Source organism: Paenibacillus sp. MMS20-IR301 (assembly GCF_032302195.1).
Lineage (GTDB): Bacteria > Bacillota > Bacilli > Paenibacillales > Paenibacillaceae > Paenibacillus_AQ.
The window spans coordinates 115,343-346,028 of the sequence record NZ_CP135275.1; the positions used below are offsets into that span (position 1 = coordinate 115,343).

At 51.1% G+C, this 230,686-nt stretch carries 211 protein-coding genes, 3 tRNA genes, 1 other RNA gene and 1 pseudogene (2 of these 216 cut by a window edge); 157 read left to right on the forward strand and 59 right to left on the reverse strand.

Annotation, left to right across the window (positions count from 1 at the left end; translation table 11 throughout):
• Positions 1 to 2,281, forward strand: the 3' portion of a protein-coding gene (locus tag LOS79_RS00420; protein ID WP_315415467.1) for an AAA family ATPase. 1,319 nt of this gene lie to the left of the window's left edge; 2,281 of the gene's 3,600 nt are visible here — the last part of the coding sequence; its start codon lies beyond the left edge, outside the window; its stop codon occupies positions 2,279 to 2,281.
• Between the two features lie 798 nt (positions 2,282 to 3,079).
• Here the strand turns inward: LOS79_RS00420 and LOS79_RS00425 are convergent.
• Positions 3,080 to 4,000: an ArsR/SmtB family transcription factor gene (locus LOS79_RS00425; protein WP_315415468.1), complete on the reverse strand. Its 921-nt coding sequence runs from the start codon at positions 3,998 to 4,000 to the stop codon at positions 3,080 to 3,082.
• A gap of 171 nt (positions 4,001 to 4,171) precedes the next feature.
• On the opposite strand from LOS79_RS00425, the gene LOS79_RS00430 reads away from it, so the two are divergent.
• The 23 genes from LOS79_RS00430 (at position 4,172) to rnpB (ending at position 26,688) form a co-directional block, all read left to right on the forward strand.
• Complete coding sequence (locus tag LOS79_RS00430; RefSeq protein ID WP_315415469.1) at positions 4,172 to 5,956, forward strand: glycoside hydrolase family 2 protein; 1,785 nt, start codon at positions 4,172 to 4,174, stop codon at positions 5,954 to 5,956.
• Positions 5,957 to 6,024: 68 nt separating this feature from the next.
• The gene (locus LOS79_RS00435; protein WP_315415470.1) at positions 6,025 to 6,384 is read left to right on the forward strand and encodes a histidine triad nucleotide-binding protein; all 360 of its coding nucleotides are present in this window, start codon (positions 6,025 to 6,027) and stop codon (positions 6,382 to 6,384) included.
• 140 nt (positions 6,385 to 6,524) lie between these two features.
• Complete coding sequence (gene rpsU / locus LOS79_RS00440; protein ID WP_005547957.1) at positions 6,525 to 6,698, forward strand: 30S ribosomal protein S21; 174 nt, start codon at positions 6,525 to 6,527, stop codon at positions 6,696 to 6,698.
• 15 nt (positions 6,699 to 6,713) lie between these two features.
• Positions 6,714 to 7,157 carry a GatB/YqeY domain-containing protein gene (locus LOS79_RS00445; protein WP_173128367.1) on the forward strand — a complete coding sequence of 148 codons (444 nt, stop codon included), beginning with the start codon at positions 6,714 to 6,716 and terminating at the stop codon, positions 7,155 to 7,157.
• Positions 7,158 to 7,468: 311 nt separating this feature from the next.
• Positions 7,469 to 7,762, forward strand: coding sequence for a sporulation protein YqfC (yqfC, locus tag LOS79_RS00450; RefSeq protein ID WP_315415472.1), 294 nt, complete (start codon positions 7,469 to 7,471; stop codon positions 7,760 to 7,762).
• On the forward strand, positions 7,759 to 8,940 hold the full coding sequence (yqfD, locus tag LOS79_RS00455) for a sporulation protein YqfD (protein WP_315415474.1): 1,182 nt from the start codon (positions 7,759 to 7,761) through the stop codon (positions 8,938 to 8,940). Before yqfC ends, yqfD begins: the two co-directional genes overlap by 4 nt.
• A gap of 15 nt (positions 8,941 to 8,955) precedes the next feature.
• Positions 8,956 to 9,927: a PhoH family protein gene (locus LOS79_RS00460; protein WP_315415476.1), complete on the forward strand. Its 972-nt coding sequence runs from the start codon at positions 8,956 to 8,958 to the stop codon at positions 9,925 to 9,927.
• A gap of 17 nt (positions 9,928 to 9,944) precedes the next feature.
• Positions 9,945 to 12,224 carry an HD family phosphohydrolase gene (locus LOS79_RS00465; RefSeq protein ID WP_315415478.1) on the forward strand — a complete coding sequence of 760 codons (2,280 nt, stop codon included), beginning with the start codon at positions 9,945 to 9,947 and terminating at the stop codon, positions 12,222 to 12,224.
• Positions 12,196 to 12,699, forward strand: coding sequence for an rRNA maturation RNase YbeY (gene ybeY, locus LOS79_RS00470; RefSeq protein WP_315415480.1), 504 nt, complete (start codon positions 12,196 to 12,198; stop codon positions 12,697 to 12,699). The genes LOS79_RS00465 and ybeY overlap by 29 nt, the downstream gene beginning before the upstream one ends.
• On the forward strand, positions 12,699 to 13,094 hold the full coding sequence (locus tag LOS79_RS00475; protein WP_315415482.1) for a diacylglycerol kinase family protein: 396 nt from the start codon (positions 12,699 to 12,701) through the stop codon (positions 13,092 to 13,094). Before ybeY ends, LOS79_RS00475 begins: the two co-directional genes overlap by 1 nt.
• Before the next feature lie 281 nt (positions 13,095 to 13,375).
• Entirely contained in the window at positions 13,376 to 13,795 is a 420-nt protein-coding gene (locus tag LOS79_RS00480) for a cytidine deaminase (RefSeq protein ID WP_315415484.1), read from the forward strand.
• 607 nt (positions 13,796 to 14,402) lie between these two features.
• Positions 14,403 to 15,293: a GTPase Era gene (era, locus tag LOS79_RS00485; RefSeq protein ID WP_315415486.1), complete on the forward strand. Its 891-nt coding sequence runs from the start codon at positions 14,403 to 14,405 to the stop codon at positions 15,291 to 15,293.
• Between the two features lie 109 nt (positions 15,294 to 15,402).
• Positions 15,403 to 15,546: a YqzL family protein gene (locus LOS79_RS00490; RefSeq protein ID WP_315415487.1), complete on the forward strand. Its 144-nt coding sequence runs from the start codon at positions 15,403 to 15,405 to the stop codon at positions 15,544 to 15,546.
• 36 nt (positions 15,547 to 15,582) lie between these two features.
• The gene (gene recO / locus LOS79_RS00495) at positions 15,583 to 16,338 is read left to right on the forward strand and encodes a DNA repair protein RecO (RefSeq protein ID WP_315415489.1); all 756 of its coding nucleotides are present in this window, start codon (positions 15,583 to 15,585) and stop codon (positions 16,336 to 16,338) included.
• Between the two features lie 445 nt (positions 16,339 to 16,783).
• A complete protein-coding gene (glyQ, locus tag LOS79_RS00500) occupies positions 16,784 to 17,671 on the forward strand; it encodes a glycine--tRNA ligase subunit alpha (RefSeq protein ID WP_315415490.1) in 888 nt (295 codons plus the stop codon).
• Entirely contained in the window at positions 17,664 to 19,745 is a 2,082-nt protein-coding gene (gene glyS, locus LOS79_RS00505) for a glycine--tRNA ligase subunit beta (protein WP_315415491.1), read from the forward strand. The genes glyQ and glyS overlap by 8 nt, the downstream gene beginning before the upstream one ends.
• Positions 19,746 to 19,917: 172 nt before the next feature.
• Entirely contained in the window at positions 19,918 to 20,385 is a 468-nt protein-coding gene (locus LOS79_RS00510; RefSeq protein ID WP_315415492.1) for a YaiI/YqxD family protein, read from the forward strand.
• Between the two features lie 45 nt (positions 20,386 to 20,430).
• Complete coding sequence (gene dnaG / locus LOS79_RS00515) at positions 20,431 to 22,251, forward strand: DNA primase (RefSeq protein ID WP_315422592.1); 1,821 nt, start codon at positions 20,431 to 20,433, stop codon at positions 22,249 to 22,251.
• 40 nt (positions 22,252 to 22,291) lie between these two features.
• Complete coding sequence (gene rpoD, locus LOS79_RS00520; protein WP_315415494.1) at positions 22,292 to 23,425, forward strand: RNA polymerase sigma factor RpoD; 1,134 nt, start codon at positions 22,292 to 22,294, stop codon at positions 23,423 to 23,425.
• A gap of 49 nt (positions 23,426 to 23,474) precedes the next feature.
• Positions 23,475 to 24,341 (forward strand): hypothetical protein, encoded by an 867-nt coding sequence (locus LOS79_RS00525; protein ID WP_315415495.1) that lies wholly within the window; start codon positions 23,475 to 23,477, stop codon positions 24,339 to 24,341.
• A complete protein-coding gene (locus tag LOS79_RS00530; RefSeq protein WP_315415496.1) occupies positions 24,338 to 25,117 on the forward strand; it encodes a tRNA (adenine(22)-N(1))-methyltransferase in 780 nt (259 codons plus the stop codon). Before LOS79_RS00525 ends, LOS79_RS00530 begins: the two co-directional genes overlap by 4 nt.
• Positions 25,093 to 26,208, forward strand: a complete 1,116-nt coding sequence (locus tag LOS79_RS00535; RefSeq protein WP_315415498.1) for a Nif3-like dinuclear metal center hexameric protein — start codon at positions 25,093 to 25,095, stop codon at positions 26,206 to 26,208. Before LOS79_RS00530 ends, LOS79_RS00535 begins: the two co-directional genes overlap by 25 nt.
• Before the next feature lie 63 nt (positions 26,209 to 26,271).
• An RNA gene (gene rnpB / locus LOS79_RS00540) (RNase P RNA component class A) lies at positions 26,272 to 26,688 on the forward strand.
• Between the two features lie 214 nt (positions 26,689 to 26,902).
• Here rnpB and LOS79_RS00545 read toward each other — a convergent pair.
• Positions 26,903 to 28,117: an aminotransferase-like domain-containing protein gene (locus tag LOS79_RS00545; RefSeq protein WP_315415500.1), complete on the reverse strand. Its 1,215-nt coding sequence runs from the start codon at positions 28,115 to 28,117 to the stop codon at positions 26,903 to 26,905.
• A 96-nt stretch (positions 28,118 to 28,213) separates the two neighbouring features.
• Between LOS79_RS00545 and LOS79_RS00550 the strand changes: the two genes are divergently transcribed.
• A complete protein-coding gene (locus LOS79_RS00550) occupies positions 28,214 to 29,656 on the forward strand; it encodes a MocR-like pyridoxine biosynthesis transcription factor PdxR (RefSeq protein ID WP_315415502.1) in 1,443 nt (480 codons plus the stop codon).
• Positions 29,657 to 29,712: 56 nt separating this feature from the next.
• Here LOS79_RS00550 and LOS79_RS00555 read toward each other — a convergent pair whose 3' ends face one another.
• Positions 29,713 to 31,581, reverse strand: a complete 1,869-nt coding sequence (locus LOS79_RS00555; protein WP_315415504.1) for a S8 family peptidase — start codon at positions 31,579 to 31,581, stop codon at positions 29,713 to 29,715.
• Between the two features lie 281 nt (positions 31,582 to 31,862).
• Between LOS79_RS00555 and LOS79_RS00560 the strand changes: the two genes are divergently transcribed.
• From LOS79_RS00560 to thiI, 6 genes are all read left to right on the forward strand, one after another.
• Entirely contained in the window at positions 31,863 to 32,360 is a 498-nt protein-coding gene (locus LOS79_RS00560; protein WP_315415505.1) for a YpuI family protein, read from the forward strand.
• A gap of 162 nt (positions 32,361 to 32,522) precedes the next feature.
• A complete protein-coding gene (locus LOS79_RS00565) occupies positions 32,523 to 32,744 on the forward strand; it encodes a DUF1540 domain-containing protein (RefSeq protein ID WP_315415506.1) in 222 nt (73 codons plus the stop codon).
• Between the two features lie 12 nt (positions 32,745 to 32,756).
• Complete coding sequence (locus tag LOS79_RS00570) at positions 32,757 to 33,158, forward strand: hypothetical protein (protein WP_315415507.1); 402 nt, start codon at positions 32,757 to 32,759, stop codon at positions 33,156 to 33,158.
• Between the two features lie 188 nt (positions 33,159 to 33,346).
• Positions 33,347 to 34,066 (forward strand): transglycosylase SLT domain-containing protein, encoded by a 720-nt coding sequence (locus tag LOS79_RS00575; protein ID WP_315415508.1) that lies wholly within the window; start codon positions 33,347 to 33,349, stop codon positions 34,064 to 34,066.
• Positions 34,067 to 34,182: 116 nt separating this feature from the next.
• Positions 34,183 to 35,334 (forward strand): cysteine desulfurase family protein, encoded by a 1,152-nt coding sequence (locus tag LOS79_RS00580; RefSeq protein WP_315415509.1) that lies wholly within the window; start codon positions 34,183 to 34,185, stop codon positions 35,332 to 35,334.
• Between the two features lie 72 nt (positions 35,335 to 35,406).
• On the forward strand, positions 35,407 to 36,633 hold the full coding sequence (thiI, locus tag LOS79_RS00585) for a tRNA uracil 4-sulfurtransferase ThiI (RefSeq protein ID WP_397386767.1): 1,227 nt from the start codon (positions 35,407 to 35,409) through the stop codon (positions 36,631 to 36,633).
• Positions 36,634 to 36,669: 36 nt separating this feature from the next.
• Here thiI and LOS79_RS00590 read toward each other — a convergent pair whose 3' ends face one another.
• Positions 36,670 to 37,374 carry a TerC family protein gene (locus LOS79_RS00590; protein ID WP_397386720.1) on the reverse strand — a complete coding sequence of 235 codons (705 nt, stop codon included), beginning with the start codon at positions 37,372 to 37,374 and terminating at the stop codon, positions 36,670 to 36,672.
• 135 nt (positions 37,375 to 37,509) lie between these two features.
• Between LOS79_RS00590 and LOS79_RS00595 the strand changes: the two genes are divergently transcribed.
• The 6 genes from LOS79_RS00595 (at position 37,510) to LOS79_RS00620 (ending at position 43,148) form a co-directional block, all read left to right on the forward strand.
• A complete protein-coding gene (locus LOS79_RS00595) occupies positions 37,510 to 38,169 on the forward strand; it encodes a TerC family protein (RefSeq protein ID WP_315415515.1) in 660 nt (219 codons plus the stop codon).
• Between the two features lie 200 nt (positions 38,170 to 38,369).
• A complete protein-coding gene (locus LOS79_RS00600; RefSeq protein ID WP_315415517.1) occupies positions 38,370 to 38,882 on the forward strand; it encodes a hypothetical protein in 513 nt (170 codons plus the stop codon).
• Between the two features lie 193 nt (positions 38,883 to 39,075).
• Positions 39,076 to 40,920, forward strand: coding sequence for a translational GTPase TypA (typA, locus tag LOS79_RS00605; RefSeq protein ID WP_315415518.1), 1,845 nt, complete (start codon positions 39,076 to 39,078; stop codon positions 40,918 to 40,920).
• Between the two features lie 178 nt (positions 40,921 to 41,098).
• Entirely contained in the window at positions 41,099 to 41,401 is a 303-nt protein-coding gene (locus LOS79_RS00610) for a YlaH-like family protein (protein WP_315415519.1), read from the forward strand.
• 82 nt (positions 41,402 to 41,483) lie between these two features.
• On the forward strand, positions 41,484 to 42,599 hold the full coding sequence (locus LOS79_RS00615) for an LCP family protein (protein WP_315415521.1): 1,116 nt from the start codon (positions 41,484 to 41,486) through the stop codon (positions 42,597 to 42,599).
• A gap of 96 nt (positions 42,600 to 42,695) precedes the next feature.
• Positions 42,696 to 43,148, forward strand: a complete 453-nt coding sequence (locus tag LOS79_RS00620; RefSeq protein ID WP_315415522.1) for a pyridoxamine 5'-phosphate oxidase family protein — start codon at positions 42,696 to 42,698, stop codon at positions 43,146 to 43,148.
• 137 nt (positions 43,149 to 43,285) lie between these two features.
• Here LOS79_RS00620 and LOS79_RS00625 read toward each other — a convergent pair whose 3' ends face one another.
• Positions 43,286 to 43,861, reverse strand: a complete 576-nt coding sequence (locus tag LOS79_RS00625) for a YhcN/YlaJ family sporulation lipoprotein (RefSeq protein ID WP_315415524.1) — start codon at positions 43,859 to 43,861, stop codon at positions 43,286 to 43,288.
• A gap of 104 nt (positions 43,862 to 43,965) precedes the next feature.
• On the opposite strand from LOS79_RS00625, the gene LOS79_RS00630 reads away from it, so the two are divergent.
• Entirely contained in the window at positions 43,966 to 45,297 is a 1,332-nt protein-coding gene (locus LOS79_RS00630) for a PhoH family protein (protein ID WP_315415525.1), read from the forward strand.
• A 483-nt stretch (positions 45,298 to 45,780) separates the two neighbouring features.
• A complete protein-coding gene (locus tag LOS79_RS00635; protein ID WP_315415526.1) occupies positions 45,781 to 47,013 on the forward strand; it encodes an extracellular solute-binding protein in 1,233 nt (410 codons plus the stop codon).
• On the opposite strand, the gene LOS79_RS00640 is transcribed toward LOS79_RS00635, so the two are convergent.
• Together LOS79_RS00640 and LOS79_RS00645 are read right to left on the reverse strand one after the other, a co-directional pair.
• A complete protein-coding gene (locus tag LOS79_RS00640) occupies positions 47,005 to 48,057 on the reverse strand; it encodes a coiled-coil domain-containing protein (protein WP_315415527.1) in 1,053 nt (350 codons plus the stop codon). The genes LOS79_RS00635 and LOS79_RS00640 overlap by 9 nt on opposite strands.
• 271 nt (positions 48,058 to 48,328) lie before the next feature.
• On the reverse strand, positions 48,329 to 48,565 hold the full coding sequence (locus LOS79_RS00645) for a DUF2626 domain-containing protein (protein ID WP_039304209.1): 237 nt from the start codon (positions 48,563 to 48,565) through the stop codon (positions 48,329 to 48,331).
• A 345-nt stretch (positions 48,566 to 48,910) separates the two neighbouring features.
• On the opposite strand from LOS79_RS00645, the gene LOS79_RS00650 reads away from it, so the two are divergent.
• From LOS79_RS00650 to LOS79_RS00835, 38 genes are all read left to right on the forward strand, one after another.
• Positions 48,911 to 49,561: an RsfA family transcriptional regulator gene (locus LOS79_RS00650; protein WP_315415532.1), complete on the forward strand. Its 651-nt coding sequence runs from the start codon at positions 48,911 to 48,913 to the stop codon at positions 49,559 to 49,561.
• A gap of 223 nt (positions 49,562 to 49,784) precedes the next feature.
• Positions 49,785 to 50,765: a ketopantoate reductase family protein gene (locus LOS79_RS00655; RefSeq protein WP_315415533.1), complete on the forward strand. Its 981-nt coding sequence runs from the start codon at positions 49,785 to 49,787 to the stop codon at positions 50,763 to 50,765.
• A gap of 6 nt (positions 50,766 to 50,771) precedes the next feature.
• Positions 50,772 to 51,158: a DUF3397 domain-containing protein gene (locus LOS79_RS00660; protein ID WP_315415534.1), complete on the forward strand. Its 387-nt coding sequence runs from the start codon at positions 50,772 to 50,774 to the stop codon at positions 51,156 to 51,158.
• A gap of 150 nt (positions 51,159 to 51,308) precedes the next feature.
• Positions 51,309 to 53,024 (forward strand): peptide ABC transporter substrate-binding protein, encoded by a 1,716-nt coding sequence (locus LOS79_RS00665; RefSeq protein ID WP_315415536.1) that lies wholly within the window; start codon positions 51,309 to 51,311, stop codon positions 53,022 to 53,024.
• 226 nt (positions 53,025 to 53,250) lie between these two features.
• Positions 53,251 to 54,183, forward strand: coding sequence for an ABC transporter permease (locus tag LOS79_RS00670; RefSeq protein WP_042219963.1), 933 nt, complete (start codon positions 53,251 to 53,253; stop codon positions 54,181 to 54,183).
• A gap of 3 nt (positions 54,184 to 54,186) precedes the next feature.
• Positions 54,187 to 55,134: an ABC transporter permease gene (locus LOS79_RS00675; RefSeq protein WP_315415538.1), complete on the forward strand. Its 948-nt coding sequence runs from the start codon at positions 54,187 to 54,189 to the stop codon at positions 55,132 to 55,134.
• 13 nt (positions 55,135 to 55,147) lie between these two features.
• Complete coding sequence (locus LOS79_RS00680; protein WP_315421896.1) at positions 55,148 to 56,143, forward strand: ABC transporter ATP-binding protein; 996 nt, start codon at positions 55,148 to 55,150, stop codon at positions 56,141 to 56,143.
• A complete protein-coding gene (locus tag LOS79_RS00685) occupies positions 56,140 to 57,060 on the forward strand; it encodes an ABC transporter ATP-binding protein (RefSeq protein WP_315415540.1) in 921 nt (306 codons plus the stop codon). Before LOS79_RS00680 ends, LOS79_RS00685 begins: the two co-directional genes overlap by 4 nt.
• A 250-nt stretch (positions 57,061 to 57,310) precedes the next feature.
• Positions 57,311 to 58,942: a bacillithiol biosynthesis cysteine-adding enzyme BshC gene (gene bshC / locus LOS79_RS00690; protein WP_315415542.1), complete on the forward strand. Its 1,632-nt coding sequence runs from the start codon at positions 57,311 to 57,313 to the stop codon at positions 58,940 to 58,942.
• 49 nt (positions 58,943 to 58,991) lie between these two features.
• Positions 58,992 to 60,260, forward strand: a complete 1,269-nt coding sequence (locus tag LOS79_RS00695) for an adenosylhomocysteinase (RefSeq protein ID WP_315415544.1) — start codon at positions 58,992 to 58,994, stop codon at positions 60,258 to 60,260.
• A gap of 205 nt (positions 60,261 to 60,465) precedes the next feature.
• A complete protein-coding gene (mraZ, locus tag LOS79_RS00700; protein ID WP_039304237.1) occupies positions 60,466 to 60,903 on the forward strand; it encodes a division/cell wall cluster transcriptional repressor MraZ in 438 nt (145 codons plus the stop codon).
• A gap of 38 nt (positions 60,904 to 60,941) precedes the next feature.
• A complete protein-coding gene (rsmH, locus tag LOS79_RS00705) occupies positions 60,942 to 61,895 on the forward strand; it encodes a 16S rRNA (cytosine(1402)-N(4))-methyltransferase RsmH (protein ID WP_315415545.1) in 954 nt (317 codons plus the stop codon).
• 23 nt (positions 61,896 to 61,918) lie between these two features.
• Positions 61,919 to 62,317, forward strand: coding sequence for a cell division protein FtsL (locus LOS79_RS00710; protein ID WP_315415546.1), 399 nt, complete (start codon positions 61,919 to 61,921; stop codon positions 62,315 to 62,317).
• Positions 62,318 to 62,457: 140 nt separating this feature from the next.
• Entirely contained in the window at positions 62,458 to 64,596 is a 2,139-nt protein-coding gene (locus LOS79_RS00715; RefSeq protein WP_315415548.1) for a penicillin-binding protein, read from the forward strand.
• Positions 64,597 to 64,735: 139 nt separating this feature from the next.
• Positions 64,736 to 66,661 carry a stage V sporulation protein D gene (locus tag LOS79_RS00720; RefSeq protein ID WP_315415550.1) on the forward strand — a complete coding sequence of 642 codons (1,926 nt, stop codon included), beginning with the start codon at positions 64,736 to 64,738 and terminating at the stop codon, positions 66,659 to 66,661.
• 19 nt (positions 66,662 to 66,680) lie between these two features.
• Entirely contained in the window at positions 66,681 to 68,168 is a 1,488-nt protein-coding gene (locus tag LOS79_RS00725) for a UDP-N-acetylmuramoyl-L-alanyl-D-glutamate--2,6-diaminopimelate ligase (protein ID WP_315415552.1), read from the forward strand.
• Positions 68,165 to 69,577 (forward strand): UDP-N-acetylmuramoyl-tripeptide--D-alanyl-D-alanine ligase, encoded by a 1,413-nt coding sequence (gene murF, locus LOS79_RS00730; protein ID WP_315415554.1) that lies wholly within the window; start codon positions 68,165 to 68,167, stop codon positions 69,575 to 69,577. Before LOS79_RS00725 ends, murF begins: the two co-directional genes overlap by 4 nt.
• Before the next feature lie 17 nt (positions 69,578 to 69,594).
• Entirely contained in the window at positions 69,595 to 70,560 is a 966-nt protein-coding gene (gene mraY / locus LOS79_RS00735; RefSeq protein ID WP_315415555.1) for a phospho-N-acetylmuramoyl-pentapeptide-transferase, read from the forward strand.
• 3 nt (positions 70,561 to 70,563) lie between these two features.
• The gene (gene murD, locus LOS79_RS00740) at positions 70,564 to 71,985 is read left to right on the forward strand and encodes a UDP-N-acetylmuramoyl-L-alanine--D-glutamate ligase (protein ID WP_315415556.1); all 1,422 of its coding nucleotides are present in this window, start codon (positions 70,564 to 70,566) and stop codon (positions 71,983 to 71,985) included.
• A gap of 49 nt (positions 71,986 to 72,034) precedes the next feature.
• Complete coding sequence (gene spoVE / locus LOS79_RS00745) at positions 72,035 to 73,132, forward strand: stage V sporulation protein E (protein ID WP_315415557.1); 1,098 nt, start codon at positions 72,035 to 72,037, stop codon at positions 73,130 to 73,132.
• A gap of 5 nt (positions 73,133 to 73,137) precedes the next feature.
• Positions 73,138 to 74,253, forward strand: coding sequence for an undecaprenyldiphospho-muramoylpentapeptide beta-N-acetylglucosaminyltransferase (gene murG / locus LOS79_RS00750; RefSeq protein ID WP_315415558.1), 1,116 nt, complete (start codon positions 73,138 to 73,140; stop codon positions 74,251 to 74,253).
• 186 nt (positions 74,254 to 74,439) lie between these two features.
• Complete coding sequence (murA, locus tag LOS79_RS00755; RefSeq protein WP_315415559.1) at positions 74,440 to 75,723, forward strand: UDP-N-acetylglucosamine 1-carboxyvinyltransferase; 1,284 nt, start codon at positions 74,440 to 74,442, stop codon at positions 75,721 to 75,723.
• A gap of 66 nt (positions 75,724 to 75,789) precedes the next feature.
• Complete coding sequence (locus LOS79_RS00760; protein WP_315415561.1) at positions 75,790 to 76,554, forward strand: cell division protein FtsQ/DivIB; 765 nt, start codon at positions 75,790 to 75,792, stop codon at positions 76,552 to 76,554.
• 354 nt (positions 76,555 to 76,908) lie between these two features.
• Positions 76,909 to 78,171, forward strand: a complete 1,263-nt coding sequence (gene ftsA / locus LOS79_RS00765) for a cell division protein FtsA (protein ID WP_315415562.1) — start codon at positions 76,909 to 76,911, stop codon at positions 78,169 to 78,171.
• A 64-nt stretch (positions 78,172 to 78,235) separates the two neighbouring features.
• Positions 78,236 to 79,345, forward strand: a complete 1,110-nt coding sequence (gene ftsZ / locus LOS79_RS00770) for a cell division protein FtsZ (protein ID WP_315415564.1) — start codon at positions 78,236 to 78,238, stop codon at positions 79,343 to 79,345.
• Between the two features lie 120 nt (positions 79,346 to 79,465).
• Complete coding sequence (locus LOS79_RS00775; RefSeq protein WP_315415565.1) at positions 79,466 to 80,338, forward strand: Rpn family recombination-promoting nuclease/putative transposase; 873 nt, start codon at positions 79,466 to 79,468, stop codon at positions 80,336 to 80,338.
• Between the two features lie 207 nt (positions 80,339 to 80,545).
• Positions 80,546 to 81,511: a sigma-E processing peptidase SpoIIGA gene (gene spoIIGA, locus LOS79_RS00780; RefSeq protein ID WP_315415566.1), complete on the forward strand. Its 966-nt coding sequence runs from the start codon at positions 80,546 to 80,548 to the stop codon at positions 81,509 to 81,511.
• 98 nt (positions 81,512 to 81,609) lie between these two features.
• Positions 81,610 to 82,329 carry an RNA polymerase sporulation sigma factor SigE gene (gene sigE / locus LOS79_RS00785; RefSeq protein ID WP_397386722.1) on the forward strand — a complete coding sequence of 240 codons (720 nt, stop codon included), beginning with the start codon at positions 81,610 to 81,612 and terminating at the stop codon, positions 82,327 to 82,329.
• A gap of 78 nt (positions 82,330 to 82,407) precedes the next feature.
• Complete coding sequence (gene sigG / locus LOS79_RS00790) at positions 82,408 to 83,190, forward strand: RNA polymerase sporulation sigma factor SigG (RefSeq protein ID WP_039304289.1); 783 nt, start codon at positions 82,408 to 82,410, stop codon at positions 83,188 to 83,190.
• A 165-nt stretch (positions 83,191 to 83,355) separates the two neighbouring features.
• Positions 83,356 to 83,706: a YlmC/YmxH family sporulation protein gene (locus LOS79_RS00795; RefSeq protein ID WP_315415568.1), complete on the forward strand. Its 351-nt coding sequence runs from the start codon at positions 83,356 to 83,358 to the stop codon at positions 83,704 to 83,706.
• A gap of 122 nt (positions 83,707 to 83,828) precedes the next feature.
• Positions 83,829 to 84,683, forward strand: a complete 855-nt coding sequence (gene pgeF, locus LOS79_RS00800) for a peptidoglycan editing factor PgeF (RefSeq protein WP_315415569.1) — start codon at positions 83,829 to 83,831, stop codon at positions 84,681 to 84,683.
• A 3-nt stretch (positions 84,684 to 84,686) separates the two neighbouring features.
• Positions 84,687 to 85,370: a YggS family pyridoxal phosphate-dependent enzyme gene (locus LOS79_RS00805; RefSeq protein ID WP_315415570.1), complete on the forward strand. Its 684-nt coding sequence runs from the start codon at positions 84,687 to 84,689 to the stop codon at positions 85,368 to 85,370.
• An 11-nt stretch (positions 85,371 to 85,381) separates the two neighbouring features.
• On the forward strand, positions 85,382 to 85,825 hold the full coding sequence (locus LOS79_RS00810; protein ID WP_315415571.1) for a cell division protein SepF: 444 nt from the start codon (positions 85,382 to 85,384) through the stop codon (positions 85,823 to 85,825).
• 7 nt (positions 85,826 to 85,832) lie between these two features.
• Entirely contained in the window at positions 85,833 to 86,102 is a 270-nt protein-coding gene (locus LOS79_RS00815) for a YggT family protein (protein ID WP_315415573.1), read from the forward strand.
• A gap of 3 nt (positions 86,103 to 86,105) precedes the next feature.
• Entirely contained in the window at positions 86,106 to 86,888 is a 783-nt protein-coding gene (locus LOS79_RS00820; protein ID WP_315415575.1) for a YlmH family RNA-binding protein, read from the forward strand.
• Between the two features lie 278 nt (positions 86,889 to 87,166).
• Complete coding sequence (locus LOS79_RS00825; protein WP_315415577.1) at positions 87,167 to 87,655, forward strand: DivIVA domain-containing protein; 489 nt, start codon at positions 87,167 to 87,169, stop codon at positions 87,653 to 87,655.
• 1,889 nt (positions 87,656 to 89,544) lie between these two features.
• A complete protein-coding gene (gene ileS, locus LOS79_RS00830; RefSeq protein ID WP_315415579.1) occupies positions 89,545 to 92,637 on the forward strand; it encodes an isoleucine--tRNA ligase in 3,093 nt (1,030 codons plus the stop codon).
• A 170-nt stretch (positions 92,638 to 92,807) separates the two neighbouring features.
• Positions 92,808 to 93,158: a DUF5665 domain-containing protein gene (locus LOS79_RS00835; RefSeq protein WP_315415580.1), complete on the forward strand. Its 351-nt coding sequence runs from the start codon at positions 92,808 to 92,810 to the stop codon at positions 93,156 to 93,158.
• Between the two features lie 71 nt (positions 93,159 to 93,229).
• Here LOS79_RS00835 and LOS79_RS00840 read toward each other — a convergent pair whose 3' ends face one another.
• Positions 93,230 to 93,958 carry a TraR/DksA C4-type zinc finger protein gene (locus LOS79_RS00840; RefSeq protein WP_315415581.1) on the reverse strand — a complete coding sequence of 243 codons (729 nt, stop codon included), beginning with the start codon at positions 93,956 to 93,958 and terminating at the stop codon, positions 93,230 to 93,232.
• 244 nt (positions 93,959 to 94,202) lie between these two features.
• On the opposite strand from LOS79_RS00840, the gene lspA reads away from it, so the two are divergent.
• The 3 genes from lspA to LOS79_RS00855 all read left to right on the forward strand — a co-directional run bounded on the left by lspA (position 94,203) and on the right by LOS79_RS00855 (position 97,027).
• Positions 94,203 to 94,706: a signal peptidase II gene (gene lspA / locus LOS79_RS00845; protein WP_315421902.1), complete on the forward strand. Its 504-nt coding sequence runs from the start codon at positions 94,203 to 94,205 to the stop codon at positions 94,704 to 94,706.
• Positions 94,699 to 95,673, forward strand: coding sequence for an RluA family pseudouridine synthase (locus LOS79_RS00850; RefSeq protein ID WP_315415582.1), 975 nt, complete (start codon positions 94,699 to 94,701; stop codon positions 95,671 to 95,673). Before lspA ends, LOS79_RS00850 begins: the two co-directional genes overlap by 8 nt.
• Before the next feature lie 100 nt (positions 95,674 to 95,773).
• Positions 95,774 to 97,027 carry an LL-diaminopimelate aminotransferase gene (locus LOS79_RS00855; protein ID WP_315415583.1) on the forward strand — a complete coding sequence of 418 codons (1,254 nt, stop codon included), beginning with the start codon at positions 95,774 to 95,776 and terminating at the stop codon, positions 97,025 to 97,027.
• A gap of 76 nt (positions 97,028 to 97,103) precedes the next feature.
• On the opposite strand, the gene LOS79_RS00860 is transcribed toward LOS79_RS00855, so the two are convergent.
• Both LOS79_RS00860 and LOS79_RS00865 read right to left on the reverse strand, forming a co-directional pair.
• On the reverse strand, positions 97,104 to 98,039 hold the full coding sequence (locus tag LOS79_RS00860) for a phosphotransferase family protein (RefSeq protein ID WP_315415585.1): 936 nt from the start codon (positions 98,037 to 98,039) through the stop codon (positions 97,104 to 97,106).
• Positions 98,040 to 98,125: 86 nt separating this feature from the next.
• Positions 98,126 to 98,689 (reverse strand): GNAT family N-acetyltransferase, encoded by a 564-nt coding sequence (locus LOS79_RS00865; RefSeq protein ID WP_315415586.1) that lies wholly within the window; start codon positions 98,687 to 98,689, stop codon positions 98,126 to 98,128.
• Between the two features lie 198 nt (positions 98,690 to 98,887).
• Between LOS79_RS00865 and LOS79_RS00870 the strand changes: the two genes are divergently transcribed.
• The 12 genes from LOS79_RS00870 to LOS79_RS00925 all read left to right on the forward strand — a co-directional run bounded on the left by LOS79_RS00870 (position 98,888) and on the right by LOS79_RS00925 (position 111,832).
• Entirely contained in the window at positions 98,888 to 99,457 is a 570-nt protein-coding gene (locus LOS79_RS00870; RefSeq protein WP_315415587.1) for a dihydrofolate reductase family protein, read from the forward strand.
• 980 nt (positions 99,458 to 100,437) lie between these two features.
• On the forward strand, positions 100,438 to 101,019 hold the full coding sequence (gene pyrR / locus LOS79_RS00875) for a bifunctional pyr operon transcriptional regulator/uracil phosphoribosyltransferase PyrR (protein WP_315415589.1): 582 nt from the start codon (positions 100,438 to 100,440) through the stop codon (positions 101,017 to 101,019).
• A gap of 2 nt (positions 101,020 to 101,021) precedes the next feature.
• Positions 101,022 to 101,930 (forward strand): aspartate carbamoyltransferase catalytic subunit, encoded by a 909-nt coding sequence (locus tag LOS79_RS00880; protein ID WP_315415590.1) that lies wholly within the window; start codon positions 101,022 to 101,024, stop codon positions 101,928 to 101,930.
• A 124-nt stretch (positions 101,931 to 102,054) separates the two neighbouring features.
• Positions 102,055 to 103,329, forward strand: coding sequence for a dihydroorotase (locus tag LOS79_RS00885; protein WP_397386723.1), 1,275 nt, complete (start codon positions 102,055 to 102,057; stop codon positions 103,327 to 103,329).
• 74 nt (positions 103,330 to 103,403) lie between these two features.
• A complete protein-coding gene (carA, locus tag LOS79_RS00890; protein WP_315415591.1) occupies positions 103,404 to 104,582 on the forward strand; it encodes a glutamine-hydrolyzing carbamoyl-phosphate synthase small subunit in 1,179 nt (392 codons plus the stop codon).
• Between the two features lies 1 nt (position 104,583).
• Positions 104,584 to 107,805 carry a carbamoyl-phosphate synthase large subunit gene (gene carB / locus LOS79_RS00895; protein WP_315415592.1) on the forward strand — a complete coding sequence of 1,074 codons (3,222 nt, stop codon included), beginning with the start codon at positions 104,584 to 104,586 and terminating at the stop codon, positions 107,803 to 107,805.
• Between the two features lie 121 nt (positions 107,806 to 107,926).
• The gene (pyrF, locus tag LOS79_RS00900) at positions 107,927 to 108,700 is read left to right on the forward strand and encodes an orotidine-5'-phosphate decarboxylase (protein ID WP_315415593.1); all 774 of its coding nucleotides are present in this window, start codon (positions 107,927 to 107,929) and stop codon (positions 108,698 to 108,700) included.
• On the forward strand, positions 108,697 to 109,338 hold the full coding sequence (gene pyrE / locus LOS79_RS00905; RefSeq protein ID WP_315415594.1) for an orotate phosphoribosyltransferase: 642 nt from the start codon (positions 108,697 to 108,699) through the stop codon (positions 109,336 to 109,338). Before pyrF ends, pyrE begins: the two co-directional genes overlap by 4 nt.
• A 246-nt stretch (positions 109,339 to 109,584) precedes the next feature.
• Positions 109,585 to 111,147, forward strand: coding sequence for an extracellular solute-binding protein (locus tag LOS79_RS00910; RefSeq protein ID WP_315415596.1), 1,563 nt, complete (start codon positions 109,585 to 109,587; stop codon positions 111,145 to 111,147).
• A gap of 239 nt (positions 111,148 to 111,386) precedes the next feature.
• On the forward strand, positions 111,387 to 111,551 hold the full coding sequence (locus LOS79_RS00915; RefSeq protein WP_019909365.1) for a hypothetical protein: 165 nt from the start codon (positions 111,387 to 111,389) through the stop codon (positions 111,549 to 111,551).
• Positions 111,552 to 111,634: 83 nt separating this feature from the next.
• Positions 111,635 to 111,711 (forward strand) — tRNA-Met (locus tag LOS79_RS00920).
• Positions 111,712 to 111,758: 47 nt separating this feature from the next.
• Positions 111,759 to 111,832 (forward strand) — tRNA-Ile (locus tag LOS79_RS00925).
• Between the two features lie 110 nt (positions 111,833 to 111,942).
• Here LOS79_RS00925 and LOS79_RS00930 read toward each other — a convergent pair.
• Positions 111,943 to 112,161 (reverse strand): annotated as a pseudogene (locus tag LOS79_RS00930) (site-specific integrase); the annotation flags it as partial.
• Between the two features lie 45 nt (positions 112,162 to 112,206).
• Entirely contained in the window at positions 112,207 to 112,434 is a 228-nt protein-coding gene (locus tag LOS79_RS00935) for a site-specific integrase (protein WP_315415600.1), read from the reverse strand.
• Positions 112,435 to 113,685: 1,251 nt separating this feature from the next.
• Here LOS79_RS00935 and LOS79_RS00940 point away from each other — a divergent pair.
• From LOS79_RS00940 to LOS79_RS00950, 3 genes are read left to right on the forward strand one after another with little or no spacing between them, the layout of a single operon-like run.
• Positions 113,686 to 114,579, forward strand: a complete 894-nt coding sequence (locus LOS79_RS00940) for a replication protein (protein ID WP_315415601.1) — start codon at positions 113,686 to 113,688, stop codon at positions 114,577 to 114,579.
• On the forward strand, positions 114,576 to 114,881 hold the full coding sequence (locus LOS79_RS00945; protein ID WP_315415603.1) for a hypothetical protein: 306 nt from the start codon (positions 114,576 to 114,578) through the stop codon (positions 114,879 to 114,881). Before LOS79_RS00940 ends, LOS79_RS00945 begins: the two co-directional genes overlap by 4 nt.
• A gap of 38 nt (positions 114,882 to 114,919) precedes the next feature.
• Positions 114,920 to 115,234 (forward strand): ArpU family phage packaging/lysis transcriptional regulator, encoded by a 315-nt coding sequence (locus LOS79_RS00950; RefSeq protein WP_315415604.1) that lies wholly within the window; start codon positions 114,920 to 114,922, stop codon positions 115,232 to 115,234.
• A 1,168-nt stretch (positions 115,235 to 116,402) separates the two neighbouring features.
• Here the strand turns inward: LOS79_RS00950 and LOS79_RS00955 are convergent.
• From LOS79_RS00955 to LOS79_RS00965, 3 genes are read right to left on the reverse strand one after another with little or no spacing between them, the layout of a single operon-like run.
• Complete coding sequence (locus tag LOS79_RS00955; RefSeq protein WP_315415605.1) at positions 116,403 to 116,936, reverse strand: hypothetical protein; 534 nt, start codon at positions 116,934 to 116,936, stop codon at positions 116,403 to 116,405.
• On the reverse strand, positions 116,887 to 117,351 hold the full coding sequence (locus tag LOS79_RS00960; RefSeq protein ID WP_315415606.1) for a restriction endonuclease subunit S domain-containing protein: 465 nt from the start codon (positions 117,349 to 117,351) through the stop codon (positions 116,887 to 116,889). Before LOS79_RS00960 ends, LOS79_RS00955 begins: the two co-directional genes overlap by 50 nt.
• A complete protein-coding gene (locus LOS79_RS00965; protein WP_315415607.1) occupies positions 117,344 to 117,796 on the reverse strand; it encodes a hypothetical protein in 453 nt (150 codons plus the stop codon). The genes LOS79_RS00960 and LOS79_RS00965 overlap by 8 nt, the downstream gene beginning before the upstream one ends.
• Before the next feature lie 1,031 nt (positions 117,797 to 118,827).
• Between LOS79_RS00965 and LOS79_RS00970 the strand changes: the two genes are divergently transcribed.
• From LOS79_RS00970 to LOS79_RS00980, 3 genes are all read left to right on the forward strand, one after another.
• Positions 118,828 to 119,073, forward strand: a complete 246-nt coding sequence (locus LOS79_RS00970) for a hypothetical protein (protein WP_315415609.1) — start codon at positions 118,828 to 118,830, stop codon at positions 119,071 to 119,073.
• Between the two features lie 13 nt (positions 119,074 to 119,086).
• A complete protein-coding gene (locus LOS79_RS00975) occupies positions 119,087 to 119,347 on the forward strand; it encodes a hypothetical protein (protein WP_315415610.1) in 261 nt (86 codons plus the stop codon).
• Positions 119,348 to 119,563: 216 nt separating this feature from the next.
• Entirely contained in the window at positions 119,564 to 119,689 is a 126-nt protein-coding gene (locus LOS79_RS00980; RefSeq protein WP_315415612.1) for a hypothetical protein, read from the forward strand.
• On the opposite strand, the gene LOS79_RS00985 is transcribed toward LOS79_RS00980, so the two are convergent.
• Together LOS79_RS00985 and LOS79_RS00990 are read right to left on the reverse strand one after the other, a co-directional pair.
• Positions 119,679 to 119,990 carry a YHYH domain-containing protein gene (locus LOS79_RS00985; RefSeq protein ID WP_315415613.1) on the reverse strand — a complete coding sequence of 104 codons (312 nt, stop codon included), beginning with the start codon at positions 119,988 to 119,990 and terminating at the stop codon, positions 119,679 to 119,681. The genes LOS79_RS00980 and LOS79_RS00985 overlap by 11 nt on opposite strands.
• Positions 119,991 to 120,094: 104 nt before the next feature.
• Complete coding sequence (locus LOS79_RS00990) at positions 120,095 to 120,805, reverse strand: SDR family NAD(P)-dependent oxidoreductase (RefSeq protein WP_315415614.1); 711 nt, start codon at positions 120,803 to 120,805, stop codon at positions 120,095 to 120,097.
• Between the two features lie 99 nt (positions 120,806 to 120,904).
• Between LOS79_RS00990 and LOS79_RS00995 the strand changes: the two genes are divergently transcribed.
• From LOS79_RS00995 to LOS79_RS01015, 5 genes are all read left to right on the forward strand, one after another.
• Positions 120,905 to 121,264: a MerR family transcriptional regulator gene (locus LOS79_RS00995; protein WP_315415615.1), complete on the forward strand. Its 360-nt coding sequence runs from the start codon at positions 120,905 to 120,907 to the stop codon at positions 121,262 to 121,264.
• Positions 121,265 to 121,279: 15 nt separating this feature from the next.
• Positions 121,280 to 121,549, forward strand: a complete 270-nt coding sequence (locus LOS79_RS01000; protein ID WP_315415616.1) for a hypothetical protein — start codon at positions 121,280 to 121,282, stop codon at positions 121,547 to 121,549.
• 152 nt (positions 121,550 to 121,701) lie between these two features.
• Positions 121,702 to 122,556 carry an ABC transporter ATP-binding protein gene (locus tag LOS79_RS01005; RefSeq protein ID WP_315415618.1) on the forward strand — a complete coding sequence of 285 codons (855 nt, stop codon included), beginning with the start codon at positions 121,702 to 121,704 and terminating at the stop codon, positions 122,554 to 122,556.
• Complete coding sequence (locus LOS79_RS01010) at positions 122,549 to 123,202, forward strand: ABC-2 transporter permease (protein WP_315415619.1); 654 nt, start codon at positions 122,549 to 122,551, stop codon at positions 123,200 to 123,202. Before LOS79_RS01005 ends, LOS79_RS01010 begins: the two co-directional genes overlap by 8 nt.
• Positions 123,202 to 123,567 carry a GntR family transcriptional regulator gene (locus LOS79_RS01015; RefSeq protein WP_315415621.1) on the forward strand — a complete coding sequence of 122 codons (366 nt, stop codon included), beginning with the start codon at positions 123,202 to 123,204 and terminating at the stop codon, positions 123,565 to 123,567. The genes LOS79_RS01010 and LOS79_RS01015 overlap by 1 nt, the downstream gene beginning before the upstream one ends.
• Positions 123,568 to 123,745: 178 nt before the next feature.
• Here the strand turns inward: LOS79_RS01015 and LOS79_RS01020 are convergent, their stop codons facing one another.
• From LOS79_RS01020 to LOS79_RS01030, 3 genes are all read right to left on the reverse strand, one after another.
• Positions 123,746 to 123,910: a hypothetical protein gene (locus tag LOS79_RS01020; protein WP_315415623.1), complete on the reverse strand. Its 165-nt coding sequence runs from the start codon at positions 123,908 to 123,910 to the stop codon at positions 123,746 to 123,748.
• Between the two features lie 84 nt (positions 123,911 to 123,994).
• Complete coding sequence (locus tag LOS79_RS01025) at positions 123,995 to 124,519, reverse strand: ImmA/IrrE family metallo-endopeptidase (RefSeq protein ID WP_315421910.1); 525 nt, start codon at positions 124,517 to 124,519, stop codon at positions 123,995 to 123,997.
• A gap of 161 nt (positions 124,520 to 124,680) precedes the next feature.
• A complete protein-coding gene (locus tag LOS79_RS01030) occupies positions 124,681 to 124,857 on the reverse strand; it encodes a YjfB family protein (RefSeq protein WP_315415625.1) in 177 nt (58 codons plus the stop codon).
• A gap of 460 nt (positions 124,858 to 125,317) precedes the next feature.
• Here LOS79_RS01030 and LOS79_RS01035 point away from each other — a divergent pair, with 460 nt between their 5' ends.
• Positions 125,318 to 125,530 (forward strand): hypothetical protein, encoded by a 213-nt coding sequence (locus LOS79_RS01035; RefSeq protein ID WP_315415627.1) that lies wholly within the window; start codon positions 125,318 to 125,320, stop codon positions 125,528 to 125,530.
• A gap of 21 nt (positions 125,531 to 125,551) precedes the next feature.
• Here LOS79_RS01035 and LOS79_RS01040 read toward each other — a convergent pair whose 3' ends face one another.
• A complete protein-coding gene (locus tag LOS79_RS01040; RefSeq protein ID WP_315415629.1) occupies positions 125,552 to 125,992 on the reverse strand; it encodes a NucA/NucB deoxyribonuclease domain-containing protein in 441 nt (146 codons plus the stop codon).
• A 280-nt stretch (positions 125,993 to 126,272) separates the two neighbouring features.
• On the opposite strand from LOS79_RS01040, the gene LOS79_RS01045 reads away from it, so the two are divergent.
• Complete coding sequence (locus tag LOS79_RS01045; RefSeq protein WP_315415630.1) at positions 126,273 to 127,736, forward strand: glycosyl hydrolase; 1,464 nt, start codon at positions 126,273 to 126,275, stop codon at positions 127,734 to 127,736.
• Positions 127,737 to 127,742: 6 nt separating this feature from the next.
• On the opposite strand, the gene LOS79_RS01050 is transcribed toward LOS79_RS01045, so the two are convergent.
• A complete protein-coding gene (locus tag LOS79_RS01050; protein ID WP_315415632.1) occupies positions 127,743 to 128,237 on the reverse strand; it encodes a PH domain-containing protein in 495 nt (164 codons plus the stop codon).
• A 259-nt stretch (positions 128,238 to 128,496) separates the two neighbouring features.
• On the opposite strand from LOS79_RS01050, the gene LOS79_RS01055 reads away from it, so the two are divergent.
• Together LOS79_RS01055 and LOS79_RS01060 are read left to right on the forward strand one after the other, a co-directional pair.
• Entirely contained in the window at positions 128,497 to 129,105 is a 609-nt protein-coding gene (locus LOS79_RS01055) for a hypothetical protein (RefSeq protein ID WP_315415634.1), read from the forward strand.
• A gap of 227 nt (positions 129,106 to 129,332) precedes the next feature.
• Positions 129,333 to 129,668 carry a YolD-like family protein gene (locus LOS79_RS01060; RefSeq protein ID WP_315415636.1) on the forward strand — a complete coding sequence of 112 codons (336 nt, stop codon included), beginning with the start codon at positions 129,333 to 129,335 and terminating at the stop codon, positions 129,666 to 129,668.
• A 57-nt stretch (positions 129,669 to 129,725) separates the two neighbouring features.
• Here LOS79_RS01060 and LOS79_RS01065 read toward each other — a convergent pair whose 3' ends face one another.
• Complete coding sequence (locus LOS79_RS01065) at positions 129,726 to 129,887, reverse strand: hypothetical protein (protein WP_315415638.1); 162 nt, start codon at positions 129,885 to 129,887, stop codon at positions 129,726 to 129,728.
• Positions 129,888 to 130,118: 231 nt separating this feature from the next.
• Here LOS79_RS01065 and LOS79_RS01070 point away from each other — a divergent pair, with 231 nt between their 5' ends.
• Entirely contained in the window at positions 130,119 to 130,805 is a 687-nt protein-coding gene (locus tag LOS79_RS01070) for a M15 family metallopeptidase (protein ID WP_315415639.1), read from the forward strand.
• 76 nt (positions 130,806 to 130,881) lie between these two features.
• The gene (locus tag LOS79_RS01075; RefSeq protein WP_315415640.1) at positions 130,882 to 131,316 is read left to right on the forward strand and encodes a WGxxGxxG family protein; all 435 of its coding nucleotides are present in this window, start codon (positions 130,882 to 130,884) and stop codon (positions 131,314 to 131,316) included.
• Positions 131,317 to 132,119: 803 nt separating this feature from the next.
• Here LOS79_RS01075 and LOS79_RS01080 read toward each other — a convergent pair.
• The 6 genes from LOS79_RS01080 to LOS79_RS01105 all read right to left on the reverse strand — a co-directional run bounded on the left by LOS79_RS01080 (position 132,120) and on the right by LOS79_RS01105 (position 140,063).
• Entirely contained in the window at positions 132,120 to 133,157 is a 1,038-nt protein-coding gene (locus tag LOS79_RS01080; protein ID WP_315415642.1) for a reverse transcriptase family protein, read from the reverse strand.
• A gap of 268 nt (positions 133,158 to 133,425) precedes the next feature.
• Positions 133,426 to 135,510, reverse strand: a complete 2,085-nt coding sequence (locus LOS79_RS01085) for a retron Eco8 family effector endonuclease (RefSeq protein ID WP_315415644.1) — start codon at positions 135,508 to 135,510, stop codon at positions 133,426 to 133,428.
• A 173-nt stretch (positions 135,511 to 135,683) separates the two neighbouring features.
• Complete coding sequence (locus LOS79_RS01090) at positions 135,684 to 136,259, reverse strand: DUF6037 family protein (RefSeq protein WP_315415645.1); 576 nt, start codon at positions 136,257 to 136,259, stop codon at positions 135,684 to 135,686.
• 231 nt (positions 136,260 to 136,490) lie between these two features.
• Positions 136,491 to 138,368, reverse strand: a complete 1,878-nt coding sequence (locus tag LOS79_RS01095) for a DUF3732 domain-containing protein (protein WP_315415648.1) — start codon at positions 138,366 to 138,368, stop codon at positions 136,491 to 136,493.
• Positions 138,365 to 138,823, reverse strand: a complete 459-nt coding sequence (locus LOS79_RS01100; RefSeq protein WP_315415650.1) for a three component ABC system middle component — start codon at positions 138,821 to 138,823, stop codon at positions 138,365 to 138,367. The genes LOS79_RS01095 and LOS79_RS01100 overlap by 4 nt, the downstream gene beginning before the upstream one ends.
• Positions 138,807 to 140,063: an ABC-three component system protein gene (locus LOS79_RS01105; protein ID WP_315415652.1), complete on the reverse strand. Its 1,257-nt coding sequence runs from the start codon at positions 140,061 to 140,063 to the stop codon at positions 138,807 to 138,809. The genes LOS79_RS01100 and LOS79_RS01105 overlap by 17 nt, the downstream gene beginning before the upstream one ends.
• A gap of 443 nt (positions 140,064 to 140,506) precedes the next feature.
• Between LOS79_RS01105 and LOS79_RS01110 the strand changes: the two genes are divergently transcribed.
• The 3 genes from LOS79_RS01110 (at position 140,507) to LOS79_RS01120 (ending at position 141,512) form a co-directional block, all read left to right on the forward strand.
• Positions 140,507 to 140,929 carry a JAB domain-containing protein gene (locus LOS79_RS01110; RefSeq protein WP_315415654.1) on the forward strand — a complete coding sequence of 141 codons (423 nt, stop codon included), beginning with the start codon at positions 140,507 to 140,509 and terminating at the stop codon, positions 140,927 to 140,929.
• 10 nt (positions 140,930 to 140,939) lie between these two features.
• The gene (locus LOS79_RS01115) at positions 140,940 to 141,107 is read left to right on the forward strand and encodes a JAB domain-containing protein (protein WP_315421913.1); all 168 of its coding nucleotides are present in this window, start codon (positions 140,940 to 140,942) and stop codon (positions 141,105 to 141,107) included.
• A gap of 177 nt (positions 141,108 to 141,284) precedes the next feature.
• A complete protein-coding gene (locus LOS79_RS01120) occupies positions 141,285 to 141,512 on the forward strand; it encodes a helix-turn-helix domain-containing protein (RefSeq protein ID WP_315415656.1) in 228 nt (75 codons plus the stop codon).
• A 187-nt stretch (positions 141,513 to 141,699) separates the two neighbouring features.
• Here the strand turns inward: LOS79_RS01120 and LOS79_RS01125 are convergent.
• The 3 genes from LOS79_RS01125 to LOS79_RS01135 form a co-directional block, all read right to left on the reverse strand.
• Positions 141,700 to 141,785 (reverse strand) — tRNA-Leu (locus LOS79_RS01125).
• Positions 141,786 to 141,864: 79 nt separating this feature from the next.
• A complete protein-coding gene (locus LOS79_RS01130; RefSeq protein WP_315415658.1) occupies positions 141,865 to 142,470 on the reverse strand; it encodes a hypothetical protein in 606 nt (201 codons plus the stop codon).
• Between the two features lie 27 nt (positions 142,471 to 142,497).
• On the reverse strand, positions 142,498 to 143,073 hold the full coding sequence (locus tag LOS79_RS01135) for a TetR/AcrR family transcriptional regulator (RefSeq protein WP_315415659.1): 576 nt from the start codon (positions 143,071 to 143,073) through the stop codon (positions 142,498 to 142,500).
• 233 nt (positions 143,074 to 143,306) lie between these two features.
• Here LOS79_RS01135 and LOS79_RS01140 point away from each other — a divergent pair, with 233 nt between their 5' ends.
• From LOS79_RS01140 to LOS79_RS01170, 7 genes are all read left to right on the forward strand, one after another.
• Complete coding sequence (locus LOS79_RS01140) at positions 143,307 to 143,963, forward strand: hypothetical protein (RefSeq protein ID WP_315415661.1); 657 nt, start codon at positions 143,307 to 143,309, stop codon at positions 143,961 to 143,963.
• A gap of 118 nt (positions 143,964 to 144,081) precedes the next feature.
• Positions 144,082 to 145,248: a hypothetical protein gene (locus LOS79_RS01145; protein WP_315415662.1), complete on the forward strand. Its 1,167-nt coding sequence runs from the start codon at positions 144,082 to 144,084 to the stop codon at positions 145,246 to 145,248.
• A gap of 138 nt (positions 145,249 to 145,386) precedes the next feature.
• Positions 145,387 to 146,940, forward strand: a complete 1,554-nt coding sequence (locus tag LOS79_RS01150) for a spore germination protein (protein WP_315415664.1) — start codon at positions 145,387 to 145,389, stop codon at positions 146,938 to 146,940.
• Entirely contained in the window at positions 146,937 to 148,097 is a 1,161-nt protein-coding gene (locus LOS79_RS01155; protein WP_315415665.1) for a Ger(x)C family spore germination protein, read from the forward strand. Before LOS79_RS01150 ends, LOS79_RS01155 begins: the two co-directional genes overlap by 4 nt.
• Before the next feature lie 31 nt (positions 148,098 to 148,128).
• Positions 148,129 to 148,299, forward strand: a complete 171-nt coding sequence (locus LOS79_RS01160) for a hypothetical protein (RefSeq protein WP_315415667.1) — start codon at positions 148,129 to 148,131, stop codon at positions 148,297 to 148,299.
• Positions 148,300 to 148,317: 18 nt separating this feature from the next.
• Positions 148,318 to 149,439, forward strand: coding sequence for a GerAB/ArcD/ProY family transporter (locus LOS79_RS01165; RefSeq protein WP_315415669.1), 1,122 nt, complete (start codon positions 148,318 to 148,320; stop codon positions 149,437 to 149,439).
• Positions 149,440 to 149,563: 124 nt separating this feature from the next.
• Positions 149,564 to 151,780: a helix-turn-helix domain-containing protein gene (locus LOS79_RS01170; RefSeq protein WP_315415670.1), complete on the forward strand. Its 2,217-nt coding sequence runs from the start codon at positions 149,564 to 149,566 to the stop codon at positions 151,778 to 151,780.
• Between the two features lie 4 nt (positions 151,781 to 151,784).
• On the opposite strand, the gene LOS79_RS01175 is transcribed toward LOS79_RS01170, so the two are convergent.
• Positions 151,785 to 152,552, reverse strand: a complete 768-nt coding sequence (locus tag LOS79_RS01175) for an ABC transporter ATP-binding protein (RefSeq protein ID WP_315415671.1) — start codon at positions 152,550 to 152,552, stop codon at positions 151,785 to 151,787.
• Entirely contained in the window at positions 152,552 to 153,592 is a 1,041-nt protein-coding gene (locus LOS79_RS01180) for a FecCD family ABC transporter permease (RefSeq protein WP_315421915.1), read from the reverse strand. The genes LOS79_RS01175 and LOS79_RS01180 overlap by 1 nt, the downstream gene beginning before the upstream one ends.
• A gap of 219 nt (positions 153,593 to 153,811) precedes the next feature.
• Between LOS79_RS01180 and LOS79_RS01185 the strand changes: the two genes are divergently transcribed.
• The 6 genes from LOS79_RS01185 to LOS79_RS01210 all read left to right on the forward strand — a co-directional run bounded on the left by LOS79_RS01185 (position 153,812) and on the right by LOS79_RS01210 (position 160,790).
• Positions 153,812 to 154,885, forward strand: a complete 1,074-nt coding sequence (locus tag LOS79_RS01185) for an ABC transporter substrate-binding protein (RefSeq protein ID WP_315415672.1) — start codon at positions 153,812 to 153,814, stop codon at positions 154,883 to 154,885.
• Positions 154,886 to 155,438: 553 nt separating this feature from the next.
• Positions 155,439 to 155,627 carry a hypothetical protein gene (locus LOS79_RS01190; protein WP_315415673.1) on the forward strand — a complete coding sequence of 63 codons (189 nt, stop codon included), beginning with the start codon at positions 155,439 to 155,441 and terminating at the stop codon, positions 155,625 to 155,627.
• A 105-nt stretch (positions 155,628 to 155,732) separates the two neighbouring features.
• On the forward strand, positions 155,733 to 156,698 hold the full coding sequence (locus LOS79_RS01195) for an ABC transporter permease (RefSeq protein WP_315415675.1): 966 nt from the start codon (positions 155,733 to 155,735) through the stop codon (positions 156,696 to 156,698).
• 20 nt (positions 156,699 to 156,718) lie between these two features.
• Positions 156,719 to 157,591 (forward strand): carbohydrate ABC transporter permease, encoded by an 873-nt coding sequence (locus LOS79_RS01200; protein WP_315415676.1) that lies wholly within the window; start codon positions 156,719 to 156,721, stop codon positions 157,589 to 157,591.
• A gap of 82 nt (positions 157,592 to 157,673) precedes the next feature.
• Positions 157,674 to 159,251 carry an extracellular solute-binding protein gene (locus tag LOS79_RS01205; protein WP_315415677.1) on the forward strand — a complete coding sequence of 526 codons (1,578 nt, stop codon included), beginning with the start codon at positions 157,674 to 157,676 and terminating at the stop codon, positions 159,249 to 159,251.
• Between the two features lie 93 nt (positions 159,252 to 159,344).
• The gene (locus LOS79_RS01210; RefSeq protein ID WP_315415678.1) at positions 159,345 to 160,790 is read left to right on the forward strand and encodes a glycosyl hydrolase family 28 protein; all 1,446 of its coding nucleotides are present in this window, start codon (positions 159,345 to 159,347) and stop codon (positions 160,788 to 160,790) included.
• A 93-nt stretch (positions 160,791 to 160,883) separates the two neighbouring features.
• Here LOS79_RS01210 and LOS79_RS01215 read toward each other — a convergent pair whose 3' ends face one another.
• Complete coding sequence (locus LOS79_RS01215) at positions 160,884 to 162,446, reverse strand: diguanylate cyclase (protein WP_315415681.1); 1,563 nt, start codon at positions 162,444 to 162,446, stop codon at positions 160,884 to 160,886.
• A 160-nt stretch (positions 162,447 to 162,606) separates the two neighbouring features.
• On the opposite strand from LOS79_RS01215, the gene LOS79_RS01220 reads away from it, so the two are divergent.
• Both LOS79_RS01220 and LOS79_RS01225 read left to right on the forward strand, forming a co-directional pair.
• Positions 162,607 to 163,200: an RNA polymerase sigma factor gene (locus LOS79_RS01220; protein WP_315415682.1), complete on the forward strand. Its 594-nt coding sequence runs from the start codon at positions 162,607 to 162,609 to the stop codon at positions 163,198 to 163,200.
• Positions 163,166 to 164,320 (forward strand): DUF4179 domain-containing protein, encoded by a 1,155-nt coding sequence (locus LOS79_RS01225; protein ID WP_315415684.1) that lies wholly within the window; start codon positions 163,166 to 163,168, stop codon positions 164,318 to 164,320. Before LOS79_RS01220 ends, LOS79_RS01225 begins: the two co-directional genes overlap by 35 nt.
• Positions 164,321 to 164,448: 128 nt before the next feature.
• Here LOS79_RS01225 and LOS79_RS01230 read toward each other — a convergent pair whose 3' ends face one another.
• The 4 genes from LOS79_RS01230 to LOS79_RS01245 form a co-directional block, all read right to left on the reverse strand.
• Positions 164,449 to 165,939: an MDR family MFS transporter gene (locus LOS79_RS01230; protein ID WP_315415685.1), complete on the reverse strand. Its 1,491-nt coding sequence runs from the start codon at positions 165,937 to 165,939 to the stop codon at positions 164,449 to 164,451.
• A complete protein-coding gene (locus LOS79_RS01235) occupies positions 165,932 to 166,606 on the reverse strand; it encodes a hypothetical protein (protein WP_315415686.1) in 675 nt (224 codons plus the stop codon). Before LOS79_RS01235 ends, LOS79_RS01230 begins: the two co-directional genes overlap by 8 nt.
• 106 nt (positions 166,607 to 166,712) lie before the next feature.
• Positions 166,713 to 167,246: a hypothetical protein gene (locus LOS79_RS01240; RefSeq protein ID WP_315415687.1), complete on the reverse strand. Its 534-nt coding sequence runs from the start codon at positions 167,244 to 167,246 to the stop codon at positions 166,713 to 166,715.
• Between the two features lie 117 nt (positions 167,247 to 167,363).
• Entirely contained in the window at positions 167,364 to 168,833 is a 1,470-nt protein-coding gene (locus LOS79_RS01245) for a methyl-accepting chemotaxis protein (protein WP_315415688.1), read from the reverse strand.
• Between the two features lie 212 nt (positions 168,834 to 169,045).
• Here LOS79_RS01245 and LOS79_RS01250 point away from each other — a divergent pair, with 212 nt between their 5' ends.
• The 6 genes from LOS79_RS01250 to LOS79_RS01275 all read left to right on the forward strand — a co-directional run bounded on the left by LOS79_RS01250 (position 169,046) and on the right by LOS79_RS01275 (position 177,549).
• On the forward strand, positions 169,046 to 169,717 hold the full coding sequence (locus tag LOS79_RS01250) for a response regulator transcription factor (protein ID WP_315415689.1): 672 nt from the start codon (positions 169,046 to 169,048) through the stop codon (positions 169,715 to 169,717).
• On the forward strand, positions 169,714 to 170,784 hold the full coding sequence (locus LOS79_RS01255) for a HAMP domain-containing sensor histidine kinase (RefSeq protein ID WP_315415691.1): 1,071 nt from the start codon (positions 169,714 to 169,716) through the stop codon (positions 170,782 to 170,784). Before LOS79_RS01250 ends, LOS79_RS01255 begins: the two co-directional genes overlap by 4 nt.
• Positions 170,784 to 171,335, forward strand: coding sequence for a hypothetical protein (locus LOS79_RS01260; protein ID WP_315415692.1), 552 nt, complete (start codon positions 170,784 to 170,786; stop codon positions 171,333 to 171,335). The genes LOS79_RS01255 and LOS79_RS01260 overlap by 1 nt, the downstream gene beginning before the upstream one ends.
• Positions 171,336 to 171,442: 107 nt before the next feature.
• Complete coding sequence (locus LOS79_RS01265) at positions 171,443 to 172,462, forward strand: LacI family DNA-binding transcriptional regulator (RefSeq protein WP_315415694.1); 1,020 nt, start codon at positions 171,443 to 171,445, stop codon at positions 172,460 to 172,462.
• 1,064 nt (positions 172,463 to 173,526) lie between these two features.
• Positions 173,527 to 176,373, forward strand: coding sequence for a fibronectin type III domain-containing protein (locus LOS79_RS01270; RefSeq protein ID WP_315415695.1), 2,847 nt, complete (start codon positions 173,527 to 173,529; stop codon positions 176,371 to 176,373).
• Positions 176,374 to 176,664: 291 nt separating this feature from the next.
• Complete coding sequence (locus tag LOS79_RS01275) at positions 176,665 to 177,549, forward strand: M23 family metallopeptidase (protein WP_315415696.1); 885 nt, start codon at positions 176,665 to 176,667, stop codon at positions 177,547 to 177,549.
• A 105-nt stretch (positions 177,550 to 177,654) separates the two neighbouring features.
• On the opposite strand, the gene LOS79_RS01280 is transcribed toward LOS79_RS01275, so the two are convergent.
• Together LOS79_RS01280 and LOS79_RS01285 are read right to left on the reverse strand one after the other, a co-directional pair.
• The gene (locus tag LOS79_RS01280; RefSeq protein WP_315415698.1) at positions 177,655 to 178,959 is read right to left on the reverse strand and encodes a Gfo/Idh/MocA family protein; all 1,305 of its coding nucleotides are present in this window, start codon (positions 178,957 to 178,959) and stop codon (positions 177,655 to 177,657) included.
• A 26-nt stretch (positions 178,960 to 178,985) separates the two neighbouring features.
• Entirely contained in the window at positions 178,986 to 180,524 is a 1,539-nt protein-coding gene (locus tag LOS79_RS01285) for a glycoside hydrolase family 31 protein (RefSeq protein WP_315415700.1), read from the reverse strand.
• Positions 180,525 to 180,764: 240 nt separating this feature from the next.
• Here LOS79_RS01285 and LOS79_RS01290 point away from each other — a divergent pair, with 240 nt between their 5' ends.
• The 9 genes from LOS79_RS01290 (at position 180,765) to LOS79_RS01330 (ending at position 192,496) form a co-directional block, all read left to right on the forward strand.
• Positions 180,765 to 182,105 carry an ABC transporter substrate-binding protein gene (locus LOS79_RS01290; RefSeq protein WP_315415701.1) on the forward strand — a complete coding sequence of 447 codons (1,341 nt, stop codon included), beginning with the start codon at positions 180,765 to 180,767 and terminating at the stop codon, positions 182,103 to 182,105.
• 70 nt (positions 182,106 to 182,175) lie between these two features.
• Positions 182,176 to 183,054 (forward strand): carbohydrate ABC transporter permease, encoded by an 879-nt coding sequence (locus LOS79_RS01295; RefSeq protein ID WP_315415703.1) that lies wholly within the window; start codon positions 182,176 to 182,178, stop codon positions 183,052 to 183,054.
• Positions 183,055 to 183,071: 17 nt separating this feature from the next.
• Positions 183,072 to 183,902: a carbohydrate ABC transporter permease gene (locus LOS79_RS01300; RefSeq protein ID WP_315415705.1), complete on the forward strand. Its 831-nt coding sequence runs from the start codon at positions 183,072 to 183,074 to the stop codon at positions 183,900 to 183,902.
• Positions 183,903 to 184,283: 381 nt separating this feature from the next.
• Entirely contained in the window at positions 184,284 to 185,822 is a 1,539-nt protein-coding gene (locus LOS79_RS01305; protein WP_315415707.1) for an ABC transporter substrate-binding protein, read from the forward strand.
• A 7-nt stretch (positions 185,823 to 185,829) separates the two neighbouring features.
• Entirely contained in the window at positions 185,830 to 187,554 is a 1,725-nt protein-coding gene (locus tag LOS79_RS01310) for a sensor histidine kinase (protein WP_315415708.1), read from the forward strand.
• Positions 187,555 to 187,566: 12 nt separating this feature from the next.
• Positions 187,567 to 189,180, forward strand: coding sequence for a response regulator (locus LOS79_RS01315; protein ID WP_315415709.1), 1,614 nt, complete (start codon positions 187,567 to 187,569; stop codon positions 189,178 to 189,180).
• 96 nt (positions 189,181 to 189,276) lie between these two features.
• Positions 189,277 to 189,936: a response regulator transcription factor gene (locus tag LOS79_RS01320; RefSeq protein ID WP_315415710.1), complete on the forward strand. Its 660-nt coding sequence runs from the start codon at positions 189,277 to 189,279 to the stop codon at positions 189,934 to 189,936.
• 2 nt (positions 189,937 to 189,938) lie between these two features.
• Entirely contained in the window at positions 189,939 to 191,315 is a 1,377-nt protein-coding gene (locus tag LOS79_RS01325; protein WP_315415712.1) for a sensor histidine kinase, read from the forward strand.
• Positions 191,316 to 191,398: 83 nt separating this feature from the next.
• Positions 191,399 to 192,496, forward strand: a complete 1,098-nt coding sequence (locus LOS79_RS01330; protein ID WP_315415713.1) for a hypothetical protein — start codon at positions 191,399 to 191,401, stop codon at positions 192,494 to 192,496.
• 452 nt (positions 192,497 to 192,948) lie between these two features.
• On the opposite strand, the gene LOS79_RS01335 is transcribed toward LOS79_RS01330, so the two are convergent.
• Entirely contained in the window at positions 192,949 to 194,001 is a 1,053-nt protein-coding gene (locus LOS79_RS01335) for an SIS domain-containing protein (RefSeq protein WP_315415714.1), read from the reverse strand.
• A 261-nt stretch (positions 194,002 to 194,262) separates the two neighbouring features.
• Between LOS79_RS01335 and nagA the strand changes: the two genes are divergently transcribed.
• The 9 genes from nagA to LOS79_RS01380 all read left to right on the forward strand — a co-directional run bounded on the left by nagA (position 194,263) and on the right by LOS79_RS01380 (position 204,876).
• Complete coding sequence (gene nagA / locus LOS79_RS01340; RefSeq protein WP_315415715.1) at positions 194,263 to 195,474, forward strand: N-acetylglucosamine-6-phosphate deacetylase; 1,212 nt, start codon at positions 194,263 to 194,265, stop codon at positions 195,472 to 195,474.
• Positions 195,471 to 196,430, forward strand: a complete 960-nt coding sequence (locus LOS79_RS01345) for an ROK family protein (RefSeq protein WP_315415716.1) — start codon at positions 195,471 to 195,473, stop codon at positions 196,428 to 196,430. Before nagA ends, LOS79_RS01345 begins: the two co-directional genes overlap by 4 nt.
• Before the next feature lie 79 nt (positions 196,431 to 196,509).
• Positions 196,510 to 197,376, forward strand: coding sequence for a class II fructose-bisphosphate aldolase (locus tag LOS79_RS01350; RefSeq protein ID WP_315415718.1), 867 nt, complete (start codon positions 196,510 to 196,512; stop codon positions 197,374 to 197,376).
• Between the two features lie 192 nt (positions 197,377 to 197,568).
• Positions 197,569 to 198,351, forward strand: a complete 783-nt coding sequence (locus tag LOS79_RS01355; protein WP_315415720.1) for a DeoR/GlpR family DNA-binding transcription regulator — start codon at positions 197,569 to 197,571, stop codon at positions 198,349 to 198,351.
• A 374-nt stretch (positions 198,352 to 198,725) separates the two neighbouring features.
• Positions 198,726 to 199,529, forward strand: coding sequence for an ABC transporter ATP-binding protein (locus LOS79_RS01360; protein WP_315415722.1), 804 nt, complete (start codon positions 198,726 to 198,728; stop codon positions 199,527 to 199,529).
• Positions 199,530 to 199,687: 158 nt separating this feature from the next.
• Positions 199,688 to 200,827, forward strand: coding sequence for an IS200/IS605 family element RNA-guided endonuclease TnpB (gene tnpB, locus LOS79_RS01365; protein WP_315415724.1), 1,140 nt, complete (start codon positions 199,688 to 199,690; stop codon positions 200,825 to 200,827).
• Between the two features lie 258 nt (positions 200,828 to 201,085).
• Complete coding sequence (locus LOS79_RS01370) at positions 201,086 to 202,090, forward strand: DHH family phosphoesterase (RefSeq protein WP_315415725.1); 1,005 nt, start codon at positions 201,086 to 201,088, stop codon at positions 202,088 to 202,090.
• 446 nt (positions 202,091 to 202,536) lie between these two features.
• Positions 202,537 to 204,330 (forward strand): hypothetical protein, encoded by a 1,794-nt coding sequence (locus tag LOS79_RS01375; protein WP_315415727.1) that lies wholly within the window; start codon positions 202,537 to 202,539, stop codon positions 204,328 to 204,330.
• A 30-nt stretch (positions 204,331 to 204,360) separates the two neighbouring features.
• Positions 204,361 to 204,876: a SecY-interacting protein Syd gene (locus LOS79_RS01380; protein ID WP_315415728.1), complete on the forward strand. Its 516-nt coding sequence runs from the start codon at positions 204,361 to 204,363 to the stop codon at positions 204,874 to 204,876.
• A 314-nt stretch (positions 204,877 to 205,190) separates the two neighbouring features.
• Here LOS79_RS01380 and LOS79_RS01385 read toward each other — a convergent pair whose 3' ends face one another.
• The 4 genes from LOS79_RS01385 to LOS79_RS01400 form a co-directional block, all read right to left on the reverse strand.
• Complete coding sequence (locus LOS79_RS01385) at positions 205,191 to 205,349, reverse strand: helix-turn-helix domain-containing protein (protein ID WP_397386768.1); 159 nt, start codon at positions 205,347 to 205,349, stop codon at positions 205,191 to 205,193.
• Positions 205,350 to 205,539: 190 nt separating this feature from the next.
• Positions 205,540 to 206,058, reverse strand: a complete 519-nt coding sequence (locus tag LOS79_RS01390) for a CarD family transcriptional regulator (RefSeq protein ID WP_315415730.1) — start codon at positions 206,056 to 206,058, stop codon at positions 205,540 to 205,542.
• A 3-nt stretch (positions 206,059 to 206,061) separates the two neighbouring features.
• A complete protein-coding gene (locus LOS79_RS01395; protein WP_315421917.1) occupies positions 206,062 to 207,246 on the reverse strand; it encodes a YhgE/Pip domain-containing protein in 1,185 nt (394 codons plus the stop codon).
• A 19-nt stretch (positions 207,247 to 207,265) separates the two neighbouring features.
• Positions 207,266 to 207,895, reverse strand: coding sequence for a TetR/AcrR family transcriptional regulator (locus LOS79_RS01400; protein WP_315415732.1), 630 nt, complete (start codon positions 207,893 to 207,895; stop codon positions 207,266 to 207,268).
• 354 nt (positions 207,896 to 208,249) lie between these two features.
• On the opposite strand from LOS79_RS01400, the gene LOS79_RS01405 reads away from it, so the two are divergent.
• Together LOS79_RS01405 and LOS79_RS01410 are read left to right on the forward strand one after the other, a co-directional pair.
• Complete coding sequence (locus LOS79_RS01405; protein WP_315415734.1) at positions 208,250 to 208,498, forward strand: hypothetical protein; 249 nt, start codon at positions 208,250 to 208,252, stop codon at positions 208,496 to 208,498.
• A gap of 79 nt (positions 208,499 to 208,577) precedes the next feature.
• A complete protein-coding gene (locus tag LOS79_RS01410; protein WP_315415735.1) occupies positions 208,578 to 210,725 on the forward strand; it encodes an S-layer homology domain-containing protein in 2,148 nt (715 codons plus the stop codon).
• Between the two features lie 14 nt (positions 210,726 to 210,739).
• On the opposite strand, the gene LOS79_RS01415 is transcribed toward LOS79_RS01410, so the two are convergent.
• From LOS79_RS01415 to LOS79_RS01470, 12 genes are all read right to left on the reverse strand, one after another.
• On the reverse strand, positions 210,740 to 212,092 hold the full coding sequence (locus LOS79_RS01415) for an MFS transporter (protein ID WP_315415737.1): 1,353 nt from the start codon (positions 212,090 to 212,092) through the stop codon (positions 210,740 to 210,742).
• Between the two features lie 14 nt (positions 212,093 to 212,106).
• On the reverse strand, positions 212,107 to 213,447 hold the full coding sequence (locus LOS79_RS01420; protein ID WP_315415739.1) for a pyridoxal phosphate-dependent decarboxylase family protein: 1,341 nt from the start codon (positions 213,445 to 213,447) through the stop codon (positions 212,107 to 212,109).
• Positions 213,448 to 213,495: 48 nt separating this feature from the next.
• Positions 213,496 to 215,124 carry an amidohydrolase gene (locus tag LOS79_RS01425; RefSeq protein ID WP_315415742.1) on the reverse strand — a complete coding sequence of 543 codons (1,629 nt, stop codon included), beginning with the start codon at positions 215,122 to 215,124 and terminating at the stop codon, positions 213,496 to 213,498.
• A 74-nt stretch (positions 215,125 to 215,198) separates the two neighbouring features.
• Positions 215,199 to 215,996, reverse strand: coding sequence for an ABC transporter permease (locus LOS79_RS01430; protein ID WP_315415744.1), 798 nt, complete (start codon positions 215,994 to 215,996; stop codon positions 215,199 to 215,201).
• A 2-nt stretch (positions 215,997 to 215,998) separates the two neighbouring features.
• Positions 215,999 to 216,844 (reverse strand): ABC transporter permease, encoded by an 846-nt coding sequence (locus LOS79_RS01435; protein WP_315415746.1) that lies wholly within the window; start codon positions 216,842 to 216,844, stop codon positions 215,999 to 216,001.
• A gap of 10 nt (positions 216,845 to 216,854) precedes the next feature.
• Entirely contained in the window at positions 216,855 to 217,946 is a 1,092-nt protein-coding gene (locus tag LOS79_RS01440) for an aliphatic sulfonate ABC transporter substrate-binding protein (protein ID WP_315415748.1), read from the reverse strand.
• A gap of 45 nt (positions 217,947 to 217,991) precedes the next feature.
• Complete coding sequence (locus LOS79_RS01445; RefSeq protein WP_315415750.1) at positions 217,992 to 218,759, reverse strand: ABC transporter ATP-binding protein; 768 nt, start codon at positions 218,757 to 218,759, stop codon at positions 217,992 to 217,994.
• 13 nt (positions 218,760 to 218,772) lie between these two features.
• Positions 218,773 to 219,930 (reverse strand): FMNH2-dependent alkanesulfonate monooxygenase, encoded by a 1,158-nt coding sequence (gene ssuD, locus LOS79_RS01450; RefSeq protein WP_315415752.1) that lies wholly within the window; start codon positions 219,928 to 219,930, stop codon positions 218,773 to 218,775.
• 84 nt (positions 219,931 to 220,014) lie between these two features.
• The gene (locus LOS79_RS01455; RefSeq protein ID WP_315415753.1) at positions 220,015 to 220,839 is read right to left on the reverse strand and encodes an ABC transporter ATP-binding protein; all 825 of its coding nucleotides are present in this window, start codon (positions 220,837 to 220,839) and stop codon (positions 220,015 to 220,017) included.
• A 19-nt stretch (positions 220,840 to 220,858) separates the two neighbouring features.
• Entirely contained in the window at positions 220,859 to 221,890 is a 1,032-nt protein-coding gene (locus tag LOS79_RS01460; RefSeq protein WP_315415755.1) for a taurine ABC transporter substrate-binding protein, read from the reverse strand.
• 17 nt (positions 221,891 to 221,907) lie between these two features.
• A complete protein-coding gene (locus LOS79_RS01465; protein ID WP_315415757.1) occupies positions 221,908 to 222,714 on the reverse strand; it encodes an ABC transporter permease in 807 nt (268 codons plus the stop codon).
• Between the two features lie 54 nt (positions 222,715 to 222,768).
• On the reverse strand, positions 222,769 to 224,154 hold the full coding sequence (locus LOS79_RS01470; protein ID WP_315415759.1) for an aminotransferase family protein: 1,386 nt from the start codon (positions 224,152 to 224,154) through the stop codon (positions 222,769 to 222,771).
• A gap of 216 nt (positions 224,155 to 224,370) precedes the next feature.
• On the opposite strand from LOS79_RS01470, the gene LOS79_RS01475 reads away from it, so the two are divergent.
• The 4 genes from LOS79_RS01475 (at position 224,371) to LOS79_RS01490 (ending at position 229,759) form a co-directional block, all read left to right on the forward strand.
• Positions 224,371 to 225,108, forward strand: a complete 738-nt coding sequence (locus LOS79_RS01475) for a GntR family transcriptional regulator (RefSeq protein ID WP_315415761.1) — start codon at positions 224,371 to 224,373, stop codon at positions 225,106 to 225,108.
• 123 nt (positions 225,109 to 225,231) lie between these two features.
• On the forward strand, positions 225,232 to 227,709 hold the full coding sequence (locus LOS79_RS01480; protein WP_315415764.1) for a (2S)-3-sulfopropanediol dehydratase: 2,478 nt from the start codon (positions 225,232 to 225,234) through the stop codon (positions 227,707 to 227,709).
• On the forward strand, positions 227,709 to 228,674 hold the full coding sequence (locus LOS79_RS01485) for a glycyl-radical enzyme activating protein (RefSeq protein WP_315415766.1): 966 nt from the start codon (positions 227,709 to 227,711) through the stop codon (positions 228,672 to 228,674). The genes LOS79_RS01480 and LOS79_RS01485 overlap by 1 nt, the downstream gene beginning before the upstream one ends.
• A gap of 362 nt (positions 228,675 to 229,036) precedes the next feature.
• Positions 229,037 to 229,759 (forward strand): SDR family oxidoreductase, encoded by a 723-nt coding sequence (locus tag LOS79_RS01490; RefSeq protein WP_315415768.1) that lies wholly within the window; start codon positions 229,037 to 229,039, stop codon positions 229,757 to 229,759.
• Positions 229,760 to 229,776: 17 nt separating this feature from the next.
• Here LOS79_RS01490 and LOS79_RS01495 read toward each other — a convergent pair whose 3' ends face one another.
• Positions 229,777 to 230,686: the 3' portion of a LacI family DNA-binding transcriptional regulator gene (locus tag LOS79_RS01495; protein ID WP_315415770.1), read on the reverse strand. The gene runs 131 nt beyond the window's last position; 910 of the gene's 1,041 nt are visible here — the last part of the coding sequence; its start codon lies off the right edge, out of view; its stop codon occupies positions 229,777 to 229,779.

Genomic DNA, 230,686 nt, shown 5'->3' on the forward strand with positions numbered 1-230,686 from the left:
CGTCCAGCGGGACGCGGCAGCACGGGAACACCGGGAGCGCGCGGCGGTGCTTACCGCGGCGCAGGCGCGCCTCGCCGCCGCCGCTGCCCGGCGGCAGGCGCTGGATGCAAGGCGCGGGGAGCTGCTGGCCGCCGCCGCCCTGCATCTGGAAGAGCTGCAGGCGGCCGAAGGTGCAGCGGAGTCCGCTGCAGACCGCCTGGAGCAGCACACCAGCGCGCTGGAAGCCGCGCTGAAGGACCAGGAGGTCCACAGGCTCTCGCTGGCGCTTGCCCGTGACCTCCGGGACGGCACTCCCTGCCCGGTATGCGGCAGCGAGCATCACCCCTCCCCTGCGCTTACGCAGGAGCAGGGGGAACAAGAGGAGCTGGACAGCCGGCTCCGCCTGGTCCGCGCCCAGGCCCGGCAGGCGCTGGAGACGCGCCATCTGCTGCGCAGCCTGCTGGAGCAGGACGGGGCTTGGCTTGCGCAGCTGGCGGGAGCAGAGGCAGACGAAGCGTTAAGCCAGTCTGCTGCCGCTGTTGAAGCCCCCGGAGCTGCTGGCACCGCAGCCGCCAACGGAGTCCCCGGGGCCGCTGACACCGCTGCTCCTGAGTTTACTGCTGTTACTGCCACACCAGCCGCTGCTGTTACTAATACAGCCGCAGCTGCTGTTAATGCTTCTGCCGCTGCTAACATCAATACGGCACCGGACACAGCTGTTACTGATACAGCTGCCGGCAGCGCAGCCTTGACAGAATCAGCAGAGCTGCCGGGTGAAGCTGCTTTATCAGTTCTGAACGGACAGCTGGCCGGGCTTAAGGCCGGCTCCGCTGACCTGCGCCGTGCAGCGGCGGACTGGCAGCGCTCCCTGCAGGAGCTGGAGCAGCTGTACCACAAGGAAGCTGCAGGCGCAGAAGCTGAGCAGACCTGGGTTCAGGGCCTGGCTGCCAAGGCGGAAGGGCTTGCCTCAGCGGCAGCAGCGCTGCGTGAAGAATGGGACAGCCTCTTTCCGCAGCTCGCCCCTGAACAGGCAGAGGCAGCCTATACCGGAATGCTGGCGAAGGATGAGCAGGCGGAGGAAATCCGCGGCCGGCTGGAGATCAGCGTGAAATTCCTGGACGAGAAAGCTCTGGCCGTGCAGCTACTTCAGGAGCAGCTGGCTGCGCTTGACAAGGAGCTGGCCCAGTGGAGCGCCCAGTTGGAGGGCAAAGAGGAGCTTGCGCGTGACAAGGAGCTGCGGCTCCGGGAATGGACAAGCGGAAGCCCGGCAGCGGAGCTGCTCGCTGGCTGTGAACGCAGGCTGCTGGAGCTGCAGACTGCACTGGAGCGCAGCAGGCAGGGGCACCGCCAGGCTGCGGACAAGGCCAGGCAGGAGGCGCAGGAAGCGGCGGTTGCCCGCCAGGCAGCAGAATCTGCACACGAGCATTACACTGCAGCTGCCTCCCATTGGGAGGAGAGCCTGCAGTCATCGCCGTTTGCTTCAGCGGCTGAGGTTGAAGCGGCATCGCTTACGGCAGCAGAGCGGATACAGGCTGCTGAGCGGGTGCGGTTACACCGCGAGGAGGAAGCGGAATGTACAGTGCAGCTGCGGAATATAGAGGAGAAGCTCGCCGGTGCGGTGCTGAGCAGCGAGGAGTGGCAGGAGAGCCAGGAATCCCTGCGTAAGTGCAAGGAAGAAGATGAGAGCTCCCTGCAAGCCCGGGCACGGGCGGAGCGTGATCTGGAGGATCTGCAGCAGCGCCATATCCGCTGGATGGAGCTGGATGGCCAGCGGGCAGGGCATGCTGCGCTTCAGAATCAGCTGTCCAAGCTGCAGTCCGTACTGCGCGGAAATGCTTTTGTAGAATATGTAGCTGAAGAACAGCTGATGCAGGTGTGTCAGGCTGCATCGCAGCGGCTCCGTTTCCTGAGCAAGCAGCGTTATGCGCTGGAGGTGGATTCCGGCGGTGGTTTTGTCATCCGGGATGACGGCAACGGTGGTGTGAAACGCCCGGTTTCCACGCTGTCCGGCGGGGAGACCTTCCTGACTTCGCTGTCGCTGGCGCTGGCTTTATCAGCCCAGATTCAGCTGCGCGGGCAGTATCCGCTGCAATTTTTCTTCTTGGATGAGGGCTTTGGCACACTGGACCCGGATCTGCTGGATACAGTAATCACCTCCCTGGAACGGCTGCATAGCGACCAGCTGTCTGTAGGCATCATCAGCCATGTCCCTGAGCTCCGGGCACGGCTTCCGCGTAAGCTGATTGTTGTCCCTGCAGAGCAGGGCGGCGGGGGTTCGCGTATCGTTTTGGAAAAAATGTAAAGCTTGGGGTTGACTGTGACAACGATCACAGATACACCTTCAACCCCCTGTTATAATACAGCTAAGCCGACATCATTTGAAACACCTCGGCGGACGTATGACAGGGAATTTGTTCCTTCTCATACGTCCGCCGCCGAAGCAGCTTATATAAGCTGTCAAGGGTGTTTCTTTTTTTTGTCTTTTTATCTGTAGAAGTGAAATAACCCCGCCGGAGTCCGGCGGGGTCTGTTTTATTGTTAATTCCGCTATGGAGCTGAAAAATCCGGAGTCCGCAGTGGCGGCGCCCGGAATTTAGTTGGATTTCCTCCACTTATTCATGAATAGATTAACCCGTCTCAAACAGCAGATGGAAAAACAGCACTTAATTTTGGCCTGATCAGCCAAAACTGGGGAAATGTATAAAATTAAGTGACGTTTATCCACCTAATTCCTGCAAAAGCCCCAAATCCGCGAAATTAAGATACGTTTGTCCAACTAAATAAAAAGTACTTAAGATTTGACGCGCAGCTTGACCGGGAAGCGGCGACCAGTCGGATTTCCGCCCGTCCGCCCCCAGAGCGCCGCCGTCCGCCCCCGTCCGCCCCCGTCCGCCCCCGGAGCGCAGCTGGCTACGACAGCCGGCGGCCGCGCAAGCTTCCGGAGCAGCTATCCTGAGGGAAGCTTTCAGGCGGACACAATCGCTCCTACAGTTCCAAACTTCTCTTCTGCCGCTTTTCCCTTATTGTATTTTCATGTTCAATCTATACAGTGCCTCTTAATGTAACTCCGCCTTCGGTGCGAAGTGTGCTGCTGGCTTTTTCAGTAGCTGATATTGACTTCGATGTCCTGCTCGTAATTCCCGAACTTCCTGCCGAACAGGCTGACGCCCCCGGGTCTGCGGGCAGTGGCATCCGATTCGATTCTGAACTGTATCTCTTCCATTGGAGCGACTGGGATATCCCGTGCGGCCACACCGGACAGGCGGATGCCGTCCATGAAGGTTCCTTCCTCAGCTATCAGCAGTGTCTTGAGCAATCCATGCTGGGTACTGCCCGGCTCCCACCACGCAGGGGTGAGCTTGCCCCTTACCGCCCCGAAATCTCCGGGTGAAGTCCAGGTTCCGACATTTACACCGTTTAGGCTAAATACAATATCCGATGGCCAGTCCTCCGCATAACCGGGAGCTTCAGAGCAGATTTCCAGCGAAATTCTTATACTCTTGATGCTTTGGCGCCCCATCAGATAATTGGGAATCCGGTAATCAATATGGCCGCTTCCGAACCATAGATGCTGGGCCTGGACATGCTCGGGCTCGGCAAAATAACGGGGATCATCACGCATGCCGATCAGCTTGGTCTCCGAGGCCAGTCCGCAGGTGGGGCGGACATTGAAGGCGACGTACTGGCCTACAGGAATGGATACTGCATAATGGTTCAGCGTATCCTCCTCTTGAGGTGCAGGTGTTCCTTCCGGGCGGAACCGCAGCATAATGCTGTCCTGCGCAAGAAAGCACTGCTTCTGCATGCCGCGTTTGCCGGAGATCATCCGCGAGGCGATGATTCCGCTCTCCTCCAGCTGCTGGACATGTTTGGCGATGATGGCGGAGGAGACGCCCAGCCTTTCCGCCATTTCTTTTATATTAAGCGCGTCAGTCTGCAATAATTGAATCATTTTTATACGGGTGCCAGAAGCCAGTGCTTCGAATAAGGGCAGATTCTGTTCGGTGATATCGAGGTTCATTCCTGTAATTCCTTTCCGTCTCTCTATAGTATTTTTATAATACAGCCTATAGGTTGATTAAACAAGTTAACGGTTGACGTATTGCGGAGATTATCATACAATCAGCTTGATTATACTTGACTATATCATTAATAATTAACTATTTAGTTAACTAAAAGGAGCGGTTTGTGCATGGAACAGTTGAATTCAGAGCAGCGCTTGACGGAAATGCCCCGTACAGAATACCCGAGACCCCAGTTCACCCGGAAGGACTGGCAGTGCCTCAATGGAGAGTGGGAGTTCGCATTTGACGATGGCAATGCAGGAGTCAAGGAGAAGTGGCAGGAACCTGGCCAGCCTTACCCGTTTAAGATCAACGTGCCGTTCACATTCCAGAGCAAGCTGAGCGGCATTGAAGACAGCGGGTTTCATGATGTTGTCTGGTACCGCAGGGCGCTGAATATCCCCGCTGAATGGCAGGGCCGGCGGATTATTCTGCATTTTGGCGCTGTGGATTATGATTCGAGAGTATGGGTTAACGGAAAACTGGCAGCGGTCCATGAAGGCGGACATACGCCGTTTCAGGCGGATATTACTGAATGCTTAAGCGAGGACGGTGTGAATACGCTGGTTGTGCGGGCGCAGGATTACAGCAGGGATGTTACCCTTCCGCGCGGCAAGCAGTATTGGCTGGAGGAATCGGCCAGCATATTCTATACCCGCACCACCGGCATTTGGCAGAGCGTCTGGGTGGAGCCTGTGCATGACATCCATCTGGGCAAGGTACAGCTGACTCCGGATATTGACCGGAACGAAATCCGGATTACTCCTGTAGTCAAAGGGCTTGCATACGGCGATAAGGTTTCTTTGGAAATCGCGATTTACTTTAAGGGTGAGCTGATCGCGGAGAACACGCAGTCAGTATCGGTGAGCAGCGGCAGCCGGGTCATTGAGGTGAATGATTTTGCCGAGCATGGACATGGACGGTTATGGAGTCCCGAGCAGCCCGATCTGTATGATATTCATTTCAGACTGCTTAGCGGCGGGAAGCTTCTGGACGAAGCAGAGAGCTATTTCGGAATGCGCAAGATAGCGGTCGAGAACGGGGTGCTATGCCTTAATAATCATCCGTATTATCAGCGGCTTGCACTCGATCAGGGGTATTTCCCGGAGGGGCTTCTTACCGCACCGAGCGACGGGGATTTGCAGAACGACGTACAGTGGGCGAAGGATCTTGGCTTCAACGGGGTCCGCAAGCACCAGAAGACGGAAGATCCGCGTTTCTTGTACTGGTGCGACAAGCTGGGGCTGCTGGTGTGGAGTGAAGCGGCAAATGCTTATGACTACTCTCGTGAGTATGTCCGCCGTTTCACTAAGGAATGGCAGGAGATTATGGAGCGCGATTACAATCATCCGTGCGTTGTGGCCTGGGTGCCGCTGAACGAGAGCTGGGGTGTACCGAATGTGAAGAACCACGCCGGCCAGCAGCATCATGGCCTGACGATGTATCACTTGACCAAATCACTGGATGACACCCGTCCGGTTGTGTTCAATGACGGCTGGGAGCATATCACCACGGATCTGATCACCATTCACGATTATGAGAGCCGCAAGGATGTGCTTGAGAAACGGTATGCTGACAGAGATACAGCCTTAGCGTCGGCTCCTTCCGGGAGAGCTATATTTGTCGGCGGCGGCGAGGATAAGGGCCAGCCCATCCTGGTCTCCGAATTCGGCGGCATTGCCTACAAGAAAAGTGACTGGGAAGGCTGGGGATATTCAGGAGCAGACAATGAAGAAGATTTCCTGAAGCGCCTGAAGGCGGTGCTGGACCCGATGTTCAGCTCGCCGGTCATCCAGGGCTTCTGCTATACCCAGCTGACGGATGTAGAGCAGGAGATCAACGGGCTGCTGACATATGACCGTAAGCCCAAAGCGCCTGTGGAAGAAATACGCCGTATCATTACAGCCGGTTGAAATTTCCTCCGAATGCTGTATAGTGGACGCATAGTGCAAATTTTTTATTTCCGGGAGGCACTGTCCACATGACTACTGTGTTCAGCAAAATAATTGAAGGTAGTATTCCATGCAACAAAGTGTTTGAAAATGAGCGGATTCTGGCATTTCACGATATTGAGCCTGCAGCTCCTGTGCATGTGCTGATTATTCCGAAGAAGGTCATCGCTTCCATGAATGATGTCCAGACCGAGGACCTGCCGCTGATTGGCGAGATTCATGCCGTCGCCCAGCAGCTTGCGGCAGAGCTGGGGATCGCTGAGACCGGATACCGGCTGATTAACAACTGCGGACCGGATAGCGGCCAGGCGGTTGCCCATCTGCATTATCATCTGCTGGGCGGAGCCAGACTCGGCGCCCTGACCGGGAATTCTGCTTCCCACGCCTGATAAGGATTTTTTTACCAGCAGGCCGCCTAAAAAAAGAATAACACGAAGGTTGACACCTTATTTAGCTTTGACCTATAATGTAGTTTGATGAACCGTGTTGTTATGCTCTTGGACGGTCTGGTCGGAGGGAGGGAAAACTGGTGTCTGAAACGAAAGTTCGCAAAAACGAGACAATTGATGCTGCACTTCGTCGCTTTAAACGCTCCATTGCTAAAGATGGTGTCTTGGCTGAGGTGAAGAAACGCAAGCATTATGAGAAGCCAAGCGTAAAGCGCAAGAAGAAGTCTGAGGCTGCTCGTAAGAGAAAGTTTTAGGAGGATTACCCACGCATGAATCTTAGCGAACGATTGAACGAAGATATGAAGCAAGCGATGAAGAGTAAGGACAAGTTCACACTCTCCACCATTCGAATGGTTCGTTCTACAATAAAGTATCTTGAAATAGATTTGAAGAGAACATTAGACGACAACGAAGTGCTTGATATCCTTAGTCGTGAAATCAAACAGCGCAAAGATGCCCTCCAAGAATTTGAAGCAGCGGGTCGTGAAGAACTTGCCGCGAGTACGAAGGCAGAAATCGAGATTATCATTAAATATCTTCCCGAACAGCTTTCCGAAGAAGAAATTAAAGTAATTGTACAGCAGACCATCCAGGAAACCGGTGCTTCTTCGAAAAGTGAAATGGGTAAGGTAATGAGCGCGCTGATGCCTAAGGTCAAAGGCCGCGCCGATGGTAAACTCGTGAACCAGGCGGTTCAGCAATTTCTGCAATAAACTAACGCTAGCACCCCTTTAATTAGGGGTGTTTTTCGTTATTCCCCTTAGGAATTCCCTCCGGTTAACCTAACACCCTAATGTATGTCTACTAAGCACATCTTACATGTGCTGTAAAATAACAAAATAATGTAGAATAATGTGATTTCTTATCATTAACCCAATGTTATAGATAAGGGCAGAATATTTCGTCTGTCCTTATTTGTGTTTCTTAGTTGTAAGAGCCTGCTTGCAATGATGTGAGTTTTGCTCATAAAAAAGTGCTGCCCCGCATAAGGTGTACAGAAGGCAGGAAGGGGGAGCGTCTACTTATGACCCGTATCGGCCGCAGGCTGCGGGGATGGACAAACGGGGTACTGGATCTTCCGCAGGATGTGCTGCAGGAGATGCCCCGGATCACCCTGATCGGCAATAAGGAGCTGTATATTGAGAACCACCGCGGCGTGCTGCATTTCTCTTCAGAGCAGCTCAGGCTGGCGCTCGCCAAAGGCTATCTGGAGATTTCCGGCGAAGGGCTGGTTATCCGCAATATTTTGGGCCAGGAGCTGGCTGTGGTCGGTATAATCGGTGAAATCAGGTATAAGGAAAGTGGGGATAATCCATGAAAGAGCCGCCTCTGTCATCACTGCGGGGGTTCGTTACACTGCATGTGACGGGACCGCAGGTGGAAAGGTTTATCAACGCTGTAACCGGAGCGGGCATCGTCATCTGGGATGTGAGGCCTGCCGGGAACGGCGCTTCCCTGAAGCTGCTGCTGGATGACTTTTTCAGGCTCCGCCCGCTCCTCAGGGAGACAGGCTGCCGGATGCATGTGACGGAGCGGAGCGGGATACCGTTCCGGGCGGCGCGCCTGTGGAAGCGGAAGTTTTTTGCCGCAGGACTGCTGATCTTCGGTATCGGGCTGCTGCTGCTCTCTTCAATGGTCTGGGAGGTCAAGGTTGAAGGGAATACCCGCATTGCCAGTGAAGATATACTGGAAGCTGCCCGCCAAGAGGGCGTATACCCGTTTCAGTGGATCTGGCGTATGGAGGAGTCGGACAAGCTCTCCAGGGAGCTGACCACGCTGGTGCCGGGGTTGACCTGGGCCGGCTTTCACCGGACGGGGACGAGCATCACGATTCAGGTCGTCGAGGCCGACCGTCCTGAGGATAAGCCGCTGCACAGCAAACGCCATCTGATCAGCCGTACCGATGCAGTGGTCACCGAAATCTATGCAGAGCAGGGCCGGCCGGTCGTCAGCCGTAATACACGTGTGAAAAAAGGGGATATTCTGATCTCCGGGACGCTGGGCGATGAAGAAAACATGGAGTTTGTAGTAGCCAAAGGCGAGGTTAAAGGCCTGGTATGGCATGAATATAATCTGGAGGTTCCGCTTAAGCGGACCGGCAGCTCCTACACGGGAGAACGCAAGGACCGCTTATATCTCGTTCTGGGCAACTGGGCGATTCAGCTGTGGGGCTACGGCGATTCCGGCTTTGCCAAGTCGCGTACGCTTGCTGAGCCTGACATGCTTTCCTGGCGGTCATTTCAGCTGCCGCTGGGCCTGATGAATGAGAAGGAGCTGGAAATTAAGTATACCGCCGAGACACTGAGTGCAGAGGCTGCGCGCGATGAAGGCCTGGCACGGGCCAAGAGTGATATTATGGCGCGGTACGGCACGGACAGCGTAATCAAAAGTCAAAAAATTTTGCATGAGAAGAAAGAGAATGGTAAAGTTTATATGAAAGTGCTGTTTGAAGTGGAAGAGAGAATCGCGGAAGAACTTCCGATAGTAAACAATTGAGGAGAATGAGGCTACTTGTCAGAACAGACTGCAAACATTCGTATATCTTTGCACACTGCGGGAGAAGCACAATCCCTGTTTGGACCGCAGGATGGATTCCTGAAAATTATCGAGAGAGAAATTCCGGCGGTGATCGACTCGCGCGAGGCTGAAATCACCATTCGCGGCGCTGAGCGGGAAGTGGACATGCTGGCCCAGCTGTTTAACGTGCTGCTGTCGCTGGTACGCGGCGGTTACATATTGAGTGAACGGGATGTGCAGTATGCCGTGGAGCTGGCGAAGGATTTCCGGGCTGACCAGCTGCTTGACCTGTTCAAGGGTGAGATTACAACAACTTTCCGCGGTAAACCTATCCGGGTCAAAACGATCGGCCAGAAGCATTATGTGACAACGATTAAGAAACGTGATATCGTCTTTGGCATCGGGCCGGCGGGAACGGGTAAGACCTATCTTGCCGTGGTCCTTGCAGTAACGGCGCTGAAGGAAGGCTCGGTCAAGCGTATCGTGCTGACGCGTCCGGCTGTAGAGGCAGGAGAGAACCTGGGCTTCCTTCCGGGAGATTTGCAGGAGAAGGTAGATCCGTATCTCCGGCCGCTCTACGACGCCTTATACGACGTTATGGGGCCTGATCAGGTCGCGAAGGCGCTTGAACGCGGGCTGATCGAGATAGCACCGCTTGCCTATATGCGCGGGCGTACTCTGGAGGATGCTTTTATTATCCTCGATGAAGCCCAGAATACTACACCAGAACAAATGAAAATGTTCCTCACCCGGCTGGGCTTCGGCTCCAAGATGGTCATCACGGGCGATGTGACCCAGATTGACCTGCCGCGCGGCAAGAAGTCAGGGCTGATCGAAGCCAAAACGATTTTATCCGGCATTGAGGAGCTTGGCTTTGTCTATTTCGCAGAGCAGGACGTAGTCCGTCATTCCCTGGTGCAGAAAATTATCGTTGCCTATGACCGCTCTGCCGAAAACCTCCAATAAAAAAGGGGATTGTCTTCATGGCCTCAAAGCAACCAGCAAAATTAAGCGGATTTGTATATAGTACAGGCGGATGGAAGTATAGCGCGGTTTCGCGCTATGCTCTTTTCCTGTTATTGGGGCTTGTTTTCTACTTTAGTTTGTCCTCTGATCTCCTGCCCAAAAAGTATGATATAAAAGAGGGCACACGCAGTGCCAAGGAAATTACAGCGCCCAAGCAAATCCCGGACACCAACGCGAAGCTGAAAGCCCAGGAAATCGCTGCTGAAAATGTAACAAACCGGTATACGATCATACCGATGAGAACCGAGAACCTTGTTACCATGCTGCTGGACAGAATAGACCGCCTGAATCAGGATGATACGATTTCGCAAAGCGAAAAGACGGAGATCTACCGTGAAGTGATTCCGGAGCGGACCAATGATTTTATTCTGAATTTTGTTGCAGTGAGCAGTAAGGCAGGAACGTATTCAGAGCATCTGCTGGATGAAATGCAATCGGTAATCAAGGACCAGGCCTATGTAATTCCGGAAGAAATCTATATTAAAATTCCGCGGCTGACCTCCCAGGACATCATTGAGATGAAGCCGGTTGCCCGGGAAATTGTCATCAAGCTGATGAATGATCAGATTGTGGATGCCCAGACCGCACGCGCCAAGGTGGCGGAGCAGGTCAGTATCAGCTCGCTGAACCAGCGTACAGCCCGTGAGGTGGTACAGGAACTGGTGCGGCTGGTTATTACCGCTAATAAGTTCTATGACGAGGAAGCAACCAAGGAAGCCAAAGTGCTCGCCCGGCAAAATACCCCGGATGTGTTCATTGAGCAGGGGGATGTGCTCGTCGCCAAAAATCAGGAGATAACCCCGGAGCTTTACAAGCTTTTGGATGAGAACGGCCTTTTGAGCAAAGAGGTCAATTACTGGCCGCAATTCGGGCTGCTGCTGCTGTCCGCGCTGCTGTCCTTTGGTCTGATGACCTTCATCCGTTATAACGGCGGAGCCTCCGGATTCAAGTATAATAACTCCCAGCTGCTCATGCTGGTGCTGGTATTTGTAATCACTATTATCACGATGAAGCTGGCTGCGTTCCTGCAGACGGATGTCCGTACTTATATCGGTTATCTGGCTCCGGTAGCTATAGGCGCTATGCTGATTTCCATGCTGCTGGATATGACTTTGGCGTACTTCTGTTCGATCCTGTTCAGTATTCTGGCCAGCATTATTCTGAATGTGCAGCAGAATACCGTCTTTGATTTCACCTTCGGGTACTTTGCACTTGTTGTCAGCTATGTCGCCATCTTCGCTACCCACCGGGCAGGCCAGCGCGGTACACTGCTCAAGGGCGGAATTATGGTTTCGCTATTCGGCTGCCTGACTGTAGCCATCCTGACCATGCTGGGCGGAGGGGTATGGAATGAGACCAATACGCTGTATGCACTGGGCTTCTCTTTTGCCGGCGGCCTGCTGACTGCAGTGCTTGTAATTGGCCTTATGCCGTTCTTCGAGGCTACCTTCGGCATTCTGTCTGCGCTGAAGCTCGTTGAATTGTCGAACCCGAACCATCCGCTGCTGCGCAAGCTGCTTACAGAGACGCCGGGAACCTATCACCATAGTGTCATGGTCGGCAACCTGTCCGAGGCTGCTGCTGAAGCGATTGGAGCGGACGGCCTGCTGTGCCGGGTCGGCTCATACTATCATGATATCGGCAAGACGAAACGGCCGTTCTACTTCATAGAGAACCAGAACAATATGGAGAATCCGCATGACTCAATCGAACCGAAGCTGAGCAAATCCATCATAGTGGCGCATGCCCGGGACGGGGTGGAGATGCAGAAGGAATACAAGCTGCCAAAGCCGATCCGTGATATTGCCGAGCAGCATCATGGCACGACCTTCCTGCATTATTTTTATCATAAAGCACTGAAGATCGCTGAGGAAAAAGGCGTGGAGCCTGATTTCACCGAAGAGGATTTCCGTTATCCCGGACCGAAGGCGCAGTCGAAGGAATCCGCCGTTGTCGGCATCGCCGACAGTGTGGAAGCGGCTGTGCGCTCACTCCGCAAGCCTACCGTTGTGCAGGTAGAGACGATGATCGAGAAGATTATCAAGAGCCGGCTGGATGACCATCAGTTCGATGAATGCGACCTGACGATCAAGGAGCTGGACATTATAGCGCGGACACTGAAAGAAACAGTAATGGGCATATTCCATTCGCGGATCGAATACCCCGAGGATGTGCGCAAGCCCAAAAAAGAGGAAGGAGCCGGTAAAAATGAGCCTGAGCGTCGTGTGGAACAATGAACAGGAAGAGCATGAAATTAATAATGAGCTGATCGTACTGCTGGAGAGTATTCTGCAGAAGGCAGGCGAAGTGGAAGGATTGGATGAAGGCGAAGTGGATCTTACCTTTGTCGATAATGAACGTATACATGAGCTGAATCTGGAGTACCGGGGCATCGACCGTCCGACAGATGTACTGTCTTTCGCGATGAACGAGACCGGGGAAGATGAGCTTGAGATCATATATGCAGTTTCAGAAGATGAGGATGAAGATCAAGACGAAGTCCCCAATGTGCTGGGAGATATCATTATCTCTGTAACCCGCGCCCAGGAGCAGGCACTGGAATACGGCCATTCCCTGGAGCGGGAGCTGGGCTTCCTGTTCGTACACGGCTTCCTGCATCTGCTGGGTTACGATCATCAGGATGCGGAGTCTGAAGCGGAGATGATGGCGAAGCAGGAGCATGTACTGGCTCAGGTCGGGTTGACACGCTAATGGTCAAGAATACGGCGGTGGGCCACAAAAAATTCTGGCATTCTTTTCGCTTTGCAGCTCACGGCATTGCCGCGGCCTTCAAATCGGAGCTGAATATGAAGGTGCACAGCTGCCTGGCTGTTCTGGTGCTGGCCGCCGCCGCTGTGCTCAGGCTTCCCGTATCAAGCTGGATGCTGCTGCTCCTGGCAATCACGCTTGTGCTGACGGCCGAACTGCTGAATACGGCGATTGAAGCGACGATTGACCTGGTCTCGCCGGAGATCCATCCCTTGGCTAAGAAGGCCAAAGATACCGCCGCAGGAGCTGTGCTGCTCACGGCGGTGTTTGCCGTTATTGCGGGAATCTATGTTTTTTATCATCCGGTGATGGACTGGATCAGCAGTCTTATGTCATAATCAGCTTACAACTTTAGCATATGGGAGAGGCGGAATCGCTTTGGTGCGCTCCGTCCTCTTGTCATCCGCCAAGATTTATGCTTACGAAGAGAGTTTTGTACGAAGAATACTCAAGGTGGCGGATGCTCACAAAACTAAGATTATGCTTACGAAGAGAGTTTTGTACGAAGAATATTCAAGGTGGCGGATGCTCACAAAACTAAGATTATGCTTACGAAGTAAGTTTTGTACGAAGAATATTCAAGGTGGCGGATGCTCACAAAACTTTTAGGAGGACAAATATGGATTCTGCTCTATTATTGCAGGAAGCAATTAAGGCAAGAACCAATGCATACATTCCGTATTCCCGTTTCGGAGTCGGCGCGGCGCTGCTGGATCAGGACGGGAATGTTCATCATGGCTGCAATATTGAGAATGCTGCTTACGGTCCGACTAATTGTGGTGAACGGACCGCGATGTTCCGTGCGATTGCTGACGGGCACAAGCCTGGCACCTTCAAAGCCATCGCTGTAGTTGCAGATACCGATGGCCCTGTATCCCCTTGCGGCGTCTGCCGCCAGGTGATGGTTGAGCTCTGCGGACCCGACATGCCGGTAATCCTCGGCAACCTGAAGGGTGACATACTGGAGACCACAGTCCGCGAACTGCTTCCCGGCGCCTTTGGTCCTGCGGACCTGGAGCAGGGTCAGGCGGCGGAGTAAGGGTCAGTTAGTTGGAGTGTTTGGTTCGTGCTGAGTGTAACTATCATAGTTAAGCTGCATTTTGTACAACTAAAGTTCCGCTCAGTCTGCGATACTCAGGTATAACTGCAGAATGTACACTTATATTTGCTGAATAGGCCGAAAACAGCCTCTATATCTCGAAATAGCTGTACGAAATACACTTAAATCCATGAAAGTTCTGATTCTAACGAGAATAAGTGTACAAAATACAGTCAAGTGTGTTTTGGAGGAAGTATGTTTTGGAGGAATTAGGTTTGGTTCAAGTCTGGTTAGGTGTGATTTAGGTATGGTTCAGACGTGAATTAGGTGCGGCTCAGGTGCGGTTCAGGTATGGTCCAGATGTTCAAGTAACCAGTTTTCCCGCGCCGTCGTCAAGCGTGTTCCCGCAGGGAACGAAAAGCGCTTATGCTCCAATCCGCCCGCCTAGGCACCGAACACTTCGCCCACGCCAGTTCCGGGTGTCCAGAGGGCCGGGGCCCTTGGGGTCCCCCTTGGCGAAGGGGGATTTAGGGGGATCGAAAAGTTTTTAAAAGCTCTTCAGCATTTTAAAACAAAGACCAAGCTGTAAGATAAATAGGAGGATTATATGAAATTCAAATCAGGGTTTGTCGCCATTGTCGGCAGACCGAACGTAGGCAAGTCGACACTGATGAATCAGGTGATCGGCCAGAAGATCGCTATTATGTCGGACAAGCCGCAGACCACCCGCAACAAAATTCATGGCGTATATACCGCCAATAATTCGCAGATCGTGTTCCTGGACACGCCGGGTATCCATAAGCGGCAATCCAAGCTGGGCGATTATATGAACCAGACAGCGATGAGTACGCTGCATGAGGTCGAGGCTGTACTGTTCCTGGTGGATGCTTCCGAGGGGCTGGGCGGCGGTGACCGCTTTATTATCGAGCAGCTGGGCTCCGTCAAGACACCGGTAATCCTTGTAATGAACAAGATTGACAAGATCGATCCGGAAGAGCTGCTGCCGATGATTGTAGAATATAACAAGCTGTACGAGTTTGCCGAGATTGTTCCAATTTCCGCCAAAGCAGGCAGCAATGTGAATACGCTGCTGGAGCAGGTGCAGAAGTATCTGCCGGAAGGCCCGCAGTATTATCCGGACGATCAGATTACGGATCACCCGGAGCAGTTCGTCTGCGCGGAGCTGATCCGTGAGAAGATTCTGCATCTGACCCGCGAAGAAGTGCCGCATTCCATTGCGGTTGCCATTGAGGATATGCGGGTTGAACAGAATGGCGTTGTGCATATTTCTGCGATTATTTTTGTCGAGCGTGATTCACAGAAGGGGATCATTATCGGGAAGCAGGGGGCGCTGCTGAAGGAAGTCGGACGGCGCGCACGGACGGATATCGAGAACCTGCTGGGCTCGAAGATTTTCCTGGAACTATGGGTAAAAGTGAAAAAAGACTGGCGCAACCAGGACCGCGTACTCCGCGATCTGGGCTTCCACAAAGAATAATAATTTCCTCTCTGCGCCGCCCTGGCAGGAATTGCAAGGATAGATCCGTCAGCTTCGCACATCCTATTTCTGAAGAGACATCGTGTTTCCGAAGAAAGGATGAATACGAATGCGGAACTTTTCGTGGAAGTATTTTGCAATGACTGGAGATGTCGATGCGTATTTGCTGTACAGGGAAGCTGGCAATTCGCCGGAAGGCAGTGAGCTTGTGCCTGCGGAGGAAGAGATGGTTCTTAATGAAGAAGCCGAATAAGGACTGGTTGCTGGCCGAGTGGCTGGGGGAAGAAGCATGCTACACAGGGTGGAAGGGATCGTCATCCGCAGCATGGACTACGGTGAGGGGAACGCCATTATTACGCTTTGCACCGAGAACGCCGGCAAGGTAGGTGTACTGGTACGCGGGGCGAAAAAGGTTAAAAGCCGCCATGCTGCTCTGATCCAGTTGTTCACAACCGGAGAATTCGTGTTTTTCCGCAATAACGGCGGGCTGGGCACATTAAATGCCGGAGAGATTACGAAATCTCATCACAAGCTGCGTGAGGACCTGGTTAAGGCAGCCTATGCTTCCTATGCGTGCGAGCTGCTTGACCGGGTGCTGCATGATGAAGAAACGGGCAGCTTCTGGTTCCGCCAGCTGTCTGCCTGCCTCAATGCGCTTGAAGAGGATAAGGAACCGGGCATTATTATTAACGTTTTCGAGATGAAGGTTCTGCAGGCGGCAGGTTACGGTCCGCAGCTGGATGCCTGCATCGTATGCGGTAAGGAGAAGCCGGATGAGGAGCTGAGAATCAGCCCGCGTCTGGGCGGCGTGCTGTGCCGCAGCTGCCGGCATAATGATCCTCCGGCCCTGGAGATTTCGCCGCGCGCCCTGAAGCTGCTGCGTGTGTTCGCCGCACTTGATTTAACCCGGCTCGGCAATGTCGGTGTGAAGCCGGAGACCCGCGCCGAACTTAAAGCTATCATGCGGTCATTTATGGATATGCAGCTGGGCCTGAGACTGAAGTCGCAGAGCTTTCTTGATCAGCTCGATAAATACAATATTTGACGAAATCCGAATTATCCGTTACTATAAATTCAGTTTCTTTATAGCAATGCCGTGATTGCTCCGGAATACGGAGACAGTGCAGTGATCGGGAAAGTAATGAATTAATTGCCTTACTTCAGCGAACCGGGGACAGTGGAAGCCTGGCAGGCCAATATTCATGAACAGGGCACCCGGGAGTACGGAAGCGGCAGCATGAAAAGTGGATTTCGCGAAGCGTAATCAAGTAGGGTGGAACCGCGGGAGAAGAATTCAAAGCTCTCGTCCCTATGTCTGTTAATCAGGCATGGGGGCGGGAGCTTTTTTGCCTTGAGGCGGGGAAGCGGAAGACGAATCTTTCATAACCTGCAGCAGGGATACAGAAGCTGGTGCCGCCTCCAATGCGGGCAGCAAGAGTCAGTTACATGCAGGCAGCAGTACACACTTGTAAAGCGAAGGAGTCGGTAGTATGAACTTTCAGCAGATGATTCTGACACTGCAGCAGTTCTGGGCAGCCCAGAACTGTATTCTCGTCCAGCCGTATGATACGGAAAAAGGGGCGGGTACGATGAACCCTATGACCTTTTTGCGTTCCCTCGGTCCGGAGCCCTGGAAAGTGGCTTATGTGGAGCCTTCACGCCGCCCGTCCGACGGACGTTACGGGGAGAATCCGAACCGCCTGTACCAGCATCACCAGTTCCAGGTCATTATCAAGCCGTCCCCGGACAATATCCAGGAGCTGTATCTGGACAGCCTGAAGGCACTCGGAGTTGATCCGCTGCTGCATGATATCCGGTTCGTTGAAGATAACTGGGAGAATCCTTCCCTGGGCTGCGCAGGCCTCGGCTGGGAAGTGTGGCTGGACGGTATGGAAATTACACAGTTCACCTACTTCCAGCAGGTAGGCGGCATCGAAGCAAGTCCGGTCGCAGTAGAAATTACTTACGGTATGGAACGCCTGGCTTCCTATATTCAGGAGAAGGAAAATGTCTTCGATCTGGAGTGGGTGGACGGAATGACTTACGGCGATGTATTCCATCAGCCGGAGGTGGAGCATTCCACGTATACCTTTGAAGTATCCAATGTGGCCATGCTGTTCAACCTGTTCAACACTTATGAAGAGGAAGCACGCAGAGCGATGGAGAACCATCTGGTCTTCCCGGCCTATGACTACGTGCTGAAATGCTCGCATACGTTCAACCTGCTGGATGCGCGCGGAGCGATCAGCGTAACCGAACGCACAGGCTTTATTACAAGAGTACGTAATCTTGCCCGCACTGTTGCGGCAACATATCTGGAGGAACGCGAGAAGCTGGGCTTCCCGCTGCTGAAGAAAGAAGGTGCTGACCGTGTCTAAAGATATTTTGTTCGAGATCGGTCTCGAGGAAATCCCGGCCCGCTTTATCCGTGCGGCTATGGAGCAGCTGAAGGACAGAACCGTGAAATGGCTTGAGGCTTCACGGATCAGCAACAGCGGTGTCACCGCTTATGCCTCGCCGCGCCGGCTTGCCGTACTCGTTAAGGATGCTGCTGAGCGGCAGGAGGATGTAAGTGAGGAAGTCAAGGGGCCTTCGCGCAAGATTGCACAGGATGAGAGCGGCGGATGGAGCAAGGCTGCACTTGGTTTTGCCCGCAGCCAGGGAGTAGATCCGGAGCAGTTTACCTTCAAAGAGCTGGCCGGTGTGGAGTATATCTATGCCACCAAGAACAGCACCGGGATTGAAACAGCCTCCCTGCTGTCTGAAGGTCTTACCGGCATTGTAAGTGCGATGACCTTCCCGAAAAATATGCGCTGGGGCGCTTATGACTTCAAGTTTGTCCGTCCGATCCGCTGGCTGGTTGCCCTCTTCGGCGAGGAGATCATCGATCTGGAAATTACCGGAGTCAAAGCCGGAAATGTAAGCCGCGGCCACCGTTTTCTTGGGCAGGAAGCCGTTATTGCTGAACCGGCTGTGTACGTGGAAGCCCTGCGCAGCCAGCATGTGCTGGCAGATGTAGAGGAACGCCAGCAGCTTATCTTGAACGGAATCAACAAGCTGGCTGAAGAGAAGAACTGGACGATTGCCATCAAGGAGGATCTGCTGGAGGAAGTATTGTTCCTCGTAGAAACACCTGCCGTATTGTTCGGTACATTCGATCCGGCTTTCCTGAACATCCCGCAGGATGTGCTGATTACCTCGATGCGTGAGCATCAGCGTTATTTCCCGGTGTTTGGGGAGGACAACAAGCTGCTGCCGTTCTTCGTAACGGTGCGTAACGGTAATGAAGTATCGCTGGACGTGATTGCCAAAGGTAATGAGAAGGTGCTGCGCGCCCGCTTGCAGGACGCCAAATTCTTCTATGAAGAGGATCAGAAGCTGCAGATTAACGATGCGCTGGCGAAGCTCGAGAACATTGTATATCACGAGGATCTGGGCAGTGTCGGTGACAAGGTCCGCCGGATCCGGGCAATCGCTGACCGGCTCGCTGTGAAGCTCGAGCTGCCGGCGGCAGCTCAAGCTGAAGTCAGCCGCACCGCAGATATCTGCAAATTTGACCTCGTAACGCAAATGGTCGGTGAATTCCCCGAGCTGCAGGGCACCATGGGTGAAGATTATGCCCGCAAAGCCGGTGAATCAGACCATGTATCCCAAGCAATCTTCGAGCACTACCAGCCGCGCTTTGCCGGGGACAGCGTTCCTTCGACAGAGGCGGGTCTCGTAGTCAGTCTCGCTGATAAAATCGATACCATTGTCGGCTGCTTCTCCATCGGCATTATCCCGACCGGCTCACAGGATCCTTATGCACTGCGCCGTCAGGCAGCAGGCATTGTGCAGATCGTGCTGGAGCATCAGCTCAGCATCAGCCTGCAGGAAATTTTTGCTGCGGCACTGGACGTTCATGAAAGTTTACGTGCAGAGAAACATTTCACGCCCGAACTGCGTATAAACCTGTACGAGTTCTTCGGCCTGCGCGTAAAACGCCTGTTATCCGACAATAATGTCCGGTATGATGTTGTGGATGCGGCGACTGCTGCCGGCTTTGATGATATCGTTGATGTGGTGGGCAGAAGCCTTGCACTGATGAACGCCGTAACAGATATAGCGGATTTCAAAATCACAGTAGATTCGCTGACCCGTGTCAGCAATCTGGCCGCCAAAGCACCTGAAGGTGCTGTAATTGAGCCTTCCCTGCTTAAGGAAGAGGCGGAACAGAAGCTGTATGAGACCTGGCAGGGGATTCACGAGCCTTACCGTGCTGCACTCGGTGTGCGGCATGCTGCTGAAGCTCTGCAGATTCTTGCCGGAATCGAAAGCACCGTTACCGGATTCTTCGACTCCGTAATGGTTATGGCTGAGGACGAGGCGATCCGCACGAACCGCCTGGCGCTCCTGGCAGGAATTCATGCAGATTCCAAGCTGTTTGCCGATTTCGGCAAGCTGGTGTGGTAACCAGGCTGTATTTTGCTTAATGTTTGTGATTTATGGTATAGATTGAGGGTTTAGGGTATAAATATACGGAACGGTGCCAATGCGTAAGTTGACATCCGTTCCGTATTTATGCTTTTCAAAGAAGGATTTCTGTCAGGCGGAGCGTATATATATTACACGGGATCTGGTGAAGATGATGGAAAGTTCCCCAAGAAAGATTGTGGTGGACGGGGATGCCTGTCCGGTCAAGCAAGAGATAATTGCCGTTGCCCGCAGCTTTGGCACTCCGGTACTGATGGTGTCTTCCTACGATCATGTGTTGAGGGCCGAAGAAGGGGTAGCCGTTGTTCAGGTTGACCGCGGGGCAGACAGTGCCGATCTGTATATCGCCAATCATATTTCGGCAGGAGATATTGTTGTTACGCAGGATTACGGGCTGGCGGCACTGGCACTTGGCAAACGCTGCAGGGTGCTCTCGAACCGGGGGCAGGAGTACGAGGATTCAACAATGGATTTCATGCTTGAGGGCAGACATGCCCGGGCGGTTGAGCGGCGGCGCGGACATTATTCCAAAGGTCCGAAAGCGATCACCGCAGAAGAAAAAAATCTTTTTCAACATAAACTGACAAAACTTTTAACTTTTTTGCAGGAGAATGTGTAACAATAGCGAATTATATTTATTTGTTAAGAGATGAAGGTGGAAAAATTGGCTAGCGGACACGGTAATATTCCGGAAGAGGTTATCGAAAGCGTGCTGGCGCGGCATGATATTGTCGATACAGTCGGTAAGGTTGTCCATTTGTCCAAGCAGGGGAAATATTTATGGGGCCTCTGCCCGTTCCATTCGGAGAAATCCCCTTCCTTCACCGTCACCCCCGACCGGGGAGTGTTTCATTGCTTTGGCTGCGGTATGGGCGGAAATGCCATCAAATTCAGGATGGAAATCGAAGGGTTATCCTTCCCCGAAGCAGTCAGAATAATGGCGGAAGAAAGTGATATCCCCGTTCCCGAGGGAAGAGGCGGGGCACTGGCTCCACCGGATCCGGAGCGGGACCGTCTGATCCAGGCGTATGATTTAACGGCAAAATTCTATCATTTTCTGCTGAAGAACACGGAATACGGCACTGCCGCCATGGAATATTTAAGAACCCGGGGTTTCAGCGGTAAAATGATCGACCAGTTTCAGATTGGCTATGCACCGGACCGCTGGGATACGCTGCAGCAGTTTCTTGAGAAGCGCAGCTTCGATCTCGCCGAGATGGAGCGGGGCGGACTGCTGTCTGCCAGAGGGGAAGGCAAGGGTTATGTCGACCGTTTCCGCGGCCGGGTGATTTTCCCAATTGCGAACCGTATGGGGAAGACGATTGCTTTTGCCGGAAGAATTCTGGGAGAAGGGCAGCCGAAATATTTAAATTCCCCGGAAAGCCGGTTGTTCAATAAAAGCCGGATCCTGTATAACCTGCACCAGTCCAAAGCATCCATCCGCAAAACGCGGCAAATCGTCCTGTTCGAGGGATACGGTGATGTCATTTCGGCATGGGAGGCAGGTGTGCATAACGGGGTAGCTACTATGGGAACTTCGCTTACGGAGAGCCATGTGGCATTGATGAAAAGTCTGGGGGATGAGATTGTTCTCTCCTATGACGGGGACAAAGCGGGACAAGCCGCAGCACTCAAGGCTATTCCGATGCTGGAAGAGAGCGGCCTGAGAGTCAAGGTTGCACTGCTGCCAAGCGGTGTGGACCCGGATGAATTTATCTCCCGGCATGGCGGGGACAGGTTCAGGGAACAGGTGATTGACTCTGCAGTATCATCCATAAAATTTAAGCTTATATATCTGAAAAAAACCCATATACTCCTAGAGGAAGACGGCAAAATTGCCTATGTCAAGGAGGCTCTGGAGATTATTGCCGGGCTCCATTCTTCGACAGAGCGGGAAGTATACCTGCGGGAAATCGCCTCCGAGCTGGAGCTGTCCTATGAGAGCTTGAAGCAGGATTGCAATTTACTTCGGGCGTCCATGCAAAAAAACCTTCCTGAAGGGGATAATAACGACAAAAGGTGGAATAATGGTAGGCATAAAAAAGGGCAAGTGCAGACACCGGCGCTGCTGCCTGCTTATCATGTTGCGGAACGGCGCCTTTTATCATTTATGATTCAGGATCCGGAGGCGGCGGCCTATGTTGGGGAGCGCCTCGGGGAAGAGTTCAATATTGATGATCATGCGGCAATTGCCGCTTATCTATATGCCTATTATGCGCAAGGCAAACCACCCGGGATTAGCCGGTTTCTATCATCGCTTCAAGATGACCGTCTGGAGAAGACTGCCACCGCGATTTCCATGATGGATACCCCTCCGGACTGGAGCTCACAGGTTCTGGACGATTGTATCCGTGAAGTGCGGAAGTATCCTCTGCAGCGCAAAATAGAACCCAAGCGTGAAGAGATGATTCAGGCGGAAAAATCAGGTGATTTTTTGCGTGCAGCACAAATAGCAAGTGAAATTTTAGCCCTAGAGAGACAATGAGCAGTTGACAGGATGTACCTAGGGAGGAGGGAGTCGAATTATGGCGAACGATCAGCATACTGAATTGGAAGCAGAATTTACTTTGGATCAGGTGAAGGATCAGCTTATTGATCATGGCAAGAAAAGATCATCACTCAACTACAAAGATATTATGGAGAAATTGTCGCCGTTTGATCAGGACCCCGAGCAGATGGAGGAATTCTACGAGCAGCTTAGCGATCTGGGGATCGAGGTTGTAAACGAGAATGATGAAGAGGTCAACAGTCTCCGTCCGAGCGATGACAATGAAGACAAGGACAGCGATGATTTCAGCTTCGACGATGATCTTTCGCTGCCGCCGGGAATCAAAATTAACGACCCTGTCCGGATGTATCTGAAGGAAATCGGACGTGTTCCGCTGCTGTCGGCAGACGATGAAGTGGAACTGGCGATGAGAATCAAGAATGGTGATGAGGAAGCAAAGCGGAGACTGGCGGAAGCGAACCTCCGGCTCGTTGTCAGTATCGCCAAACGTTATGTCGGCCGCGGCATGCTGTTCCTGGATTTGATTCAGGAGGGCAATATGGGTCTGATCAAGGCTGTTGAGAAGTTTGACCACAATAAAGGCTTCAAATTCAGTACGTACGCTACATGGTGGATTCGTCAGGCGATTACCCGGGCGATTGCCGACCAGGCGCGGACCATCCGTATTCCTGTGCACATGGTGGAGACGATCAACAAACTGATCCGGGTCTCCCGCCAATTGCTGCAGGAGCTGGGCCGGGAGCCCTCGCCGGAGGAGATTGCGGCAGAGATGGAGCTGACGGTAGAAAAGGTTAGAGAAATTATGAAAATTGCCCAGGAGCCGGTATCGCTGGAAACACCGATCGGTGAGGAAGATGATTCGCATCTGGGAGATTTCATTGAGGATCAGGAGGCGCTTGCGCCTGCGGATGCGGCAGCTTATGAGCTGCTGAAGGAACAGCTGGAGGATGTGCTGGACACGCTCACTGAGCGTGAAGAGAATGTACTGCGTCTGCGTTTCGGGCTGGATGACGGACGGACGAGAACCCTTGAGGAAGTGGGCAAGGTGTTCGGCGTTACCCGTGAGCGTATCCGCCAGATCGAAGCGAAGGCACTGCGCAAGCTTCGTCATCCAAGCCGCAGCAAGCGGCTGAAGGATTTCCTTGAATAGACTGTAAGGCCGGACCTTCTGCTGCACGGTGGCAGGAGGTCCTTTTAGCTTGAATATGGTACCAGCAAGGTCTGAAGAGAGGGATGAACGGTTGAACTTAGAGAAACGTGACACTATATTAAGAGAAATACAGTACTGGAGACGAAGCAAGCTGCTGCCGGAGCAATATTGTGATTTCCTGACCAATCTCTATGATGATCAGGCGGATATCAAAGACAGCAACCCGGTTTCCTTGCGGAATCTTCAGCAAGGAAGCATCAAAATATGGCTGTTTGGTTTTGGAATAATTTCCTTGATTTTCTTGATTAGTCTTTATTTTAGCGTTTTTCCCTGGCCTTTGCAACTTGGTACGGCGCTCTGTGTATTAATTGTCTGTTATGGGTATTCAGCCATTTATGCGGACCGCAACAAAATGATCAGTCTGATGCTGGCAGGAATCGGCAGCGTGCTTACAATCGGTTTCGGGCTGTGGTTAATTGTCCTGCATGATCTGGACCCGGACTTTTGGCGGCCTTTACTGATTGCCGGCTGCGCACTGCTATGGTGTGTGCTTGGGTTCTTCATGCGGATCGGACTGCTCCATTTCTGCGGGTTCGCATTTTGGGCCTTGCTGTATGCCGGATTCTTCGGCCAGGCCAGACCGGATGCATCTATTCTGGAGCTGGAGCTGCTCTGGCTGCCGCTCTGTGTACTGATGATCTGGCTGAGCTGGCTGCTGTATCACCGGGTTAGCGGAGTGTCGGGCGTGTACCTGGGCGTCGGGGTTTCGCTCTGGCTGATGCCGGAGATCGATGCGTTGTGGCTCAGGGCAGGGTTCCCGGAGTGGACGTCAATTGTACTAATACTGAAGGTGGCTGCAGGCCTTGCCCTGCTGTTCATCTTCAGAAAAAAATGGATAACGTGGGTGGCCTCATGAACAACGTAAAATTATCAGACCGGCTTCAGCTGCTGCTGGAGCAGGTGCCGGAAGGCAGCAGGCTTGCCGATATCGGCTCTGACCATGCTTTGCTGCCGGTAGCAGCAGTAGAAAGCGGCAGAGTACCGTCTGCTATTGCCGGTGAAGTGAATTCCGGGCCCTTTGAAGCAGCCCGCAGAGGTGTAGCTGAAGCAGGTCTTGGCAACAAAATTACTGTACGCCGGGGCGACGGGCTGGAAGTGCTGGAGCCGGGCGAAGCCGACTGCATCACGATTGCCGGCATGGGCGGATCACTGATCGCTGCGATTCTGGACCGCGGGCAGAAGCTGGGGAAATTGTCGGGCGTTAAGACACTGGCACTGCAGCCGAATGTCGGTGAGGATATTCTGCGTCGCTGGCTGCTGGGAAACGGCTGGGTGCTGATTTCGGAGCATATTTTGGAGGAAGACGGCAAAACCTATGAAATCCTCACCGCAATCCCGGAAAGCAGCGGGGCGGCCGGCGGGAATGAACAGCTGTACCGTGAACAGGTGCTTGGCGGCGGTCAAGTAGTCTGTGACCAGGCGCTGCTGCTGCAGATGGGACCCTTTCTGCTTCAGGCACCGAATAAGGTGTTCGTAGCGAAGTGGCAGGGAGAAATCGCCAAGCTCGAAGGGATATTAACCTCATTGTCCCGCTCGGAGCTGGAGGCGGCAGAAGAGAAGCGCAGCAAGCTCACCTTACAGATCAACCGGATTCGGGAGGTGCTGGAATGTTTGCCAAAGGACAGACTGTAATTGGATATATGGAGCAGCTGGCTCCAAAGCATCTGGCTGAGGAATGGGATAATGTCGGACTTCAGCTGGGCAGCCTGCAAAAGGAAATTACCGGTGTGCTCGTGGCGCTGGATGTAAATGATGATGTAGTTGAAGAAGCGATTGCCCATAGCTGCAATCTGATCATTGCCCATCATGCAATTATTTTCAAGCCGATAAAAGGCATTCTTACCGATACGCCTGCAGGTCGCTTGTACGAGAAGCTGATCAAAAATGATATTGCGGTGTACATCAGCCATACCAATCTTGATGTGGCCGAAGGCGGAATGAATGACTGGATGGCGGAGGCGCTCGGGATTGAGAACGGCGGACCGATTAAGGATATCCATACCGAGCAGCTGTCCAAGCTGGTTGTATTCGTGCCGAAGGATCATCACCAGAAGGTGCTGGATGCCATTCTGAACGCCGGTGCCGGATGGATCGGCAATTACAGCCATTGCAGCTTTAACATTGAAGGTTATGGGACCTTCTTGCCGCATGAAGGGACTGACCCTTATATCGGCAAGCAAGGTAAGCTGGAGCGTGCAGAGGAAGTCCGCATCGAGACCATTGTGCCGCAGGGAGTTAGGGGCAAGGTGGTGCAGGCAATGCTGAAGGCTCATCCGTATGAGGAAGTGGCTTATGACCTGTACTCCATGGATCTTAAGGGACGCAGCTTCGGACTGGGAAGGGTCGGTAAGCTTAAAGAGCCGACAACGCTCGGAGAGTTCGTAAAGGTGGTCAAAAGCGGGCTGGATGTGGACAGTGTCCGTGTAGTTGGCGATCTGGACCGGCCCATCCGCAAGGCAGCCGTCATGGGCGGCTCCGGAGCGAAGTACTACAGCAGCGCCATCTTCAAGGGAGCCGATGTGCTGGTTACAGGCGATATAGATTACCATACGGCACAGGATGCCCATTTGGCCGGGATTGCGCTGATTGATCCGGGGCACAATGCGGAGAAGATCATGAAGGAGAAGGTAGCCGGGTATCTGGCCGGCAAGCTGAAGGATCAGAAAAGCAGCACGGCGGTGTACGCCTCCAGGCTGAAAACAGAGCCTTTTAGTTTTCTGTAGATAGCAATTATTTGCTCTTGTGCCGGCTGGTGCAAATCTGTATAATATACAATGTTGTTTCGGAAAGTTTGACAGACAATCGCCGGCATGCGTGTGAACGTATGCGGGAGGAAAGTCCGGGCTCCACAAGGCAGGGTGCTGGATAACGTCCAGTCGGCGCGAGCCGAAGGATAGTGCCACAGAAATGGACCGCCGATGGCCGCCCCCGGGCGGCACAGGCAAGGATGGAACCGAGGTGTAAGAGACCCCGAGGAACGCTGGTGACTTCGTTCCTGGTAAACCCCATCTGGAGCAAGACCTAATGAGACACAGCTCTTCCTTCACGGGAAGCAGCAGCCTTCGCCTGAGGCGTGTCTAGGTTGGTCGCTGGAGCTGTGCAGTAATGTACGGCCTAGATAGATGATTGTCGCTTATGGTGGGAGGGTAGTTCCCGTATGAACCACGACGAGCACAGAACCCGGCTTACGGCAAACTTTCCTAACTGACAACTTATAAGCACTAGTAATGTCCATACGAATATAGACATTTGAGGCGGCCTCCTGCGGGGGGCTGCTTTTTTGCGCGCGGGTTCACTTGAATTAGCGTAATCACTTCTCCTGCAAAGGGCTTAATTAAGCTAATATCTAAAAATGCGCCTGCCTGCAACGTGATTGTACGTTGTGCAGGCAGGCGCATATAAATTACACGGCCGAAATCACAGAGCGGGCAAGCGCTCTGCATACATAGTCAGTGCAGCCTCAAGACGCTGCACCGCAAGCGGCAGCAGCTCCGGCCGGGTGTGGGTGAAGTTGAGGCGCATCGCATTCTTCTGCGGCCGGGCTGAATAGAACACTTCACCCGGCACAAAGGCGACGCCTTGCCGAACGGCAAGGGGGAGCAGCTCGGCGGTGTTGATGTGGCCGGCCAGGCTCAGCCACAGGAACATGCCGCCGCGCGGCTCGAGGAAATGCGTACCCTCCCAGTTCCGGGAGGTCAGCTCAGCCGAGAGCAGCTTCATCCGGGACTGATACTCACGGGAGATCAGGCGGATATGGCTCTCCAGGTCAAACCTCTGCAGGAGCTCATGCAGGGCGCGCTGGTCGATGGCGCTGGAGTGCAGGTCGGCAGCCTGCTTGGCTTTGGCGACCATTCCGATCAGTTCGCGCGGACCGGCAATCCAGCCGGTGCGCAGGGCAGGGGCGACAATCTTGGAGAAGGTGCCGGTGTACGCTACGCTAGGCTCGCCGCCCAGGCTTCTGTCGATAGCAGCGAGGGTGGGCGGATATGCGCCCGGAGATTCATCGAAGGCAATCTCCCCGTACGGATTATCCTCCAGAATCAGTACGCCGTGTTTCCGGCACAACTCCACCACCTGTTCCCGGCGCTCCCGGCTCCAGGTGGCACCGGACGGATTGTTGAAGGTAGGGACAGCATACAGCAGCTTCGGCCGGCGCAAGCGGAGCTGCTCCTCAAGCTGCTCCGGCAGCATGCCCTGTTCATCGCTGGCGACCACATGGATGTCAGCACGGTAAGTGCCCAGCACCTGCAGGGCGGCCAGGTAGGTTGGCGCTTCAACCAGCACGGCATCGCCGGGATCAAGCAGAACCTTGCAGAGCAGGTCAATCGCCTGCTGCGAGCCGGTGGTGAGCAGCATTTCGGCTGCAGATACAGGAAGGCCCTGAACGGTCAGCCTGGCTGCAATCTGCTCACGCAGCGGAAGATACCCTTCAGTTAATCCATACTGCAGTGCAGACCCGTCGGCTGCCAATGCGCGGTTATATGCTTCACGGACCGCTTCGACCGGAAACAACTCTTCGGCCGGCAGTCCGCCGGCAAGTGAAATGATATCGCTGCCTTGGGTGATTTTGAGTATGTCCCTGACGGCTGAGGACCCCAGGTGGTTTGTCATCTCGGCATATTTGATCTTCATGATACGAGCTCCCCGCTGTGCTTAATTTTGTTGTATCATAACGGTATAGCTGTATAACAGTAAAGCGGTGAATATAACAGTTGAGGAGGAAGCGGAATGCGTATTGACTTACTCCGCAGCGGCAGCAAATCCTTGCCCCGCCAGATCAGTGAAACGCTGGCCCAGCGGATTACCTCGGGCCTGCTGCAGCCGGGCAGCCGGCTTCCTTCTGTCCGGGGGCTGGCCTCCTCGCTGAAGGTGAGCCAGGTAACGGTCAGCAAGGCTTACGCCGAGCTGGAAGCCCGCGGACATATTATCTGCAGCCAGGGCAAAGGCTGCTATGTTGCAGAGCGGCAGCGGACTGCTCCGGATACGGCAGCAGGCTGGCAGGATAGCTATGATGATTACCTGCCGCGGGCGCAGCTGTGGCGTAATTTCGATTACCGGGAAGTGGAGTATCCCTTCCATCTGGCTGCAATTCACAGCAGCCTGCTTCCGCTCGGGCCGATTGGCGCCACGATGGCCGCCCTGGTGAAGGAGCAGCCGGAGCTGATGGCCTCCTACGGCAATTTCCAGGGCGATGCGGAGCTGCGTGAGGTGATGCGCAGGCATCTGCAGAGCCGGGGGATAGCCATCGGACCGGATGATCTGATGATCACAAGCGGCTCCCAGCAGGGGATTGATCTGGTGGCCCGGACCTTCGTCGGTCCCGGGGATACCGTGTATCTGGAGGCGCCCAGCTATACCGGGGCTATTGATGTTTTTGCCGGACGGGGGGCAGAGATGATCTTCGTGCCGGTGGACGGGGAGGGGATGATGGTGGATAAGCTCACGGCAATGTGTGACCTCCGGCCGCCAAAGCTCATCTACACTAACCCTACCTTCCAGAATCCGAGCGGCGTCACGATGAGCATGACAAGAAGACAGCGGCTGCTGGAGCTTGCCCGCAGCTACCGCTGTCTCATTGTGGAGGATGATCCGTTCAGTGATCTGTATTTCCATCAGCCGCCGCCGGTGTCCATCAAGTCGATGGACACCGGCGGGCATGTGGTTTATATGAAAAGCTTCAGCAAAGTCCTGGCCCCCGGCAGCCGGATTGCCTGTGTAGCCGCTGAAGGCAACATTCTGTCCCGCCTGATTGCCGCCAAATCGGCCAGTGATCTCGGCGGCCCGCTGCTGACCCAGCGGGCGGTACTGCCGTTCATTGACCGGCAGTACGAGGCTTATGCGGCGAAGCTGCGCACCGCCCTGCGCCAGCGCAAAGAAGCGGCAGCCCGGCTGCTGAAGCAGTATGCTCCGGCCGGAGTAACCTGGCGGCTCCCGGAAGGCGGGCTGAACCTGTGGCTGCAGCTGCCGGAAGCGCCCGCTATTGAGCGGCTGCATGCCCTGGCCGAGCGGGAAGGCATCTCCTTCCTGCCCGGTGATGTCTGTTATGCCGGAGATCTGCCCTCAAGGCATATCCGGTTATGCTACTCGCAGCTCACAGAAGAGGGGATGCAGCGCGGGCTGAAGCAGTTTCTGCTCCTGCTGGGCCAGCACCTGCATTCCTTGCGCAGCTAGCGACCGCAAAGTACCTGAGTCAACCTCGAAGCCAAGGCTCCACTTTGTGGGGGTGTTTATTCCATTGACTTCAGCTGTTTGTCCACATGCTGCGGGAACAGCTGCAGCGGAACCTGCTGGCCGCCTGCGGCCTGCAGTGTCTTATAAATATCCACCTGGCCCCAGCCGTAATATTTGTCATGCCCGGCATCACCGAGATCGACAGCATTTGCGGTCAGCAGCTCCATGACCTCCTTATTGGTAAGTGCCGGATTCAGCGAGCGCACCAGCCCGGCAAGGGCGGCAACATGGGGACTGGCCATAGAGGTGCCTGATAACGCCGCATACTGATTGTCAGGATAGGTGCTGGCGATGCTCTCCCCGGGGGCGGCGACATCAATATAATCCCCGTAATTGGAGAAGGAAGCTCTGTCCCCTGTGGAATTGGTTGCGGCAACGGCAATCACTTCTTCATAGGCAGCCGGATAACCGGGCCGTTCGGTGTTGTCATTGCCGGAAGCGGAGACAATGACAATATCGCGGTCATAGGCATACTTAATCGCATCATGGAGGAACTGGGAATCGGCATAGTTGCCAAGGCTGAGATTAATGACCTTAGCCCCGTGATCGGCAGCCCAGATGATCCCTTCAGCCACCGAATAGGTGGTGCCGGCACCGGAGTTGTCGAGTGCTTTTACCGGAAGAATCTTGTTATACCAGCTGATCCCGGCCACACCTTCCCCGTTATTGGTCAGTGCCCCGATAATGCCTGCGACATGGGTGCCGTGGCCCACATCATCATCAGGCGTGCTGCCGCTTGTAATCGCGTTATACCCGGTGAGCAGCCGCCCGGCCAGATCGGGGTGATTGCCCTGCACTCCGGTATCGACTACCGCCACAATGACCTCCTTGCTCCCTTTGGACAGGTTCCAGCCCTGCCCCGTCTCGATAGCCGGCAGATTCCACTGATAGCTGGAGAACAGCAGGTCGTTCGGCGTAATTACGCCTGCCCCGGTATTTTCGCTGTACGTATCATTGGTTAAGTACATATAGTGAGGCTCGGTATACAGCGGATGCCATTTATAGCCGAAGTAGGTTTTGAGCTGGGAATAGTTCATCTTGTCCGAACGGAAAATATAGGCATAGCCCAGCTTGCGCGGTTCTTTACAGCGGATATCGGCCGTGATGGTCTGCAGCTGTGCTGCTGTCGGATGACCGTTCTGGAAGCGGACGACGATCTCATTCTCGTAGTAATGGCTGGCATTCTCGTTGTCATGTCCTGTCTTCACAGTGATATCCTGCAGGGTATCTGTATGAACCGATTCTACACGGTACTTGCCTTCCTTCGGATAGGGAATGAGCCGCAGATTCTTGAGCTGATGCTCTGCAACCTTATCCAGGATTTTCTGATTAATCAGGGCGATTACGCCGAGCTCCGCTTCCTTATCCCGCTGGGCCACGAAGTAATACTTCCTGCTGCCGATGATGAAAGAAGGAGACTCATAGGCCTGATGGCCTTTAATCGCTGTCTTGGCGGTATTCAGGTACTTCAGCAGCTGTTTATTCTCCTGGTCGGTGCCCTCGGGGAGCGAGGATTTGTAGGTGGTGGTCTTCTGGGTACGGAAATCCAGCAGCATCAGCATCGTGATATGGCCGTGATCCTGCTGCAGTTTTTTGGCATAATCAGAGAGCTCCTCCGGGGAAGCGCCATGGGTATCCGCGAGCATGGTCTGAAGATGTCTGCTGGCATCCGTGCGGTTCAGCCGGTCGGTGGCCGTTACGTCCTGTACCAGGGCGGTTTTTTTAATGGTTTTTTCCTGAGAGGGATTCGGCACAGAAGCCTGCCGCAGGGTACTGGTGCCGTCCGGCCGCAAGGCAAATGTAAGCAGCAGTACCGTTAGCGCAGCCGTAACCAGGCCTGCAACGGTTAAATTTTTACGTGACATAGGTTTCCGCTCCTTCATGGCATTGTAATTACCTGTTAGGTTTAGAAGAGGAAGGCAGTTTTATGCATCTTAGAAAAGGATACCGCCGTCAGAGGATTTATGTTAATATCAGAAAGTAAGCGCCTTCTAAGGCCTGTACCGGATGATTCCTGACCCTGCGCGGCAGGTGGAGGCCCGGCACAATTTGTGATACTATCAAGTTAGGACTTTGATTCATTGACCTGAAATGAGTTGTCATTAACGACTATCTGAGCAAGGACTAATAAGGGGGAGCAACCGCCATGTCAGCAGCTAATGTGCAGAAATTGTGTGAATCCACGAGAGACAAACTTAAATCCGTAATCGGAAAAATGGAACTGTTCCTGAACGAGCATGCGCTGCCGCAGCTGGTTACCGAAGGGGATGAAGAAACGCTGCATTTCTATCAAGGTTTCTTGTCAGATCTCCGCCATCTGCTGGTATTCTCGGAAATGTCCTCTGAGAAGCTGGGGGTTGCTCTGCGCCGCGCCAACTTCGATGAAGCTTTCGCACAAAAAGCGTTATATAATGTATATCATTTCGGTGTAAACAATTTCTTTTATCCTAAAAATGAAAGCTACTCCGAAGACGGGCGTTACGCTTATACCGGCCAGGATGCGATCCGCTTCCGCAAGAAGCCTGTCCGCCCGGCGCGCGACATTATTATGGAGATCACCAAGGTATATGAAGAGCTGCGTGATGATCTGAGCTATTATGAAAATGATTATTTGACGGAGAAACGGATGCAGAATCAGGTATAGCCTTGATTTTGCACGCTGCACAGGGACCGGGACTGCCACGGATGATGGCGGCCCGGTCTTTTTGTGTCCCGCTTTAATGAATTTTGTGCGCGAGTGAACTGGAAACCGTCTAATCGCATAGCGGAAACGTGCAGGGGTCATAATAAAGCCGAGGTGATTATTATGACAAACGCCAAACCGCTTGTGAAATGCAGTGTGAGCAACTGTCATTATTGGGGAGAACAGAATTTGTGCCGTGCCGAGGAAATCGTCATCGAAATCGACAAGCATGCAGGCAGCCGCTTCAAGGAAGAATATGCCGAAGAGCTGACGGCTCATAATCATCAGGATCAAGCCGGCACCTCGTCCGCAACCTGTTGTCTGACGTTCAAGCCGAACGCCTAGAGGAGGTACGAAATGGACAATCATAATGATGAATCCGGCTCTGACCGGCAGGAACGCAGGAAAATTATATTGCGCCCGCGCAGGGTGGATTATCCCCGCAGGGACAGAACACATGACGAAGAATATGCCGCCGAGCTGAGCCCGCTGCCGGCACAGCTGCAGAGAACAAGCGGCAGGGAAACAGAAAATTCCGGCAGCAGTGTGACGGATAGTGATAACCGGTCGATCGGTTATATCGGCCTGGGCTTTGCTGTGGTCTCTTTATTCATCTGGTCCATTATTATGGGGCCCATCGCTACTGTATTAGGGTATTATGCTTACGCCAGAGGACAAAAAACTGCCGGCGCCTGGGCCATGGGGCTGGGTATCGTCTCCACGTTAAGCTATTTTGTCTTGATTCCTTTTGCCCGTTAGAGCAAGCTGATTCCGGATATCCCAATTCAAAACAGGCTTACAGACCTAACTATACGGGTCTGAAGTCTGTTTTTTCGATTATCCATATAGCAATCACAGCAAAATAATTATAAAATAAAGCCGTGTTTTAAATTTAAATATAATTACTATGGATATATAGATCTCAACACGGAAGAGGGAATGAGCGCATGTCAATCGATGCCGCTGCAGCAGGCGGATACGGGCAGCTGAAATGGGTGGATCTCAGAAGTTCAAGCCTTAAGGGCGCAGCGGGCAAAGTCTCATCGGATGTAACAGGTTCATCTGCGGCAGAGTTCGCCGCATTGCTTCAGCAGGCAGCCCTGCAATCAGCAACCGGCGGGAGCGGGAGCGGCGGGATTCCGCTGACTTCACTCACGGATACCTCTTCACTAAGCAATCTGCTGTGGCAGCAGCTTGGTGCAGTCTCTGATTCCTACGACAGCATTTCCGGGGAAATAACACAGACAATACCCACTGACTATGAAGAGCTCATTCAGACGGCCAGTGCGAAATATGGTGTGCCGGTTGATCTGATCAAGGCGGTTATTGATACGGAATCCTCTTTCAATCCGAATGTTGTTTCTTCAGCCGGGGCCAAGGGGCTGATGCAATTAATGGATGGTACAGCCAGCGGTCTGGGGGTATCCAATCCCTTCGATCCTGCCCAGAGCATTGACGGCGGAGTGCGTTATCTCTCTTATCAGCTGAAGCGCTATGACGGAGAAGAGAAAATGGCACTGGCCGCTTACAATGCCGGCCCGGGGCGGGTGAACAAGCTTGGCGTCAGCAATGATGCGGAATTAATGGCGAATCTTACGCAGCTGCCCAAGGAAACCCAGGCCTATATTGCCAAAATAGAACGCGCCCGCGCGCAATACGCGTTATAATATAAGGATCAAACGGAATTTTGCCCAGCCGGATCAAGCGGCGGCAGACCGTTTGATCCTTTTTGCCGCATACTAAGAAAGTAAATTTAACGGGAAGCAAAGGAGAACGCAGATATATGCTTTATTGGGATTATGCCGCTGCTGCACCGCCATACGAAGAGGTGGTGCAGACGATGGAGCAGGTCATGAGGCAGCATTATGCCAACCCCTCATCCCTGCACCGTGCCGGGGCTGAGGCAGATAAGTTGATCAGGCGGTCACGGGAAGTATGTGCCGCTGCGCTAGGCGTACAGCCGCAGGAAATCATCTTCACCTCGGGAGCAACCGAGAGCAACAATCTGGCGGTGAAAGGGGCAGCCCTGCAATATCAGGGCAGAGGACGCCATATTGTCACGACAACGCTGGAGCATCCTTCTGTCTATGAGAGCTGCGTCCAGCTGCAGAAGCTGGGCTGGGAGGTTACATTCGTTGCACCGGACAGCACAGGCGTTGTCGAACCATCGCAGATTGCGGCAGCAGTCCACAGGGACACCGTGCTGGTCAGTGTGATGCATGTGAACAATGAGGTCGGTACGGTGCAGCCGCTGCGCGAGATCGGGGAGCAGGTGAAGGCCGTAAACCGCCGCACCCTGTTCCATGTGGACGGCGTACAGGGCTACGGCAAGCTTGCCACTTCACTGAAGGAATGGCAGGCGGACTTGTACAGCCTGTCGGCCCACAAGATCCGCGGTCCGCGCGGAACAGGTCTGCTGTATGTCCGGGAAGGAGTCACCCTGTTCCCGCTGCTTACCGGCGGTTCACAGGAGCTTGGCAGCCGTGCCGGGACAGAGAATGTGCCGAATATAGTAGCTGCCGCCAAAGCGGTGCGCATGAGCGGAGAACGCCGGCAGGAATTCTCCAGCCGGATTACTCCGCTTAAGCAGCGGCTGGAGGCATTTATTGCAGCTATCCCGGAGCTTATGCTGAACAGCAGGGGGGACGGGGCGCCGCATATTGTGCATTTCTCCTATCCCGGGATGAAGGGCGAGGTACTAGCCCGCAGGCTGGAGGAGCTGGGGATGGCAGTCGCCACCCGCTCGGCCTGTTCCTCACGGCTGGCAGAGCCCAGCCGGATACTGCTGTCCATGGGCCGGGATAAGGCTGCAGCGCTGGGCGGCATCCGCATCAGCCTGGGCGACAGCCACACTGAAGAGGATATTGATAAGCTTACGGCTGCATTGCTTGCTGCCGTCCGGTCTTTGAAGATTGCCGAAGGAGGCGTGAACTAACTGATGACAAATATAGATACCACAGCCGGAGCCAAAGGGGCAGGGAACGGAAGCAGTCTGGAATATGCGGACATGCTGCTGCTGCGCTTCGGGGAGTTTATCCTGAAGGGGAAGAACCGCAGCCGGTTTGAGCGGACGGTGTTCCGCCATGTGAAGGCGATGGTTAAACCATATCCGCGTGTAGTACTGAGCAAGGAATTCGGGCGGATTTATGTTGAACTGAACGGAGAGCCGGGCAGGGAGCTGGCAGAAGCACTGAAGAATGTTTTCGGAATTGCTTCAATCAGCCCGGTGAAGGCGGCACGGTCGGATTTCGATGATATACTGGCCGTCAGCCGGAACTTCCTGAATATTATTGCCCCGTCAGCAGGAACAACCTTCAAAGTTACTGCCCGGCGGGTCTGGAAGGAATTCCCGTTCGGCTCCATCGAGATGAACAGGCTGATTGCCACGCCGCTTCTGCAGGGCTACTCCGGTCTGGTCGTCGATGTGAAGTCTCCGCAGCTGGAGCTGAAGATTGAGATCCGTGAGGAGCATACTTATATTTTCTGTGAAAATATTGCCGCTGTCGGCGGATTTCCGCTCGGCACGAACGGCAAAGCCATGCTGCTGCTCTCCGGCGGTATTGACAGTCCGGTGGCCGGCTGGTCCGCTATGCGCAGGGGACTTGAGGTCGAGTGTGTACATTTCTACAGCTATCCGTATACAAGTGAGCTTGCCCGGCAAAAGGTTGTAGACTTGACCAGGGTGCTCTCCCGCTATTCCGGGGTGATTAAGCTTCATCTGGTGCCATTCACAGAGGTGCAGACCTCATTTGCAGGCATCGGCCAGGATAATCTGATTATTACGCTGATGCGCCGGGCGATGCTGCGGATTGCCACCACTCTTGCTGAGCGTGAAGGGGCACTTGCCCTGGTTACCGGCGACAGCCTGGGACAGGTAGCCAGCCAGACACTGCCGAGTATGAATGTTATCGGCCGGGCTACGGATCTGCCCTTGCTGCGGCCGCTGGTGATGATGGATAAAAGTGAGATTATCACCATTTCCCAGAACATCGGCACGTACGACCTGTCCATTCTTCCGTATGAGGACTGCTGTACGCTGTTCGTGCCCAAATCTCCGACAACCAATCCGAATATGCGGATTATTGAGAAGATTGAAGCTACACTGCCCCGCTATCAGGAACAGCTCGATGCTGCAGTAGCCGGGACGGAGACAGTGTCCATTACCCCTTATGGCGACGAGACACCAAGTGATGTAGTTCAGATACAATCCGGAATACGGGAAGACTGGTTCTGATGTCCTGACAGACTAAACGGGGCGTTATGCCAGAGGTTAACCGGGTGTGCCGCTGCCCCTCACACCGCTGTGCAGACGTCGGCGTTTCCGGTGGCCGGCAGCGAGAATACCGGCAATGACCAAGGCAATGAACAGGGCGTGGAGCAGCGGATGCTCTGCGAAGTATGGGGCAATCCGCTGCTCGCCGGCAATCATGCCGGAAGCAGTGAAGCCGAGCACGGCAGAGCCGAGATAGATGATGGAGGGGTACCGGTTAATTAGCTTAATGAATAATGTACTGCCCCAGACAACGATCGGGACGCTGATCAGCAGGCCCAGCACCACCAGGGTTATATTGTGCTTGGCAGCACCGGCGATGGCGATTACGTTATCCAGGCCCATCGCCGCATCAGCTATAATGATCGTCCGGACAGCAGCCCAAAGTGTGCCTCCGGCCTGCACCTCCGTTTGGGTAGTGTCTCCGGCCAGCAGCTTGAAGGCAATGATGATCAGCAGCAGTCCGCCAAACAGCAGCAGCCAAGGCACCTTGAGCAGCCATACGACAAGAATAGTCGCAATAATCCGCAGAACGACAGCGCCGCCGGTGCCAAGCAGGATAGCTTTCCTCTGTGAGCCTCCTTGCAGATTACGCGCAGCCAGACCGATTACGATGGCATTATCTCCGGCCAGAATCAAATCGAGGAAAACAATATGCAGCAGCGATAAAATGAAATCCGTAACGGATGTGTTCAATTCGGTCACTCCTATTTTTTACAGACATTTTCCGGCTATAGTTTTGTATACGCGGGAATGGTGCCGCTCATTCATGATTTAGAGGCATAGCTTGTCACCCTTGGGCATACATGTAGTTACATGGAGTTCAGGGAGGTTGAGACAATGGATTCGTTAGTGCTGCTTGGGGAAATACTGATGATCAATCTGGTGCTGAGCGGAGACAATGCAATGGTCATTGCGATGGCCAGCAAAAATCTGCCGGAGAAGCACCGCAAGCAGGCTGTCTGGTGGGGTGCTGCCGGGGCTGTCGGACTGCGCTGTATACTGACCTTTGCCGCCGTGCTGCTGCTCAAAATTCCTTATATTGAAGCCGGGGGAGCCATACTTCTGCTCTGGATCTCCTTCAAGCTGCTGCTGGAGGAAGAAGAGGAGCTTAAGATTGAGGGGAGCTCCAGCGTGTGGAGGTCGGTAAGGACCATTCTGCTGGCAGACTTCATCATGAGCCTGGACAATGTGCTGGCGATTGCCGGCCTTGCCAAGGGGGACCTCGCTTTAATCGTGATCGGGATTGCCATCAGTATACCGATTGTTGTCTGGGGCAGCGGGATTATTGTCGGCTGGCTGCACCGTTTTCCGGTACTGGTATTTATCGGAGCCTACATTCTGGCCTATACGGCCGGCAATATGCTGCTGCAGGATGCCAAATTCGGTGCGGTCCTCTCCTTCCTGCTGCCTACAATCCACTCGATGCTGCCGGTTATTCTGGGAATCATTGTAGTATTAACTGGCATGTTCAAGCGGCGTATAGTATCTGCAGGATAAGAAGCGGCAATAATAGAGGCTGTACCAAAAGCTGGAAGGCTTTGGTGCAGCCTCTTTGTGCATTTACCCGGAGAACACGAAGAATGATGGTGTTTTAATTATTTTTCAGATAAAATATAAAAGAATCCTGCCGCCGAATCCGTCTGCTGAAGTGACGAGGGCCAGAGAAAAGACACGAATTTTGAAGGGATGGGTGAAAGATGTCTTCCAAAAACGACATGAAACTGGGTGTGTTCATCGCTGCCGCCGGTATCGTAATTTTATTCGGAAAGCTGGGGGTATTCGGATTTCTTGGACGTACCTTGTGGCCGCTCGTTATTCTGCTTCCGGGCCTGTTCCTGCATGTGCTCTTCTTCACGCGCCGCGCTTCTGCCACTGTGCTGCTTCCGGCGGGCATTTTAACGGTATACGGCCTGCTTTTAGGAATATGCAATATGTGGGGCTGGGGACTGATGAGCCATTTATGGCCGCTCCTCCTGCTGGGGATCGCTGTCGGCCTGTATGAATATTCCTTATATTCTTCCGGAAGAAACGGGGGGCTGACCACAACGGCGGTTATCCTTGGACTGCTCAGCCTGGTGCTCTTCATCTTCACCTTACTCGGAACTGGTGCATTATATCTGCTTGGGGCTGTTCTGATTGCTGCGGGCCTATGGCTGATGCTCGGACGGGGCAGAGCGGGGAAACGCAAGAAATGGAATGGCGGCTGGTAAATTAGAAAAATTAAACGGAGTTGGCAACGTTTTTTTCATGAAAAGACTTGCTTTTCATACTGCTTTCAAGATACTATTATAGATATGTTGGAGCGTCGGGTTTCTGCCTGGCGCTTCTTTTGTGAGACTGCCGTGACATGCTATGAATTTAAACATTTTTAATTTGATAAATGAGAGGATTTGGATACAAATCATGCATTCAAGAAAAGATATCCGCAATATTGCAATCATTGCCCACGTTGACCATGGTAAAACAACACTCGTCGATCAGCTTCTCCAGCAATCAGGGATTTTCAGCGCGCACGAGCACTTGCAGGAACGGGCCATGGACAGCAACGACCTGGAGCGGGAACGCGGAATTACCATCCTGGCTAAAAATACAGCAATTACCTATAAAGATTACCTGATCAACATCGTTGATACCCCTGGACACGCCGACTTCGGCGGTGAAGTAGAACGTATCATGAAGATGGTTGACGGCGTACTGCTGGTTGTAGATGCTTATGAAGGCTGCATGCCGCAGACGAAGTTCGTTCTGCGCAAGGCGCTTGAACAGAATCTTACCCCAATCGTTGTCGTGAACAAAATTGACCGTCCGGCTGCGCGTCCGAAGGAAGTTATTGATGAAGTTCTCGACCTCTTCATTGAGCTTGAAGCCAATGACGATCAGCTTGAATTCCCGGTTGTTTACGCTTCTGCCCTTAACGGCACGTCGAGTATGGAAGCTGAGAAACAGGATGACAACATGCTTGCCCTTTACGAAACTATCGTTGAACATATCCCGGCGCCAACCGAGAAGGTTGAAGAGCCGTTGCAGTTCCTCGTAACCCTGATGGATTACAATGAATACCTTGGCCGTATAGCTATTGGCCGTGTGAACCGCGGTATCATTAAGCAGGGTCAATCGGTTACAGTCATTATGCGTGACGGTAAGAGTAAGACCGCGCGTATCGAGAAGCTGTTCGGCTTCCAGGGGCTGAAGCGTGTTGAGACTGAAGAAGCTGGCGCAGGCGACATCGTAGCTATTGCCGGTATCAAGGATATCAACATCGGTGAGACCATTGCCGATCCGCAGCATCCTGAAGCGCTGCCTGTCCTGAAGATCGACGAGCCTACTATGCAAATGACGTTCCTCGTGAACAACAGTCCGTTCGCCGGTAAAGAAGGCAAATGGGTAACCTCCCGTAAGCTGCGCGAGCGTCTGTTCAAAGAGCTGGAAACGGATGTCAGCTTGCGTGTAGATGAAACAGATTCCCCGGATGCCTTTGTCGTATCCGGACGCGGTGAGCTTCACCTCGGGATCCTGATCGAGAATATGCGCCGTGAAGGTTATGAAATGCAGGTTTCCAAGCCTGAGGTTATCGTTAAAGAAATTGACGGTGCCAAAATGGAGCCGCTCGAGCGTCTGATGATCGATGTTCCGGAAGAAAGCATGGGCGCTGTTATGGAAAGTCTGGGAACACGTAAAGCCGAGATGGTTAACATGATCAACCACGGTACCGGCCAGGTCCGCCTGGAGTTCCTGATTCCGGCACGCGGACTGATCGGTTATAATACGCACTTCCTGACGCTGACCCGTGGCTATGGTGTAATGAACCATGCCTTTGATAGCTATGCTCCGCTGATCGGCGGACAGGTTGGCGGACGTCACCAGGGCGTACTCGTATCAAGCGAGACCGGCAACTCCACATTCTACGGTATGATGGGCGTAGAAGACCGCGGTATCCTCTTCCTGGAGCCGGGTACAGAAATCTACGAAGGTATGATCGTTGGTGAGCATACCCGTGATAACGACATTATCGTTAACATCTGTAAGGAGAAGGCATTGACTAACGTGCGTTCTGCCACTAAAGATGAAACCGTGAAGATGAAGACTCCGCGCATGTTCTCTCTTGAAGGTGCTCTTGAGTACCTGAATGATGATGAATATTGTGAAATTACACCTAAATCCGTTCGTCTGCGTAAAAAGATCCTGAATAAGGGTGAGCGCGAACGTGCAGAGAAACAGCGTAAGGCGGCGCAAGCCAGCCAAGCGTAAGCTGTTGCCTGATAAGCTGCCGGATACCCCTCCGGCGGCTTTTTTTATTTTTTTGCGGAGTGTGCTTGGAATGATTTCGTGCGGGAGATCTTTCAAATTGCAGGGATATAAAGCAGTATAAAAATGCTGCAGATGATATAATGTAAGCGATACTTAGATCCGGGAGGAGTGACGAGCTGTGCAGAGCTGGTTCGCTGAGCATCCAATTGTCGCTTACATTGTCATTTTTATTCTACTGACTTATGTGTATAACCGTGTATTTCGCGTCAATCAGAAGCTGCCGGTCGGCAAGGAAATCGTGCTCTATATTATGATGGCCATTGGCTCAGGCATGCTGCTGATCTTCCAGCATGACAAGCTGCCGATTATCCAGTGTCTGCTGGTGGCGGTTGGCCTGATGCTGCTTGTCCGTGTCCGCTACCTGGCAGAGGCCCGGCAGAAGCGGAAAGCCGCAGCAGCAGATGCCGTGAAGCGGCAATAGGCGCAACTTTTGCACCTTCAGACCGTCTATCTTAATACAACGTAACTTAATTCCAGCAGAATGAAGAGGACCTGATTCCATTATGAGTAATAACAAGGGCAGTCTGCCACCCAGATCGAACGGCCAGCCGAGAACCAACAGACAGCAGCCCAGAACCGCTGCGGCAACGCAAGCTGCCAGACCCAAAGCTAAATCAAATAAGAAAAAGCCTAAGAAACGCGGACCCTTCGCCAGAATGATGAGACTGCTTCTAATTCTCCTCCTGGTTGCTGTAATTGCGGCACTGGGTTATGCAGGATACCTGTACTGGAAGTTTGATCAGGGCGGGTTTGGAGTAGACCAGCCTGTTCAGGCAGGGCAAGCAGCTTCTGAGAAGCCGCTGACCATGCTGCTGCTGGGCACAGATAACCGTCCGAAGCACCCGTCGAACCTGACGGATGTCATTATGGTTGCTGCGCTCAATCCGAAGACCAAATCAGCTACTGTGGTCTCACTGCCCCGCGATACTTACGTAGAGCTGAGCGGATACAAGAAGACGAAGATCAATGCATTTTATTCCCGGTTCAAGGGTAAGGAGAAGACTTCCGGTATTCTGGCCGAGGATGAAATGAAGACGATGATGGGCAAATATCTTGGCATTGAAGTCAATTATGCGACTGTGCTTGATTTCCAGGGCTTCCGGGATATCGTGGATGAGTTCGGCGGAGTAGACGTTAATATCAGCCAGAATATGTGTTATACGGATAGCGTGGACGGAACGAACATTAATCTGAAGCAGGGACCGGCACAGCTGGACGGAGATAAAGCGCTTGATTATGTGCGTTACCGTAAATCCAATTGCAGCCCGCAAACCAAGCCTTCGGATGATTTTGACCGTAATAAACGCCAGAGTGAGGTGCTTAATTCGCTGATCTCGCAAATGCAGTCCCTTGGCGGCGTGCTCAAAATCGGCCGAGTACTGGATGCTGTTGACGATAATCTGGAGAGCGATATTGAAAATGCGCAAATTAAGAGTATGATTGCCACCTATTGGGACATCTCCAAAGCAGATGTCGAATTTGTGCCGGTTGGCGGAACCTGGCGCAGTCCCTATGTATATATTAACGATAAAGAGCTGGAAGCCGCCAAGAAGAGTCTGCAGGACCGGATTGCCGGTGTTTCTGCATCCGAAGCTTCTGCTGCGTCAGACAGCCCGTAAGAGGCAGGAAACAATCTACAAATTGAATGCAAGTTTCATGCTGTGCTATAATATAATTAATTAAATGCATTCACGCTGCATAGGGGGCCTCTAATCATGTCCGAAGCCGTTGCTCAGCTGAACGAAACTTTGCTTGCTATGCTGCAGTCGGAAACCTTTGTTCTGCTAAATACTGTGGATGCGGAATCCGGCGGGCCTACGTCTACTGCAATTTCCTGGATCTATGCAGTAAGCCCTTCTACTCTGCGACTGGCGGTAGACCACCGTTCGAGACTCGTAAACAACATGAAAGTGAATCCGATGATCACCGTTACGGTATTTGGTGAGGGAACGGTTCATGCCATCAACGGGCGTGCTTCAGTGAAGCAGGACCCGCTGTCTGATGTCCCTTTTAAGATGTGCTGTTTTGATGTTGAGATTGAAGCGGTCCGCAATGCGCTGTTTTATGGCGCCCATCTGGAATCCGCTCCGAAATATGCTAAGGTATACGATGCGCGTGCGGCTGAGAAGCTGGACGGACAAGTGTTTGCCGCCATGCAAAAAGCCTAGTGTGACATCACTAGGCTTTTTTTGCAAGAATTTATATGTTTTGGGGTCCCCGCAAAGTACCTGAGTCACCTCGAAGCCAAAGCCCCACTTTATGGGGGGATTTTGTCTCTATTTAGACTTTTGGCGGATACTGGAATTTATTGTCCGTTGCCTTGCGGTTTGGTATCCTCCGGCAGCTGAGGGATAATCCGGCCGATGATATCGGCCATTTCGGAGGCAAAGCCGGAAACGGGATTTCCCTTGGAAATATGCTTGCCCATCTCGGCCAGTCTGCTGGATAAATCCATGTCGGCTGTAACCAGGGCTCTTACGCCTTTCGGGTCCTTACGGATCGCTTCGGCTACGGAGTATTTCACGCTTCCGACCCGCGAACGGGTAAGGGACCCGTCGACATCGATGCCGACCACCGCAATGTTGTTCATTACGACACAGTGGGCTCCGTTTACTCCCGGAACTCTTTTGGCTAATTGTTCAAAATGATCCTTAAGTGCAACTTCGCTTTCACCGTTTACGTCAGAAGGTTGTCCGCCGTCCGGCGTGGGTTTGAGGGCATTCTTCCCGTCTTCGGACAAAGTGCGCACCTCATGGTTCCCCTGGCTGCTCAAAGCCTTGGAAGACTGTTTATCCTGAGGAGAGGGTGATGTCTCTTTATTAGCGATACCGCAGCTTGTCAGCAGCAGCAGTACCAGCAACAGACACATTGATTTTCTCATATGTGCTTACTCCTTTCAGCCATGAATCATTGTTTAACTTATCTTGCCCCTGCTGAATAGAGTTATGTATGATCAATCAAACCAGGCGCTGTGGAGGGGATTACATGAAAAAGATATTCGTACTAGACACTAACGTGCTACTGCACGACCCCAATTCGATTTTTGCTTTCAAGGCGAATGAAGTTGTCATTCCCGCTGTAGTCCTGGAAGAAATCGACTCCAAGAAGCGTAATGCCGATGAAATCGGCCGCAACGCCCGCACCGTGTCACGTTTGTTAGACGGACTCCGGGAACTGGGCCACCTGCACAGCGGTGTGGTACTGGAGCATGGAGGAACGCTGAAGGTAGAGCTTAACCACCGCAGCTTCGTAAAGGTACAAGAAATGTTTGGTGAAATTACGAATGACAACCGCATTTTGGCTGTTGCACTCAACTATCTCCACGAGGAGAATGAAAAGGCTGAACCCAGCCCCGTGGTACTCGTAAGTAAAGACGTGCTTGTCCGCATCAAAGCGGATGTACTCGGCATAACCCCGGAGGATTATTTGTCCGACCGCACCGGAGATTTAAACGAGCTGTATTCCGGCTGCCAGTCGCTGATGGTTCATCCTTCACTGATTGATGAGTATTACAGTCACCGCCACTTGTCCGTTAAGCAGCTGGCTTTGTCCTATCCGCTGTACCCGCACGAATTCATCATCCTGAAGGATGAGATCGGCAGCGGTAAATCCGCCCTGCTGAAGGTGAACGGGGATGCCACCCGCCTGGAGCCGCTATATCTCGGCAATGATGCGGTGTGGGGGATCAGCGCCCGCAATGCCCAGCAGCGGATGGCATTGGAACTGCTGCTGAATGATGATATTCCGCTCGTAACCATTACAGGGAAGGCCGGTACAGGGAAGACACTGCTGGCGCTTGCCGCCGGGCTGTTCAAGGTTGAAGATGAGCATAAGTACAAAAAGCTGCTGATTGCCCGTCCGGTTGTTCCGATGGGGAAGGATATCGGATATCTGCCGGGTGAGAAGGATGAGAAGCTCCGTCCGTGGATGCAGCCGATTTATGATAATCTCGAGTTCCTGTTTGATACCAAAAAAGCAGGGGACATTGATAAAATACTGATGGGCCTCGGAAGCATCCAGGTGGAGGCGCTCACCTACATCCGCGGACGCTCCATTCCGTCGCAGTTCATTATTATTGATGAAGCACAGAATCTGTCCCGCCATGAGGTGAAGACGATTGTCTCCCGGGCCGGTGAGGGCAGTAAGGTTATCCTGATGGGTGACCCGGAGCAGATCGACCATCCTTATCTGGATGCGGCGAGCAACGGGCTTAGCTATATTGTTGAGAAATTTAAGGCACAGGGCATCAGCGGCCATATCACACTTGAAAAAGGTGAACGTTCGCATCTGGCTCAGCTGGCTGCGGATTTGCTGTAGCAGCTCCAAGGGTTGGATACACATTTTTTTATCACTGCAGCCCGAAAAATCAACTTACAGAACCCGCTCTTCAATCGGCAGTCCGCCGGTTAATAAGCACAATCACGGCCGGGAGATGACCACTCCCGGCTTTTGTCTGCCCCGCTCCGGAACGGCAGGGAGGTCAGGCTGTAAGAGCTGAGCCGATATGGCGGGAGCACCGGAGGGGAATTTTGGAACTGGAGGAGCGGGAGCGTCCGCCTTTGTCTCCGGATTTCAACCGCGCACAGCGGTCCAATTGAAGAAATCTGGAGACAACAGCGGCCGGAAGTCCAAATATTCACCGCAGGTGCGAATACCGCCCAACCGGCGGCCCGTTCTTCAAACGATTCACCTCACAACGTTCACACCTATATAATAGAAAGAGAACGGTTTCACAAACGCAGACAACGGCCTATATGTCTGCTAAAATGAGGAAGATAAGGCTAGAGGAGGAGAGAGCACGTGCTGAGACGCAAAAACTATTGGCTGCTGTTTGCCGTTCTGCTGCTGTCGCTGACAAGCTTGTCGCCCAGCATGGAGCTGGATACGGATGACCGGGGCTATCCCCCCAGACAGCCTCTGGACCAATCGGAGCGTCCCCCATCCGGTGAGCAGGGGGATAACCAAAGCCTGAGCATCCGCGTATCGCTCAGCACCGGTGAATTCAATGTGCTGAAACGGATCAGCAGCAATTATACGTTGTCCAGCGGAGTGAATGTGCTGCTTACAAATGTGGATACCGAAACAGGCGCGGCCCAGCTGCAGGAGGAGCTGACTGTCGGGGAAAGCCCGGATATTGTGATGCTGGACGGCCACAGCATTTATGATCTGGCCTCGCGCGGGTATCTGCTGCCTGTAGATATCTATCAGAGTGTTCCTGGAAGTACGCCGCTGACGATGCTGCTCCCGCAGATGCAATGGAACGGATATGATTGGGGAGTTCCGCTGGATATTGATCCCTATGTGCTGGTATATTCACCGCAGCGGCTTGCCGAGCTGGGGCTTGCAGCAGCGCCTTCCAGTCTGGAAGAGTGGAGAGAGCTGCTCGGGCGGCTGCAGGCTGAGGAAGCAGGGGGCAGCTATCTGCTGGCAATGGATACAAGGAATCCGTACGGATATGCTGCTGTACTGCAAAGTATGGGCGGCGGATTGCTGGACACTACACAGGAAGAGGCGCTTTGGACAGAGGCTGCGCGGGGATTCTTTTATCTGACCAGCCGCTTCAACGGGGAGATATGGGACATGCTGCAGGACGGCAAGCTGGCAGTAGCTGCGGTGCCGCTCTCCGAATGGAAGGTGCACGGGAATTCGACGCTGGCTGTGCAGGCGCCGCAGGAACGGGAGGGAGCGAGGATTGATGAAACGGTCAACAGCCGTTTTCTTGCACTGCCGGCCCAATCCGGGAGTCCGGAAGCAGCAGTTAAATGGCTCGCTTATGTGACTTCCAGCTCGGCGCAGCTGGAATGGCTGGAGAATACGGACCGCCTCCCGGCACTGGATGAGCTGTACCGCTCGGGCCTGCCGCAAATTACCCGGCTTCCGTTTGATTACGGAGTATTCCTGAGAGACGAAGATACCCCCGGGAGTGAACCCGGAGGTATCTGGAGCCGGTCAGCGGCAGCGGCAATGCTGCTGCTGACCGGCAAAGTGGATGCCGCCGGCTATGAAGCAGCCCTTGCCGGGACATCAGAATGAGAGGGACAGCTTCACATGGAGCACACCGTCCATGCTGGATACTTCAGTAGCACGCAGGAAGGAGACGATTTTCGCCGGATAAAAGCCGAGATCGAATTCTTCCTCCAGCTCCTGCCGGGTTGTATCCGGCAGCTGTAATCCGTTAAATACAATACTGTCCACATGAAAGATCAGGCCGTTAACCGGCTCGTCTTGAATCGTATAATGGCCAGTGAGACTCAGCGACAGGCCTCCGCTTTTGCCGCTGGCCGTAATCTCGTTATCCTTGAACGCAAAGCCGAAATCCTTGAACAGCTTATTCTGTGAAACCAGAAATTCATTCAAATCCTCTTGGCTCAGGGCAAGATTGTAAGTCATCCCCTTGCGCACCAGCACTCCGTCACGATTCTGCACAAACTGCGGCAGATGCTTCATCGCGGACGATAACGCTTTGAAATAAGTGCGCACCTCGTGAATCCCGATGTTCTCCCAATATTTACTGAACTCCTCCAGCAGCAGCCCCATACGTTCCGGATCGGTACTGGCCCGAATGCCCCCTTCAATCTGCTCATTTAGGGCAAGCACACGTTTCTGCTGCTCTTCCAGCGCTGTTTTGAGCTCTGCAAGCTCGGCAGAGCTGCGTTCGGCAGCTGTAAGTGTAGCCTTCAGTTCTTTATATTGTGCCTCATACGCCGATAGCGTTTCCTTGTCGCGCCCCATTATAATCTCGTAGTAATCAAACAGGGCAAGCATCCGGCTGATGCTTTTGGCGGACAGGAAGGCAGTAAGCAGGCCGTCACGTTCTCCCATATAGTAAGCCCGGACAACTGCGCCGGCACGCTCCTGCTTATCGGCAATGGCTGTTTGCTGTGCCGCTGCCTGCTCCTTCAGCCCGGCAGCTTTACGCGCTAACGTCTGCTGCTCTGCCGTAATCCGGACAATCTCGCGTTCAATTTCTGCAGAAGAGAGGGTCTGCTCCAGCAGTCTGCGGGTCTCTTCATTATCCGGGATCGAAGGCGCTGCGGTGCTGGCCCCGGTATCAGGACCGGCGGCAGACAAATACACAGGCGGAGGCAGCAGGAGAAGGGTGCAGGTGAGTATGAGCATAATTGTAAATGAACGGCGAAAGGAATTGCGGAATAACACCACATCACCACCTTGAATAAAGTATAAGTCAGGTATGTACTATTAATATGATTCGGCCTGTTAAAATATCATACCCTGTTTTGGCCCCGTGGAACTACAGCCGGACAAACAAAATATCCCCGCAAGCAGATGCTTTACGGGGAGCCCCAATATATAAGTCGGAATTCAAAGTTTCATCCATGACTATGCGTTACAGCGGCAAGCCCATCTGGAAGACCGTCCAATAACTGAAGCCGGTAAAAGTCAGGATCATATAACCCCAGAAGAGCAGAATGTAAGTTTTCTCGGTGAATTTCATGTAGCCAAGGATCACAAAAAATGCGGTCTGCAAAAAGAAAAGCAGGGCCATTTCCGTAAGGTCACCGGCAAAAGCCATAAGTCCGATGACAAGTGTGAAAAATCCCAATACGCGAAACATGCGGTCCAAGAGAAAATCCCCCTTCCAGTATGAATCCGGCTGTAGCTGCTTACTCTCCATTATAACGGCTCACAAAAACACTGTAAACGAATTCATTGAAAAAAATAGAGTTTTTTATAAAAATTATGATTTTTATTATTGACACAAGCTATTCTCTCGGAAATGGAGAATTTATAGCATAACAAGTATGATGTGCGGGCAAATTGGCAATACAATTTAGTATCAAATAGATTCTATGAACTCTGATAGAGGCATAGAAATGGAGTAAGCAGCTTTTATCCCTATTCACCACCCGGCGGAGCTGCCGGTTCTGAAGATGGTTATTTCATGATGTTGTTAGGAGGGTTAGGCTTTATGACAGCCGTTAGACAGGATGCTTGGAGTGCGGAAGATGATCTGATATTGGCAGAAGTAACGCTGCGTCATATCCGTGAAGGCAGTACACAGCTTGCTGCTTTCGAAGAGGTAGGTGAGAAGATCGGCAGAACTTCGGCTGCCTGCGGTTTCCGCTGGAACAGCTGCGTGCGCAAGAGTTACGAGGATGCGATCGGAATTGCCAAAGGCCAGCGGCAGAAGCGGAGTTATTTGAAAAAACAGCCTGCATCCCGGGGGGCGCAGGTAGCCGGGCTGATTCTTGGAGACATTGAAGAGGAATACGGGCGTGCTGAAGGGTTGAGCGAGAACAGCTTATCCGTTGATGCTGTAATCCGGTTTCTCCGGCAATGGAAAGGATCCATTCAGGAGGCTGGCCGCCAGCTGAAGATGCTGGAGCGGGATTTGCGTGAGAAGGAAGATGAATTAACTGAGCTTAGGGCGGAGAATGAACGGTTATCCAAGGAAGTTAATCTCGCCCAGAGTGATTACCGTGTTGTCAATGATGATTACAAGGCGCTGATCCAGATCATGGACCGGGCCCGCAGACTTGCTTTTCTCAATGAAGAGGAAGAGGAAATGAAGACCCGGTTCAAGATGGATGCGAATGGCAATCTGGAACGGATCGAATAGCAGTTGAATCCCGCAAATCCTGCAATCCGGTGCCCGACAGCACTGTGGCTGCAGGATTTTTTGAAAAATAAGAATTTATATGTTTTGGGGACCCGCAAAGTACCTGCGTCAACCTCGAAGCCAAAGCCCCACTTTGTGGGGCTATTTGTTTTGTTTTTGCCTTTGCCGGGACAGGCAGGATATAATTAGGAAAATTATCGGAGGCCGGGAGGTTAGTGCTCGCATGAAGTTCGATATTATTGGTGCCGGATCATTAGGCTTGCTTCTTGCCGGAATGCTAGCAGGTACAGGAGCGGAAGTCAGAGTGTGGTGCCGGAGCCGGCAGCAATGCGTGGAACTGGCCCGCAGCGGCATAACGGTCAGCTATGAAGATGGCAGCGCGGCTGTATCTGTGCCGGGCAGCAGCTTCAAAGCTGAGACTGTGGAGCATTATGCGCAGGCGCAACTGGCCGATCCAGGTGACTGGACACTGCTGACGGTCAAGCAAAAGGTGGTGCACGGGGAATTCAAAGCGCTTCTGTCTCCATTGAAGCACTGCAGGCTGAACATGGTTTGTTTTCAGAACGGCTGGGGACATCTGGACTTGCTCCAGGAGCTGCTTCCAGCGTCTGCAGTATGGGCGGCTGTAACCACAGAAGCAGCCAAAAGAAAAACATTAACAGAGGTTATTCATGCTGGCAGAGGAGAGCTATGTATAGGAAGAAGCAGCCAGTTTACAGCAGATGGGGGGCTGGATGGGCAGAATTCCTTTAATGAAAACGCATTTAGTTTCGTTCAGGCGCTTGCCGCAGCAGGATTTAACGCCTCTCTGTCGAAAGAAGTGGATACCATCATTTACCGGAAGCTCTTAATCAATGCTGTTATTAATCCTCTAACCGCAATCTGGCGGGTCCCAAACGGCGAATTATTGGCATCATCAGAGCGTGTGCAGATTATGAAGGCGCTGTATACAGAGGCAGTACAAGTATACGATGCCAGCGATATCTCTTATGATCCGCATACCTGGGAGGCTATTCTGGAGGTTTGCCGGGCTACAGCGGGCAATATTTCTTCGATGCTGGCCGATGTGCTGGCCTCAAGGGAAACAGAAATCAGCTGGATTAACGGAAGCATTGTAAATATGGGGCTGCGGCGGGGGCTTGAGGTTCCGCTGCACCGCTGGATTTGCGGTCTGGTAGACGGCATGACTGTGAGGGAGAGGTGAGGCTGTTTGGAATTTCTGCGGAATTCGTTCGGCGTCTTTAGCGTTATTCCGATTGTTCCTTTTTTAATTGTATATTTTGCGGGTATCGGTCTCAAAATAGAGAAAAGGAAAATATTTTTACTTGCAATGGATGTAACTACATTATTTTTACTGATGTCGGTGTCCGGTCTGTTTAATATCGTATTTGATTCGACTTTCGGGTTCTATCTTATACTACTTATTGTATTAATATCCGCCGGACTGATTGGCGGTGCGCAAAACCGGCTCAAAGGAAAGGTTGACGGAAAACGGTTATTCCGGGCAGTTTGGCGTCTTGCGTTCTTCTTTTTGGGTGTAAGTTACGTATTATTTATGGTTATAGGCCTCATACAATACATATCACAAGCGATGTAATGTTCCACTGCTCCGGTGAAGCGGCAGCGTCACAAAACTTTAAAGATTTAAAAAAAAGTCGTTTTCAGAAAATATAGCTCTAGATTTTTTTGACCACTGGTTGTATAATCATAAACCATATACCACATTCTATTTAGGGGGAACTGCTAGATGAAGAAGAGTAAAAGTCTTTTGCTCATGTTCGCATTAGTTTTGGTTATCGGCACAGTGCTTGCTGGCTGCGGCGGAAACAACAATGCAAACAGCGGCACTAACGCTGCAGCAACAAATGCAGGCGGCAACACGAACACAGGAAACGCAACTGGTGAAGAGAAGCTTGCTGCTGATCAGACCCTTAGAGTCAACCTGACTGCAGAACCACCTACCTTTGACCCTGCTCAAGCTCAGGACAGCCAAGCAAACACCGTTCTGAAAACTATGTATGAAGGCTTGACACGCATGAATGACGAAACTGGCCAAGCTGAGCCAGGAATTGCTGAAAGCTGGGATATTTCCGCTGACGGCCTGGTATATACCTTCCACCTGCGTGATGCACAATGGAGCAACGGCGACCCTGTAGAAGCTGCTGACTTCCTCCGCGCCTGGAAAATCGTGCTGGATCCTAACACTGATCCAACTGCACCTTACGCATACCAATTGTACTACCTGAAGAATGCTGAAGAATATTATGGAAAGAAAGTTACAGATTTCAACGAAGTTGGCGTAAAAGTTGTTGACGCGAAAACTCTGGAAGTTACGCTGAAAGCACCAACTCCTTACTTCCTTGGACTTCTGTCCTTCTATACTTATTACCCTGTACACAAATCCGTTGAGGGTAATGCTAAATGGGCAACTAACAAAGACACTATGATTACTAACGGTGCGTTCACACTGACTGAATGGACTACCGGCCAATCCCTGCAAGTAAGCAAGAATGATAAGTACTGGGATGCTGCTAACATCAAACTTAGCAAAATCGACTTCTCCCTGGTTAACAGCGGCGCAACTGAACTGCTGAGCTACAAGAACGGCGAACTTGACCGCGCTGGTGCACCACACGGTGAAATCCCGCAGGAACAGATTCCAATCGTTCAAAAAGAGCTTCCTAACGAGTTCCAAAGAAAAGGTATTGCAAGTACTTACTACTATGAGTTCAACATCACTGAAAAACCTTTCGACAACGTAAAAATCCGTAAAGCTTTGGCGATGACTGTTAACCGTCAAGCGCTGATCGACAACGTAACACTGGGCGGACAGCTTCCGGCATTCGGTTTCGTACCTCCGGGTATCGCCGGCGCTGACGGCGAATTCCGTAATGCTGTTAAAGACAGCTACTTCACAGAAGATACAGAAGCAGCTAAGAAATTGCTTGCTGAAGGTCTGGCTGAAGAAGGTCTGACTGAACTGCCACCGGTTGAATTGTCTTACAACACAAGTGAAGGCCACAAGAAAATTGCTTTGGCTGTAGCTGATATGTGGAAACAAGCTCTGGGCATCACTGTTAACACTGTGAACCAAGAGTGGGCTGTATTCATCGACAACCGTCAAAACCTGAACTACCAGATCGCACGTGCTGGCTGGACTGCGGATTACAATGATCCAATGACCTTCCTGGATATGTGGGTAACAGGCGGCGGTAACAATGATACTGGTTACGCTAACCCTGAATATGACAAGCTGATCGCTGACGCTAAAGCAAGCTCTGACCTGGCTGCCCGCCAAGAAATGTTTGCTAAGGCTGAGAAGATGATCATCGAAGATGATATGATCCTGATTCCGTTCTACTACTACACAAACAACTCCCTGACTAAAGAGTACCTCAAAGGTGTAACTCTTGACTTCAGCGGTGCAATTGACTTCACTCGTGGCTACCTGCTCGAGCACTAAGAATTGTAGAACCTTCAGTTTACTTAACTGAATAGTGGGGTCTGAAGGTAGCAGTATACTTCGGGATATATATGTGGAATTCCATATATATCCCTTTTTTTTGCATTTCAGGCTATTTGTTAAAGATTTCACGAACTTACAAAATAAGAAATTAGACAAATGGCCATTTTTTTCATAAAATCTAATTATGTGTCTCAAAAAAATGTCAAAGGAGGTGTTGATGGGGATGGTTCGTTATGTTGCCAATAAGTTTTTCTATATGCTGGTTTCGCTGTTTGTGCTAATTTCAGCGACTTTTTTTCTGATGAAAGCCATTCCGGGGGACCCGTTTACTTCTGAAAAGAAAGTTCCGCCGGAAATAAAAGCGCGTTTATACGAGCAATATGGACTGGACAAGCCGCTCTATCATCAGTATTTCAAGTATTTGGGTGAAATCGTCCAAGGTGATCTGGGTGTATCTATGAAGCGTCTGAACCAGGATGTAACACATCTGATCGGACAAACGTTTTCAGCATCGCTGAAGCTTGGCGTTATTGCAATTATTGTGTCGGTTATTGTCGGTGTCTTTCTCGGCATGATGGCTGCACTTTATCACCGGAAGTTCATCGACAGTGCGGCAATGGTGCTGGCGGTGCTTGGGATTGCAGTACCGAGCTTCGTGGTTGCCTCTCTACTGCAGTATGTGTTCGCCTATAAGTTCCACATGTTCCCCGTTTCCGGGTTTAAAGGCCCGCTGTATTATGTCCTGCCGGTAACCGCACTTTCGGCCCAGCCGATAGCCTTTATAGCGAGGTTAACGCGCTCAAGTATGCTGGAAGTCCTGCATGCGGATTACATTAAGACTGCGAAAGCCAAAGGTCTGAGCTGGGCTGCAATTCTCAGCCGCCACGTCCTCCGTAACGGTATTTTGCCGGTTGTAACCTACATGGGACCTATGACTGCCAATATCGTAACTGGTTCTGTAGTTATTGAGCAGATCTTCGGTGTCGGCGGAATCGGCAAGCAATTCGTTGAAGCCATCGGTGTGCGTGACTATACCGTTATTATGGGGATTACGATCTTCTACGGTGTACTTCTGATGCTTGCCCGCTTCATTACGGATATTGCTTATGTGTTTGTAGATCCTCGTATCAAACTAACGGGCGGAAAGGAGGGCTAAAGATTGGCTTCTGACAAAAACTTGGTACCGCAGCATGCGGACCTGAAACCGGATGATTTCCGTAAGGTTGGAATTGATGAGAAACAGGCTGAAGTCATTCAGCGTGAAAGCCTGTCGGCTTGGCGTGATTCCTGGGAGCGTCTGCGCCAGAATAAAATGGCAATGACTGCACTGGGTATTCTCGGGCTGATTGTACTTGCAGCGCTGATCGCTCCACTGTTCTCAAAGTACAATTACTATTCTAATGATTTGCTCAGCACCAATAAGCCTCCTTCATCCGAGCACTGGTTCGGTACCGATGATCTCGGACGCGATATTTTTGTCCGTACCTGGTACGGGGCACGCATCTCGCTGATTGTTGGTCTTGCTGCGGCGGCGATTGACCTTTTGATCGGGGTTATCTATGGCGGTATCATGGGCTACTTCGGCGGACGTGTAGACAATATCATGAATAAAATTTCAGAAATTCTGTACTCCATTCCTTACCTGCTGGTTGTTATCCTGCTCCTGGTTGTACTTGAACCGAGCCTCGGGACAATTATCCTGGCACTGACGATAACGGGCTGGATCACCATGTCCTGGATTGTCCGCGGGGAGATCATGCAGCTGAAGAACCGTGAGTTCGTTCTGGCTTCCCGTTCCATGGGTGCAGGCTCCAAGAGACTGCTGTTCAAGCATCTTTTGCCGAATGCTGTCGGCCCAATTATCGTAACGATTACGCTGTCTGTACCAAATGCCATCTTTGCTGAAGCATTCCTGAGCTTCCTCGGACTTGGTGTACAGGCTCCTGTAGCTTCACTCGGATCGATGATCAATGACTCACTGACCGGCTGGCTGTATTATCCGTGGCGCTTCCTGTTCCCGGCTATTCTGATCAGCTTGACCATGCTTTCCTTTAATATTTTTGGTGACGGTCTTCGTGATGCACTGGATCCTAAGCTGAAGAAATAGGAGGTGAACAATGATGGAACCCATTCTGCAAATCAGTGATTTGCATGTTTCCTTTTTTGTAAAAGGCGGAGAAGTTCAGGCTGTACGCGGCATGAACTTTGAAGTAGGCGCAGGGGAGACTGTTGCCATTGTCGGTGAATCCGGCAGCGGTAAAAGTGTCACTGCCCAGTCGATTATGCGGCTGCTGCCTGCCCCGCTCTCCAAAGTGAAGCAAGGCGAGATTGTTTTTCAAGGAAAGAATCTGCTGGACCTTAGCATGAAACAAATGGAAAGTATTCGCGGCAAAGATATTGGCATGATATTTCAAGACCCGATGACTTCTTTGAACCCAACTATCAAAGTGGGCAAACAGATAACCGAAGTTTTGATCAAACATCAGAATATGTCAGCGGCCGAAGCGAAGAAGCAAGCTACCCAAATGCTGGAGTTAGTCGGCATCAAAAATGCGGAGGCTCGCTTTAACCAATATCCCCACGAATTCTCCGGCGGAATGCGCCAGCGCGTAATGATTGCTATTGCCTTGGCCTGCCGCCCGGCTCTGCTTATCGCAGACGAGCCGACAACGGCGCTTGACGTAACCATTCAGGCGCAAATTATGGAAGTTATGAAAGAGATGCAGCACAAGCTGGGGACCTCCATCATCCTGATTACACATGATCTCGGAGTGGTTGCCGGCATGTGTGACCGGGTCATCGTAATGTATGCCGGTGAAGTCGTCGAAACGGGTACAAGCTGGGAGATTTTCAAGAATCCCCAGCATCCCTACACCAAAGGTCTTTTGCGGTCGATGCCGCGTCTTGACCAAAAGAAGGGTGAGCCGCTGATTCCGATCATCGGAACTCCCCCGGATCTAATTAAGCCGCCGGTCGGTTGCCCTTTCACAGCACGCTGCAGCGAAGCGATGCATGTCTGTGAAAGGATCGATCCCGGCGCCACAGAATTCAGCGAAACGCATATGGCGCGCTGCTGGAGTCTGCATTCGATGGCCAAGGAGGTGCAGTTCGTTTGAGTAAGAATCTGATTGAAGTAGAGGGTCTTAAGAAATATTTCAATGTGGGTAAGGGAAGAGTTCTTAAGGCGGTTGATAATATTAATTTCACGATTCGTGAAGGCGAAACCCTGGGTATGGTAGGGGAGTCCGGTTGCGGTAAAACTACTGCCGGCCGTACGGTTCTGCGTTTGTATGAGCCGACTGCCGGAAGCGTGAAATACAATGGTACGGATATCTACAAATTGCCTCCGGGCAAAATGAAGGCTATGCGCCGTGATATGCAAATGATCTTCCAGGATCCGTATGCCTCGCTGAACCCGCGGTTTACGGTATCTGATATCATTGGTGAAGCGCTGGACATTCACGGCCTGGCCGGAAGCCGGCTTGAACGCAAGAAACGGATTGAAGAGCTGCTGGATATGGTCGGGCTGAACCACGATCATGCTACACGTTATCCGCATGAGTTCTCAGGCGGCCAGCGCCAGCGTATCGGGATTGCCCGCTCCCTTGCGGTTAATCCGAAGTTCATCGTCTGCGATGAGCCGATCTCTGCCCTCGACGTATCTATTCAGGCACAGGTTGTCAACCTGCTTAAAGAGCTTCAGGACCGTCTCGGGCTCACTTATCTTTTCATCGCCCATGACTTGTCCATGGTTAAGCACATCAGTGACCGTGTAGCGGTTATGTACCTGGGCAAAATGGTTGAGCTTGCGGAGAGCGAAGAATTGTATGCTAATCCGATTCATCCATATACGAAATCGCTGCTCTCGGCAATTCCGGAGCCGGATCCGGAAGTTGAAGCGAACAAGAAGCGCATTCATCTGCATGACGAACTGGGCAGCCCGATTTATGCTGCCAATGAGAAAACAAACGACAGCGATTATGAGCTTGTGGAAGTGTCGAAGGGTCATTTCGTCGCGAAGCAATTTGCCTAATCCGGTTTGTTCCTGAAGCAGAAGTGAACCTGATATTTGCAGTAACCTTACCGTAGGCGGGAGCGTTCAGCTCTCGCCTATTTCTAAAATTATAAGAATTTATCCGTTTCTACTTGATGAAAGACCGGATCAGTACATGAGCGTGCTTCATTTTTTTGACGCCGCCCTTCACTTTGGATACAATCATAAAGGGTTTACCGGATTTATGATTACATAAAGCAGTTAATTGTTAGACAGGAGGCAAGTGGATATGAATGTTGTGCCAGAACCACTTCCGGGCGGATCAGCGCTCGCAAGTGACTTTATACATCAATATGAAGCTGTGGGACATCTGTATGGCGGAGATTTCCGGGAACGGGAGAGCCGCACTATGCGGGCAGCCTGGCTGGACAGTACAGCAAGCGGGCGGGCAGACCGGTCAGCGGTTGTATCGTGTTTACGCAGCTATAACAGCCAGCATAATCCCCACGAGGCTGTCGTCCGTTCGCTGGACCTGCTTGAGCAGCCTGAGACACTCGTAGTGACCGGCGGCCAGCAGAGCGGACTGTTTACAGGCCCTCTCTTTGTAGTATATAAGGCGATTACTACCATTAAAGCTGCACGGGAAGCTGCTGAGCAGCTGGGACGGCAAGTTGTTCCCCTCTTCTGGATTGCCGGTGAGGATCATGACTGGGATGAGGTTAATCACACATATGTGCTTAACCGGGCGGGCGAAATTTCCCGGATCAAGCTGGATAAGAGCGAAGGACCGCGAAGCTCTGTCAGTACAGTCAAGGTGGATGCAGAAAGCTGGCTTGAGGTGATACAACAGCTGGACGGATTGCTGCAGGACAGTGATTTCAAACCGCAGATTATGGAATTTGTAAATGCAGCTGCACAGAATGCTGATAATGTGACTGCAGCGTTCGCCAAGCTAATGGGCGCACTGTTCGGGTCTTCCGGCTTAATTCTGCTCGATTCGGCAGATCCTGCACTGCGCAGGCTGGAGGCGCCAATGTTCGCTGCAATGATTGAACGGAATGATGAGCTGGAGGCTGCATATCTGGAAGGTGCAGAACGTATTACTTCCAGCGGTTATGCGCTACAGGCGGATGTCACACCGGGGAATGCGAATCTCTTCTATATTCATGAAGGCGCACGCCTGCTGCTTCATAAAGCGGATGGCCGGTTCGCAGACCGCAAGGCAGCCGTATCCTTTTCCAGGGAAGAGCTGCTGGAGTTGCTGGATAGCCATCCTGAACGGTTCAGCAATAATGTGCTGACGCGCCCTTTGATGCAGGATTATGTGCTGCCAGTTCTGGCAACGGTGCTTGGGCAGGGTGAAATGGCCTACTGGGCAATTCCGCATTTGGCCTTCAGGGTGATGGGCGGGCAGATGCCGCTGATCATTCCGCGCATGTCATTTACCATTATAGAAGGAACGCTGCACAAGCATATGGACAAATACGGCCTGGCCTTCACAGATGTGCGCCTTGGCCTGGAGGCTAAACGCAAAGAATGGCTGACCGCACAGGATGAAATGAAGCTGGAGGAAAAATTCGAAGAGGCTAAAGCTGCATTCTCCGCGATGTACGGGCCGCTGATTGAGCAGCTTGGCGGGATTCAGGCCGGACTGCTGAAGCTGGGCAACAGCAACAAGGATAAGATTATAGACCAGATCTCATTTCTGCAGGGCAAAGCCCTGGATGCGATGGAGAAGCAGAATGAGGCGGCGCTGCGCCAGTGGGAACGGATTGAGCTCTCGCTGATGCCGCTTGGTAAACTGCAGGAGCGGGTCTACAATATAATGTATTACCTGAACCGTTACGGCCCCCGGTGGCTGGAAGAGCTGATGGACATACCGGCCGACTACAGCGGAACACACCGCATTATTTATATGTAGGAAAAATATAGAAGCTGTCGCATATCCCATTTATTTAAGGAGGATTATCATGAATTCATCCAAAGACAAAAGTATTGTCGCCGATCTGTCACTGGCTCCTGAAGGGCATCTCAAAATCGACTGGGTTCGCCAGCATATGCCGGTACTGAACCGTATCCGTGAGCAATTCGAGGCGGAGCAGCCGTTCAAAGGCCTTAAGGTATCGATTACTCTGCACCTGGAAGCCAAGACAGCTTATCTGGCCAAGGTAGTACAGGCAGGCGGGGCAGAGGTTACCATTACGGGCTCGAACCCGCTGTCTACACAGGATGATGTGTGTGCTGCGCTTGTAGAGGACGGGATTACAGTCTTCGCCAAGTACAATCCGACTCCGGAGGAATTCAAGGAGCTGAATATTAAGGCGCTGGAGAGCAAGCCGGACCTCATCATTGATGACGGCGGGGACTTCGCGACACTGCTGCATTCTGAGCGCCCTGACCTGATGGAGAATATCCGCGGCGGTGCGGAAGAAACGACTACCGGCATCATCCGGCTGAAGGCACTGCAGAAGCAGGGGATATTGAAATTCCCGATGGTTGCGGTAAATGACGCCTATTGCAAATATCTGTTCGACAACCGCTATGGTACCGGGCAGTCAGCATGGGACGGTATTGTACGTACAACCAACCTTATCGTGGCCGGCAAAACGGTAGTGGTGGTCGGTTACGGCTGGTGCGGTAAAGGTGTGGCGATGCGGGCCAAAGGCCTGGGCGCTAACGTAATCGTTACTGAAGTGGACGCCATTAAGGCGGTTGAAGCACATATGGACGGCTTCCATGTCATGAAGATGACGGAAGCGGCGAAGCTGGGTGATTTCTTCGTTACCGTCACCGGTAACCGTTATGTGATCCGCGGGGAGCATTACGATGTGATGAAGGATGGCGCAATTCTCTGCAATGCCGGACACTTCGATGTGGAAGTGAACAAGCCGGAGCTTGCCGAGCGCTCAGTCTCACAGCGGACCGTACGCAAGAATATCGAGGAGTATCAGCTGAAGGACGGGCGCAAGCTGTACCTGCTGGCTGAAGGACGGCTGGTAAACCTGGGGGCTGCGGACGGCCACCCGGCAGAGATTATGGATACTACCTTTGCCCTTCAGGCATTATCCCTCAAATATGTGAATGACAATTATAAAGACATCGGAGTCAAGGTAGAAAACGTACCTTATGCCCTTGATGAGCAGGTCGCACGTTATAAGCTGGAGAGTCTCGGTATCTCTATCGACAGCCTGACCCAGGCGCAGGTGGACTATCTCGACAGCTGGAATCTGAACGATTAATGGTATGGATCTGAAATAACCCGGAGCCAATCAATTGGCCCGGGTTTTTATTTTTGGGCGGATCCGGCGGAACCCCCTTGACAAACAAGAAAAAATTACCTTGCTTATGAAAAAGGTTTTTGATTTTTAGTGGCGAATCTATTATGCTTAAGTGGTGTAAAGTGGGGCAAAGTGGGGAATTAGTACTTAAGGGTGGGGAAAGCTCATGTTTATGGGGGAATACCAGCATAGCATTGACGACAAGGGCCGGATTATTATCCCGGCTAAGTTCCGTGAATTGCTCGGAACCTCCTTCGTGGCGACCCGCGGCCTCGACTCCTGCTTATTTGTTTATCCCATGGAAGAATGGGGAATCATGGAGCAAAAGCTAAAAAGCCTTTCACTGATGAAATCGGATGCCCGTGCCTTCAGCCGGTTCTTTTTCTCGGGAGCGACCGAATGTGTATGGGACAAGCAAGGCAGGGTTAATCTGCCGGGGAATTTGCGGCAATATGCCAAGCTGGATAAGGACTGTGTTATTCTAGGCGTTTCGAACCGGGTGGAGATCTGGAACAAGGAGCTTTGGGAGCAGTACTTCGAGCAGTCAGAGGAATCGTTCAACGAAATTGCCGAGAAATTGGTGGATTTCAATTTTGATCTATAAACATACAAATTCGAATTACTGCCTTGGAGGGATGCAGCTTGTTTCACCACATCACGGTGCTTAAGGAAGAAGCGACAGAAGGGCTGCACATCAAGAAGGATGGCATATATGTTGACTGCACGCTCGGAGGAGCCGGACACAGTTCGCTTATTGCGTCCAAGCTTAGCGGCGAGGGCCGGCTGATCTGTCTGGATCAGGATGACTGGGCGCTTAATAATGCCAAAGAAAGACTTGCGGAGTATGGCGACAAGGTGGTTACGGTTAAGACTAACTTCCGCGAGCTGGAGCAGGTGCTGAAGAGCTTGCCGTTTGTTCCACAGAAGGACGGGATTCCCCAGGTGGATGGGATTCTGTTCGATCTGGGCGTATCCTCCCCGCAGTTTGATGAAGGGGAACGGGGCTTCAGCTACAATCACGATGCTCCGCTGGACATGCGGATGGACCAGTCGGCAGAGCTGACGGCATACGAGATCGTTAATAGCTGGCCGGAGCAGAGAATAGCCCAGGTGCTTTTCCAGTACGGGGAAGAGAAGTTCTCCCGGCGGATTGCCCGCAAGATTGTTGAGCGGAGAGAAGAGCGTCCGGTGGAGAATACCGGCGAGCTGGCTGAGCTGATCAAGGAGGGGATTCCTGCAGCTGCACGCAGAACAGGGGGGCATCCCGCCAAACGCAGCTTTCAGGGACTGCGGATAGCAGTGAATGACGAGCTTGGCGCATTTGAAGAAGGGCTGCATGCAGCTGTACGCTGTCTGGCACCTGAAGGAAGGGTATCGGTCATTACCTTCCATTCCCTGGAGGACCGGATCTGTAAGCAGATTTTCAGCGGCTATTTAAGCAGATGCACCTGCCCGCCTGACTTTCCGTACTGCGTGTGCGGTTCCGAAGGCACTTTGAAGCTGATCAACCGCAAGCCTATCGTGCCTGGAGAAGAGGAATTGGAGCTGAATTCACGCGCCCGTTCCGCTAAGCTGCGCATTGCTGAGAAATTGTAAATGACGATAAAGGAGAGTCAGAGATGGCCTATACCCGCGGAAATTTGGCAGTTCAACCTAAGAGAAAAGAAGAGGTAAACCCGCTTTACCGTGAGAAGACGAAAGTTGTCACCAGGCGGAAAGTTCTTCCGCTGAAGGAGAAGCTTCTGTATATGCTGACGCTGGCCACCTTTATTCTGGTCGCTGCCTCTTTAGTCTGGCGTTACGTCCATATTTACGATTTGAACATGCAGGCACAAAAGCTTGACCGTACCATTGCCGAGAGCAAGAAGCAGATTTCCGTCTTTCAGATGGAGAAGCAGAAGCTTGAGCAGACAGTGGTCGATAAGGCGAAGGATATGGGCTTTAAAACTCCGTCTGCCGATTCAACCATATATGTACCTCTGAACAGCAGCCAGGCCACTGACGAAGCCGGCAATTAATCAGCGATGAACGGCAATCGCAATACTAGAGTTTGTGAGGTTTGCTTATGGTCAAAAGAATAAAACTTCGCACGCTGTTTATAGGAGGGTGTATTACCCTCTTTTTTCTTGTTTTAGTCGGCAGGGTATTCTGGATTCAGGTGCTGCAAAATGAAAAATGGCAGAAAGCGGCAGCCGAGCAATGGGCACATACTTCCACCATCAAAGCGGTCCGGGGGGTAATTGAAGACCGCAACGGTAATGTCCTGGCGAGCGACGTTCCTGCTTATACCGTTGTAGTTAATCCCGAAGTCATCGCCGAGAAAGGAATCGGGGCAGAGGTTATTCAAGGGCTGAATGAGCTGCTGGACAAGCCGGTGGATGAGCTGACGAAGCTGGTTGAAGCCAAAGATGAGAAGGGCAAGTATTACAAGAACCGTGAAATCCGCAATGAAGGCTGGAAAATTAACCAGGACCTGGCGGATAAGGTAACAGCTTTTATCGAGAAGCTTAAGAAAGAGCATGATACGCTGGAAACCGGAGTCGGGCTGGTCAGGGAACAGAAACGTTATTATCCGAAGGACTCACTCGCTGCACATATCCTGGGCTATACCGACAGGGATGGCAATGCGATTATGGGTCTGGAAAAGTATTTTAACAAGCAGCTCGCGGGCACGGACGGCAAACTGTATTATCAGAGTGACGGTAAGGGAATTAAGCTGCCCGATTCACAGGATACATTCCAGCCGGTAGTGAACGGAAGCAACTTCAAACTGACCATCGACAGCACGATTCAGCATTATATTGAAGAAGCGATGAAGAAGGCTTATGCGGAATACAAGCCCAAGTCAATTAGCGTTATTGCCGCCGATCCGAACACGATGGAGATTCTCGGCCTGGCTAATATGCCGACCTTCAATCCGAATGAATTCTGGAATGCAGAGCCGGGAGACTTCTTTAATCATGCTATCATGACTAGATTCGAGCCGGGCTCGACCTTCAAGATTGTCCCGCTGGCTGGTGCAGTTCAGGAGAATCTGTTTGATCCCGATGCCACCTTCCAGTCAGGTTCAATCCGGATTAAAGGATACAGCAAGCCGCTTTACGACATGAACAGGGCCGGGTACGGGACCATTACCTTCCTTGAAGGGGTCAAGCGCTCCAGTAACGTTGCTTTTATTAAGATTGGTTATGAAATGCTGGGCCAGGAGAAGCTGCTGCAGTATATCAATAATTTCGGGTTCAGTGAAAAGACAGGCATCGATCTTCCGGGAGAGGTATCGGGTCTTGTTAACCCGGATCCAAGCAGGGCGGTAGAAAATGCTACACTTGCTTATGGTCACGGTAAGCTGCTCGTTACACCGATTCAGCAGCTCACAGCGATTGCAGCGATTGCAAACGGCGGCAAGCTGATGGTGCCGCATGTCGTCAAGGAAGTCACTGATCCTAATACAGGTAAAACCACGGTTACCCAGCCTGAGGTTGTCCGGCAGGTGATTTCTGAGGAAAGTGCACGTGAGACCGGAAGTTATCTGGAGCAGGTTGTTGCGGATCTGCAGCACGGAACCGGCCGGCATGCATACATTGAAGGCTACCGGGTAGCCGGCAAGACCGGAACGGCAATCAAGCCTGACGGTAAAGGGGGCTATGACCGGGATAAGGTGCGTTCCTCCTTCCTCGGATATGCGCCGGCCAATAATCCGAAGATTGCGCTCTACGTTATCATTGACGAGCCTGCGGATGCTGCCGGGGGCGGTGCTGCTGCAGGTCCTGTATTTAAGGAGATTGTTTCACAGTCTCTGCAATATATGGGCGTACCCAAAGCTGTTGAATCCGATACCGCCGGCAGCAGTAAAACTCCGGCCAAGGCGGCAGCTGTCTCAGAACAGCGCAGTACGCCTGAGCTGACGGGCAAAACAGTGAAGGAAGCCAGACAGCAGCTGCTGAACCAGGGCTTTGATTTCGAGGCTGTCGGCAATGGAGCGGCGGTAATCAGCCAATATCCGGTTAAAGGCACGAAGCTTACCGCCGGACAGCGGATTTATCTGCTTACGCAGCAGGATGAAGCCATGAGCATTCCTGATTTGAAAGGCCAATCCCTGCGCGATGCGCTGGAAATTCTCAATCTGCTGAAAGTCGGCATTTCGGTTGAGGGTGAAGGTTATGTCACGGAGCAGACGCAGACGGAGAATAACGGGAAAATTCATGTGTCGCTCAAGCTCAGCCCGGTGAATGAGTACGGGGAGAATATTCCGGTTACCGCCGCTGATGAAGCAGCGGCGGGCGGGGAAGCGCCGTAACCCCTGTCACCCGGCGGCAATACTGCTTAAGGTGAGTCTGCCCTGAGATCTGGCACAGGCTTGTTCTATCCCCTGTTTGTCCCGAATAGTCATGAAGATAAGAGATCATGTCTATTCAAGCGAAAGCGGGGAGAACGGAATGAAGGTTTCGAAAGCCGTAACTCGGCGGAGAATGCTGTGGACGCTGCTGGGACTGGCCGTATTGTTCGGTTCGCTGGCCGTGCGTCTTGCCTATGTACAGTTATCACAAGGAGAGAAGCTGAGCGCCAAGGCTGAGGAATCCTGGCGGCGGAATATCCCCTTCACTGCTAAACGAGGCGAAATATTGGACAGAGAGGGCACCAAGCTGGCCTATAACATCAGTTCGCCGACTATCTATGCGATTCCTGTGCAAGTGAAAGAGAAGGATAAGACAGCTTCGCAGCTGGCTCCGCTGCTCGGTATGACCGAGGAGACGCTGGTCACTATGCTGAGCCAAAAGAAAGCCTCGGTGAAACTGCAGCCCGGCGGCCGCAAAATTACGATGGAGCTTGCCGCGAGCATCCGTGATTTGCAACTGCCGGGCATCGTTGTGGCTGAGGATAACAAACGTTTCTATCCCTTCGGCGATTTAGCCGCGCATATTCTCGGCTTCACAGGCATCGACAATCAGGGCATAACCGGCGTAGAGAATATCTATGACAAGCTGCTTCAGGGCAGCGCGGGCAATATCTCCTATTTGTCCGATGCCGGAGGCCGGCTGATGCCCGGTTCCTCTGAGAAGTACACCGATCCGCAGGACGGGCTGAGCCTGCAGCTTACCATTGATAAGCAGATCCAGTCGATCATGGAACGTGAGCTTGATCAGGCAATGGTCAAATATCAGGCTCAGGGCGCATGGTCTATCGCAATGGACCCGCGAAACGGCGAGATATTGGCCATGGCCAGCCGGCCGGGTTATGAGCCGGGGGCCTATAAGGAATACGATGCTGCAGTATATAACCGTAATTTACCGATCTGGATGACCTATGAGCCGGGCTCGACCTTCAAGATCATTACTTTGGCTGCTGCGCTGGAGGAAGGCAAGGTCGATTTGCAGCATGAGCATTTTTTCGATCCCGGTTATGTAGAGGTCGGCGGTGCGAAGCTGCGCTGCTGGAAGAAAGGCGGGCATGGCAGCCAGACCTTCCTCGAGGTTGTGGAGAACTCCTGCAACCCCGGATTTGTGGCCCTTGGCCAGCGTTTGGGCAAGGACACCTTATTTAAATACATCCGTGATTTCGGCTTCGGCACGAAGACCGGAATAGACCTCAATGGAGAGGCGAACGGGATTCTGTTCAAGCCTTCCCAGGTAGGTCCGGTAGAGCTGGCGACTACTGCCTTCGGCCAGGGGGTATCTGTGACGCCCATCCAGCAGATCGCGGCGGTATCAGCGGCGATTAACGGCGGCAAGCTGTATACACCGCATGTTGCCAAAGCCTGGATCAATCCGGATACAGGAAATGTGGTCTCAGAGGTGGAGTCAGAGCCGGTGCGCCAGGTTATTTCCGAAGAGACCTCTAAGAAAGTGCGGGCTGCCCTTGAGAGCGTGGTTGCCAAAGGCACAGGCCGGCCGGCATTTATTGACGGCTACCGTGTGGGCGGCAAGACAGGGACGGCACAGAAGGTTATCAACGGCCGGTATTCTCCTACGGAGCATATCGTATCATTTATCGGGTTTGCACCAGCCGATGATCCGCAGATCGTGGTCTATACGGCAGTGGATAATCCTAAGGGGATCCAGTTCGGAGGTGTGGTTGCAGCACCGATTGTCCAGAATATTCTGGAGGATGCTCTTCTGTATCTGAAGGTGCCGCAGCGCAAGGATCAGCTGCCCAAAACTTATAAGTACGGTGAGACTCCGATCGTCACCGTTCCTGATCTGACCGGAGCGACAGTTCAGGATATTTATGAGGATTTGAATATGAATTTCGTGCTGGCCCGCTCAGGTTCAGGCAATACTGTAATCAACCAGGCACCTAAGGCGGGAGCCAGGGTGGAGCAGGGCTCGACTATCCGGATTTATATGGGGTCTTCCAGCGAATAATATGGAGTGAGGGATTGCTATGAAAATTAATGAACTGTCTTCTTGTCTTGCCGCAGCGCGGCTATACGGGGAGGGTGACACTGAGATTACTGATCTGCAAGTGGATTCCCGCAAGGTTACACCGGGCAGTTTGTTCATCTGCCTGCCCGGCCACACCGTAGACGGACACGATTACGTGCCGCAGGCTGCTGCCAATGGTGCAGCTGCCATTGTCTGTGAACGGAAGCTGGAGACATCTCTTCCGCAGATTGTGGTGGATGACAGCCGGTTTGCTATGTCCGTTCTGTCGAATGTCTTCTTCGGGTCGCCCAGCAGCCGGATGAAGCTGATCGGGATTACAGGCACAAACGGCAAAACAACGACTACTTATCTGATTGAGCGCATTATGGAAGACCACGGTGTAAAGACCGGGCTGATCGGAACGATCCAGATGCGGTATGACGGGCAGACTTATCCTATGTCCGGCACGACGCAGGAATCACTTGAGCTGCAGCGCACGCTCAGCGATATGGCGCTGAAGGGGGTACAGTGCTGCGTGATGGAGGTATCTTCCCATGCCCTGCAGCAGGGCAGGGTGAAGGGTACGGACTACCGCACTGCAATCTTTACGAACCTGACCCAGGACCACTTGGATTATCATCATACGATGGAGGAATACCGGGCGGCTAAAGGGCTGTTCTTCTCCCGGCTGGGCAACGTAATCTCCCCGTGGAAGGAAGAACGCAAATATGCTGTGCTCAACGCAGATGATGCGGCGAGCGCCTATTTTTCCGGCCAGACGGCAGCGGAAGTGATTACATACGGCATCGACAGCAGCGCCAATGTCCGGGCATCGCAAATTTCCATTACAGCTAAAGGAACTTTTTTCCATGTGGATACGTTTAAAGGTGAAACTGATATTTCACTGCAGATGGTCGGCAAGTTCAACGTCTATAATGCACTGGCGGCTATTACCGCTGCGCTGCTGGAGGATGTGCCGCTTGCTGAGATCAAAGCCAGCCTGGAGTCGGTAGCCGGCGTAGACGGGCGTGTTGAGTCTGTAGATGCGGGACAGGACTTCGCTGTAATTGTAGACTATGCCCATACGCCTGACGGCCTGGAAAATGTATTGAAGGCAGTCTGTGAATTCGCTGCCGGCAAAGTTATAACCGTCTTCGGCTGCGGCGGGGACCGTGATACAACCAAACGTCCGCTGATGGGGAAAATTGCGGCTAAATACAGTGATAAGGTTATGGTGACCTCGGATAATCCGCGGACAGAGGACCCGCTGCTCATTCTGCGTGATATTGAGGCAGGCCTTCTTGAAGACGGAGTACAGAGTGAGCGTTATGAGATGATTCCGGACCGGCGGGAAGCGATCAGAAAAGCTATTGAAATGGCAAGCCCCGGCGATGTAGTATTGATTGCGGGGAAAGGTCATGAGACCTATCAGCTAATCGGCGGAGTGGTTCATGATTTCGATGACCGCATCGTTGCCAAAGAAGTGATAAGGGGCCGAAGCTATTGATTACAAGAACACTGTACAATGTCGCGCTAATGTGCGGAGGAGAACTGTCCTCTGCTGAAGATAAGGAGCTTGAAATTGCGGGAGTCGTGACGGATTCCCGCAAAATTACGCCTGGCTGCCTGTTTGTTCCGCTGGCTGGAGATAAATTCGACGGTCATGATTATGCGGCCTCTTCTCTGGCTGCAGGAGCTGCTGCCGCCCTCTGGCAGCGGGATAGAGGCCCTGCTCCGGATGGCGGCGGGATTGTGCTGGTGGAAGACACTCTGGCCGCACTGCAGAAGCTGTCCTCGGCCTATTTGGGCGAGCTGGCTCCCCGCGTTGTTGCGATTACAGGCAGCAACGGCAAGACGACAACCAAGGATATGGTTACGGCCCTGCTTGAAACGCAGCATAAGGTGCATAAAACACAGGGCAATTTCAATAATCACATCGGTCTGCCGCTGACAATCCTCTCAATGGACAGTAGTGTTGAAATCGCAGTCCTGGAGATGGGCATGAGCTCACGCGGGGAGATTGCCCTGCTGTCCGCAATTGCCGCCCCGGATGTGGCGGTCATCACCAATGTCGGCGAGTCGCATCTGCTGCAGCTCGGCTCCCGCAAAGAGATTGCCCGGGCCAAGCTGGAGATCACGGAAGGCCTTAAGCCCGGCGGCCTGCTTATCTATAACGGAGACGAACCGCTGCTGGCTGAGGTGCTGTCCGAACCGGCGTTCAGCAAGCCTGAAGGCATGCTGAGCTTCCGGTTCGGACAGTCAGAGGACAATGATGATTATCCGACAGGCATGATGGCACACAGCGGGGGAATGACCTTTACTTCACACCTTCATGCGCAGCGTGCCTTCACCTTGCCGCTGCAAGGCCGCCATAATGTTATTAATGCACTTGCGGCAATTGCAGTTGCCCGGCATTACGGGGTAACCGAAGAGAACATAGAAGCCGGTTTAAGCAGCCTTAGGCTGACAGGCATGCGGATTGAGGTTGTGGTGGCGGACAGCGGACTTACACTGCTGAACGACGCTTATAATGCCAGTCCCACTTCCATGAGAGCGGCAATCGATGTACTGCAGTCAATGAAGGGCAGCGGAAGCCGGATCGCCGTGCTGGGGGACATGCTGGAACTAGGGCCGGATGAGGCGGATTTTCACCGGCAGACCGGAAGCTACCTAGATCCGGCACTGACGGATTACGTATACACTTACGGACCTTTGTCAGCGCATATTGCTGCTGCTGCGGAGGAGAAGTTCGGAACAGGCCGTGTATTTGCTTTTACGGATAAAGAAGCCCTGATTACTGCCTTGAATGCAAAGTGCAGTGCCAAGGATATCGTGCTGTTCAAAGCATCCAGAGGCATGCGGCTGGAAGAAGTTCTGCACCGCTTGAAGGAATATTCTGAAGCTAATTTAACTTGAATGGAGGGGGTGTACCCATGGATTATCAATTACTTCTGCTAACTATTGCTGTATCCTTTATCCTTGCGGTCATTGCCGCTCCGCTGATTATCCCGCTGCTGCGGCGGATGAAATTCGGACAGCAGGTCCGTGATGACGGGCCGCAGACCCATCTGAAAAAAGCAGGGACGCCTACGATGGGCGGAATCATCATCATGGTGGCGTTCACGCTGTCTTTTCTGAAGTTCTCGGTCATCAATTCAGATTTCTATGTCCTGCTGGTCGGAACGCTGGGGTACGGGCTGATCGGCTTCCTGGATGATTATATCAAGATTGTCTTCAAACGCTCCCTCGGGCTGACGGCCCGTCAAAAGCTGCTTGGCCAGCTGCTGGTCGGTATCGCTTTAAGTACCTTGCTGATCTCGGCGGGACATAGCACCAGTATCAGCATTCCGGGGACGTCTGTGAATTTTGACTGGGGCGTCTGGTTCTATTATCCGTTTATTGTACTCATGATGATGGCGGTCACCAACGCGGTTAACTTTACCGACGGGGTTGACGGGCTGCTCTCCGGCGTGAGTGCGATTGCCCTTGCGGCGTTTGCTGTAGTTGCCATGCAGGCTACTTCGATTGCTGCCGGCGTCTGTGCTGCAGCGATGATCGGGGCAGTACTTGGGTTTCTGGTATTTAACGCCCATCCGGCCAAGGTGTTCATGGGTGACTTCGGCTCCTTCGGCATCGGCGGCGCTATCGGTGCCATTGCCATTGTGACCAAGACTGAGCTGCTCTTTGTAGTGATCGGCGGCGTATTCGTTATTGAGATGCTATCCGTTATCATTCAGGTTGCTTCCTTCAAGACCCGCGGCAAACGGATATTCCGCATGAGCCCGATTCATCATCATTTCGAGCTGGGCGGCTGGTCGGAGTGGCGTGTCGTCGTTTCTTTCTGGGCGGTTAGCCTGGTGCTGGCAGCTGTAGGACTATATATCATCAAGGGGTTGTAAAGTATGAAGCATCCGGATTTGTACCGTGGTGAGGAAGTGGTCGTCCTGGGGCTCGCCAAAAGCGGCGTCCAGGTGGCCAAGGTGCTGCATGAGCACGGCGCGATTGTGACGGTCAATGATAAAAAGGAAAGAGAGCAAAGTCCCGAAGCTTCCGAACTGGAAACTTTGGGAATTTCTGTTATATGCGGCGGACATCCGGAGGGCTTGATTCATGAGGGGATTAAGCTGCTTGTCAAAAACCCCGGAATCCCTTATTCCGTTGCTCCGGTACAGCAGGCGCTTGCACTGGGGATCGAGGTTGTAACTGAGGTGGAGGTAGCTTATCATCTTTGCGCTGCCCCGATGATCGGAATTACGGGGTCAAACGGCAAGACAACCACAACGACCTGGGTAGGCCGTATGCTGGAGGCTGCAGGGATGCGGCCGATCGTGGCCGGAAACATCGGTACACCGCTCTGCCAGGCTGCACAGGAGGCTGATGAAGACAACTGGATGGTGGTTGAGCTCAGCAGCTTCCAGCTCAAGGGGACGGAAGCCTTCCGGCCGAAGGTTGCTGCTCTGCTGAACGTAGCCGAGACACATCTGGACTACCACGGCGGCATGGAGGATTACGTAGCCTCCAAGGCTAAGCTGTTTGCGAACCAGGGGCCGGGAGATACCGCTGTGGTCAACTGGGATGATCACGTCTGCCGTGAGCTGGTTCCTTATATTAAAGCCGGTATTCTGCCCTTCTCCATGACCGAGGAGCTGGTTCAGGGCATCTTTGTGCGTCCGTCTTTCGTGCCGGATACTGAAGATGAGCTGAAGCGTGTAATTGTTTACCGGGATTACTCGGAGAGTGAGACAGAAATAGCCGCCGTGGACTCCATCGGCCTCCCCGGCCGCTTCAATGTGGAGAATGCGCTGGCTGCCTGCGGCATAGCGATTGCTGCAGGTGCAGATCCGGCAGCGCTTGGCGGGGTGCTGGCGTCCTTCCGCGGTGTGGAGCACCGGTTGGAGTATGTGGAGGATAAGCGGGGAGCGGCCTACTATAACAACTCCAAAGCAACTAATTCCAAAGCCACAATAATGGCGCTCTCATCCTTCAGGCAGCCGGTTATTCTGATTGCCGGGGGCCTTGACCGCGGCTCCGATTATATGGAGCTGCTGCCTGTCCTCGGCGGCAAGGTAAAAGCGCTGGTGGCTCTTGGGCAGACCCGGGACAAGCTGGCAGGAGTTGCGCAGCTGGCAGGAGTAAAGGAGATCATCTCCGTCGATAATGGGGAGAGCGCCGCCGCCGTGCTGCAAGAGGCTGTGCGGGAGGCTTCCGCTCTGGCGGAAGAAGGGGATGTGGTTCTCCTGTCTCCCGCCTGTGCAAGCTGGGATATGTTTACATCCTATGAGGAGCGCGGGCGTATTTTTAAAGAGGCGGTGCATAACCTTTAAGTAGGGGGGTGGATAAGCCCCTACTACGGATGCAAGAGGTGTGCTCCTGATGAACAAACCCCGTCATGCGCCCGATATCTGGCTGCTGCTGTCAATACTGGCTTTGCTGGCTATCGGTATGGTAATGGTATACAGTGCCGGGTCCGTTTTGGGCTTCCGCAATTATGGCGATTCGTTTTACTTTGTCAAAAGACAGCTCCTGTTCGCAGGGCTGGGCCTGATCGCGATGTTCATAACGGCGAACACCGATTATCCCGTGCTGAAGAAATTTGCCCGGCCGGCGCTGATCCTCTGCTTCGTGCTGCTGGTGCTGGTGCTGGTGCCCGGCATCGGAGTCGTGCGCGGCGGTGCGCGCAGCTGGATCGGAATCAGCTCATTCGGCATTCAGCCTTCGGAGTTCATGAAGATGGGGATGATTCTCTTCCTGGCCAAATGGCTTGGGCAGGAGGATTATGATATCTCCGGCTTCATGCGCGGGCTGCTGCCGCCGCTTGCGCTGATCGGCACGGCCTTTGCCCTGATTATGCTGCAGCCGGACCTCGGGACCGGCACTGTCATGTTCGGTGCTGCCCTGATGATGGTCTTCACCGCCGGGGCGCGGATGAAGCATCTGCTCTCCCTGGGCGCGCTGGGAGCCGCCGGGTTCGCCGGCCTGATTGCTGCAGCGCCTTACCGGCTGCAGCGCATCACGGCCTTCCTGGACCCCTGGTCGGACCCGCTGGGGGCCGGATACCAGATTATCCAGTCGCTTTACGCCATCGGCCCCGGCGGACTGGGAGGCTTAGGCCTTGGCATGAGCCGGCAGAAGTACAGCTACGTGCCGGAGCCGCAGACAGACTTTATTTTTTCTATACTTGCCGAGGAGCTGGGCTTTATCGGAGGACTGGCGGTGCTGCTGCTGTTCCTGATTCTGATCTGGCGCGGGATGAAAGTGGCCATGAGCCTGCCTGACCGTTTCGGCAGCTATCTGGCCGTAGGCATCGTCTGTATGGTGGCCGTTCAGGTGATCATTAACATCGGTGTTGTTATCGGCCTTATGCCGGTTACGGGCATCACGCTGCCTCTGATCAGCTATGGGGGCTCGTCTCTGACCCTTATGCTCACTGCCCTTGGCATTCTGCTTAATCTATCCCGTTATGCGAGGTGAAAGACATGCGTATCGTACTTAGCGGCGGCGGCACAGGCGGGCACATTTATCCTGCTGTAGCCGTGGCCAGAGAACTGGAAGCCGAAGAAGAAAAACACGCCTTCCTGTATATCGGAGGCAAAAGGGGCCTGGAGAGCAAGCTGGTTCCCCAAGAAAATCTGCCATTCCGGGCAATCGATATTACCGGCTTCCGCCGGAAGCTGTCGATGGATAATGTGAAGACGGTTATGCGTTTCCTGAAGGGGGTCAAAGCCTCCAAAAATATGCTGAGGGAGTTCAAGCCCGATGTTGTCATCGGCACAGGCGGATATGTCTGCGGGCCTGTAGTCTATGCTGCATCCCGGCTGGGCATCCCGACACTGATTCATGAACAGAATGCCATCCCGGGGCTGACTAACCGTTTCCTCAGCCGGTATGCGGATACAGTCGCTGTCAGCTTTGAAGGAACAGAGTCTGCTTTCCCCGGGGCAAAGAACGTGATCTATACCGGTAATCCCCGGGCAACGACGGTAATGACGGCCAACCCGCAGCGCGGCTTCGCCTCACTGGGCATTCCTGAGGGCAGCACGGTTGTGCTCGTTGTCGGGGGCAGCGGAGGCGCTAGGGCGATTAACCGGGCGATGGTTGAAATGGCCCCGGTTGTGGGTAAAAGTAATGGTGTTCATTATGTGTATGTTACCGGAGAGGCTTATTTCGAGGAGACCCGCAAAGCACTGCGTGAGAAGCTCGGCGGTGAACCGAACTGGCTGCATATTCTTCCGTATATTCATAACATGCCTGAGGTCCTGGCTTGTACTTCACTAATCGTGAACCGGGCAGGCGCCTCCTTTCTTGCAGAGATTACCGCGCTTGGCATTCCCTCTGTACTTATCCCGTCTCCCAATGTGACGAATAATCATCAGGAAGCAAACGCAAGGCAGCTTGAACGTGAGGGCGCGGCCGTTGTGCTGCTGGAGAAGGATCTGACCGGCCAGGAGCTGTTCGCGGCGGTTAAGAGAATTACCGGGGACGAGGCTGTGCACCGCAGTATGTCGGATGCCTCAAGACGCCTTGGCAAAAGGGAATCCGCCTCACTTGTTGTCGCTGAGCTCCGCAGGCTGGCTGCAGGCCGCAAGCGCTAGAATCCGGTCCGGCAATTGTCACACACCCGGGGTTACGAACATAGGATGATCCTATAATCGTGACAATCACCCAGAGCACTTCCGGTTAAAAAGTTTGGAGCGGGATCGGCTTCCGTCCTGCTTCTTATGACCTATGTGCAGGAAGTGCTTCTATGGTGGGTGAGCGGTAATCTCGGAGGTGATACATTGGACAAATTGGTGATTGAGGGCGGAAATCCCCTGTCAGGCACCATACGTATCCATGGAGCGAAAAATGCGGCCCTGCCGATTCTGGCGGCAAGCCTGCTGGCCGAAGGAGTTCACTCACTGCATAACGTGCCGAAGCTGCTGGACATCGAAACGATGCTGGATATTCTGGAACGCCTGGGCTGCAGGACTGTGCATGAAGAGGACAAAGTAACAATAGATACCTCATTTGTCGCGACCTCGCATGTTCCGGAGGATCTGATGCGGCAGATGAGATCCTCGATTTTTCTGATGGGGCCGCTGCTGTCCAAATTCGGTGAGGTGACCATCTATCAGCCGGGAGGCTGTGCCATCGGGGAACGCAAGATCGATCTTCATCTGCAGGGCCTTAAGCTGCTGGGGGCCGAGATTGAGGAGACGGGCGGAATGATCTGCTGCCGTGCTGCTGCGCTTAAGGGCTGTGATATCCATCTGGATTATCCCAGCGTCGGCGCTACAGAGAACATTATGATGGCCGCCGCTATGGCAGAAGGTACGACAACGGTCACGGGAGCCGCCAGAGAGCCGGAAATCCAGGATTTGCAGAATTTCCTGAATGCGATGGGTGCACAGATCATCGGCGCAGGAACTGATACGGTTACTATTCAAGGTGTTTCTAAGCTATACCCGTGCACCTATGAGGTCATTCCTGACCGGATTGTTGCCGGGACGGTAATGATTGCTGCCGCAGCCACCCGTGGCAACGTTACACTGACCCATACCAATGCAGGGCATCTTGCTTCACTGATTCATGTTCTGAGGCGTGCCGGTGTTCAAATTACGGTCTGCAATGATATAATTAATGTCAGCTGTATGGGGCGTCCCCGTGCAGTAGAGCGGATTGTTACTTCGCCGTATCCTTCGTTTCCAACGGATCTTCAGTCCCAGGTCATGGTCCTTTTGTCCCTGGCTGACGGCTTCAGTATCATCAAGGAAACTGTATTTGAAGGACGCTTCAAGCATGTGGAGGAGATGGCCCGGATGGGTGCGGATATTTCCATAGATTTGAACCGCGCGTTTATCCGTGGAGTACAAAGATTATACGGGGCTACGGTTGAAGCCACTGACCTGCGGGCCGGAGCTGCCCTGGTCATTGCCGGACTTGCCGCCCAAGGAACGACTGTTGTAGAGCAGGCGCATCATATTGACCGCGGCTATGACGGCATAGAGAAACTGTTTCAGAAATTGGGTGCACGGATCAGCCGCAAAGTGCCTGTACCGGACCCGCTGGATTTGGCCAATTAAAGCTCCCTGTCTCCTTCGGTTAAAGTGCATGGGAAGGAGACAGGGTCTTATTACGGAGATATGAGAATGCCTAAAACGCGAATACCTCTTCTTAAAGAGGACAAGCCTAGCAAGAAAAGAAACCGGAAGCTTACAGTTATCCTGCTGCTGCTGTTTATTGCGCTGCTGGCTGTGATTTTTTTCCGTTCGTCTGTCAGCAAGATTACGGAAGTCCGGTTCCAGGGAAATAAGTATGCGTCGCGTGAGGAACTGCTGGCAGCCAGCGGCCTTAAGATCGGCGGTCAATACTTTGCAGTTGCCGGAAGTTCTGTGGAGAGTGCGCTGGAGGAGCTGAAGACAGTCCAGGAAGCGTCTGTAACCAAGAAATTCCCCGGTGTGATTGAAATCGGCATTAAGGAGTTCCCGGCAGTGGCCTATGAGCTTGATCAGTCGGGAACGCTGGAGGCGATTCTGTCAAGCGGTGCTGCTGTATCGGTAATAGACACCGGAATTGCGGTCGAGAAGCCTATCCTGACTAACTGGCAGGCAGATGACCCGTATAAAGCTAAGCTGTGCCAGGCGCTGGCGGGTATTTCCAATGAGCTGACCAGTGATATATCCGAAATCGTTCCATCGCCTACCCTATCCTTTCCGGACCGGATCAAGCTGTATACCCGTTCACGTTTTGAGGTTATTACAGCCATTTCACTGCTGAAGGACAAGGTATCTTACTTGAATCAGGTTATTGAAACGGAGCAGCCGGGACTGATCAAGATGCTTGAGGCTGATTCCTATGTCCCTTTTCATACAGAAACCGAGAATCCGGGAGAGAATACCGATACACAAGAGTAAATAGTCCCTACTAATAGGGTTAAAAAAATGCTACAATCGGTTTTACGGGCATTAAGCAGTATCCCTCTTTTTTCTGCGGATTTTTTGAAATGAAACGATGAATATGCGGGTATTTCTTTAATGCACATCCATTTTGCGTCATAGGCGCCTGCCCTCCGGATTATTGAAGCGGCGGCTTGCAGGCGAAACGGGTTGTCACATTATTCCATTCAAAAAAATTGTAGAAAAAAGAGGGAAAGGATTAGGGATGTTGAATATGTACAGAGAAGTTTCCCGGGACCGGGAACAAAGCGTATTTACCTTTTATTCTGGCTTCACAACTTATTATGATGATAACAGGAGGTGCCATAGGGCTTGAGCAACAATGACATCATTGTTAGTTTAGACATCGGTACATCCAAAGTTCGGGCAATTATTGGGGAAGTTTCCAATGGGACCTTTAATATTATTGGCGTTGGGTCTGCTGATTCGGAAGGCATACGCAAAGGTGCGATTGTAGACATCGATCAGACTGTGCAATCGATCAGGAGTGCCGTAGAGCATGCGGAACAAATGGTAGGTATTCAAATATCCGAGGTGTACGTCGGTATATCCGGTAATCATATCGGGCTGCAGTCCAGCCACGGCGTCGTGGCTGTGCAGAATGAGGACCGTGAGATTGGCGAAGATGACATTGACCGAGTGATCAAGGCTGCTGAAGTAATCGCACTGCCTCCTGAGCGCGAAGTCATTGATGTTGTTGCCAAGCAGTATATCGTCGACGGGCTTCAGGGTATTCAGGACCCGCGGGGGATGATCGGGGTTCGCCTTGAAGTTGAAGCAACCATTATTACCGGTGCCAAAACGCCAATACATAATCTGCTGCGCTGTGTGGAGAAATCAGGTCTTAAGGTTAAAGATCTTGTGCTCATGTCGCTCGGTGCCGGCGGATTAGCGCTATCCAAAGATGAAAAATCTATGGGGGCTGTACTGGTTGATATTGGTGCCGGCCAAGCGACAATAGCCGTGTATGAAGAAGGTTCCCTTTGTGCGACCTCTACGATTCCGATCGGAGGAGAATTTGTTACCAATGACATCGCTTACGGATTGCGTACGCTTACGGATCAGGCAGAGAAGGTTAAGCTGAAATACGGCTGTGCCTGGATTGACGATGCTGCCTCGGATGTGGTTTTCAAGGTTCTGCGTATCGGCAGCAATGTCGAGAAGGAGTTCAACCAGGAGGACCTGGCGGCAATTATTGAGCCCAGAGTACAGGAAATCTTCCAATTGATCCGTCAGGAAGTGAAGCGGCTTGGTTACAATGAGCTTCCGGGGGGTTATATACTAACGGGTGGCACAGTTTCAATGCCGGGGGTGCTTAAGGTAGCCCAGACTGAACTGGCAGCCTCCGTACGTATTGCTGTACCCGATTATATTGGAGTACGTGATCCCGGGTTTACCGGCGGTGTGGGGATACTCCATAACGTTGTCCGCAGTTTCCGCGGACGCGGCGGCAGCGGAAGCGCTAATAAAAAGACGGTTAACCGCGGCAAGCAGAGTGCCGCGCCGAGTCAGGATTCTTCAAAGAAGCCTGGAATCATGGAACGTCTAAAGAATATGTTTAGCGAATTCATATAAGTGTAAGTCCAGATATACTTGGACTGGCCATCCAAGCACTATTCGAGGGGGAGATGGAATCAATATGTTGGAATTTGATTTTGAAATGGAGAGCTTGGCGCAAATAAAGGTCATCGGCGTTGGCGGCGGCGGCAGTAATGCTGTTAACCGGATGATCGAAAATGGCGTTCAGGGTGTTGAGTTCATCACGGTTAATACAGATGCCCAAGCGCTGCATATGGCCAAATCGGAGCATAAACTGCAAATCGGGGACAAGCTTACCCGGGGACTTGGCGCGGGTGCCAATCCTGAAGTAGGCAAGAAAGCGGCCGAAGAGTCCCGCGATCTGATTTCTAATACGCTTAAGGGCGCCGACATGGTCTTTGTTACCGCTGGTATGGGCGGTGGTACCGGTACTGGCGCAGCGCCTGTAATTGCCGAGATTGCGAGAGAATGCGGAGCACTCACCGTTGGTGTAGTTACCCGTCCGTTTACCTTTGAAGGTAGAAAACGTTCCAACCAGGCTGAACTGGGGATCGAAGCTCTGAAGGAAAAGGTTGATACGCTGATCGTTATTCCCAATGACCGCCTGCTGGAGATTGTGGATAAGAAAACCCCGATGCTGGAGGCTTTCCGTGAAGCGGATAATGTACTACGCCAGGCGGTACAGGGTATTTCTGACCTGATTGCAGTTCCGGGACTGATTAACCTTGACTTTGCCGATGTAAAAACAATTATGACAGAGCGGGGCTCTGCGCTGATGGGGATTGGTATTGCCACTGGTGAGAACCGTGCTTCGGAAGCGGCCCGTAAAGCGATTATGAGCCCGCTGCTTGAAACTTCGATCGAAGGTGCCCGCGGTGTAATCATGAATATCACCGGCGGCTCCAACCTCTCCTTGTATGAGGTCAATGAAGCAGCGGAGATTGTTACCTCTGCATCGGATCCTGAAGTCAATATGATTTTCGGGGCCATTATTGAAGAGAGTATGAAGGATGAAATTAAGGTTACAGTTATTGCGACGGGCTTTGAGCATAAGCCGTCCCCGGCAGTGCCTACCCGCCGTCCTGCCGCCAGCAGTGAGCCGGCAGCGGACAAGAGCGGCACTCTTCGGCCATTCGGCAACCAGACAAGCTCTGACCAGCTGGATATTCCGACCTTTCTGCGCAACCGCACACGCGGCAATAATGACTAAGCTTGATTAACAGTATACTTTTACGGAAGCACCGTATCCCCCAGCTTGCAAAGCTGGGATGGATATGGTGTTTTTTTTTTTTTTTTAGCTGATATAATACGGATAACGGGAGTGGATAAGATGGAGTTGCTTGATCCCCGGGTAGATTTTGTATTTAAACGGATCTTTGCCAGTGAGAATAATAAGGATGTGCTGCTGGCATTTCTGAACGTGATTCTGCTGGATGCTGGTGCTGAGCCGCTGGATGAAGTGGTGCTGCTTAACCCCTATACAGACAAAGATGATCCGCTTGATAAACAGTCTATATTTGATATCTGGGCAAAGACGGCCAGCGGCAAGCTGATTAATATTGAAATGCAGCTCTTTAACCAGTATGACATGGAAAAGCGGACCCTGTATTACTGGAGTAAACGTTATTCAAGCCAGCTGCAAATCGGCGGCCGTTATGTGGAGCTTAAGAAGTGTATAACGATTAATATCCTGAACTATAATGTATTGCCGAATGCACATACCCATAGTGTTTTTCACCTGCGGGAGGACAGCAGTGGTGTACCGCTTATCGATGATATAGAGATTCATTTTCTTGAACTGCCGAAGCTGAAGAAGGCTGCTGTACCTGGTGAAGAAGGGTTGATTAACTGGCTGCTTTTTTTGAAGGGAATCGATACAGAAAGCTGGGAGGTGTTGAGAATGAACGAGCCTGAATTACAGAAAGCAATGGAAACGCTGGAATATCTGAGCCAGAATCCCGAAGCCCGGCGCAAATATGAAGACCGGCAGAAGTTCCTGCATGATGAGGCCTCGCAAAGAGACGGCGCGCAGAGAGAAGGCTTTGCCAAGGGACTGGAGCAAGGTTTAAAAGAAGGATTAAAAGAAGGATCAAAGGAAGCTAAACTGGATATCGCCAAAAACTTACTTCAAATGGGAATTGAGCTGCAGACGATCCTAGCCTCAACCGGGCTTACGGAAGAGGAAATCAAGTCGATAAATTGAATGAGTGCTATCAAACCAGCCTGCAGAGGCTGGTTTTTCTTTTGGGCTGGATTTAATAGATTTCCACGCCTATAACTCGACAAAAAAACCACCTGAACGCCCCCCATGTTTAGACAGACTTTGAATGCAGGAGTTTCTATACTAATCTTATCGTCTAAAAAGAGAGCCAGCACCCGGCCTCCGGACAGATATCCGCCCTACAGGCAGGTGAAACCACTGGTTGTCTATATTGATTTGATCTTTGCCGCCAATCTGCTGATCGACGGAATTCTATTGTGGCTGACCAGCTGGCTGGTCAAACAGAAGGTGTCCTGGTGGCGGCTGCTTCTCTCAGCGGTAGTTGGCGCAATTTATGTAGTGATGATGTTTGTGCCGGAGCTGTCCTTTCTGTACACCTTTCTTATCAAGTTCGGGTTGTCGGTATTAATGCTGTGGATAGCATTCGGCTTTAAGAGTCTGCAAAGCTACCTGCGGGCATTGGGAGCATTCTATATTATTAATTTTGCGGCGGCGGGAGGGATACTTGGGGTTCATTATTTGCTGCAAAGCTCAGGCGACATCTGGAACGGCATTATATTCACCTCTTCAGGGGGCCAAGCTTACCGGCTGAAGATTGGATTCTGGTTCGTGCTTGCACTGCTCCCGCTGATCCTGCTTCTCTTCAAGCTGATTCAATCCTCGCGGAATCGCAGGGAGCAGCTTGAAACTTATATCGGGGAAGTGACTGTTGAAATTGACGGAGTGGCTGTCAGCTGCCCCGGGCTGCTCGATACCGGGAACCGGCTCAGTGATCCGCTTACGGGAATACCGGTGATGGTGATGGAATCGTCACTGTGGGAAGGGCATCTGCCGCCTTCCTGGAAGGGCAGGCTGACACAGACGGGAGCTGATACGCTCGTTCTGGAAGCGGACGGGCAGTCCTTTGCCTGGCAGGACAGGTTGCGGCTGGTGCCTTACAGAGGCGTTAACCGCGGGGCCTCTTTCATGCTCGCGCTGAAGCCGGATCATGTAATGATAAAGCTTGGAGGGGACACCTTCCACTGTAAACGTGTGCTTATCGGGCTGGATGGAGGGACTCTGTCGGGGGACGGAGCGTATAGGGCGGTCATTCATCCTGACCTGACCCGCAAAGATAGTGTCATAGAGGCGCCGGCAGAGAAGGTTATGGGCTAAGCTTTGAAAGGGTTACCTGAATGAGGTATAACTACCGCACTGGAAGGCTGCGTGCCTTTAGGAGACAGGAGCCGTTTCCACATGGAGGAGGAACAATAATGATCAAATTCAAACTCGTGCTGCAATTGCAATATTACCGTATGCTGTTTCTGCTGGGACTGAAAAGCCAGGAAATTTATTATATCGGGGGAAGTGAGGCGCTGCCGCCGCCGCTAACACGGGAAGAGGAGGAATTTCTGCTCCAGCGGCTCTCCAGCGGTGATGCGGCTGTCCGGGCGATGCTGATTGAACGCAATCTGCGCCTTGTAGTCTACATCGCCCGGAAGTTTGAGAATACGGGCATCAACATAGAAGATCTGGTCTCGATCGGGGCGATCGGCCTGATCAAGGCCGTTAATACCTTTGATCCGGAGAAAAAAATCAAACTCGCCACCTACGCCTCGCGCTGCATCGAGAATGAAATTCTGATGTACCTGCGCCGCAACAGCAAAACACGGAGTGAAGTTTCTTTTGACGAACCGCTGAATATCGACTGGGACGGCAACGAACTGCTGCTCTCGGATGTGCTGGGTACAGAGAATGATACGATCTACCGTAACATTGAAGAACAGGTGGACCGAAAGCTGCTGCAGAAGGCGCTGGAGAAGCTCAGTGAGCGGGAAAGATTAATCATGGAGCTGCGGTTCGGGCTGCGCGGCGGTGAAGAAAAAACACAAAAGGATGTCGCTGATCTGCTGGGCATTTCCCAGTCGTATATCTCACGCCTCGAAAAAAGAATTATTAAACGGCTGCGCAAGGAGTTCAACAAGATGGTGTAAGGGAGAGCAAGTGAGGAATAAAATGCCGGGCCGGGGAGATAATGTACAGTAATGTTTCTCCTTGGGAGGTAAATCATCATGACCCGAAATAAAGTCGAGATTTGCGGTGTGGATACCGCCAAGCTGCCCGTTCTTACGAACGTGGAAATGCGGGCACTGTTCACTTCGCTGCAGCAGCAGGGCGAGCGATCCGCCAGAGAGAAATTGGTTAATGGTAACCTCAGGCTTGTGCTTAGCGTAATTCAAAGGTTCAATAATCGTGGAGAGTTCGTGGATGATCTGTTTCAGGTGGGCTGCATCGGACTCATGAAAGCCATCGATAATTTTGATTTATCGCAGAATGTCAAGTTCTCTACCTATGCGGTGCCGATGATCATCGGAGAGATCCGCCGCTACTTGCGTGATAATAACCCGATCCGGGTATCACGGTCCCTGCGGGACATCGCCTATAAGGCTTTGCAGGTCCGGGACAGCCTGACCAACCAGAACTCACGGGAGCCCACGATCCTAGAAATATCTGAGGCGCTTGGTGTACCTAAAGAGGATGTAGTGTTTGCACTGGATGCGATCCAGGACCCGGTGTCCCTGTTCGAGCCGATCTATCATGACGGCGGTGATCCGATTTATGTGATGGACCAGATCAGTGATGATAAGAACAAGGATGTATCCTGGATTGAAGAAATTGCCCTCCGCGAAGCGATGCAGCGGCTGGGACAGCGGGAGAAGCGAATTCTGTCCATGCGTTTTTTTGAGGGAAAAACCCAAATGGAAGTAGCGGATGAGATCGGCATCTCTCAGGCTCAGGTATCACGGCTTGAGAAGTCGGCGATCCAGCAGATGCAAAAGCATGTGAAGTCTTAGGCAGCAGGCTATAGATGAACTGGGGATATTCCGGAAGGCGGTAAATGCGGCTGCCCGGGATATCCTTTTGTATATACGGGGTGTATCTGCAATGAATTCAGACATGTTGCCAAGCCTGGCATACATATACTGGTCCTATAGGTCTCAATGTACAGGGGTGGCAGGATGAATGAGGATTCTATAGGTGCAGGTACAGGCAAAAAAATGAAAATCTCTGATTTTCAGACCAAGGATGTTATCAATATTGTCGACGGCAGGCGGCTGGGTCAGATCAGTGACCTGGAGCTGGATTTGCGCCGTGGTGTCATTGATGCAATTATTGTTCCCGGGTATACCAGATTTATGGGGCTGTTCGGGGGCGGGGCGGATCTGATTATTCCCTGGCGGAATATTGTCAAGATTGGCGCAGATGTGGTGCTGGTGAAGATTGAAGAAGGCCGGATGCCGCAAAGCCAGGAAGAGCGGGAAACGATGTATCTGGAGCGGGGGGACCGCAGTGAGCGGCGCACTTATTGACGGGGTGCGTCTTTTTTCTGCAAAAATGGGTAAAGGCTTAGAAGAAGACTGGGGTATGTAAGGCTGTGCTTTAGCGCCAAAATACGGAATGGGTATGGTACACTTAGGTCAGAGGTGAAAATATGGAACCGTTTATACAGAATGGCGGAACGCCGGTGCTGCTTCACTTGGAGCCATGGCGCGGGCAGTACAGTGCGATTACCGCAGGATTTACCGGCAGGGCAGGCGGCAGCGGCAAACAGCCGTATGACAGCTTCAATTGCGCTTTTCATGTGGGGGATGACCCGGAGGATGTGCTCAGCAACAGGCGGCTGCTGGCAGAAAGCCTAGGATTTACTCTGGATTCCTGGACCTGCGGGGAGCAAACCCATAGTAAACATATTGCAGTTGTTACCAGGCGGGACCGCGGCAAAGGGAGCTTGGACCGGGCTTCAGCTTTTCAGGCTACCGACGGGCTGCTGACGGATGTACCGGGTGTGCTGCTGACTTCTTTTTATGCCGATTGTGTACCTTTATATTTCTATGATCCGCTGCATGAAGCTGTAGGACTGGCCCATGCAGGCTGGAAAGGGACAGTGGCAGAGATTGCTGCTGCGATGGTCAGCCGGATGGAACAGGAGTATGGAAGCCGTCCGCAGGATATCCTGGCTGCAATAGGGCCTTCTATTGGTGAATGCTGCTACGAGGTGGATGATTATGTAATGGATCATGTCCGCAGGCTGGAGGACGGGCTTAAATCCCTGAAAGCGGAAGGCGCGCCTGAACTGTATACCCGTATAGAGACGGACAGCAGCAAATATATGCTGAACTTGAAAGAAATGAATCAACGCATTATGATTAAAGCAGGAATATTGCCGACTCATATCGAATGTACAACTTGGTGTACAAGCTGTAACAGTGATCTGTTCTTTTCTTACCGTAAGGAAAACGGGATTACAGGTAGAATGACGAGCTGGATCGGAATAAAGGAGAGTTGAAAGTTGGTTTCACTACAGGAAAGAATAGCCATTGTGGAGGAACGTGTCGCACGGGCCTGTACGGTCAGCGGCCGGGAGGTAAGTGACGTTAAGGTGATTGCAGTGACCAAATATGTGCCGCTGGAAACGGTGTCAGCTGTACTGGAGGCAGGCCTGACAGAGATTGCGGAGAGCCGCTGGCAGGATGCGGAGCCTAAGTGGAATGCACTCGGGGACAAAGGAATCTGGCATTTTATCGGGCATTTGCAGACCAATAAAGTAAAAGACGTTATCGGTAAATTTCAATATATACATTCACTGGACCGATTGTCACTGGCACGGGAGCTGCAGAAGAAAGCAGAGGCTGCCGGGCTGGACATTAATGTTTTCCTGCAGGTCAATATCTCAGGAGAGGATACCAAGTTTGGCTTACCGCCTGAGGCTGTGGAAGGTTTCTTGAGAGAAATAGCCCCGCTTAACCGGGTGAAAGTGGTTGGACTTATGACTATGGCTCCTCATGAAGAGGACCCGGAGCTTACCCGTCCGGTCTTCCGCGGGCTGCGTAAGCTGCGTGATGATCTCAATCTGCTGGCTTTGACTCCTGAACCAATCAGGGAGCTGTCGATGGGCATGTCGAATGATTTTGAAGTGGCGATACAGGAAGGGGCCACCCGGGTACGCCTGGGAACGGTTTTAGTAGGTCATTAGGAGGGAGATTGATGGGCGTGATGAACCGGTTTATGAATTTCTTGGGCTTGCAGGAGGAAGAGGAGATTGTGGAACGGGAGCAAATTCCCCGTGATGAGGATGAATACGAACCCGCCCCTGTAGAAACGCGCAAAAATCAGAGGGCCAACGTCGTCAGTATCCATTCGCAAAAAAATGTGAAGGTTGTGCTCTATGAGCCGCGTTCGTATGACGAAGCACAGGAGATTGCTGACCATTTGCGTTCACATCGTACAGTAGTTGTCAACCTGCAGCGTGTGCGTAACGATCAGGCGATGCGGATTATTGATTTTTTAAGCGGAACCGTTTATGCCCTGGGTGGAGGAATTTCTAAGATCGGGGGCAATATATTTATGTGCACTCCGGATACAGTGGAGATTCAAGGCTCCATTACGGAGATTCTAAGTGACGACCAAGAATTTAACAGAATGAGGTGAACAGGTTTTGAACGAAATACTATCCATTGTCAGCATTCTTTTCCGGATTTACTATTACATGATCTTCATATACATTCTCATGTCCTGGGTACCTAACCTGCGGGAGAACTTTATCGGCGAGCTCCTGGGCAAGCTGGTAGAACCGTATTTAACACCATTCCGGAAGATTATTCCCCCGCTTTTCGGAACCATTGATTTCTCGCCTATCGTTGCGATTGTAGTGCTCCAGCTTGCGGTAAACGGGCTGTATTCCATTGTAGGTATGCTCTTCGGCTAACCCATGAAGAATGAAATATATGGGCACTTTCATCCTGATGAACGGCAGTTTGTGGACAAAGCCTGGGAATGGGTCAGCAATGCAGGGGAGTATCATGAGACGAAGCTGACCGAATTTCTTGATCCCCGCCAGGGGTATATCCTGCAGAGTCTGGTGAACCGTCATCCGGACGTAACGGTACGCTGGGAAGGCGGTTCCGGTGAAGCTGAACGGAAGCGGGCTATGATTGCTCCGGATTACCGGGATCTGTCCCATGAGGATATGGAGCTGAAGGTGCTGTCCATCACTTCGGGAGAACAGAAGTTTCTTTCTCTGGAGCATGGTGATTATATGGGGGCAATTCTTGGACTGGGCATCAAAAGAGGCAAAGTCGGCGATATTCATGTGCTGGAGGATGGCTGCCATGTAGTGGTAGCCGCCGATATTGCAGATTATCTGTCGATGAATTTGACCGGTGTGCACCGGATTAATGTGAGTACGGAAATCCTTCCGCTTTCAGGCTTGCGGAGCAGCCGGGCCAGGCTGGAGACGATGGAATTCACTGTGGCTTCCTTAAGACTTGACGGGATTGCGGCAGATGTAACACGGCTGAGCCGGAGTAAAATACTTGTCCCGATCAAAGCAGGGCGCGTACGGGTGAACTGGAAGGTAGAAGAAAATCCGGCCTCTGAACTTAAGGACGGCGACATGGTATCTATACAGGGCTTCGGGCGATTCAAGGTTCTGGAAATCGGCAATTTGACGAAGAAGGGACGTTACCGCATTATTGTGGGCAAATTTGTCTGAGACCCTTGCAGGAATACAGCTGTGCTTGTCGAAATTGATATTCTCGGGGGAACAAACATTTTGCAGGCCGGGTGCCGATATTTGTAACAGAGGCTTACCGGAAGCGGCGGAGCGAAATGCGCTTGCTGATTTTCTGCCGGATACTGAAATGGATAAGGCCACCCCTCATAATCTGGGATATCTTAAACAATAATAAGAAGGTCTTTCATCTTTGTCTTCCGGGACAGGGTTATTGTTCAGGGACACAAAAGGTCCGAAATTTCTAGGAGGTGCACAGCATGCCATTAACACCGCTCGATATACATAACAAGGAGTTCTCCCGGAGAATCCGCGGTTATGATGAGGATGAGGTCAACGAATTTCTCGATCAGGTCATCAAGGACTACGAAAGCGTCATCCGTGAGAACAAAGAGCTGCATAACCAGCTTCTTTCACTTCAGGACCGTCTTGACCATTTCCTCAATATTGAAGAAAGTCTATCCAAGACCATTATTGTTGCTCAGGAAGCTGCAGACGATGTAAAGAATAACTCCAAAAAGGAATCCCAGCTGATCCTTAAGGAAGCCGAGAAAAATGCGGACCGGATCATTAACGAGGCCTTGTCCAAATCCCGTAAGGTATCCATTGAGACAGAGGAGCTGCGCAAGCAGGCTTCGATCTACCGCACGCGTTTCCGGACGCTGCTGGAGGCTCAGCTTGAGCTGTTGTCCCAGGATGACTGGAATGCTCTTGAGAGCCGGGAGGTTACAGAGAATACCTTGTTGTGACGTTTCCCGGGTAAGAGAACATGCTGTAAATTAAGCTGCAATTTGTAAGCTAAGCGGTGATGCGGGGGAATGGGTCCGGCTGGTTAGGCAGGTGCGGATTCCGGCAGCCCGGGGATGTGCGGATAAACTTTCTGCTATCGTTGCTGCTGATCATGAGTCTTTAAGTGTAAAAAGAGCACTTATTTAGCGCTGAAATTAGCTTTGTGGAATAATAAGTGTATAATGAGCATCTAATTGTTTGATGCTTGGCATAAATACAGGAATCCTTACAGATTAAGTGTAGAATATCCAATTAAACTTCCCATCCATCAGGATATGACTGATTTAGTTGTACTAAATCCACTTAAGTTTATTATTTGGTTACGTTTTGTCTTCGCTTAGCGGAACTTTATCACATTAGTGCTGACAGGCGCAATTCTTGACAATACAGCCAAAACAGTCTATAACTAGAGAATATCTGTATCCTATTGAATTTAAATTCGATGACGGGACAAGTACGATAAGGTAACGTTCTCCAGAGAGTCGGTGATTGCTGCGAGCCGATTGTTCACGCCTTACCGGAAGATCCTCCCCTAGAAGCTAAGCTGAAGCGTGAATACGTGCGTAGGCTACGCCGTCTGCCGGACGTTATCCCGGACCCGTGTGGCAAGCTGCATGCGGAACTGAGATTGTACTGAATACACTCCCCCTAAGGATGTGCGTGAGGTGCAGAATTAGGGTGGTATCGCGAGCGCTGTCTCGCCCCTTGGGGGGCGGGATGGCGCTCGTTTGTGTTTTTTCGAGCCCCCTAAATCCCCCTTCCAAGGGGGACCCCAAGGGCTGCCGCCCTCTGGACACCCGCAACAAGTGCATTGTGCGATGAGTGGTGTCCGCGGACGGGGAAGGATTACTGCGGCGGAGGGAGCGGCCCTTCTTAGGCTCCCCTTGCGGGGACGCCTGCGGGGCCTTGACTGCGGCTAAGTGCAAGAGCGAAAAGCAAGAGCAAGAGCAAGAGCAAGAGCAAGAGCAAGAGCAAGAGCAAGAGCAAGAGCAAGAGCAAGAGCGGAAGGGCCTACCGTCCTCGCGCTGCCCTGCGGGATCGCGGGCCGGAGCGGCCCAAGAGCGGGAGGTCCTGCCGTCCTAGCGCTGCCCTACGGGATTGCGGGCCGGAGCGGCCCAAGAGCGGGAGGTCCTGCCGTCCTAGCGCTGCCCTACGGGATCGCGGGCCGGAGCGGCCCAAGAGCGGAAGGGCCTACCGTCCCCGCGCTGCCCTGCGGGATCGCGGGCCGGAGCGGCCCAAGAGCGGAAGGGCCTACCGTCCCCGCGCTGCCCTGCGGGATCGCGGGCCGGAGCGGCCCAAGAGCGGAAGGGCCTGCCGTCCTAGCGCTGCCCTGCGGGATCGCGGGCCGGAGCGGCCCAAGAGCGGAAGGGCCTACCGTCCCCGCGCTGCCCTACGGGATCGCGGGCCGGAGCGGCCCAAGAGCGGAAGGGCCTGCCGTCCTAGCGCTGCCCTGCGGGAACGCGGGCCGGAGCGGCCCAAGAGCGGAAGGGCCTACCGTCCCCGCGCTGCCCTGCGGGATCGCGGGCCGGAGCGGCCCAAGAGCGGGAGGGCCTACCGTCCCCGTGCTGCCCTGCGGGATCGCGGGCCGGAGCGGCCCAAGAGCGGAAGGGCCTACCGTCCCCGCGCTGCCCTGCGGGATCGCGGGCCGGATCGCTTGAGGTGGAGCGTGCCGCTTGCGGCGTAAGCGGGCACTACGCCAAAACCTGCGCACCAAACGCCTCTCTCCCGGAGATCGGCAAAGTTTCCGGGTGTCCAGAGGGTGGAACCCTTGGGGCCCTCCCTTGGCGAAGGGAGGGTTTGGGAGGGATCGAACAGGTTTAAAGACTAAACCACGGAAGGATTGACCATCATGCAAAAAGTAGATGTCAAAGAAAAAGCCCGGGCCAGAGATGTCCGGATTCTCAAGAAATGGAGCGACGAGGATACGTTCCGCAAATCCATGGAGAACCGTGCGGGACGCCCGAACTATGTGTTCTATGAAGGACCTCCGACGGCGAACGGCGTACCGCATATCGGCCACGTGCTGGGCCGGGTAATCAAGGACTTCGTCGGGCGTTACCAGACGATGAAGGGCTTCCGCGTGATCCGCAAAGCGGGCTGGGATACCCACGGCCTGCCGGTCGAACTCGGCGTGCAGAAGAAGCTCGGGATCTCCGGCAAGCAGGATATCGAAGAATACGGCGTGGAGAAATTCATCAAGGAATGTAAGGAAAGTGTCTTCGGCTACGAGAAGCAGTGGCGCGAATTCACGGAGGCGATCGGTTACTGGACCGATCTGGATAATCCGTATGTTACCCTGGATAACACCTATATCGAGAGTGTATGGAATATCCTCGCGACTGTACATGACAAAGGCCTGATGTACCGCGGTCACCGCGTCAGCCCTTACTGCCCTAGCTGTCAGACGACGCTGAGCTCCCATGAAGTGGCGCAAGGGTATAAGACAGTTAAGGATCTGAGTGCTACCGCCAAGTTCAAGCTGGAAGGCAGCGGGGACTATGTACTGGCCTGGACGACCACGCCTTGGACACTTCCGGCGCATATGGCGCTCGCGATGAACCCGGAGATGGAATATGTCCGTGCCCAGCAGGAAGACGGCGTGTATGTACTGGCGAAGAATCTTGTGGATGAAGTGCTTAAGGGTGAGTATACGATCCTGTCCACACATACTGGTGCTGACTTCATCGGCCAGAGCTACACGCCGCCGTTTGGCTATATCAAGGCTGAGAAGCACAATGTAATTGTGGGTGCATCCTTTGTTACAGATTCCAGCGGTACAGGGATCGTACACATGGCCCCGGCACATGGTGAGGATGACTACAAGAGCTGCCGTGAGAATGGCATCAGCTTCGTGAATGTAGTAGACACTTCCGGTAAATATACCGCTGTGGTGAGCGATTTTGCCGGACGGTTCGTGAAGGATGTCGATCTCGATATCATCAAGGTGCTGTCCGAGAAAGGACTGCTCTACAGCAAAGAGAAATATGAGCACAGCTATCCGTTCTGCTGGCGCTGCGACACCCCGCTGCTCTATTATGCAACAGACAGCTGGTTCATCCAGACCACAGCGATCAAGGATCAGCTGATTGCCAACAATAACACGGTGGACTGGTATCCGGACCATGTGCGTGAAGGCCGTTTCGGCAAGTTCCTGGAGGAGCTGGTAGACTGGAACATCAGCCGTAACCGCTACTGGGGCACGCCGCTGAACGTCTGGGTCTGCCAGGATACCGGGAAGGAATTCGCGCCGCACAGCATTGCTGAGCTGCGTTCAATGGCAATCGGCGAGGTGCCGGAGGATATTGAGCTGCACAAGCCTTACGTGGACAACATCAAGCTGCGCAGCCCGTTCAGCGAAGGCGGCGTGATGGTGCGTACACCGGAAGTGATTGACGTCTGGTTCGACAGCGGATCGATGCCGTTTGCCCAGAGCCATTATCCGTTTGAGAACAATGAAACCTTCGAGGATCAGTATCCGGCGGATATGATCTGCGAGGGGATCGACCAGACACGCGGCTGGTTCTACAGTCTGCTTGCCGTATCGACGCTCTTCAAAGGCAAAGCGCCTTATAAGGCGGTTATCGCCCACGGACATATCTTCGATGAGAACGGCCAGAAGATGTCCAAATCCAAAGGCAACGTAATTGATCCATGGGAAATCATGAACGAATACGGAACCGACGCGTTCCGCTGGGCGATTCTGTCGGACAGTGCACCGTGGAACAACAAGCGCTTCTCACGCGGTCTGGTCGGTGAGACCAAGTCCAAGGTGGTAGACACCCTTGTTAATACGCACGCGTTCCTGACGCTGTATGCCGGTATCGACGGCTATGATCCTGCGGAGCATCCGTTCAAGGTCTCGGCACATAAGCTGGACCGCTGGATTCTGTCCCGCCTCAACAGCCTGATCCTGCTCGTGGATAAGGGGCTTGCGGTTAATGACTTCGTCAACACCTCCAAAGCGGTGGAGAACTTCGTGGATGAGCTGAGCAACTGGTACATCCGCCGTTCACGCGACCGTTTCTGGGGCAGCGGGCTGGGTGAAGAGAAGCTGGATGCTTACCGCACGCTGACGCAGGTGCTCTTGACCACGGCGAAGCTGATGGCTCCGTTTACACCGATGCTGTCCGAGGATATCTTTACGAACCTGGGCGGCGGAGAAAGTGTCCATCTGGCAGATTACCCTACAGCGGATGAAAGCCTGATCGACCTTGAGCTGGAGCGCGATATGGAGAGTGCGAGAGGCATTGTCGAGCTGGCGCGCAACGTACGCAACGAGACAGGCATCAAGAACCGTCAGCCTTTGTCTGAGCTGATCGTTTCCCTGGACCGGGATTTCGATATCACGGACTATGAAGAGATCATCAAGGATGAGATCAATGTCAAAAATATCGTGCTGGAGCACAGCGACAGCGGCTTCGTTGATTTCACCCTGAAGCTGAACCTGAAGGTGGCAGGCAAGAAATACGGCAAAAACGTCGGCTTCCTGCAGGGCTTCCTGAAAAATATGGACAGCGCAGCTACCCGCAAAACCGTGCAGGACGGCCTGATCGCCATCGTCTCACCGGAAGGTGAAGAGCTGCAGATTACGGCAGAAGAGCTGCTGGTGGAGAAGCAGGCCAAATCCGGCTTCGCCGCTGCCTCCGGCTATGGACTGACCGTGGCACTGAACACCGAGATTACTCCGGAGCTGGTGCAGGAGGGCTGGGTACGTGAAGTGATCCGCGCGGTGCAGGATTACCGTAAACGCCTCGATCTGCCGATCGAGAAACGGATCGCCCTGACACTGCAGGTGGATGAAGAGCTGAAGGCTGCGGTTACCGCATTCGAGCATGTGCTGCGTGAGAATGTACTGGTGACGACGGTTGATTTTGATGGAGAACTCAGCTTTGAAACGGTAGATGCCGGCGGTAAAACGATCGGTATTCACATCGGTGCTTAAGTAACGTTTAAGGCCCTGTATCACTTGTCCCAATCTGGCATATACTAGCCGCAATGGATAATTTCTATGGGTTAGAATGCAAATGACGAGCCCCGTGTTTAAGGAGAAATCTCTCTTTAACCGGGCTCGTTTGCTTTGCGGGGCATAGCGAATAAGGAGGGGCTGCCGGCATGGGCGGAGGAAAGCAGGAGAATACAGAAACGGGAGATCCGGCAGAGCTGCCGCAGGAAGAGAAGCTGAACGCGCTGTACCGGATAACCGCCGGACTGGCGCAGCAGATGGAGAAGGCGCGGATTGCCGAATATACGGAGCTGCTGCATTCGCCGCTGCGGCTGATCTGGCTGAATATATTATCCGGAGTAGCCAGGGGGCTGGGAATTGCACTTGGCTTTACTTTTTTTGCGGCAACGATTATTTATGTGCTTCAAGTGCTTGGGGCGCTGAATCTGCCGATTATCGGGGACTATATCGCAGACATTGTGCGGATTGTACAGCATCAGCTGGAGCTGAAGACGTTCTGATAATTCCCCGCCGAGTGGAGTCTTAGCATCGATAAATTCTTATCTTCCAACAAAAAAAGAGCAGCACGCGGCTACTCCTTTTCTTTTCTCAGCGGATCCAGCAGATTCTCGCCTTCCCCGTCGTCCATGTAATGGCGGTAGCTGTTGCCTTTGATAATCATCATATGGTTTCCGGTTATATCGGTTGCTACGAAGTTCTCCCAAGGCTCCACGAAGCCCTCGGTTTCGTCCGCCTCAATTTCCATGTCGTTATATGAGCTGATGTCACGGCCTTCAGCCATGGCGGGTGAATCCGAATTCCCCCAGCTCTCCACAATCTGCCAGGCATCCTCGCCATCGAAGCCATTCTGGTCTTCCCGCTCATCCAGACTGGTCCGGCCAAAAGGCGGTGACAGCAGCTCTTCCTCCACGGGCCGGGTAAAGGGAGCGCTCTGGCGGGGGGCATGCTCCTTTGTATAGCGGGTTGACGGCAGTGCAGACAGGCGTTCATAAGGAATAGGCTCACCGCTCGCGATGCAGATGCCGTATGTACCGTCATCCATCGCCTGCAGCGCGGCTGCGATATCATCCAGCTCATGCTCATCCCGCTCCAGCAGGGAAATATCCATGGATCTGTTGTAGAGCTCGGTGGCGGCATCGCCGGGATGGTTGTCGATTTCGGACAGCTCTCCGGTCGTATCCCGCATGGCATCCTGCAGGCCGTAGTTCGCGTTATTTTGCAGCCGGTGCCTGATTTCCTCCTGTTGCTGAAGCAATGTAGTACGCAGCCCGGAGAGCTGCTGGTGTGTCAGATGGCTCATAGCTGTGAGCTCCTTTCGGTGGCTTATAGCGTGTCGTTCCGGATACCGGCGGAGGCCGGCTGGTTCTACCATAGCTTGACCGCATGGGCTCCTTTTTAGCGATGGAAAATAGTGCCCGGACTTTGCAGGGTTTGCAGTGCCCGGCAATAGACGGTATCTTGAGGCCTGTGCTACAATATACAAGTCTTTATACAGTATTCGTACCGCGGGATGCGGGAAAAATAAGAACGGAGTGACAACTTCTGTGGTGTACTTTCTGATTGCGCTAGTTGTGTTTCTGATTGACCAGGGTACCAAATATATCATTGCTACCCGGCTGGAGCTCGCAGAGCAGATTCCGGTTATTAAAGACTTCTTCATCATCACCTCGCACCGCAACCGTGGAGCCGCTTTCGGGATTCTTGAAGGACAGCAGTGGTTCTTCATTCTGATTACAACCGTTGTTGTCATCGGTATCGTCTGGTATCTGAACAAAGCCCGGAAAACCCGCAAGCTGCTGCCTACCGCACTGGCCTTGGTCCTCGGGGGAGCAGTGGGCAATTTCCTCGACCGGATTCTGAACGGTGAAGTGGTTGATTTTCTGATGTTCAATTTCGGCAGCTACACCTTCCCGATCTTCAATGTGGCTGATTCCTGTATCGTGATCGGGGTAGGTCTGATTATCCTGGATACGCTGCTGGATGTGAAGGGCGAGCAGGAAGTCACCGAGGTGAAGGAATCACAGGAAGTTAAAGAAGGGAATGAATGAATTGAATAAAGACGTCAATGAGCTGGCGGCTGCAGGCGCCCTCGAAGAAGAAAGAGACGTCACGGAATGGACCGTTGCCGCGGAGAACTCCAAAGAGCGGATCGATAAATACATTACGGAGTCTTGGGAAGATGAGATCTCGCGTTCCCAGGTCCAGCTGTGGATCAGCGGCGGGCATGTTACCGTAAACGGTGCTCCGGTCAAGGCTAATTACAAGCTGTCTGAAGGCGATAAGGTAGCAGTTACGGTACCGGAAGCTGAAGTTACAGATTTGATCGCGGAGGATATTCCGCTTGAAGTGGTATATGAGGACAGCGATGTCATTGTGGTGAACAAGCCGCGCGGCATGGTAGTGCATCCGGCAGCAGGTCATCCTTCCGGTACGCTGGTCAATGCGCTGATGTATCACTGTAAGGATCTGTCCGGCATTAACGGAGAGATCCGTCCGGGCATCGTGCACCGTATTGATAAGGATACATCAGGCCTGATCATGGCCGCCAAGAATGATGCCAGCCATGCTTCACTTGCTGCCCAGCTCAAGGAGCACAGTGTAACCCGCCGCTACATCGCAGTGGTGCACGGGAACCTGTCCCACGATAAAGGTACAATAGATGCGCCAATCGGCCGTGATCCGCATGACCGCAAGCTGTATGTCGTGACGGAGAAGAACAGCAAACGTTCAGTGACGCATTTTACCGTGCTGGAGCGCCTCGGTGATTATACACTGCTTGAGCTGCAGCTTGAAACCGGGCGGACGCATCAGATCCGTGTGCACATGAAGTTTATCGGGCATCCGCTTGTAGGCGATCCTGTCTATGGGCGCAGCAAGGGGACGAGCATGAATGGACAGGCACTGCATGCTGCGGTTCTGGGATTTGTGCATCCTGTCACCGGTGAATATCTGGAGTTCAGTGCGCCTCTTCCGGCGGATATGGAAGAAGTGCTGTTTACGCTGCGCAGCAGATAAGTACAAATCAATAGATTATAAGTCCATGGCTTCTGATAGCCCTTTGCGGCATATTTAGATTATGGATTCACAACAAAAGCCAGGAGATGAGAATAAGCTTATGAGTATTGAACAATATCAGGAAACATACATTCAGACTAATTTTGCGTACCGCATCGGCGGCGCCGGATATGGCAAGGATACCTCCATCTATAAATTTGAGAAAATCAAACGCGCCAAAGCATCGGCGAAGCAGGATTTTCCTGACATTGAACTAATCGATATGGGTGTCGGTGAACCGGATGAAATGGCGGACGAAGGTATCGTAGCGAGACTTGCTCTTGAAGCGGCCAAAGAAGAGAACCGCGGGTATTCTGATAACGGTATTCCTGAATTTAAAGCTGCAGCCGCAGTATATCTTAAGGAAGTATTTCAGGTAGAAGGCATTGACCCTGTAACTGAAATCGTTCATTCCATCGGTTCGAAACCGGCGCTGGCGATGCTGCCGTCCGTATTCATTAACCCGGGGGACATTACCATCATGACGATTCCGGGTTATCCGGTGCTGGGCACCCATACCAAATACCTGGGCGGACAAGTCTATTCTGTAGAACTGAAGAAAGAGAACAACTTCCTGCCCGACCTGAACTCCATTCCGGAGGATGTTGCGCACAAGGCGAAGCTGCTCTATCTGAACTATCCGAATAACCCTACAGGCGCAAGTGCGACTGCTGAGTTTTTCAGCGAGGTTGTAGCCTGGGCCAAAAAATATGATGTAGTCGTTATCCATGACGCTCCTTATGCAGCACTGACTTATGACGGTGTGAAGCCGCTGAGCTTCCTGTCTGTGCCTGGTGCCAAGGATGTCGGCGTGGAGCTGCACTCCCTGTCCAAGTCTTACAACATGACCGGCTGGAGAATCGGCTTCGTGGCCGGTAACCCGCTGATCGTTAAGGCGTTCAGTGATGTGAAGGACAACAATGACTCCGGTCAATTCATCGCGATTCAAAAAGCTGCCGCTTACGGCCTCTCCCGTCCGGAGATTACCGAAGCGATTGCCGCCAAATATTCCCGCCGCCACAACATGCTGGTGGATGCCCTGAACAGCCTGGGCTTCAAGGCCGAGAAACCGAAGGGATCGTTCTTCCTGTATGTAGCTGCGCCAAAAGGCGTCAAGGGCGGACGCCGCTTCGAATCCGGCGAGGATTTCTCGCAGTTCCTGATCCGCGAGAAGCTGATCTCCACCGTGCCTTGGGATGATGCCGGCGCGTTCGTGCGTTTCTCCGTTACTTTCGTTGCCAAGGGTGAGGAAGATGAGAAGCGTGTTATTTCCGAAATTCAAAGACGTCTGAGCGACGTTGAATTTGAGTTTTAATAGGGTTTAAAAGCAAGCCGCTGCAGAGGTGATCTGCGGCGGTTTTTTTTATAATTCATACTACTCCTGCAGTTGGCTATCCCATCACTATACCAACTGCCTGCTTCGCAGACGCGGCATAGGCGTCAATCAGGTCAGGACGCTGGTCGAGTGCCCACCTGAGGTTGTCGAACGCTTTTAACAGCAGCAGAGGGTGTATATCAGTGAGCTCCCCGGCACTCAGGCCGTAACCGTCCAGATAAGCATTAAAATCCTCTATAGCCGGCTCACCGCTCGCAAGCTGTGACTGCATCAGTGCGATAATCTCGCCATACGGCACCGGTCTGACCTCAGCGTTGCCCCAATCAAGCAGGATGACTTGGCCTGCCGGATCAATGATTGTATTCTTCAATGACAGATCGCCGTGGATTAAGCCGAAGCGGAATGATTTCTGCCGGACCTGCTCGAACATTTTCCGCACACGCTGCGATTTAGCCTGATCGGTAACTCCAAGCTCAATCAACCGGTCATCTGCTGTTAGACTATTGATATTGTACTGTACATAGCCTTGCCAGCTGCCGTCCGATCCTGGATGAGCGGGGGAGTGAAACTCACCATGCAGCGGGTCAATCAGATGCTCGCCATAGCCTTTTACCGGGATGGAATGAATGAGTCTGCTGTACCCGCCAAGCTGCCTCCAGATAGCAGATTTGGAAACCGTACTGTCCTGACCGTTATCCCCTTCAACAAATTCCTGAATCATATAGGCGGTTTCCTCAGCTATTCCTATGGACAGCACCTCCGGTCCGGGAATGCCCGCCGCGGCTGCCTGCGATATGCACCAGTTCTCTTTTACATAGCCGGGAAAGTGATCTGCATCGTTCATGCGGACCACAACCTTATGATTTGTTGTTTCCACTACATACACTTGGTTAACGAAGCCTTTCCCGGTGATCTGGTATGAAGCTTGTACTTGTTCCTTAAGAAAAGCTCCGGCAATCCGTTCAGCCAGCTTACCTGCGGCAGTTTGCATAGTTTAATACTCCCTTCGTGACATACACCCTCATATAAAATATGGCCAACCGGATTTCTCCGCCTGACCAGTGCTTGTATGAATGACTATCCTTTGCGGTAGGCTTTGCTGTGAAAAGCATTGATATAGCGGAACAGGGCTTCGCCGTCATCAGCTACATTCCCCGGGCCGTCCAGCGGCAGCAGCAGCGCCTGATACGGCTCCGGCACCCAGATATATTGATGGACATAAGAGGTCAGAACAAATCCGCTGCGCTCCCAGAAATGAATACGTTCCTTATGGGTATCCGATGTTCCGGACTCGGCTTCGATGATAATGCCACGGACTTCGTGCTCTTGTACCGCCCAGGCCCTGATCTGTTCCAGGAACCAGGTTCCTGTACCGGCTCCGCGCTGCGCCTTGGCTACGGCCAGGTAATCAATGATCAGAATCTTGTCTTCTGCCTGTCCCACAACCCCGGTAACGGCCATGGCAATCACTTGTCCCTGCGGATTGAGTCCGGCATGCATATAAGCGATTCTCCGGTTCAGCATACTGTGCAGAATGCCTTCCGGTTTGGCCCCGCTGGGAAAAGCTTCGCGGTACACCGGCTCCATCTGCCTCCATAACGCATCATCCCATTGATCTATAGTAATAAATTCTATGTCCATGATCTCATTCGCCTCCAGTAGTATCATAGCAGAGCCCGGGGCGGAACGAAAATGAGCTGAGTTAGTATGAAAAAAATTGAATTACCACTTGTCCTATACGTAGCGTAATGATTTATAGTAGACGTAAGAGCAGGCGGAAACAAGGGCATACTGCAAGCAAAGTGAGCTGATAAATTCGGTTTTTAAGGAGATGTAACCATGAGAAAACTCGTATTGTTCATGCATGTGTCGCTGGACGGTTATGCCGCGGATTTGAACGGAGGACTGGACTGGATTCCCTACAATGAAGAATTAGAGAAATATGCCGAGGAGGTTGTAGCCGAAGTCGGCTCTCCCGTATACGGACGCACGACTTACCGGATGATGGAGAGCTACTGGCCAACCTTGCTGAACGATCCGGATGCGTCGGATCACGAGATGGAGCATGCCAAATGGCTGCAGGATGTGAAGAAAATCGTCATTTCCGGCTCGATGGATAAAGTGGAATGGAACAATACGCTGCTGATCAAGGACAATATCACAGAGGAAATCAAGACACTCAAGGAGCAGCCGGGTAAAAATCTTGTTATCTTCGGCAGTCCGGGGGTGGCGAAGACGCTGCTTGAGCTTGGACTGATCGATGAATTCATGCTTACGATTTGCCCGGTCATCCTTGGCGGCGGTAAATCGGCATTCCATGGCGCTGCTGAGAAGCTCAAACTCAAGCTGCTGTCCAGCCGGACGCTTCAGTCGGGTATTATTGCAGCCCGCTATGAGTTGGAGAAATAGCCGGGCAAGGTGTTCCGCTAACAGGTAACGTTAGGTTAAGGAAACAGCGATAGCAGAGGGCTTTATTGTCTCGCCCTCTGCCTGTTGCATTTCATACAATAGATTGACGCCAAAACGAGCCAGAAAAGCAACTCTACTGCATTTTGTACAGTAGAATCTTATGAAATTGGTGTTTTGGAGCCGATATCTGAAATTCAACTGCACGAAATGCAGTAGACTGGTTTTTTGCGCCGAATATTTCGATTTCTATTGCACAGAATGCAATTAGCACAAAAAAATCTAGAAAACTCTCTTTTAGCCTGCACACCTAATGCTCACATTCCATGGCTCCTTAACTCGCAAATCACAATTCTAGCCAACAGTTGGCAATTAGTGTTCTGCATTTCGCAGCTATTAATTTACGGCCAACAGCCTAATATTTGCGTTATGTACTTTGTGATTCGCATTTGCACTATCAGCGCAGCGCTATAGTGCAGCCTTTCGGCCCCAACCTCCCGGGGTGGAGGCAAATTCCTTCACCACGTTTAGGTGGGAAGTGGCGGAGGGGATTTTGGAACTGGAAGGAGCGAATGCGTCCGCCTTTGTCTCCGGATTTAATCCGCATAGCGGTTAATCAAATAAATCTGGAGACAACAGCGGCCGGAAGTCCAAAATCACCGCAGTCCGCGCCCATCACCTAAACTCCCGGATCCTTAAATCAAATCCACAGAATCCCATTTGACACCACCCCAATCTTCTGTCATAATTCCCTATAGTTAAATATGCGCCTTTAATTCAGTCCCGTGAGGCTGGCAAGGTAACGTGAATCGAGGTTCGCGACTTAAAGCAGGAATCCGTATGCGTACGGAGTGCCTTTTTATGCGCGCGGACACGCCATCTTTTTGAATCTTCGGATTTCACTCCTTGCCTGCTTTGGGCAAGGAGTTTTTTGTGTATCCGGGGAACTTGAACAGGCGATCAAGCAGGAGGATGGCACGAGAATGGTTACTGAAAAAAATGTCATTATGGACGAAACGGCGATTCGCAGAGCACTTTCACGCATTGCACATGAGATTTTGGAGAAAAACAAGGGTATTGAGAATTGTCTGCTGGTCGGCATCCGCACCCGGGGGATTTACCTGGCCCGGCGGATTGCGGAGCGGATCAAGGAGATTGAGGGTGTGGATATCCCTTACGGTGAGCTGGATATCACGCATTACCGGGATGACCGCGAAGGCGGCGGGGATAACCGGGCAGAGATGGATCAGGCAGTGGTGAACAGCACGCTGCTGCTTTCACCCGGAAGCAGCGGCATCCGCGACAAGAAAGTGATTTTGTTCGACGATGTGCTGTACACCGGCCGGACGATCCGGGCAGCCATGGATGCGCTGATGGACTGCGGACGGCCGCGGATGATCCAGCTGGCTGTACTGGCTGACCGCGGGCACCGCGAGCTCCCGATCCGGCCCGACTACATCGGCAAGAACGTACCTACCTCCAGGCATGAGCAGATTGAAGTGTCACTGACCGAATTCGACGGCAAGGACGAAGTGTACATTATTTCAAACCGGGAGGAACGATAACAATGATGACGGCAACGAAAGTGAAGGAACGCAGTCTGCTGGGAATTAAGGAGCTGGACGCAGCGGAGATCAGCCAGCTTTTAAACAGGACGGCTTACTGGGATAACCAGAGCGAGAAGCTTACGCCGGTGCTGAGATCGCATTTTGTTGCCAATATGTTTTTTGAGAATAGTACGCGGACCCGCTTCTCCTTCGAGATGGCCGAGAAACGCCTGGGCGTACAGGTACTGAACTTCACGGCTGCAGCTTCCAGTGTAGAAAAAGGCGAGTCGATCTACGACACAGTGCGTACGCTGGAGTCGATGGGGATCGATGCCGGAGTTGTACGTTTGAAGCCGGCAGGCGTGCTGCAGCAGCTTGCAGAGAAGGTAAGCATTCCGCTGATCAATGCCGGAGACGGCAACAATGAGCATCCGACACAGGCGCTGCTGGATCTGTACACGATGAGCAAACATTTTGGCGAGCTGAAGGGCTTGAAAGTCTCAATTATCGGGGATATTATGCATAGCCGGGTGGCACGCTCCAATCTGTGGGCCTTGACCAAGCTGGGCGCCAGCGTCCAGTTCTGCGCACCGGCGAATATGCAGGCGCCAGAGCTTGCGGCTTATGCTCCATACGTTTCAATGGAAGAAGCGCTGAAAGCGGATGTCGTCATGATGCTGAGAGTGCAGCTGGAACGGCATGCATCCGGGATCATTTTATCAGCGGCAGAGTACCGTGAACACTTCGGGCTGACTGAAGAGCGTGCGGCCAAGCTGGACAAGGGCACAATCATTATGCACCCGGCGCCGGTCAACCGCAATGTGGAGATCGACGATGCCGTGGTGGAGAGCAGCCAGTCGCGGATTTTCCCGCAGATGGCTAACGGGGTGCCGGTGCGGATGGCAGTCATGGAGCGCGCACTTCAGTAGAACAAGCGGCAGCAAAAAAACCTCACATAACCTGATTAATAAATATACACAAAGATGAATTTTTATTATATAATAACTACAGAGCTTACGGCTGCGGCCAGAGGCACAAAGGAGAATCAGAACGGTGATCATTAAAAATGCCAGTGTACTGGGCCAGGAAGGCGTGCTGGAACGCAAGCATATTACCTTGCAGGACGGAGTAATCTCGAAGATTCAGGATGCGGCGGAAGCGGTGGAGGAAGCCGGAGAGGTTATCGATGCGGAAGGCAAGCTGCTGATTCCGGGACTGATTGATATGCATGTGCATCTGCGTGAACCGGGTTTTGAGCATAAGGAAACGATTGAGACCGGTGCGCGTTCGGCGGCCAAGGGCGGATTCACAACCATCGCCTGCATGCCGAATACCCGGCCGGTAACAGACAGCGCGGAGATCGTCCAGCTGGTGAAGGATAAGGCGCGTGAAGCCGGACTCGTGAAGGTGCTGCCTTATGCGGCGATTACGAAGAATGAGCTGGGCCTTGAACTGACTGATTTTGCGGCACTGAAAGCGGCTGGAGCAATCGGCTTCACCGACGACGGTGTAGGCGTACAGAATGCACAAATGATGAAGGATGCCATGAAGCTGGCAGCGGGGCTGGATATGCCGGTCATCGCCCACTGTGAGGATAACTCGCTGGTTGAAGGCTGTGCGGTAGCCGAGGGTACTTTTGCCGACAAGCATGGTCTGAAGGGAATTCCGAATGAATCGGAAGCCATTCATGTAGGCCGTGATATTCTGCTGTCTGAAGCTACAGGTGTCCACTATCATGTGTGCCACGTCAGCACGGAGCAATCGGTCCGGCTGATCCGCCAGGCGAAGCAGATCGGCATTAAGGTGACCGCTGAGGTATGCCCGCATCACCTGCTGCTCTCGGAGGAAGATATCCCGGGACTCGATGCGAACTGGAAAATGAACCCTCCGCTGCGCTCGCGCCGTGACGTGGAAGCCTGCATCGAAGGACTGCTGGACGGCACGCTGGATATCATCGTGACTGACCATGCGCCGCACAGTGCAGAAGAGAAAGCCAAGGGCATGCAGCTGGCACCGTTTGGAATCGTCGGCTTTGAGACGGCCTTCCCGCTGCTGTATACAGCTTTTGTGGCTACAGGCAAGTGGGACCTGTCCCTGCTGGTCCAGCGGATGACCGCGGATCCGGCCCGGGTGTTCAGACTGAATACAGGCAGCCTTGCCATCGGGGCGCCTGCTGATCTGACCCTGATTGATTTGAATGAAGAGAAGGAAGTGAATCCGGATACGTTTGCCAGCAAAGGACGGAATACTCCGTTCGGCGGATGGAAGCTCAAGGGCTGGCCGGTGAAGACTTGGGTAGATGGCAGAGCGGTATGGAGTGAAGCATAACTGACGGAGCGGCAGCGGCGCTGCCGGCCGTGACATAAGAATCAGACTACAGAAACAAGAAGGAGTGGAAGGGAATGCAGGCGAGATTGCTGCTTCAGGACGGAACGCTGTTCACAGGCACCGCATTTGGCGCGGAAGGCGAAATGACAGGCGAGGTTGTATTTAACACAGGAATTACGGGATATCAGGAGGTGCTGTCTGATCCTTCGTACTGCGGCCAGATCGTTACAATGACCTATCCGCTGATCGGGAACTACGGCATTACCCGCGATGATTTCGAATCTGTGCGCCCTTTTGTGCACGGCTTTGTTGTACGGCGCCATGAGGCTGTACCAAGCAACTGGCGTGCTGAATACAGCGTGGACGATCTGCTGAAGGAATACGGCATTCCCGGAATCAGCGAGATTGATACCCGGATGCTGACCCGCATTATCCGCCACTACGGCACGATGAAGGCGATTCTCACCACTTCGAACAAGCGGGTGGAAGAGCTGATGGAAATGATGGGTGACACTACGATTGAAGAGCTGCGCAATCAGGTAGCACGTACCTCAACCACTAAGACATACAGCAGTCCTGGCAATAAGGAACGGATTGTACTTGTGGATTACGGCGCGAAGACAGGCATTCTGCGTGAGCTGAACAGCCGCGGCTGCGATGTCGTTGTGGTGCCGCATGATGCCACTGCCGACGAGATCCGCCGCCTGAACCCGGACGGGATTCAGCTGTCGAACGGCCCCGGGGACCCGAAGGATGTGCCTTATGCGGTACAGACGATCTCCGAGCTGCTTGGTGAATATCCGATCTTCGGCATCTGCCTTGGCCATCAGCTGTTCGCGCTGGCTTGCGGCGCCGATACCGAGAAGCTTAAGTTCGGACACCGCGGCGGCAACCATCCGGTGAAAGAGCTGGAGAGCGGGCGCTGCTTCATCACTTCCCAGAACCATGGCTACACTGTAAACGAAGAATCTATTGCGAGCACTGAGCTCGAAGTTACACATATCAACAACAACGATAAGACCGTCGAAGGACTGAAGCATACCCGTTACCCTGCTTTTTCGGTGCAATATCACCCTGAAGCAGCGCCGGGACCGCATGACAGCAGCTACCTGTTTGACCGCTTCCTGCAGATGATTGCAGAACACAAAGCGAAGATGCCGGCAGGCTCGCGCCAGGCGCAGCTTGCAGCGAATGCCAGAATCACGGCACCGAAACCTACAACCCAGCTTGAAGCCGTGAAAGGAGCCCTATAACATGCCTAAGAACGAGAAGCTCAAAAAAATTCTGGTTATCGGCTCCGGCCCGATCGTCATCGGCCAAGCCGCAGAATTTGACTATGCCGGTACGCAAGCCTGCCAGGCGCTTAAAGAAGAAGGCGTAGAAGTGGTGCTGATTAACAGTAATCCGGCTACGATTATGACAGATACCAATATGGCTGACAAAGTATACATTGAACCAATCACGCTTGAATTCGTGACCGGCATTATCCGGCAGGAGCGTCCGGACGGACTGCTGCCGACACTTGGCGGACAGACCGGGCTTAACATGGCTGTAGAGCTGGCCCGTGCCGGTGTACTCCAGCAGGAGAATGTGAAGCTGCTGGGCACCCAGCTGGAATCCATCGAGAAAGCGGAAGACCGTGATTTGTTCCGTGACCTGATGCGCGAGCTGGATCAGCCCGTGCCGGAGAGCGCGATTATCACCAGTGTGGAGGAAGCCCTGGGCTTCGCCGCAGGTATCGGCTATCCGCTGATTGTACGTCCTGCCTACACGCTGGGCGGAACCGGAGGCGGGATCTGCGACAACGAAGAAGAGCTGCGTGAGACTGTCAAGGCCGGTATCCGATACAGCCCGATCGGCCAGTGTCTGGTGGAGAAGAGCATCGCCGGCATGAAGGAAGTCGAATATGAAGTCATGCGGGACGCAAACGACAACTGTATTGTAGTCTGCAACATGGAGAACTTTGATCCGGTTGGCGTACATACAGGTGACAGTATCGTCGTGGCGCCAAGCCAGACGCTGTCGGACCGTGAGTATCAGATGCTGCGCAGTGCTTCACTGAAGATTATCCGCGCGCTGAACATCGAAGGCGGCTGCAACGTGCAGTTCGCACTGGACCCGCAGAGCTACCAGTATTATGTTATCGAAGTGAATCCGCGCGTAAGCCGCTCCTCGGCACTGGCGTCGAAGGCGACCGGTTATCCGATTGCCAAAATGGCGGCTAAGATTGCCCTGGGCTACACGCTGGATGAAATCGTCAACCCGGTTACCGGGCAGACTTATGCCTGCTTCGAGCCGACGCTTGATTATATTGTCAGCAAAATCCCGCGCTGGCCGTTCGACAAATTTACTTCGGCGAACCGTAAGCTGGGTACACAGATGAAGGCGACTGGAGAAGTTATGGCGATCGGCCGTACTTTCGAAGAGTCGATTCACAAGGCCATCCGGTCGCTGGAGATCGGTGTCCACCGTTTCCGCCTGCCGGGAGCTGAGCTGCTGGAAGACAGCGTGCTGCGTACCAGACTGGCTAAGGCGGATGATGAGCGCCTGTTCCTGATCGCTGAGGCCTTCCGCCGCGGCTATGGGCTGCAGGAGGTTCAGGATATCACGAATGTCGACTGGTGGTTCCTGTCCAAGATTGAAGGTCTCGTGAACTTCGAGGATGAGATCCGGGCAGAAGAAACGCTGTCGGCAGAAATACTCTATCAGGCCAAACGCAAAGGCTTCACTGACCGGGCAATTGCCGAGATCCGCGCTGAAGGCCGTCCGGGCGGTGCATTCACCAAGGAGGCGGAGGTACGTGTACTTCGTCTGCAGCAGGGTCTGGTTCCGGTCTTCAAAATGGTCGATACCTGCGCCGCAGAATTCGAAGCTTCAACACCGTACTACTACTCGACTTACGAGACAGAGAACGAAGTCATTCATTCCGACAAGCAGAAGGTAATCGTGCTTGGCTCCGGTCCGATCCGTATCGGCCAGGGCATTGAGTTCGACTATTCCACTGTGCATGCTGTATGGGCTATCCAGAAGGCAGGCTACGAAGCCGTAATTATCAATAACAATCCGGAGACTGTATCCACGGATTTCAATACATCAGACCGCCTGTACTTTGAACCGCTGTTCTTCGAGGATGTGATGAATGTAATCGCCCAGGAGAATCCGATCGGGGTTATCGTCCAGTTCGGCGGACAGACAGCGATCAACCTGGCTGCACCACTCGCTGCAGCAGGCGTGAATATTCTGGGCACCAGCCTGGAGAGCATTGATGAAGCTGAGAACCGCAAGAAGTTCGAAGCGCTGCTGGCCCGTCTGGATATCGCACAACCGAAGGGTAAGACTGTTATCAACATTGATGAAGCTGTAGAAACCGCGCAATCGCTGGGTTATCCGGTGCTGGTTCGTCCATCGTATGTTCTGGGCGGCCGGGCGATGGAGATTGTCTACAACGATGCTGAGCTGCTGAGCTACATGGTTGAAGCGGTAAAGGTAAATCCGGAGCATCCGGTACTGATCGACCGCTACATGCTGGGCAAAGAGGTTGAGGTTGACGCCATCTGCGACGGCGAGACTGTAGTCATTCCAGGAATTATGGAGCATGTGGAACGCGCAGGGGTACACTCCGGTGACTCCATCGCCGTCTATCCGCCGCAATACCTGGACGCGGGCCTGAAGCAGAAGATTGCTGAGATTACCATTAAGATTGCCAAGGAATTGAAGACGATCGGACTCGTCAACATCCAGTTCGTTATTTATCAGAACGAAGTGTATGTCATTGAGGTTAACCCGCGCTCCTCGCGTACGGTTCCTTTCCTCAGCAAGGTTACAGGCATTCCAATGGCTAACCTGGCTACCAAGATCATTCTTGGCGGTAAGCTGGCAGAGGATGGTTATACGGAAGGGCTATGGCCGGAAAGCGATTATGTTTCGGTAAAAGTACCGGTGTTCTCCTTCGCGAAGCTGCGCAGAGTAGAGCCGACCCTTGGACCGGAAATGAAATCGACCGGTGAGGTTATGGGCCGTGATAAGCTGTATGCTAAGGCGCTCTATAAAGGCTTAATCGGGGCGGGAATGAAGATTCCGGCTACCGGGGCAATCATCGTTACAGTAGCCGATAAAGACAAGGCTGAAGCGGTTGAGCTGATGAAGGGCTTCCATGCCATGGGCTACAAAATCATCGCCACCGGCGGTACAGCCGCTGCGCTTGAACAGGCCGGTCTGAACGTGATGAACGTCAATAAGCTGGATGAAGGCGAGCCGACAATTGTCGATCTGATCCGCGGCGGCCAGGCGAACTTCGTCTTCAATACATTGACTAAAGGCAAGACACCAGAGCGTGACGGGTTCCGCATCCGCCGTGAAGCAGTAGAGAACGGGGTTGTATGTATGACCTCACTCGATACGGTAACGGCGCTGCTGAGAATGCTGCAGACGATCAACTTCTCGTCACAGTCGATGCCTGCTTTTGTCGGACAATAAGATATAGGGTGAGGCAGCCGCTGCTTGCGGTGCCGCAGGAACGGTTTGCGCTGGCGCAGACCGTTCCGCTATGCCCGGGGACATGAAACATGACTTCGTAAACACAGAAAGAGGGCTGGAAATGGAGCAGACTGCAGATCAGCAGCATGAGAACACCCTACAAGAGAATCGTAATGAAATGGCCGGACGGCTGATGGTTGCCCTGGATTATCCGGATGCAGCCCAGGCCAGATTGCTGCTTGACCAGCTCGAAGGTATTCCTTGTTATATGAAAGTCGGCATGCAGCTGTTCTACGCTGCCGGGCCGGACTTCATCCGGGAACTGAAGGAGCGCGGCTACTCTGTATTCCTTGACGTCAAAATGCATGATATCCCCAACACAGTCCGGGGCGGGGCGGAGAGCCTGACGATGCTCGGGGTCGATATGTTCAATGTGCATGCCGCAGGAGGAGCGGCCATGATGGCTGCTGCACTGGAAGGCGCAGCGAAGGCAGTCAGCCGGCATCCGGAGCTGCATATTCCGCTAATTATTGCGGTGACCCAGCTGACCAGCACCAGCCAGGAAACGATGAATAATGAGATCGGCATTGCCGGTACAGTGTCAGATACTGTTGTACGATATGCCAAGCTTGCGGCAGGCGCGGGCTTGCACGGTGTAGTAGCATCACCGCAGGAATCAGCGCTCATCGCTGAGGCCTGCGGACCGGAATTCCGCACAGTGACTCCGGGCATCCGTCCGGCCGGTGCTTCCCTGGACGACCAGTCCCGGGTTATGACGCCGGGACAGGCTATACGGCAGGGCAGCCACTACCTGGTAGTGGGCCGGCCGATTACAGCAGCAGCAGATCCGCGCGCTGCAGCACTTACCATCATTAAGGAGATGAGCGAAGTATGAGCCAAACAGAGAATAAAAGTGAACAGGTGGCCCGCTACCTGCTGGAGATCGGTGCTGTAGCCTTGCGCCCGCAGGAGCCGTTTACCTGGACATCGGGTATTAAATCACCGATCTATTGCGATAACCGCCTGACGCTGTCTTTCCCGGCTGTCCGTAACTACATCGCAGAGGCCTTCGCAGAGCTGATCAGAACCAGCTATCCGGATGCAGAAGTGATCGCCGGCACCGCAACCGCCGGAATTCCGCACGCGGCTTGGGTGGCCGATAAGCTCGGCCTGCCAATGGCTTACATCCGGGACAAGGCTAAAGGCCACGGCAAGCAGAACCAGATTGAAGGCCTGATTGCTCCCGGCCAGAAGGTTATCGTAATCGAGGACCTGATCTCCACCGGCGGCAGCTCGATCAAGGCGGCGCAGGCTGTGCAGGAAGCAGGCGGGCAGCCGCTGGCTGTCCTGGCGATCTTCAGCTATGAGCTGGACCGTGCGGCAGACGCATTCACAGCCGCCGGTATTCCGCTGCAGAGCCTGTCTAACTACAGCACACTCATTGATGTGGCGCTGGCTCAAGGTACGATTGCTGAGAGCGATGTGGCCCTGCTGCAGTCTTGGCGTAAAGATCCGGCTGCATTCGGCGTATAGAGGAACAAGATATTTATTTGAGAGCAAAGCCCCTGCGGCGCCCTTCCCGGTGCCGCAGGTTTTTTTTTGTTTGGATCCCCGCAAGGTACCTTAGACAGCCTCGAAGCCCGTCCTGAGATGAATAAACTGTCTTTTAACTTTAAACGGGCTGTAACTTCAGCTGAACCGATAGACACTATAATGTTAAATAAAGGGAATGAGTAGTGTAATTCATGACTGACAACATTTATACCGGGAGGGTTCTTCATGTCCAATTTATCCTTTCAGTTTAATCTCAGGCGTTTACTGGCGCTGGGAGTCTCTGTAGCGCTGCTGCTGCCTGTTATTCCAGCCGCCGCCGAGGCTCCCGTTCCTGCTGCCGGCAAGGGAACAGCTGTGGCCTCTTCAGCAGATAGCTTGCCTTCAGGCGGAAAGCGTGTGCTGCGGATCGGCAGCCTGTGGAGTAACGGTGACGACACTTATCTGCGCCAGAGCTTCACGGACCTCTACGAGCTAACCCATCCGGATGTGAAGCTGGAGTTTGTTCCGGCTGTGGATGTGGAGAAATCACGGTTCACCGGCTCCTACATGCCGGACGGACCGGATGCTCAGAAGCTTATGCGGAATGCGATGCTGGGGAGCGATCCGGTGGATATAATTATCGGAGACAGCAGCCTCATTCAAAACCTGGCAGACCAGAACCTGCTTGCGCCGCTACAGCCGCTGATTGACCGTGACGCCTATGATCTCAGCAACATGGCTCCTACGATGCTGAACGGAGTCCGGGCGCTGGGACGGGGGCATCTGTTCGCTCTGGCACCTACGTTCAGTGCAAGCGTGCTTTATTACAACAAAGGGATATTCGATAAGGCCGGTGCAGCCTATCCGGTGGATGGTATGACCTGGGATGAGCTGTTCGCACTGGCGGGCAAGGTGACGAAGACCTCCAAACAGGGGGAAGGCCGGATTTACGGTTTTTCCATGAGCCGCTATGTGGGTGATCCTTTCTGGGATCTGCAGTCCTATCTTTCACCTCTCCAGGCTGCCGTGTATGACAATCAAGGCAGGGCCATGACAGTGAATAATGCCGTGTGGAGCGAAGGCTGGACCACCTTCAGCACCCTAATGCAGAAGCAGATTATTCCCGATCCGGCGGATATCGAAGCTGCTGCCGCTGCCGGATCAGCAGCCCAAGGGGAAGGGGAATTTAATCCGCTCCAAGGAGATTTATTCCTGACAGGCGGAGCGGCAATGGTTATCGGGGATTATGGATATTTGAACGATCTGGCGGCTGTGGACCGTAATGCTTACCGGATCAAGAACTATAGCCCGGTAGATTGGGGGATCGCGGAAGTGCCTTCATTTGCCGGGAAACCGGGAGTGGCCGTTGGGGCCAGTCTTGACAATATGCTGGCTATCAACAGTACGGCACAGAATGCGGAGGATGCCTGGGAACTGATTAAATACGTGAACAGCAATGAAGCGGCCCGAATCAAGTCGAATAACCGGTATCAGCTCACCTCCCGCATGGACTATAACAGCCCGCAGAAGGCTGGAATAAGCCTGGCTCCCTTTTACAACCTGAAGCCGGTACCGGTAAGCCCTTCTTTTCCGAATAGTCTGCAGTTCCGGATGGAGAACCTGTATCAGGTTAACCAGGCTGGACAGATGCTGTTCAATGAAGTCGTGCAAGGTAAACGGACGGTGGCCAATGCCCTCAAAGCCTGGGAGCAGCAAGGCAATCATATGCTGAATGCGATGCGCAAGGATCCGGCGGTGTTCTTTAATCTCGATAACGGATGGCTGGAGGCAAGCAGGAAGAATAAGTGACTTGAGCAAACCGGCAGCCCTCCTTGGGTAAAGTATTGTACGGCGGGAGGGGCCAGCGGTGCGGAGCACTCTGACCTTACGGACCGTAGCGCACTTATTTTCTCCAGTCCGCTAATAAAGGGAAGCCACGCAGAATTTACCACTCTCTCTGTAGCGGCTTCCCTTGTTATTATTGCAAACTTGGGCATGATAAGGAGCAGAAAGACATATACTTTATACGAAAAGGAGCAGAGGGCATCATGAATTGGATCTATTTCGCGAAATTGTTCCGGACAAGATTTCAGGCTGGCTGTCTGGCCAAAAGACTGGAGCAGGACGGCTGGATTTATGGCTACCATGATCCGCGTTTTGTGGAAATTTACCGCTCGCGTAAAGGGCGTTATGGTGTGCGTTTCCTCCCTTGAATGAATTATCAAAAATCGGCCTTGACTTTTTCCGTATATATATTGTATATTATCTATTGTCGCTGTTTGAATTTGATTACTGACGCGGGGTGGAGCAGCCCGGTAGCTCGTCGGGCTCATAACCCGAAGGCCGCAGGTTCAAATCCTGCCCCCGCAACCAATTTTATTCTTCGGACAGCACTTTTATTTATACGGATATCCTAGTCCGGGCCCTTAGCTCAGTTGGTTAGAGCGGTCGGCTCATAACCGATTGGTCACAGGTTCGAGTCCTGTAGGGCCCACTTCACTGAAACCCTTACCCTGTAAGGGTTTTTTGCTGTTTGTAGGCAGATAAATTGACAATGATAAATAGACCGGTAACCTGGTAAAAAGGCAGATGGTCACATTTTGGTCACGGCGCTATTTCATCGCCGGTATTCTTGCTCAATTTCATTTTGGAATCGATCAGATCAGCAGCATCTCTCTGCATATCAGGGAGCAGGTGGGAGTATCGATCCAGATAAATCTGGACGCTGCTGTGCTCAAGGCGCTCGGCCCCGATTTTGGCATTGATTCCATTGTTCAATAACATGGAAGCGTATGAATGCCTAAGATCATAGAAACGAATTTTGGGTAGCTCTGACTTTACTGTTAAGAATGCGAACGTTTCTGTAACTCATCTCGGCTTGATGGGCTCGCCATTAGCATAGCAGCATACAAGATCATGATCCTTATAGTTGTCTACCCCAATGTTTTGTTTGTCAATTTCAATCATCTGTTGCCGATGCTTCAGGTCAGCGATAAGCATATTGCCAATAGGAATTCTACGAGCTGAGCTTGAAGTCTTGGTATCTTGAATGACAATGCCTTTAGAGGGTGTCCAATTCACCGTTTGTTGAATCATCAGGCTCTTGCCTTCCCAATCGATGTCCCCCTCCTTAGCCCAAGGAATTCTCCTTTGCACATGCCTGTATGTATAGCCAGGGAATATACAATATGATGAACATGGCCTTCTGCGGTATCCAAAAAGTGCAGACACTACTCCATGCTCCAGGTCTTCATCTCCTTTCTCCGCAGCTTTGGAGCCTCTACCTTGTCCAAAGGGTTAGAAGCAATCATTTCCCACTTCACAGCTTGTCTGAATGCCTTACGCAGGATAGCGTGGATATGGCGCACGTAATCTGCTGAGTACTTTTCAAGTAGCCCATTGTAAGCCATATCTCGAAAAAGGCTGCAATTGTCATGTTGTTCTCAGGGATATATTCTCCTTTATGCACACTGGACAGAAGCGCTACCAATGCCCGACCGGCTTCTTTTTGTGTAGGAAAGCCTCCTTTCTTTTTTTAAATTCTTTTGCCTGTCCCTTGATCCAATGGAAGATCAACGACATAAGTCCATGTTTTCCCTCGCTTAAATACCTTTCCTTTCATGATTTCCTCCCACTATAAATTTTTCATGAGAATAATTATATGTGCATCACTCCCTTCAAGATTTTAGAAGTTCAAAGTATCGTCAATGGCTTCCATCGATAAATATAGCCGTGTTGCCAATTTGCCGTTTCGCCATGCCAAGCGCGATAAGTTTATAGCAACGAAGCCTTTGCGATCGGCAGAAATGGAGAGATCGCCGTAAAATATAGTTGCTGAATCATGGGACATATAAGATGGCATTTCGCAGCTTTCATAATTTCCAACAACCTCAATCTCTAACGGGTTGTCCCAATCAAAGCCTTCAGATTGTTCGATGATAAGCGTATGTGGCCGAGAACAGTCGCCATCCCAATTGTAATAAGCACGAATATGTAAGTTGGCTCGGTTAGTTGTGTAGCTTTCAGAGGTTTGTACGGAATCCGCTGCAGCATCATGTGCTGGTCAAGAACATCAAGCGGAGTGAACAACAAAAAAGGTACATAAGCACCGTAAATGCTTACATACCTGGTCCAACACGCGTGGCTATTATCTCATAAAATATTTAGCAATGCATCTTCCTTACTTAGCGCAATTTTGCGTTCAGTCGACCGGAGTGACAAAGGGGGTGTGCGATGAAGCATGTCGAACAATGGATCTATTTAATCTCATCAGTGTTCAGATCGGGCAGCCGCCAGAGGTCATGAATAGGGTGTACTACGAGCAGGCAACCGGCTTATTCGTTTCGTTTGTATGCGGACGTAGGCATTACGAGATCCCCGCCAACGGATGCTCACATCAGAATATCGCATGAAATACACCAAGAGCTGATCCGGTGGAAGTTTTCTCAGCGCCAGCGTGATGTCATAGATTTTATCCTGACGCTGAACTGGGGGTGTGGGAAGCCATCGGCAATCATTCCGGAATTGAAGGATTTTGCTGAAACAGGAATAGGTAAAAATCATATCCGTGGTGTCTTAGAAGGGCTTCTTCAAGGGAAGGTCATTCTATGGGATAAGGAGTTGAATACTTTTCAGCTGAACAAGCATTATGATCTCTGGAACATGGAGTCAGTCATAAGCGCGAATCCTAACAGGTTCAAGGAGCTAATCAATCTCAATCTGGCAAGACCATCGCCCAATTTGCTGAAATCTGCCGTACCCGAAAAGGGAAGCGTCTCACGTAATTATCCTAGTTGTATCAAGGGTTCCAGCGTTCTTAAAGCTAGTATTAAAGCTATTAAAAGATTTAAAAGAACTACTACTACAACAATAACAACAACAATTAGAACAAGCACGGACACGTTGAAGAAGGAACATGGGTCCTATTCATTCCAGAACATCTTGCTGGACTACAAAAATAACTTTGTCGCAGGCGGCAAGCTAACCCCTTTTGACGAAAATGACCTGCAGTCCTTATTCGGCACTTACGGAGGAGAATGGCTGCATACAGCCATGAGAACAGCCTACCGGCTCGGCGCGGATAAGCGGAACCTGGCTTATGTACAAGGCATCCTCTGGGGCTATCGTGAGCGGGGCGGTATAGATAAACCGGAAACCAGGAAACCCGTAGAGCCTTCGCCAACGCCGTACGCTCCAAGGAACTACGAGGGTTCACGCAGCCAGGGGAGTGCGAGGGATTGAAGAACTTTCAGGTCACGGAGCTCAACATCTCATTGGTACCGGTGGATTGGTTATTTGCAAGGTACCAAAAGTTGAAGAAGTCAGTAAAGATAACAGCTACCGTGAAGCAAGAACTGAAGATCATTAAGGAGTATTTGAAGAAAACGGGTAAATCTTCTGCCCGTGCTTACGATGAAGAATTGGAACAGATTGAAATGAATATTCCTGTAGCCATCCGGCAGCAATACGTATCTATCGTAGAGTATCGCTTGAAGCAATATTATCAGGCAAATAACCGGATTAATTGGTTGAATCAGAGCTGATGCAGATAAAACCGAAAGAGCCTAAGGTCACAGCGGGGATGGAACTTACCGGCATCAGTATACGATCTGGAATCCCTCATTCTTCCACGGAGCAAGCCGTCATGAGTATGTATGATAAAGCCGAAAGGCTCCAGGATGAGATATGGGAGGTTGAGGATCAGTTATATCCGATGGAAAAAGCCTTGCGTAGCCTTGATCCTGATCAACTCATGCTGATTGAAGTGAAGTATTTTTGCCGGGAAGAAGAGTTAGATGATTACCTAATGAACGAATTCAACTGGTACCGTGCCAAGTATTATCAGGTAAAGAAAACTGCTCTTATTTTACTGGCCCAGTCTCTACGGATTATCTAAATACCGTTCAGGGCTCTAATAGATCTCAACTAAATGACAGAGAGGATGAATAGTTTGGAACCTGATTATCCCGTATTCAATGCAGCGCAACTGCTCAGATTTGTACATGAGGATGCATATCTCAAATGGATGTATACCGATCTGTTGAAAGTGTTTATCTTCTTTTTTGGCATATGACTCATATTCATCAGTGACGGCAGAATCGCCCAATACATTTGCGTTAAACAATACTTCTATTTAGCTTGAACTGGAAAGCTATATAGCATGAAATGGAAAGCTATATGTTGATTTAGGATACAAGAATGCCCAAGGAGCTTCTTGCTGAACGGCTGGAATTCATTCTGCTGTATTCAGGGTGGAGCTGGTTATAGAGGGCCAAGGCCATCTGTCTGGTTCAAATCCAATCCCAAGCTGACCCATACGGACGCCACAGCCTTTATTCGCTCAAAAAAGGTCACTTGGGCGGGCTTACGGACACGACGGCCCTTATCTGCCGCTTTTCATGGGCAAACTCCACTTTTCCGGTGAAATAACGGCGCTCATGTCCGCAAGGCCGGCACTCCGGTACCTATCGCAGGCTTAACGTCGCTCATGTCCGTAATGCGGCTGGCTGCTTTTCTTAATGAAGGGCACATTCAACCCATTTACCTGCGCGCGGCAGCTCATTGTACATGATTTTCCGCTTAAAGATGAGTTTTGGACTTCCGGCCGCTGTTTATGGTGAACATTCTGTAACTCAGGAGGTCGCTAGTGCCCCTACATATTCCACCCGCCACCAACTCTCTTTTTTCTTAAGTTTTTTAGTTCAATCTATATAGTGCTGTTTCAAAGGCATGTCCTTTTAGTAATCTTGAATGAAAATAATGGGAACTTATGTTCTAATAAATCCACGTATAACCATAAAAACGAAAATCATAAAAAGAGGGACTTCGTTAATATTATATTTGGATAGCTATATAGAAGGTGCTCAAAGTAAAGGAGAAAGGATGTCTTTTGTATTCCGCCAAAAGATGAGCTAAAAGCAATACTAGGATAGGGCAGGGTTTGCCGATATTCTTTCCATCTACCAAACAGATTTACTCCTGTTTGGTAGTGGAAATTAAACTTCGAGATTTGGGAAGGTACTCCTTTTTCATGCTTACAAATTTAAGCTCAGAGAGGCTTGATATTATGAAGTAGATCCATTTAAAAATTCATTCAAATTATCAATTGCACTATTTAGGATTTCTTTATCTTGCTCGTCCAAATTCTTGAAAGAATTTAAAATGCTGAGAGAAACTCTGTCAATTAACTGCAACGTGGAATTTAAACTCATTTCCAACTTAAACTCATGGGAGTCATATCTAGTAAAATCGAGCTCAATCAATTTCTCATCAGCTATTATTATTCTTGTAGTAAGTGATTTCCAGTCATACTTATAGCTACCATCTTTGATTTCATTCCAGATACCTCTACCGTATTTTAAGGACAGCTTCCATATCCATATTGAAAATTCTTTATTGAGTCCTCCGTCTATTAATAAATCATAAGTTTCTTTATGCTCATACCCATTTATAAGAAAAGAAATAAAGTCCTTAGCAGAATCTTCTAAAAGTGTCGTGAAATCTGCTTTTAAAAAAGAATAGTTATGCTGGTTTGTATCTAATAATTGCTCAATTACTTCCTTTAAGTGTTGTCTTTCTGTTAATTGCTTTTCCATCATTATTAGTCCTGGTAAGTCGCTTTTTAGCCAATTCGTCATGCACATCAGACCCTTCTGATTTTATGTTTTTGGTCATATCTTTTTTTCCATCAGTAAATTCTAAATCTTGCATAGTACTTTGTTTGATGCTATAGTCCTTTTGTTTCAATGGAGTTAAGCTCTGAATTTTAGTATCAAGAGTACTAAGCTTCTCAGTTATAGTTTGCTGATTTTCAACTATCATTTGATTCATGTTATTTAGGTTTCTCAACACGTCTTTAACATAATTATGATCGTAGGTACCAACTTTACTGGAGATTAAGGTGTTTCTATGTTTGCTATCGATATCTGCTAGACGTTTGGATTCCTCTTTTCTGAAAATTATGAATTTATAAAATACTATCAAGAAAAGGAAGATAATGATTAATTCAAACATGATGTTCAGCCCCTTCTCCTTGCAAGATGCTGTTTTCACTTTTTTGTTTTTTTATATAACTTGAAATTAACTCAGTTAAAGGGAATGCAGTCCACATTACTGCTACTCCCACAAATATATATATATCGGTTTGTTTTAAATAAGAAGTGTTCTTCCAAGAAAAATACAACGAAATTATTACAAATACAAAAATCGTGAAAATAAGCGAAGAATTCCTTGAATTAGATGTTCCTTTTTGAACGTAAACAGGATTTGTATGTATAAAAACAATATGTCTTATGTGAACTATAATAAACTGATAACATAGAATTCCAAATACAACAAAAAGGAGTTGAAGATAATTTTTATCACCCCAAGTGTTTATTCGAACACTTAACCAAGTTGCCAACATAGTTATAAAAAAAGAATCTTCCCCCGTCATAGTTAATCCTGTTACATTATTCATGTAGGTATCCTTTCTGTTTGGAACAATATAATCTCTTACTTCATATTATTATACCTAATTTTTCCGTATACTTCTATAATATAGAATTTTAAGTGAGTTATGAGTTATATATCGTTCTGTTTAATGGAAATTGACGACGGCCACCACTACCAAAAATCCTGTCTTTGTTTCATGGTCTGAAAAATCTTATGTCTCATTTTATACTATATGAATCCACTCCCCACTTACTTTGGTATCGAGGGGAATTTGTGATACAGATATAGCGTACTTTTGCTTAGGCCTGGCATCAACACCTTGTAATCAGCACAATTATGTTATACCTAGCCCTTCTTGGAAAACACGATTGTGGTATTTGTATTAATGCAATAGTTAAGTGGAGCACAAAGTACTTCATTAAAATACCTGGCCGAGGTTCAAAGGAAATTAATTCAGGATCATCTACAGATTAATGGAGTAAATGGTAATTGAACCAAAAGCAAATTGAGTCGGAATGGGGTGGAAACTCTATGATAGACGAGTGGATTTCCCCGACATGCTACCAACGATGGTGAAAGGGCTGATAGAAAAGAGAGCTTGTTCTTAGTCTGGAATTTGGCTAAGGCCGTTGCGAAATCAGCGCGGCAAAAAAATTGCTAAGCCTCCAACGTTAGAAATGACCATACGTTCTATTCCCACACTAAGCGATTACTTCCTTCCAAACACTCTTTATAAAGCCATATAAATTCCTAGCTATAGCATTTAGACTGCTCATTTACTATCCCCTCAATCTGTCGATATATGTAATATAGGATTATTTTACCACGAAAAATAGTATACGAGTATCATTAATTTGGGTATACAATAGCTTATGCTTTTCTATGAATAGCCAAAATTAATTGACACATGAGAGGAACAATATCCCTAGTTAAAGTGACCTGTTATCGGGGAATTCCATAACCCATACTTTTTCAGAACTTTCTTCTCACGCTCAACTTGCCTCCATGAGCTATGATCATAAAGTAGACATATTGCTCAGAGGAGGTAGGACATCATTGCATATTGTACTTGTTGGCGTAAAGCCAGAAATCAGTGATCCCCATTTTAAATTTCATGTATGTGGTACGTTTGAGGAAGTCAAAGAAAGCTCCTTGATCCTGATGCCGGGATACGTCCTAATCCATGAGGATGAGGCTCGTAGTATCTTACCTTTAGCGGAGGAGATCCCTGTAAAGTTTGTCGTCATTAGTGAGGTAACCAGCCTCTCTCAGCGACAGCAATACGAAGCTGGACCGCATTAGGCGCTTCGGACGTATGGCTTACGGGAGTTGGCAAGAGAAACTGCTCGAAGCTCATCATCTGGTAGAGGTGAAGCCTCAACAGATCGCCTTGCCACTAGCAAACGAACCGAATCGGGAAATGGTAGCGGGATGCTTAAGCGGCAGGCCCGTATTTGCGGTTCCGAATCATCCAGATCCATTTCATTCCCAGGCGAATACAGATGAGTTGTTGGAAGGACTTTTATCCCCGATTTTGCAAAAACAGAAAAAGCGAGGGCTTGGACGGTTTTTCTAACGAGAATATCCATTCAAGCATTGTAAGATCCAAACTGCTTCAAGTATTGAAGCGGTATTTTGTGCTGTCCGGAAAGCCAACCCTTCCATCGTACCTGCTGCAGTCTTGATTGCCGCTGCAGGAATTGGCGGGCTGCTGCCGGATCCGGACCATAAGACCAGCACGGTCAGTAATAAGCTCCAGTTCTCAGCAAAGATGCGGAAACACCTAAAGGGAATGTCTATTCTATCGCTGGGAATGGGAATCGTGTGGTTTGTCCTGCAGCAGCCGATGCCCTGGCTATGGGCAGCAGTTGGCCTGAGACTTGCCTTAGCCTCTACAGGAAATCAGGTTATGGCGTAGCGCTAGGCTTGGCTGTTGGTTTGTTTGTAGGTTTTGTTGCAGACTTAGCTGATGGTTTAGCAGTCGGCTTGGCAGTCGGCTTAGCAGTCGGCTTGACAGTTGGCTTAACAGTCGCAGCAGGCTTTGTGCTTCCTCCGCCATTGTGGTAATGATACTCCCCGTTTTTTAATCCCCACTTGGCACAGTTAGTGCGGCAGTAATGGCCGCCATTCGCATCAGTACGTCCCGGATGCGCCTCGGCAAGTACCGGAACTGACAGTAAAACAAATACCATGAAGATTGGAAGAAGAATTTTTTTCATAAAAGAAATACCCCCAGTGTATGATTCTGGGAGTATTCTATCAGTTTCAGGTAATTATTTCTAGAGTTTCCGGCTAAGTTGTTAGAATTAAGAGCCATGCCGGATTACCAGCCATACACCCCGTCTACATCCAGGAACTCCCCGTTATGCCGCTTACCGTCGGTTGCATATCCGACAATAATGGCTGCGCCTGCTTCTTTGGATTTACCGCCTTCAGCATTGCCGTTCAGATCTGTCTTCGTGAAACCGGGGGTGACGGCGAACACTTGCGCATTGGTCTTGCTGCATTCAATTGCCATAGCCACTGTCATCGCATTACCCGCGGTCTTGGAGGCGTTATAGTCGAATGCATTAAGCGCATATTCCGAGCTCTGCATGAAGTGCAGGGAGGCCATATCGGTCGATACATTAACGATCGTTCCTTCATTGCTGCGGATCAATGGCAGCAGCAGCTGGTTCAAGCGGAATGTGCCGAAGAAGTTGACTTCAAATGCATTCCGCAGATCGGTTTCTTTCGTATCGCTGAATGAACGCGAGAAGGCTCCCGGCATACCGGCGTTATTGATCAGAAGCGTCAGAGCAGGGTAATCGGTCTGAATGATGCCTGCTGCCTGTTCAATACTCTGCTTGTCCGTCATATCAATCTGCAGAAACTCCACATCTAAGCCCTGGCTCCGCAGCTCCGCAGCGGCTTCCCTGCCCAATTGTGTATTGCGTGCACCTAGCAGTACCTTCCATCCGGCGTTCCCCAGTTGTCTTGCAGTTTCCAATCCTATGCCTTTATTAGCGCCAGTTACGAAAGCAATTTGGTTCATGATAATCCCTCTTTCTATGAGTTATGGTCCGGCAACAATTCAAAGTCTAATATGCTACACTTAGTGTAGGTCAACATAAATAATAGGGAGTGCAACGAAATGTTTACAATAGGACAAGTCGCCAAAAAAGTCGGGGTAGGCATAGGAGCGATCCGCTTTTATGAACGAAAAGGGCTGCTGGAGCAAGTAATCCGCAATGACCAAAACAATCGCCTGTATACCGATAACGAGATCGGCTGGCTGATCTTCCTTAAGTGTCTGCGGGAAACCGGGATGAGCGTGGAAGAAATCAAGAAGTATCACGATATGGTCAAAGCCGGAACGGCCACCCTGCCGGAGCGGATTAAGCTGATTCAAGACCAGAAGCAGCAGCTGCTGGATGATATTGAGGCGAAGAAAGCCCAGCTGGTTCATCTGGAGCATAAGCTTGAGCGTTACTATGCGGGAGAGAATTATTAACTAAGGAGGCCTGCAATGAAAATATTCAAAAAATTGAGCTTATGGCTGCCGGTCCTGTCTTTGGCTGTGTGTCTAATCAATTACTCCGGAAATGATGATAAGAATCTGCTGCTATTCCTGACAAGTCCGGTGCTGCTATGGCTGAATCCGCAGTTGACTGACATGTCTTATGCTATGGACAATGAACGTTTGTCATATCTGATACTGTACGCTATTCATTTCTCCACCTGGCTGCTGTTTGGAATATTGTTTGATTGGATTGTGTCGCGGAGAAGAGCTAAGTAAGGTAGCAGAATATGAATAAGTCCAGAAAAGCACCCGGACGGGTGCTTTTTGTATGCGCAGGAAATAATTTGCGAAGAGTAATTGACGTTAATACACTTTTAGTGATATATTGTGCATACACAAGATACACAATATGAAGGCGGAGGTAAACTATGCTGGCATTGGATATCAGAAATGTAAATAAGAAATATGAACACTTTCAGTTGAAGAACGTTTCTTTCCAAATGGAAAAGGGCTATATCATGGGGTTTATCGGAGCCAATGGTGCAGGAAAAACAACGACCATCAAATCTATTTTGAATATAACGCGTATCGACAGCGGGGAAATCCACATTCTGGGCAAGAATATGTCTGAGCATGAACTCCAGCTGAAGCAGGAAATCGGCTATGCCTTTGGAGATATCAGCTTCTATACCCGTAACACAATCAAGACGTTAACGAATGTGATTAAAAAGTTCTATCAGAATTGGAATGATGATACCTACTATAAGTACTTGAGCAAATTCAATCTGATTGAGGATAAAAAAATCGCGGAATTGTCTACCGGTATGAGGGTGAAATACAATCTTGCCCTCGCCCTGTCCCACGGTGCCAAGCTGCTGGTGCTGGATGAACCGACCAGCGGACTTGATCCGGTGGCCAGAGACGGTTTGCTGGATATATTCCGCGAACTGGTGGTAGACGGCGAGATCAGTATTCTTTTCTCAACTCATATAACATCAGATCTGGAGAAATGCGCCGACTATATTACCTATATGCATAACGGGCAGATCATTAACAGCGCCGAGAAAGAAGAATTTATTAATACGTACCTCTTGCTGAGCGGAACATTAGAGCAATTGGAGACGGTTAAAGATAAGCTGATCTCCTATAAAACCAATTCATTCGGCTTTACCGGCCTGATTCATACCCGTGATTATGATCACTCACTAAATATTCGAAACGCTTTGCCTAATCTGGAGGAGATTATGATCTATTTCTCGAAAACGGAGGGTGCTTATGTATAACTTACTGAGGAAAGAATTAAAGATAGGCACCAATGTATTCTTTTATATTCTGCCCTTCCTGACTGGGGCTTTAATGCTAATTCCAGCCTGGCTGTACTTTCTGGTTATCCTGTACTTTTGCTTCATTACGGTGCCGAATATGTTCGGAGGGTACAAGAGCCAGAATGATTTGTTATTCACCAGCATGCTGCCTGTAACGAAGAAGGATATTGTAAAAGCGAGAGTATGGTTTATTGTGATTCTGGAATTAATGCACATCGTTACCGCCATCATCTATGGCATGATCAGCGTACGCTTATATCCTAATCTTACCTATTTCTTCTTCGGGCCGTCCTTCGGGTTCTGGGGGCTCTGTTTTGTAATGATGGCGATCTTCAATATTATCCTGATACCTATGTATTATAAGACAGCTTATAAATACGGAGCAGCTACGGTTGCAGCGACCACAGCAGCAGTCCTGTTTGCCGGAGGCGCAGAATGGCTTGGTATTCAGAATTCCTTCGTACATGACCTCTTCAAAGGAGACGGACTGGACCGTCCGGGCATTCAGCTCGCCATCTTTGCAGGTGGTATATTAATTTTTGCAATCTTTACATCAATCGCTTATTATGTTGCTAACAAACGGTTTGAGAGAGTTGAAATGTAATGAATATAGCAATTTCGCATACTTCCGAGAAGCCTATCTACCAACAGCTATTTGAACAGATCAGCGCGCAGATTCTTAAGGGAGAACTGGAAAGCGGGTATAGTCTGCCGCCGATAAGGCAAGCAGCCCCGGAGCTTGGTGTCAGTATCATCACTGTTAAAAAAGCCTGGGAGGAGCTCGAACGCAGCGGATTAATCTATACGGTTACCGGCAAAGGATGCTTCGTCTCCGGGCTTTCGGCGGAAGAGATGCTGCATAAACGCAATGAAATGATTTTGAAGCAGATGACGATTGATACTTCCTATTACAAATCCCTCGGGCTTGAGCTAGAGGAAGTGATTGAGCTTCTGAAAGAGATCTATTAAAAAGGGTATGCCAGCCAGGTTCACTCCCGGTATTTAAGGTTGATTTAAGCCGGAGTGAGTATAGTGTATGTATACCCCCTGATTAACCCTTGACCCTGCCGGATACTGGCGGGGTCACTTTTTGTATGAAGAGTGAGGCCGGTTCAGGAGGAGAGAGGGCGCTTCGCCGCACCGGTAGTTATTCGTATTCCTTGGGCTCCTGCAGCAGGATGGAGAAGGTTTGGGTTGCATGATCCACTTCAATGTTCTCAATGCCGACAAAATCCGGACTTTCGGGGTGGACAGCATCTACATAATAGTCAGGATGTGTCATTAATAATTGTATGAGTTTGATGGCTTCCATGACGCTCCCCCTTACGGTAATATCACCATGCATAGAGGTATTTCAGCTGTTCTGATGCCTGTGGTGATATTATTTCCGCAGCGCTTAGCGAATATGTCCGTGGATGATATTTCTGTCTTCGTTGCGTTCCATTACTGCCATCAATTGTCCTTGAAGGATACGTCTTTGAATCTGGTCAATCCGCTGCAGCGCCAGTTCAGCAGGAACCTGGAAGGCTGTGGCAAGTTCTGTAACGGCATCTTCACGGAGCTGGGGCAATATGCCTGCAGAGATCATGGAATAGGGCATAGCGGCATACAGGATGAAGCGGTCGGACTCGTCCTTCTGTGCCTGTGTGAACTTTCCGGGCATTAGCGTAGCTGTGCCGGCATGACGGAGGAGATGACAGAGCTCATGAAGAAATTCCAGACGCTGCAGTCCGGGCGGAAGCCTGTTGTCAATAAACATACTGTACATTCCTGCACTGGCCTCGATGCTCTTGCTTCGGACATCCAGATAATGAACCCAAATATTCAGGCGTTCGGCAATGAATTCAATGGAGATCTGCTGCGGCTGCTGCACACCGATCCGCCGGTATAAATCCTCAGTCCATTTCTCCAAAGCAGTCATCTGGTAATAACTATACATCATCAATCACCTCAAAGTAAGATCGTATGTTCGTATTAATGGTCAAAAGAAAAGCCCTGAAGGGCTTAGTGATACAGCCTGCTGAACCGTCAGCGGCTGATAAATTCGGAACGGGTGTTCCTATGTATGTAAGCATAAAGCAATCACACTTTAATATCAAGTGTTTTTCCCAAAGTGGGATGGGAGCCCTGATTCAGCATCTGGACCATATTCTGGGCACCGGTCTCCGCCTGATCCTTAGCGAGGCTTAATACCTGCAAGCCTGCGGCCTGCTTGATTGAAGCCTGGCTCATAACAACGGATAATGCAGCAATATCCATGTGGCATAGCCTCCTGAAGTTTTTGTATACCTCTCTAATATCGGCTGCCTGCAGCTGCTCCATTAGGTGAATGGTATTTCTTTGCCGGATGGCCCATGCAGCGGAGTAGGTTTCTACATATTCTGTGCTGTATTCAATATTCAAGAGGAGGAATTAAATTATGGGTGCAGATTATGGTTGCGGTTGTGGAAACAACGTTGGTGGAGTTAACCAGGGACCTCCTGTAGTTATGCCGGTTGTCAGCCCTTGGACTTCCACTGGCGCAATTCTGGTTCTGTTCATTCTGCTTGTTATCATCACCAGAGCCTGTTTGTTCTAAAACGGCCGTTAGCAAGTGTAGCTCTGCCCTGGCTTAATGCCGGGCAGGGCTATTTTGTGATTATGGAATTGCATAAAGAACATTTGTTCGCATATAATACAGGCAAATGCGCTTGCAGGTCTGGAAGGAGAGTGGGGCAACATGCATCCGAAGGATATGAATAAATGGATCGGGCGGGTCATTGAAATTATATATGAGGATAACTCAGGCAATATCACACAGCGGAGAATTGAAGTTCATGGCTGCAAAGGAAATCTCCTGCGGGCTACCTGTCTGGCTACGGGCAGACCGCGGGTATTCCGGTCGGAGGGAATTCTGGCCTGGAGCCAGGTAAAGGGCGCCCATGCCGGATGAGGCATTCAGCAGTCCTGCTGTTTATTTGAACATAAACTCCACGCGTGTGCCGTCAGCGAAGTCCTCCAGCTGATTGCCGACCCAGCTTCCTGCCCCGCGGTTGTCACTCGGGGTTATGTATTCAATATCGGCACCGGCACCCCCCTCCGCACACATGGCCATCGGCCATTCGTCCCGGTCATACCCTTTTTTGGTAGGTATGCCTTTCAGGGATTCCTTGCGGTTCTCCTCGGCATTCTCCCGGTTGATTGTGCAGATGGCAGACTCCCCGCTTTTAATCGCATCCTGGATATGTTTGGCGGTTTCCGGATAGCGTTCCGCCGGGAATTCAAGCTGGACAACTCCGGCATTTCCTGTTGACGGGGTTTCGGCCGGCAGGCCCCCGTTCTCCTCGAACCAATACGCAGCCAGAGTGAGCAGGGCGATAATGATGAGACTGGTGATGAATTTTTTGGCTTTCATATCTGCTCCTTAAAGTTTTGTTAGCATAGACCCTCCTGAAGAACTTCGCAAAACTTGCTTCGGAAGCATATGCTTAAGTTTTGTTAGCATAGACCCTCCCGAAGAGCTTCGCATAACTCGAACTCGCTTGGGAAGCCTATGCCCACCATAGTATAACGTGAAAATGCCTGTTTTTAACAGGATGAATTGTTGTCCATCCGCCGTGAAGCTACTCCACAATCCGCCATAATATGTACAAAAAAGATGGAGAAGGATGGTGGAACTTGTGGAACAGCGCATATTGAGGGACTTACTGGATTCCGCCTCGCGGCTGGTGGGGGATCCGCAGTGGCAGTCCGCCTTCCGGCGTGTTCTGACCGCTCCTGCAGACGGAGAGCTGGGGCTGCCGGCCCTGAAGCTGCTCAGCACGCTATACTGGCTGCAGGGCAAGGGCATCATCAGCGGGCAGCATGATTATCTGGAGAGTCCGGATGAGTTCAGCAGCAAGCTGAAGGGGACCGGGGGAGCATATGCCGGGCTCCACGGGTATGAGCTGGGGGCAATCAGCAATCAGAGCGAGAAGCTGCTCAGCAGCCAGCGGCAGGCGGTTACAGACAGTGCGATCCGCTGGCATAAGGCCGGGGGCATTGTAACCATGAGCTATCATGCCCAGCTGCCGGGCACTGCTCCGGACTGGAAGAATGTCTCAATGACCCTCAGCGAAGCTGATTTTACCCAGGTGATCACTCCGGGAACGGCCCAATACTCTGCACTGATTACAGAACTGGACAAGGTGGCGGTCTATCTAAGCAAGCTTAACGAGGCAGGTGTGCCTGTGCTCTGGAGGCCTTATCACGAGATGAATGGCGGCTGGTTCTGGTGGGGGCAGAAACGCTCCTTCCGCACACTCTGGAATCTTATGTTCGAGCGGTTCACCGTCTATCATAAGCTGCATAACCTGCTCTGGGTCTGGAGCCCGAATGCCAGGAACCAGTGGTGTGATGAGCCGGCGGATTATTATCCGGGCAGCGGAAGCGTTGATATTCTGGCGCTTGATATTTATGATGCGGATTACCGCAAAAGCCATCATGACAGCCTCTGGAGGCTGGGCTGCGGGAAGCTGATTGCGGTCGGAGAGTGCGGTGAGCTTCCAAATATTGCTCTGCTGGCAGGAGAACAGCCTTACTGGAGCTACCAGATGACCTGGGGCAAGCTGCTGTATGAGAAGAATAACGATGCGGCAATCGCGGCTTTTATGAAAGATCCGTTCGTGTTCACCAGGGATGCCTACGCAGCGAAGGCAGCAGGGCTGGGCTCATCGGCAGATGCCGCGCTGAAGCCGGGTTTGTATGCCCAATACTACAATAATGTTGCGCTTAGCGGTACGCCGGCACTTGTCCGGACGGATGCCCTCATTAACTTCAACTGGAGACAGGCGGCTCCTGATCCGGCGATAGCTGCAGACCTGTTCTCTGTGCGCTGGAGCGGCAGGCTGAGTGCGGCATATAACGAAACTTACAGCATATACAGTTCTTCGGATGACGGCATCCGGGTATGGATCGACGGGCTGCTGATTATTGACAGCTGGATGAAGCAGAGCGGGCAGGAGCGTCAAGGGAGTGTCAGGCTGATTGCCGGGAAGCTGCATGAGCTGAAGGTGGAGTATTACGAGAACCAGGGGGATGCGCGGGCGGTACTGATGTGGGAGAGCGCCAGCCAGGCCAAAAGCGTGATTCCGGCAGAGGCGCTGTATCTCCCTCAATAGGCTTGATCAGATTTGTTCGCGGTAGCTGATGTTGTTGGCGATCTTCTCGTCCCGGACCGCCTGGCGCAGAATGTCTTTGACTGTCTGGACCTTACGGATTTTGCGGAAAGGAAGCTGTGGCGACGAGGCATCATCTGAGAAAATGGTAAGTGTCCCTATGCCCAGAATGCGGTCCGGAACCGACTGGGTGACGGAGAAGTCATTGACCCGCAGCAGTTCGATTTCTTCAACATCCTTGCCGATCAGCCCGGTCTTTACCATTATCCGCTGGCTGGTGATGATATAAGTGGTAGTGTTAAGCCCGATCAGCCCTTTGAGGCGGTCGGATATGCCGGCAGGCTTGCCGTGCCAGAGCTCTGTTTCCGGGCCTGACCCGGAAGCGCGGCCTGCCGCCGGACGGCGAGCTGCTGCGGGGGTATTCTCCTCTGTACCTGCCCCGCATTCTCCGCAGAATTTAGCACCTTGCTTGTACTCCGCACCACAGGCTGTGCAATAAGGCATAGGTTATCTTCCTCCCTGATTATGAATGAGCTGTTTATAGTATAGCAAAATAACCCCGCAAAGTGAGATATTGGCTTTGCGGCTATTTCAGGTACTTTGCGGGGAACCCGTGAGAAGTCCCAGTTCTTCCCGGGTTTTCTTGTGATTTTGCTTGTGAATACGCTTTATCGCAGAAAAATATTTCATTAGCGCTTTTTTTACATTAATTTCATTTGCACTTTACAATTATCGCTATTATTCTGTTAAGTGGAGGGATTTAATGATGAGACGAACCTTACTTGCAGGATTGATTGTGATCGTTGCCATACTTAGTGCCTGCAGCAATAACAGCGCGGAACCTGCTTCACAGGAAGTAGTGCAGGATACTGTCCAGAACTTTTACAATGAGATGTCAAAATTTGATCAAATGGGCAAGTCCTCACTGGAGGATTTCAACACAACCTTAACCTCGTATTCAACAGGAGATGCGACTGCGAAGGAACTGCAGAAGGCTGTAGACCAGTTCCAGGATACAGCATCGGATATAGCGAATCAGGTGGGGGAGGTTAAAATTGCCAAAAACCTGCCGGAGTCTATCCAGACTCTGCTTAGAGATTCAATTATCGCTTTTGAAAGTGCCTATTCCATTAAAGAGCAGGCATCCAAAGGTGCAGTTTCTCCAGATGTGACTGCCGAGGAATTCGATGCAATGAATCAGCAGGCGGATGTGGCGATGCTGTACGGGATTTCCAAGCTGAATGAAGCAAGAGTTGCCGCCGGGCTGATCGATGCGGAGGAAGACACGGAAGCCGGAACAACGGCAGTATCCCCTTCAGAAGCCGAGCCTGCCACAACAACCGGTAATACTTCGGGGAATACGGCGGACTAGAGAGTAGTAGGGTCAAAATGGATGACAAGGACGCTGCACAGGAAGCTGTGGGCGTCTTTTTGCTGCGCCGGGATAATGTGTGCGGGGGAAACTGTCCAGCCAGAAGGATGCCATTTATTTCTGCTTGCTTAACAAGCCGGATTGCGGATATAATACAAACATACGTTCGGCTGGAGCCGGCACATTAGCACAATAGTGCTGATGATCACGTGATCGGAGGAGCAGAAATGAGCAAGAAACTGGAAGGCGGGGGCCTGCAGGGGAGCAGCCGGGTGATGCTTACAGAGCAGAAGGGCTCGCTCAGCAGGGAGACAAGAGAGACGTGGCGCAGTGTCAAGCCGGTGCTTGATGAACGGAAGCTGGAGGAGATTGAGCACACGCTGGCCCTGTCTCTGCGGAGTCATGTGCGGGTTACACTCATCCTGTTTGAGCCTTTCGGGAAGAAGCATCTGAGCGGATTCGTAACCTCCATTCACACCCACTCGCGGGAAATCAAGCTGCAGTGGGCGGAGGAATGGAAGTGGCTGAGTGTTGATGATATTGTCGAGGCTTATATCGTCTGATGCCTGGCGGTAATTGCAGAACATGGAATGTCTGAAGTTTAGTATGTGAAGTCTGCGCTAATGCTGCTTTGCCGGATCTGTTTTTTCATAGGCGATTAGCGTCACTCCCGGATTACCGGTCATCTGGGCGATGGCTGATTCTGCCTGGCGGATTACTTCCACAACCTCTTCACGGCCGCTGAATGCGGCTATTTTGTAGCTGTCACTGTGAATATGCATTTGATCTGGTCCCGCCTTTCTATAATGGATGGAACTGCGTTTCTAGATATTATTCTGGCCAGACCCGCAGGAATTCATCCTGGTGCACGAAGTTCAGTATAGCTACAAGTGACAACAGACTCCGGAGATTCCCGGGGTCTTCTTCGCATATTCAGAATGGGGTTATGACGCAGTGAATCCGTACAAGCAATTGTGGAAAAGCGGGCATTTACTGTACCAGGGGGTGAGTATATGCTGACTTTGGATCAGGTGAAAAGCAAATCCGCCGGCTGGCTCGGCAATCTGCATCCGGTTCTGCTGGCCGCTGCGACGGAGCTGATCCGGCGGACTTATGCGAGAGGAGTCCCCATTCTGATTACCCAGGGGATGCGCACGGTTGCCCAGCAGAATGCGCTTTATGCGCAAGGGAGAACCAAGAGAGGACCAATAGTGACCAATGCCAGGGGCGGCACCAGCTATCATAACTATGGGCTGGCGATTGATTTCGCGCTGCTGCTGCCGGATGGTAAGAATGTCTCCTGGGACATGAGCCGCGACGGGGATGGTGACAAGCTGGCGGACTGGCAGGAGGTGGCGCAGGAGGCCAAGAAGCTCGGCTTTGAGTGGGGCGGAGACTGGACTTCGTTCAAAGATTATTCGCATCTGCAGTTCTCCTTCGGCTTGACTACCTCGGAGCTCCGGGCCGGGCGCAAACCGACGGTGCAGCAGGTAAAGGATGCCTTAAGCCGGATTAACGGAGGTGACCAAGAGATGAATACCGGTGTAAAAGTAAATGTTACATTGAACGGGCAGGCCCTCACCACAGGCGTGCTGGACAGCGTTACAACGTATGTACCGGTACGGGTCATAGCCGAGGCGCTGGGAGCCAAGGTAACTTATGATCCTGTAAGCAAAACAGTGAACATTGTGAAGGAATAAACTTCACTGTATAGTTGCTGTGCCGCATGGGGAAATTATCAGCGAGTACCCATAATCATAAAGGAGGCATAACATCTTGAACAAGCTGATCACAAGCCTTGCATGCGGCACAGTGTTATCCGTGAGTCTGCTGGGGGCGGGTTACACAGCTTCAGCAGCCGGCACCATGGGGATGGATGGAAGAGTACCGTCTACGAACAGCACCACTACGGACAGCCGGATGAGTAATATGGGCAGCATGGATGGCCGGAGTACACAAATGATGAACAGCCGGGGCAACACAATGATGAATCAGACAACTGGCACTATGCACAGGAATGAGACCATCATGAAGGATAAAATCCGCACCGGTGACAATAGCTCCGTCTCTCCGCTAAGCAACAGCACACCCACCGGTGTCTACCGGGCACAGAGCACCACAAACGGCAACGGCTCGGGCTGGGGCTGGCTGGGACTGCTGGGACTGCTGGGGCTGGCTGGGATGCGGAACAGAAGCGGGGAGCGGCATTAAGCAGCCGGTGGCATGCTAATGGCCCGTATTGGCTCTGGCCAATCGGGTCTTTTTTATCGCTTGGAGATAATCCAAGCCCAGAAAAGGGAATAATCCGGATTCCGCCTGGCGGTTCCCGGAATTAGGTGGATTTTCTCCACTTGCTTGTGAACGGGACAGCCCAGTTCAAACAGCAGGTGGAAAAACAGCACTTAATTTTAGGTTAATCAGCCAAAGTAGAGGAAATATGTGGAATTAAGTAACGTTTATCCACTTAATTCCTGAAAATGCTCCAAAACCACTAAATTAAGATACGTTTGTCCAACTAAATAAGTTACCTTTGAGTGAAATCCGAAGCTTGTTTGCCACCTCGCGGAGCATTCAGCAAATTGTAAAAAAACAAAAAAACCTTGATTGCTCAAGGTTCTCATTGTAGTGCCGAGGACGGGGGTCGAAACCGTACGAAGGTCACCCATCGCAGGATTTTAAGTCTTGAAGTTGACCCTTTAGCTCCACATGTACACTAAGGAAAGATCACACATAAATCCTTTAACCATGCGGGTTGAAGGCTCTTTTTTTGTTCCATACTCTCTATGTTCGAGGATTTGGATATGCAGCCATGTTAGCAAGGATGTTAGCAGAATGAAGGGCAGAAGCTTTGCGTCACTGTTAGTGGTGCGATGTGTTTTGTATACAAAAGAAATTGAACCTCTTACTTAGTAGGACAAGGCTCTAAATCTATAGATCCGGTCTCTACCTTTGAGTTGCTGCTGCACTCAAAGGCACAAGAGTGTGACCAGAAATGTAAACAACCTCTTAGGCCTCTAAATTTCAAACGCAATTATATCTAATATCTTTTCAATCTCATTAATCTTAAATAATAATTTTTGGTGTACTTTAGTCGTATCTTCTGGCATCACCCCTACGCTATCAAATGGAAGTAATCCCAGTAAAAAAGAACGATATCCTGCTAGGTAATTATGGAGCCAAAGTAAATTAATTTTTTTATTTGAATCCAAATTAAAATGATTTCTTATCTCACATAGCAAATTGTCAATGTTCTTTTTCTGAGAGTGTTGGTAGCAGTATATAAGTGAAGAAAGAAGGGCTGTTTTTTTTCTTGATAAACGTATATCCGTTCCAACCACGAATCCATTTAAAGAAATTTCCTTTTTAGTTTTTAAAACTTTCTTATTATTCAGATAAAATCCACAAGATTTTAAAATTTTTATGATTCCATTTAAAAAGACTTTTTTATGAATATATAATTCATTTGATGAAAAGAGCATATCATCAACATATCGACTATATTCAATTCCGAATTTTTTGCAATATCTAGAAATCCTAATATCCAAATGCCTGAAAAAAACATTTGACAGAACAGGCGATGTGACAGCACCTTGTGGAAGACTACCATTTAGCGTTACTATTTTCATAATAAAATCCAATAACGATATATCTTCATTAATTTTAATATCATCATCAATAGTATATTTTAATACTTCTCTTAGTTTCTTTTCCTTAATAGATTCAAAAAAATTTTTTATATCTAATCTTAAATAGAAATTATGATTTATATGTGGTTTTAAATAATCATAGTATGATTTTCCTTTAACATAGCCGTATGCGTAGTTTGATAGTGGAATGAAATCAAAATAATTATTTTTTAATTGTTTTTGAATTTTAAATAAAACATGCTCATTGTCAATACACTGTAAAATTCTATCAGAATTATCTTTCTTTTTTATGGTTTTTGTGTAATATGCCTCAGGTATTGACTCTAACATTAAAGAGTCAATATGTTCGGTTACACTCCCACGAAGGACTTTTTTTTCAAAATTATTTAAACTTTCAATGCGCACATTTCATTTCTCCTAAGATATAAGTATAAGGGTAAGTACATCCCAGAATCTCGAAATTGATCAGCTAGTAGGCCAATTTGCGTAAAATAGTCGAGCGCGACAATTAGCAAGCCTAAAACCATGGATTTTCCCTAAAACCGCTAATGGAACGTTACAAGAGCTTTTTAGTTTCTTGATACTAGGGATAAAAAAACTTTTCATCATGGCATCCATAGTCAAAATACAACTATATCAGATTTTACTACTTACCCTTTACTTTACAATAATCTTACACCATTCCCTCTAATCGATCAATTACCTTTCCTAATTCAGGAAAACTCGCATGGAACAAACTTCTATTAATAAATATGTTTTCAGTCTTCACTAAGTCTAATTTATTATTAAAAAACCAGTTAAGATATAAAGTGATCCATCCACTAGTTTTATCGCCAAAATCAAGATTTGATTTTTCTAATTCATTACGAATTTCTTTAATTATTTTAAAGATCTTCACAAACTCTGAATTAGAACTAGCATTCTTATCTTCTTTCTTACCATTTAACCACTCCGTTTTCCCGAAAAAGATTACCCTAAGTAAACTAGTTTTTTGACTATCAGTTTGTAAAGAAGTATATAGGGTTTCAAATTTTGAATCTTCCCAGTTGTATCCTTTAACCCATTCATAGAACAGATGATAGTTTGCCCTATTAATAATTGCTCCTTCTATAGTCGTTTCGAATGGCATAAAGTTATATTGAGCATAATATTGTTGCATTAATTCAATTAACTCATATCTTTCCTGATTTTGCTTAATACAAAGTCCAGTAGAATCTATCTCAAATGTAGTAAATTTTAGCTTTTCTGCAATCTCGTTTCTAATTCTAAAAGTATCCTTAAACTTCTTTTTGTAATGGTATTTTTCGCGATTCACAATATTGTTATTCTTCATTACATTCAGATAGGCGTTACCTGACGTTTTATATTTTTTTGACTTAGAAGAATAATTCAATATCTTATCCATATCAATTAGAACTAGATATTTAATTTTTGACTTCCTGTCATTCGGATTAACCAGTTTAAGCTTATCTTCTTTTCCATCAAAAGAATAAATATCTACTCTATGTAGTTTAGGAAACAAAGTACGAAGATATCCATTTCTGAATATCTCTAATTCTGTTTCTCCTTCAACAAATAAACATATCTCGGAGAAGAATAGATTAGCTTCATTATCTGATAACAGTTTATATTTTTTCTGTTTAAATCCATTGATTCTTGTAATATGAGACTTATTAAATAATTCAGTGTTGGTAACATGAAATATTTCATACTCCTCATTTTCAATAATAATATTTTTAGTGAATGATGGAGAATGAGTAGAAAATATCCATTTGGTTGTGACATATCTATCATATTGCTTAATTTCTCTAACAAATTCCTCTATTTTTTTTAAATGAATGTGTAATTCTGGTTCATCTATCATGATTAATGGACTTGAGAGATGCTTATTCTCAAATAATCGCAATATTAATTTTACATATAAACTCATAAATGAATATGAGTTCATTCCATAAGAACCTAATTTCAACTGATGAGACTCATAATCAAAATCTTTACCACCCAATTGTAGCTGTATTATCTGGCTGATTTTTTCATAAACACTATCCTGACGAATTTTAATATTCGATTTTTCAAATTCTTCAATAATTCCATAAATAACGTTTTCATAATTCCCTTCAATTTCTTCATCCAATTCAAAAACACCTTTTATACTTTTACTTATAGATACTTTTTTTCTGAAAGGAGCTATCTCTCCAATAACTTTCCATATCAACTCCCAATTATAAAGATTAATATTTCTAGACTCTAAAAAGAAAATTGGAAATCTTACCGAAACGAAGGCTCTAAAGTCATATTCCTTCACGTTCCAATATATAGATTTATTCCTTCTGTTGTACTTTAAAGTCAAAGTACATTTATTGTTTGTAGTATATTCTTCAACATAATTCATGATTTTATCTACGATTTCATTTGTAGGGTCTATGTTACTACCAAAATCATTAAATTTCATTTTAGAGAAGAACTCACTAAAAAAACCTTCAAAAGGATCAGTAATAGTTTGCACTTTATTGATCAGTTCACTGAAATCATATTCTACGGAAATTTCAATTTCATCATTATAAGGATTAGTTTTATTAAACATTGAATCATCAAACACTTCTCTTGTTAGATTAAGATGAAAAAAATATAATATCTTCATGATATTAGTTTTACCAACATTATTAATTCCAATAAAACAATTAACGTTTTTCTTTAAATTCAACTCCATGAACTCTATTGATTTACAATTTTTTATTGTAATTTTATTAATGGACATCAAAACCATCCCTTTAAATTGTGGTCCCCATATCTAGTTTAGTGTATGGTTTCCCATCTACATTTTGCTGATTCCACCTGGTCTTAGTATAAGCTCGTACATCTGAGTCTCCTATTGGGAACTAAATCAACTCTAGTACAAAGAATAATCCTTCCACCAGTATTGAACATTAGTCAGAAATCAAGGGTAACTTCTTGAGCTTTTTTGAAATCATCAGTCCATCTACTGCTCACATTTTTAGCATTACACAGTTTATAAGCATCATTCCCCAATAATAACCTTGTCTTTTCAAGATTTTTGGGAGTAACTTTGTTATCTTTGGTTGTGTTATCTAGCCACCCCATAAAATATATTTTATCAGCTTCTTCCACATCTTTTCGATAACCCGCTATTTCATGTGGTTTGGGAGTATTCTTCCCATCAGCTTTTTGTGGAATGTTCTTATTAAACTCGCAGAAGAAATAGATGGGCTTAAATTTATTTGTGGGATTAAATTGCAATCCAAGAATTCGACATAATTCAGAATACTTTTCGTAGGACACGGTTGAATCAATAATAAATCCTTTTTTAACATCCGCTTCAAAATAGAAGTTTTCAGCTTTCACACCAAACATTAATTTGTAAGGATTTTCATCAATGAAAAAAAACACATCGAAAGCCACGTTATTGTATCCGAAACCAAATCTATACCTTTTAAGGCTGAGTCGCCGCATATCATTGTATAAAGAAATGATTCCGTCTAGTTTCATGTTCTACCACCTTCTCTTAGCATTTCTCACGGCATGACAACACATCCTGTAGTGATCAAGCCGTTTTAATTAAATTCATTGTTTGCATAAAAAACATTTGTCGCAGGGAAAATGCTGAGAAAGCTCTATAGGATAAGTTCTGCGTTTGAGTACGCCGTAGCGCTCGGAAAAGAAAAATGTAGACACAAAACAGACTTCAAGTATGGCAAACCCAAGCTAGTTTACTTTTTATCAAATCATTGATTCCGGTATTAACGCATTTCCATTTTTAAACTCGTTATCAACCAAGTTGACATTTATTAAATTTGCTTCTTCCCATATAGTTTGAGGTATATGCTCAAAAATAATCATTTGAAAAGAATGATTATACTCTTGGTTAATACGTGTAATAAAATCATTCAGGACAGTAAATGCAACTGTGATTTTGGTTCTATCGTCTTGTGGTATTTGCGACCACGACTTCTTATCATCTTTTCTTTTTCTGTCCTCACCGTAGTAAGGTCGGCTAGGCTGATCTAGGATTAAGAAACTCGGCACAAATGGCGCTTGTTGCTTTATTATTAGTTCATGTAATCCAAGCATGAAACAAATATGCATAAACATGTGATTGGAACTGCTACCCACAATTGAAGGTACAAGAGACCCTGGCTTTTTTAATTGCAACACTTTTTTTCTATAATCAAATACTGGTTGGTAACCTTCATATATTCCAAGAGCATTAGACGACTCTATTAAATATTTTTGAATTAATTCCTCTAATAATCTAATAACTAATTCCCTATCAACAATTTCATTCTCTAGCACAGATTTTAATTGATCGAGTTCTTCTTGTTTTTTTTGTAAATCATTCTCGCTAAAATCTTTTTGTTCACCATTGGCGTATAGCTCCAATTTAGCTTTAATTTCCCCAATGAATATAAATTTTTCAACTTCAGAATTAAAAGATTTTTTTCTTATTGGCAGTTTGTCTATTTCCTTTTGAATACTTTCCAGTTCACTCTTCAGTTTTTTTATATCTCCAACCAAATTCATATCAAAAGGTCTTTTGTCTGTAAGTTCATTTTTAATTTTTCTCATTTCTTTATCCAAAATATCCATTAAAACCGACAAATCAGGATGTTGAATGAGTTCACCAAACTTTTCATTTAGATACTCTAAGGGCTTCAAGCTTTCAAAAGTAGTCGATTTAAGATGTATATAATTGTTATATTCGTCCATAAATTTACTGTAACTTCTTATATTAAATCTTAATTCGTTTTTCTTCTTTTGTAATTTTTCTAGTTGTTTTAGATTATCTGATGTATTAATCGAAGTTGCATTAGAGATAATCATTTTCAAATTTACAACATCATTATCTAATGAGCGGGATTCATTTGTAATTAAATCGAATTCTTTTGCCTTTCTTACAATCTCTCTTAAATTTGCATCAAATGCATTTTTTTCTTTTTCAACTGCAGTCTTTTGTCGTTCTAATCTAACAATATCTTTTTCCAAATTAGATATTTTTTCTTTAATTAATATGTTTTTTACTGAATCTATACCAGTTGCAAGGTCAAAGATTCTATGTAATGCTTCAGAGTATTTTTCATCATTTTGTTTATCAAAAAACACTTCGCTATGATCAATTGTATCCCCCGATTGAGTGTTAAACATAAAAAAATATCTAAGTGATATTTTACTTCCGGCCTTAAGATTTCTACCACTATAAGGAATCACAACATTACTATCGATACTAAATTCTTTCTCAATTACATTTTTTAATTCTGTATCAGATATGTTCTGAAAAGGTTCCTGTGGCACTTCTCCTATCGGTGAAAAGTAGTACATAGAACTCACTTTTCTGTTCTCAGTTAAGGCGCCTCTTGCGATAAGATACTCTTTATCATTGATATAAAATTTTAGTCCATACCAAGAAATGTTCTCATTAATTTTTTCTTGGGGAATTTTAGTTTTACTTGCAAAAAAACAGTAGTCAATAATATCGATAATAACTGATTTACCAGTTCCACTGTCTCCAGTTATTACATTTATTTTGTTTTCTTCAAACTCAATAATACGGACTTTATTATTTTTGAGCCAAAGGACAATTTCCTTAATCACAAATCTCATAGTTTCACCCTCAGTTGTAAATATAAATTTCTTTCATTATCTGTAAGAATTGTTGCGAGTTTCGGTGCGGCCTCTGCTATATTTAAAGCTCTTTGTCCTACCGTATCTTTTTCTAACTTAAGCGATTCTTGTTCATTTAAAATTATCTGAGAATCTTGTATTTGTATTAAACGAATTTCTTTAAGAAATAATAAAGAGTTAATCGATAAAGTTAAAAACGAATAATATCTTTCGTTATAATTTGAGAAATAGCTTGGTTTTTTAATGATAAACTCTTCAAGACTTCTTATTGTTGTATTATTATTTTTCAGAAAATCTAAAGATCCTTGGTGAGAAACAATCGGGAATATTAATAGCGCCTTTGAGATACTTATATATTTTAAATGTTGAAGAACTGAATAAATAGATATCGCACAAATAATTTCATTGTTATATAGGTCACTTTGTGGGATCATTTTTTTTATATTTCTCCTCCCAATCGAATCGCCAGCCGATAATCGGCTTGTTTGACAATAGATAGTATTGTCCATTGCTTAACTCAGTATCTAAAGGAGTTTCATCGATTATTAGTTCCTTTTTTCTTATCTCATCTAGGCATTTTTGCCCTGCAAGAGCTATTTCTTTTTCTGTTGGAGTTGACACATTTAACATAATATCTAAATTGATTTCTCTATGCGCTTCATCATAAGTGTTTTTCCACTTCGTAACACAATCTTGCTCAAAATGCTCAAGTTGTTCTTTAACAATAAACCCTTTTTTTAACCATTCAGATATATGATTATCAGTTCGCAGCATATGGCTTGCCAGACGCAATTTTTCAGCAGTAGCGTTATTATTTATTGCGTAGATTTCTTTTAATTGGATAATAAAGAGTTGATCATCAATTGGCTTATCAAAATGAACTGGATCATTATTTATCGGCAATTTATCATTTCTTCCTTTATCAAACAATACATGATAATTACGATAAAATTCTTCAAATGTTATGATATTTTTAACTTTTGATTTTATATTTATATAATTACGTTTTCTTATGTTACTATCAACTGCTTCAAAAACATCATCTATCTTCGATTCCTTTACTTGCTTTGATTTAATTCTACTTTTGATCTTAGTAATAAGATCATCTTGGTCTAGCTCAAACTCAAGTTTTTTCAAAAACTCTATAAGCCATCGATTGGATTGGTTTTCGATTTGTTTCATATATTTATTGAGTGTTGTATCAGTTGTCCCTTTTATTAAATTATCTAAATAACTTTTAAAATCTTGTATACTTGTTTTATTAAGTTTGAAATCTTTAACTTTTTGAAGAAAAGCATTATTATCATTATCTGCTTTATTCGATACTATGATAAAAGTGGTTTTTTTTATGAAATTCGATTGATCATTCCAACTATTTCTTCCATCAAGGGGATCATTAATAATTGTCGCCCAATTATAAAGACTTTTCCACAAGTCACCATCTCGCTCTGAAAGATTAACTATTTTGCCGGAAGTATTTGTTTGAACTGTATGTTTTAATTGAAGTAATACCATCTGACCATCCGATAAATTAATATGAACATCATCCTTTACTTCGATACCTATTTCCTCACCTTCTTCAAGTCCTAAAAGTCGGTATAAGAAATAGTAATATTGATAATCAAAACCTATTGATTTATTATCAGCGGTTGTTTTATCTTGAAAAGTACTCAAATGCACACACCTCTAATTCACTATTTATAAATATGCCGACAAATCCCAATATTCCTTTATGCATTAGCGCACTCACAGCTATTCTCAAACCTTAACAACTGATGTCTTTTCTTATTAATAAGATATTTATTTCATTCTCTATAAGCATTGCTCCCGAATTATCCTCGCTTCAATCCATAAAACTAGAAGTTCAAAAATGCTTGAAATCCTATACCTTTACCTCAAATAACCTGTATTTATTCTAACTTAGTTCTATTAACTCAAAACAAAGCAGGACTTTTAAACTAAGCTAAAATACATATTTCGTCATTTTCTTACCATCACCTTCCAAACAAACGTTCTATTACCAGGGAGATATGAATATATTTCGTGAACTGTCGTTTTTCAAATCTATATTATAAATTTGAATCATAACAAAATAGATGTTAGAGGGGAGCAAACAGATGAATCAAGAACTAAAGAATTTGGTATTAGAATCATTAAGAGAAAGACAAGATAGTTATGCAATCAAAGAATTATTTGAAAAATTCCCTACAGCAACAGAATTAGTAACCGCAACAGAAAAACAATTACAATCTGTAAAAGGTAACGGAAAAGGTAAGGCACGGCAAATTACAGCTATGCTTAAACTTGCAAAAGCACTCACCTACCCTGAGCAGACTAACAATTCTATTCGAAGTCCCAAAGACGTATATAATCTCCTCGAACCCGAACTCCGCTTTGAACAGAAAGAACACTTCATTTGTCTATTCCTCAATACCAAGAACCGCCTCATCTTCAAAGAAGTCATCTCCATAGGCTCTCTGAACGCCGCCATCGTTCATCCCAGAGAAGTATTCATTCCATGCAGCAATCAAACGCTGTAGCGCCTCGCTCATTTGCGCTCACAACCATCCGAGCGGTGACCCGGAGCCGTCAATTGAAGACGTGAATCTGACGAAACGCCTCATAGCTGCTGGGGAAATCATAGGAATAGAAGTCCTTGATCATGTAATTATTGGCGGAAATCGGTACTACAGTTCGAAAGAGCACGGCTTGATATAATCGAACTTCAACCTAAATATTGTATGTTCCCCTTAATAAAAACCTCTCCGTAAATACCTATGGCATCCGAATTGCCACACCCTGTATTAATTCATGGTTATAACCACTTAAATCCTCACTATATCCTGTTGAGCATCCTTCCAAAAAATTCTATCGTTTTGTTAGGGGTGAGGGGAATTGAACAACATCGAATTTATCGGAGAAAGCATCCGAATTCTGCGTACTGGTAAAGGACAGAGCCAGGAACAACTGGCTTTGAATGCAGGAGTAAACACATCCTACATAGGCCAGATCGAACGTGGAGAGAAGAATCCAACGATAAAAACTTTGGAGAAAATAGCGCTAGCTCTCGAAGTAACCTTACTTGATTTACTTTTACACTCAAATCCTACGAATAGAGCGTGACAGAATTCTCGAACGCAAAGCATGAGCTAGAACCGTTCGTCGTGAAGTCAGTTCAAGCATCATTCCGAGCGTATTGGAAACCTCGAATTTACACGAAAAAGAGGCACCGTTAGCAAAATGTTAGCAAATCATCTTAAAAACAAACAAGGGTTCCAGCTCTAATGAGCTGAAACCCTTGTTGTTCTAGTGCCGAGGACGGGGGTCGAACCCGTACGAAGGTCACCCTTCGCAGGATTTTAAGTCCTGTGCGTCTGCCTGTTCCGCCACCCCGGCATATGAAGTTTGTCGTTAACGCGACAAGTAATAATATACCACGTATTCTGCGGTTACGCAATCCATTTCCTGAATTTTTTTACTCAGGTGCTTCAGCAGCTCCCACACTCTTCAAGTAGTCAAACAGGACCTGGTGATTCCAGATTTGAGCTTCGATATATTCAATATAGGGTCCCATGCCTTCCCACAGCGCCGTTCTCCCCTTATCCTCCGGGGTGCCGTAGATATGCTCCAGCTGATCTAAGTCAGAGAGGGTAAAGATTTTGCCGTGATAGCCGGATTGATAATGAGCAGATTCTTTATCTTCACCCAGCCAATAAGTAACCATACTGTCCGGATACGTAAAGCTAATATCTCCGGGTGAGAAAATCGTAAGCGGAACACGCACACTGCTTAATTCAAGCGTGGCTAAGTTATCTTCCATCCAGTGAGAGTAGCCGAGTACGGCATAGAGCGGGTAATATTCCCGGGGAGCTCCTCCCTTTGCGATAAATTCATCCCGCACCCAATGTTCAACTTGCCTTCTGTTCTGCATATATTGGGCAGGCTCCTTAAATCTGTCCGCTACCGGGTTATCCACATACAGGGACTCCATAACAGTAATCGCTTCAGAGTCAGATAGGGCGGACAGGCTGCGGAAAGGCGCATCGCCTTGTATGTAGTAGTGCGTCAGATAGGTCAACATGATTAACACTCCTTAATGAATGAATAGCTAGTCTCTGATCTGTGTACTGTGCTTAAGAAAGTGATACATTTCTTCCAGCATAACTATCGCCTCGTCAATGGTTAATTCATGGTAATCCATATTAATCATGACTCCTATTCCAAGCCAATAGGCTGAAAGCTTCCTGAACAGCTCCTGAGCCTTGCTGGTGTTCATCGTGCTTAACTGGGGATCGAGCTGTAAGAACGTCTGATAAAACACTTCTGTGATGCTGTCCTCATTATTCCTGGTGAACTCACTACTGTAATCAGACAGAAATAATAACCGGAAAAGCTGCTTCTCTGATTGGGCAAACAGCAGACAGCCCGCAGCCAGGTTCATAGCAGGCTCATTCTTCTCATTGTTGTAGCTTTGGATCTCTGTTAAAGCAAAGTCAACAGCTTGTTTATAAACCTCCTCTTTGACCTCGTCCATGCTCCTGTACAGCCGGTATACGGGTTGAGTAGAGCATTTTAGCTTCAGGGCAATATTTCTGGCTGTCAGCAGCTCAAAGCCTTCTTGCCTGGTCAATTCAAAAGCCGTATGAGAAACCTGTTCTCTGGTAATCTCTGCTTTTGGCGGCATCCTAATCAGCTCCTTGTATTATGAATATGTATAATAACATACGTTATATAACATATGTTATTATTAACTTAGCAAAATGTCAATGCTGGAATTCCTGCACCGGCGCCATCCTTGAGCATTTTCCTGACCTCTGGGAATAAGAGGATTATATGTTCCTTCAGCCGAAAATATAGAGTATAGTTCTATGTTTTTGTATTAGTGAGAGTCTGGATTCAGTTCAAGGAGGGCGAAGAATGGCGACATGGGTTACTCATTTTAGAATTGCTGAAGAGTTAATAAAGAGGGGGCTTCCGGTATCCAGGGCTGATTTTCTGGTTGGTAACATTGGCCCTGACTGCGGGTTAGCTGACGAAGAAGGAAAGCTTAATCCGCCCAAACGTATCACACACTTTAAAGATGGCAATGGAATTCGGCCGGAGCATTTCTCAGAGCAATATGAATTGAATGATCTTGATATGATTACTAATGAAGGTTCCTATTGTCTGGGATATTATTGTCACCTTATTACTGATGTGGAGTGGGTCAAGCTCACCAGGCTTAAGCAGCAGGAGCAAGTGCATCAAGCTATGATAGGTACTTCCGAATATAATTCCCTTGTTAAAAGAGACTGGTACTGGCTGGATTTTAAATATTTGAAGCTGCATAGTGATCATATGTTTTGGACTGATTTTCAGTATATTCAGCATTATCCGGAGTACCTGCCTTTTTTTCCTGAAGGCCAAACGTTTAAGCAAGTCCGGAATATTGTTAGCTTTTACTGTAACACTGAGGTGCCCATGGAATACGATCCTGTATACATAAAAGAAGCTGAAGTAGACCGTTTTGTTGAGGAGACGGCAAACAAGATTCAGGATATTATGACCATGGCCCAAATGAAATCCGGCAGGTAGCAAAATGATCAGGGGGCATCAGGTGAATTGTCAGGGTGTCATTACCCAACAATAGGGTAATAAATGGCATGTGATGCAACTTATTTGCTTATGAAGGCTGTGAAAGGGAGGATACTCGATGATACGTAAAATAAGCATGATACTGGCTGTAGCGCTGCTGCTGCCCGCACTATTCATTCCACCGGCGGCTAATGCCGGACCGGTACAAGACAAGGCTGCTCCGGTCCAAGTGGCAGCGGCAACGCAGAGTCCGGCGACGAACGGGCTGGTGGCACTGACAGGCGCGATTAACGGGAATCTGCCGATTCATATGTCACTTAAGATTGACGGCAGCGGGAAGCTGACCGGAAGCTATTATTATGATAAGTACAAAACGGCGATCAAGCTCGCAGGCGATGTCAGCGGCAAACAGGTTAATATGTACGAATATGATGCCAAAGGCAAAAAAACCGGCTATTTCGAGGGCTGGTGGATCTCCGGCACCGGCTTCAACGGGGTATGGAGCAATCCCGACGGTACGCGCCAGCTGCCGGTGGAGGTGCTGACTGCCAAGGCTGCTGCTGCAGTTAAGGTTCCTGCGGCTGCAGAGTGGAGCGGGGAGTGGTATATGCCGAGCGGTTCACCCTTCTACGGGGCATATGCTGAATTCAGCAACGTCAAGAGTGACAAGCTGACCTTCACGGTGGATGCGTTCAATGGAGCCCATTCCGGCAGCCTGGGCGAGGAATCGGCCGTGGTCCGCAAACGGATGGCTGTATATAAGGAAGAGGACGGTTCAGTCGTCTTTTTCTATCTGCTAAGCGGCAAGCTGTACGTAACCAGCCCGGCACCGGTATACTCTGCCGGAGCTAATGTGACCTACACCGGAGAGTATACGAAGGGCTCGCCCAAGGATGTTATTTACACACTGAAGGACACAGGAGTCTTCAAGACAGCTGCGGAGGATAAAGCCTTCCGTAAAGTTACTGGAGATGATTATGATTTGTTCCTGTACAGCATGCAGCTGCTGAATGAGCCGGAGGATCTGGATAATCTGGGGGCAATGGTAGTTTCGGGCGGTGTACGGGGGTTATTCACCATTACCGAAGCGATCATCATGCATGATGCGAAGGGCCGCTATTGGGCAGCCGTGCTCGACTCGGATGACGAGAACGAACAGGAAGGTATCGCTCCGACCCTTGTCCGGTTCTATACCAATGTGCCGGGTACAACCAAGCTGCCGAAGACCATCGTGAGCTGGATGGAGGGCTTTTCCGACTATGAGGTTGTCTTCATGACTCCTTAGGCTTCTAGAAGCCTCTCCTGCGAAGAACGGCTGGATATGCGTCATTAGACGTGTGCCCAGCCGTTCTTTTCGTATAGTTGACTGGGAAATGGCGGATAATATGGGTGCTGAATTTTCTGAAGAGGGAGCCGGTGTTCAATGTTCTCATTTTTTCGCAGAAGCAAAGGGAGCAGCGGCAGGGTTCCACAAAGTCCAGAGGGCAACGCACCGGAGCTTGGAACCGGGCTTGACCAGCGGCTGGCCTGGTTCCAGGGCAGGCTGGACAATTGTGTGGATGCGGTATTCCGTTCGTTCCATGGGGCCGGGGGACAGAGGTACGGCCTGGTGTTTATCGGCGGGATGGTGGATCCTGAACTCATACAGGAGAATCTGATTGAACCGATCAGCCGGGAAGAAGACAGAGAGCTGCTCGGCGAAGCTCCGGCAGTGGATTTCAGCCGGCTGTTGATCAGTGCCTGCCAATTAAGCGTGGATCCGGAAGTGGCCTTGCGGTATGTGCTTGAAGGAGCGGTACTGCTGATTATAGACGGGGATGCCCGGATGATCTGTTATCCGTTCGCGAAGTTTGAGAAGCGGGCGGTCAGCGAGGCGCAGAACGAGGTGGTGATCCGGGGATCGCGCGAAGCCTTCGTGGAGGAAATCCGCACGAATGTAACCATGCTGCGGCGGCGGATCAAAAGCCCGGAGCTGAAGATTCAAAGCACCCGTATCGGGAAGCACACGAAGACCGAGGTGCTTGTCATTTATATGGAGGGCATCTGCAGGCCGGAGCTTGTGGAAGAAGTAAACCACCGGCTCGCGGATATAAAAATCGACGGAGTACTGGAAAGCAGCTATCTGGAAGAGTTTATTGAAGACCATCCTTACTCTCCTTTTCCGCAGATTCAGAATACGGAACGTCCGGACACGGCTGCTGCCGCACTGCTCGAAGGCAGGGTGATTATATTTACCGACGGGACGCCGATTGCCTTAATCGCTCCGGTCACTTTCCCGGTATTCTTTCAATCTCCCGAAGATTATTACCAGCGCTCCTATGCCTCTACATGGATTCGCTGGATCAGGGGATTATTCATGTTCATCTCCTTGCTGGCACCGTCGTTCTACATTGCCTTAACTACCTACCACCCGGAGATGATTCCGGCCAGCCTGCTGTTCAGTATTGCGGCTGCCCGTGAGCCGGTTCCGTTCCCTGCACTGTTTGAAGCGCTTATTATGGAGATCACATTCGAAGGCTTGCGGGAGGCCAGTATCCGCATTCCCTCCGCCATCGGTCAGGCAGTATCTATTCTGGGGACGCTTGTTATCGGAGAGGCGGCAGTGCGTGCGGGAATTGTCTCATCACCTATGGTCATCATTGTTTCACTGACAGGGATTTCTTCGTTCATTGTGCCCAGCTACAGCCTGGGATTAACGCTGCGCCTGATCCGTTTCCCGATCATGATTCTCGCCGGCAGCTTCGGACTTCTGGGGCTGTCCATCGGAATCTATCTGGTTCTTCTGCATTTGGTGGTGCTTACTTCCTTTGGCGTGCCTTACATGGCTCCGATTGCCCCGTTCAAATGGAAGGATATCAAGGACACCTTGATTCGCGTACCCTGGAGGTTGATGAAAACCCGCCCGTCTGTGTATGGGGTTGAGCCTACACGCCGTTTGAGAAATTTACTGCATCAAGAAGGGGATGAGCGGGATTGAGCTCCAAATCCGTCAGAAAAAGAGGAATTCTCTTGGTCCTGCTGCTGACTGTACAAGCTCAGGTCCTCACTGGCTGCTGGTCAAGAATCGAGATTAATGACCGTCTGCTGGTTGTTGCCCTGTTTATAGACCAGACGGAGAACGACAGGATCCAAATGACGCTGGGGTACGCCAAGCCGAATCAAATCTCCTCCCAATCCGGGGGGGAATCGCCCAGCCAGGCGGCTCCGTACTCTACCATAAGCGGAGAAGGGAAGAATTTATCCGATGCCTACCGCAATATCCAGACCAATATCTCGCGGGAAATTTTCTGGGGACAGGTGAAGATCATTGTGGTGGGGGAACGGTATGCCCGGCATGGTGTGGAGCGGGTATTTGATTTTGTAAACCGTAAATCGAGTATTCCGTTAAAAACCTACATGCTTGTTGCGGAAGGCAAAGCCAGGGATGTTGCTGACTTTCCCACGCAAATTGAAAAATTCCCAAGCGAAATTTTCCGGGAGCTGGTCACGCGCAAGAAAATTATCACGGGCAGTGTGAAGCATTTTCTGATTGCCCAGGAGTATGGCAAAGGGATGATTCTGGCCTTTGTCGGAAGCAATCCGGATAAGAAGCTGGGGAATCAGATTAAGGTTCTGGGCGCTGCCTTGTTTCAGGACAACGTGCTGAAGGAAACAATGGATATCTATAAGACCAGAGGTGCCATGTGGCTCCGGGGAAATATCAAGGATGCGATTATCACCTTCAATTCGCCTACAGACGGGGAGCTGATCAGCTGCCTCGTTATCGAAGCAAAGTCGAAGATCATCCCGCATATTAAAGACGATGAAATTATTTTCACGCAAAAGCTGGATATCGAAAGTGTGATAGACTCTTCCAATTCCGCTATAGATTATACTGACCCGGAAATGATGAAGCGGCTTGAGATGCTGCTCAGTGAGGAGATTGCTGAACGCATTCAGCTGGCATTCTCTACCACGCGGACAGCAGGGGCGGATGCTTTTCAATTCGGCTCTTACATAGCCTGGTATTACCCTAAGGAATGGCAGAGGATGAACGGGGACTGGAGCAGCATCTATAAGGAACGGGTGAAGCTTATCGTCGAGACCAAGTCGGTTATACGTCTGCTTGGAGCAGAAAAAAATAGCAAGGGATGATGTTGTGTTTGCAGCGTGCATAATCTTTCTGTTGATCGGCTTGCTGGAGGGGATCTATCTTATGCGGCATGGGCGGAAAATGCGTACTTATGTCATTGTCTATGCTGTACTGTGTGTTTCCCTCGTATACAATTTAATGGCGATCGGGCTTGAGCAGGCAATCAATCCGAACCGGCTGATTCAAGCCGTCTTGCGGAGATGAGCGGAGGAGTGGCTTAAGGTGAATCGTATATCTGCATCGCAATTAGTTATGATGATCACTATTTTTTTATATTCCGAGACGGCGGCTTTTTTGATGGCTCCGATTTCCAAGACGGCATCCTACAGCGCAGTGATTTCCATGTGTCTTGGCGGAGCCTGCGGCTTCGTGATTATTCTGTTTAGCGCGTCTCTGGCACGGAATAATCCGGGTGAATATTTTGCTGTTTTCGGGCGCGAAATTGTCGGCAAATGGGTGCATATTCCAGTGATGCTGCTCCTAGCCGCTTATCTGATTCACCGTGCGGCTATGGGCTTGCGCAATATTGAGGATTTCCTGATGGTGAATCATTTGCCGACTACACCGGAGACTGTAATTGCCATTCTGCTCGGCCTTGCCGTTGCCCTTACCGTGCGTGCCGGGATTGAAGCGGTTGCCAGAATCTCCGAGGTGATCTTTTTTGTGAATCTGATCATCATCGTTGGACTTACTCCACTGCTGCTCGGGATCGAGCTTCAACTGCCGATGGTTCACGCCTTTGTTACGAACTTTGATATTGTGCGTACAGCCGCAGGAACCTATCAGGCGACTCCGTGGTTTGGTGATGCGTTTGTGATTCTGTTTATCTACCCGCATTTTAAAGAACATATCAAAACAGGACGGATGGTGTTCTGGGGAGTGTGCTTCGCCCTTACGCTGATTTTGTCCTATCTGATTCCCAGCCTGCTTGCCTTTGGGCCTGAGCTTGCCGGTAACATGTCATATCCGGTAATGGAATATGTAAGAACGCTAAGAATCGCCGATTTCATTGAAACTTTAGACCCGTTCCTGACTATTCTATACATTCCTGCGGTGATTATAAAAATCAGCGTCCTTCTCTATGCAGCCGTAATCAGTCTAACCAGATTGTTTGCGCTGCATGATCATAAGCCGCTGTCTTTTGCCATTACTGCCATCGCCGTAGGGTATTCCATTCATTTTGCCGATAATGTGTCGGAGCTGCTGTATTTCATGACGGTGTTCTGGCCTACCTATGCGCTGAGTATGCAACTGATTCCTGCAGTATACTGGCTGATAGCGAAGCTGCGGGGTAAAGGGAAGGCATTTTCCAAGGAGAAGGAGCCTCAATCGCAAATAAAATGAATAAATCGAAAGATATTATAATAGTAAGAAAGCAAAATAATCAGGTATCATTATTAGTACAGCAAGCCATGCCTGCTTAATGAGTGATTGTGAAAGCGTTATCCACAGAGAAAAGAGGGGCAGCATGAACAAATACGGTTATAAAAAAACCATATTCAATCACCTGGTTTTATCCTATACTATTCTTTCTGTCGTGCTGATCAGTGCAATGGGCGGCTATTGGTATACCCAGGCCAACCGGATGATGGATCAGGAAATTGCCAAGGACAGCATTACCAGGCTAAACGCCGTTCAGACCTTCATTGAACAAACGCTGCTCAAAAAATATGAGGATAATTTGCAGAATAAGGCTCTATCCATCAATTTTATTCAAAGCAATGCTAACCTGAGCCAGCTGCTGTATGGCGGCTGGAAAGGAAAACTGAGCCGGGTGGCTTCCTTTAATAATGACTTGGGATTTTTCAAAATTGAAAATGCGGGTGTCACCAATGTAGCGGTATATTTCCCAGGTAATGATTATGTGATCGATGCGGATAAATTCTATATGAACACTGCCAACTCACCGGAGGCGGAGTATTACTGGGCAATCCCGCAATCACCCCTGAAAAAATGGGCGGTCCGGACTAACGCAGACGGTGAACAGGTCCTCAGCTACGTGATTAAGCTTCCTTATCAATTGCCAAGCGTGAAGGCAGCGGGGTATTTCATAGTTGATGTAGGCGTGCACTATTTGCAGACGATTGTGGCTCCGATGCTCAGCTCGCCGCAGGATAAGCTGCTGGTATTAGACGGCGCCAATCATGTGCTGTTTGCAGCGGGCGGGGAGAACAGCAGGATCGATGAGCTTTTGCAGGAGGCACTTGGATCAGGGTCCATGCAGGAGAAGAGGATTAAGGAAGGCGGGGTGCCGGGAGTTCTGTCCCAGCTTCCGTCTGTTCATTCGGCTCATGGGTGGACCTATGCCACATACCGTCCGACAAGCACCGTTGAACTCTTTACTTATCATTTGAAAACGGGGCTGTTCACAGCCTCGGCCGTCATCATTCTGTTTGGGCTGATGATCTCTTTCTTATTCTCCAAACAGCTCTATGTTCCTATTAAACAGCTGATGGCCAGAATCGGCAGCTACCAGCCGGCTCATTCTCCGCATTCCCGGGGGAATGAGTATAAGATTATCGGAGATACCTTATCCCTTATGAAGGATAAGATCGTGGATCTGGAGTCGCAGGCCAGGAAGAATGAGATCATCAATCTGCTGCTCGGGGTTGGCCAGAATGAGGAGCAGCCGGACCTTGTACTGCCCGATACTGCGTACTGCGCAGCCTATCTTCAGCTTACCGAAGGAGAATCGGAGGGACTGAAAGCCAGATATGAGCTCTGCAGCACGCTTCCGGGAGAATTCTTCACTATCAACGCCAGAGAAGCGGTCATTCTGTACTATTTGGAAGAAAGTCAGGATTGCGGTCTGTCCGTTCTGGTAAGCGATCTGCAGAGTTTGCAGCGGAATTCCGGTGAGGGGCTTATATTTCAGGCAGCCATTGGCCGGCCGGTACAAACGGCTGAAGAGATCCCGGGTTCCTACCAGACCGCGCAGCAGGCCGGCCGGTATCATTTCATCTACGGCAAACATACGGTAATTACTTATGATAAGATCCACTCCCTGAGTGCGGAGCCGATCCTCTTCAACTTCGAGCATTACCGCAATGCCTTGAAGGCCGGCGACCTTAAAGGGGTAAATGAGTTCCTGGATGGCTTTGTTTCCGCATTGCATAAGGAGGAGGTACAGATTGATGCCGCTGAGCTGGCTGTGTTTCAGCTGATCGCCCAGCTGTACCAGTGTGTAATTGAGCTGAAATTGCCGCAGCTGCTTCCGTATTCCAATCTGTTTGACGAACTGAAGAAGGATACGCTTCACGGGACGATGTCCAGCATCCGGACGCTGTGTGCAGACATTGCCGAGCGGATGAATGTTGAAGGCAATCATGCCCATGCGGAGGTGATCCGTACAATTAAGGCTTATATATCGGACCATCTGCATGAAGACTTATCCTTGCAGATTCTGTCCCGGGAGGTCTTACTGGCACCGGCTTATATCTCCAGCCTGTTCAGTGAGGCCACAAAAAGCCCGTTCACTGAATATGTAACGAAGCTAAGGCTGGAGAAGGCGGCCGAGCTGCTGATTGCTGATTCCCGGCTGTCCATTGCAGCCATCGCTGAGCAGGTAGGCTACCGCAATCCGCAATACTTCCATAGTAAGTTCAAAGCACGGTACGGGGTTACCCCTGTGCAATACCGGAAATCGCATAAGGAGCATGGGGACTGGCTCGCATTGGAGAACTGAGCGGTTACCTCGTCTCCAGATAAGCAATGCCAAGCGCTCCGGTGACCGGGTTGCGGTAAGTCTCACAGACAACATCAAAGACTTGACCGATCAGTTCCTTGGTCAGAATATCCTCCGGTTTGCCGCTGGCGGCCACCTGTCCCTGCTTCATAACATACAGATAATCGCAGTATTCGGCGGCCAGGGTAAGGTCATGGAGCGCGGCGAGGATACCGATATCCAGTTTTCTCACAATGTTAAGAATCTGCAGCTGGTATTTGATATCCAGATGGTTGGTCGGTTCATCAAGAATCATGAATTCCGGCTGCTGGGCCAGGACGCGGGCGAGGATCACACGCTGCTTCTCTCCTCCGGAGAGTGAGTTATAGCTCCGGTCGGCGTGACTCTCCAGATTGACCTTACGCAGTGCACCTGCGACGATCTCTGTGTCCGCTCGGTTGTCATTGTCGAGCAGTTTTTTGTGCGGGGTCCGGCCCATTGCGACCATTTCGCGGACAGTGAAGTCGAAGCTCAGTTCGTTGAACTGGCCGACCACACCCAGCTTTTGGGCAACCAGCCTAGGGCTTGACTTCACCACGTCCAGATCTGAGAGGAAGACATCGCCCTGCCGGGGCTTAATCACCTTATAGATGCTCTTTAGCAGCGTCGATTTGCCGCAGCCGTTCGGACCGATCAGGCCGACAAATTGCTTGTTCCGGACCTTGAGCGATACATCTTTTACAATATTCACATTAGACAAAGAGACGGCCAGATGATCAACAGTTAAGTTCATTAGGATTTCCCTCCAAACGCGTAGCCTTTTTTGACCAGCATGTACATGAACATCGGCGCGCCGATTAAGGCGGTGATGATTCCGATCGGAAGCTCTACATTCGGAACAATGGTCCGGGCAATGACATCCGTCCAGATCAGGAATATGGCGCCGAACAGTACCGCTGCTGGCAGGAGCCTGCGGTGGTCAGAGCCGGCCAGCCCCCGTACCAGATGGGGAATAATCAGGCCTACGAAACCGATCATACCGCAGCTTGCCACCATGATGCCGGTAATCAGTGCGGTGATGATCATGTAGGTTTTACGATAGAGGCCTAAGGACACACCGAGTGTAACTGCAGCTTCGTCGCCAAGCAGCATAGCGTTCAGAATGCGGAACTGCATCAGGAAAAATACAGTGGCAAGCATAACGGCGAATGCGATCAGCGGCAGCTTATCCCAGCTCGAAGCAGCGAGGCTGCCCATTGTCCAGAAGGTAACCGTCTTAATACCCTCGGCGTTGTTGGCAAAGTAGACAATGAAGTTAGCAAAGGCGGTGCATAAAGCGTTAATGACCATACCGGCCAGCACCAGCTTGACGGAGGTCATTTTGCCGCCGGCGTTGGCCAGAAGCAGGACAAGCAGCGAAGCGCCGACGGCACCGGCAAATGCCCAGAAGGCTACGCCTGTCTGCCCGAGCAGCCCCATTGAGCCAAAGCCGACGAGAATGGCGAACGTTGCACCGAGCGAGCCGCCTGAAGAGATACCTAGTATGTATGGGTCAGCTAACGGGTTCTGTACCGCAGCCTGCATAATCGTCCCACAGAGGGTAAGGCCTGCGCCGATGAACATTGCCATAAGCACCCGAGGGAAACGGATCTTCCAGATAATATCTACGAAAGAACCGGAGGTCAGATCCTGAATATCACCTATTTGAATACCTGTAATCTGATGGAGGAGAATCCGGTAAGACTGTGACACAGGGATATCTACTTGTCCGAACGAGACGGCAGCGCCTGCCGAGAGAATCATAATAATCAATAAGATGAGGGTAACGGCCATAAAGCCGTACCGGCTGTGAATTATCGATTGCTTAGGCTCTGATTGTGCAGCTGCCTCAGTTTGTATGGCATTCATAAAGACTCCTTTAAGATAATTAGTTTTAATTTAGAATATAGCCCACATTGAGAATCGTTGTCAATGAGAATTATTATCATTGACAGAAGGCTATGCATTCTATATTCTACGATTGTGAATGTATATACAGAAAAGGGGCTAGAGATGATGAGAATATTCAAAAGATATGCACCGCTGCTGGCAGTCCTGCTGCTAACGGCAATACTCTCCGCTTGTTCGTCGAACACACAGAATAAGAATGCGGCTGCGGCCACAGAGGCCCCTGCAAACAGCGCTGAATCCGTTGCGGAAGCAACTGCTGTGCCAAGCACGAAGACCATATACCCGCTCACCATTGAGAATTACACGAACAGCGGGGAAGGCACTGAATGGAAGGCCAAAGCGCAGATTTTTGACAAGGCGCCTGAAAAAGTCGTAGCCAATACCCAGGGAGCAGCTGAGCTGCTGATTAAACTGGGCTTGACGGATAAAATGGCAGGGGTTGCCGCGCTGTATGGTGCAGGTGATCCGGATGTCCAGGGAGAGTTCAAGAACATTCCTGTAATCTCCGAGAACTATGCCAGCAAAGAGCTGGTGGTCGGGGCAAGCCCGGATCTGGTGCTGGGACGCGCCGACCTGTTTGCCGATGCTGACTGGGGCGTTGGAACCGTTGAGGGCTTGAACGGGCTGGGGATCAGAACATACCTGCAGAATACCAGCGTTAAGGGAGCTACTCTGGACAGTCTGTACAAGGATATTGAGCAGCTCGGCCAAATCTTTGATGTGCAGGAGAATGCTGCAGCTTATATCAGTGAACTGAAGCAGCGTGCGCAGACGCTTCAAGAGGGTTCTGCAGCCAGCAAAGCGAAGACATTTGCTTATGTATCTGACGGAGGAAACGGGGCAATTGCCATTTATAGCGGCAACATTGATACTTTTGCCGGCGATGTGCTTGGTTTGCTGGGTCTCACTAACAGCTTCGGCGATGTTACAGGCGATATCAGCAAAGAACAGCTGCTGGCAACCAACCCGGATGTCCTGCTGCTCTCTGTGTACACCGGAGGCGTTGCTCCTGAAGAGACACTGAAGGCATTCTATGCCGATTCTTCCCTGCAAAGCCTGAATGCGGTCAAGAATAAGGCGATCTATCAGATCGACTTCAACCAGTTCTGGGGCTACAGCTATTCTATCTTTAACGGAGCGGAGAAGCTTCTAGCGGATATCCTGGCTAACCAGTAAGCTGCGGGAGTAATGAATTATATTAAGCGGATGGGTTTGTTGCCTTTGTAACAAATCCATCTGCTTTTCTTTTTGAATGACCTAAATTATGATAGACAACATGTTTTGACAAATCCCATTCTAAGGAGGGATTCCTTTGGGCTTATGAAGACCGGCACCCGTTTGCCGGAGGTCCACATCACTATGCCCTCTATTTCAAAGACTCTGACCGGATTAAAGTCGAATTGGTAGCTCCATAGTTAGAAACTAAATTGTATCAGTCGGACCTTGAGGGAGATGGTTTCCTTCAAGGTCTTTTCTTCGACTTCCAGGAGCGGGGAACTTGCGGCAGCAGAACAATAGATGGATATTCTACACTTAATAAAGACCGAATGAGGCAATATCAAACAGTAAGTGTAAAAAGAGCACTTAATATTATGGGAACAGACCCGGGGGAGAGAAATGTGCGGAATTAAGATACGTTTATCCACCTAAGGGCCCCGGGGAGACATAAACAGCAAAATTAAGATGCATTTTTCCACTTATCTCCTTAGAGATGAGGCAGACGCCAGCATTGGGAGCAGCAGCTGCTAATGATCAGAGACATACTGCAAAAAAAGAAAATAACGGCTCTGCTAACGCATGGCAACCCGCAAATTCGCCGGAGGGCGGATTTTTTCGTGTTAATCCGGCCAAAGCAAATAACCCCTTAAAGAATTGCACTTATACAGAGCAGAAATCGAAAGAAAGTATAACAATTTGAATGATCTTGAACTGGAAAAAGCGCTTCCACGAACCTAAACTTACATTTGTGAACGGCAGACTGTACACAACCTGATTTTGTTTATTTTGGAAAGGAGCAATGGTAATGACCTCGCTTGTCACTCCGGAGGGGAAAGCCCGGACCGGAAGGAGCACATCAAAGATCGCAGCAGTATGGAAAGAATACAAAAAATGCAGGTATCTCTTTCTGCTGCTTACACCGGTGCTAATCTGGTATGCCGTATTCGCCTATTCCCCTTTGTATGGGATACAGCTGGCCTTTAAGGATTTTCGGATCATGGACGGAATCTGGGGCAGCCCGTGGGCCGGACTCAAGCATTTCAAATTTCTGTTTCTGCAATCACCTGATTTCTTCAAGATTCTGGGGAATACGCTTGTTATCAGTATCTATCATATTGTGTTCGGCTTTCCCGCCCCCATTATCCTAGCGCTCATGATCAATGAGATCCGGTCGTCCAAATTTAAAAAAGTGGCTCAGTCCCTCACCTATCTGCCCCATTTCTTCTCCTGGGTCATTCTGGGCGGGATTCTGATCACCCTGCTCTCTCCGTCGACCGGTGTGGTGAACTATCTGATTACCCTGGTCGGACTCGAGCCGATCTATTTTCTGGGTGATCCTAATTATTTCCGGTTTACGCTGGTAACCTCGGCGATCTGGAAGGAAGTAGGCTGGGGAACCATTATCTATCTGGCCGCGCTGACGGGCATTTCCCCTGATCTGTATGAGGCTGCTGTTATGGACGGGGCGAACCGGTGGAAGCAGACGCTCAGGATCACTCTGCCGTCTATACTCCCGGTTATTGTGCTGATGCTGATTTTGCGGATGGGCGGAATTCTGGATGCCGGCTTTGACCAGATTCTGAACCTGTACTCGCCTGCGACCTATGAAGTGGCTGATATTCTGGATACCTATGTCTACCGGGTCGGCTTGCAGAATTTTCAATTCAGTCTGACTACTGCGGTGGGATTATTCAAGAATGTGATAGCCTTCATGCTGGTGCTGTTCACCAACTATATCTCGAAGAAGCTGGGGCAGGACGGATTATTCTAAATTGAAAGGAGCACCAAGCAGTGAGACTAGGCAAAGGGAATATGTTATTTCAAATTTTTCTGATTACGTTCATGGTGATCCTCTGTGTGATCATGTTATATCCATTTGTTCATATGCTGTCGATTTCGTTCAGTACCCCTGCGGAGTCGTTAAGACTGGGCATCCATCTGTATCCTAAGCAGGTCTCCTTATATGCCTGGGAGCGGGTCCTCGGGAAAAATGATATCTGGATCGGATTCGGCAATACCCTCTTCAGAACCGTCGTCGGTACCGTATGTTCCGTTCTGTTTATGTCGATGGGCGCCTACCCGCTGTCAAGAAGGTATTTGCCTCACCGCAATATCTTTACGCTGCTGATTGTATTTACGATGTTCTTCGGCGGCGGCCTGATTCCAACTTATTTCCTCATCAAGAACCTCGGGCTGCTGGATACCCGGGCGGTATACATATTGCCGGGGCTGGTCAGCACCTTTTCCATGCTAATCCTGCGCAATTTCTTTCAGGCGATCCCGGATGAGCTGGAGGATTCAGCCAAAATTGACGGGGCCAACGACCTGCGGATTCTGTTTCAGATTGTATTGCCTTTGTCCCTGCCGGTTCTGGCTACACTCTCTCTATGGTCGGCGGTCGGGCACTGGAATGCCTGGTTTGATGCTGTGCTCTATATCCAGGACCCTAACAAGCAAGTGCTGACCACCTTTTTACGGAGGGTCGTCATTACGGGAGAGGATCTGTCCATGTATGCCTCCGGCACAACCAATACCGCACTCGGCTATCAGGAGCCCATCAAGGCAGCTACGCTGATGTTTACAGCTCTGCCGATTATCATTGTCTATCCGTTCCTGCAAAAATATTTCGTTAAAGGTACGATGGTAGGCTCGCTCAAAGGTTAACAGGATTTAACCAAGTCTGCCTTACAGGCAGGGTTGTTTAAATAAACAAGCACCAAAGGAAAAAAGGGAGGATAATAGAAAAATGAAAACTAAATCTTGGTTGACCGGCATGGCAGCAGTGCTGCTGTCTGTATCTTTACTTGCAGCCGGCTGCAGTAACAACGGGAATAATAAGGCTTCTTCATCCAACACTCCGGCCGAAACGCAGCCGGAAGCAGAAGCACCGCTTGAGATTACATGGGCGAACAACTGGAACGCACCGGAAGCCGACAATAATTATGTGCAGAAATTCATTGAGCAGAAATTCAATGTCAAAATTAAAAATGTGAAATTTGAAATCGCGACCTGGAAGGAGCAGCTTGGAGTCATGCTGGCCTCCGGCAATATACCGGATGTCCTGGCTGTCGACGGAACCGTCGGGGATATGGTGCAATGGGCTGATCAGGGCGTAATCGCCAGCATTCCGGTAGAGGATATTAAGACCTATATGCCCAAATATGTGGCAGATGTAGAGAGTATTGATCCCAAGGCATGGGATGCCGGCAATTATAACGGTAAGAACTGGGGAGTCCCGAAGGTCTGGTCCAACGGCAGCACCGGCTTCATGCCTGCCTATAACGGACAATGGCTGAAGGCGATTGGCTATAGTGAGGCCCCTAAGGATCTGGCTGAACTGGAGGATGTATTGACCAAGTTCACGAACAGCGACCCGGACGGCAACGGCAAGAAGGATACCTACGGGATGTCCGGCCGGGGTAAGGATGCGCAAATGCAAATGTTCAATCCCATCTTTGCAGCCTACGGAGTTAACCCGTTCCAGTTCAAGTTAAACGCAGAGGGGAAAGTGGAATACGGCGCGATTACGGAAGAAGCCAGAGCAGGTCTGGCCCTGCTGAGCAAATGGTTCAAAGCGGGAATCATTGATCCGGAATTTGTAACCGATGATAACGGTTCAATTCAGAACAAGTTCATCAGCCTGCGGACCGGCATGTTCGATACCGGCATGTGGCATCACCTCTATAAAGACGGCTACTTCGGACAGGTATCGGCAGATAAAGGGATTGAACTGGTGCCGGGTTCTCCGCTTACCGGACCGGACGGCAAACAATATGCTTTCTCGAACGGCGCCCTGCAGCCTCCGATCTTCTTCGGTGTCCAGCTGGAGAAGGATGATAAGAAGCGGCAGAAAATTCTGGAGATCCTGGAATATGTCGCAACGGATAAGGAAGGTTATCTGACCTCAACCTTCGGTAAAGAAGGCGTAACGTATAACCTCGAAGGTGATTTGGCTGTTGCTGTTGAAGATCCTGCGGAGACACTTGCGGCACTGGGCGTAGGCTTCTATAATCCGCTGGGCGGCAAGGTGGAGGCGATGACAAAATATCATTTCTCTGCGGACAAAATTGCCTTCCGCGACAAGTACACCAAAATTGACGGGCTTACCGTACTGACAGACTTGATGCAGTCAACGGTTATGACCACCAAAGCGCAGTATGAGACGATTCTGAGTACGCTTCAGACCCAATATTATATTAAAGCCATTACCGGTGAAGCGGATACGGACAAGGCCTTTGATGACTTCAAAGCCCAGTGGCTGAAATCAGGCGGACAAGCGGAGCTGGACGAAGCCCAGAAGATATATGAGGAGCGCAGCAAGTAATACTATAGCTATTAATTCGGGAACCGGCTGTGCAGACATGGCAACATGGCTGCACATGGCCGGTTTCATTATTACAGGGCAGGAGTGGAAATTATGAACAAAAAGAACCTGATACAGGTCTATTCCGCACCTGAGGGTGCTGTACGCAACTCCGATTTCTCTGTCCGTGTCCGGACGCCCGAAGGCGGGTGGGAGCCGCTGTTCAGCTACAATGTGAAGGTGGACATGCATAATGTGCGCGATGCATCGATGGTCCAGTTCAATTGCGCCGGAACCGTTATAATCGAAATCGAACATCACTCCGCAGCGGTTCATGAAGCCGTAATCCGTCCGCTGTCCGCCGGTTTAACCGGTGAGCTCAGCGGACGCTGCATCTATTTCACTATAGACGGGCCTAAGCTGCTGTCGGTTGAAATTAACGGCGACCGGTTTCATAACCTGCATATTTTTGCGAATCCGCTTGAAGAGCCGCTGCCGGCTGCCTGCGGCAGTGAGATTGTGGTACTGGAGCCGGGACTGCATAACACGGAGGAACTGCAGCAGCAACTGGAGCAACCTGCGGATCCGGACGCGATGCGGACAGTTGTCTTTAGCCCCGGAATTCACCGGCTCAGCCATCCGCAGCTTCATCTTCCATCGTGTACCACCATATACTTGCCTGGCGGCGCTGTGTTATATGGGGGCTTTGTGTGTAATGCAGTTCACGATGTGGCTGTCAAAGGTAATGGCATTCTCTATATGACAGAGTTCGAGAAAAATACTTTCTACCGCGGATTTGAAATAAAATACTCCCGTAATATTCAGCTTGATGGGATTACGGTCATTGACCCGCCGCACTACACCGTTCTGCTCGGCCAGTCTGAGCATATTCTGATCCGCAATCTGAAATCATTCAGTACACGCGGCTGGTGCGACGGAATAGATATGATGGCCTGCAAAGGGGTCACCATCGAAGGAGGGTTCCTCCGCACCTCAGATGACTGCATAGCGGTATATGCTTCGCGCGGGGAGTTCCGCGGCGATACGCGGGAAGTATCGGCCAGCGGCATTATCCTGTGGGCGGATGTGGCCCATCCGGTCAATATCGGGACGCATGGCGATTATGACGGAGAGGGGGATGTAATCGAGAATATCTCATTCACCGATATCGATATTCTGGAGCATCATGAGCCGCAGCCGGATTACTGGGGCTGTCTGGCGATTAATGCCGGAGATAATAATACAGTGCGTAATGTAGTGTATGAGGATATCCGGATTGAAGCCTTCGAACTTGGAGAATTGTTCAATCTGCGGGTGCTGCAGAATGAGAAATATAATCCGGTGCCCGGCCGGCGGATCGAACAGGTCACTTTCAGGAACATTCATTATAACGGTACCTGCCTGAACCCTTCCCATATTGAGGGCTATGATCATACAAGGGTTGTTGAGCATATTGTATTTGAGAATGTCACCGTGAACGGCAGTGCGTTCCAGCTTGCAGAACCGAATATTATAATCGGGAAACATGCCCGTAATATAATGAATAAGCCGCTCCGTTAAGTGAGGGGAAGCACCGGAACGTTACCTGCCAGCATTTCTACTTTAAATAACCCGTCAGGCAAATTGCCCGGCGGGTTATTTAATGCAGCCTTATTACTGATCCGGCAGTGAATGGGAAATCAGTGTCTCATAATGATTCACTTTGTTGCGGCCGCCCGCTTTGGAAGCGTAAAGCGCCTGATCCGCCTCAGCAATCAGCTGCTCCGGAAGGATACCGGCAGAGGGCAGACCATTCGCAACTCCGATGCTGATGGTAATGACACTGCTAATGTCAGAGCCTTCATGGGGGATTCCTGCCTGCTCAACAGCCGACCGGAGCTTTTCAGCCAGTCCCAGTGCCCCCGTGATATTAGTATCCGGCAGGATGATTGCGAATTCTTCACCCCCGTAACGGGCGATCATATCCGAGGTGCGGCCCAAAATTTGTTTGCCGAGAAGTGAGACTCTGCGCAAGCATTCATCACCGGCCTGATGTCCATAAGTATCGTTATAGGCCTTGAAATTATCAATATCAAACATGATCAGTGACAGCCCGTTCGGATTGCCGCTGCGTTTCGCCCTTCCCCATTCCTTTGCCAGTGTTTCATCGAAATAACGGCGGTTGGCAATATTTGTGAGCCCGTCCATCAGGGACAGCTGCTGCAGGGTATTTTCCATCTTTTTTCTTTCTGTAATATCAGTAGCCGTACCTATGAATCCGGTAATTTCTCCGTCCAGCCAAAGCGGTGTAACGATAAGCAAGACCGTCAAGCGGGAGCCGTCTTTGCGGATGTAAGACCATTCCCGTCCTTCCGGAGGCTCCTCCATTGCACAGTGCCTGAATACATCAAGTCCTTGGAAGGGTTTATTATGGAGGACAGACAGCTCGCCGGCATAACCGGCAATCTCCTCCGGATCATGAAAAATCATGGGGGTTTCCCGTCCGATCAAGTCTTCCGTCTGATAACCGAGCACTGTCTCCGCGGCTTTGTTAATATGAGTGATAGTTCCTCCAGAATCAAAGGCGGTAATTACCGTGCCTACCGAGGACTGGAAAATAGCTTCTTGCAGCATGTGGAGGGAACGGTATCTCCGCTCACTGATCTCCAGCTCATGCGCAAGCTGATTCGAATAAGTGAAGAAAGCGATTAGCCTGGCGGAGAATAGCCCGCCGGAACCAATAAACGCAAGGTAAGAAACAAGGTCCAGATAAGGAATTGTTCTCAGATTAGGTCCCATCAGCAGTGACATGAAGGTAATAAGCGTTAAGCTCAGGAGCAGTGAAAGCAGCCAGCGGCGCCAATACTGGTCTACATACTGCATAATCAAACCGCTGCCGATTCCTGCTGATATTATACTGATACATGCTACGACAGCTGTGGGAGTAAGCTGACCAAATATGGTTATTCTGCCAATGACAACAAACAGCGCAGTCAGCAAAGAAGCCGGCAAGCCGCCAAAATAGGCGGAGCAAATCACAATAATATGCCTGAAGTCGATCATGGTACTGGGATTAATCTTGAAGCTAAACATCAATAGGAAAAGGGCACACAGGCCATGCAGTATTCCAATCAGCAGCTTAAATTGCAGGGGGCGGGTCGGCTTTCTTAAATAACGGCGGAACAGCAGATTGAAGAGAAAGAGAAACGCAGTCAAAAGCGCGAAGTTTGCAATCATAAACCTAAACATTAGGATTCGACACCACTTCCACAGATAATGAAATAATATGCCTATTGTACTATGATTACCAACCAGCATAAAGCGGCTTTTAAATTCATGTCACGAAACGATGCTCTTAGCTTGTTATATAGGTATCAATCCATAGGAGGTGAGAAGCTTGCACTCAACCGTCCCCGGGGAAGCGGACGAAAGGAAGCTGATAATTGAGCAGGCTGTAGAAGCAGTGAAGGCAGGCAACAAGCAGCCCTACGAGATTATAATTAAGCAGTTTGAACGGCAGATCTATACTTACTGTTTCTATATTCTCAAGAATCATACAGAAACAGAAGATGCCGTACAGGAGATCTTTATCCGTGCCTATGCTAATCTTCACCGCTACAGCAGCAGCACTTCCTTTTCGGCCTGGCTTTACAAGCTGGCCTATCATCATTTGATAAATATGAAGAAAAAAGAAGGCCGCTGGCTCAGGCTGATTGAGCATTACAAGGATCAGCAGAGGCAGCAGCAGGTTCCGATAACCGATACGGTTACACACGAGCTAATGACCTATCTGACCACAGAAGAACGGCATATCCTGCTTCTAAAAGCTGTAGAGCAGTACACCTTTGAGGAAATCGGCGGGATTATGGGGATCGGGGCAGCAACAGTCCGCAAAAAATATGAACGGCTGCGCAAAAAGCTGATAGAGCGCGTACGCCAAAAAGGAGCGAAGGTTAATGGGACAATATCCGGGGCAAACAAAACATATTGAAATGGATATTATCGAACAACGGATCCGTGAGTCTATTGTGCCTAAGCGGGAATTGAGCACTCACATTATGAATAAGATCGGGGAGAACGGGGAGAACGGGATGAACAGCAGAACCATGAGAACTTCAAAAGCCAAACCGAGTATTTTCAAAAAGACAGCTATTGCAGCCGCCGTTGCCGCGGTGCTTGGTGCAGGTACGATCGTTGCTGGTTTCGTATCACCGGCTATGGCGGACACGCTGAAGAAAATCCCGGGCATCGGCCTTATTTATCAAGGTACAAGCCCAGAGTCGGTTGATCAGGCAATTGCCCAGGGAATATTATCGGAGCCTGCGCAAAGCGTGACCCACGGCGGAAATACATTGAAGCTGACCAATCTGCTCTATGACGGGACACGGCTGTCCTTCCTGCTGGAGTATGAAGGTGCACTGGATCTTTCCGAAAGCAGTTTAGGGTCTTTAATTGAACCTCCGGTATTCTTGGCAGACGGACAGGCAATTAAATTCACCAAAGGGATGATGGGCGATGTACCTTATCATGCGAATACTTACCAAGCCGAGCTGACACATGGCCTCGATTTGCCTGATGAGTTCGCTCTGACCATTCAGGCTAAAATGAAGCAGGCGGATGAAGTCTTTGAATTCAACGTACCTGTGAAGCTGGTTGATAACGCAATCGTAGTTAAGCCGGATATTACCAAGTCGGATGGAGCATTTAGTTATACAGTCGATGAGCTGCTGGTCACTCCGGTGTCCACCCGTTTAATATTGCACAGTCAGGGCGAGGTTCCGCACTCTACAGAGCAAACGGGTGAATATAGCGCCAGCAAAGTGTATTACGAGCTTGTAGATGATGAGGGGAATTCCCTTGACCCGAATATCTTCGGCTATTATAACAGCAAACCGCAAGCAGCGGATCAGGTCAACGAGCTGTATGCCGCGTTTGCCGCTACAACAAAGTCGGTAACCATTAAGCCGTTTACGCTAACCGTTAAGAACGATGATTTCAGCATTGTCGGGCAAAAGAAGGACAGCAACGGCAACCTTCTGCCGGGTATCCATAACCAGGGAGAACGGACTTACCTGCAGGATCTTGAAGTCACAGTGCCGCTTCAGCCTTAATTCGTAATCAATTGTTGTAAAATATCCCGGCAGGTTCAAGCGAAGAAACCGTCTCTTTGATAGAGCAGTGGAGTTTCCACTGCACAAAGAGGCGGTTTCTTTATATCTATATTCAGTCTGCCCTGCAATCAGTGCTGTGCCTCTTTCATCTTAAGCTGTTTCAGGCCCGGCTCGGAGTCCTTCTGCGGGGCGCGGCCGTGCTGCTTGATGAATACCGAGAGCAGTAATGCAATTATGCTGATTCCCACGATGACAAGATAAGCATCATTGATGCCTTGGATAGAGGCTTCCATCAGCATGTGTTCCCGGGTTCCGCCTGCAGCCTGCAAATCCTGCAGATGAGACTTGGTGCTGCTGGCCATGACGGTAACGAGCAGAGAAGTACCCACAGCGCCGGCGACTTGTTTAACCGTATTGGAAATGGCGGTGCCGTGTGCATTAAGCTTGGCGGGCAGCTGATTCAGCCCTGCGGTTTGGATCGGCATAAGGATCATGGCTAATCCGATACGCCGGCCGGTTGACATGAGCGCCATGTACAGGTAACCCGTCGAATCCGTTAAGCGAGTGAAGCTGAGGGTCGTAGCAATCAGAATCAGTAAGCCGATGACCGCAAGCCACCGGGCTCCGAAGCGGTCGAACAGCTTGCCCGTGACCGGCATCAGAATACCCATGATCAGCGAGCCGGGAAGGAGCAGGAAGCCGGATTCCATCGCTGTGTATCCGCGGGCATTCTGCAGATAGAGCGGGAGCAGAATCATATCAGCATACATCACGATCGTTACCGCCATATTGATAATTGTGGTTAAGGAGAACATCTTATACCGGAAAGCCCGCAGCTCCAGCAGCGGATTCGGGGAGACCAGCTGCCGCCAGGTGAATAATCCGAGTGACAGAACCCCTGCACCAAGCGAGAAGAGGACCTCCGTGCTTAACCAGCCTGCGCTTCCCGCCCGGCTGAAGCCATACAGCAGGGTTCCGAAGCCGATGGTTGAAATCACGACACTGGACAGGTCGAGCCTGGTATTGGAGCGTGCGGATACATTCCTTAAACAGATGAAGCCGCCGATGATAATTACGGATGTCAAAGGGATCATCCCGTAGAACATGCTTTCCCAGCTGTAATGCTCCAGAATGTATCCGGCCAGCGTAGGTCCGACTGCCGGAGCGAAAATGACGGCCAAGCCGACCATGCCCATTGCGGCTCCTCTTTTCTCGGGAGGATAGAGGGTTAGAATAACATTCATCAGCAGCGGCATGATAATTCCTGATCCTGCTGCCTGAACCAGACGCCCGGTTAACAGAACCGGGAAGTTTGCTGCGAGCGCCGATATCACCGTTCCGGCCAGAAAAATGATCATCGAAGTCTGGAAAAGCCCGCGCGTTGTAAACCGCTGCATCAGATAGGCCGTAACCGGAATCAGTACACCGCTAACCAGCATATAGCCTGTAGTCAGCCACTGGGCCGTTGAAGCGGATATGCTGAAATCGCTCATTAACTCCGGCAGGACAACACTCATGATGGTCTGATTCAGCGTGGCCAGAAAGGCGCCCAGAATCATGATGATTACAATCGGGCCCTTACGGATAGAACTTATATTCACTGCGGTTTCTTTACTCATTTGAATACTTCCTTTCAAAGGGTGCTTTAGCAGGCTTTTTCTTTTTGAGCAGCATGTATATGCCTGTGGAGAAAAACACAATACTGCAGCCCATCCCGAACAAGGCGCTGGACTGGAGCGCATGATCGGAATGCTCCATCATGAGCAGTGTGTACTGCGTTACCACAATGGCAACCATGGCATCGGTAAAACTGATGATTCTCAGCGTTGAAATGATCGGTCCTTTCAGATGCCGGTTCGACAAGATGCCGTATATGGCAAGTCCAAGCTTAGTGAACGCAACGGTTGCTACCAGATAAACAAGATAACCTCTGTAAAAGAGGGCATCTCCGGCAAGATACATTCGTAGACAGACCAGCAGATAGGTGATTCCGAGGAGGCACAGGAAAGCGCCGCTCCGCTGGTACACCATGAACTCCATGTCATATCTTTGCCCAGGCTCTTCAATGCGTTTGGCCGCTGCATATTTATGGAGTGCCTGTCTCCTTGCGGCGCAAAGGATCAAGTAATAGAGCGCATTGATAATGAACCAGCCGGACAGAAGGTACAGTCCCAGAATCAGCTTAGCCGCACCGATCATAGCATTAATTACCATTGCCACACTGTTTGTTATCGCAGCCCGCTCCTGGTAATCGGTCATGTAGCGGTTCAATAATTCTTTAAGCACTGTCCCCTCCATTAATCTTCAGGCGGAACCTAGGTCCGCCTGAAGTATTCTCTTATAATCAGATAGCCCAGAAACAGGACAACAAGCTTGCTTATCATATTCAGCCTTAGTTAACCAGCAGGGAATTGGCTCTTTGGCCGAGCTCGTAGAGTTCGTCATATTTCTGGTCAATCAGGGGTGCAACCCTGCTTGTCTTCTTCTTGCTGATATTCGTATAGAGCAGATACGGGATAATCCAGCCTGCGAAGCCCGGGATGGCCAGAATGATGGAAAGCACCAGGCTGCCATCCAGATTGGCAAACACCGAACCTGCCATAAAAGCCGTTCCGGCCACACCGGTGGCATACGCGGCAGCGGACGCAAGGATGACTTTGGAGTTCTCAAGAGCTTCGATCTCGGTAACGGCAGCGTCAAACTGGCGCTGCAGCCGGGTCAGTTCAACCTTGTTGCGGATTTTGCGGTCCCGTTTGAATTTCATGGTTACGGAGCCGGGATGCTGGGCCGGTGCTGAAGTGCTGTCCAGTGTCCAGCCGAAATGGCTGTACCCGTCGGCATACACAGATTCTACTCTGCGTTTAACCGTAATATCTTTGTATTCATAACCGACGTAATTCGTTTCGTTTCTGGTAAGCTGATTCATTTTTCATTTCTCCTTTATCTTCTATAGTGTATTTGGCAGGCTGTTTTCCGCTTCACCTGATAGAATCATTGTAGGATTAACATATTTATGAATTGCTTACGTTTTGTTTGTGTTACATTAATTAGCTCCATTCGTTCCGATTAATTCCTGCAGCTGTATGCTGGAACGGCTGATTCTGCCGATGGAGCCATAGATAATTTCAATTCGCTCATCCTGTTCCTTATTGGCGCCGAGCAGCTCGGTCGTTGCCGTCAGGTTTTTATGGGCAATCGCAGAAATTTGATCAGACTGCAGGCGGATTTGTGAGAATACTCCGCTTACATGCCCAATTTTAGCAATCTCCTCTTCTATATAACGGTCGATCATCCTGAAGGCAGTGCTGACTTGCTCGAAGCTGCCAATGACTTGTTCAGTAATTACATTCCCTTTTTGAACAGCTGCTTCTTCATCCGTTGCTTTCTTTAATACCGCATTTGTTTTTACCTTGATGTCTTGAACAATCTCCGTGATACTATCGACAGTCGCTGCGCTTTGCTCGGCCAGCTTCTTGATCTGCAGTGCCACCACGCTAAAGCCGGCCCCGGCTTCTCCGGCCCGCGCAGCTTCAATTCTTGCATTAAGCGCCAGCAGGTTGGTCTCACTGGCGATCTGGCTGATGGCGGCAAGAAAACCGTTTACCTGTTCCAGACTTTTGTTCAGAGCACCAACAGTCGAGAACGATTCCTGCACAGCCCAATTAATAATCTTCATCTGCTCCTCCATCTGGCGGAACTGCTCTGCACTTTGCAGCAGTGTCGTACTGGCCGCATCAGAGGTTCGGGTCAGCCCTGCGGACATCTCATTAATCTCTGCCATCCCCATGTCAGCCTGTCCTATCATCGTATTAATCTGTTCCAGGCTGCCTGACTGCCGGGCAACATCATGCGCTACCTCCTTAATCCGGGTTGACATACTCTCACTGATCGTTCTGAGGATCCCGATATCCTGGTTGCAATGATCAATATTCCCGTGAAGCTGGGCCGTGTTCTCGCCGATGACCTGAACCATGTTCTGGGCCGCTGCCTCATTGCTGTGGGCTTCCGCTTCATTCCTGTTAGCGTTCTCTATCAGATCCGCATTCCGCTTGCATACGAAATACAGGACCAGTGTAAGCAGTGCCAGAAAGCCCATATTGATGAAATAGTACCCGATATCCCCGGTGTTCTCTGTTTGCTTCCCTGAGAAATGCATAACGGAGAACGTAATGGTGTATAAGCCGCCAAAGCTGAACAGGATAGATTTATTGGAGTACAGCGAAACAATGCACAGCACGGTGGCTATAATCATGCCTGTGTAGGCGCCGCCGATATAATTAACCGTACAGGTCAGAATAGCCATGAACAGAATGGCCATTGTTAAGGTATGCTTTTGTGTGGTGAGGATCAGTATAGAAGCAATAGAGAGCTCAATCAGAAGCGAGAAGGCAATCTCACCCAGCACCTGACCCTGAAAATAGAAGATAACTGCTGCTGCAAATATGCCCCATAGCATAATGGTGATGATCTTATTCACCCTGGCCCTGTTTGTAATGATAAAATTGCTTTCCATGCTTATTTCCTCCTGATCGCTGTGATTTTGCCTTGAGGTAATCCTTATGCTGTGAGCGATTGTATTCCCGGAATGTTTATGTTTTGCTTAAGTAATGTTTCTGTTCTGTTAATTCCGTAATTAACAATTCAGCAACAAAACTCAAACAAACTATAAATGCGGCAACAGTAATATGTAACAGGATGCAGCGTCAATAAGAGGAGGGCACGAACTTGATTCATATTCTGGTGGTAGAGGACGATGTAAAGCTTAATCAAATTGTCTGCACCTATTTAAACGACAGCGGCTACAAGGCCAAGGGCTGCCTGAGCCCGCGCGAGGCTTATGATTTAATGTACAACCAGCTGTACGATCTGATTATTTCCGATATTATGATGCCGGACATCGACGGGTTTGAATTTGCGGAAACCGTGCGCCAGCTGAACTCAACGATTCCTATACTCTTTATGACCGCGAGGGATGATATCCTGTCCAAGCAAAAGGGCTTTAAAATCGGCATAGATGACTATATGGTAAAGCCGATTAACCTGGATGAGCTGATCATGCGTGTGGGGGCATTGCTGCGCAGAGCTAATATAATGGAGGAACGCAGGATGACAGTAGGCAATCTTACGCTGGATGCGGATGCGATGACCGCCTCTGTCGATGGTGAAGAGGTTCCCCTCACCTTGCGGGAGTTCAATATCCTGTATAAGCTGCTCTCGTACCCGAAAAAAACCTTTACGCGCGCACAGCTCATGGACGAGTTCTGGGGCGTGGAATCCGACACCAGCCTGCGGGCCGTAGATGTCTATGTCACGAAGCTGCGGGATAAGCTGTCCTCCTGCACCGGTTTCGCGATCGTGACTGTACGCGGGCTGGGGTATAAGGCGGTGCTGCAGTGAATGCGCAGGACTCCAGAGTGAAAGCGTCCATCTTTCCCTTGTACAGCTTTGTGCTTTCCTTCCTGGTGCTGGGGGCACTGACTACAGGCCAGATGATGATTTTGCAGACCTACCTTGATTTAGCAAGCATTCCGCGGGAATATATTGTATTTGTAGTAGCCTACTGGATCGTTGCTGCAGCCGCATTTACGCTGTTAACCCGCTATCAGTTCGTGAGACGGTATCATAAACCGATGGAGCGGTTCGCACAAGCGATCGGAAAAGTCGCGCGCGGCGATTTCTCCGTCTATGTCCCTCCAAGGCATCTGAAGAACAAAATGGATTATCTGGACGTGATCTGCATGGATTTCAATGTGATGGTGGAGGAGCTTGGCAGTATTGAGACGTTCAAAACCGATTTTTTCTCCAATGTGTCCCACGAAATTAAAACCCCGTTATCCGTCATTCAGAATTATGCGCAGGCCCTTAAGAATGATAAGCTCGCGCCAGGGCAGAGAGCGGGCTACATTGATACCATTCAGGAATCCTCCTCAAGGCTAAGCGAGCTGATTACTAATATTCTCAAGCTCAATAAGCTGGAGAAGCAGAACCTGCAGCCGCTGCCGGAGGCATACGATCTGTGTGCCCAATTATGCGAATGTGCGCTGCTGTTCGAGGAGCTGTGGACCCGCAAAAATATTGAGTTTATCGCAGACATTGAGGACCTTGCAACGATTGAGGCGGATGCCAGCCTGCTTGAGCTGATCTGGAACAATCTGCTCTCCAATGCCATCAAGTTTACCGAACCCGGCGGTACGATTATGCTGCAGCAAAGCTCCACGGATGAAGAGGTAATTGTGTCTGTCTCCGATACCGGCTGCGGGATGAACGAGGAGACCATGAAGTATATTTTTGATAAATTTTATCAGGGCGATACCTCCCGCTCCACTGAAGGCAACGGGCTGGGACTGGCTCTTGTGCTGCGTATTCTGCAGCTTATCGGCGGAAGCATCACTGTAACCAGCATCCCGGCTGTAAAAACTACCTTCACCGTACGTATTCCAGTATTCGTAAAGGAGCTGAGCTGATGAATCAGGTCACACGGGGCGGAAGCAGCTTTGTCGGATATGATTATAAAGAAGCGGCGGTCGAGCGGGAGAAGAGCTCCATGTATATTGACGGTTATATGAATTTCGGGTGGATACTGAATGAAGAGCTGAAGCCTTCCGCCTATAGGGGGGGGAATCATACCGGCAAAGTGATCATTAAGCTCAAACGGGACCGCAAAATACTGCATAAAACCGAGCTGACCCGGCTGGAGCGCCATTTCGAAGCCTGTATGAGTGAACTCGCCGTGATGGAGAAATCGAAAACCTCATTTGCCGTCATGTGGGCACTGGTGATTGCGATGACCGGCACTGCCTTTATGGCAGGCTCTGTATTTGCGGTTACTCATGATCCGCCTAAAATCCTGCTGTCCATTCTTTTAGCCGTTCCTGCTTTTGCCGGCTGGACCCTTCCGGTCTTCGTCCATAAGGCAATCGTGCGCCAGCGAATGAAGCTGATGGAGCCGCTGATGGAGCAGAAATATGATGAAATCTATGAGGTGTGTGAAAAGGGGAACAGGCTGCTGAGCTAGGGACTTTTGAATTGAAGCGGCCTCCTCTGGCCGATTGACCAAATGCATCGGGAAACGCTATAATTTCTTGAGTGCGCAAAAAGTTTCTTAGACTGGAGGGGATGCAAATGAAGCTGAAGGAAATTGCCCGGAAGGCCAATGTGTCGATCAGCACCGTATCCCGGATTATGAACAATCAGGGCAATTTCAGCGAAGAGACGCGCAGGAAAGTGCTCGAGATTGCGAATGAACATTTGAAGCCGGGGATTGCTCCCCCCAAGCCGGCAGGCATAACCTATAATATCGCGGTCATCGTTCCGGGCAACAGTGACTTCTTCGATAATGACCCGTCCACCTCGGCGGACCTGAACCACCTGAAGGAAGAATTCGAAGCTTACGGGCATCAGGTGCATATTGTGAAGCACGGTGCGGATCTGCAGTCCTCTCCGGCGTATAAGCTAGTCGGTGAGGAAAAGATGGATGCTGCGGTCATTTTTGATCCTTTTGTCAATGAGCAATTGTTCGAGGAGCTGGAGCGGCTGAATATTCCGTACCTGCTTACGAACGGGAGAACGTACAAGCATAATCATAACTATATTGATTACGATAACCGTAAAGGCGCATATGAGGTCATCCGTTACCTGCATGAACTGGGGCACCGGAAGATCGGTATCCTTGCCGGACCGAAGAATCACCTGGTCAATCTGAACCGGCTGGACGGCTGCAAGGATGCTTTCCGCGATTTGAAGCTGCCCTGGTCAGATGCCCGGGCTTTAATGGGGGCGTTTGATCCTGCACACGGCTATGAGGCCGTGAAGCAGCTGATGAAGGAGGACCCTTCCATTACAGCGATGTTTACCTTCAATGATATTATTGCCTTCGGAGCGATGAAGGGGCTCGCGGAGCTGAATATCCGGATTCCGCAGGACATCTCCCTGATCGGCTTCGATGATCTGAAGCTGTCGGAGTTCATGGTTCCGCCGCTGACCACCGTCCGCAGATTCCGGTACGACATCAGCTCCATCATTGTAAAAGTACTGACGGAGCTGATTATGAACAGCAATATTGCCGAGGTGCACATCAGTCTTAAGACGGAGCTGATTGAGCGGGAATCCTGCACAGGTTTGGCGTCGGGCAGAAGAGAATGAGAACAGTAGGCTGACTCTTGAAAGGAACAGCGGCTGCCCTGGACAAGAGATAGAGTCCCGGACGGCCGCTGTTATATTTGGATTTCCTGATTATACCCGCTGTTCGCGGTAGAAATCCGAACACTAGCATATGCTTCCGAAGCGAGCTTTCCTACGGAAAGATTTCGGGCGATCGCTATCGCTCCTGCAGTCCCAAATTTTCCCTTCGTTCCTTCTTGCTTTTAGTTAGGTTCTTTTGTGCTTCTTATATAACTGAAGCCTGTGTCCCTTGTTCCAGACAATAAAATGATTCTGAGCCGGGCCGAGTGCGACCATTCCGGGTTACTGCCCACCCCAAACACATACTTCAAACAAGTTGCTATTCAGGCCGCCTAAACAAACAAATTCCCCCCCAATTCACTACTCCTAACAGCCACCAGCCGACCCAACAAACCACCCCAAGCATAACGCCGTTCACCAGCCCACCCGACAAATCACCCAAGCATCATGCTGACCAATAGCCGCTTACGGACCCCACGGCCCTTAAAACCCCATTATCGGCCCATTTGGCGGGGTTACGGACCCCACGGACCTTATTCGCCACTTTTGCCGGGCGATTATCACTTTTCCGGCAAAATAACGGCGCTGGTGTCCGCAAGACCCGGCGCACAGGCTCTTTTCGCAGGCTTAAGGCCTCTCCAGTCCGTAACGCCAGACGTATAACTGAACAACGTTGCGTATCGGTCTGCTTTTTGACTGAAGTCCGTACTTCCGAATTAAAAAGCAGTCGTCCCTGCGGCGGACAATGGGAAGCCCGGCGCCAGACTCCCCCGGATTTCCTGCTGTAAGCCGTTGTAGGCGATGGAAATACGCCCTGTAAAATCAGGCATTCCGGAGCACGGCTTTTTGCTTGACGGCAAGTGCGGGAGTAGACTATACTGAAGGCGCAAAAAGTTTGCGCAAATAATTGCGTTGGCTTTTTATTAACAGGGGAGGGATGATGGATGAGGAGTAAATTATCAAAAGCTTTAATGAAAGCGGTTACTGTAATGTTATCATTTATTTTGCTGACAGGAGGTTCGTTGGTGGGATCATGGCTGCAGCCGGCGGCAGCGGCAGCCGGTCCGATTACGGTTAATCTTACTGAAACACAGGAGGCGTTCAAGAACCCCCTGAAGGGCTTCCGGCCCACCCGCTTTATGAACGACAGCAGCTTTTCGGATCAGGAATACGGGACCGTGTTCAAGCACTATATCAAATATACGGATCTGGAGAATGCGGCGTCCGATTCCGTCCAGAAGATTAAGGACTGGAGCAATACGGCCTGGGCAGGCATCGAGAGCCAGAATAAGAAGGTCATTCCCCGCGTCTTCATTGTGTATCCGAACGGCGGGGAGTATTGGCCGGATGGTGTGCCGCATGGCGATGTGACCACCCAGTGGACTTCAGATATCCTGAAGAACCGCCTGACTGCCTTCATCCAGAAGCTGGGCCAGGCCTGGGATAATGATCCGCGGGTGGCCTATGTGGAGCTGGGGCTGTGGGGCAACTGGGGCGAGCATCACATTTGGCCGGATAAGCTGGCCGACGGGACGGACCGGATGCCGCTCAGTTTCCAGACGGCGCTTGGGAATGCGGCTTCGCAGGCTTTTCAGAATAAAAAGGTTCAGGTCCGCTATCCCGATACCTTCCAGAATTACAGCTTCGGCTTCCTGTGGGATTCCTTCGCGCTGATTGATGACCTGTCCGGCGGGGAGGGCATTGCGGCGAGGAATGTGTGGCGCACGCAGGTCAACGGCGGCGAGGTGGCGTATGACTGGGGACAGAAGGAGATTCAGCCCGGTGATTCCCCGAATGATACGTTAAGCGATCCGAACCACCGGAACTACGTCATCGACTGGATCAAAAAAACGCATACCAGCAGCCTCGGCTGGATTGATCTGTACGACGCCGGCAATCCGGCTGTGTCACAGGGCGCTGCCCTGATGCAGAAGGAGTTCGGCTACCGGTTCGTCCTCAACCAGGCGACTTTCTCCGGCAGCGTGCAGCCCGGGGGCCAGATGAATGTGGCTTTTCAGGTGGTGAACAAAGGCTCGGCGCCGTTCTATTATAACTGGCCGGTGGAGGCCAGCCTGCTGCGAAGCGACCGTACCATAGCCTGGAAGGGCATCTTCAATAATGTGGACATCCGCAGCTGGATGCCGGGGGATGACTGGAACAGCACCACCCGCCAGTATAATCAGGCAGCTGCCGTGCAGCAGGTAGCCGGTGCATTTACGATACCGGCTAATATGCCAGCGGGGACGTATATCCTGGCATTGTCCATCCTGGACCCTTACGGCTATAAGCCCAGCGCCCGGTTTGCCAATACTAATTATTACACCGGCGGCCGGACCCCGCTCGGCAATGTGGGCATCGGCATGGACCCGGCGAATCAGAATCTCGGAGCATTCAACAGTCTGAAGCCGGACAATACTCTTTCGTACAGCCTGACCCAGTCCGCGTATGACGGCGGATACAGCGGCGGCGGAAGCACGGATACCCAGGCGCCGAGCGTGCCGGGCAATTTGGCGGTAAGCGGAAAGACTTCAAGCAGTGTCAGTCTGAGCTGGTCTGCTTCAACGGATAACACAGGGGTAACCGGCTATGATATTTACCGCGGCAGTACGCTGGCCGGGTCGGCGGCGGTGAATTCTTTTACAGATACGGGATTAAGTCCTAGTACCAGCTACAGCTACACGGTTAGGGCGAAGGATGTGGCGGGGAATGTATCTGCTCCAAGCAGTGCGGTAAGTGCCGTTACGGATGCTTCCGGCGGCGGTACTCAGGCTTCCTATGAAGCGGAGGCGGCGGGGAACACTTTGACCGGGACAGCAGCCGTTGCCGCCTGCACTGCCTGCTCGGGAGGCTCGAAGGTGGGTTATGTCGGGAACAACACCGGTACGCTGCAGTTTAACGGTGTCGGTGCGGCAGCGGCGGGAACCTACACCCTGACCGTATCCTACCTCAGCGCTGAGGCCAGGAGTGTGCAGCTGCGTGTTAACGGAGGAACGGCCTCTACCCTTAATATGCCGAGTACGGGAGGCTGGACCACAGTAGGGACGGCGCAGGCCCAGGTTCAGCTGAATGCCGGTAATAATACCATTCATTTCTCCAATCCTGCCGGATGGGCAGCCGATATTGACCGGATTCAGATCAGCGGAGGTACAGGCGGAGGAGGGGATACACAAACTCCGACGGTACCGGGGAATGTGACGGCAAGCGGAAAGACTTCAAGCAGCGTCAGTCTGAGCTGGGCCGCTTCAACTGATAATGTTGGCGTTACGCAGTATGTGATCTACCGGAACGGGACGGAAGCTGGCACCTCAGCTGTGAACAGCTTTACGGACGGCGGACTGAGTGCCAATACAGCATACGCGTATACCGTCCGGGCAAGGGACGCTGCGGGAAATCTGTCGGCTGCCAGCACGGTGCTGAATGTAACGACCAATAACGGAGCGGCTGCCCTGCTGCTGGATAATTTCGATAACTCGCCGGTCTGGCCGGGAACGAATGATATAGGCGGCTGGGCAGGCGCCAACAGCTTTGTGAACAGTGCAGGTGTTATCGAATCAGGCGCACTGAAGCTGCAATATAACAACAACGGCTGGTTCGGCTCGACCATCAATCAGAGTATCGCGGGTTATACGAAGCTGATCATCCGCATCAAAGGGGCGGACGGCGGCGAGCAGAATCATATCCAGCTGACGATTGGCGGAGTGACGCAGACGCTGGCGGATTTCAGCGGGGATACGGTTACGGCCGGCTATAAGGATATTACGATTAATCTGGTGTCCAAAGGCGTGGACCGCAGCAGCCCCGGCCAGCTGGCGATGACCTTCTGGCACGGGGGCAACAGCACGGTCTGGATTGATGAGCTCCGGTTTGAGTGAGCGGCGGTGTTGCTGATGGAGTGCGGGGAGGGTGCCTTAACGGGTACTCTCTTTTCTTTGTGCAGGTAATTAGTGAATGCCAAGTAAATGTATGCGGAAAACCGAATACAATGAGCAGCTGCGGGGGTGCCCGGGCCAAATGTATGCGGAAAACCGAATACAATGTGCTGCTGCGAGGGCGGACGGGCCTGTTCGCCCGGATTGCAGTGATCCTTCAGTATTGCTCGTCTAAAAAACAGATAATACGGTTCTCTATTATGCTAATCACCGGGAGTTGAACTTTAGTCTGTTATGAAAAAATCAAATTACTTGTCGATGTTGTTGCTGCTGCTGGTGTTAGGGGGCTGGGCCGGTGCACTGTGGGTGCATGGTATGACCGGCGTGTATGGCTGGCTGGTGCTGAAATTTATACTGCCCGCTGCCGGAGCGGTTTGGGCCATAGTCAATCTGGTCTGGGTGGCCGTGAAGCTTGTAAAGCAGGCGCGTCTGAACCGGTTACTGTTGAATTTATGCGTATCGGCCATACTGCTCGGCCATTTTCTGTTGACGGTCAATGTAATTCCGCTGGCCTACCCGGTCGCCATTGCAGATTCTAAGCCGGGGATTACCGTGCAGTCCCCGTTTCATAGAGCGGCGGTTGTTGGCTGGGGAGGCGATGCCGTGGACGGTAATGCACCACATGCGGTGTGGCCTTCCGAACGCTGGGCTTATGATCTGGTGATGGAGCCTTATAATACAGGCAGCAGCCGTGCAGAGGATTACGGGATCTGGAATCAGGAGGTGTATGCACCGCTGGATGGCATTGTTATTGCTGCTTACGATGAAGAGGCTGACATTACGCCCGGATCGGAGGATATTCTCTCCATGGAAGGCAATTATGTCTATCTGAAAATCCCTGCCACAGGTACCTACCTGCTGCTGAATCACTTGAAGCAGCACAGCGTGACGGTAGAGGCTGGAGAAAAGGTACAGGCAGGTGATCTGCTGGGACGCGTGGGCAACAGCGGCTCCACCTCTGAGCCTCATCTGCATATCCACCATCAGCGGCAGAATCCGGTCCATACCCGGCTGCCTATCTTGGCTGAAGGCTTACCGCTCTACTTCGAGGATTTAGATCGCGTTTCATCAATGCCTGTTAAAGGAGAATTGATTACGCCGGCTGCTATCGGCAGATAGTATAGTTGGGTTTTGAAATGCTTCTGCGCATACAGAAAACAAAACAGCGGCAGCCCGGGAAGGTACTCCTTCGTCCCGGGCTGCCGCTGTTTCAATTACTATGAGCTACTTGCACATCTCAGCCTGCGGCGCTCCGCCCGGAGCGGCCCCGGCGATGGATTGCCGGAACTCCCGCATCTCAATCAGTGCACCATTCCTCACTCTGGAGTCCTCGGCGGCGAAGGCCATCAGATGGCTCTCCAGCGAAGCTTCCGCGGAGGTCAGGGTAGCAGTATACCGCTCGTGGCGGAGATCGGACAGGAATTGCCGCATGATCCCGTCATCACCGCCCTGATGACCGCCTTCGCTTGCGGGCATCTGCATGACCGTCCGGGTGCCGGACGAGAAGTCGAACAGGTCGATGCAGCCGCTCAGCAGATCGCCGCGGATTTCCCCTTTGGTGCCCATGATCTGAATGGTGCGGTTAATATCGCGCGTGAACCCGCACATGCTGAAGATGACCGTGACCCCGTTGGCAAATTCCATGTTGACAGTCTGGTGATCGACCACATTATTATCTGTCCGGTAGACGCATTTGCCGTAGGGACCGTGCAGGATCGCCTTCATCCGGTTCGGTTCGGTAGGCGGATCTGCAATCAGCGCTGCGAAGGGATTCACTTCCGGGTCCTGCATATAAAAGCGTACAGCAGAGTACGGGCAGGTGGCTTCCACCTCACAGCCGTCCGTACAGCGGTGGGCCGAGCCGGCCGGCGCATGCTCGGCCCGGAAGTGGCCCAGTGCGCCGAAGGAGCTAAGCCGCGTGCAGTCTGCATCGACCAGCCAGCGGATCAGATCCATATCATGGCAGGATTTCGCCAGGATCATGGGGCTGGAGAGCACATCACTGCGCCAGTTGCCCCGGACAAAGCTGTGGGCGTAATGGAGATACCCGACATTTTCATTATGCTGAATGGACATGAGATCTCCAGCGGCACCGCCCTGAATGAGCTCCTTAAGCTGCTTCCAGAAAGGAATGTACCTGGAGACATGGCAGATGGAGAGCAGCCGCCCTTCTTCACGGGCTACCCGCTCCATCTCGATGCACTCTGCCGGGTTACTCGACATCGGCTTCTCCAGCAGCACATGATAGCCCTTGCGGAGTGCGGCAAGCGTTGGCTCATAATGCATCTGATCCTGGGTGCAGATGAGCAGGGCATCGCATAGCTTGGGCTGTTCCAGCAGCTCTTCCCAGGTGGAATAGATATGCTCCGGAGACACCTGCAATGCTTCGGCAAACCGTGTCCGCCGCTCCGTGTTCGGTTCCGCTACCGCAACAACCTCCGCCTCATGGGGAAACCGCTGAACATACGGCATATATGACAGAAATCCCCGTGCTCCTGCACCAACTACAGCTAATTTGATTGTTCTCATTCAATAATCTCCCTTTGATTACGGCTTTAGATTTGCCGGTACCACGGCAGCCGGGACAGCGGTGCGCTTACTTCGACAGCAGCCGGGCCTTCGACGATGCTTCCGTCATCCCCCTGCCACCGGCCGGCCGGGAACCGGATCACCCTTGCCGTCTGGCCCTTATTCACGACAGGGGCGACCAGCACGGAGCCGCCGACCATGAACTGGTCTTGAACGTCATGGAAGCCCTGCTGCGGGAAGACAAATTCCAGATGGCGCAGGATGGGCAGCCCGTTCTCGGCAGCCTCGCTGGCAAGCCCAGAGAGCAGCGGTCCTAATTCCGTCCGCAGCTGCACTGCATTCATACACCAGGTCCATTCCTCTCCTGCGAGTACCCGCCATGGAGCCATGGAGAACTGCATCACGGGGAATAAGGCGGAGCACTGGACAGAACGGATGAAGAGCTCGGAATCAAAGTGGAAGTCCGGAGAATTAATATCCCCGTCCATCCCCCCGCCAACCATATCCGGGCAGTTGAAGGCATAGCCCATCAGGCCCTGGGCGATTGCATCAGGTATCAGTCCGGCAAGTCCGGTCGCCGCTTCCCATTTGTGCGTCTTGTCGCGCTGCCGCTGGAGCAGCGGCTGTCCCCCGAGCTTCCAGCACATACGCAGCTCGCTGAGCGGGTAGCCGATGCCGAGCCGGGCGTAAGCCTCGCAATCTTCCATAGGAAGGACAGGCCGGGTCCAGGCAATCTCTCCGGCAATATCATCCGTCAGCTCCGGCAGCAGCGGTTCACCGGCATCGAGCTTGAAGCCGTCGACACCGTAATCATGAACCAGCCGGTCCAGCTGCTGCCTGAACCAGGCTGCGCCTTCGGGGTTGGTATAATCAACAATCGCGCTGTACCCGTTCCACCATCTCCGCAGTATCGGGGAACCGTCGGTATATTGCATCAGGAGCCCGAGGCCGCGCAACCGGCGGAAGGTGATGCTGTCAGGACTGACGTACGGGCAGACCCACAGCATGATTTTGAAGCCCATCTCATGCAGGGAGAGAATCATTCCGGCAGGATCAGGGAAGCGGTGCCTGTCGAAATCCCAGGTTCCGTAATCGTTCATCCAGTTGTCGTCAAGGATCAGCACCCCCGGCGGCAGGCCGCTATTAATAATGGCTCCGGCGTAGGCCAGCAGCTTCTCCTGCGAGGGCTCGTAGAACATCTCAATCCAGGTGCAGTATTGCGGTGCCGTGAAGGCCAGCTTGTCAGGTGCAGTTCCCGAAGGCGGGAAGTGGAGCTTACAGGCATGCAGGTAGGCACCCTGCAGCGTCTCATGCCCTTCCTCTATGGATAGCTGTCCGCTATGGTCGATCGTCAGGCTGCTGTCATCAAACGAGAAGGCAAACGGCCCGTCGCACCAGATATATCTCCCCAGATTAGACAGCAGCAGAGGGGAAGCCTGGTTATCATCGGTCTGGCGCAGGTCGCGTTCATGCGGACGGCCGCCGAACGGCATCATATACCCTTCGTTAATTACGCCCCCCCACCAGAACTCCCCGGGTTGATTAGGCAATACAGTAATTGTCACCGCAGACACTCCTATTCAAAAATGATTAATAATTTGCGCAATTATTTACTCATATTATGGAATGAACTCTAACCCAATGCAACCCTTTTTTACCTTAATAATGAGGCATGTAATCTTAAGAATGAGGCATTTAAAGGGATCACAGACCTGGATTACAATGAAAACGTAAGAAGGCAGGACGATTTGCGATGCTGTATTTACGCAAATATTTGCCTAAACAATTTATTAGGGGGATATGAAATGAAAAAAGGCAAAAAATATCCATTTTTGTTTGCGGTTGTATTCCTTGTCTTTGCACTGGTCACTGCTGCCTGCGGCGGCAATTCGGGCAACAGCTCTTCCGGCAACACTCCGGAGAACAATGCCGGGGAAGCAGCTTCCCCGGCAGCCACTGACAAGCCGCAAAAGGAAGTGACGCTAACCTATTCCATCTGGGATAAAATTCAGCAGCCTGCAATGGAAGCGATTGCAAAAGAGTTCACTGCAGCCAACCCGAATATCAAGATCAAGGTAGAAGTCATTCCTTGGGGCGATTACTGGACAAAGATGTCCGCGGCGGCTCCGGCCGGAACCTTGCCGGATGTATTCTGGATGCACGGCGGGCAGTTTGTTAAATATGCCACAGGCAATTTCATTGAGCCGATCACAGGCAAAGTGCAGGCCGGAGAGATTAACCTGAGCGATTATGCGGCAGATCTTGCTTCTATCTATACGCTGAACGGTGAGAATTATGGCATTCCTAAGGATTTCGATACGATCGGCCTGGCTTACAACAAAGAGCTGTTCGATCAGGCGGGTATCCCGTATCCGGACGATTCCTGGGATTATGCCAAGCTTGCTGAAGCGGCTAAGCAGCTGAGCCAGCCGGATAAAGGCATCTATGGCTTTGGCGCAAAAATGGATACGCAGACCGGATACTGGAACGATATGCTGGCTAACGGCGGCAGCATCCTGAATGCGGATATGACGAAATCCGGCTATGATGATCCGGCTTCCATTGAAGCTCTGCAGGCCCGTTATCAGATGACTGTTGACGGCGCATCCCCGACCCATCAGCAGCTGACAGACACCGAAGCCACTGAGATGTTCAAGTCCGGCCGGCTGGCCATGATCTTCGACGGCTCCTGGCGGATCAGCGACATCGACGGCAGTGAAATTATTAAAGATAAGTGGGACTGGGCCAAGCTGCCTAAGGGCAAAGTGAAACGGGCTAACATCATTAACGGGCTCGGCAACGTAATGTCGGCAAGCGGTAAAAACAAAGAGGAAGCCTGGCTGTTCCTCAAGTTCCTCGGCTCCAAGCGGGCAGCGGAAATTACTGCAGAGATGGGCGCAGCAATCCCGGCCTATAACGGAACCCAGGATGCCTGGGTGAAATCGAGACCGCATCTCAATCTGCAAATCTTCATCGATCAGGTAGCGGATGCTGTGCCATATCCGAGCGGATCACTGGCTTACCCGGTCTGGTTTGCGAAAGAGCCTGAGATGATGTCCCAGGCATGGGGCGGAGCGGTCTCTGTGGAGGAAGCCGCGAAGAAAGTCGCTGATATGATGAATCAGGCCATCGCTGAAACCAAATAAGCTTTTATCATAATGAACATCATTACGGGAACGCCTCCTGCACGTCAGGGGGGTTCCCCATTAACGGGGAGTGATCACTTTGAATTCCAGAAGCAGATATGTGTGGGCTTATCTCATGATCACGCCGACTCTCCTGGGCACATTGATTTTCTGGGGCTGGCCGGTTCTCCAGTCCATTCTGCTGGGGTTCCAGCGGTCGGAGAATTTCGGGCTTGTAAATCATTGGGTTGGACTTGATAACTACGTGAAGTTATTTAATGACGGGGAGTTCTGGCAGAATCTGCGCAATACTCTAACTTATGTAGTCTTGTTTGTACCGGTGACGCTGGTTCTGTCTACGCTGTTTGCCGTACTGCTGAATACGAAGATCAAGGGTTTATCCGTATACCGTGTCATCTTCTTCCTGCCACAGGTCACGATGCCGGCAGCGGCAGCGATGGTGTGGGTCGTCCTGTTCGCCAAGGATTTCGGGCTGATTAACCACATCCTGGGGACCAAGGTAGCCTGGCTGTCCAATCCGCATTATGCGATGCTGGTGCTGGTGATCGTCGGGGTGTGGGGAGCGATTGGTCTTAACATGCTGCTGATTCTTGCAGGCCTGCAGGGAATTCCGAAATCCCTCTATGAAGCTGCGGAGATTGACGGCGCCAAGCGGTTTAACAAGTTCCGCTATATTACTGTGCCTATGCTGACACCGACGCTTTTTTTCACCAGTATCATTCTGTTAATCGGGGCCACGCAAATCTTCGACTCCATCTATCTCATTATCGGCAAAACCAATGTAGCGCTCCCGGCGGTCCGCTCTCTTGTCTATGCGTACTACCAGAATACCTTCGTGTACTTTAATCCGAACTATGGTGCCGCGATTATTAATATATTGCTGTTCATCAATATTATCTTAACCGGAATCCAATTCGCGCTGCAAAAAAAATGGGTCATCTACGACTGAGAAAGGGGGATACCGAAATGCAGACTGCATCGGCGAGGAAAATCAACTCTATTATTCATCTCATACTTATTATCAGTGCGATTGCGATGCTTGTTCCATTCATCTGGATGGTGCTGACTTCGCTGAAGACGACGACGGAAGCTACGCAGATTCCGATCCGTTATTTTCCGGACACCCCCAGCTTAAGAGGCTACACGGAGGCGATCAGGCAATCGGCTTTTCCGCATTATTACATGAACACTATACTTACCGCGATTATGAAAACCGTATTTCCGGTGATCTTCAGCTCGATGGCAGCGTATGCCTTTGCCCGCTTGAGATTTCCGGGAAGCTCCTTCCTGTTTGCCTTGATTATCTCGGTCATGATGGTGCCGAATCCGGTATTCTACACTCCGCAATATATGATGATGAGCGATCTGGGCCTGGTGAATACAGTGACTGCGCTGTGGATTACCTCGCTGATCAGCCCGTTTGCGACCTTTCTGCTAAGGCAGTTTTTCCTCGGCATCTCCAAGGAGCTTGAGGAAGCTTCTGTGCTGGACGGCTGCAATCCCTTCCAGATTTACTGGCATATCATGCTTCCTTTGGTGAAATCCGCACTCGTGGCCATCGTCATTATTCAGCTGCAATGGGCCTGGAATGAACTGCAGTGGCCGCTCATTATTAACAGCTCACCGGAGAAAATGACCCTTTCCTCGGGGATCGCCACGCTGGTCTCCATGTTCGGGACAGATTATCCCGTGCTGATGGCCGGCGCCTTCATGGCGGTAGTTCCGATGATTGTCCTTTTCTTTATTTTCCAGAAACAGTTTATTGAAGGCATTGCCTTCAGTGCACATAAAGGCTAAAATCTGTCGCTGTAATCGACCCGGCTTCCAAAGCCAGCCGGGCGGAAGCGGCTGTAATGATCAAACGGCTGCCGTAGTCAATGAGGTTCATGAACGAAATAGGGATTGGAGCCGGGGGCACATGAATTCAGAATTCATGTGCTCCTGTTCCAGCTGCGTGACTTATAATATTGTATTCGCTTTCATGGAAGTGTTGTAAACTATGAAAGAGGTGAAGATAGAATGGATTTTTCGGTCGTTCAGCAAGGATTCTAGTGTACTAAATACAATAGCTCGATCTCTCTTTTCGTCTTCTCTTAGCGTAATAGATTGTGAATATTCCATGTCAGCCCAGACAGTCCCGAAATTAATTAAGGCACATGGTGAAGGAGGCGGCAGGCCATGAGGAAGCCGGCGGTCACATTGATGATAACCATCTTTTTCCTGACTATAACCTGCATACTGTACAGCGAGTATTTCCGCCCGGAAGCATCCGGGACGCAAGGGGCGCAGAATGCGGAAGCCGCGGAGAAGCCGGCGGGAGATGCGCCGCAGCCCTTTGTCACCCTGAAGGTAATTATGCCCGGTGATCTGTCCCAGCGGATGGGCGATTTCGTCGGGAATGAATTGAATGAACGGCTGAAGCGGGAGCTGAATATGAAGCTGGAGCTGACCTATATCCCGTGGTCCAATTATCAGCAGAAGCTGGAGCTGGCCTTATCCACCGGGGAGAATTATGATCTGTTCTGGTACGGCGCGCCCTTTGTCACTGTCTATAAAAGCTATATCCAGCCGCTGGACGGGCTGCTGGAGAAATACGGGCCGGATCTGATCAGGCATATCCCTGAAGAAAACTTCAAGCAGAACGTCATCGGCGGCCAGCTGTGGGCAATCCCGTCCCAGGCCTTCACATCGGCGGGCAAGTTCTCCTCCGTGATGGTCCGCCAGGATCTGCTGGAGCAGGCCGGTATGTCGGAGATTGCTACGTTCGCTGATCTGGAGCTGTTTTATGAGAAGATGCATGCCATGGATCCAAGCTACTATGGTTATCTGGAGACGGACCGCGGGCATGAAATGCTCTGGCGGGAGCTCTCGGGCCGCAACTACTCCGCGCTGGATGAACGGCTGCTGTTCATGGTGGACGAGGATACCGGGGAAATTCTGAGTTATGTAGAATCTGATTTATACAAGCAAGTAGCCCATCTGCGTGAGTCATGGGTGCAAAAGGGGATTATTGACAAGAATCTGGTAGGCAATCCCGCTGCGAAGATCGATCAGGAGAATGCAGGCAAGCTGCTGTTCCGGGTAGGTGCGGTCTCAAGAGCAATGGAGAATCTGCAGACGGTGCGCAACGCTAATCCCAAAGCGAGGCTGCGGGAATATTATCTGGCCAAGGAGAAACCGAAGTACATTACGACCCCAAGCAATGAAGCATTCATGATTACGGCCGCTGCAGCGAATCCGGAGCGCGCGATGATGTTTATGAACTGGATTTTGCAGAGCAGAGAGAATTATAACTTTATTATTTACGGTGTTGAGGGCAAGGATTATGAACTGGAGGACGGCAAAATCAGACAGCTGACCAACGACCAGCTGATGTATGAATGGATGTGGCGGAATAAGGATTATTTCATCGCACCGGCCAGTGTGGAGGATGAAATTATCAGTGACATGCTGAAGAATGACGAGAACTCCCGCATCTCCAAGCTGTTCGGATTCCACTTCAACGAGGAGTCTGTCAAGAATGAGCTTGCGCAGGTGATGGCTGTCTATAAAGAGAAGTTTGAGCCGATCAATTTTGGTCTGGCGGGCTATGAGGAATATTACCCGGATGCGATTGCGGATCTGAAGAAGGCCGGGTTTGATACCGTGTTCACTGAGCTAAAGAGGCAGTTCGCGGAATTCGCGGCCGGACGCCGGGCGGCTGAACCCGGGCAATGAGAGGGGGATGATGATGAGCAGATTCAGCATTTTCACCAAACTGATAGCCACGCTGTTCATTCTGCTGATCCCGATTCTGCTGCTGTTTGCGGTGTCGAACCGGACCAGCAGGGAGGTGCTGACGGAGGAGATTATCAAGGTCAAGCAGTACCAGATTGAGACGTTTGCGAATCAGCTGGACCAGTTATTTTTCCGGCTGGATACTTATAAGAAGATGCTGTATGAAAGTACGGATGTACGGAATCTGGCCTATCCTGATCTGCTGGATGATGTGCTGGATAAATACAGAACGAACCGGACCGTCTCGGAAGAGATTAACCGGCTGGCCGGCTACGGCGACTGGAAAGCGGTGATAGCCGTGCTCTACCCGCGTACCGGAATTGTCATCAAAAGCAGCTCCAGCCTGAATGCGCTCCCGAAGGAGCTGCCTGTACAGGATACGTTCTGGCAGTATTATTCGGATGCGAATGAGGATTATTTCCTCGGCATCCTGTCCTATCCCGAGAAGTCCGCGGAATCCGGCGAAGCGCATATGCGGGTAGTGCTTAAATTCGGCGTGGCGGAGCTGCGGAGAGCTCTATCCGAATTCAAAAGTAACGGCTCAGGGGACCCTTTCCTCTACCATCCGGGGGCGGAGCCTATCTATAATTATTCGGTGAATGTGAATCAGATCGAAGAGTTTCTGCCCCGGCTGGGGGAAATCGGCGGCTCCGGGGAAAGCGGATATCTGCTGGTGAATTCAGATCATAAGCGGTTTCAGGTCCATTATCAGAAGCTGGAATCCCTGGGCTGGTATCTGGTTGATTATGTGCCGATCAGTCATATTATGGCGCCGATCAGCCGGAACCAGACGATGTTCTATGTTATCAGCGGCATGCTGCTGTTCATGGGCGGGTATCTTGCTTTTGTGATGTACCGGAATATTCAGATTCCGTTCTGCAGGCTGTTCAAGAATATGAATCTGATTGAGAAGGGGATTTACTCTGTTAGAATGACGGACAAGCCCGAAGGGGAGTACCGCTTGCTGTATGAGAAATTCAACTCCATGGCCTCACAGATTGAAGAGCTGATTGAGGATGTGTATAAGGAGCAGCTCCGGTCCAAGGACGCAACACTGAAGCAGCTGCAGTCGCAGATCAACCCGCATTTTTTGTACAACACGCTTGCCTATATTAAAAGTATGATTGAGCTGAACGAAGATAAGGCTGCTGTATCGATGACGATGAATTTGAGCAGATATTACCGGTATACGACGAAGACGGGGAACAAGATGGCGGCGCTGAAGGAAGAGCTGGACCTGATCCATTTCTACCTGGAGATTCACTGCATGCTGCGCGATGATTTCGAATTCGGGATTGAGGTTGACCCGCAGATGGAGATTCTGGAGATTCCCCGCTTAATCATTCAGCCGCTTGTCGAGAATGTGATTCTTCATTCCTTCAACAATTATTCCGGCTACGGCATGATACAGATCCGGGTGTGGAGAGAGGGCGGCATGAACCATGTATCGGTTGAGGACAGCGGGACAGATATGGATTATGTGATCCTTGAATCGATCCGCATGAAGGTCTACTCAGCCAGTGAAGAAATTGACTCCGGACTGAAAAATGTCCATCAGCGCCTGCGCCTGACCTACGGCGGGGATTCAGGTCTCTTGCTCAGCAAGTCGGAGCTTGGAGGGCTGTGTGCAGAGTTATGCTGGAGCAGTAAGGAAGGTGAGTATTTGAGCTGAGGGGGGAAAGGGATGTACCAGATTTTAATTGTAGATGATCATACCCACCTGGTAGACAGCCTGGCCATTGGACTTCCGTGGGAGCAGATGGGGATTACCAATGTCTATAAAGCCTATTCCGGCGAGGAAGCGCTGGAGCTGCTGAACTACCATTCCGTTGATATTGTGGTGACCGATATTCATATGAACGGAATGAGCGGACTTGAATTAATTGCCCGGATCAATGAGAAATGGAAAAATACGAAGGCGGTCATTATCACTGGCTATGATGAATTCCAGTATGCCAAGGAAGCCATCCAGCAGCAGGTGAGCGAATATCTGCTCAAGCCGGTCTCGAACGAGGAGCTGGAGCAGACCCTGCGGAGTCTGATTGTTAAGATTACAGAGGAAGGCAACCAATTATTGAACCAGAACAAGTTTGCCTACCGTTTCCGGGAAAGTCTGCCTAAATTACGGGAAATGCTCTTGCTTGACCTGATCTCCGGCAAAAAATACCCCCAGTCGGTGCTGCAGGATAAAAATCAGCTGTACGGGCTGCCCTTCACTGCGGATAAGGAATCCATCCTCTTATGCATGAGAGTGGAGGAGGACTATACCAGTACCGATCTGTACAGCCTCTCTTTGATCGAATATGCCATGTTCAACATTGTGGAGGAAGTGCTCTCGGATGCTTTTCACGTGATGTACTGCAAGGACTCGCATGATTACCTGGTCTTCCTGGTGCAGTCTAAGGGGGAAGCCTTCTCTACCAAAGCCGGTTCTGCGGTCATTGAGGACCGGGCCAGACTCTCCCAGCATCAGATCAAGCTGTATCTGAAATCCAAGGTGTCCCTGGTTATCAGCGACTGGGGCGGGTTCCCCCGGGACATCCTGTCCATGTACCATGCTGCACGATCGGTTTATACGGATTATATCGGCTATCAGACGGAGAGCTTTTTCCATGTGACCGAGAAGAAGGAAGCCCCCGAAATCCAGCCGCTGGCCGAGCTGTACCGTCCCCGGACGTTCATGGAGCTGATTGATCTTGAGCAGTGGCCCGGGTTCGAGAGTAAGCTGAACCTGATCTTCAGTGAGCTTGAAGGGGCGGGCGGCGGAGCGCGTGAATACGGGATCGAAATCTATGTTACCCTGCTGCAGGCGTATTCCTACTATTTGCACAAGAAGGGCAAGCGGATCTTCGAGGTGTTCGGAAGGGATATGGAGAAGATGCTGAAGCTGGATGCCAGCTGGAGTGATGAGCCGTTAAAAGAGTGGGCGTTCGCCAGCTTCGTTCAGCTCAAGGCCTTCAGCGACACCCGCTCGGACAACATCCGCATGGACCTGATGGAACGGATCCGCCGGTTCATCCAGGGCCATATCCAGGAGATTACGCTGCAGGCGGTGGCGGATCATGTGAACCTGCATCCCGTATATGTCTCCAACCTGTTCAAACAGGAGAGCGGCGAGAACTTCATGAACTATGTGCTCCGCTTACGGATGGAGAAAGCCGTCCAGCTGCTGAAGCATAAGGATATGAAGATCAGCCAGATTGCCCATGAAATCGGCTACCAGAAGCCGCAGTATTTCATCAAGCTGTTCAAGGCGCAGTATGGAATGACTCCGCAGGAATTCAAGAACAGCATGTAATGCGGAGCTGTCTGCTGCTGAAATCTGCTATGATAGGGTTTAATAGTCTGAATTAATAGTCAGGCTGTCAGATTCATATCAGGAGGATATCCGGTAATGGCCCATATAGTAGTAGTTGAAGATGAACAGCCGATCAGCGATTTGATTACGATGAACCTCAAGCTGGTCGGGCATACGTATTCCAAGGCGTATTCCGGGACAGAGGCAGCCGCCCTGCTGGAACGGGAGCAGGCGGATCTGATTCTGCTCGATGTGATGCTGCCCGGTCTGGACGGCTTCCAATTGATGGAGCAGATCTCCCCCAGGCAGATTCCCGTCATTCTGATTACAGCGAAGAATGCACTTTCCGACCGCATCAGGGGCTTCGAGCTGGGTGCGGAGGATTATATTATCAAGCCCTTTGAAATACTGGAGCTGCTCGCCCGCATCAACGTGGTCCTGCGCAGGAACGAGCAGGCGGCTCCGGCCTTTACCTGCGATACGGTGGAGGTCCGGTTCGCCGAACGCCAGGTCCGGGTGGACCGGCAGCCGGTGGAATTGACCGCCAGGGAATTTGAGCTGCTGGAAGTTCTTATACGGAACCGGAACATTGCCTTATCACGGGACAAGCTGCTGGAGCTCGCCTGGGGGTATGACTATGCCGGCGATACCCGTACGGTAGATGTTCACATCCGTCAGCTGCGCAAGAAGCTGGGCTGGGAAGAACGGATCAAGACGGTATTCAAGCTGGGCTACCGGCTGGAAGTTCAGGTCTAGCCATGCGGTTCTGGCATAAGATATTGCTGGCCGTGCTCGTGCTCTTCATTGCCGCCCTCGATGTAAGTGTAATTATGGTGATGAAAAAAAGCTGGCAGCTGAACATGGACAGCGAAACCAGGCGCGCCTCCAGCGAGCAGCTGCTGATTGCCAATAATATCTATGAGAATCTGGAATCGATCCGGACGCGGGGACTTACGCTCACCCCTGCCTTGCTGGTCAATGTGGTGCAGTCGTATGGCGGGCATTACCGTAAGCAAGGAATTGAGCTGGAGCTGCGGGAGAACGGGCAGCTGATCTACCCGGCAGACAGCGGGGGGAGCGGAAGTCTGGCGGGACACAGCATCTCATTATCCATGCCTCTGCCGGCACCTTACGAATATCTGGAGCTGGCTTACAGCCGCGACATCAGCGGGCTGTATACCCAGCAGCAGGAGCTGAACCGCTTCTTCGTAATGATTAACTGGATTGCGGGGCCGGTGCTGGCCCTGCTGCTCTATCTCCTGATCCGTCATCTGACGCGGCCGCTCAAGCTGCTGGCGGAAACGGCCCGGACCATTGCCGGAGGCGATTATTCGAACCGGGTGGTGCTGTCTGCCCGGGATGAATTCGGGGAGCTGGCAGTCCATTTTAACCGGATGGCTTCGGTGGTGGAGCAGCGGATTACGGATCTCTCCGACATGGCGGAGGAGAAGCAGCGGATGGTCGATAATCTGGCCCATGAGCTGCGCACCCCGCTGACCAGCATGCAGGGCTTTGCGGAATTACTTACCTCGGCGAACATCGGCCAGGAGGACCAGATCAAGGCGGGGCACTACATTTGGAGTGAGACAGTCCGGCTGAAGAATCTGGCTTTTAAGCTGCTGGATTTGTCTGTCCTCCGGCATCAGCCGCTGGTTCAGGCGGAGGTAGAGGTTGCCGGGCTGTTCGAAGCGGTATTGCAGACGGTGGAGCACGAATTAGCAGAGAGCGGAATCCGGCTTGCGGCAGACAGTTCCATCTCCGCTGTGCGGGGTGATGGTGATCTGCTGGCCTCCTTCCTGGTGAATCTGCTCGATAATGCTATCCATGCTTCGGGGCCGGGCAGTCTGATCTCCTTGCTGGCTTATCAGCAGAACGGGGAAGCCGTGCTTGAGGTGCGCGACAGCGGACGCGGGATGACGCCGGAGCAGAGCCGGCAGGCCTTCGAGCCGTTCTACCGGGCAGACCCGGCCCGCTCACGGGTTTACGGGAATGCGGGGCTGGGCCTCTCCTTATGCCGGCAGATCGCCGAGGCACATGAGGCCAGAGTGGAGCTGGAATCGGTGCTGGGCCAAGGGACAAGCATCCGGCTTTATTTAAGCAATACGGCTATTACGGCGGATTTTACAACTTCATAACATCTGCCCTCCTACTCTATAACATCTTGGGATTATGGTATAGACAGATTTAACATCCTTGTATGGAGTGGAGGTAATCAGACTTGGAACAGAACAAACGGTTAACTGCTTTGGCTATCATTCTATTCTCGGGAGGCTTGCTCGCAGCAAGCGCCCTGCTCGTTCCCGGCATTGTGAACAATTCTGTCGCCGCCAAGAACGGCCCGGCAGCAGTGAACAGGACCGGCGTCCATCTGACAGGGGGCACGATTCCTGTGCTGAAGGTGGAAGCACCGGCTCCGGTGTCTACAGTGTCCGCGGATCTGCTTGACGGAATGACAGAGGAGGAGATCAGGGGGATCTATGAGCTTCTGAATAAGCCCGGCAATGAACCGCAGATGGTTGGCCGGGAAATGAGCGAAGCAGAGGGGAAACGGAGCCTTGTGCTGAGTGACAAGTATGTGTATGACGGGCTGCGGCCTGAGCAGCCGCTGCCGCTTAAGGCCGGACAAGCTGAATTCTATCTGGAGCTTGAGACCCATACGCTCTACTTTCCGGAGCGGGAGCTGACGGATGAAGAGCTGCTGCAGATGATTGACTGGTCTTACCGGACGATGTTCATCGCTTCCAGATACAATAACGCGGACCATGTAACTGTTCCCCCGCTGCCGCAGAAATTCAGCAAGGCTGAAATCAAGCAGCGGGCGGCTGAAAGTGTGCGTAAGCTGTTCGATGCAGATGTGTCCAAGCTGGAGACGACCGTTATGCTGCATGAGCCGGGATATGGCATACCTTCATTCTGGTCGGTGCACTCCGCTCCTTATAAGTCGAATACACTGCGCGGACAGGGTAAAGAATACTGGCAGTATGATGTGATGATTGATCCGGAGACCGGTACCATGATCGATACAACTGCTGCTAATGTGGCACTCAAACGGACACCGATTGATGCCGCCGCTGCTGCAGCCGTGCTGAAGGATAGCCGCTGGATTGCCAGAGCGAAGCAGATCATTACGGATAAGCAGGGCGAGACAAGGGCCATTGTAAAGGCAAGCATTACCGGTCAAGACGTGAATAACAAACGCGGAATGGTGGCGGTGAAGCTGGTGCTGGAGGATGGCAGCAGTTATACCGCAGAACTGCGTTATCCGGACCAGACGCTGCGCTGCCTGATCTATGAAGCTGCCGGCGAAGCGGAGTAGGCTTGTGCATTGATGGGAAAGTCCTTCTTTTGATCCTTACGGACCGTACAGCCGTTATTGTCCCGAATGTCCGTAAGCTGCAGGCAGACTCTACATTGCTGGAGCATAAATCGAATGTTGGACATTTTGATGGCTCAAGCTTCTAAAAAATGTATTCGTATCGTATGGCAGCGGACGTGTGCTGGTCTCGTTCTCCAGTCGCGTTAAGGCCAGTGCCAATGAACACCGTCGTCATTAAAATACAATGAAACCCAGGTTCTTTAAATGACCTGGGTTTCCCGACAATCTGGGCGCCCGATGCGGGCGCTGTTTTTTTTGAAATATACAAATTTACATGCCGCTGTACTTCATGCAACAAACCTCTCAAACATACAGATCCCTTGGCCTTAAAGCTGCAAGATGCATGCTTTTTGCGATTTGTTCATTTATGAAACTTGTCTTGTTCTGGCGGTCTACAGTTCAACCCAGGCCACCAGGCCGTCAGGCTGATCGGGGTTGATGCCTTGACGCGCAGCGCTGGTCAGGGCAACGATTTGCGGAATGAAGATAAACGGTATGCCTGCTGCGGCAGGATCCAATTCGTTGTCAGATGTGATTGTCAGGTCGGCATGCTCTGCTGCCGCCTCAGCTGCACCGGCATGGCCGGCGAAGGCGATGACGGTTGCCCCTCTGCCTTTGAGATCGCGCAGCAGGTTGCGCTGATGTTCCGTGCCGTTCCCGGTGACTGCAGCGATAACCAGCGTATCCGCCCCGACAGTTACCATCGGACCATGGCGGACATCCAGCAGGTGATAGGAATGGGCCTGTACCTTGGCAATTTCCGTCAAGGCAATAGCGCCTTCGGAAGCGAGGCCCTGAAGCTCTCCGTCTGCAAGCACAACCGTATGGGTCCACCCGAAATCAGCCGCCCGGCGGATGCTGTCCTCCACCCGTGCCATATAGGCTTCGCCTTGTTTAATGGCCTTGCCGATGTCAGCAATTAAGCTCTCATCGCCCCCAAGGAAGGCGGTCAGCAGCAGATTGGCTGTGTACAGATTGGTTACAGTACGGGTCTGGCAGACACTGCTGTCGAAGGCCCAAGGCAGCTCCAGCGCCAGACCGGCCTTGCCGGAAAGCGGAGAATCCGTTACACAGGAGATTGCCAGCGTGGTGACAGCTTTATGATTATTGTTCAGCAATTGTATCGCCTGCACGACTTCACTTGTACTGCCGGAACGGGACGGGGCGACGAGCAGCGTGTTCTCCAGCAGACGCCCGTAACGCTCCGGGTTCAGCATAAGATCGCCGCCGGCTAAAGCCATTGCCGGAATTCCTGCACGCAGCCGGGCAGAGAATGCGGCGGATTGGCTCAAGCAGTAGCTTGATCCGCAGCCGGCGAAGGTAACGGAAGTAATAGATTTTGCTTGAATGAAGGAGATAATCTCTTCTCTTTTAGAGAGCATGTAGTCATAGGTCTGCTGTAAGGCTGTATATTGCTGCTTAATTTCGCTGTAAGTCAAGCTCATCGGTAAGACCCCCTGTGAATTGTTGTTCAGCTAATGTGAGTGTAAACCAGCGGCAGGAGAATTACAATCATTATTTTGATTTATTCAATCATTTATTTGTTACATACAAATAATAATATCTATTATATTGAAATAAACTTCTTATTAATTATCGAAAAGATCAAATTAAAGATTGAAAAAATCATTTTAAGAGATTATTATGATCATATACAGAAGCAGGCCATCAGATTGCTGCCGCCGCATACATAAGGGGGAATGTTGATGCAGCATAAAGGTATTCATATTTATAACGCACGGATTCTGACACCGGAGGGCTGGATTGAAAACGGCAGTTTGTGCAGTAAAGACGGGTTAATTACCCGGATAACGGGCAGCGCATGGGTGAGGACAGGAGAGAGTGAAGAATATGAGCAGGTAGATGCCCGGGGGGGAATGCTGTTGCCCGGATTCATCGATCTTCATGTTCATGGCGGCGGCGGATACGATGCCATGCTGGCGACTGAAGATCAGCTTCAGGGGATGTGCAGATTTCACGCTGCTCATGGAACTACTTCCCTGCTGGCCACGACATTAACCGCTGCTCATGATGAAATTATCCAGTCCCTGGAATGTGCAGGACAATTCATTCACCCGGAGCGCTCCCCGGACGGGGCGAATCTGCTGGGCATCCATCTGGAGGGCCCGTTTCTGAATCCGGCCAGATGCGGCGCCCAGAACCCGGAAGACCTGCGGGAGCCTTCTATTGAAGAGTTTGAAGCGTTCTGGGCTGCGTCCCAAGGAAGCATTAAGCTGATGACGATTGCCCCTGAGCTGGGCCATGCGGAGGAAGTAATCCGTCATGCCGTGTGCAGAGGCGTGGTTGTCTCTCTGGGGCATACGGATGCTGACTTTGCGGTAATGCAGTCTGCGGTAGAATGGGGCGCATCCCAAGTAACCCATCTCTTCAACGGGATGAAGCCTCTGCATCACAGGGAGCCCGGGGCGGCAGGCGGAGCACTGATTCTGGACCCGTTGGCGGTCGAGGTCATTTGTGACGGGGTTCATGTCCATCCTGATTTAATGAAGTGGATATTCCGGGCGAAGCCGGAGGGCAAGGTTTTGCTGATTACAGACAGCATGTGTGCAGCCGGCTGCCTGGCCGGGGAGTATGTCCTCGGCAAGCTGCCGGTCCGTATGAGACAAGGCAAGGTGTATTTGAAGCAGGAGGATAGAACCGAAGGCAGCCTGGCCGGGAGCTCGCTGACAATGATTGAAGCCCTGGCTAACGCAGTCCGGTTCACAGGAATGGATATTGCCGATATCGTTCCGGCATTAACGGTTCATCCGGCTGTGCAGATTGGTGCTGCGGCTGCCAAAGGGACCATTGAACCGGGGAAGGATGCAGACCTGGTGCTGGTGAATGAGCAGTTCAAAGTGCTGCGCACCTTCGTGCGGGGCCGCCAGGTCTATGCTTGTGAGGAGGAGCTTCAATGAGATATGCAGCCGGTGTGGATGTTGGCGGCACCAATATAGAATGCGGCATCCTCGATGCGCAGGGCAGCATTCTGCTGAAACGGAAAATGCCGACCCGGCCGGATAGCGGGGCGGAGGATATCCTGCAGCGTATAACCGCCACCCTGGAGCGGCTGTATGCAGAGGCTGGTGTAGCTGCACAGGATATTGCGGTCATCGGACTCGGAATCCCGGGGCTGGTCGATCCGGAGGTTGGAATGAGTCTCCGGGCGGTCAATCTGAACTGGATTCAGGTGCCCGTTGCCGCTATGCTCAGGGAACTTACCGGCAAGCCGGTGTTTATAGATAATGATGTCCGTATGTATACCTACGGCGAAGCTGTTGCCGGGGCAGGACGCGGCTACGAATATATCTACGGCATTACCATCGGCACGGGTCTTGCAGCCGCATATGTACAACGCGGCGGGATCTACCGCGGGCACCGCTTCCTGGCGGGGGAGATCGGACATATACCGGTTAATCCAGCCGGCATTACATGCGGCTGCGGACGAACCGGCTGCCTCGAGACGATCGTGTCCGCGACCGGGATTGCGCGGCAAGCCCGCACAAGGATTGTACAAGGAGAGCACAGTCTGCTCCGGGAGCGCTTCGCCGATGTGGAGGACATCCGTGCAAGCGATGTCTCCAGGGCAAGCCGGGAAGGCGACGGATTGTCGCGGGATGTGCTTGAACGGACAGGGCGCGAGCTGGGGCGTGCGCTGTCCTGGGTGGTGCCGATCCTCGCGCCGGATGTGATTATTATCGGCGGCGGCGGCGCTTTGGCCGGGGAAGACCTTACCGGCCCGATGAGGCAGGAGATGAACGCCCGCCTGCTCCAAGATTATGCCGGCCGGACGGCTATCCGATACGCCGCGCTGGGTGATGATGCCGGAGTGATTGGCAGCGGCCTGTGGGCCTTGAGCCAGCTTAACAAGTAAGTGCAGCCAGCCGGCCGATTAAACGCTTAATTTGTCTTATATTTTCATACATCATTTTATAATCCGGGAGGAATAATTTATGCCGCTTATCTCATCAACCACCATGCTGCGTCAGGCCAGAGCCAATGCTTATGCCATTCCCGCCTTCAATGTGCATACGCTTGAGATGCTTCAGGCTGTCGTGGAGGCTGCTTCGGAAGCCCGTTCACCGCTGATTATCCAGACGACCATGGGCACGGTCAAACACCTGGGCCCGAAGTATCTTGTATCTGCTGCATCCGTTGCCGCCGATCAGTCCGGGCTGCCGATTGCGCTGCACCTGGACCACTGTACCGATTTCGCACTGCTGGTGCAGTGTATTTATGCAGGCTATACCTCGGTAATGATCGATGCGTCCATGCATCCATTTGCCGAGAATGTCCGGCGTACCGCCAAGGTGATGGAGATTGCAGCGGCGGCTGGAGTCAATGTGGAAGCCGAGCTGGGCAAGGTTGGCGGCGTCGAAGAGGATATTGTAGTGGAGGAGCGCGATGCGCTGCTGGCTGATCCGGAGGAATGCAGGCTGTTTGTGGAACAGACCGGGGTGTATACGCTCGCGCCAGCGATTGGCACCGCACATGGAATTTATAAAGGTGAGCCGAAGATTGATTTTGCCAGAATAGAGCGGATTGCCGCATTGGTTGAGGCTCCGCTTGTGCTGCACGGCGGTTCAGGCATCCCGGGCGAGCAGGTGAAGCGGGCGGTAAGTCTTGGCATGGCCAAAGTAAATGTGGCTACAGAATTGCGTATTGAATTCTCCAATGCGATTAAGCAGGTATTCGGGGGCAATGCCGAGGAGAATGATCCCCGTAAATATATGGTTCCGGCTAAGGAAGCCGTGAAACGGCTGGCGCTGGAAAAGATGGAGCTGTGCGGAAGCTTCGGCAAGGCTGATGAATTAAAGTGATTACTACCGTCACGCTGAATGCTGCTGTTGACAAGACCTATTATGTCAGCCGGCTGGATGCCGGGAGCATCGTATCTTCCCCAGGTGAAAATTGAGGTTCTGGGCTCCTGCTGATTGTTGCAAAATTGTCCGGTTTCCTCCAATATTAACTCATTAGGATGAATGGACAATGGTTTCCCGGAGGAGAGAGTCATGGATCAATCAAAAAGCGGCTTGCGCCGAGCGCGGATATTGGAATACGTAAAGCTGCACGGTAAAATTTCAGTTCAGGAGCTGATTCAGGAGTTCAACTGTTCAGAGGCTACGGCGAGAAGGGATTTGGACTGGCTGGATAAGTCGGGCAAAGTGATCCGGACGATCGGGGGAGCGGTGTATGAAGGCAATCTCCGGCAGGAGCCGGCGGAGCTGGCTTTTAGCGACAAGCAGTTCTACCTCAAGGATGAAAAGGAGAAGATTGCCGGAATCGCCGCAGCTTTGGTCCAGGAAGGGGATGTGGTCTGCCTGACCGGCGGAACGACGACCTTCTTCATTGCCCGGGCGCTTAAGCACCACAGCCGGATTACGGTCGTGACCAATGCGGTCAATATCGCAGCAGAGCTTGCTGAAGCAGAAGGAATCAGAGTGGTTGTCATCGGCGGGGTTATGCGTGCGGGCAGCTATGAGCTCATTGGGCCGCTGGCCGAGAGTGTAGTGAAGCAGGTCAATGTGACCAAAATGTTCCTCGGTGTGGACGGCGTATCCCCGGTGCATGGCTTTACGATGCATTCCGAGCTGGAAGCCAGCATCGCCCAGCAGCTGGTCAGACGCGCAAGCGAGGTCTATCCGGTATTCGATGACAGCAAATTAGCCAAGTCTGCTTTGTTCACCATTATCCCTTTAGGTGAAGCGACGGGAATTATTACGAACAAACAGCCTGAGCCCTGGCTGGAATCGGCCTGCAACGAGCAGCAGGTGAAGATCTATACGGAGGAATAGGCCCAACTCGAGAAATTTGACGATACTCCAGCTATCCGCAGGCTGTTCACGAAGTGAATTAAACGCTGTATACAGGCCATCCACCGGGCGTATCCATCCGGTGGATGGCCTGTATTATGTAAATTTGTTCTGCGGTGCCTGCTCAGCGGCTTCATTGCCCGGAAGATGATTGAAACTGAAATCTCAAGATTGGCCGCTCTGCGCCATGACGGCACAGACCTGTCCAACATGGGGGAGCATTTGGATACAAGGAAGACGGCACTGGAGCAGAATGACCGTACGCTCTGCAGTGCAATGGACTCTGGAGATTCTAAACGGCACGCTTTCCGAGCTGTGAATGTAAGGGATAACTTAAGGCAGAAAGGGGAACAGGCATGATTATATCACTCCAAAATGTATCCTGGCAGAGGGAGAAGATGATGATTCTGCGCGGTATGAACTGGGAAGTGGAGCAAGGGCAGCACTGGTGTATCGTCGGCCTGAACGGATCAGGCAAGACGACGATGCTGAACGTTGTGAACGGCTATATCTGGCCGACGACGGGACAGGTGGAGGTGCTGGACCACCGCTTCGGCGATGTTGATCTGCGGGAGCTGCGCAAACGGATCGGCTGGGTCAGCACTTCGCTGCAGCAGAAGCTGTACGGCCATCAGACTGCGCTGAATATTGTCCTCAGCGGGAGATTCGCAACCATTGGTCTGTATGACAAGACGAATGAAGATGAACTGAAACAAGCCGAGGAGCTGATGGAATTCCTTGGCTGCTCTTCCTTAGCTTCCCGGACATACGACACCTTGTCGCAGGGGCAGCGCCAGAAAATCCTCATTGCCCGCGCGCTTATGGCGAATCCGGATCTGCTGATACTGGATGAACCATGCACAGGACTGGATATCTTTGCCAGGGAACAGCTGCTGCAGATGATCGGGAAGATTACGCAGCAGCCCGGCGGGCCGACCTTGCTGTATGTAACGCATCATATCGAAGAGATAACGCCTTGCTTCACGCATACGTTATTGGTGAAGAACGGTGAAATCTACAAAGGGGACAAGACAGTAAACTGTCTGCGTTCGGATGTGTTAAGTGATTTCTTTGATACCCCTGTTGAAGTACAGGAGCATCATAACCGCAAGTGGCTTACACTTACCGGTGACTTCAGCAGCGGACCTCCCTTACTGTAGACAGGATCACTTTAACAAATCGTTGTCAGAATTCCCCCACTTCTAAAGTGGCGGGATGAATGATAACGGTTTGTCTTTGCTTTTCAGAAGATCTTTGGTAAAATCGAAACAAGAACATATATTCCTGTTTTGATTCATAGAAGTTGAGGTGAGGCTTCATGCTCAAAGCTTTCAAATTTCGGTTATATCCAAGTGCTCCGCAGGCTGATTTCTTGGTGAGAAGCTTCGGCTGTGTACGTAAAGTCTACAACCTCATGCTGAATGATCGCATCGAAGCCTACAAAAAGCACCGGGAAACCGGTGAACCCATCAAGCTTCCTACACCCGCCCAATACAAAAAAGAATATCCTTTTCTTAAAGAAGTCGACAGTTTGGCCCTATGCAATGCCCAGCTTCATTTAAAGGCCGCCTATAACCACTTTTTCCGTCATCCTTCCTCCGGTTTTCCAAAGTGGAAATCCCGTAAACATCCGGTCCAGTCCTACACCACAAACAATCAGAATGGAACCATCGCGATTGTGGCAGGACGTTATTTGAAACTGCCCAAGATGGAACCTGTGCGGATCAAGCTGCATCGGCAGCTTCAGGGCCAGATCAAATCGGCCACCATCTCCCGTACGGCTACCGGTAAGTATTTTGTGTCCATTCTGTGCGAAACGAAGGTGGAAGCGAAGACATTAACCGGTTCAGTCATCGGGATGGATCTCGGGGTCACTTCGTTTGCCGCCTTCTCCGATGGAACGAAAGTTCAGAATCCGAAGCATCTGGTGAAAACCTCAGACCGGCTCTCCAAGGCCCAGCGTAAATTGTCGCGCCGGGCGCTGCAGGCCCAGAAGGAGGGGCGCCTCCTCGCAGGTAGCCGTAATTACCAGAAGCAGCGTATCCTTGTGGCTAAGCTGCATGAAAAAATAGCCAATCAGCGGAATGACTTTCAGAACAAACTCAGTACGGAACTCGTCAACAACCACGACGTGATCTGTGTAGAGACTCTGAATGTCACAGGGCTGGTTCGAAACCACAGGCTTGCCCGTAGTCTTCAAGATGTCTCGTGGTCCGCCTTTCTGTCCAAACTGACCTACAAAGCAGAGTGGTATGGGAAACAAGTGATCCGGGTGGGACGCTGGTTCCCTTCCAGCCAGCTCTGCTCGGCCTGTGGGCACCGGGATGGAAAAAAGGGACTCCACATCCGGGAATGGAGCTGTCCAAGCTGCGGAACCACGCATGACCGGGACGTAAATGCAAGCAGGAACATCCGGACAGAAGGGCTGCATCTGCTCAATGAAACCGCCCAAATCTAACGCTGAAGGGAACCGCAGGGACTGCGGGGATCGCTTGGTGTATAAGCCTAACCGCTGCTTCGGAAGGTCGTCATCCAGAGCAAGTATGGGCTGTTCCCGAGAAGCTCACACCTCTATAGGTGGGAGTAGTTCACTTGAAGCAGACATCAGGGGAAGCTGAGCAGGAATGAGGCTGCACAAAAACCGTTTGCGCAAATTTCATCCTTTGTGTATTGTATTGAGATAATGCCTTTATCTGAGTATGGGAGATTTGTACAAATGGATTTTAGTCATGTGAAGTTAAGCCGTAACAGCTTTCAGAAGGTTATTCATGTCAGTCATAATGATCTGGACGGATTGTCACCGATCGTGTTGTCACGGATCGCGTTTGCCGGCAAAGAGCTGCTGACCAAATACTGCAATTATAACAGGGTAGATGATATCGTCCTGGATCTGCTTGAAGAAGAAATGGATCATATGTCGGTCATGTTCATTACGGATATTAATGTCAGTGAAGACGTTGCTGCGGAAATCGATGAATACGTAGACAAGGGATACAGGATTTATGTCCTCGATCATCATGATCCGAAACCTGCAATGCCGGTTGAGTCGTATAGACATTGGATGTACCTGCAGAATACCTATCCGGATGGCAGAGGGACTGCTGCTACGTCAATATTCTATGAATTTTTGCTCGGACAAGGGTTATTGACCTCTTCGCTGATCATGGATGATTACGTTGAACTGGTACGGCTGTATGATACCTGGGAGTGGCCTGATGGTGACAAGAGCAACCGCCGGGCGAAACGAATGAATGATTACCTGTTTATGTCTGACCCGAAGGACTTCTGCGACCAGGTGATTCTGCGTTTAACATCCGCTCAAGCTCAGGCGTCATTCTCATTTGAGCCACAGGCTGAGCATTTGATTGATCAGGAACAACAGCGTATTGAGGATTATTGCATGGAGAAAAAGCAGGGAATGCGTTGCTTCCAGGGCCAGGTTGACGGGACGGGACGGATATACACTTATGCAGTCATGATTGCCGAATTATATCAGTCGGAGCTTGGCGATATGGTCTGCAGCGAGGGAATAGGAGAGCTTGATTTCGTGGTCATGATTGATCTTCCGAAAAATAAGCTGAGCCTCCGCTCAAACAAAGCAACGCCAGTGGACGTAGGAGCCATTGCCAGAAGTTTAGGCGGCGGGGGGCGTGCCCAGACGGCAGGCTGCCCGCTGAATGAGCTTACAAAACCGCTGTTTCTGGACCCGCTGACGGATTAGATGCTGTAATAGGGCCTCTGATCTAAGAAAACGGATTTCAGTGTCATATATCAGCGGGCAAAGGGAACCGTGAAGATTCCACCCGCGCGGTTGTCGTTGATACGGAGCTGTGCAGAGCATATTTATTGGTGTAGCTGGCCTTAGTTATGGTCTTGAATTGGGTCAAGCAGAACAGCCCCCGCATTGCGGCGAGGGGGCTGTTTGCTGTGCTTACCCAATCGGATTCTAATGCCCTGGTACGCTGCTTCGCGGGCAGGGAAGGTTGAAATATTCCGGCAGGGAGAGCACGAACATCGGATCAGGGAAAGTGGTGATTGTTCGCCATGACAAGCACTTGATAATACTAAAAAATTTGGAAAATAAAGCCGATAATAAGGGATGTAAATCATATATTTGGATTTTTATTGAAGATACAAGTACATAGAGTATGGAGTTAAACATGAAGGATGAAGAAAAGGGGGATGGTATTGTCTTCCGCAAAAATGATCTTTAATGTCGATGAAGCAGAGCGTCTGCGGACGAAAATCGGACGGGTCAGCCAGGACACGAATCAGCTCTACCTGCAGTTCAAAGGAAAAGCTTCGGACTGGAACGGCATCCCGCTGGGGCAGGAGCTGTTACATGCTCAAGTGCTCATCAATGAGCTAACCAGCGAAGCCGAGAAGCTGGAGGATCTCATCCGGAGTGCTGTTCAAGGGTTCCAGGGAGTTCAAGCGGAGAATAAGCGGCAGGGGGATCAGCTCAGCCAGCAACTGGGTACACTGGCAGGACTATTCGGAAGCCTAGGGGGCAGCGGATCATTTGCTCCACATTCCATCCCCGCCTTAGCACAGAAGGCCGTAACCGGCCTGATTCGTACCGTATCGATCCTAAGTGGCCGGGATGAAATGGGTAGCGATCCGGTAGTGCAGAAGCTACGGGGAATGATACAGCAGTCAGGCCTGGCAAGCATCAATGGACTGGCTGCGCAGCTGAAGCTGAAAGAAATCTATGAAGCACGTGAGCTAATCGGAAAGTCACAAACAGCCTACGGGGTATACAAGGCCTTTGGCAATCAGGCACAAATGGAGGCGGCCCATCAGCAGGCGGAGGAAGCGCGCAAGAAGCTGAAGTCTATGGGAATCAGCGAAATCCAGTATCAGCCAGGGAAAGATCTCAGGGGATACTACAAGCAGCCGGCAATCAAAGCCTGTGACTACGATCCGTCGATCAAGGAGGACAGCGTGCCTGTCTTACATAACGAAGAATACCTGCTGCTGCTGCGGATGGGGATGGAGGAGAACACCGCTGGGGCATATGCGAGAAGCCAACTGGAGGCCAAGCGGCTGGAAATAGAAGCTGCGGAAGGTCAGCGGGCGCTGGATAACAGGACAGGGGCCAAGAAATACAACTTTGAGGAGTACAGCAAAACGCTTGTAGGAAGCACATGGGTACTCCAAAAAAATGGCATAACCAATCAGGACGCAGCGCAAGCCTCTATTGCGTATCAGGAAGCCATTAAGAGCGGAGAGATCAGACCCGATCAGGGCAATGTACCAGTCGATATTATGCAGGAGCAAATGCTGGCAGCGAAGGACGGGATCAACTACTGGACCGGTGAAAAAATAACAAAACTGCAGGCCTATAGTATAATATTCAGCAGTCTAGTTGTCAGTTTTCAGGGGATACAAGGACTTCGCGGGAATATAAAGAGAACCCTGCCGCTTCATCCCGGTGCGACTGAAATAACTGCGTCCAGGGTGAAAAAGATTAAGGTTCCTGTATTTGAGGGGACGGGAAATCCTGACCACCCGATTAGAACATACCGAGATGCTGATTTAAGTAAACTAGAAGCTAAATATACTGCTGACCCTAGACTGACCGTGGAAATGCCATACGTAGGTAAAGAAAAGAATAGTACAAATTCAGAAGGATGGTTACGAGATAAAGATTATTACTGGAAAGAGGTAATGGAAAAATATCCTGAAAGTATCAGTAAAGCCAACAAGCAAAAAATTGAATTAGGTTTTTCACCAATTAATGATAAGCAGTTCAGAGAACACTTCCCACAGTTTAATATTAAAGAACTGAATAATGACACTCTTATTCACCATCATATTGGCGGCGGTGGTCAAGCTGTTGCAGTACCATCAAAACTACATCCTGGGTCGGGTGGCATACACAATGCTGAAAAAGAAGCAGGAATTTGGGGTAGTGATAGCCAATATGCTGAATTACTAGAAAAATTCTTAAACAAGTAGAGGGTGATATGTTTGTCTATAAAGGAAGCTATGAATCAATATTTTTCATTAAGGAAAGAAATTGCTGAGGAAGGATTGGACTTTTTATTTAAGACACCATTCGATGAAGATGTTGAATCTCTTATTTACATTGGTGAAGTCGACGAGGATGAGTACATCTCATGGCAACCTGTCGAAAAAGACTTTTATGATTTCAATTCACTAGAAGAGGACTTAGATGTCAGGATTCATCCTTCTGTTATAGAATACTTCAATTCATATTATTTTGCCGATTTAGATGGATTTATTAAAGACCATTACATAAAACTAGAATCGGTACTGCAAAAGGCAGATATTGAATCTTATAGTAACACGCTTAAAGGATACAAGAATAACCACGACAACAAACTTGAAAATATTCCATTAGGGATAGAAGGCAACGGGCTTAACGTAGTGGTTGATAACGAGGATGGTTCTGTGAAACTCGAGGACTTCGAAAGAAATTCATTCGAAGTGATTTCCGAGAGTATTGAGCTATTAATTATTAGTTTACGGCTAAAAAGATAATATCATTGAATAGAACTCTTTGTGATGACGTAGAATTTCCATTCCTCTTATATTATCATTTGGGGGGTTACCCAGTACCGAATGAACCCATCTCTCAACCAATAACACACTTAACCCATGTAATACCCGTAAATAAATTTTTTTATTGTTTTTACGAACTTCAACACTACAATTTTACAACCTAAATAACGCTATTTCGTCACATTGAACAGGTCGATTATGGTCAGATGCCATCATGATTAGCCTGTTTTTTGTTATCTTCGCTATCTTGCGTTTTGGCCGATGAAGTATTTGAAGACTTTCGGAAGTTTTGATTATTTCGAACGGGATTCCAGCGGGGACACCCCAAGGGGGGCACGGAAGACCCGGTGAAAATACGAGTAGCTGGAAAATCCGCATAATTCAGCTGTATGCTCCAGAGTCATTTCGCTATATTTGATCTGCTCGACAGCAGCATTAAGCCGGATTTCAATAGCATATTGGTTCTTGACGGATGATTATCCGGCATTCAAAGTGCTGAATTATATGTCAAGCAGTCAGCTTGTACATCTGCTGGGTATCAGTGATAAAGGCAATTCAGCGCCGGCTGAAGGATTGACGAATACCCGCATGAAGGACTCTCCGGAAGAAGAGTGTCCTCATGCGGGTTTAGTTACGTACCGGCTATACATACCTGTAATAATACCGTTCATCCCCGCTGACCCTGATCTCAATATCCTCCTCCACGATTTGCCTCGCAAACTCATAGGAGATGTCCTCGGCAACCATCAGTTCACTAATCAGCATCCGGCAGGCGGTCTGCAGCATATACCGGTCATGGCGGGAGAAGCGTATCGTATCTTTATCCGCACAGACTAAGTCCCGGATGAGCTCTACTTCATCGGTAAGGGCTCCGGTTGTTAGTTTGGCTTGCAGCAAGTTCCGGCGCTGAGCAGGATCAGCAGGCAAGGGCAGGCTGGGATCAAAAAAACGGGCGCGCGACCGGTCCAGAACATCCAGCGTTGACAGTGGACGGATGCCTAGTTCAGCTGCTTTGTGATGCGGGATAAGAATCTCTAGTTTACTCAAGGGAATGAACACTTTGAAATACTTCTGCGCTTCTCCCTGAAATTCATGAACTTCCTGGGCATTCACTATTCCGGCTCCCTGCAGAGGGTAAAAGATCAGATCGCCTGAGAACATCTTTTAAACTTCCAGATCGTATGTGTCACGGGCAGCTCGAGGCTTCAATACAGAAACCAGAATCACCAGCATGCCGCCAAGTCCGATCCAGATCAGGGCTGACAATGAAGCATTCCAGCTAAGCCCTTCCCCGAAGAAGAAGATCTTCCGCAGGCCGTCGACCATAAACCGCATAGGCAGCCATGGATGTATCCAGTCCCGGTAGAAGGAGGACATCATTTCTGGAGCCAGGGCCAGCAGCGGCGCGCCGAAGAACAGCATTAAGGTGAAGAGGGCGATGCCGCCCATACCGACCAGCGACATTACGGCTGTGATCATCAGGAAGAAGCTGAAGCAGGCAACCGATAAGAACAGTGCGGTGTCCATAAAGGCCGGAATATGAATCCCAACCATATGACCGGCGAGCCAGGATAATCCGAAGCCTGCTGCCAGCGCAACGACAGCGCCAATAATGATCTGGAGCAGCTTGACTTGAAGAGCCTCTTTACGCGAGCCGGTCTTCGTCTTGCGGGCGGCCAGGAAAAGGATTGCCGCACTAGCCAGGCTGGCCATCCATAACGGCTGGAATAGGGAGATTGGAGAGTTCCCGTTGGCGCTGCTCGTACCGGTCTCGTTAACATTAGCCACCTGCTTAATAATAGGTGTTGCCAGGCCGGCAGCCTGCTCTACGGTCAGCGTTCCACCTTGGGCCTTGAAGCCGGCAAGGATCTGAGTACGGACGTTGGCGTTGATGTTATCTACGACACCGTTCAGAATCTGCCCGGCCGCAGTGGAGGCAGCCATATTCATGCCCTGATTAATGAGGATTTGAATTTCCGGTGAAGCGGGCGCTGCACTGCTTAGAGAAGCTTGCTTCGTACTGAAATCTGCCGGGATGACCAGAGCTGCGTAATACTCCTGGTCATTTAATCCTTGTTGTACCCGTTCAAGACTGTCCACCGGCACCCACTTCACAGCGGGTTCTTCCCCGGCCCCTGGAACAGAAGCCTTTTGGATGTTGTCTATAATTGTCTGTCCGAAATTCATCTTAGCCTGATCCGGAATTTCAATGCCTTGGTCCTCGTTCACTATGGCGATCGGCAGGTTCTTGGGCTGGACTTTAACGGAGGGAAATAAGGTCAGCGAGAAAATAAATACAATGAGCAGGGCAATAATAGGTGAGAGTACTGCCAGTTTATTTTTAAAAATATTCATGATGAATCACTCCTTATGATTTGCGAAGGCCGTCCATTACAAACAAGACCGCATCTTCAATTTCCTCAGCGCTGATGGCTTCCATATTGAGCAGTACGAACCGCGAAGCAATAAATCCGCCGATAAAGGTGTACAGCAGCCGCAGAATTCTGTCAGTGGGGATATCAATCAGCTCACCTTTTTCCTTAAATAGCTCAATGGAACCTTCCACGCGCGATTTCACAATGTCAGTTACATAAGGAATCAGCTCGGCTTTCAAATCCTCCTTATACAGAATTTCCTTGATTAAGACCTGAAAAATCTCCTTGTTCTCCATAATGAAAGCGATCCGGTTCTTCAGCAGCTCCCGTAAGAATCCCTCGAAGGTGGGACCTGCAGTGCTCGTGACCATTTCAAAGGTCTCCTGTGCAATGGCCGGAAAAAACTCTTTAATATACGGTACGATCAGCGCCAATAATAAGTTAGCCTTCGTCCCATATTGCTTAAAAATGCTGGCTTCGGATACCTCGGCAGTTTTAGCGATTTCAGCAGTTGAGGTGTTGGCATAACCTTTCTCGGCAAATAACTGAATGGCGGCTTCTACAATCCGCTGCTGCTTAGCCGTTCGCTTGGCCGGTTGCGAGGCTAGAATGTCATCGAACAACTTGTTATGGGTCAGTTGGATTCACTACTTTCTATAAAGGGATTAGCCGCGGCTGCGGTGATTTTTGGACTTCCGGCCGCTGCCCGGCCCCAGATTTTTTGATTCATACCGCTTGTGAGTAAGTAATCACTCACTCGCCTGTATTCTTTTTAACATCTGCCGGCTGGAATGTCAACAAAAAAGTGAGTGATTACTCACCTTGCGTCCGAATTGGCAATCCCACGCCTCGGCCATGGAGGAATCTACAGCAAGATGCTTGCCGCTCACAAAACCTTCTTCTGGAGAGCACTTCCCGGTTCCTTACTTTGTGCTAGAATATAGGCAAATTAGGATTGCAGAAGACAGGAGACAGCGATGAACTATGACTGCCTGATCGTGGACGATGAAGTGGAGCTGGCAGAGACCACATCTGAATACTTCAATCTGTTTAATGTGCAGACAGCGTTCGTGACGAATGTACAGGACTGCCGGGACTTCATGCGAGAGCACACCGTATCGATGCTGCTGCTATGCCTTGTACTCATTTCTGTTTCCTATGTGGTATCCATGCTGGTGGCTAACCGGATCCGGCGGATCAGCATGTATGCCTTGATCTCGGAGTAAGGCTCCAGGTGAGGAACAAAATCCCAGTTACATGCGTCTAACCCTATAAGACTGGCAAACTATACTGGGGGTAATGTATATGGGAGCAGCACTAACGAACAGGTTATTGCAAAAGACTACGCTAATCGTATTATGTATAATCCTGCTAATGCTGGATGCAAGGGCAATGGCGGAGCCGTCTGCGGGGCCGAAGGCGACTGCAAGCTTCACTGCGGAAATGCAGCGGCTGCTTGATGGGGCGGAGCAAGCGCTGCTGGCGTTACAGCCGTTTCCGGATGAAGCGGCCGCAGGCTTCTTCAAGAACGGGCGCAGTCTGCCTAAGGGGTATCTGGAGGGAATCGCCGACCGGATTCTGGAGCAGCGGGGCAAGTTCGCCATGGCAGCAGAGCTGACCCGGACAGCGCTTGCTTATGGTGCTGCCGGCGGCAACATGAATAACATCGCCGGCATTGACCTGTATCCGCTGCTGATGAATCATGCCGGAATTGATTCCGAAGGAGCTGCTGTTGCCGCTGCTGCTTATATGACTACGAATAATTCTGCGTTCAATACTTATGAGCGGACGGACCGCTATCCCGATATGATTCTCTACCAGCTGCTCAAGACGCAGCTGGCGGACGGCAGCTGGCCTGCAGCCGGGCAGAGTACCGGAGATCCGGCTTCTACAGCCCGGGTACTCACTGCACTGGGTCCGGTAGCGGGATCGGAGCTCACGGAGGAGCCTGTCCGTAAGGCTGTGCAATGGCTGAGGGACAAGCAGCAGCCAAACGGCGGTTTTGACGGCAAGACCGGGACTACGGCGCAGGTGATCACCGGTTTATCCTCACTGGGGCTGGATGCGGCCGAATTCGCGCAAGCGGGCGGCACCTCACTGCTGGATCATTTGCTGGCCGCTAAGCTTGCAGACGGCAGCTTCTCACAAGCGGCAGGCGGAGGAAGTGACCGTACAGCTACGGTGAACGCCTATCTTGCCCTGACTTCTTATAAGCTGTTATCCAAGCAGGAAGGATTACTGTACAGCGGCCTGCATCATGCCGGTCCGGTGCTAGCTGCGATTCAGATAGAAGGTCCCGGCGGCACGCTTGCCGGCGGGCGGATAGCAGGCGGTGATGCCGTGAAGGCAGCCGCAGCTTTTTTACAGTCGAGGGGGCTGGCATATAAGCTGAATGCAGATACGGCGAAGCCTGCGTTCACAGCGATTGAAGGGATTCAGAACGGAAGATACAGCGGACGCGGTGAATGGAAGCTTGCCGTGTACAGCGGCGGGAGCTCCTGGCTGTACCCCGAGAATATATCATCCAGGCTGACGGTAGGCGACGGTGATCAGCTGCTGGTCTATTATGCCGATGACACAGAGCTGCCGGACCGGATAGCCGTGGAATGGAAGGACCAGTATGGCCAGCAGAATACCGGAGGTTCAGCCTATGCGGGCTTACCTTTTTCGCTGCGTGTAACGAGATCGAACAGGTCTCTGGGCGGCCTTCCGGCCTTTGGAGTCACCGTAACACTCCAGGGGAAAAGTGTTGTAGCTGATAGTGCCGGAAAGGTGTCTTTTGCCGGAATGAAGCCCGGTGTCTATCCTGTGCAGGTGACTAAATACCGCAAAGACGGTGCTCCGGCGCTGGCCAAGCGTACGTTTGCCCTGCATATCGCTTCTCCGGATCTGGCCAGATTTACTGATTCCGCTAAAGTCTCTGCCTGGGCACGGAATGATATCTCTGTGGCGCTGAGCAGCGGATATATTCAAGGCGTGAGTGCCGGCGGGAATGTGCTTGCACCGAAGCAAAAGCTGACCCGGGCCGAATTTCTGACCCTGCTGATGCGCCTCATGCATGAATTCCCTGACGGAAAGGCGGCCTCCGGCTTCAAGGATGTTCCTGCAGGCAAATGGTACAGCGGCACTGTTGCCAAGGCGGCAGAGCTGGGCATCATCAGCTCCTCTTCCGGCAGGTTCGAGCCGGACCGCGGCATTACGCGGGAAGAAGCCGCAGTGATGGTAGTCCAGGCTGCTCAGCTGTCCACCTATGGCAGTACTGAGCGTATGAAGCTCGCGGATGTGGCCGGGTTGCCGGCGGCAAGCCGCCAGGCGGTTCAAGCGGTGTATGAGCATGAGATCATGACCGGCAGCAGCGGCCGTTTCGAACCGGAGCAGGTGCTGGTGCGTGAGCAGGCCGCGGCGGTGCTGGTCCGGCTGCAGCAGCTTATTCCGGCTGCGTCTTATCAGTAGGAGCGTACTCTTCCTTAGAGGTTCAGCGATGCTTCACGTTTATCAAGCAGCTGCTCACGGTTTCTTTTATAATCCTCTTTCCCCAGCGGGTAGAGGAAGGCTGCAATTAATCCGGTAATAATGAAAAGCTCAGGTGCGAACGTCATCGTGGTCCGGATGGTCCACCGGGCGGGCCCTTCCTGGATTTGATTAGGGACATAACCGGAGGCTTCAAGCAGAATCCCGATCAGGAAGATAGCGAGTGAATTGGATGTCTTCATGAAGAACGTCATGATACCGGAATACAGTCCCTCACGCCGCAAGCCTGTCCGGAGTTCATCCGCATCTAATACGTCAGGAAGCATGGACCAGGGGATCACATGCGCAACCCCGTAACCGGTACCTACAATTGCGCCAATAAGATATACAAGATAGGCTGGTGAATCAGGAGTCAAGAGTATCCAGGCCAGCTGGCTGACGGCCCAGAGGAGCAGCCCGGAGATGATGGTTATCTTCTTGCCTGCTGCCCGGGATACTTTCGTCCAGAGCGGAAGGGTAAGAACGCCGGCCAGTATAACGGTTACCAGCAGATAAGACATTTCCTCTTCCCGGTGCAGCCAATATTTCATGTAATAGATAACGAAGCCTTCTATGACATTGGACGCCGCATAGCATCCGACATAGAGCAGCAGAAGAAGGCGGAAGGCCCTGCTACCCAGTGCAAGCCGGATTTCGGACCCGAAGCGGGGTGTATCCACCTTGTCAACGGCACTTCCGCGTTCGCGTTCCCGGGTCCGGAAGAACAGCAGCAGCGGAATGAGGATAATGAACAGGCCGGCTGTAAGCGCCATGATTCTGTAGCCCTGGAAGGGATCAGCATAGCTGTCGGCAATCATTTTGGGAATGACGGCAGCGACTAATCCCATAAGGAGCTGCACGATAATCCGGTAGTTGTTGACGCTGGTGCGCTCGTCATAATCATCAGTCAACTCGGCCACCAGGCTAAGATAAGGCACGTAATAGAGTGTCAATGTGGTCATGAACAGCATATAGGTTGCAGTAAAATATACGGCATTCAGTGTGACGGAGCCGGCTCCGGGATCACTCCACATGAGGTAGAAAAACAGGCCCACCGGAACTGCAGACAGCAGAAGGAAGGGTCTTCTCCGTCCCCATCTGGTCCGGGTCCGGTCGGTAATAATCCCCATAACGGGGTCTATGAACGCATCCCATATCCGGCCGATCATAAAGACGGCTCCGGCGAGTGCCGGTGACAGCCCCGCATAATCCGTCAGGAAAAACAGGTAGTACATGCCAATTACCGTAATCGTAATCACATTTACGGTTTCACCGGAACCGTAGAGCAGCTTAGTATTCCAACGCAGCATTCATGTACACTCCCTCATTCTGTTTCTTGGCGTCTGCGGGTCATGGAGCTTAGATAGTCCCGCATGAACCCGTGAGCCAGGGCGGGGTCCGGCAGGCTGCCTACCATGCCGTACATCGCTGTGGAGCCTGCTGTATAGGCTTCCGGATGCCGCTGTACCTGTTCAATTGCCTGATGGAGATCAATAATGAAGATATCGACGCTCTCCCTGTGCGCCGGAGTGACCATGAAGTGCAGGCTTGGGGGCAGATGCTGGCGGTCCATATGCCAGCCCCGGCGCTCAAGCTCGTCGGCGACCGCATACAGGTTTAGTACTTCTGAGCCGACGGCGAAGACACTCATCCGGGGATTGCCCAGGATGTACAGTTCCGGTACTGAAGCAAGGGCAGCCTGAAGCCTGCGGGTAATCTGCAGCGTGGTGTCCGCGAGACGGCTGTAACCGTCCCGGCCGAGTGCGCGCAGCACAGCCCATGCCGCCGCAATCGCTCCACCCGGCCGTGTGCCTGCCATCGTCGGGGAAGCAAATAGTCCGCCGGGCCAGTCGCTGCGGACATAGAACTGATGCTGGCGGTATTCGTCTTCACGGTACAGAACGACAGAGGCCCCTTTGGCGGCATAGCCGTATTTATGGAGATCGGCTGACATCGAGGTTACGCCGGGTACGCGGAAGTCAAAATCCGGTATAGGCTCACCGGTGTCCTTCAGGAAGGGCAGCATGAATCCCCCGAGGCAGGCATCCACATGAAAGGGAAGCTGATGACGGAGTGCAAGCGCCGCCAGTTCTGCAATGGGGTCGATCACACCATGCGGATAGGCCGGGGCGGAGCCGGCCAGCAGAATCGTATTTTCGTTAATCAGCTGCCGGGCAGCAGATACATCTGCCCGGTATTCCTCTGTTAACGGGATATATACAGGCTTGATATCGAAATAAGCTGCCGCTTTGGAGAAGGCCGGATGGGCGGTAACGGGAAGAAGCAGCTCCGGCTGGCTGATTTCCGGGCGGGTGGCCCGGGCATGGTCCCTTGCTGTTTTGACCGCCATCAGAATACTTTCCGTGCCCCCTGAGGTCATATTCCCGGCTGTTCCCGGACTGCCGCCCAGCAAATCCGCCGTCATGGACACCACTTCCGTCTCCATTTGCCGCAGGGAAGGGAAGGCCCCTGGGTTGAGGCCGTTCTCCTGGGAGAATAACTGGTACGCCTGTCTGGTCAAATCAGCAATTTCTTCACCTCCGTAGTAAACCAGGCTCCAGGTGCGGCCCTCACGCCAATTGGCATCCTCCCCCCGCAGGGCCTGCAGCTGCTCCAGAACCTCCTGCTTTGCTGTGCCGGTAACAGGAAACTGAAATTGTGCCATAGGTGAACACTGCCTTTCTCTGTAAGATTCTGCTGCTGTAATCTGTAACTACTGCTGTGAAGCTATAGCTGATTCCGCCTGGACATACACCTGACGGCCGCCGATAATCGTCCGGAGAACAGGAATCTTATGAAGCTCCAGGGGATCAGCAGTCAGCGGATTATCGGCGAGAACGACCAGGTCAGCCAGCTTGCCGGGCTCAATAGAGCCTTTGTCTTGCTCCTCGAATGCCTGCCAGGCGGCATCGATCGTGACGGCGCGCAGCGCCTGATAAGGCGTGATCCGGTATTCCGGGCCCAGTTCCCGGCCGCTGGATGTCAGCCGGTTAACGGCGACGGATACGAGATGGAGCGGAGAGGGCGGGGTGATCGGTGTATCATTATGCAGCGAGAAACGGATGCCCCTGTCTACGGCTGAGCGGAGCGGGCTGATCCGGCGGGCCCGGTCTTCACCCAGATAGATGTCACGGTGGTTATCGCCGAAATAATAGACATGATCGTTGAAGAAGGAAGGGGTGATCCCTAGTTCCTTGATCCGGTCCAGCTGATCCTCCCGTACGGACTGGGCATGCTCAATTCTATGGCGTGCGTCCGGCCGCGGCAGCTGCCGCTGGGCTTCGCCGATGGCATACAGCACATCATCGATGGCTGCGTCCCCGTTGGCATGGATGACTACCTGGCGCCCGGCGGAGTGAGCAGCGAGTACGGCTTCTGCCAGCTCCTCTCTTTCCAGCATAGGAAATCCCCGGTACAGCGGATCATCCTCGGAGAATGGGGTGTGATACGGGTTGGTGAGCCAGCCGGTGTATCCTTGGATGGAGCCGTCCTGAAACAGCTTAGCGCCTTGAGATTTGACTGAACCATAGTCATACGCGTCCTTCAGCGGAGCCTGCTCCGGATGAAATAACGGGATATTGATCAGCCGGAGCTCCAGCAGCCCGCGGCTGCGGGCCGCTACAAGCGGTTCCGGGTCAATGCCTACCGCGATAATAGCAGTGGTGATGCCTTGCGAGAGGTATTCGGCATTCGCCAGCCTGATCCCCTCCGCATGCTGCTCCGCAGATAACGGGGGAATATAGGCTTCGATTAATGCGCCATTTTCCTGGATTAAGCCTGTAGGCTCCCCGTCGGGATCACGCTGGATAACACCAATGGCCGGGGCAGGGGAATCCTGCGTAATTCCGGCAATGGCCAGTGCCCTGCTGTTCGCCACACCCATATGCGCCGAGTTATGGGACAGCCATACCGGATGCTCAGGGAAAGCCTGATCCAGCTCATAGCGGCTGGGATGCCGCTTCTCCGCAAGCTTGGAAGGATCATAGCCGAAGCCGGTTACCCAGCCCCCGGCCGGAATGGCCGCAGCCTTTTCTTTCAGTGCCGCAAGCAGCCCGGCAATACTGGTGATGGTGCCGCGCGGCGGACTCCACAGTGCAGCAGACTGTACCTCCAGAATTCCGCTTAGCGGGAAATGACCATGCGCTTCATAGAACCCGGGCAAGACTGTCTTTCCCTGGAGATCGATGACTGCCGTTTCCGGTCCTGCCAGCTCCAGAAGCTCCGCCGTGCTGCCCACTGCAGCTATACGCTCTCCTCGCACGGCTATTGCTTCCGCAGTGGTTCCTTCCTGATCAAAAGTCAGGACTATGCCGTTAATATAGATCTGTTCCGGATATGCCATAGGGGCACCCGCCTTTCTTTTATGGAATAAATTCTTCTATATAACCTTGTGATTGTACAAGCTTGCCGGCAGCATCAGCCTTTATAGGCCTCCCTCCAGTGCAGCAGCCTTGCTTCAAGCAGCCGCACCAGCGAGTCGGACAGCTTGCCGACAGCCGCGAAGATGCCGATGCCGACAAATACGGCCGCGGTTTGCGAATACTGGCGTGCTTCGGCAATCATGTAGCCGATACCGGAGCTGGCCCCCATCAGCTCGGCTACTACCAGACAGAGCCAGGCTATGCCCAGGGACAGGCGGAACCCCAGCAGAATGTTAGGCAGTGCGGCTGGAATGATGAGGCGGAGGATCTGCTGCAGCCGGGAATACTGGAGGACCCGGGCTACCTCATGCAGCTTGCGGTCAACTCCCCGGACACCTGCGAAGGTATTGACATATAAGGGGAAAAAGGACCCGAGTGCAATGAGCAGCACCTGCGACAGCTGGCCCACCCCGAACCAGAGAATAAACAGCGGAATGACCGATAAGAGCGGAACCGTCCGCATCATTTGCAGGGAAGGATCGAGCAGCTCCTCCACCAGTCTGGACAGTCCGGAAGCCAGCCCGATGATCAGCGCGAGTGATCCGCCGAGAGCGAAGCCGGCAGCGGCCCGGATGATGCTGGCTTCCAGGTGTATCCACAGCTTGCCGTTTCCCGCCAGCCGGATGAATTCCTTCCCGATCTCCCACGGCGCCGGCAGCAGCGAAGGGGAGATCAGGCCGGTGGCTCCCGCAGTCTGCCACAGCAGCAGCAGAGCCAGCGGAAAGATCCAGGCCTGCAGCGCATCCGGCAGTCTCGCGGACCGCGCCGGTTTCACGCTTGTTTTTCTAATCATGTTCATAGATTCTCCCCCAGATAGCTGTCCCGCCAGCGGAGCAGCCGCTTCTCCAGCAGCTTGACCAGCGAATCCGTCAGTTTCCCGACGATGGCGAAGATCAGGATGCCTACAAAAACCAGCGAGGTGATCGAGAAATACCTTGCATCCATAATCAGATAACCTACCCCTTCGCTTGAGCCCATCATCTCGGCCACTACCAGTCCAAGCCACGCCGCGCCAAGTGACAGGCGGATGCCCAGCAGGATATTTGGCAGAGCGGCCGGCAGGATTAGCTTCGCAATCAGACTCCGGCGGTTAAACTGCAGTACCTTTGCCACTTCAAACAGCTTCTCGTCCACTGACCGGATACCGAGAAAGGTATTTACATACACCGGGAAAAAGGCGCCTAGTGCAATCAATAGAATCTTGGATTCTTCCCCGAAGCCGAACCAGAGAATGAATAATGGCGTGATGGCCAGATGGGGGACGGTCCGCAGCATCTGAATGGACGGGTCCAGCTGTTTCTCTGCCAGCCGGGAGAAGCCGGACCACAGTCCAAGGGCCAGCCCCAAAGACCCTCCCAGCAGGAAGCCGAGCAGCGAGCGCCATAAAGATATCCGCAGATGGTAGAGGAGCTCCCCCGACCCGGCAAGATGATAGAATTCCAATGCAATAACGTGGGGAGTGGGCAGAACGGTAGGACTGATCCCTCCAGCCGTTCCGGCAATTTCCCAGATTACAAGAGTCAGTGCAGGCAGCAGCAGTCCTTTGAAAGTGGTCTTCCGCTTGCCTTGCCTGTCACCGGGCCTTCTCTTGCCTGCGGCGGCAGGGAGTGCCACCCTTTCCTCCAGCCGGATGCTCTGCATAGTGTCCACCTCAGGATTTCGGCTCAGCGGCGGCATCCTTAATGGCCTGCTCGATAAACTGGTTATCTACCACCTTGGAGACATCAATTTGCTTGCGGATCGTTTTCTGCTCCAGCTGGAAGTCCGCGGTTTCCTGCTGCTGGGCAATGACCTCGTCACTGATCGGCAGGTTAATCGGGGTTACGCGGTCACGCAGCGCCTTGATTACAGCCGCATCCACCTGGAACTGCTCTGCATACGCCGCAGTGGCTTCCTCCAGATGCTGGTCCTCCCAGACACGGGCCTGCTCATACACCTTCAGGAACGAGGTGATTAATTCCGGATGCTCCTCGGCAAGCTTGGTTCTTGCAATCAGGAAGGAAGGGGATAAGACGCCCAAGGCTTCACCGTCTGTCAGAACCTTTGCTTTGCCGGTCAGCACATTCGTTGTAATGTAGGGGTCCCAGGTTGCCCATGCATCCACTCCCCCGGTTTCAAAAGCGGGCTGCGCTTCATTAGGCTGCAGCTGGATGATCTCCAGGTCGGAAGGCTTAAGCCCGGCTTTATCCAGACCGCGGTACAGGAAGTTGAACGCATTGCTGCCTTTGGCCACGGCAACCTTCTTGCCCTTCAGCTGTTCAACTGTGGTGATCGTGCTGTCCTCCGGAACGATGATGGCTACATTATTCTTGCCGTCGATGATATTGGCGATTTCAGTGAAGCCGATATCCGCTGCCTGGGCAGTGACCACCGGCAGATTGCCAAGGCCGGCGAAATCGAGGCGCCCGGCGGCAATGGCTTCCGTCATCGGCGGACCGCTCTGGAACTCCGCCCAGTCCACCTTCACGCCGACCTTATCGAATTCCTCCTCGAACCAGCCCTTGCTGCGGGCCAGCGAGTAGGCGCCGGGTCCGGGCTGGATGCCGATCGTCAAGGTCAATCCGCCGTAATCCTTAGCGGCAGGTGCAGGGGCTGCCGTTGCCGCCGCCGCAGGTGCTTCAGTGGCCGCAGCGGTTTTATCCGCAGTATTGGATGCCGTGGCTCCGTTGCTGCCGCAGCCAGACACCAGAAGTGTCAAAGCGGTTAATGCCATCCAGGCTGTGCTTTTACTAAATAGTTTCATTGCGTAAATCCTCCTTAGATTATCTTCAATCCGGTTTGCGGTCTGCTAAAGACTGGCTGTTCTTGTTTCTTCCACTTTCTCAAATTCGTTGAGTACGGTCCGGCGGTACTGCTCAAAGGCTGTACTGGCTTTCCGGCGGGGATGGGGCAGCTCTATATGCTGGAGACTCTGGATCTGCCCGGGCCGGGCATTCATTACAACTACACGTTCCCCGAGGAAGACCGCCTCATCCAGGTCATGGGTGACCAGCAGCATCGTCGTTTTGTCCTTCTGCCAGATATCCAGCAGCACCTCCTGCATGTGGGAACGGGTGAATGCATCCAGCGCGCCGAAGGGCTCATCCAGCAGCAGCACCTTGGGGCCGCGCAGGAGTGCACGGGCGATGGCGACACGCTGGGCCATCCCGCCCGAGAGCTCCCGGGGGTAAGCCTGTTCGAACCCTTTCAGCCGGACCAGCCCGATGAGTTCCTCCACACGGCGACGGATCTTAGGGTCCTTCAAGGAAAGATTGCCGGCAATATTTTTCTGCACAGTCAGCCAGGGGAACAGGCGGGGCTCCTGAAAAATAAAGCCTTTCTCTATGCTGGGCCCCAGAATAGGCTGGCCGTTCAGCAGAATTCTGCCTTCATAGGCGTTATCCAGCCCGGCGATGATCTTGAGCAGGGTGCTCTTGCCGCAGCCGCTGGGGCCGATAATGGTGACGAATTCGCCTTCACTGACAGATAGGCTGATATTATGCAGGGCCTGCACCTGTCCCTGGGGGACGGTGAAGGCTTTGTGCAGACCGCTGATCTGCAGGATGTGACTGTTCATGAATGTACCTCCTTCAATGATATCCGGACGGTTCGGAGTTCCCGGCAGGCTGTGAGCGTACAGAGTTCCCCAAGGCTACCGCTTCTCCGCGGGCAGCCTGATCCTGCCGGGTGTCAAGGCCGTCCAGCGGCAGCAGCGGGAAGAGCAGCTCGGCTACACGATAGGCCTCCTCCAGGTGGGGATACCCGGAGAACACGAAGGTCTCAATGCCGAGTGCTGCATATTCGCGCATCCGCAGCGCCACCGTCTCAGGGTCTCCGACCAGTGCTGTGCCGGCTCCGCCGCGGACGAGGCCGATGCCTGCCCACAGGTCCGGGCTGATTGTAAGCTGCGAGCGGTCTCCGCCATGGAGCTCTGCCATTCTCTTCTGTCCGACGGAATCCATCTTGTTGAACACCTGCTGGGCTGCTGCAATAGTATCCTCATCCAGATGGGAGATCAGGCGTTCCGCCGCTTGCCAGGCTTCCTCCCGGGTCTCGCGGACAATGACATGCAGCCGGATGCCGAAGCGGACGGTCCGGCCTTCCAGCTCGGCAAGCCGCCGGACGGCGGCGATTTTGGCTTTGACCTGTTCTGGCGGCTCCCCCCAGGTAAGGTATACGTCAATATGCCTCGCTGCCGTTCTCAGCGCCGCGTCAGAGGAGCCTCCGAAATACAGCGGAGGGTAAGGCGACTGGACCGCTGGCTGCAGCACCTTGGCTTTGCTCACCTGAATATGCTTGCCCGAGAAGGTAACCTCCTCCTGCCGGATGGCCTTCCGCCAGACGGTAAGGAATTCATCCGCCCGTTCGTAACGTTCGTCATGGCTCAGAAAGACGCCATCCCCCTGAAGCTCCTCCGGGTCGCCCCCGGTAACCACGTTCAGGAGCAGGCGGCCTCCGGAGCTGCGGTCGAAGGTTGCGGCCATCCGTGCTGCGAGCGTGGGCGACATGAGATCCGGGCGGATCGCGACCAGGAATTTCAGCCTCCGGGTTAAGGGAAGCAGCGAAGACGCTATGACCCAGGCATCCTCGCAGCCTCTTCCCGTAGGAATCAGCACGCCCTCATAACCGAGATCATCGGCAGCAGCGGCGATTTGCCGGTAATACCCCGGCGTGGCCGCCCTGCTGCCGGTTTCTGTTCCCAAATACCGGCCATCTCCATAGGTGGGAATAAACCAGAATATCTTCACTAAGAGACCTCCTCAAATTAAATAATTGTGTATTGGAATACTTGGTTTAAGGATAGGCTGAATGATCACCCGGACCTGTCCTCATCAGGTGCTTAAGGAAGGCAGCTTCTGCTTATTAATCAGCCCGAGAATCTCCTCCCGCAGTCTGTGAAATTCAGGTGTATAGCGGGTATTGCCGGACTCTCCTCCCGTAATGCCGTAGGTGAACGGGGGGGTGAACTCCTGCAGAATCCGGCCGGGGCTTCGGGACATCACCAGCACTCGGGTTCCAAGCGAGAGGGCTTCATCCACATCGTGGGTAATGAACAGAATTGTACAGCCCGTCTCCCGCCATATGTTCCGCAGCAGCAGCTGCATGTCTTCGCGGGTCAGGGCATCCAGTGCACCAAACGGCTCATCCATCAGCAGCACACGCGGATTGTTAACGAGAGCCCGGGCAATGGCTACACGCTGCTTCATGCCTCCGGACAGCTCATAAGGCTTATGTCCGGCATAGTCCAGCAATCCAACCTTGCGCAGGTACTCGTCAGCGAGTCTCAAACTCTCCGGCTTCGGAATTTTCCGCATTTTCAGTCCGAATCTGACATTCTCCCTGGTGCTCAGCCAGGAGTAGAGCGGGGGCTGCTGAAATACCACTCCGCGATGCCAATCCGGTCCTTTGATCTCTTCCCCGTCCATTACAGCAGTGCCTCCGGTTGGAGCAATCAAGCCGGCTATAATTTTGAGCAGTGTACTTTTCCCGCAGCCGGACGGGCCCAGAAGGCATACGAATTCACCTTCATGCAGCTTGATGTCAATATCCTCAAGCACATTTGCAGCGCTGCCCTGCCCGTAGGCGAGAGATACATTCTCTACAGAGATAATGGCGTCCGGGTTCTCCCGGGAGGTGATCTGTCCGGCTATCGGCATACAGTACAGCCTCCTGTCCTTATTTCAGTGCCCGCTCAATATATTCGGAGTTGATCCCCTGTTTGAAGGCCTCAAGGTCCGGCGCCTGTTCGAGTGCCTTCTGCTCCACGAGGAAGTCGGCGGTCGCCTTCAGAATACTGGCCAAATCCCCTTTGCTGTCACCCGGGCCGAAATATTTGGCCGACAGCTGCTCACCGGCAGGCAGCCAGATGAGATCGCCTGTTTGTTTCAGCGCTTCCTCTTTGCTGATATTAAGACCTTTAGCAAGCGCTTCGCCGGCTTCATCAGGACTTCTGGTGTACAGGTCGTAGGCCTTTTGCTGAACCTTGATATACTTGGCGACAATGTCCGGGTACTTACCGGCAAAAGCTTTGCTGACCACTCCGACATCGGCAGTGACTATGCCTTGTTCGGCTAACTTGCCGCTGTCAGTCAGTACTGTGCCATCCTTCAGCAGTTCACCCAGCACCGGATTCCATACGTAAGCGGCATCGATATCGCCTCTTTGCCAGGCGGCAAAAATATCATTCGGCTGCAGATCCAGAATCTGCACATCCGCCAGATTCACACCTGCAAGCTCCAGTGCGTTCAGCAGACTGTAGTGTGCCGTAGAGCTGAAGGGAACGGCTACCTTCTTGCCGGCCAGTTCCTTGAGGGAGCTCACTCCTGCACTGTTCCTGACGGCAAGTGATTCGGCGGGACCTATGACATCGTGAATCCAGAACACCTCATAGGCAAGACCGGTTGCAATGCCTACGGATGCCGGCGTGCTGCCCATCAGTCCGATATCAATGCTACTCGAGGCAAAGGCAGTGTTCACATCCCGGCCGGAATCGAATTTCTTGAAATTTACCGGTACACCCAGTTCATCCTCATACCATTCCTTGGCCCTGGCGACAACTTCATCATTCGGAATGTCCTGGTATCCGATGGTGACGGACTCCGGTTTGGCTGCGCCGTCAGCCTCCTTGCTGTTCCCGCATGCGGCAAGCTGAACGCAGAGTGCAAGGGCCACCCCGCCAGTGAGCAGCAGTCTAAGCTTCTTTTTCAAAATGATTCCTCCCCTATCTATTCTTTGCCCTTCCACGGAACCGCTTTGCGTTCAATGGCCCGCAGTCCGGCGTCAATCCACATTCCGGTAATGCCCATAATGATAATCCCTACGAAAATAATATCGCTCCGCAAAAATTTGCTGGCATCGAGTACCATCCAGCCGATACCGGTTACTGCCGCGACCATTTCAGCCGCAACCAGTGTCGTATAGGAGACACCGACGGCTGTTCTGAGGCCGATGAATATATCCGGCAGACAGGCGGGAAACACAACATGGAAGAAGATCTGCCGGCTGTCAGCCCCAAGGGTATAAGCGCCGTCAATATAATCCTGCTTCAGCTTACGCACGCCCGACTCGCAGGCAATAAATACAGGGGCAAAGCCGGCCAGATACAGCAGGGCAATCTTGGAGGAATCCTCAATGCCCATCCACAGCACGAGCAGGGTATAATAGGCGAGCGGCGGAAGCGGACGGTAAAATTCAACAAGCGGATACATGATGGCGCGGACTTTAGAGTTATAACCGCTTAGCAGCCCGAGGGGGATAGCGGTCAGGATGACCAGCACGAAGGAGCTTAACAGCCGCATCATGCTGTCTCTAAGATGTGTCAGCAGGCTATTATCCTTGTACCCTTCCTGCAGAATATGAATGAAGCTTGTAAATACTCTGTTAGGAGAAGGGACGAGAATTTCAGGCACGAGCTTAAGCTCTGTGAGAGCGAACCATAACAGAAGCAGAATAAGAATAGTACTTATGGTTAACAGCCGCTCAGCCTTTACTAGTCTGCGGGCCCAGCGGCGTAAATTTGCAAGCTTCTCCACCGGATGACTCCTTTCCCGGGCAGTATGGAAGCATGACTGCCCCCTTAATGAGAGCTACAGTTGTCTGCGGAGAGCCTTCCCCAGCGCCCCGGTGATTCTGTCGATTCCGTATTTATCAATGATAAGCGGAGGCGCCATGTACAGCACGTTGTTATAGCCCGGCACACTGCGCGTCATCCTGCCGATAATTACGCCTTCTTCCCGGGCAGCGGCAACAACTTGCGCGAGCCGGTTCTCAGGCAGCGGCACCTTGGAGCGTTTATCCTCCACCAGTTCAACGCCAGCCAGTAAACCCTGCCCGCGGATGTTGCCGACAATAGGCAGCACCTCAAGCTCCCTCAGGCACTCCAGCAGATAAGCACCCATGACAGCACTATTCTCCGCGAGGCGCTCCTCTTCAATAATCCGGATGTTCTCCAGTGCCGCCACCGAGCTGCCCGCGCAGCCGCCGAAGGTACTGATGTCGCGGAAGAAGCCGTCCGGCTCCTCCGGTCCGGCCAGGAACTGGCTGAAGATTTCTTTCCGTGCAAGCGTGGCCGAGATCGGCATATAGCCGCTTGCCAGACCTTTGGCCAAGGTGATGATATCGGGCTCTACATCGTAATGCTGGTGCCCGAACAACGCCCCAGTTCTGCCGAAGCCGGTAACAACCTCATCCAGAATCAGCAGGACACCGTAACGTCTGCAGATTTCCTGCAGCACCGGGTAATACTCCGGAACCGGAGGGATGATCCCGCCGCCGGCGGTTACCGGCTCCAGAATGACTGCGGCCACCGAATCCTCGCCTTCCTGCTGTATCACCTGTTCAAGGGCGCGTGCACAGTCGATATTGCAGCCGGGATAGCTTTTGCCGAAGGGACAGCGGTAACACAGGGCATGGGGAATCTCGGCGAAGCCTTCCGGCAGCGGACCGAAATCCGCCTTCCGTTCCTGCTGCCCGCTGCTGGCCAGCGCAGCCAGGGTGGTGCCGTGATAATCGCGGTTCCGGTATATAATCTTGTATTTCTTCTTACCGGGTGACTTCACGGCGAAGTATTGCCGCACCATCTTGAACGCTTTCTCATTCGCTTCGGAGCCGCTGTTCGAGAGATAGACCTTAGGCAGCGAAGGCAGCAGGGAGGCAAGCTTCGCGGCCAGCATAATGTAAGGCGGGGTGGCCATAGAACCGGCATAATAGGGTAATGTCTTAAGTTGCCTGCTCACGGCATCCGCAATGCTCTCTCTGCCGTGTCCCACATTGACAACCCATACGCCTCCGGACAAGCCGTCCACGAACTCCCTTCCCTGTATATCCTTCAGCATGTAGCCTTTACCTTCAGCCATAATCGGCGGCTCCTGTGTTTCATAGAGCCTGTGATTGGTGAGATGCAGCCACAGATGCTCGCGGTGAAGCTCTGCCAGTTCAGCTGCTTGAGGTACACCGGTCAATGTCTGTTTCATTCCTTGGCCTCCAAATAAACATAATAAAGGCTAAGTTACGTCTCCCCGGAAAGGAGCGCAGCTTAGCCTTCAGTGGTCTGATCAGCTGTATAAGATTGGTTGATACATAAATTACCACACCGAAATTCAACCTGTCAACAGGTTGTACGGACAACCAGACAATGCTATAATATATAATCGCATATGTTTACTTGGAATTATTATAGGACAGAGAGGATGATAGGTGTAGTGCTCGACAGAAATAATTCAATTCCTTTGCATTTACAAGTAAGGAATTTACTCCGGAACGATATATTTAAAGGCAACTACACTGAGAAAATCCCGGCTGAGCATGTACTGATGGATAAATATTCTGTAAGCCGGGCAACGGTCCGCCGGGCGATCCGCACCCTGATTGATGACGGCATGCTTGAGTCCCGGCAGGGCCTTGGTACATTCGTAGCTGTACGGCCGATTGAAGAATGGCTGGGCAATCTGAGCACATTCTATGACATTATCGGCGAGCGCGGACTGACCCCCGATATCCGGGTGCTGAAGCAGGGAATTGTGGAAGCGCCGCAGGATGCAGCGGCAATCTTCGGGGTCCCGCAGCTGTACGAGACCATCCGGCTGCGCCTGGCGAATGATACACCGGTTGTGCTGGAGACACAATATTATCCTCCTGAGATCGGGGAGAAGCTGGCCTTGCTGGATCTAAGCAATGTGTCCACCTACGATGTGCTGGAAACGGAGCTGGGTCTTAATCTGTGGGAAGCACAGCAGACGATAGCCGCTATTATTCCGGCTGCGGAAGAGAAGAAGCTGCTGGGCATGACTGCCGAACCAAGCTGCGCGCTGCTGTCCAAACGGCTGGTGCTGGATCATGACGGGAATCCGCTGGAATATGAGAAAAGCATTTACCGTGCAGATAATTATGCTTTCCGGATTAATCTGACCCGCAGAAGAAAGCTGTAATTGTGAACCTTCCCGGACGTTTTAATTAATTTTATTGACAAAATAAACTTAGCCGCTTTACGATGGATCACATAATTTAACAAATCCTACTGGTTTAGTTAGGATTTAGTTGGGGGAGATCTTATGACGGTTCAACCGGTATTGTCGGCGCAGGAACAAAGACTTCTTCTCGCGCCCGGAGAGCGGACCCTTCCCGGGCATGAGCGGGCGGTCCGGATTCTCCATTCGTTTCAGAACCAGCGTCCCAAAATTGATGTGGAGCGGGCCCGCCTGTTTACCGAATCCTTCAGGCAGACCGAAGGGGAAGCCCTGATTCTGAGATGGTCCAAGGCACTCCTCCATATTGCAGAGCATATCACCGTCTATATAGACGACGAACAGCTGATTGCGGGACGGGGCGGGCGCACAGGGCGGTACGGCATCCTCTATCCGGAGCTCGATGGTGACTATCTGGATACTGTAATCAGAGAGCTGCCCGGCCGCGGCCAGTCTCCGTTTGATCTGACTGCTGAAGATGCTGATATTATTGTGAACGAGATTTCACCGTACTGGAAAGGCCGGACCTTTCATGAGGCGCTTGCGGCCGCACTGCCCGCCGATACGCTGAAGGTGACCTATGATCCGGAAGACCCGCTGAAATCCAGATTCATCGTCAACGAAACGGCATCCTTCCGGTCATCCATCCAGTGGGTGCATGATTATGAGAAGGTGCTGCGCATTGGCTATAAGGGGATCAAGGAGGAGGCGCTGCGGGAGATCGGGCAGCTCGACCCGTACAGTCCGGTTGACAACATGGAGAAGCTGCCCTTCCTGCAGGCTATAGTGAATGTATCGGACGCCATCGTACTGTGGGCGAACCGGCATTCTGCGCTTGCTGCCAGTCTGGCGCTAAGCGAAGCTGATCCTGCGCGCCAGGCCGAGCTGCGGAGAATTGCTGCTATCTGCTCGCATGTGCCGGAGCATCCGCCCCGCAGCTTCCATGAAGCGGTACAGTCGCAATGGTTCGTCCAGATGTTCTCCAGGCTGGAACAGAAGACAGGGACGGTCATTTCGAATGGAAGGATGGACCAGTATCTGTATCCGTTCTACCGGAAGGATTCTGAGCTGGGACGGATTAACGATGAACAGGTTATCGAACTGCTGGAATGTGTATGGAATGCGATGGCCCAGTTCCTCGATCTTTACATCTCGCCGACGGGCGGTGCCTTTAACGAAGGGTATGCGCACTGGGAAGCGGTAACGGTCGGCGGACAGACGCCGGGCGGGCTGGATGCGACCAATGAGCTCACTTATCTGATGCTTCAGTCCAAACGGGAATTTCCTTTGAACTATCCCGATCTGGCAGCCCGGATCCATACAAGGGCACCGGAACGCTACTTGTATGAGGTGGCGGAGACAATCAAGGAAGGCTCGGGTTTCCCCAAGCTGATCAATGACGAAGAGGTAGTGCCGCTGCTGCTGGCCAAGGGGGCGACCTTCGAGGAAGCCTATGATTATGCGGTATCAGGCTGTGCAGAATGCCGGATGCCCAACCGGGACACGTATACGAGTCCGTGCGCTTACATCAATTTTGCCGCTGCCGTTGAGATGACGCTGCGCAACGGGCAAATGCTGCGTTATCCCGGCGAGACGCTCGGGCTTGAGACGGGTGAAGCGGCCAGCTTCCTTTCGTGGGAACAGTTCTTTGCTGCCTATAAAGCCCAGCAGAAGTATTTCCTGAAGCATGCGTTCATCCAGCAGCACGCGATTATCCGGCTGCGCAGCAGTCATTTTGCCGCTCCGTTAAGCTCCTCCATGCATAAGCTGTGCCTCCAGAATTATAAGGATATCCATGAACCGCATATCGAGGGCGGAATTGACCTTGGCTATTTCGAATTTATCGGCTACGGTACGGTAATCGATTCTCTGGCTGCCATTAAAAAAGTAGTCTTCGAGGATAAAAGGATTTCGATGACCCGGCTCATAGAGGCGCTGGACCATGATTTTGAAGGTTATGAGGCGGTCCGGCAGGTGCTGGCCCATGCGCCAAGTTACGGTAACAACGATGATTATGCGGATTCGATTGCTAAGGAGCTGGATGAAGAAGCCCTGAAATTCACCCGCGCGTACTCGAAGGAGCTTGGAGTGAACCTGGATCTCCGGTACGTTCCGTTTACGTCCCATGTTCCGTTCGGCAAGGTTGTCTCAGCTACCCCTAACGGCCGCAAAGCCTACTCTCCGCTTGCAGACGGCTCCTCCGCCTCGCACGGCGCAGACATTAACGGACCAACGGCTGTCCTGCTCTCCAACTACTACTCCAAGAACTACAACTACCGGGAAAGAGCCGCGAGACTGCTCAATATTAAACTTACGCCTTCTGTTATTGAAGGAGAAGAGGGAAGCTTTAAGCTCGTCTCTTTCATCCGGACCTGGAGCGATTTGCGCCTCTGGCATCTGCAGTTCAACATTATTAACAGGCAGACGCTGCTGGACGCGCAGCGCGACCCGGAGCAATACCGTAATCTGCTGGTGCGGATCGCCGGCTACAGCGCTTATTTCACAGATCTCTCAGAGGATCTGCAGAATGATCTGATCCGGAGAACCGGGCATACGGCAATCTGATGCGAGAACCAAGGAGCAGCCGGGGCAGGAATGGGCAGGAATGGAGAATGGGAATGGTGCATCAGCCGGTTCAAGGCAATATCTTCAATATTCAAAGATATTCAGTGCATGACGGTCCGGGCATCCGTACCGTAGTGTTCATGAAGGGATGTCCGCTGCGCTGCAAGTGGTGCAGCAATCCGGAATCATGGCTGTCTGCCCGGGAAATGTATTATGATGCAGGCAAATGTATCGGTGCTGCAGCCTGCGGCTTCTGTCTTGCGGCCTGTGGACACGGCGCTATCTCAGTGAATCGGGACAGCGGGAAGGTGGAGATGAACCGCGGAAGCTGTGCCGAAGGCTGTCTGGATTGCGCGGCCGCCTGTCCGGCCCAAGCCATTGATGTGTACGGACGTCTGATGACGGTGGACGAGGTGCTGAAGATTGCCGAACAGGACAGTATGTTCTATGCAAGATCCGGCGGCGGCCTGACGCTCAGCGGAGGGGAGGCTACTGCCCAGATCGGATTCGCTGAAGCTCTGCTGGCCGGAGCGAAGCGGCGGCGGATCCACACCGCAATGGAAACCTGCGGCCACACTCCCTGGAGCCATTTCAGCAGGCTGCTGCCCGGCCTGGATATGATCCATTATGATTTGAAGTCACTTAACGAGCAGGCTCACCGTAAGTTTACCGGGGTAGCTCCGCATTTGATCAAAGACAATCTGGAACGCCTGAGCCGTTCGTTCGAGCCCGGCCGGATCGTAGTCCGCACCCCGGTCATTCCCGGGTTCAACGACACGGCCGGAGACATTGCGGAGATTGCCGGATTCGTCGCCAGCCTGGGCATCCGCCACGAGCTGCTGAAATACCACCGGTACGGCTCGGTGAAATATGGTTTGCTGGGCAGGGTCTACGAGCTTGGGCAAGCGGATCTATCAGCTGAGCGGTTCGCAGAACTCGCCGGGGTTGCGGCCCGGTATTCCTGATAAGCGTCAGGTGAGCATAATCACTTACCACTGAAGGGCTGTTTCCAAGAGCCGGTTCAAGGCTTGCGGGACAGCCTTTTTTGGCGCGGGAAACGTTTTTTATTGTATAGGCATTTATGCAAAGTGAGAAAGTGCGGATAAGGGTGAAAAAGCGACTAAGCAGCTTGGAACGACACTCACGGGTGTCAGGATACCTCGGCAGCAGAACAATAGATGGATAATGTACACTTGTTAAAAGAACGAAGGCCTCAGGTAGTGCAGGAAATCAGCCATTATGCTATAAATTACGGCCATCCGTATATATCTGGTTTTGAATACATGGCCTACAATGAAGTAGACAAATATGATAAGGAGGCGCTGCGATGAAGTGGGCATTAGTAACCGGAGCTGACCGGGGAGTCGGACTCAGCCTGGTAAAGGGACTGCTTGAACGGGGATATTCTGTGTTTGCCGGACATTATGCCGGAAGCGGGGAAGAGCTGAAGCTGCTGGAGGAGGCCAGTGCAGAACGGCTGCGGGTGCTTCCGCTCGATATCAGCGATGCGGATAGTGTAGGCAAGGCACTGGAAGCGGTTGCGGCAGCTACGGACCGGCTGGATATCCTGATTAATAACGGGGCAATCCTGGGGGATATGCAGGCTACGGTGGAGGATGAGCTGGACTTTGAAGAAATGGACCGGGTATTCCGCGTGAATGCGCTGGGTTCGCTGCGGATGTCAAACGGACTGATCGGGCCCGTTATGGCAAGTGGCAGCAAGATGATCGTCAACATCTCCTCCGAGGCGGGCAGCATCGGGAGCTGCTGGCGTAATTCCTGGTACGCCTACTGCATGTCCAAGGCTGCTCTCAATATGCAGTCCCAGCTGATTCATAACCAGATATCACCGCAAGGCGGCAAGGTCATGGTCATTCATCCCGGCCATGTACAGACTTATATGCAGGGTAAGCTGGATGTGTCGGGCAGCCTGACACCGGATGAATCTGCCGGGCATATTCTTAGGCTGGTGGATGAGCGGCTGGCGCCAGATTATACCGGGGAGGGGCTGACCCTCATTGATTATGAAGGCCGGACACTCCCGTGGTAATCTGCGTGTCAATGTAATTAAATGATGCCCGGCGTGGATTCCCTGATAATCGGCGCTGTGTAGATATGCGAGACCTGGAAGGGCTGTTCCGGTGTCTGGATCCGTGACAGCAGCATTTCTGCAGCTTTGACGCCCATCTCGATGCTGTAGATGTGGACAGTGGTCAGATGCGGCTCAATAATGCTTGATTCCGGGCTGTTATCGAAGCCGCAGACGACAAGCTGACCGGGAATGGAATAACCCAGATTCTTCAGGGATTTCATGAAATTGACCGCAATGTAATCGTTCGCGCACACAAAGGCGGACGGAAGCTCCGCCATGCCGGTTAATTTCTCTTCCGCCCAGCCGGGACCGGCAAAGAAAGTATCATCTTTATCGAGCACACACTGGTCCGGATTCAGCCGGATGCCTGCCTCATGCAGCGCCCGGTTGAAGCCGGTCCACCGTTCGTTAAAGCTCCGGCAATGATTATAATCCCCGATGAACCCCAAAGTTGTGTAACCGCCCTCAATTAGCTTGCTGGTAAGCTGATACGTGCTGTGCTCATTCTCCATTAATAAAATATCCGCCCGGAAATCGGGATAACAGATATGTGCAGAGCAGTCGATGAAAATAGTCGGTACCGCAAGGCTTGTAATCAGCTGGCTGTAGGCCAGGTTAAACAGCTCAATGCAGATAATCCCGTCCACATTGGCGACGTCGAAATTATTCGGCAGCGTCAATGCCTTCTGGTCAATCTCCCGGATAATATGTATGGATAAATTATATCCCTCCGCACTGATCCGCTTCTCCAGGCCGCTGATCAGAGCCGATCCAAAGTGTGAGGTATTCGGAAGATTCTCCGTTAATAAGGCGATATTCCGTGAACTCTTCGGAGGAACCGGGTCCGGCTCTATCAGAGAAAATTGTTTATACTTTAACTCAATA

Bases quoted from the DNA above. Each gene is read 5' to 3' on its own strand.
- LOS79_RS00425 (WP_315415468.1), bottom strand. From the start codon at position 4,000: ATGAACCTCGATATCACCGAACAGAATCTGCCCTTATTCGAAGCACTG.
- LOS79_RS00430 (WP_315415469.1), top strand. From the start codon at position 4,172: ATGGAACAGTTGAATTCAGAGCAGCGCTTGACGGAAATGCCCCGTACA.
- LOS79_RS00435 (WP_315415470.1), top strand. From the start codon at position 6,025: ATGACTACTGTGTTCAGCAAAATAATTGAAGGTAGTATTCCATGCAAC.
- LOS79_RS00445 (WP_173128367.1), top strand. From the start codon at position 6,714: ATGAATCTTAGCGAACGATTGAACGAAGATATGAAGCAAGCGATGAAG.
- yqfC (WP_315415472.1), top strand. From the start codon at position 7,469: ATGACCCGTATCGGCCGCAGGCTGCGGGGATGGACAAACGGGGTACTG.
- yqfD (WP_315415474.1), top strand. From the start codon at position 7,759: ATGAAAGAGCCGCCTCTGTCATCACTGCGGGGGTTCGTTACACTGCAT.
- LOS79_RS00465 (WP_315415478.1), top strand. From the start codon at position 9,945: ATGGCCTCAAAGCAACCAGCAAAATTAAGCGGATTTGTATATAGTACA.
- ybeY (WP_315415480.1), top strand. From the start codon at position 12,196: ATGAGCCTGAGCGTCGTGTGGAACAATGAACAGGAAGAGCATGAAATT.
- LOS79_RS00475 (WP_315415482.1), top strand. From the start codon at position 12,699: ATGGTCAAGAATACGGCGGTGGGCCACAAAAAATTCTGGCATTCTTTT.
- LOS79_RS00480 (WP_315415484.1), top strand. From the start codon at position 13,376: ATGGATTCTGCTCTATTATTGCAGGAAGCAATTAAGGCAAGAACCAAT.
- era (WP_315415486.1), top strand. From the start codon at position 14,403: ATGAAATTCAAATCAGGGTTTGTCGCCATTGTCGGCAGACCGAACGTA.
- LOS79_RS00490 (WP_315415487.1), top strand. From the start codon at position 15,403: ATGCGGAACTTTTCGTGGAAGTATTTTGCAATGACTGGAGATGTCGAT.
- recO (WP_315415489.1), top strand. From the start codon at position 15,583: ATGCTACACAGGGTGGAAGGGATCGTCATCCGCAGCATGGACTACGGT.
- glyQ (WP_315415490.1), top strand. From the start codon at position 16,784: ATGAACTTTCAGCAGATGATTCTGACACTGCAGCAGTTCTGGGCAGCC.
- LOS79_RS00510 (WP_315415492.1), top strand. From the start codon at position 19,918: ATGATGGAAAGTTCCCCAAGAAAGATTGTGGTGGACGGGGATGCCTGT.
- rpoD (WP_315415494.1), top strand. From the start codon at position 22,292: ATGGCGAACGATCAGCATACTGAATTGGAAGCAGAATTTACTTTGGAT.
- LOS79_RS00530 (WP_315415496.1), top strand. From the start codon at position 24,338: ATGAACAACGTAAAATTATCAGACCGGCTTCAGCTGCTGCTGGAGCAG.
- LOS79_RS00535 (WP_315415498.1), top strand. From the start codon at position 25,093: ATGTTTGCCAAAGGACAGACTGTAATTGGATATATGGAGCAGCTGGCT.
- LOS79_RS00545 (WP_315415500.1), bottom strand. From the start codon at position 28,117: ATGAAGATCAAATATGCCGAGATGACAAACCACCTGGGGTCCTCAGCC.
- LOS79_RS00550 (WP_315415502.1), top strand. From the start codon at position 28,214: ATGCGTATTGACTTACTCCGCAGCGGCAGCAAATCCTTGCCCCGCCAG.
- LOS79_RS00555 (WP_315415504.1), bottom strand. From the start codon at position 31,581: ATGTCACGTAAAAATTTAACCGTTGCAGGCCTGGTTACGGCTGCGCTA.
- LOS79_RS00560 (WP_315415505.1), top strand. From the start codon at position 31,863: ATGTCAGCAGCTAATGTGCAGAAATTGTGTGAATCCACGAGAGACAAA.
- LOS79_RS00565 (WP_315415506.1), top strand. From the start codon at position 32,523: ATGACAAACGCCAAACCGCTTGTGAAATGCAGTGTGAGCAACTGTCAT.
- LOS79_RS00570 (WP_315415507.1), top strand. From the start codon at position 32,757: ATGGACAATCATAATGATGAATCCGGCTCTGACCGGCAGGAACGCAGG.
- LOS79_RS00575 (WP_315415508.1), top strand. From the start codon at position 33,347: ATGTCAATCGATGCCGCTGCAGCAGGCGGATACGGGCAGCTGAAATGG.
- LOS79_RS00580 (WP_315415509.1), top strand. From the start codon at position 34,183: ATGCTTTATTGGGATTATGCCGCTGCTGCACCGCCATACGAAGAGGTG.
- thiI (WP_397386767.1), top strand. From the start codon at position 35,407: ATGCTGCTGCTGCGCTTCGGGGAGTTTATCCTGAAGGGGAAGAACCGC.
- LOS79_RS00595 (WP_315415515.1), top strand. From the start codon at position 37,510: ATGGATTCGTTAGTGCTGCTTGGGGAAATACTGATGATCAATCTGGTG.
- LOS79_RS00600 (WP_315415517.1), top strand. From the start codon at position 38,370: ATGTCTTCCAAAAACGACATGAAACTGGGTGTGTTCATCGCTGCCGCC.
- typA (WP_315415518.1), top strand. From the start codon at position 39,076: ATGCATTCAAGAAAAGATATCCGCAATATTGCAATCATTGCCCACGTT.
- LOS79_RS00615 (WP_315415521.1), top strand. From the start codon at position 41,484: ATGAGTAATAACAAGGGCAGTCTGCCACCCAGATCGAACGGCCAGCCG.
- LOS79_RS00620 (WP_315415522.1), top strand. From the start codon at position 42,696: ATGTCCGAAGCCGTTGCTCAGCTGAACGAAACTTTGCTTGCTATGCTG.
- LOS79_RS00625 (WP_315415524.1), bottom strand. From the start codon at position 43,861: ATGAGAAAATCAATGTGTCTGTTGCTGGTACTGCTGCTGCTGACAAGC.
- LOS79_RS00630 (WP_315415525.1), top strand. From the start codon at position 43,966: ATGAAAAAGATATTCGTACTAGACACTAACGTGCTACTGCACGACCCC.
- LOS79_RS00650 (WP_315415532.1), top strand. From the start codon at position 48,911: ATGACAGCCGTTAGACAGGATGCTTGGAGTGCGGAAGATGATCTGATA.
- LOS79_RS00655 (WP_315415533.1), top strand. From the start codon at position 49,785: ATGAAGTTCGATATTATTGGTGCCGGATCATTAGGCTTGCTTCTTGCC.
- LOS79_RS00665 (WP_315415536.1), top strand. From the start codon at position 51,309: ATGAAGAAGAGTAAAAGTCTTTTGCTCATGTTCGCATTAGTTTTGGTT.
- LOS79_RS00670 (WP_042219963.1), top strand. From the start codon at position 53,251: ATGGTTCGTTATGTTGCCAATAAGTTTTTCTATATGCTGGTTTCGCTG.
- LOS79_RS00680 (WP_315421896.1), top strand. From the start codon at position 55,148: ATGGAACCCATTCTGCAAATCAGTGATTTGCATGTTTCCTTTTTTGTA.
- bshC (WP_315415542.1), top strand. From the start codon at position 57,311: ATGAATGTTGTGCCAGAACCACTTCCGGGCGGATCAGCGCTCGCAAGT.
- LOS79_RS00695 (WP_315415544.1), top strand. From the start codon at position 58,992: ATGAATTCATCCAAAGACAAAAGTATTGTCGCCGATCTGTCACTGGCT.
- mraZ (WP_039304237.1), top strand. From the start codon at position 60,466: ATGTTTATGGGGGAATACCAGCATAGCATTGACGACAAGGGCCGGATT.
- LOS79_RS00710 (WP_315415546.1), top strand. From the start codon at position 61,919: ATGGCCTATACCCGCGGAAATTTGGCAGTTCAACCTAAGAGAAAAGAA.
- LOS79_RS00720 (WP_315415550.1), top strand. From the start codon at position 64,736: ATGAAGGTTTCGAAAGCCGTAACTCGGCGGAGAATGCTGTGGACGCTG.
- LOS79_RS00725 (WP_315415552.1), top strand. From the start codon at position 66,681: ATGAAAATTAATGAACTGTCTTCTTGTCTTGCCGCAGCGCGGCTATAC.
- mraY (WP_315415555.1), top strand. From the start codon at position 69,595: ATGGATTATCAATTACTTCTGCTAACTATTGCTGTATCCTTTATCCTT.
- murD (WP_315415556.1), top strand. From the start codon at position 70,564: ATGAAGCATCCGGATTTGTACCGTGGTGAGGAAGTGGTCGTCCTGGGG.
- spoVE (WP_315415557.1), top strand. From the start codon at position 72,035: ATGAACAAACCCCGTCATGCGCCCGATATCTGGCTGCTGCTGTCAATA.
- murG (WP_315415558.1), top strand. From the start codon at position 73,138: ATGCGTATCGTACTTAGCGGCGGCGGCACAGGCGGGCACATTTATCCT.
- LOS79_RS00760 (WP_315415561.1), top strand. From the start codon at position 75,790: ATGCCTAAAACGCGAATACCTCTTCTTAAAGAGGACAAGCCTAGCAAG.
- ftsZ (WP_315415564.1), top strand. From the start codon at position 78,236: ATGTTGGAATTTGATTTTGAAATGGAGAGCTTGGCGCAAATAAAGGTC.
- LOS79_RS00775 (WP_315415565.1), top strand. From the start codon at position 79,466: ATGGAGTTGCTTGATCCCCGGGTAGATTTTGTATTTAAACGGATCTTT.
- sigE (WP_397386722.1), top strand. From the start codon at position 81,610: ATGATCAAATTCAAACTCGTGCTGCAATTGCAATATTACCGTATGCTG.
- sigG (WP_039304289.1), top strand. From the start codon at position 82,408: ATGACCCGAAATAAAGTCGAGATTTGCGGTGTGGATACCGCCAAGCTG.
- LOS79_RS00795 (WP_315415568.1), top strand. From the start codon at position 83,356: ATGAATGAGGATTCTATAGGTGCAGGTACAGGCAAAAAAATGAAAATC.
- pgeF (WP_315415569.1), top strand. From the start codon at position 83,829: ATGGAACCGTTTATACAGAATGGCGGAACGCCGGTGCTGCTTCACTTG.
- LOS79_RS00810 (WP_315415571.1), top strand. From the start codon at position 85,382: ATGGGCGTGATGAACCGGTTTATGAATTTCTTGGGCTTGCAGGAGGAA.
- LOS79_RS00820 (WP_315415575.1), top strand. From the start codon at position 86,106: ATGAAGAATGAAATATATGGGCACTTTCATCCTGATGAACGGCAGTTT.
- LOS79_RS00825 (WP_315415577.1), top strand. From the start codon at position 87,167: ATGCCATTAACACCGCTCGATATACATAACAAGGAGTTCTCCCGGAGA.
- ileS (WP_315415579.1), top strand. From the start codon at position 89,545: ATGCAAAAAGTAGATGTCAAAGAAAAAGCCCGGGCCAGAGATGTCCGG.
- LOS79_RS00835 (WP_315415580.1), top strand. From the start codon at position 92,808: ATGGGCGGAGGAAAGCAGGAGAATACAGAAACGGGAGATCCGGCAGAG.
- LOS79_RS00840 (WP_315415581.1), bottom strand. From the start codon at position 93,958: ATGAGCCATCTGACACACCAGCAGCTCTCCGGGCTGCGTACTACATTG.
- LOS79_RS00850 (WP_315415582.1), top strand. From the start codon at position 94,699: ATGAATGAATTGAATAAAGACGTCAATGAGCTGGCGGCTGCAGGCGCC.
- LOS79_RS00855 (WP_315415583.1), top strand. From the start codon at position 95,774: ATGAGTATTGAACAATATCAGGAAACATACATTCAGACTAATTTTGCG.
- LOS79_RS00860 (WP_315415585.1), bottom strand. From the start codon at position 98,039: ATGCAAACTGCCGCAGGTAAGCTGGCTGAACGGATTGCCGGAGCTTTT.
- LOS79_RS00865 (WP_315415586.1), bottom strand. From the start codon at position 98,689: ATGGACATAGAATTTATTACTATAGATCAATGGGATGATGCGTTATGG.
- LOS79_RS00870 (WP_315415587.1), top strand. From the start codon at position 98,888: ATGAGAAAACTCGTATTGTTCATGCATGTGTCGCTGGACGGTTATGCC.
- pyrR (WP_315415589.1), top strand. From the start codon at position 100,438: ATGGTTACTGAAAAAAATGTCATTATGGACGAAACGGCGATTCGCAGA.
- LOS79_RS00880 (WP_315415590.1), top strand. From the start codon at position 101,022: ATGATGACGGCAACGAAAGTGAAGGAACGCAGTCTGCTGGGAATTAAG.
- carA (WP_315415591.1), top strand. From the start codon at position 103,404: ATGCAGGCGAGATTGCTGCTTCAGGACGGAACGCTGTTCACAGGCACC.
- carB (WP_315415592.1), top strand. From the start codon at position 104,584: ATGCCTAAGAACGAGAAGCTCAAAAAAATTCTGGTTATCGGCTCCGGC.
- pyrF (WP_315415593.1), top strand. From the start codon at position 107,927: ATGGAGCAGACTGCAGATCAGCAGCATGAGAACACCCTACAAGAGAAT.
- pyrE (WP_315415594.1), top strand. From the start codon at position 108,697: ATGAGCCAAACAGAGAATAAAAGTGAACAGGTGGCCCGCTACCTGCTG.
- LOS79_RS00910 (WP_315415596.1), top strand. From the start codon at position 109,585: ATGTCCAATTTATCCTTTCAGTTTAATCTCAGGCGTTTACTGGCGCTG.
- LOS79_RS00915 (WP_019909365.1), top strand. From the start codon at position 111,387: ATGAATTGGATCTATTTCGCGAAATTGTTCCGGACAAGATTTCAGGCT.
- LOS79_RS00935 (WP_315415600.1), bottom strand. From the start codon at position 112,434: ATGATTCAACAAACGGTGAATTGGACACCCTCTAAAGGCATTGTCATT.
- LOS79_RS00950 (WP_315415604.1), top strand. From the start codon at position 114,920: ATGGAACTTACCGGCATCAGTATACGATCTGGAATCCCTCATTCTTCC.
- LOS79_RS00955 (WP_315415605.1), bottom strand. From the start codon at position 116,936: ATGATGGAAAAGCAATTAACAGAAAGACAACACTTAAAGGAAGTAATT.
- LOS79_RS00960 (WP_315415606.1), bottom strand. From the start codon at position 117,351: ATGTTTGAATTAATCATTATCTTCCTTTTCTTGATAGTATTTTATAAA.
- LOS79_RS00965 (WP_315415607.1), bottom strand. From the start codon at position 117,796: ATGAATAATGTAACAGGATTAACTATGACGGGGGAAGATTCTTTTTTT.
- LOS79_RS00975 (WP_315415610.1), top strand. From the start codon at position 119,087: ATGGCTTACGGGAGTTGGCAAGAGAAACTGCTCGAAGCTCATCATCTG.
- LOS79_RS00980 (WP_315415612.1), top strand. From the start codon at position 119,564: ATGTCTATTCTATCGCTGGGAATGGGAATCGTGTGGTTTGTCCTGCAG.
- LOS79_RS00985 (WP_315415613.1), bottom strand. From the start codon at position 119,990: ATGAAAAAAATTCTTCTTCCAATCTTCATGGTATTTGTTTTACTGTCA.
- LOS79_RS00990 (WP_315415614.1), bottom strand. From the start codon at position 120,805: ATGAACCAAATTGCTTTCGTAACTGGCGCTAATAAAGGCATAGGATTG.
- LOS79_RS00995 (WP_315415615.1), top strand. From the start codon at position 120,905: ATGTTTACAATAGGACAAGTCGCCAAAAAAGTCGGGGTAGGCATAGGA.
- LOS79_RS01000 (WP_315415616.1), top strand. From the start codon at position 121,280: ATGAAAATATTCAAAAAATTGAGCTTATGGCTGCCGGTCCTGTCTTTG.
- LOS79_RS01005 (WP_315415618.1), top strand. From the start codon at position 121,702: ATGCTGGCATTGGATATCAGAAATGTAAATAAGAAATATGAACACTTT.
- LOS79_RS01010 (WP_315415619.1), top strand. From the start codon at position 122,549: ATGTATAACTTACTGAGGAAAGAATTAAAGATAGGCACCAATGTATTC.
- LOS79_RS01015 (WP_315415621.1), top strand. From the start codon at position 123,202: ATGAATATAGCAATTTCGCATACTTCCGAGAAGCCTATCTACCAACAG.
- LOS79_RS01020 (WP_315415623.1), bottom strand. From the start codon at position 123,910: ATGGAAGCCATCAAACTCATACAATTATTAATGACACATCCTGACTAT.
- LOS79_RS01025 (WP_315421910.1), bottom strand. From the start codon at position 124,519: ATGACTGCTTTGGAGAAATGGACTGAGGATTTATACCGGCGGATCGGT.
- LOS79_RS01030 (WP_315415625.1), bottom strand. From the start codon at position 124,857: ATGGATATTGCTGCATTATCCGTTGTTATGAGCCAGGCTTCAATCAAG.
- LOS79_RS01035 (WP_315415627.1), top strand. From the start codon at position 125,318: ATGCATCCGAAGGATATGAATAAATGGATCGGGCGGGTCATTGAAATT.
- LOS79_RS01040 (WP_315415629.1), bottom strand. From the start codon at position 125,992: ATGAAAGCCAAAAAATTCATCACCAGTCTCATCATTATCGCCCTGCTC.
- LOS79_RS01050 (WP_315415632.1), bottom strand. From the start codon at position 128,237: ATGCCTTATTGCACAGCCTGTGGTGCGGAGTACAAGCAAGGTGCTAAA.
- LOS79_RS01055 (WP_315415634.1), top strand. From the start codon at position 128,497: ATGATGAGACGAACCTTACTTGCAGGATTGATTGTGATCGTTGCCATA.
- LOS79_RS01060 (WP_315415636.1), top strand. From the start codon at position 129,333: ATGAGCAAGAAACTGGAAGGCGGGGGCCTGCAGGGGAGCAGCCGGGTG.
- LOS79_RS01065 (WP_315415638.1), bottom strand. From the start codon at position 129,887: ATGCATATTCACAGTGACAGCTACAAAATAGCCGCATTCAGCGGCCGT.
- LOS79_RS01070 (WP_315415639.1), top strand. From the start codon at position 130,119: ATGCTGACTTTGGATCAGGTGAAAAGCAAATCCGCCGGCTGGCTCGGC.
- LOS79_RS01085 (WP_315415644.1), bottom strand. From the start codon at position 135,510: ATGTCCATTAATAAAATTACAATAAAAAATTGTAAATCAATAGAGTTC.
- LOS79_RS01090 (WP_315415645.1), bottom strand. From the start codon at position 136,259: ATGAAACTAGACGGAATCATTTCTTTATACAATGATATGCGGCGACTC.
- LOS79_RS01095 (WP_315415648.1), bottom strand. From the start codon at position 138,368: ATGAGATTTGTGATTAAGGAAATTGTCCTTTGGCTCAAAAATAATAAA.
- LOS79_RS01100 (WP_315415650.1), bottom strand. From the start codon at position 138,823: ATGATCCCACAAAGTGACCTATATAACAATGAAATTATTTGTGCGATA.
- LOS79_RS01110 (WP_315415654.1), top strand. From the start codon at position 140,507: ATGAATCAAGAACTAAAGAATTTGGTATTAGAATCATTAAGAGAAAGA.
- LOS79_RS01130 (WP_315415658.1), bottom strand. From the start codon at position 142,470: ATGTTGACCTATCTGACGCACTACTACATACAAGGCGATGCGCCTTTC.
- LOS79_RS01135 (WP_315415659.1), bottom strand. From the start codon at position 143,073: ATGCCGCCAAAAGCAGAGATTACCAGAGAACAGGTTTCTCATACGGCT.
- LOS79_RS01140 (WP_315415661.1), top strand. From the start codon at position 143,307: ATGGCGACATGGGTTACTCATTTTAGAATTGCTGAAGAGTTAATAAAG.
- LOS79_RS01145 (WP_315415662.1), top strand. From the start codon at position 144,082: ATGATACGTAAAATAAGCATGATACTGGCTGTAGCGCTGCTGCTGCCC.
- LOS79_RS01150 (WP_315415664.1), top strand. From the start codon at position 145,387: ATGTTCTCATTTTTTCGCAGAAGCAAAGGGAGCAGCGGCAGGGTTCCA.
- LOS79_RS01170 (WP_315415670.1), top strand. From the start codon at position 149,564: ATGAACAAATACGGTTATAAAAAAACCATATTCAATCACCTGGTTTTA.
- LOS79_RS01175 (WP_315415671.1), bottom strand. From the start codon at position 152,552: ATGAACTTAACTGTTGATCATCTGGCCGTCTCTTTGTCTAATGTGAAT.
- LOS79_RS01180 (WP_315421915.1), bottom strand. From the start codon at position 153,592: ATGGCCGTTACCCTCATCTTATTGATTATTATGATTCTCTCGGCAGGC.
- LOS79_RS01185 (WP_315415672.1), top strand. From the start codon at position 153,812: ATGATGAGAATATTCAAAAGATATGCACCGCTGCTGGCAGTCCTGCTG.
- LOS79_RS01195 (WP_315415675.1), top strand. From the start codon at position 155,733: ATGACCTCGCTTGTCACTCCGGAGGGGAAAGCCCGGACCGGAAGGAGC.
- LOS79_RS01205 (WP_315415677.1), top strand. From the start codon at position 157,674: ATGAAAACTAAATCTTGGTTGACCGGCATGGCAGCAGTGCTGCTGTCT.
- LOS79_RS01210 (WP_315415678.1), top strand. From the start codon at position 159,345: ATGAACAAAAAGAACCTGATACAGGTCTATTCCGCACCTGAGGGTGCT.
- LOS79_RS01215 (WP_315415681.1), bottom strand. From the start codon at position 162,446: ATGATTGCAAACTTCGCGCTTTTGACTGCGTTTCTCTTTCTCTTCAAT.
- LOS79_RS01225 (WP_315415684.1), top strand. From the start codon at position 163,166: ATGGGACAATATCCGGGGCAAACAAAACATATTGAAATGGATATTATC.
- LOS79_RS01230 (WP_315415685.1), bottom strand. From the start codon at position 165,939: ATGAGTAAAGAAACCGCAGTGAATATAAGTTCTATCCGTAAGGGCCCG.
- LOS79_RS01240 (WP_315415687.1), bottom strand. From the start codon at position 167,246: ATGAATCAGCTTACCAGAAACGAAACGAATTACGTCGGTTATGAATAC.
- LOS79_RS01245 (WP_315415688.1), bottom strand. From the start codon at position 168,833: ATGGAAAGCAATTTTATCATTACAAACAGGGCCAGGGTGAATAAGATC.
- LOS79_RS01260 (WP_315415692.1), top strand. From the start codon at position 170,784: ATGAATCAGGTCACACGGGGCGGAAGCAGCTTTGTCGGATATGATTAT.
- LOS79_RS01265 (WP_315415694.1), top strand. From the start codon at position 171,443: ATGAAGCTGAAGGAAATTGCCCGGAAGGCCAATGTGTCGATCAGCACC.
- LOS79_RS01275 (WP_315415696.1), top strand. From the start codon at position 176,665: ATGAAAAAATCAAATTACTTGTCGATGTTGTTGCTGCTGCTGGTGTTA.
- LOS79_RS01280 (WP_315415698.1), bottom strand. From the start codon at position 178,959: ATGAGAACAATCAAATTAGCTGTAGTTGGTGCAGGAGCACGGGGATTT.
- LOS79_RS01290 (WP_315415701.1), top strand. From the start codon at position 180,765: ATGAAAAAAGGCAAAAAATATCCATTTTTGTTTGCGGTTGTATTCCTT.
- LOS79_RS01300 (WP_315415705.1), top strand. From the start codon at position 183,072: ATGCAGACTGCATCGGCGAGGAAAATCAACTCTATTATTCATCTCATA.
- LOS79_RS01305 (WP_315415707.1), top strand. From the start codon at position 184,284: ATGAGGAAGCCGGCGGTCACATTGATGATAACCATCTTTTTCCTGACT.
- LOS79_RS01310 (WP_315415708.1), top strand. From the start codon at position 185,830: ATGATGATGAGCAGATTCAGCATTTTCACCAAACTGATAGCCACGCTG.
- LOS79_RS01315 (WP_315415709.1), top strand. From the start codon at position 187,567: ATGTACCAGATTTTAATTGTAGATGATCATACCCACCTGGTAGACAGC.
- LOS79_RS01320 (WP_315415710.1), top strand. From the start codon at position 189,277: ATGGCCCATATAGTAGTAGTTGAAGATGAACAGCCGATCAGCGATTTG.
- LOS79_RS01325 (WP_315415712.1), top strand. From the start codon at position 189,939: ATGCGGTTCTGGCATAAGATATTGCTGGCCGTGCTCGTGCTCTTCATT.
- LOS79_RS01335 (WP_315415714.1), bottom strand. From the start codon at position 194,001: ATGAGCTTGACTTACAGCGAAATTAAGCAGCAATATACAGCCTTACAG.
- nagA (WP_315415715.1), top strand. From the start codon at position 194,263: ATGCAGCATAAAGGTATTCATATTTATAACGCACGGATTCTGACACCG.
- LOS79_RS01345 (WP_315415716.1), top strand. From the start codon at position 195,471: ATGAGATATGCAGCCGGTGTGGATGTTGGCGGCACCAATATAGAATGC.
- LOS79_RS01350 (WP_315415718.1), top strand. From the start codon at position 196,510: ATGCCGCTTATCTCATCAACCACCATGCTGCGTCAGGCCAGAGCCAAT.
- LOS79_RS01355 (WP_315415720.1), top strand. From the start codon at position 197,569: ATGGATCAATCAAAAAGCGGCTTGCGCCGAGCGCGGATATTGGAATAC.
- LOS79_RS01360 (WP_315415722.1), top strand. From the start codon at position 198,726: ATGATTATATCACTCCAAAATGTATCCTGGCAGAGGGAGAAGATGATG.
- tnpB (WP_315415724.1), top strand. From the start codon at position 199,688: ATGCTCAAAGCTTTCAAATTTCGGTTATATCCAAGTGCTCCGCAGGCT.
- LOS79_RS01370 (WP_315415725.1), top strand. From the start codon at position 201,086: ATGGATTTTAGTCATGTGAAGTTAAGCCGTAACAGCTTTCAGAAGGTT.
- LOS79_RS01375 (WP_315415727.1), top strand. From the start codon at position 202,537: ATGAAGAAAAGGGGGATGGTATTGTCTTCCGCAAAAATGATCTTTAAT.
- LOS79_RS01380 (WP_315415728.1), top strand. From the start codon at position 204,361: ATGAATCAATATTTTTCATTAAGGAAAGAAATTGCTGAGGAAGGATTG.
- LOS79_RS01390 (WP_315415730.1), bottom strand. From the start codon at position 206,058: ATGTTCTCAGGCGATCTGATCTTTTACCCTCTGCAGGGAGCCGGAATA.
- LOS79_RS01405 (WP_315415734.1), top strand. From the start codon at position 208,250: ATGAACTATGACTGCCTGATCGTGGACGATGAAGTGGAGCTGGCAGAG.
- LOS79_RS01410 (WP_315415735.1), top strand. From the start codon at position 208,578: ATGGGAGCAGCACTAACGAACAGGTTATTGCAAAAGACTACGCTAATC.
- LOS79_RS01415 (WP_315415737.1), bottom strand. From the start codon at position 212,092: ATGCTGCGTTGGAATACTAAGCTGCTCTACGGTTCCGGTGAAACCGTA.
- LOS79_RS01420 (WP_315415739.1), bottom strand. From the start codon at position 213,447: ATGGCACAATTTCAGTTTCCTGTTACCGGCACAGCAAAGCAGGAGGTT.
- LOS79_RS01425 (WP_315415742.1), bottom strand. From the start codon at position 215,124: ATGGCATATCCGGAACAGATCTATATTAACGGCATAGTCCTGACTTTT.
- LOS79_RS01430 (WP_315415744.1), bottom strand. From the start codon at position 215,996: ATGATTAGAAAAACAAGCGTGAAACCGGCGCGGTCCGCGAGACTGCCG.
- LOS79_RS01435 (WP_315415746.1), bottom strand. From the start codon at position 216,844: ATGCAGAGCATCCGGCTGGAGGAAAGGGTGGCACTCCCTGCCGCCGCA.
- LOS79_RS01440 (WP_315415748.1), bottom strand. From the start codon at position 217,946: ATGAAACTATTTAGTAAAAGCACAGCCTGGATGGCATTAACCGCTTTG.
- LOS79_RS01445 (WP_315415750.1), bottom strand. From the start codon at position 218,759: ATGAACAGTCACATCCTGCAGATCAGCGGTCTGCACAAAGCCTTCACC.
- LOS79_RS01455 (WP_315415753.1), bottom strand. From the start codon at position 220,839: ATGCCGATAGCCGGACAGATCACCTCCCGGGAGAACCCGGACGCCATT.
- LOS79_RS01470 (WP_315415759.1), bottom strand. From the start codon at position 224,154: ATGAAACAGACATTGACCGGTGTACCTCAAGCAGCTGAACTGGCAGAG.
- LOS79_RS01475 (WP_315415761.1), top strand. From the start codon at position 224,371: ATGATAGGTGTAGTGCTCGACAGAAATAATTCAATTCCTTTGCATTTA.
- LOS79_RS01480 (WP_315415764.1), top strand. From the start codon at position 225,232: ATGACGGTTCAACCGGTATTGTCGGCGCAGGAACAAAGACTTCTTCTC.
- LOS79_RS01485 (WP_315415766.1), top strand. From the start codon at position 227,709: ATGCGAGAACCAAGGAGCAGCCGGGGCAGGAATGGGCAGGAATGGAGA.
- LOS79_RS01490 (WP_315415768.1), top strand. From the start codon at position 229,037: ATGAAGTGGGCATTAGTAACCGGAGCTGACCGGGGAGTCGGACTCAGC.